The organism is Seonamhaeicola sp. (assembly GCF_028281565.1).
Taxonomy (GTDB): Bacteria; Bacteroidota; Bacteroidia; order Flavobacteriales; family Flavobacteriaceae; genus Seonamhaeicola.
In genome coordinates this window covers 1-222,287 of sequence record NZ_JANQJQ010000047.1, presented here as the reverse complement: position 1 = coordinate 222,287, position 222,287 = coordinate 1, and the positions used below count along the sequence as shown (strand labels likewise).

186 protein-coding genes, 1 tRNA gene and 2 riboswitches are annotated in these 222,287 nt (G+C 37.5%); of the genes, 56 read left to right on the top strand and 131 right to left on the bottom strand.

The features are described from left to right. Nucleotides 1-21 precede the first annotated feature (21 nt). The 5 genes from Q0983_RS20525 to rlmB all read left to right on the top strand — a co-directional run bounded on the left by Q0983_RS20525 (nt 22) and on the right by rlmB (nt 8,213). Nucleotides 22-3,186, top strand: a complete 3,165-nt coding sequence (locus Q0983_RS20525) for a TonB-dependent receptor (RefSeq protein ID WP_299557140.1) — start codon at nt 22-24, stop codon at nt 3,184-3,186. An 11-nt stretch (nt 3,187-3,197) separates the two neighbouring features. Then, nucleotides 3,198-4,658 (top strand): RagB/SusD family nutrient uptake outer membrane protein, encoded by a 1,461-nt coding sequence (locus Q0983_RS20520; RefSeq protein ID WP_299557139.1) that lies wholly within the window; start codon nt 3,198-3,200, stop codon nt 4,656-4,658. Beyond that, a complete protein-coding gene (locus Q0983_RS20515; protein ID WP_299557138.1) occupies nt 4,636-6,618 on the top strand; it encodes a S8 family serine peptidase in 1,983 nt (660 codons plus the stop codon). The genes Q0983_RS20520 and Q0983_RS20515 overlap by 23 nt, the downstream gene beginning before the upstream one ends. Nucleotides 6,619-6,645: 27 nt before the next feature. After that, entirely contained in the window at nt 6,646-7,383 is a 738-nt protein-coding gene (locus Q0983_RS20510) for a hypothetical protein (protein WP_299557137.1), read from the top strand. 83 nt (nt 7,384-7,466) lie between these two features. Next, the gene (rlmB, locus tag Q0983_RS20505) at nt 7,467-8,213 is read left to right on the top strand and encodes a 23S rRNA (guanosine(2251)-2'-O)-methyltransferase RlmB (RefSeq protein WP_299557136.1); all 747 of its coding nucleotides are present in this window, start codon (nt 7,467-7,469) and stop codon (nt 8,211-8,213) included. A gap of 3 nt (nt 8,214-8,216) precedes the next feature. On the opposite strand, the gene Q0983_RS20500 is transcribed toward rlmB, so the two are convergent. Continuing rightward, complete coding sequence (locus Q0983_RS20500) at nt 8,217-8,933, bottom strand: rhomboid family intramembrane serine protease (protein WP_299557135.1); 717 nt, start codon at nt 8,931-8,933, stop codon at nt 8,217-8,219. 170 nt (nt 8,934-9,103) lie between these two features. On the opposite strand from Q0983_RS20500, the gene Q0983_RS20495 reads away from it, so the two are divergent. Next, nucleotides 9,104-10,378 (top strand): replication-associated recombination protein A, encoded by a 1,275-nt coding sequence (locus Q0983_RS20495; RefSeq protein WP_299557134.1) that lies wholly within the window; start codon nt 9,104-9,106, stop codon nt 10,376-10,378. A gap of 5 nt (nt 10,379-10,383) precedes the next feature. Here the strand turns inward: Q0983_RS20495 and Q0983_RS20490 are convergent, their stop codons facing one another. From Q0983_RS20490 to radC, 6 genes are all read right to left on the bottom strand, one after another. Continuing rightward, on the bottom strand, nt 10,384-11,265 hold the full coding sequence (locus Q0983_RS20490; protein ID WP_299557132.1) for a hypothetical protein: 882 nt from the start codon (nt 11,263-11,265) through the stop codon (nt 10,384-10,386). Next, nucleotides 11,255-12,658, bottom strand: a complete 1,404-nt coding sequence (locus Q0983_RS20485) for a DUF5723 family protein (RefSeq protein ID WP_299557130.1) — start codon at nt 12,656-12,658, stop codon at nt 11,255-11,257. Before Q0983_RS20485 ends, Q0983_RS20490 begins: the two co-directional genes overlap by 11 nt. Then, entirely contained in the window at nt 12,655-13,218 is a 564-nt protein-coding gene (locus Q0983_RS20480; RefSeq protein WP_299557128.1) for a hypothetical protein, read from the bottom strand. Before Q0983_RS20480 ends, Q0983_RS20485 begins: the two co-directional genes overlap by 4 nt. A gap of 39 nt (nt 13,219-13,257) precedes the next feature. After that, nucleotides 13,258-13,944 (bottom strand): YjjG family noncanonical pyrimidine nucleotidase, encoded by a 687-nt coding sequence (locus Q0983_RS20475; RefSeq protein WP_299557126.1) that lies wholly within the window; start codon nt 13,942-13,944, stop codon nt 13,258-13,260. Next, nucleotides 13,934-15,235 carry a polysaccharide deacetylase family protein gene (locus tag Q0983_RS20470; protein ID WP_299557124.1) on the bottom strand — a complete coding sequence of 434 codons (1,302 nt, stop codon included), beginning with the start codon at nt 15,233-15,235 and terminating at the stop codon, nt 13,934-13,936. The genes Q0983_RS20475 and Q0983_RS20470 overlap by 11 nt, the downstream gene beginning before the upstream one ends. A 96-nt stretch (nt 15,236-15,331) precedes the next feature. Beyond that, the gene (gene radC / locus Q0983_RS20465; protein WP_299557122.1) at nt 15,332-16,030 is read right to left on the bottom strand and encodes a DNA repair protein RadC; all 699 of its coding nucleotides are present in this window, start codon (nt 16,028-16,030) and stop codon (nt 15,332-15,334) included. Nucleotides 16,031-16,083: 53 nt separating this feature from the next. Here radC and Q0983_RS20460 point away from each other — a divergent pair, with 53 nt between their 5' ends. From Q0983_RS20460 to Q0983_RS20450, 3 genes are all read left to right on the top strand, one after another. Further along, on the top strand, nt 16,084-16,536 hold the full coding sequence (locus Q0983_RS20460) for a DUF1569 domain-containing protein (protein ID WP_299557120.1): 453 nt from the start codon (nt 16,084-16,086) through the stop codon (nt 16,534-16,536). Between the two features lie 27 nt (nt 16,537-16,563). Then, on the top strand, nt 16,564-17,451 hold the full coding sequence (locus tag Q0983_RS20455; RefSeq protein ID WP_299557118.1) for a dienelactone hydrolase family protein: 888 nt from the start codon (nt 16,564-16,566) through the stop codon (nt 17,449-17,451). A 208-nt stretch (nt 17,452-17,659) separates the two neighbouring features. After that, nucleotides 17,660-18,478, top strand: a complete 819-nt coding sequence (locus Q0983_RS20450) for an MBL fold metallo-hydrolase (RefSeq protein ID WP_299557116.1) — start codon at nt 17,660-17,662, stop codon at nt 18,476-18,478. A 4-nt stretch (nt 18,479-18,482) separates the two neighbouring features. On the opposite strand, the gene Q0983_RS20445 is transcribed toward Q0983_RS20450, so the two are convergent. Both Q0983_RS20445 and Q0983_RS20440 read right to left on the bottom strand, forming a co-directional pair. Next, entirely contained in the window at nt 18,483-19,835 is a 1,353-nt protein-coding gene (locus Q0983_RS20445) for a Mur ligase family protein (protein WP_299557114.1), read from the bottom strand. A gap of 36 nt (nt 19,836-19,871) precedes the next feature. Then, nucleotides 19,872-20,825 carry a tetratricopeptide repeat protein gene (locus Q0983_RS20440; RefSeq protein ID WP_299557112.1) on the bottom strand — a complete coding sequence of 318 codons (954 nt, stop codon included), beginning with the start codon at nt 20,823-20,825 and terminating at the stop codon, nt 19,872-19,874. 142 nt (nt 20,826-20,967) lie between these two features. Between Q0983_RS20440 and Q0983_RS20435 the strand changes: the two genes are divergently transcribed. The 4 genes from Q0983_RS20435 to Q0983_RS20420 all read left to right on the top strand — a co-directional run bounded on the left by Q0983_RS20435 (nt 20,968) and on the right by Q0983_RS20420 (nt 30,004). Beyond that, on the top strand, nt 20,968-27,546 hold the full coding sequence (locus Q0983_RS20435; RefSeq protein ID WP_299557110.1) for an MG2 domain-containing protein: 6,579 nt from the start codon (nt 20,968-20,970) through the stop codon (nt 27,544-27,546). Between the two features lie 99 nt (nt 27,547-27,645). Next, entirely contained in the window at nt 27,646-28,017 is a 372-nt protein-coding gene (locus tag Q0983_RS20430; RefSeq protein WP_299557108.1) for a DoxX family membrane protein, read from the top strand. 92 nt (nt 28,018-28,109) lie between these two features. Then, nucleotides 28,110-28,619: a hypothetical protein gene (locus Q0983_RS20425; RefSeq protein WP_299557106.1), complete on the top strand. Its 510-nt coding sequence runs from the start codon at nt 28,110-28,112 to the stop codon at nt 28,617-28,619. Next, nucleotides 28,619-30,004 carry a M64 family metallopeptidase gene (locus Q0983_RS20420; RefSeq protein WP_299557104.1) on the top strand — a complete coding sequence of 462 codons (1,386 nt, stop codon included), beginning with the start codon at nt 28,619-28,621 and terminating at the stop codon, nt 30,002-30,004. The genes Q0983_RS20425 and Q0983_RS20420 overlap by 1 nt, the downstream gene beginning before the upstream one ends. Nucleotides 30,005-30,017: 13 nt before the next feature. Here Q0983_RS20420 and Q0983_RS20415 read toward each other — a convergent pair whose 3' ends face one another. The 4 genes from Q0983_RS20415 to Q0983_RS20400 all read right to left on the bottom strand — a co-directional run bounded on the left by Q0983_RS20415 (nt 30,018) and on the right by Q0983_RS20400 (nt 33,547). Then, nucleotides 30,018-30,572, bottom strand: a complete 555-nt coding sequence (locus Q0983_RS20415; RefSeq protein WP_299557102.1) for a DinB family protein — start codon at nt 30,570-30,572, stop codon at nt 30,018-30,020. 4 nt (nt 30,573-30,576) lie between these two features. Next, nucleotides 30,577-31,098 (bottom strand): DUF4136 domain-containing protein, encoded by a 522-nt coding sequence (locus tag Q0983_RS20410; protein WP_299557100.1) that lies wholly within the window; start codon nt 31,096-31,098, stop codon nt 30,577-30,579. Between the two features lie 256 nt (nt 31,099-31,354). Next, the gene (gene obgE, locus Q0983_RS20405) at nt 31,355-32,353 is read right to left on the bottom strand and encodes a GTPase ObgE (RefSeq protein ID WP_299557098.1); all 999 of its coding nucleotides are present in this window, start codon (nt 32,351-32,353) and stop codon (nt 31,355-31,357) included. 84 nt (nt 32,354-32,437) lie between these two features. After that, nucleotides 32,438-33,547 carry an adenylate kinase gene (locus Q0983_RS20400; RefSeq protein ID WP_299557097.1) on the bottom strand — a complete coding sequence of 370 codons (1,110 nt, stop codon included), beginning with the start codon at nt 33,545-33,547 and terminating at the stop codon, nt 32,438-32,440. 135 nt (nt 33,548-33,682) lie between these two features. Here Q0983_RS20400 and Q0983_RS20395 point away from each other — a divergent pair, with 135 nt between their 5' ends. The 3 genes from Q0983_RS20395 (at nt 33,683) to Q0983_RS20385 (ending at nt 37,598) form a co-directional block, all read left to right on the top strand. Then, nucleotides 33,683-34,837 (top strand): 5-(carboxyamino)imidazole ribonucleotide synthase, encoded by a 1,155-nt coding sequence (locus Q0983_RS20395; protein WP_299557095.1) that lies wholly within the window; start codon nt 33,683-33,685, stop codon nt 34,835-34,837. An 85-nt stretch (nt 34,838-34,922) separates the two neighbouring features. Beyond that, nucleotides 34,923-35,405 (top strand): 5-(carboxyamino)imidazole ribonucleotide mutase, encoded by a 483-nt coding sequence (gene purE, locus Q0983_RS20390; protein ID WP_299557093.1) that lies wholly within the window; start codon nt 34,923-34,925, stop codon nt 35,403-35,405. 150 nt (nt 35,406-35,555) lie between these two features. Next, a complete protein-coding gene (locus tag Q0983_RS20385) occupies nt 35,556-37,598 on the top strand; it encodes a M3 family metallopeptidase (RefSeq protein WP_299557091.1) in 2,043 nt (680 codons plus the stop codon). A 6-nt stretch (nt 37,599-37,604) separates the two neighbouring features. On the opposite strand, the gene Q0983_RS20380 is transcribed toward Q0983_RS20385, so the two are convergent. Continuing rightward, nucleotides 37,605-38,537: an aldo/keto reductase gene (locus tag Q0983_RS20380; protein WP_299557089.1), complete on the bottom strand. Its 933-nt coding sequence runs from the start codon at nt 38,535-38,537 to the stop codon at nt 37,605-37,607. 58 nt (nt 38,538-38,595) lie between these two features. Here Q0983_RS20380 and Q0983_RS20375 point away from each other — a divergent pair, with 58 nt between their 5' ends. After that, entirely contained in the window at nt 38,596-39,375 is a 780-nt protein-coding gene (locus Q0983_RS20375) for a hypothetical protein (protein WP_299557087.1), read from the top strand. Here Q0983_RS20375 and Q0983_RS20370 read toward each other — a convergent pair whose 3' ends face one another. Further along, the gene (locus tag Q0983_RS20370; protein WP_299557085.1) at nt 39,376-40,578 is read right to left on the bottom strand and encodes a carboxypeptidase-like regulatory domain-containing protein; all 1,203 of its coding nucleotides are present in this window, start codon (nt 40,576-40,578) and stop codon (nt 39,376-39,378) included. It abuts the gene before it with no gap. 110 nt (nt 40,579-40,688) lie between these two features. Between Q0983_RS20370 and Q0983_RS20365 the strand changes: the two genes are divergently transcribed. From Q0983_RS20365 to Q0983_RS20350, 4 genes are all read left to right on the top strand, one after another. Next, nucleotides 40,689-41,192, top strand: coding sequence for a MarR family transcriptional regulator (locus Q0983_RS20365; protein WP_299557083.1), 504 nt, complete (start codon nt 40,689-40,691; stop codon nt 41,190-41,192). A 52-nt stretch (nt 41,193-41,244) separates the two neighbouring features. Further along, nucleotides 41,245-41,937, top strand: a complete 693-nt coding sequence (locus tag Q0983_RS20360; protein ID WP_299557081.1) for a DUF2071 domain-containing protein — start codon at nt 41,245-41,247, stop codon at nt 41,935-41,937. A 77-nt stretch (nt 41,938-42,014) separates the two neighbouring features. Further along, complete coding sequence (locus tag Q0983_RS20355; RefSeq protein ID WP_299557079.1) at nt 42,015-42,566, top strand: sigma-70 family RNA polymerase sigma factor; 552 nt, start codon at nt 42,015-42,017, stop codon at nt 42,564-42,566. Between the two features lie 2 nt (nt 42,567-42,568). Next, on the top strand, nt 42,569-42,832 hold the full coding sequence (locus Q0983_RS20350) for a hypothetical protein (RefSeq protein WP_299557077.1): 264 nt from the start codon (nt 42,569-42,571) through the stop codon (nt 42,830-42,832). Here Q0983_RS20350 and Q0983_RS20345 read toward each other — a convergent pair. After that, nucleotides 42,829-43,662, bottom strand: a complete 834-nt coding sequence (locus Q0983_RS20345; protein ID WP_299557141.1) for a hypothetical protein — start codon at nt 43,660-43,662, stop codon at nt 42,829-42,831. The two genes, Q0983_RS20350 and Q0983_RS20345, sit on opposite strands and share 4 nt — an antisense overlap. Before the next feature lie 120 nt (nt 43,663-43,782). Between Q0983_RS20345 and gcvP the strand changes: the two genes are divergently transcribed. The 4 genes from gcvP to Q0983_RS20325 all read left to right on the top strand — a co-directional run bounded on the left by gcvP (nt 43,783) and on the right by Q0983_RS20325 (nt 49,254). Further along, entirely contained in the window at nt 43,783-46,632 is a 2,850-nt protein-coding gene (gene gcvP / locus Q0983_RS20340; RefSeq protein WP_299557075.1) for an aminomethyl-transferring glycine dehydrogenase, read from the top strand. Between the two features lie 105 nt (nt 46,633-46,737). After that, nucleotides 46,738-47,796 (top strand): ketoacyl-ACP synthase III, encoded by a 1,059-nt coding sequence (locus Q0983_RS20335; protein ID WP_299557073.1) that lies wholly within the window; start codon nt 46,738-46,740, stop codon nt 47,794-47,796. 3 nt (nt 47,797-47,799) lie between these two features. Then, a complete protein-coding gene (locus Q0983_RS20330; protein WP_299557071.1) occupies nt 47,800-48,327 on the top strand; it encodes a methyltransferase in 528 nt (175 codons plus the stop codon). A gap of 78 nt (nt 48,328-48,405) precedes the next feature. Then, on the top strand, nt 48,406-49,254 hold the full coding sequence (locus Q0983_RS20325; RefSeq protein ID WP_299557069.1) for a glycosyltransferase family 2 protein: 849 nt from the start codon (nt 48,406-48,408) through the stop codon (nt 49,252-49,254). 19 nt (nt 49,255-49,273) lie between these two features. Here the strand turns inward: Q0983_RS20325 and pafA are convergent, their stop codons facing one another. Then, nucleotides 49,274-50,944 (bottom strand): alkaline phosphatase PafA, encoded by a 1,671-nt coding sequence (pafA, locus tag Q0983_RS20320; RefSeq protein ID WP_299557068.1) that lies wholly within the window; start codon nt 50,942-50,944, stop codon nt 49,274-49,276. 110 nt (nt 50,945-51,054) lie between these two features. Between pafA and Q0983_RS20315 the strand changes: the two genes are divergently transcribed. Next, on the top strand, nt 51,055-51,792 hold the full coding sequence (locus tag Q0983_RS20315) for an ABC transporter permease (RefSeq protein WP_299557066.1): 738 nt from the start codon (nt 51,055-51,057) through the stop codon (nt 51,790-51,792). Next, nucleotides 51,792-52,559 carry an ATP-binding cassette domain-containing protein gene (locus Q0983_RS20310; RefSeq protein ID WP_299557064.1) on the top strand — a complete coding sequence of 256 codons (768 nt, stop codon included), beginning with the start codon at nt 51,792-51,794 and terminating at the stop codon, nt 52,557-52,559. The genes Q0983_RS20315 and Q0983_RS20310 overlap by 1 nt, the downstream gene beginning before the upstream one ends. Nucleotides 52,560-52,941: 382 nt before the next feature. On the opposite strand, the gene Q0983_RS20305 is transcribed toward Q0983_RS20310, so the two are convergent. The 3 genes from Q0983_RS20305 to Q0983_RS20295 form a co-directional block, all read right to left on the bottom strand. Next, nucleotides 52,942-53,700 carry a ThuA domain-containing protein gene (locus tag Q0983_RS20305; RefSeq protein WP_299557062.1) on the bottom strand — a complete coding sequence of 253 codons (759 nt, stop codon included), beginning with the start codon at nt 53,698-53,700 and terminating at the stop codon, nt 52,942-52,944. A gap of 53 nt (nt 53,701-53,753) precedes the next feature. Continuing rightward, the gene (locus Q0983_RS20300) at nt 53,754-55,022 is read right to left on the bottom strand and encodes an MFS transporter (protein WP_299557060.1); all 1,269 of its coding nucleotides are present in this window, start codon (nt 55,020-55,022) and stop codon (nt 53,754-53,756) included. 102 nt (nt 55,023-55,124) lie between these two features. Then, nucleotides 55,125-55,937: an SDR family NAD(P)-dependent oxidoreductase gene (locus Q0983_RS20295; protein WP_299557058.1), complete on the bottom strand. Its 813-nt coding sequence runs from the start codon at nt 55,935-55,937 to the stop codon at nt 55,125-55,127. Between the two features lie 295 nt (nt 55,938-56,232). On the opposite strand from Q0983_RS20295, the gene Q0983_RS20290 reads away from it, so the two are divergent. Next, the gene (locus Q0983_RS20290) at nt 56,233-57,825 is read left to right on the top strand and encodes a hypothetical protein (protein ID WP_299557056.1); all 1,593 of its coding nucleotides are present in this window, start codon (nt 56,233-56,235) and stop codon (nt 57,823-57,825) included. Here the strand turns inward: Q0983_RS20290 and Q0983_RS20285 are convergent. From Q0983_RS20285 to rsgA, 15 genes are all read right to left on the bottom strand, one after another. Further along, the gene (locus Q0983_RS20285; RefSeq protein ID WP_299557054.1) at nt 57,820-60,237 is read right to left on the bottom strand and encodes a glycoside hydrolase family 88 protein; all 2,418 of its coding nucleotides are present in this window, start codon (nt 60,235-60,237) and stop codon (nt 57,820-57,822) included. The genes Q0983_RS20290 and Q0983_RS20285 overlap by 6 nt on opposite strands. Nucleotides 60,238-60,336: 99 nt before the next feature. Further along, the gene (locus tag Q0983_RS20280; RefSeq protein WP_299557052.1) at nt 60,337-60,747 is read right to left on the bottom strand and encodes an RDD family protein; all 411 of its coding nucleotides are present in this window, start codon (nt 60,745-60,747) and stop codon (nt 60,337-60,339) included. Nucleotide 60,748: 1 nt separating this feature from the next. Next, nucleotides 60,749-62,218, bottom strand: a complete 1,470-nt coding sequence (locus Q0983_RS20275) for a DUF389 domain-containing protein (RefSeq protein ID WP_299557050.1) — start codon at nt 62,216-62,218, stop codon at nt 60,749-60,751. Nucleotides 62,219-62,279: 61 nt separating this feature from the next. After that, complete coding sequence (locus Q0983_RS20270; protein WP_299557048.1) at nt 62,280-63,353, bottom strand: mannose-1-phosphate guanylyltransferase; 1,074 nt, start codon at nt 63,351-63,353, stop codon at nt 62,280-62,282. A 48-nt stretch (nt 63,354-63,401) separates the two neighbouring features. Beyond that, nucleotides 63,402-63,998, bottom strand: coding sequence for a SprT-like domain-containing protein (locus Q0983_RS20265; RefSeq protein ID WP_299557047.1), 597 nt, complete (start codon nt 63,996-63,998; stop codon nt 63,402-63,404). A gap of 108 nt (nt 63,999-64,106) precedes the next feature. Next, nucleotides 64,107-65,084, bottom strand: a complete 978-nt coding sequence (locus Q0983_RS20260) for a polyprenyl synthetase family protein (protein ID WP_299557045.1) — start codon at nt 65,082-65,084, stop codon at nt 64,107-64,109. A gap of 109 nt (nt 65,085-65,193) precedes the next feature. Then, nucleotides 65,194-66,234, bottom strand: a complete 1,041-nt coding sequence (rlmN, locus tag Q0983_RS20255; protein WP_299557043.1) for a 23S rRNA (adenine(2503)-C(2))-methyltransferase RlmN — start codon at nt 66,232-66,234, stop codon at nt 65,194-65,196. Between the two features lie 236 nt (nt 66,235-66,470). Then, nucleotides 66,471-67,520 (bottom strand): tRNA preQ1(34) S-adenosylmethionine ribosyltransferase-isomerase QueA, encoded by a 1,050-nt coding sequence (gene queA / locus Q0983_RS20250; protein WP_299557041.1) that lies wholly within the window; start codon nt 67,518-67,520, stop codon nt 66,471-66,473. A 262-nt stretch (nt 67,521-67,782) separates the two neighbouring features. Further along, nucleotides 67,783-69,006: a 3-phosphoshikimate 1-carboxyvinyltransferase gene (locus Q0983_RS20245; RefSeq protein ID WP_299557040.1), complete on the bottom strand. Its 1,224-nt coding sequence runs from the start codon at nt 69,004-69,006 to the stop codon at nt 67,783-67,785. A 120-nt stretch (nt 69,007-69,126) separates the two neighbouring features. After that, a complete protein-coding gene (locus Q0983_RS20240) occupies nt 69,127-69,453 on the bottom strand; it encodes a nucleotide pyrophosphohydrolase (RefSeq protein ID WP_299557038.1) in 327 nt (108 codons plus the stop codon). Beyond that, nucleotides 69,453-71,474, bottom strand: coding sequence for a DUF3857 domain-containing protein (locus Q0983_RS20235; protein ID WP_299557036.1), 2,022 nt, complete (start codon nt 71,472-71,474; stop codon nt 69,453-69,455). The genes Q0983_RS20240 and Q0983_RS20235 overlap by 1 nt, the downstream gene beginning before the upstream one ends. 5 nt (nt 71,475-71,479) lie before the next feature. Then, nucleotides 71,480-73,390: a DUF3857 domain-containing protein gene (locus tag Q0983_RS20230; RefSeq protein WP_299557034.1), complete on the bottom strand. Its 1,911-nt coding sequence runs from the start codon at nt 73,388-73,390 to the stop codon at nt 71,480-71,482. Nucleotides 73,391-73,465: 75 nt separating this feature from the next. Then, the gene (locus Q0983_RS20225; RefSeq protein WP_299557032.1) at nt 73,466-73,993 is read right to left on the bottom strand and encodes a metal-dependent hydrolase; all 528 of its coding nucleotides are present in this window, start codon (nt 73,991-73,993) and stop codon (nt 73,466-73,468) included. After that, nucleotides 73,993-74,445, bottom strand: coding sequence for a D-aminoacyl-tRNA deacylase (gene dtd, locus Q0983_RS20220; protein ID WP_299557030.1), 453 nt, complete (start codon nt 74,443-74,445; stop codon nt 73,993-73,995). Before dtd ends, Q0983_RS20225 begins: the two co-directional genes overlap by 1 nt. After that, the gene (gene rsgA, locus Q0983_RS20215; protein WP_299557028.1) at nt 74,446-75,396 is read right to left on the bottom strand and encodes a ribosome small subunit-dependent GTPase A; all 951 of its coding nucleotides are present in this window, start codon (nt 75,394-75,396) and stop codon (nt 74,446-74,448) included. It abuts the gene before it with no gap. Nucleotides 75,397-75,484: 88 nt separating this feature from the next. Here rsgA and Q0983_RS20210 point away from each other — a divergent pair, with 88 nt between their 5' ends. Beyond that, complete coding sequence (locus tag Q0983_RS20210; RefSeq protein WP_299557026.1) at nt 75,485-75,934, top strand: hypothetical protein; 450 nt, start codon at nt 75,485-75,487, stop codon at nt 75,932-75,934. Nucleotides 75,935-75,968: 34 nt separating this feature from the next. Here the strand turns inward: Q0983_RS20210 and Q0983_RS20205 are convergent, their stop codons facing one another. From Q0983_RS20205 to Q0983_RS20190, 4 genes are all read right to left on the bottom strand, one after another. Then, a complete protein-coding gene (locus tag Q0983_RS20205; protein ID WP_299557025.1) occupies nt 75,969-77,051 on the bottom strand; it encodes a bifunctional 3-deoxy-7-phosphoheptulonate synthase/chorismate mutase type II in 1,083 nt (360 codons plus the stop codon). Nucleotides 77,052-77,143: 92 nt separating this feature from the next. Next, nucleotides 77,144-77,995, bottom strand: coding sequence for a prephenate dehydrogenase (locus Q0983_RS20200; RefSeq protein WP_299557023.1), 852 nt, complete (start codon nt 77,993-77,995; stop codon nt 77,144-77,146). Between the two features lie 101 nt (nt 77,996-78,096). Then, a complete protein-coding gene (locus Q0983_RS20195; protein WP_299557021.1) occupies nt 78,097-79,242 on the bottom strand; it encodes an aminotransferase class I/II-fold pyridoxal phosphate-dependent enzyme in 1,146 nt (381 codons plus the stop codon). After that, nucleotides 79,239-80,066: a prephenate dehydratase gene (locus tag Q0983_RS20190; RefSeq protein WP_299557019.1), complete on the bottom strand. Its 828-nt coding sequence runs from the start codon at nt 80,064-80,066 to the stop codon at nt 79,239-79,241. The genes Q0983_RS20195 and Q0983_RS20190 overlap by 4 nt, the downstream gene beginning before the upstream one ends. Nucleotides 80,067-80,345: 279 nt before the next feature. On the opposite strand from Q0983_RS20190, the gene gldA reads away from it, so the two are divergent. From gldA to Q0983_RS20175, 3 genes are all read left to right on the top strand, one after another. Next, on the top strand, nt 80,346-81,242 hold the full coding sequence (gene gldA, locus Q0983_RS20185) for a gliding motility-associated ABC transporter ATP-binding subunit GldA (protein WP_299557017.1): 897 nt from the start codon (nt 80,346-80,348) through the stop codon (nt 81,240-81,242). Nucleotides 81,243-81,468: 226 nt separating this feature from the next. Further along, nucleotides 81,469-83,559, top strand: coding sequence for a phosphate acetyltransferase (gene pta, locus Q0983_RS20180; RefSeq protein ID WP_299557015.1), 2,091 nt, complete (start codon nt 81,469-81,471; stop codon nt 83,557-83,559). A gap of 2 nt (nt 83,560-83,561) precedes the next feature. Next, nucleotides 83,562-84,749: an acetate kinase gene (locus tag Q0983_RS20175; protein WP_299557013.1), complete on the top strand. Its 1,188-nt coding sequence runs from the start codon at nt 83,562-83,564 to the stop codon at nt 84,747-84,749. On the opposite strand, the gene Q0983_RS20170 is transcribed toward Q0983_RS20175, so the two are convergent. The 21 genes from Q0983_RS20170 to Q0983_RS20070 all read right to left on the bottom strand — a co-directional run bounded on the left by Q0983_RS20170 (nt 84,735) and on the right by Q0983_RS20070 (nt 109,190). Further along, the gene (locus tag Q0983_RS20170) at nt 84,735-85,481 is read right to left on the bottom strand and encodes a head GIN domain-containing protein (protein WP_299557011.1); all 747 of its coding nucleotides are present in this window, start codon (nt 85,479-85,481) and stop codon (nt 84,735-84,737) included. The genes Q0983_RS20175 and Q0983_RS20170 overlap by 15 nt on opposite strands. After that, nucleotides 85,478-86,575, bottom strand: a complete 1,098-nt coding sequence (locus Q0983_RS20165; RefSeq protein ID WP_299557009.1) for an acyloxyacyl hydrolase — start codon at nt 86,573-86,575, stop codon at nt 85,478-85,480. The genes Q0983_RS20170 and Q0983_RS20165 overlap by 4 nt, the downstream gene beginning before the upstream one ends. A 37-nt stretch (nt 86,576-86,612) precedes the next feature. Continuing rightward, nucleotides 86,613-87,566, bottom strand: a complete 954-nt coding sequence (gene metF / locus Q0983_RS20160) for a methylenetetrahydrofolate reductase [NAD(P)H] (RefSeq protein WP_299557007.1) — start codon at nt 87,564-87,566, stop codon at nt 86,613-86,615. Between the two features lie 131 nt (nt 87,567-87,697). Beyond that, on the bottom strand, nt 87,698-90,370 hold the full coding sequence (gene metH, locus Q0983_RS20155; RefSeq protein ID WP_299557005.1) for a methionine synthase: 2,673 nt from the start codon (nt 90,368-90,370) through the stop codon (nt 87,698-87,700). After that, nucleotides 90,370-90,651 carry an antibiotic biosynthesis monooxygenase gene (locus Q0983_RS20150; protein WP_299557003.1) on the bottom strand — a complete coding sequence of 94 codons (282 nt, stop codon included), beginning with the start codon at nt 90,649-90,651 and terminating at the stop codon, nt 90,370-90,372. The genes metH and Q0983_RS20150 overlap by 1 nt, the downstream gene beginning before the upstream one ends. A gap of 45 nt (nt 90,652-90,696) precedes the next feature. Further along, nucleotides 90,697-91,707 carry a homocysteine S-methyltransferase family protein gene (locus tag Q0983_RS20145; protein WP_299557001.1) on the bottom strand — a complete coding sequence of 337 codons (1,011 nt, stop codon included), beginning with the start codon at nt 91,705-91,707 and terminating at the stop codon, nt 90,697-90,699. Nucleotides 91,708-91,787: 80 nt separating this feature from the next. Further along, nucleotides 91,788-91,942: riboswitch (SAM riboswitch) on the bottom strand. Between the two features lie 154 nt (nt 91,943-92,096). Then, on the bottom strand, nt 92,097-92,987 hold the full coding sequence (gene cysM, locus Q0983_RS20140) for a cysteine synthase CysM (protein ID WP_299556999.1): 891 nt from the start codon (nt 92,985-92,987) through the stop codon (nt 92,097-92,099). Next, complete coding sequence (gene epsC / locus Q0983_RS20135; protein ID WP_299556997.1) at nt 92,974-93,714, bottom strand: serine O-acetyltransferase EpsC; 741 nt, start codon at nt 93,712-93,714, stop codon at nt 92,974-92,976. The genes cysM and epsC overlap by 14 nt, the downstream gene beginning before the upstream one ends. A gap of 189 nt (nt 93,715-93,903) precedes the next feature. Continuing rightward, nucleotides 93,904-94,956 carry an NAD(P)/FAD-dependent oxidoreductase gene (locus Q0983_RS20130; protein ID WP_299556996.1) on the bottom strand — a complete coding sequence of 351 codons (1,053 nt, stop codon included), beginning with the start codon at nt 94,954-94,956 and terminating at the stop codon, nt 93,904-93,906. Continuing rightward, a complete protein-coding gene (locus Q0983_RS20125) occupies nt 94,953-95,540 on the bottom strand; it encodes a bifunctional precorrin-2 dehydrogenase/sirohydrochlorin ferrochelatase (RefSeq protein WP_299556995.1) in 588 nt (195 codons plus the stop codon). Before Q0983_RS20125 ends, Q0983_RS20130 begins: the two co-directional genes overlap by 4 nt. Nucleotides 95,541-95,550: 10 nt before the next feature. Next, nucleotides 95,551-96,315 carry a uroporphyrinogen-III C-methyltransferase gene (gene cobA / locus Q0983_RS20120; RefSeq protein ID WP_299556994.1) on the bottom strand — a complete coding sequence of 255 codons (765 nt, stop codon included), beginning with the start codon at nt 96,313-96,315 and terminating at the stop codon, nt 95,551-95,553. 11 nt (nt 96,316-96,326) lie between these two features. Then, complete coding sequence (locus Q0983_RS20115) at nt 96,327-98,435, bottom strand: HEPN domain-containing protein (protein ID WP_299556992.1); 2,109 nt, start codon at nt 98,433-98,435, stop codon at nt 96,327-96,329. Between the two features lie 90 nt (nt 98,436-98,525). After that, nucleotides 98,526-99,773 (bottom strand): GTP-binding protein, encoded by a 1,248-nt coding sequence (locus Q0983_RS20110; protein WP_299556990.1) that lies wholly within the window; start codon nt 99,771-99,773, stop codon nt 98,526-98,528. A gap of 96 nt (nt 99,774-99,869) precedes the next feature. Further along, nucleotides 99,870-100,775 (bottom strand): sulfate adenylyltransferase subunit CysD, encoded by a 906-nt coding sequence (gene cysD / locus Q0983_RS20105; RefSeq protein ID WP_299556988.1) that lies wholly within the window; start codon nt 100,773-100,775, stop codon nt 99,870-99,872. Nucleotides 100,776-100,909: 134 nt separating this feature from the next. Beyond that, nucleotides 100,910-101,554 (bottom strand): phosphoadenosine phosphosulfate reductase family protein, encoded by a 645-nt coding sequence (locus Q0983_RS20100; protein WP_299556986.1) that lies wholly within the window; start codon nt 101,552-101,554, stop codon nt 100,910-100,912. Next, nucleotides 101,542-101,799, bottom strand: a complete 258-nt coding sequence (locus Q0983_RS20095) for a DUF2061 domain-containing protein (RefSeq protein WP_299556984.1) — start codon at nt 101,797-101,799, stop codon at nt 101,542-101,544. The genes Q0983_RS20100 and Q0983_RS20095 overlap by 13 nt, the downstream gene beginning before the upstream one ends. Before the next feature lie 150 nt (nt 101,800-101,949). Continuing rightward, nucleotides 101,950-102,369, bottom strand: coding sequence for an Rrf2 family transcriptional regulator (locus Q0983_RS20090; RefSeq protein WP_299556982.1), 420 nt, complete (start codon nt 102,367-102,369; stop codon nt 101,950-101,952). Between the two features lie 18 nt (nt 102,370-102,387). Continuing rightward, entirely contained in the window at nt 102,388-103,182 is a 795-nt protein-coding gene (locus Q0983_RS20085; RefSeq protein ID WP_299556980.1) for a PhzF family phenazine biosynthesis isomerase, read from the bottom strand. 1 nt (nt 103,183) lies between these two features. Continuing rightward, nucleotides 103,184-104,359 (bottom strand): aminotransferase class I/II-fold pyridoxal phosphate-dependent enzyme, encoded by a 1,176-nt coding sequence (locus tag Q0983_RS20080; protein ID WP_299556978.1) that lies wholly within the window; start codon nt 104,357-104,359, stop codon nt 103,184-103,186. 143 nt (nt 104,360-104,502) lie between these two features. Beyond that, the gene (gene thrA, locus Q0983_RS20075; protein WP_299556976.1) at nt 104,503-107,901 is read right to left on the bottom strand and encodes a bifunctional aspartate kinase/homoserine dehydrogenase I; all 3,399 of its coding nucleotides are present in this window, start codon (nt 107,899-107,901) and stop codon (nt 104,503-104,505) included. Between the two features lie 14 nt (nt 107,902-107,915). Beyond that, nucleotides 107,916-109,190: an O-acetylhomoserine aminocarboxypropyltransferase/cysteine synthase family protein gene (locus Q0983_RS20070; RefSeq protein ID WP_299556974.1), complete on the bottom strand. Its 1,275-nt coding sequence runs from the start codon at nt 109,188-109,190 to the stop codon at nt 107,916-107,918. 165 nt (nt 109,191-109,355) lie between these two features. After that, nucleotides 109,356-109,481: riboswitch (SAM riboswitch) on the bottom strand. A gap of 187 nt (nt 109,482-109,668) precedes the next feature. Here Q0983_RS20070 and Q0983_RS20065 point away from each other — a divergent pair. Then, nucleotides 109,669-110,808, top strand: a complete 1,140-nt coding sequence (locus Q0983_RS20065; RefSeq protein WP_299556972.1) for a putative porin — start codon at nt 109,669-109,671, stop codon at nt 110,806-110,808. Between the two features lie 239 nt (nt 110,809-111,047). On the opposite strand, the gene Q0983_RS20060 is transcribed toward Q0983_RS20065, so the two are convergent. Beyond that, nucleotides 111,048-112,598, bottom strand: coding sequence for a hypothetical protein (locus Q0983_RS20060; protein ID WP_299556970.1), 1,551 nt, complete (start codon nt 112,596-112,598; stop codon nt 111,048-111,050). A gap of 150 nt (nt 112,599-112,748) precedes the next feature. Between Q0983_RS20060 and Q0983_RS20055 the strand changes: the two genes are divergently transcribed. Both Q0983_RS20055 and leuB read left to right on the top strand, forming a co-directional pair. Further along, nucleotides 112,749-113,924: a 2-isopropylmalate synthase gene (locus Q0983_RS20055; protein WP_299556968.1), complete on the top strand. Its 1,176-nt coding sequence runs from the start codon at nt 112,749-112,751 to the stop codon at nt 113,922-113,924. 106 nt (nt 113,925-114,030) lie between these two features. Further along, on the top strand, nt 114,031-115,143 hold the full coding sequence (gene leuB / locus Q0983_RS20050; protein ID WP_299556966.1) for a 3-isopropylmalate dehydrogenase: 1,113 nt from the start codon (nt 114,031-114,033) through the stop codon (nt 115,141-115,143). Nucleotides 115,144-115,418: 275 nt separating this feature from the next. Here leuB and Q0983_RS20045 read toward each other — a convergent pair whose 3' ends face one another. The 6 genes from Q0983_RS20045 to Q0983_RS20020 form a co-directional block, all read right to left on the bottom strand. Beyond that, the gene (locus Q0983_RS20045) at nt 115,419-116,678 is read right to left on the bottom strand and encodes a hypothetical protein (protein ID WP_299556965.1); all 1,260 of its coding nucleotides are present in this window, start codon (nt 116,676-116,678) and stop codon (nt 115,419-115,421) included. A 151-nt stretch (nt 116,679-116,829) separates the two neighbouring features. Further along, a complete protein-coding gene (locus Q0983_RS20040; protein WP_299556963.1) occupies nt 116,830-117,588 on the bottom strand; it encodes an adenylate/guanylate cyclase domain-containing protein in 759 nt (252 codons plus the stop codon). Continuing rightward, nucleotides 117,581-118,060 carry a Pycsar system effector family protein gene (locus tag Q0983_RS20035; protein ID WP_299556961.1) on the bottom strand — a complete coding sequence of 160 codons (480 nt, stop codon included), beginning with the start codon at nt 118,058-118,060 and terminating at the stop codon, nt 117,581-117,583. Before Q0983_RS20035 ends, Q0983_RS20040 begins: the two co-directional genes overlap by 8 nt. Nucleotides 118,061-118,199: 139 nt before the next feature. Beyond that, nucleotides 118,200-118,973, bottom strand: a complete 774-nt coding sequence (locus Q0983_RS20030) for a hypothetical protein (RefSeq protein ID WP_299556959.1) — start codon at nt 118,971-118,973, stop codon at nt 118,200-118,202. 119 nt (nt 118,974-119,092) lie between these two features. Further along, a complete protein-coding gene (locus tag Q0983_RS20025) occupies nt 119,093-119,773 on the bottom strand; it encodes a hypothetical protein (protein WP_299556957.1) in 681 nt (226 codons plus the stop codon). Nucleotides 119,774-119,986: 213 nt separating this feature from the next. After that, complete coding sequence (locus Q0983_RS20020) at nt 119,987-120,244, bottom strand: helix-turn-helix transcriptional regulator (RefSeq protein ID WP_299556955.1); 258 nt, start codon at nt 120,242-120,244, stop codon at nt 119,987-119,989. A gap of 104 nt (nt 120,245-120,348) precedes the next feature. Here Q0983_RS20020 and Q0983_RS20015 point away from each other — a divergent pair, with 104 nt between their 5' ends. Beyond that, nucleotides 120,349-120,552, top strand: coding sequence for a hypothetical protein (locus tag Q0983_RS20015; protein ID WP_299556953.1), 204 nt, complete (start codon nt 120,349-120,351; stop codon nt 120,550-120,552). A gap of 158 nt (nt 120,553-120,710) precedes the next feature. Here the strand turns inward: Q0983_RS20015 and Q0983_RS20010 are convergent, their stop codons facing one another. From Q0983_RS20010 to Q0983_RS19985, 6 genes are all read right to left on the bottom strand, one after another. Further along, complete coding sequence (locus Q0983_RS20010) at nt 120,711-121,625, bottom strand: GIY-YIG nuclease family protein (RefSeq protein WP_299556951.1); 915 nt, start codon at nt 121,623-121,625, stop codon at nt 120,711-120,713. A 107-nt stretch (nt 121,626-121,732) separates the two neighbouring features. Continuing rightward, nucleotides 121,733-122,512: a DUF2262 domain-containing protein gene (locus Q0983_RS20005; protein ID WP_299556949.1), complete on the bottom strand. Its 780-nt coding sequence runs from the start codon at nt 122,510-122,512 to the stop codon at nt 121,733-121,735. A gap of 26 nt (nt 122,513-122,538) precedes the next feature. After that, nucleotides 122,539-123,042 carry a DUF6882 domain-containing protein gene (locus Q0983_RS20000; protein WP_299556946.1) on the bottom strand — a complete coding sequence of 168 codons (504 nt, stop codon included), beginning with the start codon at nt 123,040-123,042 and terminating at the stop codon, nt 122,539-122,541. A gap of 77 nt (nt 123,043-123,119) precedes the next feature. Next, nucleotides 123,120-123,794 (bottom strand): hypothetical protein, encoded by a 675-nt coding sequence (locus tag Q0983_RS19995; RefSeq protein WP_299556944.1) that lies wholly within the window; start codon nt 123,792-123,794, stop codon nt 123,120-123,122. A gap of 63 nt (nt 123,795-123,857) precedes the next feature. Continuing rightward, on the bottom strand, nt 123,858-124,451 hold the full coding sequence (locus tag Q0983_RS19990; protein ID WP_299556942.1) for a hypothetical protein: 594 nt from the start codon (nt 124,449-124,451) through the stop codon (nt 123,858-123,860). A gap of 76 nt (nt 124,452-124,527) precedes the next feature. Next, on the bottom strand, nt 124,528-126,054 hold the full coding sequence (locus Q0983_RS19985) for a carboxypeptidase-like regulatory domain-containing protein (protein ID WP_299556940.1): 1,527 nt from the start codon (nt 126,052-126,054) through the stop codon (nt 124,528-124,530). A gap of 155 nt (nt 126,055-126,209) precedes the next feature. On the opposite strand from Q0983_RS19985, the gene Q0983_RS19980 reads away from it, so the two are divergent. Beyond that, complete coding sequence (locus Q0983_RS19980; RefSeq protein WP_299556938.1) at nt 126,210-127,919, top strand: hypothetical protein; 1,710 nt, start codon at nt 126,210-126,212, stop codon at nt 127,917-127,919. Here the strand turns inward: Q0983_RS19980 and Q0983_RS19975 are convergent. From Q0983_RS19975 to Q0983_RS19935, 9 genes are all read right to left on the bottom strand, one after another. Further along, nucleotides 127,906-128,130, bottom strand: coding sequence for a hypothetical protein (locus Q0983_RS19975; protein ID WP_299556935.1), 225 nt, complete (start codon nt 128,128-128,130; stop codon nt 127,906-127,908). The genes Q0983_RS19980 and Q0983_RS19975 overlap by 14 nt on opposite strands. Before the next feature lie 19 nt (nt 128,131-128,149). Continuing rightward, nucleotides 128,150-128,431: a hypothetical protein gene (locus tag Q0983_RS19970; RefSeq protein ID WP_299556933.1), complete on the bottom strand. Its 282-nt coding sequence runs from the start codon at nt 128,429-128,431 to the stop codon at nt 128,150-128,152. 390 nt (nt 128,432-128,821) lie between these two features. Beyond that, nucleotides 128,822-129,628 (bottom strand): pseudouridine synthase, encoded by an 807-nt coding sequence (locus tag Q0983_RS19965; RefSeq protein ID WP_299556931.1) that lies wholly within the window; start codon nt 129,626-129,628, stop codon nt 128,822-128,824. Between the two features lie 121 nt (nt 129,629-129,749). Then, nucleotides 129,750-130,148 (bottom strand): endonuclease domain-containing protein, encoded by a 399-nt coding sequence (locus Q0983_RS19960; protein ID WP_299556929.1) that lies wholly within the window; start codon nt 130,146-130,148, stop codon nt 129,750-129,752. A 168-nt stretch (nt 130,149-130,316) separates the two neighbouring features. Then, nucleotides 130,317-131,267, bottom strand: a complete 951-nt coding sequence (locus tag Q0983_RS19955; protein ID WP_299556927.1) for a carbon-nitrogen hydrolase family protein — start codon at nt 131,265-131,267, stop codon at nt 130,317-130,319. 1 nt (nt 131,268) lies between these two features. Further along, the gene (locus tag Q0983_RS19950) at nt 131,269-132,171 is read right to left on the bottom strand and encodes a geranylgeranylglycerol-phosphate geranylgeranyltransferase (RefSeq protein WP_299556925.1); all 903 of its coding nucleotides are present in this window, start codon (nt 132,169-132,171) and stop codon (nt 131,269-131,271) included. A gap of 49 nt (nt 132,172-132,220) precedes the next feature. Then, nucleotides 132,221-133,150 carry a mevalonate kinase gene (locus tag Q0983_RS19945; RefSeq protein WP_299556923.1) on the bottom strand — a complete coding sequence of 310 codons (930 nt, stop codon included), beginning with the start codon at nt 133,148-133,150 and terminating at the stop codon, nt 132,221-132,223. A 187-nt stretch (nt 133,151-133,337) separates the two neighbouring features. Then, nucleotides 133,338-133,685, bottom strand: coding sequence for a four helix bundle protein (locus tag Q0983_RS19940; protein ID WP_299556921.1), 348 nt, complete (start codon nt 133,683-133,685; stop codon nt 133,338-133,340). 55 nt (nt 133,686-133,740) lie between these two features. Further along, complete coding sequence (locus Q0983_RS19935) at nt 133,741-134,844, bottom strand: diphosphomevalonate decarboxylase (RefSeq protein ID WP_299556919.1); 1,104 nt, start codon at nt 134,842-134,844, stop codon at nt 133,741-133,743. A 95-nt stretch (nt 134,845-134,939) separates the two neighbouring features. On the opposite strand from Q0983_RS19935, the gene Q0983_RS19930 reads away from it, so the two are divergent. Next, nucleotides 134,940-135,548 (top strand): porin family protein, encoded by a 609-nt coding sequence (locus Q0983_RS19930; RefSeq protein WP_299556917.1) that lies wholly within the window; start codon nt 134,940-134,942, stop codon nt 135,546-135,548. On the opposite strand, the gene Q0983_RS19925 is transcribed toward Q0983_RS19930, so the two are convergent. After that, nucleotides 135,549-136,082: a DUF1697 domain-containing protein gene (locus Q0983_RS19925; RefSeq protein WP_299556915.1), complete on the bottom strand. Its 534-nt coding sequence runs from the start codon at nt 136,080-136,082 to the stop codon at nt 135,549-135,551. A gap of 151 nt (nt 136,083-136,233) precedes the next feature. On the opposite strand from Q0983_RS19925, the gene Q0983_RS19920 reads away from it, so the two are divergent. After that, complete coding sequence (locus Q0983_RS19920; protein WP_299556913.1) at nt 136,234-137,085, top strand: hypothetical protein; 852 nt, start codon at nt 136,234-136,236, stop codon at nt 137,083-137,085. Here the strand turns inward: Q0983_RS19920 and trxA are convergent. From trxA to msrB, 8 genes are all read right to left on the bottom strand, one after another. Further along, the gene (trxA, locus tag Q0983_RS19915; protein ID WP_299556911.1) at nt 137,075-137,386 is read right to left on the bottom strand and encodes a thioredoxin; all 312 of its coding nucleotides are present in this window, start codon (nt 137,384-137,386) and stop codon (nt 137,075-137,077) included. The genes Q0983_RS19920 and trxA overlap by 11 nt on opposite strands. A gap of 287 nt (nt 137,387-137,673) precedes the next feature. Further along, a complete protein-coding gene (locus tag Q0983_RS19910) occupies nt 137,674-141,381 on the bottom strand; it encodes a metallophosphoesterase (protein WP_299556909.1) in 3,708 nt (1,235 codons plus the stop codon). Between the two features lie 38 nt (nt 141,382-141,419). Continuing rightward, nucleotides 141,420-142,643, bottom strand: coding sequence for a bifunctional alpha/beta hydrolase/OsmC family protein (locus tag Q0983_RS19905; RefSeq protein WP_299556907.1), 1,224 nt, complete (start codon nt 142,641-142,643; stop codon nt 141,420-141,422). Beyond that, the gene (locus Q0983_RS19900) at nt 142,640-143,158 is read right to left on the bottom strand and encodes a peptide-methionine (S)-S-oxide reductase (RefSeq protein WP_299556905.1); all 519 of its coding nucleotides are present in this window, start codon (nt 143,156-143,158) and stop codon (nt 142,640-142,642) included. Before Q0983_RS19900 ends, Q0983_RS19905 begins: the two co-directional genes overlap by 4 nt. Beyond that, on the bottom strand, nt 143,155-143,397 hold the full coding sequence (locus Q0983_RS19895) for a glutaredoxin domain-containing protein (protein ID WP_299556903.1): 243 nt from the start codon (nt 143,395-143,397) through the stop codon (nt 143,155-143,157). Before Q0983_RS19895 ends, Q0983_RS19900 begins: the two co-directional genes overlap by 4 nt. Then, nucleotides 143,397-145,007: a glutamate synthase-related protein gene (locus Q0983_RS19890; protein WP_299556901.1), complete on the bottom strand. Its 1,611-nt coding sequence runs from the start codon at nt 145,005-145,007 to the stop codon at nt 143,397-143,399. The genes Q0983_RS19895 and Q0983_RS19890 overlap by 1 nt, the downstream gene beginning before the upstream one ends. A 17-nt stretch (nt 145,008-145,024) precedes the next feature. Then, a complete protein-coding gene (msrA, locus tag Q0983_RS19885; RefSeq protein ID WP_299556899.1) occupies nt 145,025-145,567 on the bottom strand; it encodes a peptide-methionine (S)-S-oxide reductase MsrA in 543 nt (180 codons plus the stop codon). A gap of 95 nt (nt 145,568-145,662) precedes the next feature. Beyond that, nucleotides 145,663-146,112: a peptide-methionine (R)-S-oxide reductase MsrB gene (gene msrB, locus Q0983_RS19880; protein ID WP_299556897.1), complete on the bottom strand. Its 450-nt coding sequence runs from the start codon at nt 146,110-146,112 to the stop codon at nt 145,663-145,665. A 182-nt stretch (nt 146,113-146,294) separates the two neighbouring features. On the opposite strand from msrB, the gene Q0983_RS19875 reads away from it, so the two are divergent. Then, the gene (locus Q0983_RS19875; protein WP_299556895.1) at nt 146,295-147,494 is read left to right on the top strand and encodes a Pycsar system effector family protein; all 1,200 of its coding nucleotides are present in this window, start codon (nt 146,295-146,297) and stop codon (nt 147,492-147,494) included. Here Q0983_RS19875 and Q0983_RS19870 read toward each other — a convergent pair. The 10 genes from Q0983_RS19870 to Q0983_RS19825 all read right to left on the bottom strand — a co-directional run bounded on the left by Q0983_RS19870 (nt 147,491) and on the right by Q0983_RS19825 (nt 165,531). Further along, nucleotides 147,491-149,869 carry a GAF domain-containing protein gene (locus tag Q0983_RS19870; protein ID WP_299556893.1) on the bottom strand — a complete coding sequence of 793 codons (2,379 nt, stop codon included), beginning with the start codon at nt 149,867-149,869 and terminating at the stop codon, nt 147,491-147,493. The genes Q0983_RS19875 and Q0983_RS19870 overlap by 4 nt on opposite strands. 117 nt (nt 149,870-149,986) lie before the next feature. Beyond that, on the bottom strand, nt 149,987-151,630 hold the full coding sequence (locus tag Q0983_RS19865) for an alpha-amylase family glycosyl hydrolase (protein WP_299556891.1): 1,644 nt from the start codon (nt 151,628-151,630) through the stop codon (nt 149,987-149,989). A 1-nt stretch (nt 151,631) separates the two neighbouring features. Further along, nucleotides 151,632-153,506: an alpha-amylase family glycosyl hydrolase gene (locus tag Q0983_RS19860; RefSeq protein ID WP_299556889.1), complete on the bottom strand. Its 1,875-nt coding sequence runs from the start codon at nt 153,504-153,506 to the stop codon at nt 151,632-151,634. 4 nt (nt 153,507-153,510) lie between these two features. Further along, the gene (locus Q0983_RS19855; RefSeq protein WP_299556887.1) at nt 153,511-155,943 is read right to left on the bottom strand and encodes a TIM-barrel domain-containing protein; all 2,433 of its coding nucleotides are present in this window, start codon (nt 155,941-155,943) and stop codon (nt 153,511-153,513) included. Nucleotides 155,944-155,993: 50 nt separating this feature from the next. After that, nucleotides 155,994-158,048, bottom strand: a complete 2,055-nt coding sequence (locus Q0983_RS19850; RefSeq protein WP_299556885.1) for an alpha/beta hydrolase-fold protein — start codon at nt 158,046-158,048, stop codon at nt 155,994-155,996. A 2-nt stretch (nt 158,049-158,050) separates the two neighbouring features. Then, complete coding sequence (locus Q0983_RS19845; protein WP_299556883.1) at nt 158,051-159,994, bottom strand: glycoside hydrolase family 13 protein; 1,944 nt, start codon at nt 159,992-159,994, stop codon at nt 158,051-158,053. 16 nt (nt 159,995-160,010) lie between these two features. Continuing rightward, entirely contained in the window at nt 160,011-162,317 is a 2,307-nt protein-coding gene (locus tag Q0983_RS19840) for a glycoside hydrolase family 65 protein (RefSeq protein WP_299556881.1), read from the bottom strand. A gap of 7 nt (nt 162,318-162,324) precedes the next feature. After that, on the bottom strand, nt 162,325-162,984 hold the full coding sequence (pgmB, locus tag Q0983_RS19835; protein WP_299556879.1) for a beta-phosphoglucomutase: 660 nt from the start codon (nt 162,982-162,984) through the stop codon (nt 162,325-162,327). 3 nt (nt 162,985-162,987) lie between these two features. Continuing rightward, entirely contained in the window at nt 162,988-164,325 is a 1,338-nt protein-coding gene (locus Q0983_RS19830; RefSeq protein WP_299556877.1) for an MFS transporter, read from the bottom strand. Nucleotides 164,326-164,457: 132 nt separating this feature from the next. Beyond that, nucleotides 164,458-165,531 carry a LacI family DNA-binding transcriptional regulator gene (locus tag Q0983_RS19825; RefSeq protein ID WP_299556875.1) on the bottom strand — a complete coding sequence of 358 codons (1,074 nt, stop codon included), beginning with the start codon at nt 165,529-165,531 and terminating at the stop codon, nt 164,458-164,460. A gap of 248 nt (nt 165,532-165,779) precedes the next feature. Between Q0983_RS19825 and Q0983_RS19820 the strand changes: the two genes are divergently transcribed. From Q0983_RS19820 to Q0983_RS19800, 5 genes are all read left to right on the top strand, one after another. Further along, nucleotides 165,780-168,725, top strand: a complete 2,946-nt coding sequence (locus Q0983_RS19820) for a SusC/RagA family TonB-linked outer membrane protein (protein ID WP_299556873.1) — start codon at nt 165,780-165,782, stop codon at nt 168,723-168,725. Between the two features lie 10 nt (nt 168,726-168,735). Further along, on the top strand, nt 168,736-170,337 hold the full coding sequence (locus tag Q0983_RS19815; RefSeq protein WP_299556871.1) for a RagB/SusD family nutrient uptake outer membrane protein: 1,602 nt from the start codon (nt 168,736-168,738) through the stop codon (nt 170,335-170,337). Between the two features lie 17 nt (nt 170,338-170,354). Next, nucleotides 170,355-171,491, top strand: a complete 1,137-nt coding sequence (locus Q0983_RS19810) for a SusE domain-containing protein (protein ID WP_299556869.1) — start codon at nt 170,355-170,357, stop codon at nt 171,489-171,491. An 11-nt stretch (nt 171,492-171,502) separates the two neighbouring features. Further along, the gene (locus tag Q0983_RS19805; protein WP_299556867.1) at nt 171,503-173,707 is read left to right on the top strand and encodes a SusE domain-containing protein; all 2,205 of its coding nucleotides are present in this window, start codon (nt 171,503-171,505) and stop codon (nt 173,705-173,707) included. Between the two features lie 69 nt (nt 173,708-173,776). Next, nucleotides 173,777-176,704, top strand: a complete 2,928-nt coding sequence (locus Q0983_RS19800; protein WP_299556865.1) for an alpha-amylase family glycosyl hydrolase — start codon at nt 173,777-173,779, stop codon at nt 176,702-176,704. Between the two features lie 85 nt (nt 176,705-176,789). Here Q0983_RS19800 and fsa read toward each other — a convergent pair whose 3' ends face one another. The 4 genes from fsa to Q0983_RS19780 form a co-directional block, all read right to left on the bottom strand. Then, a complete protein-coding gene (gene fsa, locus Q0983_RS19795; protein WP_299556863.1) occupies nt 176,790-177,443 on the bottom strand; it encodes a fructose-6-phosphate aldolase in 654 nt (217 codons plus the stop codon). A gap of 102 nt (nt 177,444-177,545) precedes the next feature. Beyond that, entirely contained in the window at nt 177,546-179,591 is a 2,046-nt protein-coding gene (locus tag Q0983_RS19790; protein WP_299556861.1) for a transketolase, read from the bottom strand. Nucleotides 179,592-179,796: 205 nt separating this feature from the next. Continuing rightward, complete coding sequence (locus tag Q0983_RS19785; RefSeq protein WP_299556859.1) at nt 179,797-181,347, bottom strand: arylsulfatase; 1,551 nt, start codon at nt 181,345-181,347, stop codon at nt 179,797-179,799. Between the two features lie 106 nt (nt 181,348-181,453). Then, nucleotides 181,454-181,780, bottom strand: a complete 327-nt coding sequence (locus Q0983_RS19780; RefSeq protein ID WP_299556857.1) for a hypothetical protein — start codon at nt 181,778-181,780, stop codon at nt 181,454-181,456. Nucleotides 181,781-181,897: 117 nt separating this feature from the next. Between Q0983_RS19780 and Q0983_RS19775 the strand changes: the two genes are divergently transcribed. Then, nucleotides 181,898-184,621, top strand: a complete 2,724-nt coding sequence (locus Q0983_RS19775) for an outer membrane beta-barrel protein (RefSeq protein WP_299556855.1) — start codon at nt 181,898-181,900, stop codon at nt 184,619-184,621. A 161-nt stretch (nt 184,622-184,782) separates the two neighbouring features. On the opposite strand, the gene Q0983_RS19770 is transcribed toward Q0983_RS19775, so the two are convergent. The 9 genes from Q0983_RS19770 to Q0983_RS19730 all read right to left on the bottom strand — a co-directional run bounded on the left by Q0983_RS19770 (nt 184,783) and on the right by Q0983_RS19730 (nt 196,539). Next, a complete protein-coding gene (locus Q0983_RS19770; RefSeq protein WP_299556853.1) occupies nt 184,783-186,258 on the bottom strand; it encodes a sulfatase in 1,476 nt (491 codons plus the stop codon). Between the two features lie 35 nt (nt 186,259-186,293). Next, nucleotides 186,294-187,538, bottom strand: coding sequence for a glycoside hydrolase family 27 protein (locus Q0983_RS19765; protein ID WP_299556852.1), 1,245 nt, complete (start codon nt 187,536-187,538; stop codon nt 186,294-186,296). Between the two features lie 578 nt (nt 187,539-188,116). Then, nucleotides 188,117-188,947 (bottom strand): ABC transporter six-transmembrane domain-containing protein, encoded by an 831-nt coding sequence (locus Q0983_RS19760; protein WP_299556850.1) that lies wholly within the window; start codon nt 188,945-188,947, stop codon nt 188,117-188,119. A gap of 72 nt (nt 188,948-189,019) precedes the next feature. Then, nucleotides 189,020-189,424 carry a hypothetical protein gene (locus Q0983_RS19755; protein ID WP_299556848.1) on the bottom strand — a complete coding sequence of 135 codons (405 nt, stop codon included), beginning with the start codon at nt 189,422-189,424 and terminating at the stop codon, nt 189,020-189,022. Nucleotides 189,425-189,560: 136 nt separating this feature from the next. Further along, on the bottom strand, nt 189,561-190,673 hold the full coding sequence (locus Q0983_RS19750; protein WP_299556847.1) for an AraC family transcriptional regulator: 1,113 nt from the start codon (nt 190,671-190,673) through the stop codon (nt 189,561-189,563). Nucleotides 190,674-190,834: 161 nt separating this feature from the next. Further along, a complete protein-coding gene (locus Q0983_RS19745; RefSeq protein ID WP_299556846.1) occupies nt 190,835-191,038 on the bottom strand; it encodes a hypothetical protein in 204 nt (67 codons plus the stop codon). 35 nt (nt 191,039-191,073) lie between these two features. Then, the gene (locus Q0983_RS19740) at nt 191,074-194,169 is read right to left on the bottom strand and encodes an efflux RND transporter permease subunit (RefSeq protein ID WP_299556845.1); all 3,096 of its coding nucleotides are present in this window, start codon (nt 194,167-194,169) and stop codon (nt 191,074-191,076) included. Between the two features lie 7 nt (nt 194,170-194,176). Next, nucleotides 194,177-195,193, bottom strand: a complete 1,017-nt coding sequence (locus Q0983_RS19735) for an efflux RND transporter periplasmic adaptor subunit (protein WP_299556844.1) — start codon at nt 195,191-195,193, stop codon at nt 194,177-194,179. A 32-nt stretch (nt 195,194-195,225) separates the two neighbouring features. Further along, entirely contained in the window at nt 195,226-196,539 is a 1,314-nt protein-coding gene (locus tag Q0983_RS19730) for a TolC family protein (RefSeq protein ID WP_299556843.1), read from the bottom strand. A gap of 346 nt (nt 196,540-196,885) precedes the next feature. On the opposite strand from Q0983_RS19730, the gene Q0983_RS19725 reads away from it, so the two are divergent. The 3 genes from Q0983_RS19725 (at nt 196,886) to Q0983_RS19715 (ending at nt 199,865) form a co-directional block, all read left to right on the top strand. Next, nucleotides 196,886-198,097, top strand: coding sequence for a radical SAM protein (locus tag Q0983_RS19725; protein ID WP_299556842.1), 1,212 nt, complete (start codon nt 196,886-196,888; stop codon nt 198,095-198,097). 11 nt (nt 198,098-198,108) lie between these two features. Further along, a complete protein-coding gene (locus tag Q0983_RS19720) occupies nt 198,109-198,294 on the top strand; it encodes a hypothetical protein (protein WP_299556841.1) in 186 nt (61 codons plus the stop codon). 356 nt (nt 198,295-198,650) lie between these two features. Further along, nucleotides 198,651-199,865 (top strand): zinc-dependent metalloprotease, encoded by a 1,215-nt coding sequence (locus tag Q0983_RS19715; protein WP_299556839.1) that lies wholly within the window; start codon nt 198,651-198,653, stop codon nt 199,863-199,865. Nucleotides 199,866-200,214: 349 nt separating this feature from the next. On the opposite strand, the gene Q0983_RS19710 is transcribed toward Q0983_RS19715, so the two are convergent. Continuing rightward, nucleotides 200,215-200,299: transfer RNA gene (locus Q0983_RS19710), tRNA-Leu, on the bottom strand. 111 nt (nt 200,300-200,410) lie between these two features. Between Q0983_RS19710 and Q0983_RS19705 the strand changes: the two genes are divergently transcribed. Further along, entirely contained in the window at nt 200,411-201,802 is a 1,392-nt protein-coding gene (locus tag Q0983_RS19705; RefSeq protein WP_299556837.1) for a dipeptidase, read from the top strand. Nucleotides 201,803-201,881: 79 nt separating this feature from the next. Then, nucleotides 201,882-202,745, top strand: coding sequence for an EamA family transporter (locus Q0983_RS19700; protein WP_299556835.1), 864 nt, complete (start codon nt 201,882-201,884; stop codon nt 202,743-202,745). Between the two features lie 3 nt (nt 202,746-202,748). Here Q0983_RS19700 and Q0983_RS19695 read toward each other — a convergent pair whose 3' ends face one another. Then, nucleotides 202,749-203,948: an FAD/NAD(P)-binding oxidoreductase gene (locus Q0983_RS19695; RefSeq protein WP_299556833.1), complete on the bottom strand. Its 1,200-nt coding sequence runs from the start codon at nt 203,946-203,948 to the stop codon at nt 202,749-202,751. Between the two features lie 210 nt (nt 203,949-204,158). Between Q0983_RS19695 and Q0983_RS19690 the strand changes: the two genes are divergently transcribed. Next, nucleotides 204,159-205,259 carry a DUF4407 domain-containing protein gene (locus tag Q0983_RS19690; protein WP_299556830.1) on the top strand — a complete coding sequence of 367 codons (1,101 nt, stop codon included), beginning with the start codon at nt 204,159-204,161 and terminating at the stop codon, nt 205,257-205,259. Nucleotides 205,260-205,263: 4 nt separating this feature from the next. On the opposite strand, the gene Q0983_RS19685 is transcribed toward Q0983_RS19690, so the two are convergent. After that, nucleotides 205,264-205,542 carry an STAS domain-containing protein gene (locus tag Q0983_RS19685; RefSeq protein WP_299556828.1) on the bottom strand — a complete coding sequence of 93 codons (279 nt, stop codon included), beginning with the start codon at nt 205,540-205,542 and terminating at the stop codon, nt 205,264-205,266. 212 nt (nt 205,543-205,754) lie between these two features. On the opposite strand from Q0983_RS19685, the gene Q0983_RS19680 reads away from it, so the two are divergent. Next, complete coding sequence (locus Q0983_RS19680; RefSeq protein WP_299556826.1) at nt 205,755-206,192, top strand: nuclear transport factor 2 family protein; 438 nt, start codon at nt 205,755-205,757, stop codon at nt 206,190-206,192. On the opposite strand, the gene Q0983_RS19675 is transcribed toward Q0983_RS19680, so the two are convergent. The 4 genes from Q0983_RS19675 to Q0983_RS19660 all read right to left on the bottom strand — a co-directional run bounded on the left by Q0983_RS19675 (nt 206,189) and on the right by Q0983_RS19660 (nt 211,393). Beyond that, complete coding sequence (locus tag Q0983_RS19675) at nt 206,189-207,436, bottom strand: FAD-dependent oxidoreductase (protein ID WP_299556824.1); 1,248 nt, start codon at nt 207,434-207,436, stop codon at nt 206,189-206,191. The two genes, Q0983_RS19680 and Q0983_RS19675, sit on opposite strands and share 4 nt — an antisense overlap. Before the next feature lie 2 nt (nt 207,437-207,438). Then, nucleotides 207,439-208,446 (bottom strand): 4-hydroxyproline epimerase, encoded by a 1,008-nt coding sequence (locus Q0983_RS19670; RefSeq protein ID WP_299556822.1) that lies wholly within the window; start codon nt 208,444-208,446, stop codon nt 207,439-207,441. 238 nt (nt 208,447-208,684) lie between these two features. Further along, nucleotides 208,685-210,268: an aldehyde dehydrogenase (NADP(+)) gene (locus tag Q0983_RS19665; protein ID WP_299556820.1), complete on the bottom strand. Its 1,584-nt coding sequence runs from the start codon at nt 210,266-210,268 to the stop codon at nt 208,685-208,687. 195 nt (nt 210,269-210,463) lie between these two features. Continuing rightward, a complete protein-coding gene (locus Q0983_RS19660) occupies nt 210,464-211,393 on the bottom strand; it encodes a dihydrodipicolinate synthase family protein (protein ID WP_299556818.1) in 930 nt (309 codons plus the stop codon). Between the two features lie 133 nt (nt 211,394-211,526). Between Q0983_RS19660 and Q0983_RS19655 the strand changes: the two genes are divergently transcribed. Further along, a complete protein-coding gene (locus Q0983_RS19655; protein ID WP_299556817.1) occupies nt 211,527-212,372 on the top strand; it encodes a helix-turn-helix transcriptional regulator in 846 nt (281 codons plus the stop codon). Nucleotides 212,373-212,742: 370 nt separating this feature from the next. Here Q0983_RS19655 and Q0983_RS19650 read toward each other — a convergent pair whose 3' ends face one another. From Q0983_RS19650 to Q0983_RS19620, 7 genes are all read right to left on the bottom strand, one after another. After that, nucleotides 212,743-213,111: an MmcQ/YjbR family DNA-binding protein gene (locus tag Q0983_RS19650; RefSeq protein WP_299556816.1), complete on the bottom strand. Its 369-nt coding sequence runs from the start codon at nt 213,109-213,111 to the stop codon at nt 212,743-212,745. 7 nt (nt 213,112-213,118) lie between these two features. Next, nucleotides 213,119-213,517 (bottom strand): GNAT family N-acetyltransferase, encoded by a 399-nt coding sequence (locus Q0983_RS19645; protein ID WP_299556815.1) that lies wholly within the window; start codon nt 213,515-213,517, stop codon nt 213,119-213,121. Next, the gene (locus Q0983_RS19640; RefSeq protein WP_299556814.1) at nt 213,514-214,125 is read right to left on the bottom strand and encodes a DUF4230 domain-containing protein; all 612 of its coding nucleotides are present in this window, start codon (nt 214,123-214,125) and stop codon (nt 213,514-213,516) included. Before Q0983_RS19640 ends, Q0983_RS19645 begins: the two co-directional genes overlap by 4 nt. 1 nt (nt 214,126) lies before the next feature. Then, a complete protein-coding gene (locus Q0983_RS19635) occupies nt 214,127-214,876 on the bottom strand; it encodes a cyclase family protein (protein ID WP_299556813.1) in 750 nt (249 codons plus the stop codon). Nucleotides 214,877-215,073: 197 nt separating this feature from the next. Then, the gene (hemW, locus tag Q0983_RS19630) at nt 215,074-216,261 is read right to left on the bottom strand and encodes a radical SAM family heme chaperone HemW (protein ID WP_299556812.1); all 1,188 of its coding nucleotides are present in this window, start codon (nt 216,259-216,261) and stop codon (nt 215,074-215,076) included. A 69-nt stretch (nt 216,262-216,330) separates the two neighbouring features. After that, nucleotides 216,331-216,888, bottom strand: coding sequence for a crossover junction endodeoxyribonuclease RuvC (ruvC, locus tag Q0983_RS19625; RefSeq protein WP_299556811.1), 558 nt, complete (start codon nt 216,886-216,888; stop codon nt 216,331-216,333). Nucleotides 216,889-216,897: 9 nt separating this feature from the next. Beyond that, nucleotides 216,898-217,536 carry an outer membrane beta-barrel protein gene (locus Q0983_RS19620; protein ID WP_299556810.1) on the bottom strand — a complete coding sequence of 213 codons (639 nt, stop codon included), beginning with the start codon at nt 217,534-217,536 and terminating at the stop codon, nt 216,898-216,900. 28 nt (nt 217,537-217,564) lie between these two features. Here Q0983_RS19620 and Q0983_RS19615 point away from each other — a divergent pair, with 28 nt between their 5' ends. Both Q0983_RS19615 and Q0983_RS19610 read left to right on the top strand, forming a co-directional pair. Then, complete coding sequence (locus Q0983_RS19615) at nt 217,565-218,533, top strand: lysylphosphatidylglycerol synthase domain-containing protein (RefSeq protein ID WP_299556809.1); 969 nt, start codon at nt 217,565-217,567, stop codon at nt 218,531-218,533. 2 nt (nt 218,534-218,535) lie between these two features. Beyond that, nucleotides 218,536-219,660, top strand: coding sequence for a glycosyltransferase (locus tag Q0983_RS19610; RefSeq protein WP_299556808.1), 1,125 nt, complete (start codon nt 218,536-218,538; stop codon nt 219,658-219,660). A 13-nt stretch (nt 219,661-219,673) separates the two neighbouring features. Here Q0983_RS19610 and Q0983_RS19605 read toward each other — a convergent pair whose 3' ends face one another. The 3 genes from Q0983_RS19605 to Q0983_RS19595 form a co-directional block, all read right to left on the bottom strand. Continuing rightward, nucleotides 219,674-220,150 (bottom strand): hypothetical protein, encoded by a 477-nt coding sequence (locus Q0983_RS19605; RefSeq protein WP_299556807.1) that lies wholly within the window; start codon nt 220,148-220,150, stop codon nt 219,674-219,676. Between the two features lie 89 nt (nt 220,151-220,239). Further along, nucleotides 220,240-221,829 (bottom strand): M56 family metallopeptidase, encoded by a 1,590-nt coding sequence (locus Q0983_RS19600; protein WP_299556806.1) that lies wholly within the window; start codon nt 221,827-221,829, stop codon nt 220,240-220,242. A 2-nt stretch (nt 221,830-221,831) separates the two neighbouring features. Next, nucleotides 221,832-222,194, bottom strand: coding sequence for a BlaI/MecI/CopY family transcriptional regulator (locus Q0983_RS19595; RefSeq protein ID WP_299556805.1), 363 nt, complete (start codon nt 222,192-222,194; stop codon nt 221,832-221,834). Between the last annotated feature and the right edge of the window lie 93 nt (nt 222,195-222,287).

Genomic DNA, 222,287 nt, shown 5'->3' with positions numbered 1-222,287 from the left:
ACTAATTCAAATAATTATAAAATGAAAACAAAGTTTAGTGGAATTCTAACGCTAATACTAGCGTTTGTTGTGCAATTATCTTTTGCGCAAGAAAAGACAATTTCTGGTACAATTATAGACGATTCAGGTTTACCTTTACCAGGAACTACTGTCTTAGTAAAAGGAACTTCTTCCGGAACATCTTCAGATTTTGATGGGAAATACTCAATTAGAGCGAATCAAGGTGATATTCTTGTGTTTAGTTTTGTTGGTTATACCACAAATGAAGTTCGGGTTGGTTCTTCCAATATTATTAATGTAACAATGTCTGAGGATGCTACTTCTCTGGAAGAAGTAGTGGTTGTAGCTTATGGTACACAAACCAGAGAAGCCATTGTTGGTGCTGTTGACGTTATTAAAGCGGAAATAATTGAGACTCAACAAGTAACTTCACCTTTAAGAGCCTTACAGGGTAATGTTGCCGGTATAAATTTGATTACGCAAGGTGGACAACCTGGTAATAATCCGGAGATTAGAATACGTGGATTTGGTAGTTTTAACGGTAGTAATGATCCCTTAATAATTGTTGATGGTGCTCAATTTAATGGAAACTTGAATACCATAAGTCAGGATCAAATTGAGTCTATATCTGTATTGAAAGATGCAGGTGCAGCTTCCTTATACGGTTCGCGTGGTGCTAACGGTGTAATTTTAGTTACTACAAAAAGAGGACAAAAAGGTTCCGCCGCTGAAATAACTATAAGAACACAATATGGTTTCTCAAACCCAGCCGTAGGTATCCATGACCTGGTTGACTCTGAGGATTACTTGAAATTATATTGGCAAGGGTTGAGAAATGATAATCTTTACGATTTGGGCCAAAGTCCTGCTGATGCCGCTGCAAATGCAAGTGCTGCGGTAATTCCTACAATGGGATATAACCCTTACAATGTAGCTACACCAATAGATGCAAATGGAAATTTAGTGGGTGGAGCTAACCTAATATGGGATACCGATTGGGAAGAGGCTGTATTAAGACGCGATGTACCAAGAATTAACCACAACCTAAGTGTTTCCGGTGGTGGTGAAAAATCGAATTATTTTTTCTCATTTGATTACTTAAATGAAGAGGGACCAGTAATTCGCTCTGACTTTGAAAGGATTGCAGCCAGAGGTGCAGTTGATAGCCAGGTAACTGATTGGTTGAAAACAGGGGTAACACTTGGATATTCCAGATCTTTCTCTAACAACCCTGATCAGACTTCCGGAAGTACTACACAAGCTATTTCCTGGATTTATAATTATGCCAGCGTTTTCCCAATTTACGTAAGGGATGCTAATGGTAACATAATTTTAGATTCCAATGGACAGCGTATTTATGACTTGGGTAATGGTAATGGCAGGCCTTTGGGACAGCCCATAAATAATATAAGACCAGGTATTAATGGTGAGAACATTTTAGCCTCTATACTTTTAGGTGAAGAAAAAAGGATAAGAACTAACTTTTTAGGGTCCGCATACGCTGAGATTAACTTCTTAGATAACTTTACCTTTAGATCTACAGTTAACTATGAGAATTATGTGTTTGATAGCCATTCGTTTGATGATGATGAGATTGGTGCTGCCTCTGCAGTAGGAGGAAGAGTATCCAAGGATAGAGATGTAACAACTACACTTAATGCAATACAGGCTTTAAATTGGTCAAACACCTATGGAAGGCACTCAATTTCTGCAGACGTAATTTATGAATCTAATACTAATACTACAGATACCTTTGGTGCTTCCTCAACTGGTTTTTTACCAGGACAACAGGAATTAGGCAACGGTACTATAGCTGAAACTTTTGGTGGCTTTAGACTACAAAGACGAATTACAGGTTTACTTGGTAGATTGTCTTACAATTTTGATAAAAAATATTTTGTTGAAGGTAGTTTACGTAGGGATGAGACTTCGCAGTTCAATGAGCAATACAGAGCAGGAAATTTTTATTCTCTTGGTGCTTCTTGGGTAATTTCCAATGAAAACTTTATGGAAAACGTAGGATGGGTAAATAGTTTAAAACTTCGTGGTTCTACTGGAGAGCTAGGTAACATTGGTATCCCTGGTGGATTTTTCCCAACAAGTCTACTTTTTGGCGGTGCCAACTTTGGAGGTGTGAACATATCTCCTGTAGAGGGTAACCAAAGCTTCCTTCCTCCTAATTTACTAATTGATCCTGCATTACAATGGGAAACAGCCAGAACAACAAACTTTGGTTTGGATTTTGGACTTTTTGATGGGGTACTATCCGGTACGGTTGAATATTTTGAAAGAGAGAGTGTTGATTTGATTCAAGATATAACCACCGTTCCTTCAATTGGTGTACCTACATTACGTGCTAATGCCGGTTCTATCAAGAACAGTGGCTGGGAAGTCACTTTGAGTAGTAATATCATTAACTCAGAAGATGTAACATGGAATGTTGGTGGTAACTTCTCTATCTTAAAGAATGAAATTGTTGAGGTTTCTCCTTTTACCGATAGACAGGTACAAGGGTCTAAATTATGGGTTCCCGGAAACTCCATATTTGAATTCTATATTAGAGAATGGGCAGGAGTAGATCCGGCAAATGGGGACGCTTTATGGTACATGGATATATTGGATAATGACGGTGAAGTTATTGGCAGAGATGTAACCAATCAGTATGACGAGGCAACCCGATATGAAACAGGCAAAGAATCTTTACCGGACTTCCAGGGTGGTTTCAATACCTTCTTTAGATATAAGCAATTTGATTTAAGTGCTTTATTTAACTTTAGTGTAGGGTCGTACTTGTTAGATACAGATTATACTGGTTTGGTAAGTAATTTAGCCTCTGTAGGAAACTCAGCGCACCCTGATAATTTTAAATCGTGGGCAAATCCTGGGGATATTACCGATTTCCCAAGATTAACATTGAGAAACAACAACTTCAATGACAGATCTACACGTTGGTTGTTCAAAAACGACTATTTACGTTTAAAGGCTTTAACCATTGGCTATAACTTACCACAAGAAGCTTTGGACCGTATTGGGATGAAACAGGTGAGAATATATCTACAAGGAGACAATTTAATCACTTGGCAATCACATAAAGGTATCGATCCCGAACAAGCATTTAATGGTTTAACCAGTAACAGATCGCCACTTCAAAGAACACTAACTTTCGGCGCACTTCTAAAATTATAAAATAAAACGTTATGAAAAATATTAAGAACAATAAAAGCTGGAAGTTGCCATTAATGATTTTTACATTGGCAGCAATTCTATTGAGCTTCAACTCTTGTAGCGAAGAGTTTCTTGAAGAACCTACAGACACCTCTGGTGTTTCTACTAATATTATTTTTGCGAACGCGGATAACGTGCAAACCTTTGTTAATGGCATACTGGCCAACTATAAAGGACAGTACAGAACCGTGGATGTTGGAGGTATTTATGCCATGTATTATGCCCGTGCGGTTAAGGGTAATGACCTTATACAAGCTTTTAGCTGGTATACTTTTGATTATGGCCATGAGAACAGGGAGCCAAACTTTAGACGTACTAATTTTACATGGGATTTTAATTATGAGAACGTTAATATGGCCAACACGCTTATTGATGGTGTCAATAACAGCACAGGGTTAAGTGATGACGAAAAAGCACTCTTTATTGCTAAAGGAAAGTTTTTCAGGGGATTACACCTGTTTGAACTGTTATTGGAGTTCTGCCCAAATTATAATAACAATAGAGATCTTGTCAGAATACCTCTTTACACGGCTGGTGCCAGTCTGGAAACGGCCCAGGGAAACCCACCGGTACCAATGAGTCAGGTTTACAATCAGGTACTACAGGATCTGGAAGATGCTGTGGCAGGGTTACCAGATGAAAGAATTGGTAAAAGTTTTATCAACAAAGCAGTAGCACAGGCGGTTTTAACCCGAGTATTAGCTGTTACACAAGATGATTGGAGCAGAATGTCTACGTTGGCAAGAGCTGCCTACGGCGGGACTGCTGCTTCAGCGGTTCAATCCTCAAATTGGGGTAATGGTTTTAGTGATATGACAGATCAGGAATGGCTTTGGGCTTTGTTCCAAAATGGTTCAGATGAGACCAACTTTTTCTGGGGGCATGCAGCACCTATGATGGATCATCTAACATTAAGTTATTCTGCAACTTATTGGGATCCGGATTTTGTTAGTGAATTTTCTGCTACAGATGTTCGTAACCTCTTTTTTGATATTTATGGTGTTTCGGCTACAGAGCCATGGCGAGAGTTTGTCTCAACCAAATATGCGTTCACTTTTGCTTCTGATATTCCGCTTATTAGAAAATCAGAAATGGTGTTGTTTGATGCTGAGGCCCAATATCATATGGGAAATATCCCAGAGGCACAAAACTTACTATTTGCTTTACAATCGGCGAGAGATCCTAACGCAGTGGCGTCCGGAAATACAGGGCAGGATTTGTTGGATGAAATACTGTTAGAGCGTAAAAAAGAATTCTACGGGGAGTTTGGTCCACATTGGTTCGATGCTAAACGCTATAATTTACCAATTGAAAGAAATGATATTCACCGTATTTCAATAGACATACCAGCAAATGACAATCGCTTCTTCCTTAAAATACCGGAAGATGAGATAGATCTAAACCCAGGTTATGCCGGATTTAATAATGAATAACAAAGTTCTATATTTTTATTTTGTAGCTTATTTTGCTGCCATAAATTTATATGCTCAAACTGAAGCTGAAAAGAAAAAAATTTCATCCTCATATGATATGGATAAAATTGAAAATCTTAAATCAGCTTTGGCAGAAAAGAATAGACTTAAGGAAAGTAGAATTTCTGCTTTCCTTAGGGCTAATAAAAATGAATCAATGAGCAAAAAGGTTAATGGTAAAAACTATGTTATTCATGATATTGTTGACGGTAGACCTGTTTACAGAACAACTTATAACAGTTTAAGTGCCAGGGCTACTAAAACAGATCAGTTATATTCCGGTGGTAGTTTAGGAATTAATGTTGAAGGGGAAAATATGAATATTGGTGTATGGGATGAAGAAAGTGCCTTAGAAACTCATGTCGAGTTTGAAGATGATCAAATAGTACCACAATCAAGAGTAGTTTACCCTGAATTCAACGGTAATCCATTTATTGGTACTACTAGTGATCATGCTACTCACGTGGCCGGTACTTTAATTGCTAAAGGAGTTGACCCTAATGCAAAAGGCATGGCTCCTAAAGCAACTTTAAGGTCATTTGATTGGTTTGATGATGACACTGAGGCCTTATCGGAAGCAGGTAGTGGTTTACTATTATCTAATCATTCTTATGGCACCCCTATATTTACCTCTGGTGGTTCTCAACAAATTTCTGCTCAAAATATTGGATCTTATTCTTCGGATGCGCGAACCTGGGATCAGGTAGCATTCAGCGCTCCTTTTTATTTAGCGGTCAATTCTGCGGGAAATGAAGGTACTGAAACTTATACCGGAGGTTTGGGATCCGGATTTGATAAATTAACAGGAAATAAAACGGCTAAAAATAATTTGGTAGTTGCCAATGCGCGAACTACTTTTTTACCGTCAGGCGGAATCTTATTGCAAATAAGTAGCAGTAGTAGTCAAGGTCCTACAGATGACTTTAGAATAAAACCGGATATTGCCGGTAGAGGTGGTGTTAATAATGTCCTCACTGAATTTGGAATATTTTCAACATTGGATAATAGTGACAGTGCCTATGGTTACTTTTCTGGAACTTCTATGGCGTCACCTAATGTAGCCGGTTCTTTGCTTTTATTGCAAGAGTATTATAACCAATTAAACGCCAGCTATATGAGAGCTGCTACTTTAAAAGGTTTGGCATGCCATACAGCTCTTGACGACTCAAAAGCCGGTCCGGACCCCATATTTGGCTGGGGTTTTTTGGATGCTGAGGCATCAGCAAATGTTATTAAAGACGATAATAACAACAGTGCACTAATTTCTGAGATAACTTTAAATAATGGTGGTACTTATACTTACCAATTTACCGCAGGCTCAGCTAGTGAATTAAGAGCAACCATATGCTGGACAGATCCTGCCGGAACTACTTCCTCAAGTCCTGGAAATGTACTTACGCCAAGACTGGTAAATGACCTGGATTTAAGGTTAGAAGACTCGAACACTACGGTTTTTACACCTTGGAAATTAGATAATACCAATGTTGCCGCAAATGCAATAAAAGGTGATAATGATGTGGATAATATTGAACGTATCGATATTATAAGTCCTGTAAGTGGCAATTATACCTTAACAGTAAGCCACAAAGGTACTTTAACTAATGGCTCACAAGCTTTTTCTTTAATCATTACTGGAGCAAGTTTAACATTGAGCACAAAAAATACTGATACATCCGATATCTTAGTTTGGCCAAACCCTGTTAAAGACAGACTGAACATAAACTTTGCTCCTAATATAGAACCTAATAGTAAAATTGAATTATTTGATATCCAGGGCAGAAAGGTATTTTCAAATATTCAACGTTTAGACGAAAGTCAAAATAAGGTAACTATTAATGTAATGCATTATAATCCGGGCTTATATTTTCTGAATATATCTAACGGATTACACACACATACACAAAAAATTATAATAAAATAAAAAGAACTAACTCAAAAAATTAATATTATGAAAAAAATATTATACATATTTACACTGATGCTGAGCATTGTTTTAATCACGAATTGTGAGGAAAATACTGATTCGGCAAAAATTCTTGAAATTAACTACGTGGGCTTTGAGTCTAAGCCTTTATTAGGTGTAGACCCCACTGCTACCGCTACTGAAGAAATAAAAATTGCCACATCAAACACAACAAGTGCTGACCGCACATTTAACATTGTTGTAAATACTGATATGACAACTGCTGATGCTTCGGCCTACACAGTGCCCTCTTCAGTTACAGTTCCTGCAAACTCTAATATAGGAACCTTTAACATTGATATTGTTGGGCCTAATGTAAATCCATCGGGTGATGACATACTGGCTTTAGATTTTGTGTCCCAGGAAGGTTTGCATATTGGTGCAACTATGGAAATAAATCTTAAACAGGTATGCCCTAATCCCGAATTAATTCTCGATATCACATTTGATGGTTTTCCTGAAGAAATATATTGGCGTATTAGAGATTCATCCGATACTACCATATTTGAAAGTGCCACGCCAGCTGCGTTTGGTGCTTATGATGGATTAACCGGTGGCATTTCAAGAGCTATGTGTTTAGCTTCGGGATCTTATACCTTTACTATTTTTGATGGTTATGGAGACGGTGCAGGACCATACTCACTGACTTTTGATGGTGAGGTAATTTATGCTTCCGATGGAGTTTATGGTGACGGTGAAAGTGTGTCTGTTACCATACCTTAAATACCATTCATTTAGAAATCTGAAAAGCATAAAACAAGAGCCTCATTTTTAAAAATGAGGCTCTTTTTATTTACCTTTGAAGTATGACAAACCAAACGCAAATATTCGGAATTAGAACCATTATAGAAGCTGTCAATGCAGGTGAGACCATTGATAAGGTTTTTCTTCAAAAGGGGCTCAGAGGCGAGTTATTTTCTGAATTAGAATCTTTAACAAGGAAGCATGGCATAAACACTTCCTATGTTCCTGTTGAAAAGCTTAACCGACTAACAAAAAAAAACCATCAGGGTGCCGTAGCTCAAATAGCTCCTATAGATTTTCATGATTTAGAGCATTTGGTCATAAATGTAATAGAATCTGGTAAAACACCTTTGTTTTTATTACTGGATCAATTGAGTGATGTTCGTAATTTTGGCGCCATTATCCGTACTGCAGAATGCACGGGAGTTTCCGGTATTATTATTCAGAAAAAAGGCGGTGCACCGGTAAATGGCGATACGATTAAAACCAGTGCCGGAGCCGTTTTCACAATACCTATCTGCAAAGTGGATCACATTAAGGATGCCGTATTTTATATGCAAGCTTCCGGTATAAAAGTAATTGCTGCTACCGAAAAAACGCAAAACACATTATTCGATGTCTCCTTTAAAGAGCCTTGCGCTATTATTATGGGATCCGAAGATAGAGGCATTAATCCTTCCACACTTAAAGTGGTTGATGCCAAAGCTAAACTGCCTCTTTTAGGTGATATAGAGTCTTTAAATGTGTCTGTTGCTTGCGGCGCTTTCTTATATGAAGCAGTTAGACAAAGGCTATCAATTAACGATTGACGATTATTCTTTATTTTTTTTATAGGTATAATTTATATTGGGTTGTTCGTCTTCCCTATCAATTGTTTCAATAAAGTTACCATCTTCATCAAAATGTTTTAAAAAGGGGTCATCCTCTTCGTTATAATGATCCTGTTCCCAATCATACTTCTTAGGTTTTGCTATTTGTGTTCTAAAAAATAATGCAAAAAACAATCCTGTTATTAAACCGGATAAATGCCCCTCCCAGGAAACATTCTCTTTTATAGGAACAACATACCAAACCATGCTTCCGTATAAAAAGACTACCAAAAGTGACAATGCAATTAACCGATAATGTTTAGCAAATACCCCTTTAAAAAAGGTAAAACTAACCAACACATAAATCAATCCGCTGGCACCAATATGATAAGATGGTCTGCCAATACACCAGGTAAGAAACCCCGATATAATGATTCCCCAAATAATAATTTTCCAAGCTATGGGCCTATAGAAATAAAAAAGCGCCATAGTAAGCACCAACAGAGGCACCGTATTGTGATAGAGGTGCTCAATACTGCCATGAATAAACGGACTTAAAAAAATACCGCGTAACCCTTTTAAGGTTAACGGATAAACGCCATATTCATTGAAGTTAACATTAAAGCGTACCTCAAACGAAAGCACCGACCAAATAATTAGCACAAAAAAAATAGGATATGCTATAACGCCTGTGGTAAATTTAAAATGCTGATGACTCATATTATTAAAGATAACAAATAGTTCTCCAAATTTTGAATGTCTGATAAATTGGCAGGATTCTGTGTGAGACAGAAAAACCCGCCACAATTTTTAAAACAGATGCTTCACTTTATTCAGAATGACAAAATTGGGACATCCCTAAAACCAAAAAATAGACTAAATTTACATTTATGAATGAACCTTTAGCCGAACGATTACGTCCAAAAACTTTAAAGGACTATGTGAGCCAAACACATTTAGTTGGTGAAAACGGCGCCTTGACCCAAAGTATAAAGCAGGGATTAATTCCGTCTATGATTTTTTGGGGGCCACCCGGAACCGGGAAAACCACTTTGGCTAATATTATTGCCACGGAATCTGGCCGACCATTTTACACGTTAAGTGCCATAAATTCGGGTGTAAAAGATGTCAGGGATGTTATTGAAAAGGCTAAACAAAGTGGAGGGTTGTTTACTACTAAAAACCCTATTTTGTTTATTGATGAAATTCACAGGTTTAGCAAATCTCAACAAGATTCTTTATTACAAGCGGTTGAAAAGGGTTGGATTACGTTGATTGGGGCTACTACCGAAAATCCAAGTTTTGAGGTAATTTCGGCACTTTTATCCCGTTGCCAGGTTTATATTTTAAACGCCTTTGATAAAAACGATTTAGAAACGCTTTTAAGACGTGCTATTGAAAAAGATGCGTTGATCTCTAAAAAAAAGATAAAACTCAAGGAAACCAATGCGCTTTTAAGGCTTTCTGGTGGTGATGCCAGAAAATTGCTCAATATTTTTGAACTTATAGTAAATGCTCACGATGGCGATATAACCATCTCTGATGATATGGTGTTAGAAAAAGTTCAGAATAACACTGTACGTTATGATAAAACCGGTGAGCAACATTATGACATTATTTCGGCATTTATAAAATCGATTAGAGGCAGTGATCCTAATGGTGCGGTGTATTGGTTGGCTCGTATGATTGAAGGTGGCGAAGATCTAAAATTCATTGCCCGCAGGTTATTGATTTCGGCCAGTGAAGATATAGGAAACGCCAATCCTACGGCTTTGGTAATTGCAAACAATACGTTTCAGGCGGTATCTACCATTGGCTATCCTGAGTCCAGGATCATACTAAGCCAGTGTGCCACGTATTTGGCATGTTCACCCAAAAGCAACGCTGCATATGTCGCTATAAACCTGGCACAACAAAAAGTAAGGGAAACAGGCGATTTAAGCGTGCCGTTAGAAATTAGAAATGCCCCTACAAAACTCATGAAAGAACTCGGCTATGGCGATAATTATAAATATGCCCACAACTACGAAAACAATTTTGCCGACCAGGAGTTTTTACCGGATGAAATAAAGAACACCACCTTTTATGAACCTGGCAATAATGCCCGGGAAAAGGCTCACAGGGAATTTTTAAAACACCGTTGGAAAGATAAATACGGATATTAAGCTCACTAAAATTTGATTTTTAACACCTCTTGCTTTAGTAGATCACCGGAATAATATTCCATAACCCAATCATTCCCTTTTTTAAATAAAACAGCACTTTTACCTTCAACTAAAAACACGTTGTCAAGTCCGGTTTTCTTAATTTTATAAACCACTTTGGGTGAGCTGTCAACCAATTGAAATCCGTTTGTGATTTCCTGGGCGTATAAAACCCCTGAAGACTCTTGTTTCATCACAGGCTTAGCCTGTTCTATCTTTTTTTCCGGAACTATTTCCGGAACAGGCTCAACTTCTGGTTTTACCTCTGGCACTTCTTCTTTTGCTTTGACCTTTTCCTTTTTCAGGCTTTCAATTTCAGCTTTTAATTCCTGTATTTCTTTAGACACCTCATTTTTAACTACAGGTTGTTGCGGCGTACTTGGTGTTGTTGCTAAAGACGTAATACTTTCACTGGGTTTGTACGTATAATTCAAGTTCCCAAGGTGTTTAAAAGCACCTCTAATAGCATAGTTATAAGCTTTTTGAAACTCCTTTTCCCTGCTCTCTCCTAAAGGCGATGTATAAACGACCTGGTCATTACAGTCTTTAAGTTCAACTTTCAATTTAGTTCTAAACATGCCCGGCTCTTTTAAAACATCTGATCTTAATGCCAAACATCTGTTCATTTTTAAATCATCAGGATAATCTGCTCCTTCCATCATGGCACTAAAACCATGTTTTTTAAATAAAAACTCTGCCAATGAATTTAATTGATACTGATCTTTCTCCTTTAAAAAATCAAACTTTTGGGGAACAATTATGTATTTGTAATTATTCAAACTTGATTGAGAGAAAACAAACGAAATCATTAAAAAAAAGATACCAGATAATATAAGCTTAATTTTCATTTTTATTAAATATATAGTTAAACCCGAATTGTAAAGATACACTTTGTGCATTATAAATATTCTGATATTCTAAAAAATTATCTGCCATTACATAAAAATTCACACCTCCTAATTGGGCTGAAACACCTAATCCAATATTGCTAAACGAATAAGAATCTATGGTATAAGAAGCTTTAATACTTAACGCGTTGAATAACTTTCTGTAATAATATAGTGAGAGCGCAACCTGAGGCTGTTTAGGCCTTTTTATTGCATATAATTGCAAACCCATTCTGTTTAAATACTCGGGGTCTTGAGCCGTACAATCACAGGCCTCATCTTTTTTTTCACCAAAACTATAGTTTAATGAAGCATTTAGCTTTAACGGACGCCAGGTTGTATACTTGGTGGTTGTAGTATCCAGAGTGAACAAATCAACAAATTCTTCTTCTATCTCGGTCCAATACTCGTCTGCTGTTTGACCGGTTCCCACTTCCGGAAAAATTGGATTTATGCCTTCAAACACATAGTCCCCTTCTAACTCATGGTTTTCTACATCTTTACTATGCCTTATAAACCCGAGGTCCAAAAGGCTTCCATCTAAATACCATTGTTTATTTATCTGATATGTAAACCCTAAATCAATCCCCAATCCCAAATTACCACTAAATGGTATTTGCCTGATAAGGTCCTTTGTTTCAAAATCCGAATCTTCAGTCAAATTCACCAATCCTGAAGTTTTAAGGCTCATATCTATATCAAAAACATGATCATAAACATTATTATCACCTTCTCTAGTGACGAAAACCCCATTATTATCTGTTGAATTCAAATTTATAATACTGGAATAAATCTTCCCTCTTACACCAAATGTAAATTTTTCATTTACCTTTTTATTATATCCCACATGTAATACCGAAATTAATTCAGCTGCCCCGTTTAAATGATCTAAACTAAAAGGTCTGTTTATATTGTTTTGATTACCCTCGTAAACCAATATAGCGTAGTCCTTAGGGAAATACAAGATAGCATCTAACTCCTGATAAAGCCCAAAGCTGATATATGCATTTTTATCGTAACTGGGTCCATAAGCAAAACCTCCAGAGAAAATTTCAAGCTGCTGATTAACAGTAAAGAAATCATTAGGTCTTAAATCATATACAATACGTTCTAATTTAGAATTAAAATCAACACCATCATCGGCAAACAGATCGTAAACGGATACACCCGAAGTACCTGCATTAACATGAACATGAGACAATAAAGGAATACCAAAATAACCATTGTTATTTACCTTAGCTCCGGGGTTTTGTATAAGTGATTGAGGTATCTCAGAAAAGCCATATAATACTTGCTTATTTTGAGTATAGGTCAAACCTGTCAAAAAGAAAATCGGCCAAAAATACCTCATCATAGTGTGTCGTCTATGTTTAAGTAAAAAGTCCCTTTTGATTTCATGTTAATGGTCCCTGGCGTATTTTCATTTATAGGTGTACCATCCAATAAACTAAGTGTAAATATTAATTTCCTGGTGGCTTTCAGGCTTACAAGATCATCACCTTCAAACACCTCTGTATAATTTGAATTTAATACTGCATTGTTGGGTGAAGAAGGCACCGTATAGTCAAAACTATGTACAAGAACATCAGCATCTGCTAAAAAGTCCACTCTTAATTGAAAACTACGGTTTATAGAGTTCTGAGTTTCAAAAAAAAATGCAGCTTTTACCAAATAGTCTTGTACAAATTGATCCTCAAAGACATCAATCAATACCGAATCCTGAACCGTGGTTACTTCGGCATTATTTTCATAGAATTGATTTGCCGGCTCATTTAAAAAGATAAGGCTTGACTCAACTACAGGTGAAACTTCAAAATCATCAACCTGATTAAAATCAACATCTTTAGTACAAGCCAATAAAACTATACCCGATACCCCTAAAATCAGGTAGGTATTTAATATTTTCTTTTTCATTTTTTTTCGAGTTAAAATACCAAAGTATTCAAACTTTTTTTATAAGATCTTTTTTAAATCTATAAGGTTATTAACTTGTTTAACACTGGTTTTATTGTTATGGTTGGTATTAAAAAAAACAACATCCATACCAATATTCATAGCTCCCAATATATCAGCTTCATAACTATCACCAATCATAATACTGGTTTCTACTTTGGCTTCAGCTTTTTCAAGAGCGTAATTAAAGATTTTAGGATTTGGCTTTTTAACACCTACCATTTCAGAATTTGTCACTGTTTTAAAAAAACCACTTATTTTAGATTGGGTTAATTTTTTATGTTGAACCTCTTCAAAACCGTTAGTTATAATATGCAAACTATAATGAAGCTGTAAATAATTCAATATTTCGACGGCGTTGTCAAGCAAAAAATTAAATGTTGTTAAATAGGTTATATAGTCTTCTGATAATTTAAAGATCAAATCTTCATTCACTTGCCTATTAACTGCTAAAAAAGCATCATTTAACCTACCAAAACGCAGTGATTTTTTATCGATCTTTTCTTCTCTGTAAAGCTTCCAATACTTTAAATTAATGGGTTCATAATGAAATAAAAAATCTTCAATTTTAACATCAATTTGGTTAAGCTTAAATATCTTTTCAAATGTCAAGGCTGAATTCCTGTCAAAATCCCAAAGTGTATGATCTAAATCAAAAAAAACATCTGTTATTCCATTAGTCTTCATTAGCGGATTCTAAAATTAGATTAAACAATTCTTTAAAGCCTTTCCAGCGCTCCATATCTGCAAACGTATAATTATGAAATACCGGAATAAACTCACCATTAACCTGCTTCACTTCATTTATAAGTTCATTTAAAACTTTCTTTTTATCTAATAAAGATCGGTTTTCCAATAAGGCATAATCCATCAAGTGATAAGAATAAATTCTTAAAGGTGTTTGCACTTCATAATCTAAATCATAGAATAAAAACGGAGTACAGGATCCGGCTCTGAAACCAATTTGGTTTACATACCCCATGGTATAATCTTCTTTGATCTCTAAATCGATCAGGTTTCTGTAAGATTCCGGTAGATTAATCCTGGAAAATGACTGCCTGGATGCTTGCAACGGATTGTTTAAGATGTCTTCCATCCTATTCTTTTCCTTTTTAAGAATATTAATATCGTCAATAGCAAAAAACGACATTTTTAATCCCACATTACAATAATCGGCTATATGTTTTATAAGGGACACAAAACTTTTTTTATTGGCATTGATACCTTTATCAAAGGTTGAATAATCACCTATTAAAAAGAAAAACAGGAATTTATCCTTACTTAATTTTTGCCTGTTGATGATATACTTGAAGGTATCAAACGGATCATGCTTAAATCCAAGAAGCACAGCAAATCTAAGGTACAAGCTTCTAAATCTAAATTGGAACAAATCTTTTACGGTGCCACCAATGGTCCGCATAATGCCTTTAAGTTTATAGCTATAAGCACTGGGAACGTCAATAACAGGTTTTACACGATAGGTTTTAACCGGAAATTCAAAATCGGGGAATTGGTTTTGCAAGGCCTCCTTAAATTTATATGCCCAAATATCTACCACGGGCTGATGTAAAAAATCGTGCTTATAAGCTAAACTTTCGGTTGCGGTAAAACGCCCAAACTCATCTTTTACATGGGGCAAATATTCTTCGTAACGTGATAGCAAATAAAAAGATGCGGCAAAGATATCGAACGGAATAACGCCTTTTTCTCCTATAAAAAAGAAACACTTGGTATGGTCCCAATCGTGCACATGAATCTCAACATCCGATAGTCCCTGTTGAAACATAATATCATGACTTCTTACAAAAAACTCGTTACCAAGTTGTTGCCTGGTGTACGACATCTTTAAACTGTCATGAGCAATAAACGCTTCTATTTTAGTAGTAAAATCTACCTCTATACCCAAAATCCTGGTACAAATATGTTTGAAAACATACTTAACTCTGGGAGAAATATTATGCGTATATACTAATAACATGTTTCAAATGTAAATTCCAAAACTAAAAATCTAAATGTACAATTCAATTCGCTTATAGATGTATTGGAGTTTGTAATTTGGGTTTTATGATCTAACCTAAAAAAGGTTTTCATCAGCAAAACTAAAATATGATATTTCGGTTATAATTATGTGGTCTAAAACTTTTATATCCAGACTTTGAGCGGCATGCTTCAATTTAGTAGTAATTTGTTTATCGGCTTCGCTGGGTCTTAAGGTTCCTGAAGGATGATTATGAACTAATATCAATCCGGTAGCTCCTACCCGCAAAGCACTTTTGAGTACCAGACGCACATCGACTATAGTGCCTGTAATCCCCCCTTTACTAAGCTGGTTCTTTTGAATAACCTTGTTAGAATTGTTCAAATAAATGATCCAGAATTCTTCATGCTGCAGCTCGCCAATGATGGGTTGCATTAATTCAAAAACCGACAGACTTGAAATTATTCTCTTTTTCTCTAAAGCTTCTTCGCCACGTCGTCGCCTACCTAATTCCAGGGCAGCTGCAATGCTAACGGCTTTAGCTTCGCCAACCCCCTTAAATGCCATAAGTTGTTCAATGGAAAGTTTTCCTAATTCGCTTAAATTATTATCAACACTGGCTAAAATTCGTTTACATAAAGCCACGGCACTTTCATCTTTGTTGCCCGAACCAATTAAGATAGCAACCAATTCTGCATCACTTAAAGTAGTTTTTCCTTTAAATAAAAGTTTCTCTCTGGGTTGATCATCCTGTGACCAATTCTTTATTGAAAAAGAAGCATTGTTTCCTGCCATTTGATAAAGATAAATATTGTAAATTTCTGGTGCAATTTAAATTAAGCTTTACTATGAAATCATTGTTTGAAACTGATGCCCACCAAGAAATTCTTAACAGAATAAACAACCTGACAGACAAAACAGAACCACAATGGGGCATCATGAATGTAGGGCAAATGCTAAAACATTGCCAGGGACCACTTGAAGTTTCAATGGGTAAAAAAGAACTCCATGCCAATTTAGGCTTTATGAAAAAAATGATTTTCAAACTTTTTAAGTCCAGCTTGTACAACGACAGGCTGTATAAACCCGGAATACCTACGGCTCCGGAATATGTAGTTAGAACGGAACACGATTTTAATACTGAAAAAACTAATTTGAAAACCGTCATTGACGAGTTCAACAGTTTAAAAAACAAAACGGATTGGACTGAGCATCCGCTTTTTGGAAACTTCACGCCGGAACAATGGGGAAAAGCACAATACAAACATTTAGACCATCACCTTAGACAATTTGGGGTTTAAGCAATAAAGTAACTTAAAACAAATATCATGAAACCACTAAAAAAAGAAGATATTAAGCAAGAAGTATTTGATCTTTATGATGACTACGCTCATAACAAGTTAGACAGACGCCAGTTTATTGAAAAGCTGTCACTTTATGCCGTTGGTGGTATTACTGTAACGTCATTATTAAGTTTTATTTCGCCTAACTATTTAGAAAATCTGGTGGTTCAACCGGATGATAATCGAATAGACTCGGAATATATCACCTACGAATCTCCTAAAGGCGGTGGCACCATTAAAGGGTTATTATCTAAACCAAAGAATGCATCTAAAAAACTGCCTGGTGTTGTTGTAGTTCATGAAAATCGTGGTTTAAATCCTTATATTGAAGATGTTGGAAGACGTACCGCTGTTGAGGGTTTTATAAGTCTTGCACCTGATGCTTTAACGCCGCTTGGCGGTTATCCGGGAAATGATGATGAAGGCAGAGCCATGCAACGTAAAAGAGACAGGAATAAAATGTTAGAAGATTTTATTGCAGCTTATGACTACCTAAAAAACCATAAAAACTGCAACGGGAACATTGGCGTGGTCGGATTCTGTTTTGGTGGCTGGATATCTAATATGATGGCGGTAAAAGTACCTGCTCTAAAGGCTGCCGTTCCATTTTATGGCGGACAACCCTCTGCCGAGGATGCTGCAAAAATTAAAGCCCCTTTGTTATTACAATTTGCAGAATTGGATAAGAGAGTTAACGCCGGCTGGCCGGACTATGAAAACGCCTTAAAAGCGAATAATATTGAATACAAGGCTCATTTTTATCCGGGTGTTAATCACGGATTCCATAATAACAGTACACCAAGATATGATGAAGCTGCAGCTACTTTAGCCTGGGAACGGACTATTCAGTTTTTCAAGAAGCATTTAAAATAAGCTCCTAAAACCAATATTAATATGCTTTAAAAGCTAAGCCAAAAGTTAAAAATATGCCCCTGTTAGTTTTGGGTTGTTTATGTCGATCTGTGTTGACATTTAAAAAAAGAATTATTAATTTTTTTTACATAAAGAAATGAATATTTCAATACCGGAGTAGTATGTTGGTTTTTTTTAATTTTATTCATACAAAGCCTTTTGACCAGTAATGAAAAAACAATACGAAGACGATACTACTCTTATTTTAGAAAGTGAATTATACCGTACTACCACAACCATTTTAAAAGGAAAAGATTATGTATTGCTAGTAGACCCCAATTGGCTGCCTAATGAAATTAATTATATTCATTCTAAAATTCAAAATTTAGGAAAACAAAAATTAAAAAAGTTAGTTTTCACGCATTCCGATTTCGATCACATTATAGGCTATGGAAAATTTAACCACTTTGACACCATTGCTTCTGAAGAATTTGTACAAAACACCAAAAAAGAGAAAATACTAAAAGAAATAATAAACTTTGATGATTCCTACTATATTACCAGAGATTATAAAATTTCGTATCCTAAGATTGGCACAACGATTTGTAATGATGGTGAAAGCTTAAAAATTGGAGAAGACGCTTACCAATTCTTCTTGGGGAAAGGGCATACTGCTGATGGTTTGATCATATTCAACGAATCTAAAGGTATATTGATAGTGGGAGATTATTTAAGCAATATTGAATTTCCATTTATTTATCACAGCCTGGAAGCATACCGAAATACGCTAAATAAAATAGAAGCCCTTATAGCAAAAAAACGAGTTAATTTATTAGTAGTAGGACATGGAGATTTCACCTCAAAAGCCTCTGAAATGATAAATAGAATTAATGATTCCAGAATTTATTTAAACATGTTAGAATCCTATGTAAAAGAAAATAAAGAGTTCCCAATAGATACATATCTAAAAAACTACAATTATACAATAGGCTTAAAACTGTGTCATGAAGAAAATGTTAGCTTTTTGAAAAAATCTTTATTAGGCTAATCTTTCAAAAAAGTGCTTTCACTTCTTCAAAATCCAATCCGCCATAGTTCCCGGAGCTCATTAATAACAGAGCTTTATTCTCAAAGTTTTGAGAAAATAAAAAATCTTTAAAATCGTCTGGATTAGTGTAAATGATTAAATCGTCTCGCTGAAAAGCATTGGCTATTTGCTCATGAGTTATGGCGTCCAGTTTTTTAATTTCAACTGCATGTGGGGAATAAAAAACAACAGCAACATCCGCCGAATCTAAAGCGCCTTTGTATTCTTTTAAAAATTGTGCATCCAAGCTACTGTAAGTGTGTAATTCCAGACAGGCAACCAAAGTCCGGTTTTGATATTGCTCTTTAACGGCCTTTGTAGTAGCCTCAACTTTACTGGGCGAGTGTGCAAAATCTTTATAAGCTACACTATCAGTACTTTCAGCTATTTTTTCCAGGCGTTTACTGGCCCCTTTAAAGGTGGCAATGGCTTCATAAAAATCGTCTTCATCAATACCCATGTGCTGGCAGATCCATTTGGCACCTGCTAAATTATTGAGGTTGTGTTTTCCAAACACTTCGATAGGCAATGGCCCTTCTGATGTTTCTAAAAGTGTTTGCCCGTTTTCAACGGTATATTCAGGGGTTTGATATGGTATTTTTCTAATAGTATTTTCTGAAACTTCCACTACACGTTTTACTTCCGGGTCTTCTTCATTGTAATTAATACTTCCGCCACTTACTATGGAGTCGACAAAAATGCCGAACTGCTCCACATAGTTTTCATAGGTTGGGAATACATTAATATGGTCCCAGGCAATGCCGCTCAATAAGGCTATATTGGGTTTGTACAAATGAAATTTTGGACGTCTGTCAATGGGTGAACTTAAATACTCATCGCCTTCAAGCACTATAAAATCATTTTCTTCAGTCAGTTTTACCATCACATCAAAGCCTTCCAGTTGTGCGCCTACCATATAATCGACCTCTCTGTCATGATAATGCATAACGTGTAAAATCATGGATGTAATAGTCGTTTTTCCATGACTACCACCAATAACAACACGGGTTTTGTGTTTGGATTGCTCATACAAAAACTCCGGGTAACTATATATTTTAAGTCCTAATTCCTGTGCTTTTAATAACTCCGGATTGTCTTCCTTGGCGTGCATCCCCAGCACTATGGCATCAAGGTTTTCAGTAATCTTTTCCGGAAACCAGCCAAATGTTTCCGGCAACAGGCCTTTGGCTTCTAATCTTGATTTTGAAGGTTCAAAAATAGTATCGTCACTTCCGGTAACCTGATATCCTTTATTATATAATGCCAATGCCAGATTGTGCATGGCGGCACCGCCAATAGCTATAAAATGTACGTTCATGTAACAAATGTCAAGAAGGAAATATCAAAAAGCAAATTAAAGCGCCAATATTTTAGCCTTTTCTTCTTCAGCCTGTACAAAATCAGCTCTTACAGCTAATGCTTTATTGATCCATTTAAGCGCTCCGGTTTTATCGAGTTTATTTTTGCGAATTTGGGCTAACCTGAAGTAACCCCATTCGATAGGCACGCCATCCTTTACGGAGTGGTTTTCTATGAAAACCAATAAACAACGCTCGCCCTTTTCTAACTGTATATTGTAATCTGCACACACCTTACCAATCTGATAATGCATGGCATTTCTGTTATGTTTTTTATAAGCCTGTTCTATATTTTTAATGGCCTTTTTGGGCTGGTTTTGATTTTCATAAAAACTGGTGAGCTTATCAAAGCAAGTAACTGATCCTCCAATCTCCAACGCCTGTTTATAGTACTTTTCAGCAAGCTCCGGCTCATCATCGTATTCATGGATATAACCTTTGGCCAAATAGCCGTCAACTTTCGAGAGGTTTTCCAATTCATTGGCATAACGCAAGGATTTATTTTTACTGCCGCCAATAATTCCGGGTAACTGCATATATAATTCTACAAGAGCCCAACGTACATCTATATGTTCTGGGTCTAACTCAGCTGCCTTTAGAAAGGCCGTTTTTGCGTCACCTATAATACCTACGGCTTTAAGTTTATTAACAGACAAAGCCTTCATTCCCAAAACACCTCCATATTTGTAGTAGTAATTGGCATTATGGGCATCTGCATCCACCAACTTTTTAAACTCAATAATAGCCTTATCCCACTTCTTCTGATGTCCGTAGGCGTCCCCTAAAAGTTCAATGGCTCGAATATGATTGGGGTGATCATTAACATAACTTGTTAAAACACCTTCGGCACGTTCAAATTGTTTCTCCTTAATGAGTTTCTCAGCCTTCTCAACATTTGGCTGACCAAAAGCGAGTATTGGGATAAATAGTATATAGAAAAATTTGTTCATAAATTTTATGTCGGAAACACAAAGTTAATCATTACAGGTTTCTCTGAAAATGACTAACTTCACTCAACCGAAATTATTGTTCACTCATTCAGCTTTTTTTGGTATAGCTTTTGAAAGTACTTTAGATGTAAACTAATTTACAATGAAACGAATTTTACCTTTTTTAATAATTATTCTATTTTCTAATGTCTCTCTGGCTCAAAAAGATGATTACGCACCTCTCTGGAAAAAAGTGGAGCATTTTGAAATTGAAGGGCTACCTAAATCTGCCTTAAAAATAGTGGAGGATATTTCATCCGGGGCAAAAAAAACCAATAACGCACCACAGCTTATAAAGACCATGATCTTTAAAAGCAAATTTGCTTTGATTTTAGAAGAAGATGCCCAATTGAAAATTATTAATGATTTTAAAGCTGAAATCCAAAAGAGTGAATTCCCTACTAAAAATATACTTGAAAATGTGTTAGCCAATTTGTACTGGCAATATTTTAAACACAACAGATGGAAGATTTATAACAGGACTAAGGTGGCTTCAGCCTCTGTAGTCAAAACGGATTTCAGAACATGGGATTTACAAACTTTGTTCAATGAAGTTCATACACATTATCAAAATTCTCTCCAAAATGGACTAATGCTTCAATTAGAGCCGCTAGACAAATACGATGCTATTATAAACACCCAAAAAGATTCTAAAATATACAGACCTACGTTGTTCGATTTTTTGAATCATAATGCTTTAGAATTTTATAAAACCAATGAAAGTCATATTACAAAACCTGCTTACAAGTTTGAGATAAATAACATAGATTATTTAGGTGATGCTCTGACATTCTCCGGATTGAAAATAGAGTCAAAAGATTCAACCTCTTTACAATTAAACGCTTTAAAAATCTACCAGGACCTGATCCAGTTTCATTTAAAGGACAAATCGCCCAAAGCTTTAGCAAACGTTAATATTGAACGTTTAAAGTTTGTAAACCAGCATGCCACTTTCAGTAACAAACAAGAGGTGCTTTTAAAAGCATTCCAGTCTGAAAGTGCTAAATTAAACACTCATAAAGTTTCTGCTTTATATGACTTTGAAATAGCGTCAATTTACCACGAGCAAAGTAGAAGATATAGTCCAAAAACAGCGGAAGCTTATCGTTGGAAAGCTAAAGAAGCCATCGATATTTGCAACAAGGTTATAGAAAAATTTCCTGAAAGTAACGGTGCTGAAAAATGTAAAGTCTTAAAACAGCAAATAGAACAAGAATCCCTAAATATTACGGCCGAATCATTTTTGCCTATTCAAAAACATGCCAGGTTATTGCTGCGCTATAAAAATTTAGACACCCTTCAATTTAGAGCTTATAAGTTAAACGAAAGGCAGTTTGAGGCATTCAATAAAACTTACAGGCAGGAGGACAAATGGGAATTTATCAACAAATTAGATGTTACTAAATCCTGGGAAAGCACGTTACGTAATGAATATGATTATCAAACACATACCACGGAAGTTTTAATACCGAAACTAAATAATGGCAGATATTTAGTTGTTGCTACAAACGACAAAAACTCACAAGACACTTATGCTTTTGCCACACTTCAAATAACTGATATGGCATTGGTAGATGCTGAAAATGACACCCATCAAATCTTTCAAATCATTAATAGAAATAACGGTGCCCCAGTTGTTAATGCTAATGTAGAATTATCGTTTTACACGAGGAATTCAAAAAACAAACAAACGCAGCAGCATACTACAAATAGTCTTGGCAAAATAAAAATTGAAAAGGATAATAGCTATTACAGAAATGTAACTTTGAAAGTTAAAACAGGGAATGATCTTGCTTATTTTGGCAACTATTGGATGGGCAGTTCCCAAAGGTCTGCAAGGGAACAACCCCAATACAAAGCTTTTGTTTTTACAGACAGAAGCATCTACAGGCCCGGGCAAACTGTATATTTTAAGGCTATTGCCATGAAAACCAAAAACGGAAAATCTGAGGTTGTAGCTAATGAGCCTGTCTATGCTACTTTATATGACGTCAATGATGATGAAATAAAAGAACTTGAATTTAAAACCAATGAATATGGTTCTGTGTCAGGAGCGTTTATCCTCCCTAATAACGGTTTAAATGGTGAGTATTATATTGAGTTTGATGGTGATAGGGAAGATTTTTATCTGGAACACAGGTTCTCTGTTGAAGAGTACAAACGCCCTAAGTTTGAAACCAAGTTTGAACCGATCACGGAAACCTTTAAAGTAAACGATTCTGTGACTGTGAAAGGAAATGCTTTGGCTTATGCCGGAAGTAACATTACCGGGGCCAAAGTGGTTTACAGGGTTCACCGCAAAGTACAATATCCAAGATGGTATTATTGGTATCACCCTCAATTCAATAGTGAACCGCAAGAGATTACCCATGGTGAAAGTGTCACGGATGCATCCGGTAATTTTGAAATTACTTTTAAAGCGATTCCGGACCAAAGTGTTGATAAAAGCAGTTTACCTGTTTTTAAATATGAAGTTACCGCTGATGTCACTGATGTTAATGGGGAAACCCGAAGTGCCACAACAGTTGTTAATGTTGGATATCATGCCCTGGTTGCAAACATTGCTATTGATGGCAAACTTGACAAAACCAAAAAGGATCATAACATCACTATAGATACTAAAAACTTAAATGGTGAATTTGTTCCGGCAAAAGGTACTGTTAAAATTTACAAATTGGTCGCTCCTAAATCAGTTTTAAGGCCACGCCCCTGGAACGCTCCGGATTATCAGGAGTTCTCTGAAGAAGCTTTTAAAAACCTATTCCCTCATGATGCTTACGTCAATGAGCATGACCCGAAAAACTGGAAAAAAGGCGACCTGGTTTTTGAAAAACCATTCAATACTGAAACCTCCAAAAAACTTAAACTCGGAAGGATAAAAAAATGGCAATCCGGTAAATACCTGGTCACTTTGGAGAGTAAGGACAAGTTTGGTCAAAACGTAAAAGACGAAACAAAAATTACCCTTTACAGTGATGGTGATAACACTTTAGCCGACAATCAGCTGTTTAGCATCACAACCAATAAATCATCTTACAACGTTGGTGACACCGCGTATATCACTATAGCTTCTGCGGCTGAAAATATGTCGGTAACCGTTGCTGTTGAAAAGGATAAAAAGATCATTCAAACCGAAATTATTCAACTTAATAACAATAAGAGAGTTATTAGTATTCCTGTTACCAAAGATGACATGGGCGGGTTTGTAGTTCATTACAGTTTAGCTGCTTTTAATAGTTTTAAATCGGGCACACAAGCCATTTCCGTACCCTATCCGAAAACCGATTTAGATATTGAAACCGCTACGTTCAGAGACCGTTTACAACCGGGAACGGATGAAACCTGGAGCTTTAAAATAAAAGGGACTAAAGGAGATAAGGTCAGTGCCGAATTATTGGCAAGTATGTATGACGCGTCTTTAGACCAGTTTAAACCCCATTCATGGAATTTCAACCCCATTAATACCCCAATCTATTATGCATCCTATAGAAGTAATGCCAGCCAGAGTTTTAGTAAAAGCAGCTTTAGAGTATACAATAAAAACGGGTATCGCTTTAATTACCCTCAACAATCTTTTGATCAGTTTAATTGGTTCGGGCTTAGTTTTACTAATAACAGATGGGTATACAATAAGTACCTGAGGAGTTTAAGAAATAACCGTAAAATTAATTTTACTTCTACATTCGATAAATCCATAAAGAAAGGCGTTATAGTTGGTACCGTATATGATGAAACGGGAGAAGTTCTACCTGCTGCCAATGTATTAATAAAGGGGACATCTACGGGAACCACAACTGATTTTGACGGTAATTTTACCATTGAAGCAAGTAAAAATGACGCCATAGAAATTAGTTTTATAGGGTACATTACCCAAACTGTAGCAGTTGGAGGAAAAAACCGATTCAACATTTTTCTATTTGAAGACAGCGCTGGTTTGGATGAAGTTGTCGTTGTTGGTTACGGTACAAGTCAAAAGAGAGCGTTGACCGGTTCTGTTGCTATGGTTTCAGAGCAAGAAATCAGATCTACATCGGGTGTACAAGATGCTTTGGCGGGAAAAATAGCTGGTTTGAGTATTGGCGCTAATGCTGTAGATACCGAATCTAACATTCAAATACGTGGTGTTGGTTCATCCTCAGGCAAAAAGCCCTTATTTATAGTTGATGGTAAAGTAGTTGAAGGTGATCTTGATATTCCCGCGAGTGACATTCAATCCATGGATGTTTTAAAAGACGCTTCCGCAATGGCCATTTACGGTGCTAGAGCTGCAAATGGGGTCATTATAATCACTACTAAAAAAGGATTAAATGCTTTAACCCAGGTAAAAGTTAGAAAAAATCTTCAAGAAACGGCCTTTTTCTTCCCGCATTTAAACACGGATGAAGACGGCCATGTAAGCTTTAGTTTTACCACACCTGAAGCCTTAACCCAATGGAAATTACAATTGTTAGCACATACCAAAACTATGGAAAGTGCTACCAAAACTCTAACCGCCGTTACTCAAAAAGAACTGATGGTCATTCCAAACGCACCCCGCTTTTTACGTGAAGGTGACCAGATAACCATCAGCACTAAAATTGCAAATCTTACAGAGCAACAGCTTTCAGGGCAAGCTATGCTGATTCTAACCGACGCTATTTCCGGGGATAATATTACAAATATCCTGGTATCTTCGAGCACCTCAGACACCAAAGTGTTTAACGTTGATGTCAAAGGAAACACTGAAGTATCATGGAACTTAACTATTCCTGACAATGTACAGGCGGTTCAATATAAAGTCATTGCCAAATCAAATGACTTTAGTGATGGGGAACAAAATGCACTTCCGATATTATCAAACCGCATGTTAGTTACTGAGACTTTACCGATGTGGATCAAAAGTAACGAAACCAGAACATTCACTCTGGACAAATTGAAAAATGTGTCATCAAATACATTAAAACATCACAAACTGACTTTGGAGATGACGTCTAACCCGGCCTGGTATGCGGTTCAGGCATTACCTTATTTAATGGAATATCCGTACCAGTGTAACGAGCAAACCTTCAGCAGATATTATGCCAATGCATTAGCTAGTCATATTGCGAATTCAAACCCGAGAATTCAGGAAGTGTTCAATCAGTGGGCATCTGAAAATACACTCATTTCCAACCTTGAAAAGAATCAGGAATTAAAATCCATTATTATCCAGGAAACGCCCTGGTTAAGGGATGCGCAAAGTGAAACCGAACAGAAAAAACGTATTGCCTTGTTATTCGATCTGAATAAAATGAATAATGAATTGCGATCAGCCTTAAGCAAACTTGAGAATAATCAAATGCCTTCGGGAGCCTGGGCCTGGTTTCAAGGTGGGCGAGAAAACAGATACATGACGCAGCATATCATCACTGGTTTTGGTCACTTAAAACATCTCAATGTCATTCAGAGCGGCAGCGAAGAATCTATGATTAAAGAAGCCATCAAATACCTCGATGGGCAGTTTGTAAAAGAATACAAAGACCTTAGAAAATACGATACCGACAGAGATCTGAATAAAGACCATTTAAGCTATACGCAATTACATTATTTGTACATGCGAAGCTTCTATCCGGAAATCAAGAGATCTAAAGAAATTGAGGAGATCAGCCGGTACTATTTAACTCAAATTCGGAAGTATTGGTTAAGTCGTTCATTATATGCCAAAGGCTTAATGGCTTTGGTGTCGTATAGAAGTAACGACTCTAAAACAGCCGGTAAAATTTTAAGATCATTGCAAGAAAACAGCATTACTTCAGAGGCGTTAGGCATGTACTGGAAAGCCAATACCAATTCCTGGTTCTGGTATCAGGCTCCTATTGAAACCCAGGCCTTATTGATTGAGGCGTTTTCAGAAGTCGGTTCTGTCATTCTAAGCGAAGCAGAGCAGGTTGAAACCATTGACAATCTTAAAATCTGGCTACTTAAAAACAAGCAAACAAACCGGTGGAAAACTACCAAAGCGACCACCGATGCGGTATATGCCTTATTACTTCAAGGTAGTGATTGGTTAAGTGTTACCGATATGGTCGATATCACGTTAGGTGAAAAACCGATAGAACCTTCAAAGTTGGAACAGGTTAAAGTTGAAGCCGGAACCGGTTATTTTAAAACCTCCTGGAGCACCTCAGACATTAAACCGCACATGGGAGAAGTCACGCTTACCAAAAAAGGTGATGGTATTGCCTGGGGCGGATTGTATTGGCAGTATTTTGAAGATCTGGACAAAATAACTTCTGTAGAAACACCTCTTAAACTCAATAAAAAATTATTCTTAAAAAAGAACGGCGATACCGGTGAAGAAATCTCTGAAATTACGTCTGAGACCAATCTTAAAGTTGGTGATTTGATAAGAGTTCGTATCGAATTGCGAAGTGACAGAGCTATGGAATTTGTACATATGAAAGATATGAGAGCCTCCGGATTAGAGCCTGTAAACGTATTATCAAAATATAAATGGCAAGATGGATTAGGGTATTATGAAAGCACAAAAGACGCTTCTACCAATTTCTTTTTTGATTATCTGCTAAAAGGGGTTTATGTTTTTGAATACGATTTAAGAGTTAATAATGCCGGTAATATGAGTAATGGTATCACCACCATTCAAAGTATGTATGCCCCAGAATTTAGTAGCCACAGTGAAGGCGTTAGAGTTCATATAAAATAGTGAATTGTGTTAGTTTCCTACTTAAGTTTCGACCTAAGGAATCATGTAGTTTATTTTTAAATTACTATATTTCAGTCTACTAACTATAAATTTATTATTATGAATTCAAAAGTTTTTATGGTCATAAGAATACTTCTGGGCCTTTACGTATTAGTATTTGGCCTTAACAAATTCTTTCATTTTATTCCATTTGGTGAGATGCCGGCAGAAGCCGGAGCCTATTTTACGGCATTATCATCTGCCAAAGTCATGACTTTGGTGGCCATTGTAGAAATTGCTACCGGTTTAGCACTGATCTTAAACAAATACGGGGCCTTAATGACCGTAATTTTAATGAGTGTTTCTGTGAATGCTTTTTTATTTCACATGATGCTAGCACCGGAAGGCATTGGTGGAGCCGTTGTACTATTAGTACTTAATGTGGCCGCCTTAATTGGCTATAAAGACAAGTATAAGGATTTACTTAGTTAAATCTCATAATTTATAAAGAGGCCTAAGGTCTCTTTTTTTTGATCTACATATTTCTGTAAAACTATAAATGAAAAAAATCATTTATTTTTGTGATGATGAAACGCCCCCAAATAACATATCATCATTTTTCTAAAGCAACCTTTCTACTGGTTTTATTGGTTTTATTGTCGTGCAAAACCAACAAAAATGTTACCAAGAAAGACATGGTTGCCAGAAGCAATCCGAAAATTTTATTCTTAAACTACACCATTGAAAAAACGAATAATAGCAGTAAGCGCATTTCACTTATTAATAAAATTAAGGCAGACGGAACATTAAAACAAAACAACTTCTTTAAAAAAGGCGTTCATGGGGACTTAAACTGTAATTTATTAGATAAAAAAGGACATACTATAGAAAGCTTTGTCATTAAAAACCCGTTGTTCAAAACCATTGAATATGTTGATGAGTCGAAGCATTTTAAAGTAAAACAGCTTGACCTGGATAATGCACAATTCACTTTGCGGTTTCAATTAAACCCCAGTGTGACATCTATTTCAATCACTGAAATAGACACGTTAAATACAACGCCGAAACCCCTGATCAAAACCGAGCTTAATTAATGCGACATTATATCACATATCTTTTAATCCTTTCGAACATTTACTTTGGGTTTGCACAAATTTTTGATGTGGAACCCATTAAAATTTCAGGTGATGATAATAAACGTATTAACCTGGTCATTTTAAGCGAAGGATACCAGACAAGTGAACTTTCAGACTTTATTACCGATGCCACAAACTTTACAAATGACATGTTCAGTCAGTCGCCTTTTTCTGAATACACTAATTATTTTAATGTATATGCCATTAAGGTGGATTCCAATGAAAGTGGCTCAGACCATCCCGGAACAGCTACCGATGTCACCGAACCGGCTTCACCCATTACAAGTGCAGATACCTATTTTAACACCTCATATGATAGTTTTGGTTACCACAGGTTATTATACTCCTCAGATTACGCCACAATAAGCACCGTTTTAGCAAATAATTTTCCAAGCTATGACCAGGCTCTAATTTTAGTAAACTCTGATGTATATGGTGGAAGTGGGGGTACTTACCCGTTTGCCTCAACCGGCGTCAGTGCCAATGAAATTGCGATACATGAATTGGGGCATTCCCTTTTCAATTTAAAAGACGAATATTATCCCGGTGACGCCCTGGCAGCAGAAGCCATAAACATGACCCAGGAGACCAGTACAAGTTTGGTGAAATGGAAAAACTGGATTGGTATTAATGGCATTGGTATTTACCCCTATGGGACTTCCGGTACTCCTGCTACCTGGAACAGGCCGCATCAAAACTGTAAAATGCGCTATTTAGGATCGCCTTTTTGTTCTGTATGCAAAGAAGGTATGATTGAAAGGATTCACGATTTGGTATCTCCAATTGATTCCTATACACCGGTTTCAAATACGGTAAATAATCCCGGTTTTCCGTTAGATTTTGAATTGACATTATTACATCCAACCAATAAGGATTTAGAAAGAACATGGACTTTAAATAGTACAAATTTCGCCAATGATGTTGATGCTATTTCTCTTTTAGAAGCAGATTTGAATGATGGAGCAAACACGTTAAGCGTAGTTGTTACCGATAATAACAGCTTTTTAAAAGTGGATAATCACGAAACCATTCACGTGTATACGGTAAACTGGACCATTAACTATTCGTCATTGGGAATAGACGATATTTTGAGCGAAGAAAACAGGTTTAAAATAGACATGTTCCCTAATCCGGCAAGTACATTGTTAAACTTTAAAATTGAAAGTGAAGTTCATTCGAACTTACGTATTAACCTGGTGAGTCTTGACGGTAAAAAAGTTAAGTCTGCCAAATTAAATGCTTTTTCCGAAATCAATATTAGCCGGTTAAACCCCGGAATTTATATGGCCAATATTTATGCTGATAATATGTTGATTGCCAGTAAAAAAGTGATTAAAAATTAGCCTGTTTTCAGTTTTAGGGAATTCTTTTTTTGATCAACAATATTTGTCCCAAATGACTGGATTGGTGCTCCATGACATGGTACCAGGACCAATGGTTATTCATTCTGTAGCCTTCCGGTGTTTGTGCCAGCCATGCATCATCTTTTCCTTTTAAATACTCTAAAGTTTTTTCCCTGACCGTACTGAAAATATCCAGGTAGTGGCTAATAGGCTTCCCTTTAAATTGCTTTCTTGCTTCCTCCCCCATAGACATTCTTATACCCCATTCTTTTTGTTCTTCTTCATTAAACTCTCTGCCCTCAAACGTATAAACCTGGTAAAACTTTTCAGTAGCCGCTAAATGCAAAATGAGGGTTCCTATGGTGTTGGCATTTTCATCCAATAAAAAATCTGTTGATGCAACATCTAAATCCTTCACAGTATATTCAACTCTTTGTTTCATGTCATTTAACATGGAAACAAGAACACCTATATTAGGTGTAAACCCCTCTTCTGCTTTTATTATACGTTGGGCATGTAATGGCAGCGTCATTGTAAAACAAACCAGAGCAGTTAAGACTTTTTTCATGGCTTCAATTTTTAGGTGGATAATTAACAAGTACTTTTTCAACTATTGCTTTTAAACGTTCATCGCGATTTTCAGGTGAAGCACTGGGGTTAAAACTAGACTCACTTACGGCCTGCCAAAACAGACCTTTACCCTTTTCATCTACAAAGTCAATAGTGATCTGTCGGCTTACATTAGACTGACCAACCGGAATTCCTATGGAAACACCGCCTCCCACATTACGTCCACCACCGCCCAGGCCAACACCTACCGTGTTACGTGGTCCTCCCTGAAATTCAGCACTTCTTATATCAATTAAAAAATCGGGATTGTCAGAAACTTTAAACCCTAGGGCACTCATTTTCGCATCTATGGCATCCAATAGGCGTTTAGTGTCCAATGCACTCAAACCTGTCTTCATATCGCCGTAATACTGATAGCTTTTGTACTTAGAAAAATCGGTGGTTTTATCAAAATCGTAGTTCACTCTAATAGGCGCACAACCAACTATGAGAAAAGCAAGTAATACTATTTTTAATGATTTCATTTTCAATAATTTTTTGATGAGATCCTAATATTCATCAGGATTAGTTCAACTAATCAATTTATAAAATTGAAGTTTCACTAAGTTAATCAAAAATTACGCCATTAAGAAACGACCATAAAACTAACTAACAAAACCTGCAAGGTTTCCACAACCTTGTAGGTTTAAATCTTCGCATCATCTAAAATATTCAGCATTGCTTGGTTAGCAGATCTATTATGAGATGCTGAATCGAGTTCAGCATGACAATACGGGAAGCTTAGTCATTCAATATTTTCCACAAAGTATCCTTAAGAGACTGGATACCTTGATGTGCCACCGAAGAAATAAACAAATATGGAATAGGCAACGCGTTATCAAGTTCTGCTTTAAGCTCTCCCTTCAACTCCTCATCCAGCATATCACTTTTTGAAATAGCTATCAAACGCTCCTTATCTAACATTTCAGGATTGTAACGGCGAAGTTCATCTAACAGAATATCATATTGCTTCTTAATATCATCGGCATCAGCCGGAATTAAAAACAACAGTACCGAGTTACGCTCAATATGACGTAAAAAGTAATGACCAAGTCCCTTACCTTCTGCAGCACCTTCAATAATTCCGGGAATATCGGCCATCACAAACGTTTGAAAATCCCGATATTCCACAATACCCAAATTGGGTTTTAAAGTAGTGAACTCGTAGTCAGCAATTTTTGGTTTAGCAGAAGTGATTACCGAAAGTAATGTAGACTTTCCGGCATTCGGAAAACCTACCAAACCAACATCTGCCAGAACTTTTAATTCTAAAGTAATATATTTTTCTTCAAGAGGTAAACCGGGTTGAGCATAACGCGGTGTTTGATTGGTAGCGGATTTAAAATGCCAATTCCCCAGTCCGCCTTTACCACCTTGTACAATGATTTTTTCTTCTTTGTCTTCAGTAATTTCGAAAATCACCTGGTTAGTTTCGGTATCCCTGACCACGGTACCTAAAGGCACATCAATATAAGCATCTTCACCATCAGCCCCCGTGCTTCTGCTGCTACTTCCATGTCCCCCATGACCCGCCCGAATGTGCTTTTTGAACTTAAGATGATAAAGTGTCCATAGATTAGAGTTCCCTCTAAGGATAACATGACCGCCACGACCACCGTCACCACCATCAGGTCCACCTTTGGCAATATATTTTTCCCTATGTAAATGCGCAGATCCTTTACCCCCGTTTCCGGACGCCACATAAATTTTTACATAATCAACGAAATTGCCTTCGGTCATGATTTTGTCATTCCCGCGAAGGCGGGAATCTTTTAAATTAAAGCTATAGAACAAGTGGATTCCTGCCTTCGCAGGAATGACAAACTATAAGTTATCAATAACCGCACTTAAACGCTCTGTAATCTCTTCAATACTGCCTACACCATCAACGCCAAAGTATTTATCCTGTGCCGAGTAGTAATCTTTTAAAATAGCTGTTTTTTTATAGTACTCCGTAATGCGGTTTCTAATAATAGATTCGTCGGCATCATCAGCTCTTCCACTAGTTTCCCCCCTTTTCAATAAACGCTGTACCAAAACTTCATCATCAACTTCAAGCGCAATCATGGCACTTATAGCAGAATCTTTACTATCCATTAGTTCATCTAATGCCTTAGCCTGTGCATCGGTACGCGGAAATCCGTCAAAAATAAATCCGTTAGCATCAGCATTCTTTTCAACTTCAGCATTAAGCATATCAATAGTAACCTGGTCAGGAACCAAATCCCCTTTATCCATATAGGACTTTGCCAGCATCCCTAAAGCGGTTTCATTTTTTATGTTGTACCTGAAAACATCTCCTGTTGAAATATGTACCAGGTGATATTTTTCCTTTAAAAATTCTGCTTGCGTTCCTTTCCCCGCTCCCGGAGGGCCAAATAGCACTAAATTTGTCATGTGTTGTGTTTCTTTTATTTGATATACTTCCGGCAGATCCCTTCCTAAATTATCGTAATCCAACCCATAGCCTACTATGAATTTATTAGGAATTTCAATACCTACATAATGTAATTTAAAGTCTTTTTTGTAAGCTTCGGGTTTATAAAAAAGTGTTGCTATTTTTAGCGTTTTTACTTTTTCATTCTTAAAAATACGATGTACCTCTGCCAGTGTTTTGCCGGTATCAATAATATCCTCTAAAATGATTACTGTTCTTCCGGTAAGATCCTGGGTTAGTCCGATTAAACGTTGAATATCTTCAGAAGACTTTAACCCTTCATAGGAAGCCAGTTTTATAAAAGTAACTTCGCATGGTTTTGGGTACTTTTTCACAAAGTCGCTGGTTAGCATGAATGACCCATTTAAAATACCCACAAACACCGGAACTTCATCTCCTAAATCAGTCGAGATCTCCTCAACCAATGTATCGATGGCCATATCAATTTGTTCCGCAGAAATGAATGGCTTAAAATATTTGTCGTGTAATTTTATCACCCTAAACTTGTTTTAGGCTGCAAAGATAATTAAATGATTTACGAATTACGATTTTTGAATTACGTTTTGGAACCAAAATTCATATTTAAGTGTATTTTTGCATAACCTTAAAACAGTTTCTGAAAAAAAATATTGATGAACTACTTTTCTTCTGATTTTAAACTGGGAATTCTTGGTGGCGGACAATTAGGAAAAATGCTGCTTTATAATACAAGAAAGTTTGATATTTATACCTCGGTAATGGATGCCAGTAAGGAAGCACCTTGTAAAATGGCTTGTAACGAATTTACACTGGGCGATTTAATGGATTACGATGCGGTTTACAATTTTGGCAAACAAGTAGATGTACTGACCATTGAAATTGAAAACGTGAATGTGGATGCTCTGGAAGCTTTGGAAAAAAAAGGTATTAAAGTGTATCCTGCTTCTAAAACGCTAAGAACCATCCAAAACAAGGCAAAACAAAAGTTGTTTTATATTGATAATGACATTCCAACGGCCCCGTTTTCACGATTTGCTTATACATCTGAAATTAAAGAAGCTATAAATCATGGAGGATTATCACTACCTTTCGTTTGGAAAAGCACCCAGTTCGGGTATGACGGACAAGGTGTTAAAATTGTAAGATCTGTTGATGATCTGGAAGGTTTGCCTAATGTGGAATGTATTGCTGAAAACTTAGTCCCCTTTAAAAACGAATTGGCTGTTATTGTGGCCCGAAATGCATCGGGAGATATAAAAAGCTATCCGGTTGTTGAGATGGAATTTCACCCGGAGGCCAATCAGGTAGAATATGTCATTTGTCCTGCCAGAATTGATGATGATGTTGCGAAAAAAGCGGAAGCTGTAGCTTTAAAAGTATCAAAAGCGTTTGATCATGTTGGATTATTGGCTGTAGAAATGTTTCAAACCGAAGATGATGCTATTTTGGTGAATGAGGTAGCCCCAAGACCTCATAATTCAGGGCATCAAACCATAGAGGCAAGCTATACATCACAGTTTGAACAACACCTCAGAGCCATTTTAGATTTACCCTTGGGCAGAACAGACAGTAAAGTTGGCGGTGTTATGGTAAACTTGGTTGGAGCCGAAGGTTATACCGGAAATGTAGTTTATAAAAATATTGAAGCCATTATGGGCATGGAAGGCGTGACACCGCATATTTATGGAAAGCAACAAACCAGGCCTTTTAGAAAAATGGGACATGTAACTATAGTTAATGAAGATTTAAATGAAGCCAGGCGTGTTGCTGAAAAGGTAAAAAAATCTATTGAAGTTATAAGTGAGTAAATCACAAGAAACAAATACCAAATACCAAAAAGCTTAATATGGATGACTTGGAATTTGGAATTTGGAATTTAAAATTTGAATTTTTATGAGTAAAGTAGGCGTGATTATGGGAAGCAAAAGTGATCTTCCTGTTATGCAAGATGCGATTGACATCTTAAAAGGTTTTGATATTGAAGTAGAAGTAGACATTGTTTCGGCACACCGAACTCCGGAAAAACTATTCGATTACGGAAAACATGCTCACACCAGGGGCTTTGCCGTTATTATTGCCGGTGCCGGTGGTGCAGCCCATTTACCGGGCATGATTGCATCGCTTTCCCCGCTTCCGGTAATTGGCGTTCCGGTAAAAAGTAGCAACTCCATTGATGGTTGGGATTCGGTATTATCTATTTTACAAATGCCCGGAGGCGTACCTGTTGCAACAGTGGCATTAAACGGCGCAAAAAATGCCGGTATTTTAGCGGCTCAAATTATTGGCTCTAATGATTCCTGTGTACTGGATAAGATAGTTGCCTACAAAGAAGGTTTAAAAATTAAGGTAAACGAATCTGCTAAGGATTTACAATGAAAAAAACCTCGAATTTTTGATTCGAGGTTTTTAGCTATTAACATATAATCCTTTATGAGTTAGTCACTCTTAAAATTTTTCAGCCGCTAAAATATAAAAAATTTATTATGTATGCATAGTAAATTAAAACTTTAACATATTTCGCATAACATGTCCTATAAAATATTATTAGATTCTTTTGAAACAGCTTACAATACAGCGCCTTTTTCAAAGATAAAAGACAGCCATTTTTTACCGGCTTTTAAAGAAGCTATAGATGATGCCAAAACAGAAATTGACGCCATTATAAATAATTCTGAAGCGCCTACTTTTGAAAACACCATTGCAGCTTTAGATTTTTCAGGAGAACAATTGGACAGGATTTCCAGTATTTTTTTCAATTTGAATTCCGCCGAAACGAATGATACTATCCAAAAAATAGCTCAGGAAGTGTCGCCTTTACTTTCAGAATTCAGTAATGACATTACTCTAAATGAAGATTTATTTAAGCGCGTTAAATCGGTTTACAATGCTAAAGACGCATTAGATTTAACGGTAGAACAACAAACGTTGCTTGATAAAAAATATAAAAGCTTTTCAAGAAACGGCGCCAACCTTCCGGAAGATAAAAAAGAAGTACTCAGAGAGATTGATAAAAAATTAAGTCAGTTGAAGCTTAAATTCGGCGAAAATGTTTTAGCAGAAACCAACAAGTTTGAAATGCTCATAACAGATGAATCCGATTTATCCGGTTTACCTGAAGGTACTAAAGAAGCCGCTAAACAATTAGCGGAAGCAAAAAAGAAAGAAGGTTGGTTATTCACTTTAGATTATCCAAGTTATATTCCCTTTGTAACCTATGCCGATAATCGTGACCTACGAAAAAAAATGGCTTTGGCCGCAGGCAGTAAAGGATTTAAAAATGACGATTTAGACAATCAAAAAATCGTATTGGACATTGTAACCCTAAGGCACCAACGGGCTAATCTTTTAGGATATAAAACCCATGCACATTTTGTTTTGGAAGAGCGTATGGCAGAAATACCTGAAAATGTCACCAGGTTTTTAAACGAACTGTTAGAAAAAGCAAAGCCTGCTGCCCAACGTGAGTTTAAAAACTTAAGTGACTTTGCTAAAGAATCAGATGGTTTGGATCAACTTCAAAAATGGGATGGTGCTTACTATTCCGAAAAGCTAAAACAAAAGCTGTTTAGTTTAGATGATGAGTTACTAAAACCTTATTTTAAACTGGAAAACGTAATTGATGGTGCTTTTACAGTTGCAAACAAGCTTTTCGATTTAAACTTTGAAGAAATTGACACTATTGATAAATATCATGAAGATGTTTTAACCTACAGAGTAACCAATGCTGATGGCGATTTTATAGCGATATTTTATGCCGATTTTTTCCCAAGACCGGGAAAAAGAAATGGTGCATGGATGACCGTATACAAACCGCAATACATTAAAAACGGTGAAAACTCCAGGCCCCATATTTCCATTGTTTGCAACTTTACCAAACCCACTAAAAGTAAACCTTCGCTTTTAACTTTTAATGAAGTAACCACCTTGTTCCATGAGTTTGGTCATGCATTACATGGTATGTTAGCCAATACAACTTATCCGGGTTTATCAGGCACCAGTGTATATTGGGATTTTGTGGAATTACCTAGCCAGGTCATGGAAAACTGGTGCTACGAAAAGGAAGCTCTAGAATTATTTGCCACACATTATGAAACCGGAGCACTTATCCCTATGGAATTGGTTGAAAAAATCAAAGAATCCGCTACCTTTCATGAAGGGATGCAAACCTTACGCCAGTTAAGCTTCGGGTTGTTGGATATGAGCTGGCATTCAGTTGATAATCCTGAAACTATTTCTTCTGTTAAAGCACATGAAACCATAGCTTTTAGCAATACCCAATTATACCCTGATGTTGCAGATAACTGTATGAGTACTGCTTTCGCTCATATTTTTCAGGGTGGTTATTCATCAGGTTATTACAGTTACAAATGGGCAGAAGTATTAGATGCTGACGCTTTTGAATATTTTAAAGAGGCCGGTATTTTCAATAAAGAGGTTGCTTATAAATTTAAGGATCATGTCCTTTCTAAAGGAGGCACGGAAAACCCAATGACACTTTATAAGCGTTTCAGAGGTCAGGAACCAAAGCCAGAGGCTTTACTAAAACGTGCCGGGTTAATTAAAAAGTAATTGCTTCTATAGCGATTTAATATAGCTATACATTTTTTCCCTAACCTTTAGGTCTGGTAATTTGCCATAACCTGCCATCATGTTATCAATCATATGATGGGGTTTGGAAGTTCCGGGGATTACGCAGGTCACTAATTCGTTCGATAGGATAAACTTCAGGAAGAATTGTCCCCAACTATTGATGTCATAGTCTTTAGCCCAGGTTGGAATGGTTTTTCCTTTGGTGGCTCTAAATAATCTGCCGGTTTCAAAAGGCCTGTTAATTAAAGTCGCTGTATTGTGTTTTCTAATGGTTTCAAACAACGATTTTTCCGCATGACGTGATAAAATAGAATAATTGAACTGTACAAAATCCGGTTTTTCAGCTTTAATGACCTCTTCTAATTGCTGATGTGAACTATCGGTATAATGTGTAATGCCCCAATATTTAATTTTTCCTTCTGCTTTCCAATCTCTAAGTGTTTTTACATGGACTTTCCAGTCCACCAGGTTATGGATTTGCATTAAATCCATCTGTTGGCGTTGCATTAGCTTAAACGAATTCTGCATTTGATTAATGCCCGCTTCCCTTCCACTTATCCAAACTTTAGTTGCGTAAAAAAAATTATTTTTAAAATCAGCTTTTTGAGTTAAGTCTCCTACTACATGTTCAGAACTGCCATACATGGGTGAAGAATCTATAACCCGCCCTCCTAATTTATTCATCTCAACTAAAACCTGACTCAATCGCTCTCTATCTGAACCGGAATTACCAACATCAAAAGTTTGCCATGTACCCAAACCTATTACCGGCAGCAACGCATTGGACGAAGGAATTTTTCTCTGTAACATAGGGTCCTTAAAATTGAATGACGACAATAACGGAGACAAGGCTATTCCCAGTCCGGCAAGCCCGGATAACTTTAAAACGTCCCTTCTATTGTATTCCTTATAGATCACATTCTAAAATTAATGAAAAATACTTTAAATATGTTTACTATTTATACGTTTAACACTTATGAAGTTGGTAAAAATACTGGTGCACCTACTATTTATCTTATTGCTGACCATGTTAACCCAGGTAGGTGGTTTGTTGTGGTTGCTAGCCTTATTTATTTCAGCCAGATTCAAAAAGAAAAAACGCTACCTATTTCCAATTTTATATTTGATCTTCAATATTTTGATAATTCCGCCAATTGCAAAAAGTTTTGGCAGAGAGGCATTACCAGTTTTCAATTCTGAATTAAGATCAAAAAATATAGTCTATCCCTTATTATTTAGAAATTATGTTAAACCTAGATTAAAAGTTGAACTAGAACATGCCTTACATGTATTGTATAAATCAGATATAAGAATTACCTATCTTGATGCTAATTTTCCCTTCTTTGACGGCTTTCCTTTACTCCCTCACCTAAGCCATAACGACGGCAAAAAAGTAGATATTTCATTTATGTATTTAGACGAAAACGGAAATTCAACAAATAAGAAACCATCGGTTTCAGGTTACGGTGCCTATGTTGTAGACCATATGGAAACTTCAGAAAACTGCTTAAACAATGGCTACTGGCAATATGATTTCCCCAAATATTTAACTTTCGGGACTATCAATGATTTAGAATTAGATCGAAATAAAACAAAAGCTTTAATACTTCAATTGTTAGCTTCGCCTAAAACCGAAAAGATCTTTATTGAACCTTATCTTAAGGAACGTCTGGGTTTATCTTCGGAAAACAAAATCAGGTTTCACGGTTGCCAGGCCGTAAGGCATGACGACCATATACATCTTCAAATAAAATAATTACTCCTTATTGGCATATAAAAATTGCTTTTCTAAAGGCACGCCAAAATTAGATTCTAATTCTGCCTTAATAGCTTTAAAATATTTGGTGTCCGGCGGTGCTACAAAATTGGCCCAAAAATTAGCATTATAAGGTACTTTTAAATCAGCCATATCGGTTTTTGGAGCTGCTTCCTGATGTCTAACACGCATTCTTTTTCTATCGGTTTCAATATCTAAAACAAAAACTTCATGCTTATAAGTCGCCTGAATTTGGTTTATACCTTTTCCCAATCGCCTTTGAAGCTCGGTCGAAATCTTTTCCTGAGAGGTCCATTGTCTGCTATGATATCCTAAAAAAAGCCTGCCATCTTTATGCTTCTTATACACATATAAAGAATTATTTGCCTCGTTTTCAATTCTATAAATAGCATAAGTATCAACACCTATATAAAGTTTAAAAGGCTGACCATTGGCCATATATTTGTATGCTCCCTTAGGAGGTCTGCCTTCAATAATCACCACATCTTCACCATCATAGGAGGTGTCTCCAACTTTTTTCCAGGTAATTTTCTTCATGGGTAAGTGTTGCCTGACGGGATTACGAATGGTCATAGGAACCACGGAATGCCTGAATTCTTTTTTCTTAAAAAACCTGTAATCGGCAGATTTTCGCCCCTCCATAACTTCAATAGCTATGATTTCCATAGCCGATGGCCCTTTATCTAAGATCTTCATATAGTGCTCTACAAAAAACCGGGCCTTTTTCTCTTCACTGGACGCTCTTCTATACAACAAGGTAAGTTGATGCGGCTTACTAATCGTGGTGTTCTTTAAGTTTTTCAAAGCATTTTGAACGTATTCAACCGGCGACAAAATTTTTATCTCGTCTAACTCTACAATGCTTTCTTTAAGTCGAATTACTTTTTCCGGTTGACTTAAATAGTCGCTAATTTTAACTTTTGCGGGCTCATACCCCATGCAACTGATCTCTAAAGAATCGTTGACTTCACTTTTAAAAATTTCCAATAAAAAAGCCCCATCTTCATTGGTCATGGTCCCTTTATACTTATTTGTAAATGTAATGTTGGCATAAGGCACCGGATTGTTAGATCCGTCTTGCACTACGCCATCAACTTCTACCGTATTACTCTGTGAAAATCCGATATAACAACACAATATTGTTAAAACTAAACATGATCTCGTTATAATGCACTTTTTCAATAACATTTTAAATTGTTTAATTATTTTGAAATAAGGATACGAAAAAAAGCTTTTTACAACAAACTTTCAAAAATTATTGAAAGTTTAGAAAATAATTATATCTTTGTTATATGAATTACGAAGAAGCCAAAGAAAAGTTCATTAGTACCTGGGGAAGCCTAGGATCTATGTGGGGTATAAATAAGGCCATGGCACAGATACAAGCCTTGTTATTTATTTCTACGAAACCGCTTTCGATGGAGGACATCATGGAGGAACTTAAAATCTCCAGGGGCAATACCAGTATGAACTTACGTCAGCTAATGGACTGGGGCATTGTTACTAAAGAATTAGTTCCAGGCGAACGTAGAGAATTCTTTACTACCGAAAAAGATGTTGAAGAACTGGCAAGACACATTGCTAAAGAACGAAGTAGACGAGAAATAAAACCAGTTATTAAAACTTTAAAAGAAGTAAGTTCTATTAAAGATGATGGAACCGCTAAAACTAAAGAGCTTATTAAACAGACTAAAGCATTACATGACCTGGCCGGTACAGCAGATTCTTTATTAAATAAAATTGCTACCCAGGAACAAAACTGGGTGACTAAATCGTTAATAAAACTCATTAAGTAAAAAAATTTAAATATAACTTTCAATTTTTTCTGAAAGTTTAAAAATAAATAAAATGAAACCAACTAACATCTTTATGACCTGCGAATGGAAAGACCTGATTATATCAACCTTTGAGGTAGACAAATCAATACTTGAGCCTTATTTGCCTATTAATACGGAATTAGATCTGTTCAATGGAAAAGCTTTGATCAGTTTGGTAGCTTTTACGTTTTCAAAAGTAAAATTCTTTGGTATTAAAGTCCCCTTTCATCAACATTTCGGACAAATAAACTTTCGGTTTTACGCTAAATCCAAAACAGATGGTTCCAGGGGTGTTGTTTTCATAAGAGAGTTTGCTCCTAAACATTTAATCGCACTAGTTGGCAATAAGATTTATAACGAACCGTATTTTTTTAAAGCGATTGGTTTAAAAAAGTTAAAGAAAGGAGATCGTATAGAGCTACAATACAATTATAAAGTAGCAACTATTAAAGCTAAGGCTGGTACAAAAACCGATAAACTTCAAAAAAACTCATTGAAACATTTTGTTGTTGACAGATACATTGCATTCATAAAAAGTAAAAAAAGAAAAACAGTTCGATATAATATATACCACAAACCTTGGGAAATCCATCAAATGGACAGTTCAAACTTAGATTCTAAACTACTTGATCTTTTGCCGGCCAACTTTAAAAACTTAAAACACTTGTCTACCTATTTGGTAAACGGTTCAGAGGTCCAGGTTCAAAAGGGAATGCTCCAATAACTTCAGTGTTAATCATTGTTTTTAAAATATTCATTTTTTTATCTTATTTTTGGGATACTAAAAATAATTGCTAGACAATGCCTAACCATCAGGTTAATCCAAATAAGTGGATCGATTTATATTCTGATTATTTGTACAATTATACCATTACACGTATCAGTGATAGAGAGGTGGCCCAAGATTTGGTTCAGGATACTTTTTTGGCGGGCTTAAAGTCAATGAAAAACTTTAAGGGTGAGGCCAGTGAACGTACGTGGCTTATCTCTATTCTAAAAAGAAAAATTATTGACCACTATCGGAAAATCAATTCCAATAAAGGAAAAGCCGAAGTTAGAATTAATTATAAAGATGACGAGACTGAAGGCGATTGGCTGGAAGAACGTGTTGCAGACCCGTTTGACAAAACTGCTGAAGACACTATGCAAAATAGTGAATTGGGAGATGCTATTCATGACTGCTTAAGCAAACTTCCCGAAAAACAAGCCGAAGTTTTTAAAATGAAGACAATACAAGGTTTTGAAACCGAGGTTATTTGTAATGAACTAAATATTACTGCGTCTAACCTTTGGGTAATAATCCATAGAGCACGTACAGCCATGGCTAGTTGCTTAAAAGAAAATTGGTTTTAATAATGAAGAAAAAGGGGTTTTTATTTATAAGCTGCGAAGAAGCGCAATACATATGCGACAAAGCACAATATGATGAAGCCAGTTTATGGGAAAAATTTAAACTGAATATCAGACTATCATGGTGCAAAATTACAAGAGCCTATTATAAGAATAATACCATGCTGACAAAAAAAATAAAGGAATCTAATGTGGAGTGTTTAGATCCTAATTGCAAAAAAAACATGAAAAAAGAGCTGGACAAGGCTATAAAAGAACAAGCAAACTAGTTAAACATCAGTAATAACCCCAACCACAAAATGGGTAGGCCTTCAACCCAAAAAGCACTGTAATACTTTCCCTGTTCTATTTTAGCAAATAATAACGCCAACAGCGTACATATCACAACTACTACCAAAACTACAAGTCTTTTTACGGATAGCTCCTCTTTAAAAAACTCTATCATTAATAGGACTATAAGAGTCATAGCTCCAATGGCTTTGGTTCTCTTTACGCCTATTTTCTGCGGAATGGTGGATAGCTTTAAATTATCAAACCGTAAATCCCTGATTTCAAATGGAAACATCAATACAATGATATAGATATAACGTTGAACAGCGGTTATAAAAACATCGGTATTTATAGCAATATCATTATTGATAAAAGGCAGAAAAACGGTTACGCCACTCCATACCAAAGCAATTAAGTATATTTTCAGTCCGCCAATACTTCGCAAGTTTTGCTGCTTGTCTACAAAAAAATGTTTGGGTAAAAACGGGATAGCATAAAAAAATGTAATAGCGCCAAAACCAAGAATGTATAATAGCGTTTTCGTTTCCAGTTTTAATGCATAAAAACACATCAATACAAAGCAGAAAAACGAAAAGATCTGAATCATTTTTAACCAATTGGCTAAACGTCTGTGATGAAATTTCGCAAGACCAAAATACTTCACAAAATTGTAGCCGGTAACAGATGCAAAAAAAACAAAAAACAACAGGCTTTTATCAAAAGGAATTTGAAATTCCATGAGCGTTATCCATGTTAACGAACTCACCGCCAAGGCCACATGAATACTACTATTTATGTAAAAGTTTAAAAGTTGTTTTAAAGCCGTCATCAAACAAAAATAATTAAACTGTTAATAACGTTATCAAATGGTTAAAAACTTTCCCGTATAAGCAACAAACAACATTAAATAATACGTATTTTTGCGGTTTGTATAATAAATTGTAATTGAATGAATACAAACGCTTTTGCTCTGCGTCATATTGGTCCGAATGAAGAAGACCAGAAACAAATGTTGGAAACGCTTGGTTTAGAATCTTTGGAACAATTAATCTATGAAACCATTCCGGATGATATCCGCTTAGACAATGGTTTGAATTTGGATGCCCCTATGACAGAGCATGAGTATTTACTTCATATTCACGATCTGTCTAAAAAGAACAAAGCTTACAAGACCTATATAGGCTTAGGGTATCACCCTACCGTAATGCCCGCTGTTATTCAACGTAACATTTTAGAAAATCCGGGTTGGTATACAGCTTATACCCCGTATCAGGCCGAAATTGCACAAGGCAGATTAGAAGCCCTTTTAAACTTCCAAACTATGGTTTTGGAACTTACCGGAATGGAAATTGCCAATGCCTCACTTCTTGATGAAAGTACAGCTGCTGCAGAAGCTATGAGCTTGTTATTTGCCGTGAGAGAACGTGCTCAAAAGAAAGCCGGTATTAATAAGTTCTTTGTTTCAGATAATGTTTTACCACAAACACTATCACTGTTGCAAACAAGAGCAAACCCAATAGGCATTGAACTGGTTGTTGGAAAAGAAGAAGATTTTGAGTTTTCTTCTGAATTCTTTGGGGCCATGTTACAATATCCGGGAAGAGATGGTCAGATAACCGATATCAAATCCTTTATTGAGCATGCTAAAAACGCTCAAATCAAGGTTGCCGTAGCTGCTGATATTTTGAGTTTGGTGAAGCTGGAAGCTCCCGGTAATTTTGGTGCCGATGTAGTGGTTGGCACCACACAACGTTTTGGAATTCCTATGGGGTATGGTGGCCCGCATGCCGCTTATTTTGCTACCAGAGAAGCTTTTAAAAGAGACATTCCCGGGCGAATTATTGGCGTAACAAAAGACGCCAATGGCAACAGGGCTTTGCGTATGGCGTTGCAAACCAGAGAGCAGCATATCAAAAGGGATAGAGCGACTTCAAACATCTGTACCGCTCAAGTATTATTGGCAGTCATGGCAGGCATGTACGCTGTTTACCATGGGCCAAAAGGATTAGAATTCATTGCCAATAAAATACATAACAAAGCATCAAAACTAGCTGAAGTTTTAGAAAGTTTTGGTTACAAACAGGTTAACACGTCATTCTTTGATACACTTCAAATAAAAACAGAGGCTGGAAAAATAAAGAAAATAGCAACCCGGAAGAAAGTCAATCTTTGTTACCCGGATAAGGACACGGTGACCATTTCCATTAATGAAACGACCTCTATAAGGGATATCAATTATTTGATTTCGGTTTTTGCAGAAGCTGCTAACAAAGAAACTGTTTTAATTTCCGAAGTGACTCCTGCAAATAATATAGAAGACTCTGTTAAAAGAACATCGTCATTCTTAGAACTGGATGTGTTCAATCAGCATCACTCAGAAACGCAGCTGATGCGCTATATTAAATCTTTGGAAAGAAAAGATTTATCGCTTAACCATTCTATGATCTCTTTAGGCTCCTGCACCATGAAACTGAATGCCGCCTCCGAAATGTTACCGTTGAGTTGGTTTAAATGGGGAAATATTCATCCCTTTGCTCCTAAAAAGCAAGCCAGAGGTTACAGAAGAGTTTTAAAAGCACTGGAAAACCAGCTTAATGAAATCACCGGTTTTGCGGCAACCTCATTACAACCAAACTCCGGTGCTCAAGGTGAGTTTGCCGGATTAATGGTTATTAAGGCCTACCATGAATCCCGTGGTGAAGGTCATAGAAATATTTGTTTGATCCCGTCATCGGCACACGGAACAAATCCGGCAAGTGCCGTGATGGCCGGAATGAAAGTTGTGGTAACAAAGTCTACGGACGAAGGCAATATTGATGTTAACGACTTACGTGAAAAAGCGATTCTGCATAAAGATAATTTAGCTGCTTTAATGGTAACCTATCCATCTACACATGGTGTTTATGAATCGGCTATTAAAGAGATCACCCAAATCATTCATGACCATGGCGGACAGGTTTATATGGACGGAGCCAATATGAATGCCCAGGTTGGTTTGACAAACCCTGGAAATATTGGTGCTGATGTTTGTCATTTAAATCTTCATAAAACATTTGCTATCCCTCATGGTGGAGGTGGTCCGGGCGTTGGTCCCATATGCGTTGCTAAGCAGCTGGCACCTTTCCTTCCCGGAAACCCGATATTTAAAACAGGTGGTGCCAAAGCTATCACAGCTATTTCTGCGGCACCCTATGGGTCTGCTCTAGCCTGCTTAATTTCGTATGGCTACATTAAAATGTTGGGAGCCGAAGGTTTAACACAATCTACTAAAGTAGCTATTTTAAATGCTAATTATATTAAACATCGATTAGATGGCCATTACAATACCCTATACTCTGGTGAACGTGGTAGAGCCGCCCATGAGATGATTGTAGATTGCAGACCTTTCAAGGCAAATGGCATTGAGGTAACAGATATCGCCAAACGTTTAATGGACTACGGTTTTCATGCCCCTACAGTATCTTTCCCGGTTGCCGGCACTTTAATGATTGAACCCACCGAAAGCGAAAGTAAAGAGGAAATAGACAGATTCTGTGATGCCATGATTTCCATTAAGAAAGAAATAGACAGTGTAACAAAGGAGGACTCAAATAATATATTAAAGAATGCACCTCACACTTTAGATATGATAACGACCAACGAATGGTACTTCCCTTATTCGAGAGAGGAAGCCGCTTTTCCATTGGAGTATATTAGGGATAATAAATTCTGGCCAAGTGTGAGACGCGTTGATGATGCCTATGGAGACAGGAATTTGGTATGCTCGTGTGCCCCTATTGAAGACTATATAGAGGCCTAATTAGCCCTGTTGAACATCGTAATGAAAATTACTATTTGATTTGTTATTCATCTAAAGCAAGTATATTAGCCTTCTGAATAAAGTTTTAGTAGCAAAACAGGTTTTATGAATATTAAAATAACGGGAGTTGGGAGTTATATACCTGACACTATTGAGAAGAACGAGAATTTTCATAATCATGAATTTTTAAATACCGATGGTTCCTCTATAAATGCTCCAAACGAAGTTATAGTAGAAAAATTTAAGGCTATTACAGGGATTGCTGAACGCCGTTACGCGAAACCTCATCACGATGCTTCGGACTTAGGCTTTTTTGCGGCAGAAAAGGCTATTGATGATGCCAACATTGATCCGGAAACCATAGACTATATAATAGTTGCTCATAATTTTGGTGATGTAAAACACAATACCATTCAAGGAGATTTACTTCCGTCTTTAGCGTCGCGTATCAAACACAGTTTACGCATTAAAAACCCAAAATGTGTGGCTTATGATATTTTATTCGGTTGCCCGGGATGGATTGAAGGTGTTATTCAGGCAAAAGCTTTTATTAAATCCGGAATGGCTAAACGCTGTTTGGTTATTGGTACCGAAACCCTCTCAAGAGTGGTTGACAAACATGACAGGGATGCCATGATCTTTTCTGATGGTGCCGGTGCTACCATCATTGAAGCAACTGATGACGAAGGTGGTATTTTGGCTCATGAAACGGCTAGTTTCACCTATGATGAAGCCTATTATCTGTACTTTGGGAATTCCAATAATCAAGAATTATGTAGAGATACGCGTTATATAAAAATGGATGGCCGTAAAATCTATGAATTTGCCCTTATGAATGTTCCAAATGCCATGAAAGCCTGTTTGGATAATAGCGGTGCAGATATTAAAGATGTAAAAAAGATATTCATCCATCAGGCCAATGAAAAAATGGACGAGGCTATTCTTAAACGTTTTTACCGACTTTACCGAACCGATATTCCCGACAACATCATGCCTATGAGTATTCAAACTTTAGGGAATAGTTCAGTGGCCACCGTTCCTACACTTTTCGATTTGGTTAAAAATAACAAAATGGAAAACCACAGTTTATCAAAAGGTGATGTGGTTATTTTTGCCAGCGTTGGTGCCGGTATGCATATAAATGCTATTGTATATAAATATTAGTTAATGTACGAGAAAAGCTTTCCCAATAAGCGCTTTAAGCACACTATTACATTCTTACAAAAACACATTTCTAATACTGAATCTATTTTAGATTTGGGTGTAGAAAACCCTTTTTCTAAAATTATGATGGAACACGGGTATGCTGTTGAAAATACTAAAGGGGAGGATTTAGACGAAGATTTAAGTAGCATTGCCAATTCAAAAGCAGACGTTGTAACCGCTTTTGAAATATTCGAACATTTATTATCCCCGTATACCGTTTTAAAAGAAATTAAAGCGGACAAATTGGTTGCCAGTGTCCCTCTGAAATTATGGTTTTCTTCTGCTTACCGAAGTAAAACAGATATGCGGGACAGACATTATCACGAGTTTGAAGATTGGCAATTTGACTGGTTATTGGAAAAAACCGGATGGAAAATAGTGGACCGTCAAAAATGGACCAACCCGACAAAAAAAATTGGTATCCGCCCTATTTTACGATGGTTTACTCCCAGATACTACATTGTTTACGCTGAAAGAGCTCACAACTAACAATTCTCAAATAGGAAATACTTAAAATCTAAATTCCAAAAGCTTGGAGTTTGGTTTTTTTATTTTGAAATTTATAACATGAAATTTTATATCATTATTCCTGCCCATAATGAAGAAAGTTCCATAGGACTTACCCTGGATTCTTTGGTTAATCAATCGTTAAAACCAAAACAAATTGTGGTAGTGAATGACAACTCCACAGATAAAACTTTAGATGTTGTTGAAGGGTATTCATTTAAATACGATAATGTAAAACTGGTCCATTCAAAATCATCAAATGAACATTTACCAGGGGCAAAAATTATAAACGCATTTTATAAAGGGTATGATATTCTTGATGGCAATTATGACGTGATCTGCAAGTTTGATGCGGATTTAATTTTTCCAACTAATTACTTAGAACAACTTGCTAATCATTTTAAAGCCAATGACCGTTTAGGGATGGTTTCGGGCTTTTGCTATATTGAGAGAAATGGTAAATGGACCCTGGAAAATCTTACCAGAAAAGATCATATCAGAGGGGCGTTAAAAGCCTATAGAAAACAATGCTTTTTAGACATAGGCAAACTTAAACCATCCATGGGCTGGGATACTGTTGATGAACTATTAGCCAAATATTACCATTGGGAGATTTTGACCGATGAAAGCTTACACGTAAAACACTTAAAACCTACTGGCATCAGTTACAATAAAGCTTCAAAATATTTACAAGGCGAAGCTATGTATAAAATGCGCTATGGTTTCATCATTACTTTAATATCTGCTATGAAACTGGCCTTCAAAAAAGGTAGCTTCAGATTATTCAAAGATTATTTAGGGGGCTACTTTAAAGCGAAAAAAGAAAAACCGGAACCATTGGTTACCGAGGCACAAGGTAAATTTATCAGGCAATTACGTTGGAGAGGAATGTTAAATAAATTTAGTTGAAATAATTTTCCTGTCCATACTACTCCAAAACAAATTCCAGAGGTTTACCGGTCGTACTATTAGGGAAGCTTATTCCTAAAAGTGCTGAGATGGTTGGTGCAATATCGGGAATCACTGTTTTTTGCAAAGTCTCACCCTGTTTTATCCCGTTTCCAAAGAATAACAAAGGCACATGGGTATCATAATTAAACCCGGAACCATGTGTTGTACCGGTTTTACGATAAAAAATGTATCCCGGATAAGGAACTGTCAAAATATCTCCGGAGCGTTTTTGGTTATATCCGTTTTGCAGAAGATGTTCTATCCCTTCTGCAAACGAACCAGTACTCATAGCCGTGGCAGTATAGGCTTTATATATATTCTTACTGGAAATAATTTCATTGACAATAGCCTGTTGAACCGATGATAAATCCAATCCCAAGGCTTTTATCCTTTCCCTATTTAAAAATATCTGGTTATTGCTGATGTTCTTTATTAAAGTTGAGTCCTTAAAAGTCTTTAAAATAAAAGCATTTAACTTTTCTCTAAACTCCCTGGTTCTTATATAGCCTGAGGGTATTTTTATACTCTGTAAATACAAGGGCACCTCTACCACACCATGATCCGCAGTTAAAAACACGGTATATGCTCCCTTTCCTATTTTAGAATCAAGAGTAACAAATAAACGTTCTAAATCTTTATCTAACCTGATATACACATCTTCAATTTCTTTAGAATTTACACCAAAGTCATGACCAACCTTGTCTGTACTGGAATAACTTATTGTTAAAACATCTGTTACATTATCTTGTCCTAATGCTTCACCATCAATAGCAGCTAACGCAAAATCAGTGGTTAGACTATTGCCATAAGGGGAATCTGTAATAATTTTAAAATTCCCATTGAAATCCTTAAGTTTTTTTAGATCATATGGAAATGTAGGTGTGTCTTTTCCTTTGAATATTCTCTCAAAATTATTATTATCACTTCCACTTTCATGATAGGTGCTGATATCATAAAATGTATTCCACACTTTAAAATAGGATTCCGTTATATCAGATGAATTGAAGGCTTTAACCCAATCAGGCAAATCATTCATATAAAATGAACTGGAAATCCAATTACCACTTCCATTATGCTCATAATCAAACCAATATGCGGCGTTTGCTGTATGGCCGGCAGGTAAAATAGCTCCCCGGTGTTTAATTGAAACACCTATGGTTTTACCTTTCATTTGCGTAAACATTCTATTTTCATCAGCAAACGTTGTTGATACCATTCTTATTGGCGACTTTTTTCCGTCATGACTGGTAGTGCCTATGGGTTCTACAGTATTATCTTCAACACAATTCACCATTTTATTCAAACTTTTATCAAACCAGTCATTAGCGATAATGCCATGATTTTTAGGTGTTGTACCTGTAAAAACTGAAGCGTGTCCCGGACCGGTATAAGTTGGTATGTAATTAAAATGATTGTTTTTACAGTTGAACCCCTCTTTTATCATACGTTTAAAACCGCCTGCTCCATACTTGTTTTCGAAGCGGGTTAGATAGTCATAACGCATTTGATCTACTACGATTGCTACAATCAATTTTGGTTTAGATCCGGAAATCTCTACATCGTTTATCTCGGATTTACTGATACTTGTTTGAGCTTTGCCCGAAAAACTTAAGGCTACAATCAATAATGGTAAAATTATGTACTTCATTCTAATCAACTTTTAACAAGCCCAAAAATACAGTTTTTAAAGCATCATTATTTGAAATTAAAGTTAAATACCTCTAACTTTTTTTTACTTTAGCGGTAACAAAATTTTATATGCGATATCTTCATAATATTGGTCTGTACTTTTTAATGATTGCAGAAATGTTCCGAAAGCCAACTAAATGGCAGGTAATGAGAACATTGATTTTAAAAGATATAGACGATTTGATTATTGGCTCACTAGGCATTATTGCATTTATCTCATTTTTTGTTGGTGGGGTAGTAACCATTCAAACCGCTCTTAACATTGAAAACCCGTTAATACCGAGATACCTGGTAGGTTTTGCAACCAGACAATCTGTTATTTTAGAATTTGCACCTACGTTTACCTCAATAATTATGGCGGGAAAAGTAGGGTCATTTATAACGTCCAGTATTGGCACCATGCGTGTTACCGAACAAATTGATGCGCTTGAAGTTATGGGCATTAACTCTTTAAATTACCTTGTTTTTCCAAAGACCATTGCGTTAATGTTGTATCCGTTTGCTATTGCTATTGGGATGTTCCTGGGGATTCTGGGTGGTATGGCAGCTTGCGTTTTTGGCGGATATACCAGTTTGGAAGACTATATTCTGGGATTGCAAACAGATTTTGATGCGTTTCATGTGACCTATTCATTCATTAAAACTTATGTCTTTGCTTTTGTTTTGGCCACCATTCCATCATTTCACGGATACTATATGAAAGGTGGTGCTTTAGAGGTTGGTAAAGCAAGTACCACGGCATTTGTATGGACGTCTGTGGTGATCATACTACTAAACTATATTTTAACCGGAATAATGCTAGGATAATGATAATTGTTGAAAACTTACATAAATCATTCGGCGATGCTGAAATTTTGAAAGGTATCAGTACGTCTTTTGAAAAAGGGAAAACCAACCTTATTATTGGTCAGAGTGGTTCCGGAAAAACTGTTTTTTTAAAATGTTTGCTCGGTTTGTTCACCTACGAAGAAGGCAGTATTTCCTATGATGGAAAAATATTTTCGAAATTAAGCGAAGACCAAAAACGAGATTTGCGTGCCGAGATAGGGATGGTTTTTCAGGGAAGCGCCTTATTTGATTCTATGACCATTGCTGAGAACGTGATGTTCCCTTTAAGGATGTTTACCAAAATGAGCAAAAGCGAAATGGAGGATAGAGCCGACTTTGTTCTAAAACGTGTTAATTTACCGGATGCGCATCTTAAAATGCCAAGTGAGGCATCGGGAGGTATGCAAAAACGGGTTGCTATTGCACGTGCCATTGTGAATAACCCGAAGTATCTTTTCTGTGACGAACCTAATTCCGGATTAGACCCAAAAACGGCTATTGTCATTGATAATTTGATTCAGGAAATTACAGATGAATATCAAATAACCACCGTGATTAATTCACATGACATGAACTCCGTTATGGAAATTGGTGAAAAGATCGTCTTCTTAAAAAATGGTTTAAAAGCCTGGGAAGGCTCCAATAAAACGATTTTTAAAACGGATAATGAATCGGTTACCGATTTTGTTTACTCTTCAAACTTATTTAAAAAAGTACGCCAAATGTACCTGGAAGAAAACGAGTAGTGTTTATATCTTTTAATCAGGGCGATTTAAAAAACAAGGCTATGTGAAAATTGGATTTGTCAACCTGAACCGTCACGTTGAGCTTACCTAAGAGTTGTTTCAGAACCTATTAGCACCTGATAGCTACAATGGTGAGGTTCTGAAACATGCTTCGACACCTTAATAACCCACTGTTTTTGCTCTCCTCTTAAATTTAAGAGGAGAATGAATTTCAGTTTCCCAAAGAAACTGGAAGAAAGAGGAGTTTTAAACCCTCCGAATCCCGATTATCATCGGAATTCACCTCCCTTTTTTTAAAGGGAGGAGTCGCTAAGACCTTCGGTTAGTTGGAATGACGGATATGGGATGCAACTCCATTTTTTTGCACAATCTCCTTACATTTTTATTTTCCTACGTATTTCAAAGCATTTGAAATTAGCTTTTTATATGACGGGTTTCCAAAAGCTTTTTTGGAATACCCCGGTATAACATAAACCACTTTAGAGTTATTATATTTTTGAGTCCAGGCAATTGGTGCCAAATCATCATCATCTGAATCCAATAAAACATGTACACCTGGTCTCAAATAGATATTTCCATAAAAAACGTCGGTCATTGTAAAATCCTTTAAACCTTTTGTAACCGGATGTTTCTTATCGGCTACTTTTACCTGCACTTCTCGATCTATGAAATAAGTAGATCTTTTTGCTTTATCCGGTGTAAATTTTCCTAAAAACCATTTCCCACCTACTATCTCGTGATATTCATCCCAGTTTGGTTGTGAAGACAGGGTAAAATGAAGAAATACCATACCAACCCCTTCATTGGTCAGGTCCACATACTTCTGTTTTGTTTTACTGGTTTCCTCATAATATTTGTTTTGATTCAAAAATAAAATAGCCTCATACTTATCTTTGATTTTTTCCAATTTCATGGATTTAAAATGAGCATCCAGTACTAAATCTACGTTAACACCATCAAGACTTTCACACATATTTTCAAAATCCGGTGTATCATATGGGTGTCCCCCACGTACTACCAAAACGGACGTTTGAGAATAAGACGATTGAAATATAAACAGCATTAAAAATACCGGAACGAAAGCAAGTGCTTTGTTTATTTTGAATAAGCTTAAATTATGAAATGACATATTATTATACATAGTATTTAAAAATTAATTGAAATTATTTGCGATTGCTCTTGACAATCTATTGATTATTCTGTTGTTTTTTGACGGTTATACAATTTACCCATCCAAAGCCCTACACCGGCCCAAACAGCGGCTATTCCAGCTCCAATAACGCCAACGGCAGTAAATCCTAAACCAAGACCTTCGGTTAACCCTGTAAAGATCCAGGCGGTAGTCATATCGCCTCCACGGTAAATCACCACGTCAATAACTGGTTTTGCTTTAAACCTTGTTTCCTTATCTACTTCGGTGAATAGCATTTCACGGGCCGGTTTGGTAACAGCATAATTACCAGCTCTACGTGCCACTTGAAGTGCTAATAACACCACTATAATTGGAGCAAAGGCCAAAATCAATATACCGGCACAGACTATTATGGGCATTAAAGCAAGGGTGAGCCCCATGCCGATTTTCTTAACGATTCTTGATGTGGCAAAAAATGCAACTCCAAAAGTTAGAACGTTTATAATCCAGTCTATACTCCCCAATATTTGCGTACGCTTTGCACGGTCAAATTCAGCAAGCAGGTTCTTTTGTTCAAAGTATACAAACGTACTTATCATGGTATAAAGCAGAATGAATATACCAATGGCCAATAGATATGGATTCGTCACGAAATATTTAAAACCGGCAAACGGATTACCGCCAATCTTGTACTTACTGGTATCGGTAGTCTCATCCACATTCTTTAGCTCACTTCTTTTAAGCCTTGTTAATGTCAATATTACAGGAATAGGGATCAATAGTAATACCGCCGCTACCAATATTAGATTATCGGTTCCAATCCCGGCAAACAAGGTTGGGATCATAGGCCCTAATAGGGCTCCTGCACTAGCTCCCGCAGCTATGGTAGCAAAAAGACGCCTGGCTTGATCCTTATTAAATATATCGGACATAAAGCTCCAAAACACCGAAAGATGAAACATGGCAAAAACACTTAACCACACATAAAAACATTTATCTACCAGGGTGCTATCTTCAATAGATGACATTGAAGTATAAAACAGTATGAACGTTACCGCAAAAAAAGCATAGACACTTGGCACAAGTAGCTTAAACTTCATTTTTGAAACCGCAATTCCATAAAGCGCTACAACACTGGTACTTATAAAGAAATTCAGCGTCCATAATTGGCTTACCTCGGCATCAGACCAATCACTTGCCATGGCATCTCTAACAGGTCTTAGAATGTAATAGGCCAACATTAATATGAAAACAAATAGGAAGGATAACGCTGTTGCCTTTATTTCGTTAGCCTCTATCTCAGAAGCCTTTTTTAATAGTTTTTTAATCATTTTTATAAATTTTGACTTTAAGAAAAGGGTGCAAACACCTATCGTTTTATTCAAAACGTTTCTTAACCGTTGAATTTAAATGAAATACAGATTATGACAAAATTACCAGGACATTGCTTTACCTTTATTGGTAATGAATGTTCCGCTATTCTCCATTGTAAGACCGGATATAGTATTGTACATAATTGGAATAGCCTCGGCAACGGAAAGTTTTCCCCAAGGGTTCATATCTGTTTTAACACCACCAGGCGTGATTGATATTACAATAATATTGCGGTCTTGCCATATCAATGACAATTTTTTTGTCAGCATGTTAACCCCCGCTTTGCTTAGCCCATAGGCATCAATCTTACCTGTCATCCTTTTGGCATGTCCGCCAATAGAGCCATGTCCTGAAGATAACTGTACCAGTTTAGAGCCTTCCACCAGATAAGGAGAGATTGTCTGAGCAAAAAAAGCAGCCCCCATAGTGTTTACTTTATAATTTGCAAGCAAAGATTTTGATGTCCATTCTCCAAATTTTTCCTCAACCGTAACACCGGCATTACTAATGGCTATATGAATTTTAATATTATGCTCTTTAAGCATTTCACCAAGGGCCGCATGATCTTCTTCACTGGTCACATCAAGTTTCTGAATAAATAATTGCTCCTTGTACTTCTTTTTAAGCTCTTGAAGTTCCGTTGCTTTTTCCGGCTTACGAGCTGTTGCGATTACAGTATAACCTTCACTTAAAAAATGCTTAACCCAACCAAGCCCCATACCTCTATTGGACCCTGTCACGATAGCGGCTTTGTCATTGGAGGTTATTGACTCTACATCTGTTTTATCCGTAGCACCAAAAGAATACAGACTAAATAATAAAGCCATACTGAAGAACACTGGTTTCAGGTTTTTGTAAATAAATTTGACCATAATTGTTTTATTTAGGTAGTTGATATTTTTAATACGCTTTACTTTTAAAGCATTCAGGTTTTATGAACACTTGTAAAACCGGAACAAATTTGTTTATTTAAATTCGTATAACCTAAAATTCCATATAGCTTTACAATAGACATTTTTTAAAGCGATATAGAAATAATATAGACAAAATAAAAAATTAAAATCATAAATAATTGATTTTCAATTATTTAAATTTTGATTACAATAACATTTTTTTTGATTTCACTCTCAAGATATGTATTTTTGATACAACAAGCTTAAACACAAAATGAAATCAGCTATCCTAATATTTCTTTTTCTCCTTCTTGTCAATCCCTATAATTCAATTAGCCAGATTAACAGGCAACCTTTGGAAATACAGAATTTGAAAATTATCAATCCGGATAGTTTGTTATCGGAACACAAGGAAGATAAACTCAAGTATTTGTCTGAGGGGGACACACTCAGCGCCATAAATTCCTTGATTGAAATATCTACTATTCATTCTACTACGGGTAATTACCCTCAATCTTATGACGGCTATTGGGAAGCTTTAATTTATTCAAAGAGTATATCTGACAGTACCTATATGGCTAAAATCTATAGAAAGCTGGGCACACTTTATAGTATTTTTAGAAGAGAAGAAAAAGCTGTACATTATTATGAATTATCCCTGAAAGTGGCCCGAAGTTTTATAAAGGAATCTAAGAAAAGATACAAAAGCATTAACGACACTTACTACATAATGGCCAGCCATCACAGAGAGCAAGGTAATTATGGTCTATCTGAAAAATATTTAGATAGTTGTAGAATCATGTACAACAAATTATCCAAAACCAATTACGCCTTCCTTGATGCCGAACAGGGTTATATTTACAGTCACCTGGCCAAATATGATGAGGCTTTGGATTTATTGCTTCCGCATGAAGCTTATTTTAAATCCAGCTACCCGGAATACCTTGTTATGCTTTATTCCTTTTTAGGGGATGTTTATTTTGGTAAAGGCGATTATAGCAATGGCGAAACCTACTATTTAAAGGCATTGGAGTCTTCAAAAAAACACCAAAGCCACTCTAATTATGTTCCTAATTTATATCAGAAATTGGGCGACCTCTATTTTATAACCGACCAAAAAGATTTGGCTTATAAAAACCTACAGCTTTCTAAAAACTTATCAGAACAGTTATTTGGGCTAAGAAGTATTAACAATACTGATATATTAGAAATAAAGGATGCCTTTAGAATTGAAAATGAAAAACAAAATAAGCTTATTGAAAATGCAAAGCTGAATAGACTTGAACAGCAACAGAAGACGCTCTTCTTTAGAAATATTGCACTTACTGTTTCTATTGTATCGTTAATCCTTATCTCCGGAATTATAGTATGGTATCTTCACAAACGCCGAAAATCCGAAAAACAGGACTTTTTAAACAGGCAAAAATTAAATAAGGAAAAGAATACGGAAATACTGGCCTCAAAGAATAGAGAATTAACAAGTTCTGCGCTTCAGCTAATCCAGAAAGACGGCCTTATACTTGAAATAAAAGACACCTTGACAGCACTTAATAAAGGCAATGAACGGGAAATCAAACAAATTCTCACCAAGATAAAAATTAATAAGAACCAGGATTGGAAGGAATTCAATGCCCGTTTTACCTCGGTTAACAAAGCCTTTTATAAAGCCTTATCTGAAAAGTTTCCTGAATTAACAAGACGAGACCACCGATTATGTGCCCTTATAAAACTAAACTTTTCAAGTAAAGAGATATCCTCTCTTTTAGGCATATCGTCCGAAAGCGTTAATACCTCCCGTTACAGGTTACGAAAAAAAATGGGATTAAAAAAAGAGGATAATTTGTTTGAAGCCATTGCCCGGCTATAAGGCTTCCGGTTTCTCTAAAATAATGCCCTGTACATTCGAATCATAATTCAGATAATCATACCATGGACCATTAAGCCATAACAATACTTTATAACCTTCATTGGCAACTACTATAGGCCGAATATTTCTATAATTAGAATCTGACGTTATTGCTTTCCATTTAATAGAACTAACGTCATCATTAACCCCAATAGTGCCCTCATAAATTTCATGAACGCCACCCAAATCCTCACCTGTTGAGGGATTAACATCTGTTGAGATATAAACTTTAGCCGGGTCTTCAGGATCAAAAGCCAATAAGCCCGTATAGCTACTTTCAACTTTATATAAATACTTTCCGGCATAGGCAATTTCTCTGTCATACCATTTTTCTCCATCCCAGGAAGCTATTCTATACCTATGGTCATCATCACTTAAATATAACGTATATCCAATGTGCGGATTATTATTCTTATCCTTGGCCATAGCGCAAGTCCAGGCACTGTTAGGCACGCTTTCTTCAACAATCGATTTATCATAGATATCACTACCGGAATACAATTTTTCGCCTTCGGAAGCTCTTAATGGCCCTTCCGACAAATCCTTAATTTTCGTGCCATCAACTTTGTAAAATGCGTTATTGGTATATTCTGCGTAAAACAAATTATTCCCATACTGACGCGGATGTCCATCTGTATATGAAATTCCGACAGTGTTTTCATCTATTTGATAATAACGCGCATAAGGACGTTGATAACCTTTGATATCATTGGCAATAAAATGCGTGTAATCACTCCAGGTTTCGCCATGGTCTTCCGAGGTAATAAAAGAGGGATTGAATGTTTCCCCGCTTCTAAAAAAGTTATACAACTTACCTTCGTTCTTCATGTAATACAGATTCATATAGGTCACCCCGTTTTTATGATCGTAAGTGTGTTCAATTGTTTTAGTTTCTCCCCATTTTAAATAATCATCAGTTGATGATATATTAAAATAATGTATCTTTTCATTACCGTGTTTTGCCCAAACGGCCAGCACACTATTATCTGGTCTTTGATATAATGCCGGCACATTATGATCATCTCTTTGAAGTTTTTCATGTAAGACCAGCGTACTATCGTTTGTTTCACTTTTGAGGTCATAAACCCCCAGTCGCACGTCTCCACTTTGTCCGCTCAAACCACCAATTATTAATTTACCATTATTAATAATAGCTCTCGGATCTTGATACCAACACCAACCACCATCTTCCATAAAAGTTTGATATTTGGCGTCTCTTGCCAACGGATGAAACATATTAAGGTATTTATACATTTCCGAACCGGCCGCCAAAAAAGCGCCTATACCATACACTTCCGTACCATCTTTAAAGCTTTCACCCGGTGCTGCTCCTATGGGCTGTACATATCCTAACATTCCATCTTCATTGACACATTTGGTTAGAGCATCCCAGGCTTTAAACAGGACGGGCTCATAAGTTTCCTGGTCTAACAAGCCATTTCTAATTCCCCAGGCAATTCCAAAAGTAAAAAATGCCGAGCCACTGGTTTCTACAGTAGGATAATCTTTAACGTCTCCTAAAATACCCCCCGACCAGGTGCCATCTTCACGCTGTGTTTTCACTAAAGTCTCTGCTATCTTTTTGAAGAGATCCTCATAAAACCCCTTGCCTTCCCAATCCTTTGGTAAATCAGGGATCATTAAGGCCAAACCACCAAACACCCAGCCATTTCCTCTGGACCAAAAGATTTTTTTACCATTCTTTTCCCTTTTATCAAAATAGGATTTATCCCTGAAAAACAATTGCTCTTCTGCATCCCAGAGTTCATCATAGGTCATATGATACTGCCTGTCCATGTACTCTAAATAGGTACTGTCTTTGGTTACTTTAGCCAGTCTTGCCCAAACCGGTGGTGCCATAAACAGGGCATCACACCAGTCCCACTGGTATGCTTTTCCTTTTTCACTCTGAATTATGGAATCAAAGCGAGTTTTTGTAGGCTTTATAGATGCATATCGTTTTAATCTGATATGCTGGTTAAGGCTTAAGTACATTTGTCCAACAGCATGGTCATCAGCATGGTACATACGTTCATGTAATTGCCACTTGTTTCTATCTCCTATAGTTACTAACCAGTTAATATAATCCGGATAATGTGATACCTTGGTCAACTCAAACATCCCTGAATACAGTGCGGCGTTAGTCCAATCTAACTCATGATGCTTGTTTCTATGGTGCCATTTTTTTCTTTTGTCCGGTGATGGCAATGCCCTGTACTTCCCCATCTCCTCGAAAGTTTCTATCTGCCAATTGGCTACTTTTTCAGTGATCTTTAGAACGTCTTTTGGATTTGGAATTGTGGGTTCTTCGGCTTGCTTTTCACAATTCAATAATAATGCAAAAGCCAACAAACAAAGGATAGCTTGTCTCATAAAATAGTTTAGTTATAGTTGTATCTGTTTTGTCGAAAATACAATCGATTGTATTTTCGACAAATATAGGAATTAATTCTATATCCGGAACTCAGATTTCTAATTTGATTTATGGATTCGATACTTTAAAACCACGGAACCACCTACAAAGTCGTGAATAGCTTTACCTTTTTTATCACTTCGAATGGTTAACAAGGAAACCCACCCAAGAAAAAACTTGAAAACAAATCTGAATATGGCTTTTGGTAAGATGATATTTTTAGCTTCATTGCTTTCGCGTTTCACCATAATGTCATTAAAAAAGTGCCCTACACTGGCACCAAAGTAAGCTACTAGAATAGGTTCATAAAGCAGGAAGACGAAAATAAAAACAACAATTCTGGCATAATTTGGCACTTCTCCAATAGCATCCAGAATCCAGGTAGCCAAATACATTAAAACTATTAAAACAATACCATCAATAATAGCCGCTTTTACTCTTGGAAATAAGTTTGCATATTTCTTTTTCATGCTAGTTAACTCTTTTCACAACCAAAGTATCTAAGTCCAGCTTTTCTTTAAACCACTTTTCCAATTTATCCCTTTCAGTTTTTCTGATGGCCTCATTGCTGAGGGAATCTAACCATTTTACTTCAAAAACAGCTATAGTATCCATCCTGGAAAAATTAGATTTTATCACATTGGAATATGAAATGTTTTCAATCTTTTCGTAATTGATTTTTACTTCCTTAGACAACTCTTCAAAAGCAATGTAGTTTTTCTCAAGTTTAGAAAGCTGCCTTACCTTATCTTCAAGAAACATAATTTTCTGAGTTTGAGACAATAGATCTAAAGAATCCCTAAAACGCAATTCCTGCATATATTTGAAATTGTCTAAGCCTTCACTCCTACTTTGATTAAATATCAATTGAGTTGAATTCTTCAGTAGTGCCGGATAATCCGCAATCCTGTTCTTCAATAGCGAAATAGTAGATTCAGGAATCTCATCTAATCCGAAAGAGTTAAATTCTATCTTACTGTTTTGGTCACCATCATACTTATAAGTACTATTATTTCTAATATACTCTGCATGAGGAAGCCCTTCCAATTCATTCTTTATAAACAAATTAGCATCTCTATTGAAATTACTTTCATTATATACATTGAAAAATGTAAATCCTGCCGGAATCATGACCAAAATCGCCAATAACGAGGCCAATTGCCCAATACGCTTTCTTTTTTTAGAGTTCACGTATTTAAGCATCGGAAAACGAAGTAGTTTAAGCATTAAAAAGGTGGCCAGTGCAATGAAAATAGTATTGATTGCAAATAAATACATGGCGCCTAAAAAGTACTCCCAATTCCCCTTGGCAAGCCCATAACCTGCAGTACATAAAGGCGGCATTAATGCCGTTGCAATGGCTACCCCGAAAATCACTGAAGCTATCGTTCCTTTTTTAGTTCTCGCAATGATAAGTGCCAGACCACCAAAAAAAGCAATTAGTACGTCCCTTATATCTGGCTTTACCCTTCCTAATAACTCCGAATTATCTTCACTTAACGGGAAAAACCAAAAGAACAAAAATGCCGTTATTAAACTTAGAACAATCATAGTTACCAAGTTTATTATTGACTTCTTAAGCGTATCAATGTCATTAATGGCAATAGATAAACCTACACCCAGAATTGGTCCCATTAAAGGAGAAATTAACATAGCCCCTATGACCACAGCTGTGGAATTGGCATTTAAACCAACCGAAGCCACAAAAATGGAACAGATTAAAATCCAAGCCGTAGCGCCTTTAAAAGGGATATCTCCTTTTATGGCTTCAACCGTGGCATCTCTATCCGTGTCATCTCTAAAGTCGAGTAATTCGTGAAGATAAGTTTCAATACTTTGAAACAATCCTTTAGCATCTTTTCTAACAGCTTCTTTAGACTGTTCTACAGTATCATTTTTATTAGATTCTTCTTCTGAAAAATTAAACTTACTTTCTTCCATTGAGGGACTGAATTAACAAGAATATACCAATATAGACAATATTTTTTGGAAAAAGTTACATTTAGTTAGTTCCGTACTTCTTTTTTATCCGCTGCTGAATTTGCTTGATATCCTGCTCCTTGTCTTTAGGGTAAATCAACAAGGTTTTATCATGATCTACTATTATGTAATCTTTTAAACCATCAATTACCACCAGTTTGTCTTTTGGAGCCCTGATAATATTCCCCTCGGCATTTTCGGCTAAACTTCTGGCATTTGAAATAGCATTGTTATGGCTGTCTTTATCAAGTTTATCATATAAACTGCCCCAGGTACCTAAATCGTTCCAATCAAATTCGGCGCCAATAACAAAAACGTTATCAGATTTTTCCATAATAGCATAATCCACCGAAATATTCTCTGCCTTAGGGTAATTATCTCTGATAAAATTGTCTTCCAAATCTGTATTGTAGGTATCCAGCCCAGACTCAAAAAGTTGATATAATTCCGGTTGATTCTTTTGGAATGCTTTAATTACCGAAGCTACACTCCACATAAAGATACCGGCATTCCATAAAAAGTTACCTTGCCTAATGTATTGTTTAGCTACTTCGTAAATTGGCTTTTCTTTAAACTGATGAACCGATTTTATTTCATCTGTGGAAGCTTTATTGTACTCTATATAACCATAACCTGTGTTTGGGAAGGTAGGCTGAATGCCCAATGTCATTAATGCATCATTCTCGGAGCAATAATCAAAAGCTGTTTGCACATTTTTAGTAAAAGCTACTTCATCCTCGATCCAGTGGTCACTGGGCGCCACAATCATAACCGCATCGTTATTCTCTTTTTGAATTTTTAACGCTGCATATAATATACAAGGGGCTGTATTTCTCATGGCCGGCTCTAAAACCACCTGGCGTTGTTCTACCTCTGGTAATTGCTCTAAAACCAAATCGTTATAACGTTCATTGGTTAGAATGAAAATGTTCTCTTTTGGAATTAATCGGGATAGCCTTTGAAATGTCTTTTGAATTAGGGTATCTCCCGTACCTAACATATCGTGGAACTGCTTGGGGAAATCCGGGGTACTTACCGGCCAAAACCTGGTACCAATGCCTCCGGCCATTAGAATGGCATAATAGTTTTTATTCATGTATATTCTTTTATCATTCTGAACCTTTCGATTACGTTCTTGAGACATTTATTTTAATAATTCTACTTCCACATTAGGATTAAAAAGATAACGTCTCCCTGTTTTTACCTCAACACACTCAAACCGTTTTACTCTCCTTTTTCCTTGCTTAAATACTTTTCCATTATAAAGTTTAAAATAACTTCCTAACGGAACTTCAAAAATATAAGTTTTATCGTTAGGTTCATCAAATTGTTTCAATGCTAACGCTAAATTAACATCGGTATCACTACTGGCTTTTGGATTTTTAAAATGTTTAGCCAAAAGCGGCAATAGATCATCCGGAAAAACATCCGGGTTTATAAATGGTAACATTAAATGCTGAAAGGTACGTTTCCATTCTATGCCGTGAGGTTTTATAAACCTCCCGTATGTTTGGTAAGCTTCAAAATGGGCAATCTCATGAATTAACGTGATTAAAAACCGGTATTTATTTAAATTAGAATTTACCGTGATCTGGTGTTTTCCATTTGGTAATGGTCTATAATCCCCATGGCGTGTTTTACGCTCTTTTTTTATTTTAACAACAAGGTTATCATGCTCTAACAACTTTAGAATTTGGGCTAAAGCAGGTTGCGGGATATATTCTTGAATTTGGGTTTGCATTGATGCAAAAGTACACGAATTTTTTTACTTCAAAATCCACAAAAACCAATGAAGAAATTGTTATGAACTAACAAAAGGGTTACTGAGGTGAAACTAAACTTAAAAGATCTATTTCTTCCTATCAATTACATAATTAACCATAAGTTCCAGCGACTCTTTGTACTCCGAATCCGGGTAAGTCTTTAGTATCTCAAGTGCTTCTTCCTGAAAGGCTTTCATTTTGGCAATAGCATATTCTAAACCACCGTTATTTTTCACAAATGCAATGACCTCTTTTACTCGCTTTTTATCTTTATTGTGATTTTTAACAGAATTAATGAGCCAGTTTTTATCCTTTTTGTCGGCATTATTAAGCGCATAGATCAAAGGTAAAGTCATTTTTTGCTCTTTAATATCAATACCTGTTGGTTTTCCTATTTGAGTATCTCCATAATCAAACAGGTCATCTTTTATTTGAAACGCCATACCTATAAGCTCACCGAATTTTCGCATGCTTTCTACATGCTGAGAACCGGGTTTCACCGATGCTGCTCCTAAACTACAACAAGCCGCAATTAAGGTTGCCGTTTTTTGGCGGATGATTTCATAATACACATCCTCAGTAATATCAAGTTTTCTGGCTTTTTCAATTTGAAGCAACTCACCTTCACTCATCTCCCGTACCGCTATAGATATGATCTTAAGTAAGTCAAAATCATTATTATCAATTGAAAGGAGTAACCCTTTTGATAATAAAAAATCGCCTATTAAAACCGCTATCTTATTTTTCCAAAGAGCATTAACTGAAAAAAATCCACGGCGCCTGTTACTATCATCAACCACATCGTCATGTACCAAAGTAGCCGTATGTATCAACTCAATAACCGAAGCCCCTCTGTAGGTACGTTCGCTTACCTCTCCATTTGACACCATTTTAGCAACTAAAAACACGAACATTGGGCGCATTTGTTTCCCCTTACGGTTAACTATATAATGCGTGATCCTGTTTAATAAAGCAACCTTACTTGACATGGATAGTTGGAACTTTTGTTCAAAAAGATCCATTTCAAAAGCTATGGGTTGTTTTATCTGTTCTACTATTTTCAAATCCTAATTTTATGAAGAACCAAATATAAGACTAATTGAGTAAATAGATTCCCGCTTTCACGGGAATGACAGTTTCAAAGGATACCACGATAAAATCGTGGAATTTATTTTAACTTTTATTGGCTAATTGTCCGCAAGCAGCATCAATATCTTTCCCTCTGCTCCTACGAACCGTAACGGTTATATTATTGGCTTCAAGCGTATTCTGATACATGTCTATAGCTTCCGGGTTTGCCTGTTGAAATTCGCCATCATCAATGGGATTATATTCAATTAAATTGACTTTACTTGGTGCAAATTTGCAAAACCTGACTAGTGCATCTACATCTTTTTGTTTGTCATTGATGCCTTTCCAAACCACATATTCATAGGTAATTCTGTTTTTAGTTTTGGCATACCAATACTCTAAAGCTTCCCTTAAATCTTTTAATGGAAAGGATTCATTAAATGGCATGATAGAGGTCCGGACCTCATCTATGGCAGAATGTAACGATACCGCCAGTTTAAATTTAACGCCGTCATCAGCCATCTTTTTTATCATTTTTGGCACACCGGATGTTGATACCACAATACGTCTTGGAGACATTCCCAATCCCTCGGGAGAGGTTATTTTATCAATAGCTTTCAACACATTATTGTAGTTCATTAGGGGCTCGCCCATCCCCATAAACACAATGTTACTTAATGGCCTGTTATAATATAGTCTACTTTCCTTATCAATAGCCACAACCTGGTCATAAATTTCATCGGGATTCAGGTTACGCATGCGTTTTAAACGCGCTGTAGCACAAAATTTACAATCTAAACTACAGCCCACTTGGCTGGACACACAGGCTGTTGTTCTTGTGTCTGTTGGAATTAAAACCGATTCCACTATTAAACCATCATGCAAGCGCACCGCATTCTTCACGGTTCCATCTGTACTGCGTTGCATAGTATCTACCTCTATATGGTTTATTACAAAGTTATCTTCCAGCATTTGGCGCGTAGTTTTTGATATGTTAGTCATATCACTAAATGTATGGGCCGATTTTTGCCATAACCATTCATAAACCTGATTTCCACGAAAGGCTTTGTCACCCTGTTTTACAAAAAACTCCCGAAGTTGATCTTTGGTTAATGCTCTGATATCTTTTTTGTTTTCTGCCATTGGTATGCAAAAATAATGAAAGGAATTTCAATTTACGATATACGATATACGATATTGATATATACGATTTTTGATTTAGGAATGACGATTTTAGTTTGCATTAGGGATTGAGGTTTTGTTGGAGCTCTCCCGATAAAAAATCGGGAAGCGACTACCGAAAGCCCGACCCCTTGCGGGTAATGCCCTAATAAAAAAGCCCCGATAAACGAGGCTTTATATAGTCGATTTACATACGATTAAATAATTAGCATGGCATCTCCATAGCTATAAAACCTGTAGCCTTCTTTTACCGCCTCGTCGTAAGCTCTCATAATAAAATCATGACCTGCAAAAGCCGAAACCATCATTAATAATGTGGACTTTGGCGTATGGAAGTTAGTAATCATACAGTTTGCAATACTAAAATCATATGGCGGAAAAATAAATTTATTGGTCCAGCCCTCCATTTCATTTAGCAAACCGTTTGAAGATACGGAACTCTCTATAGCTCTCATTGCTGTAGTACCCACGGCACATACACGTTTCTTGTTTTGAATGCCCTGATTAACGGTCTCTACTGCAAATCTATCGATGGTGATCTCTTCACTATCCATTTTATGTTTTGAAAGGTCTTCAACCTCAACGGGGTTGAACGTCCCTAAACCAACATGTAATGTTACCTCAGCAAAATTGATCCCTTTAATTTCCAAACGCTTTAATAAGTGTTTTGAAAAGTGAAGACCTGCAGTAGGTGCTGCTACAGCTCCTTCGTTTTTAGCATAAATAGTTTGGTAACGGTCTTCATCTTCAGGCTCAACATCTCTTTTGATATATTTAGGCAGTGGTGTTTCTCCTAATTCCTGCAATTTTCTACGGAATTCTGAGTAAGAACCGTCATATAAGAAACGAAGCGTACGACCACGTGATGTTGTATTGTCTATAACCTCTGCCACCAACGTATCATCATCTCCAAAATATAATTTGTTACCGATTCTTATTTTACGGGCCGGATCTACCAACACATCCCAAAGACGTTGCTCTTCATTCAATTCTCTTAATAAAAATACTTCTATTCTGGCTCCCGTTTTTTCTTTATTACCATATAATCTGGCAGGAAATACTTTAGTGTTATTTAAAATTAAAACATCATCTTCATCAAAATAATCAATAACGTCTTTAAACAACTTATGTTCAATGGTTTGTTCTTTTCTGTTAAGAACCATTAAGCGCGATTCATCTCTGTTTTCTGATGGATATTCCGCTAAAAGGTCTTGAGGTAAGTTAAAGCCAAAGTGTGATAATTTCATGCGTTTATTTTTACTATTATTAACGGGCGCATGTAACCTTTGATGTTAAAATAATCACTTCTATCCTTAATCTAAATGATTATTTTAATCATGTTGGTTTCATTTGCTCTTTATTATTTTTATTTATTGGTCAAATGTAATATTTGCATTATGTTCGGTACAAAATCAAATTTTAGAATACAAATATTTCATGTACTGGTATTTTTAGAAAGCTGCAAATATACAATCTGATAATGGGGGTTGTCAAGTAATTCAGGAATTATTATTCAGATATTTTAAATCCGATAGATTTCAGATCATCCCAAAACGTTGGATATGATTTGGAAACTACCATGGCGTCTTCAATTACAATGGAGGTTTTTAAGGCTAAAGGAGCAAATGCCATAGCCATTCTATGATCGTTATAGGTTTCTATGGAAACCATTTCTTTAATGTTTTTCGACGCGCTTAAATGGAGTGATTTATCTGTAATCTCTAAAGTTCCACCAAGCTTTTCAATTTCGGTTTTTAAAGCAACAAGTCGGTCGGTCTCTTTAATTTTCAGAGTATGGAGTCCTCTTAAATCACAGGCCATTCCTAAAGCAAAACATGTAACCGCTATAGTTTGCGCTATATCAGGCGCGTTCCTTAAATCTAAAGTTAAGGGCGCTAAATCAGATGTTGTCTTTTTTAAAGTAACGGTATTCTGGTTAAAGGTGGTTTCTACACCAAAGTGTTTATAGATCTCAACCAAAGTGGAATCACCTTGTAATGAATTCTCTTTATATGAAGACAGGCTAATTTCTGTTCCAACAGCACTCATAGCAGCTATACTATAATAATAGGAGGCTGAAGACCAATCTGATTCTACTACCAATGTTTTAGGCTGTAACTTGTTTGTATTTGGTTTTACTGTAATAACATGGCCCATAAACGATGTTTCCACACCGATCTCATCCAACAGGCCCAAAGTCATTTTTATATAGGGCACCGAAGTGATCTCCCCTTCAAGTGTTAGTTCCAAACCGTTCTCTAATTTCGAAGCAATTAATAACAACGCCGAAATATATTGACTACTCACATTAGCCGCTAATGATACCTTGTTTTGAGTAAGCTTCTTTCCCTTAATCTTTAATGGAGGAAATCCTTCATTTAACTCATATTCAATATCTGCACCTAATTCCCTTAGTGCTTCAACTAAAATTTTAATCGGACGTTCCTTCATACGCTTAGAACCCGTAAGTGTGACTTCTCTTCCTTCCTGTATAGCAAAAAAAGCAGTTAAAAATCGCATGGCGGTCCCTGCGTGGTGAATATCCACAACATCTGATTGTGAACTTAATGCCCTGGTCATTAAGTTAGAATCATCTGAATTAGATACATTTTCCAGATTGAAAACCGGATATAGTGCTTTTAAAAGTAATAACCTGTTAGATTCACTTTTAGACCCTGTTATTTGCACTGAAGATTGCCTGACTATCTCAGATTTTTGAAGCGTAATTTGCATACTTATGAATACGGATTATAAACAAGCTGCAAATTTACTCGATAATGGAGATTAATGCTATGAAACTTGCTATTTTTTTATGCTTTTACTTAAATCCGTGAACAATTTATTCTGAGAGGGTCATTTCAATTTTTCGTTATTATGATGTCTATCGTGGTCTCGTTTTGCTTTCTTATCCATTCTCCTGTCAAAAGCTTTTTGCAAATCTGTTCCCGTTTGGTTTGCAAGACATAATAATACAAACAGTACATCGGCTAATTCTTCTCCTAAATCTTTATCCTTATCACTTTCTTTTTCACTTTGTTCCCCATAACGACGGGCTATAATACGTGCCACCTCACCAACTTCTTCAGTCAGTTGTGCCATATTGGTAAGCTCGTTAAAATAGCGCACACCATGTTCCTGAATCCAATTGTCTACAACTTTTTGAGCGTTTTTTATATCCATTATGCCTTTGTTAAAACTATTTGTTCTGCTTCTTTCCGGATAAATGTATTAAAATATTCTTTTAAAGCCTCATAATGTATTGGTGATATAATAGATTCATTAATTTGGGAAGTTACAGAAACCTGAATAGTATTACCCCTGCTTAAAATTTTAAACTGAAATGATCCCAAATTATCCGGCAGCCTAATAGCTGCTGCCTCCGGGATACTTTCTATTTTATAACCATCGGGAATATTTATTGTTACTCTATGAGACGTGATTGACGGATACCCAAAATCTATCGGAAACTCTCTTTTTTCCAACTTAAATGGGTTTTCACTTGTTTTTAAATAAAAAAGAGGCGAAAAGTACATCTTATCCCCAATAATATCGGCCTGACTTTCTTTAACAAATTTATATGATTCTATAATTGGTTTTAACAACTCCTTGTCATTTTTAACTTCATAATCGGAAATTTCAATACCATTGTACCTGTTTTCCAATTTCTCTAAATAAGCATCTTTATCTGCACCGTTGTAACTATTCCTAAATGAAAGGGCCCTGTGGTTTGTTCTTACGCTTCTAAAGCTTCCTTCAAGTGTTCCCTCTTCATCAATTTTCACCATCATGTTCATGGCGTTTTTAGACTTGGTTTTAGGGTAAAGATCTATTAAGCCGGAACCACCATTTTTAGCCACAATTCTACCTTGCCAGTTCAATACTCTAAAAGGCAGTACATTTGGCACTGAATATTTATTTGTAGCATCTAATAATGTCACCGAGCCATCAGGTAATTTTACCCAGGTGACCACATAATTAAATCCTTCTCTGGTAGGAAACAAAGGGATGCCATGGGTTCTGGTACTTACTAAAACGGGATTTGCATTTAAACCGGCATGCCGCAACATGGCAGTAAGCATCAAATTAATATCACCACTATTACCCACATGGTCTTTATAGGCTTTTCTAACATCATCTGCATAGAACCCGTAATAGCCATTCCACTTCACCTGTGATTTTACAAAATCAAAAATCAATACTACTCTTTCTGCCGGGTCTGAAACCGAACTAATTAATGCATCAATATCTTTCTGAAAATAGGCTGTTTTTTTTAGTTCTTCGCCAAAACTGGAACTCTTGTAAACTCTTTTTACAACGTCTTCCCAGGTTGTTGAATACGTCTCTATGGTTGCGTTTGGAAATTTGGTATATGAGAGTTCATATTTGACTGATGACCTATAATTATTAATACTGTTAACATAGGGTTCATCTCTAAGAGCCGGCACATTTTCTAAACTATAAGTATTAACTTGTTTATTAAAATCCACTTTTGAAGTACTATAATTAGTACGTGTAACAGCACTAAGACCCTGGCCACTACTAGTTCTGGTTTTATTATTAAATGTAATAGAACCTCGTTCATTTTCAACCTTTGGCACAACCGATAAAAAGCCCTTGATGTTAACTTTAAAATTGAAGTATTCCGGGACATCAAACCTGGCTTCCAACTTTTTTACAGGAATATTATGCTGAAATATAAACTCATCGACATTAGACAAAAATGGGGATGAAATTTCATACTTATACTCAATAACAGAACTTGGTTTTAAATTGGGCATAGTGAATTTAACTTCATTGGTATACTTGCTAGCCTTAGATTTAAAAATGTCACTCTTATTTAATTTACTCTCAATTATTTTTCCATTCTCTAAATTGTAAGTATAAGCTTTAATTTGAGAAACTTTTTCTTCGCTTCCACCATGGCCTTTATAGAGTCTAATTTGCTCGGTTGCGTAATCAAACCCTTCCTGGTTATAAAGTTTTATTCTCTCCTGGATTTCAGTTTTTAAAACAAATCCTTCCCCCTGTATATACTCAAAATAGCTTTTTCGGTATTTATACAAATAAGCAGCATTGGCTGTTGAATCTATGGAGCATACGGTTTCTTCTAATTCTTCTTTTGAAACTTTACCAAACTTATAATTCTGTGAAAAAGCTGATGCAACAAAGCACAAACTAAGGACCATTGTTAGTATTCTCATTTAATTTATTTTTTAATTAAGGCTATTTTAGCGTTGTCTTGTTTTGAAACTTCTTTGTAAAAATCTCTGAAACCATCATAATCTTCTTTAGGAAAATCACCGTCCCTTACAATAAACTCCCTGTTATAGATTATTGTGCTTTCATCTTTGATCTCAAGCTCCATTTTATAGCTGCCATATTTATTTTCTATAGAAACATTCTTAGGTTGCGATTCTATTTTGTAATCTGTTGGTAACTTAATTTCAACGGTATCTACATCTTTAAAGCCCCGTTTTATTTGAAGTGGTAATTTTCTACTTCTGTATCTATCCGGAACATGTCTGTTTCTATTTAGAACATTGAGTGGCAATAACATTCTATCACCAATAATTTTGGAATAGTTCGACGCTTTAAAGCTGACATCTTCAATAAACTCAATGTTATCTCTATCGTTATTGATTACCATGGCATCAATACTTAGCCCATTAATATATCGCCACCTTTTTTTATAATGCGTATCTAAATCCCTGTCCGTTTCGCTTTCCAACCAATATTTATCATCATATTGAATGCCTTTGGAAACCACCGTTACTTTAGCTTCAATAGCGCCTTCATTAGAAATATTACAAGTCCCTTTTATGGTTTGCAAACTCTCTTCAACTTCATATTTTTTTGTATGCTCGATTCTACCACCTTGAGGAGTAATTACCAGCGCATCCCTATCATCTGTAAAATCACCAATGAATCCAAATGGCAATTTCTGACTGGTACATTCTAACCAAATATCTTCACCATTTTCCTGCGGAATGTTCAGTATCACATGGTTTCCCTGCATGGCAGCAAAATCTTTTTCTATACTTCTCTGAGATCCTCTGGCATAAACAACTGTATAATAGGATTCTACGCCTGCCGCTTTTAAAAGTGCCATGGTGTAATTGGTCAACGCTTTACAATCACCATACCCTAATCTATCGACTTTTGAAACATTAAATGGTTTCCATCCACCAATGCCCACCTGTACACTAATGTAACGTACTTTATCCTGTACAAACTGATATACCTTTTTTGCTTTTTCTATATCATCAGTTTCGCCTTCAACTAAACTTTGAATGGCAGAACGTGTACCTGCCGGTAGATCATGGGTGTTTTTTATTAAATCATGATACATCCATTTTCCAAAATCATTCCAACTCTCTACTTTGGTTTTTACCCCTTCTAAGGAGAATTGATTAGAAGCCACTAAAATTCTAGGTGCCATAACAGAAAACGACGGGCTATAATCTTCCGGTTTTATGGCCTCAACATTTTTTACTTTAAAACTAATGCTACTATTGAGTTCCTCTTTCTCTAAATCCAGATTTTCAAAGTTCTTTTCCTTTGTCCTGACCGCAATTCCCTGTGGGTAGCTTATATTATACGAACTACTCTCTACACTTAAATGATAATCATTCACCGGATAAAAGGGTTGTATGAAGGCTGTATTCCTATTGGTTGTTTCACTAATAAACTCTACGGTGTACGGGTAACTTATTGGTGTATATTCCAAGTATTTTACTCTGGAATCTGAATACAATGTACCGCCATCAACGGCACTTACATCTTTAAAATCTTTCTTCTTTATTTTTTTGATCTGCTTCCCAAAAGCATCAAATACCAAAGCCTGCAACTCAATAATTCGCTCATTGTTATCGTAATACACAATAGCGTCCACATTATCATCGCCTTGTTTATTAAATACCGTTACAACACGCTTTTCAATAACATGCATTTCGCTTGCAGACTTCAGGGTAATATCAATACTACTTTTTCTGACTACCGCATTGGCGTTTTCCAATAGATCATCAGGAATAGAATAACTGGTGTATAAATTGTCTTGGGGGAAAGCACTAAAAACTAGTAGCAAGAGGGCACTAACTATAAAATATTTTACCTTCATAAATCAGAAGCATTATTTTATTAAATTAAAAATAGCATAATTATCATTATCGCTTTGATGGAAACCCCTTAGTTTTTATAATGACTTTTTTTTGGAATTATAAATCAAAAACCTTATAAGTAAAACAAATAAGCACGGTATAAAAACATATTTAATTTCGCTTAAAATTACTTTAAGCCCCCATTCTGAAAAAAACGCTTCAATGCCCAAAGGAGACACTATAATTTCTCTAAATGGAAAGAAGAACCGTTGATTATTTATGGGAATTAAAAACCCAACGCCTCTACCGCCAGAGGTCATGGCATCTAAAACACCATGGGACACAGTAGATAAAAATATGACCAAAAACCAAATAAGCTTGTTTTTTCTTCCAAAAACAAACATTAAAAGAAGCGCCCAAAGTATTGCAAAAAAAATAGAATGGGTAAACCCACGATGCCCTAACGGATGCCCATAAGGAATTCCAAATTTAAAACCTACTACATCAAAATCGGGAAAGATGGCTGAAAATATTGCTGCAATAACCAGCCACTTTAAATTTTTAGTATCAATAACCTTAGAAAATGTGTAACCAACAATACCATGAGCAAACAGTGATGCCATTATTCCTTATTTTTTGAATCTATGATTATGGTTACCGGACCATCATTTACCAATCCTACTTGCATCATAGCCCCAAATTGTCCCGTTTGTACTTTTTTACCTAAATCTGTTTCTAATTGTTGTACAAACAACTCATATAAAGGAATGGCAATATCTGGTCTTGCTGCTTTTATATAACTTGGTCTATTTCCCTTTTTGGTAAGTGCATGAAGCGTAAATTGGCTCACTACAATGGCATCTCCCCCAATCTCTTTAATAGATTTATTCATGACACCATTTTCATCACCAAAAACTCTTAAATTGACAACTTTATTGGTCAGCCACCTGATATCTTCCAACGTATCTTCATTCACAATACCCAAAAGAATTAAAAGTCCGTTATCAATTTTAGCTACCTGTTCTCCTTCGATGGTTACGCTGGCTTCCGAGACCCTTTGTATAACTACCTTCATCTATTTATTTTCCCAATTATCAGTTCTGTAATTTTCGTCTTCGCCTTCTAAAATCTGTAAATAGCTTCTGTACCTGGAATAAGCGATCTCATCTTTATCCAATGCCGCTTTTACGGCACATTTTGGTTCTTGTAAATGCAAACAATTATTAAACTTACAGTGTTGCTTTAATGCGAATATTTCCGGAAAATAATCCCCTACTTCTTCTTTATCCATGTCTACTACGCCAAAACCTTTTATTCCCGGCGTATCAATTATTTTACCGCCAAAATCGGTATCAAACATCTCTGCAAACGTCGTGGTATGTTGCCCTTGCATATGTAAAGTTGATATTTCCTTGGTTTTCAAATTCAAATCAGGTTGTATAGCGTTGACCAAAGTAGATTTACCTACTCCGGAATGACCGGAAAACATGCTTACCTTGTCTTTCATTATAGCCTTTACTTTATCTACATTTTTGCCGGTTACGGCCGAAACACCGATGCACTCATAACCAATTTTTCTGTAAACGTGTGCCAAATATTTCACCTCTAAAAGGGTGTCTTCATCGTAAGTGTCAATTTTATTAAAAAGCAAAATTGTTTTGATGGAATACGCTTCCGCAGTAACTAAAAATCTGTCAATAAAACTTGTAAAAGTGGGTGGGTTGTTAATGGTTACCATTAAAAAAACCTGGTCCAGGTTAGTAGCTATTATATGCGTTTGCTTAGAGAGGTTAACCGATTTACGTACTATGTAATTTGTTCTATCATGAATGTTATATATGATCCCTGATTCTACATCGTTGGCTTTTTCTAATTCAAAATCTACCATATCGCCCACAGCTATAGGATTAGTGCTTTTAATACCCTTAATACGGAATTTGCCTTTTATCCTGCACTGGTAAGTTTCACCCAATTGCGTTTTTACGGTATACCAGCTTCCGGTAGATTTATAAACGAGTCCTGTCATATTTAATTCAAAAATAACCTAAAATAATTATTTTACCCGTACGAATATCTTTATATTCGAGGCTTTAAATCTTAAACAATCCAACAACATGAAAAAATTATTGATCGTATTAGCTATATCATTATTTAGCTTTATTGAAACGCATGCTCAGGTAGAGTTTAAAGTCATTACAAGTGTTGAATCTATTGTCCCAAGTGGATTGGGTCGTTCCAGGCTTATTTCGGCTACAGCCGATAGAGATTTTGAAGAATTTACTTCAGAACAAACCGAAGCAGACCAAACACGAAATAAATCGAAAAGAAAAGAAATCCGTGTAAAAGATTTTGAAGAAACAAAACTCTTGAACTTTTATAATATTGGAGGCATCCGTTTTCAAAATATAGCTTCAAACGACGCATTAATTTCCTCTAAAATTACAACTATGGTATCAGAAGGCTGGGAATTAGCTTTTGTTACCAGCGCGGTTGAAAGTGCAGGGGACAAAGATCCTAATGGTATTTTTATTACCAGGTATATTTTTAAAAGAAACAGACAATAATAAAAATAAAGCCTCACAAATGTGAGGCTTTATTTTATCCGTTAATTATCTTCTCCTGGTGATTAATAGACTCCTGGTGAATAGCTTTGAACATTTTCAAAACAAACTCTTCACTTAAGCCATGGTCCTGACCTTCTAATACCATTCTTCCTAAAATCTCGTTCCAGCGTTTGCTCTGTAATACGGCAACGTTCTTCTCTTTTTTAAGCTTACCAATCCCATCAGATACTAGCATACGTTTTCCAAGCAACTCAATAATTTCATGATCAACAACGTCTATTTTCGCTCTTAAATTATTAAGTTTTTTATTGTATTCTGCCTCTGCATCAGCTTCTTTTTTAACCTTTAAATCTCTCATCATTTGCACCAAAGTATTAGGTGTTACCTGTTGTGCAGCATCACTCCAGGCTTTATCAGGATCATGATGCGTTTCAATCATTAAGCCATCAAAATTCAAATCCAATGCAATTTGAGAAATATCAAATACCATATCTCTCTTACCTGTGATATGAGACGGATCGTTTATAATTGGTAAATCAGGAAATTTAGTTTGTAGTTCAATAGCTAATTGCCAGTTAGGGTTATTTCTGAATTTAGTTTTCTCGTACGTTGAAAACCCTCTGTGAATGACTCCTAATTTTTTAATGTTAGCCGTATGTAAGCGTTCTATAGCTCCCAACCAAAGTGATAAATCAGGGTTTACAGGATTTTTAACCAGTACAATTTTATCGGTTCCTTCTAAAGCATCGGCTATTTCCTGAACAATAAACGGGCTTACCGTAGAACGCGCTCCAATCCATAGCAAATCAATATCATGCTCTAAAGCCAGCTTAACGTGGGCTGCATTGGCCACCTCGGTAGCCGTTTTCATTCCGGTCTCTTCCTTAACCTTTTGTAACCATTTTAAACCCAGGGCTCCTACACCTTCAAAATTTCCCGGTCTGGTTCTGGGTTTCCAGATACCTGCTCTGTAGTAGTTCACATCGGTATCTTTTAACTCATGCGCAATTTTTAAAACCTGCTCCTCCGTTTCTGCACTACAAGGTCCGGCTATTACCAAAGGATGACCTAAGTTTAAATCATCTAACCAATTTCTTAACTCTTTTTTGTTTTCCATAATTTTTAATAAAATTTCAAGCTTCAAATTCCAAAATCCAAGTATTTATCTCGCTCTCATTGGAATTTGGGATTTTATTATTGTTTCTTGTGTTAATTTATTCCGTTTAATATGTCTTTTATATGATTTGTATTTTTCATTTCGTTAAAAATGGCTTCAAAATCATCTTGCTTCATTAACTCTTTAAAATGAGAGAGGTTATTTATATACTCTTCTAATGTTTCAATAACATTGTGTTTATTCTGTTTGAAAATGGGTGTCCACATTTCGGGTGAACTTTTTGCTAACCGAACTGTCGACTCAAATCCACTACCGGCCATATCAAAAATATCACGTTCATTTTTCTCCTTTTCTATCACAGTTTTCCCCAGCATGAATGAACTGATATGTGATAAATGTGATACGTAAGCAATATGTTTATCATGGGCTTCAGGGTTCATGTAACGAATACGCATTCCCAAATTTTTAAAAATATCGAGTGCTTTTTCCTGGAGTTTAAAAGCCGTTTTTTCAACTTCGCAAATAATATTGGTTTTCCCTTCAAACAAACCACTCATAGCTGCACTTGGACCAGAATATTCCGTACCTGCAATAGGGTGCGCCGCCAAAAAGTTTCTTCGCTTTGGGTGATTTTCCACCGCTTTGCAAATAGCTTCTTTGGTGGAACCGGCGTCTATCACCAATCCCGTATCCGGTATTTTGTCTAAAATTGATGGTAATAATTTTACAGTGGCATCCACCGGAATGGAGACAATCACCAAATCGGCATGCTCAATATCATCTAAAGTGGCTTTTTTATCAATTAAACCTAAAGATAAAGCTTGCTCAAGCGTAGTGTCTTTTCTACTTATTCCATGAATGACCACATCAGGGTTTTGCGTCTTGATATCTTTTGCAAGACTACCTCCAATTAAACCAACTCCTATGACGTATATATTCTTCATGGCCTCTCCCATCCCTCTCCAAAAGAGAGGGCTTTAAAATTATCTAATTCTTATTTTCTTTAACTATATTCATATTGTAAACTGTAACTGAGACTGTTTACTTATTTTATTCTTGCTATAGCTTCTTCTAAATCTTCAGTCGATGCACATAATGAAAACCTGATATAGCCTTCTCCCTGGCTACCAAAAATGGTTCCCGGTGTAATAAAAACATGATTGTTCTTAAGTATTGTATCTATAAATTCCTCGGCCTTCACAGACGGTGGCAACTTTGCCCATACAAACATACCTGTGGCATTTTCATCATAAGTACAGTTAAGGGCTTCGGCCAACTTCCAGACTAAATCCCTTCGTCTTTTGTACACACTATTCAACGTAACATACCACATTTTGGAACACTTTAAAGCTTCTATAGCACCTTTTTGAATACCGTAAAACATGCCGGAATCCATATTACTTTTAACTTTCAGGATGTTGCTTATATGTTCGCTGTCTCCCAATACCATACCTACACGCCAACCTGCCATATTAAAAGTTTTACTCAATGAGTTAAGCTCTAAACAGACCTCCCCGGCTCCTTCAATATTTAATATACTTGTTGGATTATCGTTTAGCACAAAGCTATACGGATTATCATTAACTATTAAAATATTATGTCGTTTAGCAAAAGCAATCAAACTTCTGAAAACTATTTCAGAAGGTCGGGCTCCTGTTGGCATATGCGGGTAATTAACCCACATCAACTTTACCTTGCTTAAATCCAGCTGTTCTAACGCATCAATATCCGGCATCCAATTATTGGAAGCATCCAACTTGTAAAATACCGGTTTGGCCTCTACCAATCGGGTCACAGACTGATACGTTGGATATCCCGGATTTGGAATCAATACTTCATCCCCTTTATTTAAATAAGCCATGGAAATGTGCATAATGCCTTCCTTACTTCCTATTAAGGGTAATATTTCGGTAGTGGGGCTTAAGCTCACCGAGAAATGTTCTTTATAGAACGATGCCATAGCTTCACGTAACTCTGGTAATCCCTGGTAACTTTGATATTTATGGGCACTGGCATCCTGCAAACTTTCCGATATAGCTTCAATCACTTTTTTAGGGGGTTGCAAGTCAGGGCTTCCAATACCTAAATTAATCACCGGTTTCCCATTGGCAATCATCGAGTTCACCTCTCTCAGTTTCCTTGAGAAATAGTACTCCTCTACGGTATGCAATCTGTTAGCTACTTCAATCATAACTTTGCATTTTTATATTCGCCTAAAACTTTAAACCCTTCACCCATGATTTCTATCAACGATTTCGCCTTTTTAAAATCATTGTAATCTTCAAAGGTAACGTCTACAAAAAAAGCATACTTCCAGGGCGTTTCAATAATTGGCAACGACTGGATCTTTGTCAGGTTCAATTTACAATCGCTCATCACATTAAGGATGGTTGCCAAACTCCCCCGTTTATGATCTGCTTCAAACTTCATTGAAACTTTGTTGATCTCATCTTCCGGCACCTCAGAATTGGTTCGTTTCACTACGGCAAAACGCGTTTCGTTGTGTTTAATGGTTTGAATACTGTGTGCCAGTATATCCAATTCAAATATGTCTGCAGCCAAAACACTGGCAATAGCTCCAATATTCTTAAGCTGTTTTTTATTGATCCTGTCGGCAACCTCGGCGGTATCTTTGTCCTCTACCAATTTAATATGAGGATACCCTTTAAAGAACTCCTTACATTGTAACAAGGCCATCGGATGCGAGTACACTTCTTCAATATCTTCAATGCATTGTCCGGGAAGTGCCATTAGATTGTGTTGAATATCCAAATAATGCTCTCCTACAATATGTAAATGATGATTATCTATAAGTGCATAATTGGGAATAATAGAACCGGCTATAGAATTTTCCAGCGCCATAATGGCCGCATCACATTCTTTGGTTATCAACGCTTCAACAACCCTATCGAATGTTAAACACTCTATAAGCCCTACCGAATTATCAAAAAATTGCTCTGATACAATATGATGATAAGACCCTTTTACTCCTTGTATTGCTACTGTTTTAATCATAAAAAAAAGTCCCGATTTTCACCGAGACTTATATTTAAATTTATTGTTCCAATTTATACATATAACGCCTCGTTCCTTTAACTAAAAAAGAAGTAATAAAAGCTAAAATATGTATAAACTGCTGTTGTTCTCATAATTACAGCGGCTAAAGTAGTTAATATTTTAAGAAATCAAAATTGTAGAATTAATTTTTTATAGTTTTTTTTGAAGTTTTAAAGATTTTATAGCAAAACTAACTTTACATTAGATAATCATTTATTTTTGAACAAAATTTTAATTATGTCTATATCGGTTGAAAGTATTTCTAAACTTTATGGCGCTCAAAAAGCGTTAAACCATGTTTCCTTTAAAGTTGACAAACCTGAAATTGTTGGTTTTTTAGGGCCTAATGGCGCCGGAAAATCAACCATGATGAAAATTTTAACCACTTACGTACAACCTAACAAAGGAGATGCTCAGGTAAACGGACACGATATAAATACCGATAAACAAAACGTTCAACAAAGTGTTGGCTACTTACCGGAACACAATCCGTTGTACCTGGATATGTATATTAAAGAATACCTTGCTTTTAATGCCGGTATCTATAAAGTTTCTAAGGAACGCATTGGTGAGGTGATAGAACTTACCGGCCTAACACCTGAGGTACATAAAAAAATAGGACAACTCTCAAAAGGTTATCGCCAACGTGTAGGATTAGCAACAGCCCTCCTACACGATCCGGACGTTTTAATATTAGACGAGCCTACTACCGGACTAGACCCAAACCAATTGGTGGATATCAGAGACCTCATTAAATCCATAGGCAAGACTAAAACGGTGTTTCTTTCTACTCATATCATGCAGGAAGTTGAGGCTATGTGCGACCGCGTGATCATTATAAACAAAGGTGAAATAGTAGCCGATAAAAAACTATCCGAATTACGTGAAGAAAAAGAACAAACCGTCATTGTGGAGTTTGATTATCGTGTTGAAGATGCCTTTTTAAAACAACTTCCAAAAGTTAAAAAGGTTGTTAATACCCATGACTTTGTTTACGAAATCACGTTTAGCACCTCTAAGGATATGCGTTCTTATGTTTTCGATTTTGCACATGATAATCAGTTAAAAATTCTTCAACTCAATCAAAAAAATGCCAGTTTGGAAAGTTTGTTCAGGGAACTTACTAATAACTAAATAACCTCATTTTTACATTAAATTATATAAATCTCTTTTTAGAAGTAACTATTGCTTTAAATTGGTTAACCAATTTTGTGATTTATAAAAAAACCATGACAAATATCATCTTTACAACAATAATGGCGTATTAATTTTGTACCGTATTAAATTTAAATTAAATAGGGGAGATACTTAATTAATAAATGTGTAATAGAGTATCTTTGTACAACAACAAACAGGTATAATGAGCAAAGGAATTTATGTCGCTACCATAGAACCCAATAGTGGCAAATCGGTAGTGGTTCTTGGCCTAATGCGTATGCTTTTAGGTAAAACTGCTAAAGTGGGTTACTTCAGACCCATTATTGAAGATGTTGAAGCCGGAGAAATGGACAACCATATTAGCACGGTAATTTCCCACTTCGATATTGATATCAATTACAAAAAAACATTCGCCTATACCAGAAGCGAGGTATTAGACTTATACAATCAGGGAAAGTCCGGTGATGTTATTGATGAGATCATTAAAAAATATAAGCGTTTGGAAGAACGTTTTGATCTGGTCTTAGTTGAAGGTACGGATTTCTCTCATGAAAACTCCAGCCTGGAATTAGATATCAATATGCTGATATCGAAAAATCTGGGATTACCCGTTATTATTGTTTTACACGGTGATGGCAAAAAGAAAAAGGAAATTGTTGATAGTGTGCAGTTAGCCCATGACACCTTTAAGGAAGAGGTGGATGTGCTTTCCATTATGACCAATAAGGTGGATGAAGATGATGTTGACACTTTAAAATTGCAGCTTCAAAAACGTATTAACGGCGATACCGATATAACGGTCATTCCTAAAATAAGAAGTCTGGCAAGCCCGACTTTAAAAGAAATTGTCAGAGCACTTGATGCCAAAGTCCTGTTTGGAAAAGATATGATCAATAATCAGGTGGAGAATTTTGGAGTTGGCACCATGCAACTACGAAATTACCTGACTAAACTAAGGGACGGCTCATTGGTAATCACTTCCGGTGACAGGGCAGACATTATATTGGGGGCATTACAGGCCAATATCTCTAAAAATTACCCAAAAATCTCAGGTATTGTTTTAACCGGCGGTTTGCTTCCTGAAGAGTCGATCTTGAAATTAATTGAAGGACTTTCAAGTGTGGTTCCTGTTATTAGTACCAGTGGTGGTACATTTTCAGTTGCCAATGCTATTGGAAAAGTAAAATCCAGAATCTACGCTGAGAATTCGGAAAAAATCAGAACTTCAATTTCTACATTCGAAAAGCATGTAGATACTGATAAGCTGGCAGAACGATTGATTACCTTCCAGTCTGATATTTTTACTCCAAGAATGTTCCAGTACAACCTGTTACAAAGCGCCTTAAAAGACAAAAAACATATTGTTTTACCGGAAGGTTATGACGAGCGTATACTAAGAGCTACGGCAAGATTGGTAAACTCTCAGGTGGTTGACATCACTTTAATTGGTGAACGTGAAAAAATTCAAGCGCGTATTGAACAATATGATATTCCTTTAGACTTGAATGATGTAAACACCGTGTTCCCTACGGAATCCGAACATTTTGACGATTATGTAGATACACTGTACGAGCTTAGAAAACACAAAGGTGTAAACAAACAAATGGCTCAGGATATGATTTCCGACGTATCTTATTTTGGAACCATGATGATTCACAAAGGGCATGCCGACGGTATGGTTTCGGGAGCCGCACATACTACGCAACACACCTTGCGTCCTGCGCTTCAGTTCATTAAAACAAAACCCGGATGTAAAATTGTTTCTTCCGTATTCTTTATGTGTTTGGAAGATCGGGTATCTATTTTTGGTGATTGTGCCATCAACCCGAACCCTAATGCAGAACAATTGGCTGAAATAGCCATTTCTTCAGCTCGAACAGCCAAAAATTTTGGAGTTGAACCTAAGGTCGCTATGTTATCCTATTCGTCAGGAGCCTCAGGTAAAGGTGAAGATGTAGATAAAGTTAGAAAAGCCACGGAAATTGCAAAAGGCATAGCACCTGATCTAAAAATAGAAGGCCCTATTCAGTATGATGCTGCTGTAGACAAACGCATTGGTAAAAGTAAATTACCGGATTCAGAAGTGGCTGGCGAAGCCAGTGTTTTGATCTTTCCGGATTTAAATACAGGAAATAATACCTATAAAGCAGTACAACGAGAAACCGGAGCTTTAGCAATAGGCCCAATGCTGCAAGGTTTAAACAAACCGGTTAACGATCTAAGTAGAGGTTGTACTTCCGATGATATATACAGCACCGTAATAATAACTGCCATTCAGGCCCAAGAACTGTAATCATGCAAGTACTCGTATTAAATTCAGGTAGTTCGTCTTTAAAATTCCAACTGTTCTCAATGCCTGAAGAACGTATTATTTGTTCCGGTCAAATTGAACGTATAGGTTTTGAAGATGCCATTTTTAAGTTTAAATCAAATGGTGAATCCATCGAGAAAGTAGCGCCTGTTAAAAACCACAAACAAGGACTCAAATTAGTAGCAGAACAGCTTTTAGACGCTAAAACCGGGGTTATTCAATCTCCTGATGATATCACCATTGTAGGCCACAGGGTGGTTCATGGCGGTAAGCATTTTAGTAATACAACGGTTATTACCGATGCAGTTAAAGACAAGATAAAGGCCTTATCCTCATTGGCTCCATTGCACAACCCGCCTAATTTAGAAGGTATAGAAGTAGCCGAGGAAGTTTTTAAAAATGCCGAGCAGGTGGCCGTATTTGACACGGCATTTCATCAATCCATTCCTGAACATGCCTATAAATATGCCATTCCAAATGAATACTTAGATAAGCACCATATCCGTTTATACGGATTTCATGGCACCAGCCATAAATACGTGTCTGAAAAGGCGAATGAATTCCTGGGGAAACAAGATTCAAAAATCATCACCATTCATTTAGGGAACGGTTGCAGTATGACAGCTGTAAAAAATGGCAAAAGTATAGATCATACCCTGGGGTTCTCACCCGTTAGCGGATTGATCATGGGAACGCGTTCTGGTGATGTAGATCCTGCTATTATATTCCATTTGGCCGAACGCCATGGTTTTGAATTGAAAGACATCAATAATATGCTTCAAAAGCAAAGCGGTATGTTGGGGCTAACCGGTTTTAGCGATTTACGTGAAATTGAAGCGGAAGCTGCTAAAGGCAACAAAGCATGTTTGCTGGCTTTAGACATGAATGCTTACCGAATTAAAAAATACATCGGTAGTTATGCAGCCATTATGAACGGATTGGATGCCATCGTATTTACAGCCGGTATTGGAGAAAATTCGGCAAGTATGCGTGAACGTATTTGTAAAGACATGGATTACTTAGGTATTGAATTGGATACTGAAAAGAATACTATACGCTCAAGCGAGATCAGAGAAGTTAATAAGGATTTGGCGCTGGTAAAAATTTTAGTGATCCCTACCAATGAAGAACTGGAAATTGCGAAACAGTCGGTCGCTTTATTCAAAAATTAAACGGCCCTTATAAAGCGCCTCAACATTAACCGTAGGAGGTTGGTTTTTAGAGATCACATTGCCAACACTACTGATAGTTCCCTGAATGGATTGTTGCGGATTTACAATCATATCATTAGTGCCGCGATGCCATAAGTTTATATTTTGAGCTAGGAGGTTTTCTCCTTCAAAACGCCCGTTACCCGACGCAAAAGTCACCTGCAAATTATTGGTATTACCGGATATAGAGCAATTAGATAAATTGTTAAAAACTAATCTAAACGTATCGTTATTAATTTGTAACCTAAAATTCCCGTTGGTAAAAGTATCGGGAGCATTAAAATCTTCAGACAAAATGGTTAAGTTAGGATAGGTTAAAACACCATCAGAACTTATATCATATTGAGTTGAGCTTCTTATTTCCGTAATATTGGGGGACGTAACAAACACTTTTGTAACACCATAATCACGCACAAAATTGCAGGTATTGTTATCGGTTAATATCAACTGACTATCAACTGTTTTAGCCGTTACATCATTTAATAGATTCTTACCCGTTTCAATAATCACTTTTTGAGTGGCATCTTCCTTTATTATCAATTCAATATCTCTATTGACCAGTATTTTATCAAAAGGATCAACCGCTACTTCCTGTTGCATAATGGCTCCTGTTTTTTGAAAGCAGTCATTGGCATGCTCGCCATCGCAAGTAAACATCAGAAATGCTATTACTATGTACTGTAGTTTTTTCACAATCTTATTCCTATTCCAAATTCAACAGCTTCCGCTTTAAATGCATGCGACTTTAAAGTCAATGCCCCAAACCACTTATTTCCAAAATAACGTTTCAAACCCACTCTCACATAGGTTCTCCCTTCAAAATCAAACGGATAATATACATAATATCCCAACTGGGTTACCAAACTCATTCTGTTTACAAACAACTCATGACCTGCAAACACCCCGACACGTTTAAAATCCTCATCTCCGGATAAATTATCCCCCGGAAAAGCCACACTCCTGTAATAAATGAATTCTTTTAAAAAGTTTGAAAAGAACACATCGGTCCCCAATTGCAGTGAGCTTTTTATATTGATACGCTTATCGGCATAAGCAGAAACCACATAAAATGGAAACTGCCCGCTACCCACAACATCACTTTCATTAACACCACTTCTAAATACCAGATTATACCTTACAGGCTCTGTAAACCTATTATCGTTTTCTTCTAAAGTGTATTGATATTCCGGATCTTCATCTTCAAGACTATAGGTTACGCCCAAATTTAATGTCACTGAATTAATACTGGTATTAGGTGCCTTAACATTGGCGTTGGAATAATGGATAAAAGACAATCCGCCTTGTAAACCAAACCTATCAAAAATACGTTCCTTTTTGTAATTGAGCATCACATAAGTACTGCTCATTAAACGGGTTCCAAAGGCATTATTCCTGAAATTGGTTTCTCTGTCATACGGATTAGTGGTTAACGCTATACCCTGCCCTACACGCATCATTAAATGTCTTTTAAAAAAATAGAAATTATAATGAGCGTAAAGCGAATAATTGTTGCCCAGCACATCATTCTTTAGATTTTGGTAGGCAAAAGACACACCGTAATCAGGATAATTATAACGTTGTTCCCAGGCTTTATAACCAAACGTTTTCTTATTCCAGCTTAGAATAGCACCTTCCGGATGTCCCTGAATTAAATGCAGGATATCATTGTTATGAAGTGCTATATTCCCCTTGAAATAATTAATGTCAAAATAGGAAGTATTCTGCTTTTCCTGAGCATAGGAAATACCACAAACAACAATTAAAAAGCAGGTTAAAAAACGCTTCATTAAGGGTATACTTATACCGCAAAAGTAATATATTAAGTTAAAACAATGCTGAAGCTATAGCCTTAACATTATCACTTTTGCCCATAGAATAGTAGTGCAAAACAGGCACTCCAAAATCTCTAAGCTCTTTAGATTGCTGAATGGCCCATTCAATACCCACTTGTCTTACAGCCTTATTATCTTTACACTTTTCAACCTCCTCAACTAATGCTTCCGGTAGGTCAATACTAAACACATGCGGTAACATTTGTAAATGACGTTTCACAGCCAATGGCTTTATTCCCGGAATAATGGGAATATCAATCCCCGCTTCTTTGGCCAGTTTTACAAACTCAAAGTATTTGGAGTTATCAAAAAACATTTGGGTGACCACATAATCGGCTCCCGCATCCACTTTTTCTTTTAATCGTTTTAAATCGGTTTGTAAAGAGGGAGCTTCCATGTGTTTTTCAGGATAGCCCGCCACACCAATACAAAAATCGGTTTTAAACTCGGTAGTGTTTTCCTCATGCAGGAACTTTCCATGATTCAAATCATTAATTTGAGATACCAGTTCACAGGCATATCTGTGCCCGCCCTTTGTTGGTTCAAAATACTTCTGATGTTTCATGGCATCGCCTCGTAAAGCCACCACATTATCAATCTCCAAATAATGGCAATCCACCAACATATATTCGGTCTCTTCCTTTGTGAAGCCTCCACAAATCAAATGCGGTACCGGATCAATATCGTACTTGTGCTTCAACGATACCGAAATCCCTAAAGTCCCCGGGCGCTTTCTAATGGTTTTCCTGTCTAAAAGTCCGTCTTTTTCAACATAAACATACTCTTCCCTTGAGGTGGTCACATCAATAAACGGCGGATTAAACTCCATTAACGGATCAATATTATTATACAAATCCTGGATATTTTTTCCTTTTACAGGTGTTACAATCTCAAACGAAAACAAGGTCTTTCCGTTGGCTTCTTTTATATGGTCTGTTACTTTCATAACTCGTTTTTGTCATTCCCGCGAAGGCGAGAATCTCTTCAATATTTTTTTTGGGCGTTACCCTAAGGGGTCGCGCTTTTCCCTATATCTTTTTCTTCAAAAAAGGATGCCGGTACAATCGCTAACGCAAGCTATTCAGCCAAATTAGGATGCAACCACTTTCTGGCTTTCTCTTTTGTGATGCCCTTTCTTTCGGCATAATCGGTTACCTGGTCATCGGTTATTTTTCCTAAACCGAAATATTTGGCTTCCGGATTAGCAAAATAGTACCCCGAAACCGCCGCAGCCGGCCACATCGCTAAACTTTCGGTTAAGATCACGCCTATGATCTTTTCAACCTCCAACAATTCCCAAATGGTTTCTTTCTCCAAATGATCAGGACACGCCGGATAACCGGGTGCCGGACGAATACCTTTATAGGTTTCCTTAATCAACTCTTCGTTAGTTAGATCCTCTCCTTCGGCATAACCCCAATGTTTGGTTCTTACCTGCTTGTGTAAATATTCAGCAAAAGCTTCTGCAAATCGATCTGCTATGGCCTGAGCCATTATAGCACTATAATCATCATCCTGGGCTTTATAGCTATCCGCTAATTCCTGTGCTCCAAATATCCCCACACAAAAAGCCCCCATATAATCGGTTAAACCGGAATCTTCCGGTGCCACAAAATCAGCTAAGGCATGATTAGGAACACCTTCGCGTTTCTTCAATTGCTGTCGCAAGGTTCTGAATATGGCTATTTCCTGCCCTTTCTTTTTAACAGAAATATCATCTTCATTTATAGTATTGGCTTCAAACAAGCCAAAAACTGCTTTAGGTTTTAGCAACTGTTTGGCCACAATTTCCCGGATCATGGTTTGCGCATCGTCATACAACTGTGTTGCCTGCTCACCAACTACATCGTCCTTTAAAATATCAGGGAACTTACCATGTAAATCCCAGCTTCTAAAAAACGGACTCCAATCAATATAAGGCAACAACTCTTTTAAACTTAATTGTTTTAGCATTTGAACACCCATTTCTTTAGGCTTCACTATGTTTGCTGCATCCCAATCAATTTTAAACTTACGCGCTCTGGCTTCACCAATTGAAATATACGATTTCTCCTTACCTCGCTTTAAAAATTTGGTTCTAAATTCATCATAATCTTTCTTCAGCTTAGCGACATATTCATTGACCGTTTGTTTGTTTAACAAGTCCCCAACAACAGTTACAGCTCTGGAGGCATCATTTACATGAACTACGGCATTTTTGTATTGGATATCAATCTTAACCGCTGTATGTGCCTTAGATGTTGTAGCCCCACCAATAAGTAATGGAATATCCATATTTTCGCGCTCCATTTCCTTGGCCAGATACACCATTTCATCTAATGAAGGTGTAATTAATCCAGATAACCCAATAGCGTCTACATTCTCTTTTTTAGCAGCTTCAATAATTTTTTCAGGTGGCACCATCACCCCTAAATCAACTATCTCATAATTGTTGCAACCAAGCACAACACTAACAATATTTTTACCAATATCATGCACATCCCCTTTTACGGTTGCCATTAATATTTTACCTAAGGCCTGTTGTTCTTCCGACTTTTCCGCCTCTATAAACGGATTCAAATAAGCTACTGCCTTTTTCATCACCCGGGCCGACTTCACCACCTGCGGTAAGAACATTTTCCCATCACCAAACAAATCACCTACTACGTTCATACCAATCATTAAGTGGCCTTCAATAACTTCAAGAGGTCTTTCAGCTTCTTGTCTTGCTTCCTCAACATCCTCAACAATAAAAGCGTCTATACCTTTCACCAAAGCATGTGTAATTCTATCTTGTAATGGATTTTCACGCCAGGACAAATCAGCTGCCTTTTCAACCTTTGTGCCTTTTACGGTTTCTGCAAACTCTAATAAACGCTCCGTAGCATCCTCTCGTCTATCCAGAATCACATCTTCAACATGCTCTAACAGGTCCTTGGGGATATCGTCATATACTTCCAACATGGTTGGGTTTACGATTCCCATATTCATCCCTGCCTGAATAGCATAATATAAGAATACGGAGTGCATAGCTTCACGCACTACATTGTTCCCTCTAAATGAAAACGACACATTGCTGACACCACCACTTACGCTGGCATTCTCTAAATTTTGTCGCACCCAGCGCGTTGCTTCAATAAAATCAATGGCATTTTTACGATGCTCCTCCATACCGGTTGCCACCGGAAATACATTCAAATCGAAAATAATGTCTTCGGAAGGAAAGCCTACTTTATCCACCAAAACACGATAGGAGCGTTCGGCAATTTCAATTCTTCGCTCGTAATTATCCGCTTGTCCAACCTCATCAAAAGCCATCACAATGACCGCGGCTCCATAACGCTTTATTTGTTTAGCCTCCCAGATAAATTTCTCTTCACCTTCTTTAAGTGAGATAGAATTCACCACGCATTTCCCCTGAATCACCTGAAGCCCGGCTTCAATGATCTCCCATTTGGAGCTGTCTATCATAATCGGCACACGACAAATATCAGGTTCGGCAGCAATCAGGTTTAAGAATTTAACCATAGCCTCTTTACCGTCAATAAGGCCGTCGTCCATATTGATGTCGATAATCTGTGCACCACCATCTACCTGATGACGGGCTATATCTAAGGCTTCATCAAATTTCTCTTCCTTGATCAAACGCAAGAATTTACGGGAACCGGCCACATTGGTACGTTCGCCAATGTTTATAAAATTGCTGTTCTCGTTCAGGATCAGTGGTTCTAACCCTGATAAGCGCATGTATTTTGTTTGCTTAACTTTCATTATTTATAATGCTCTACCGTTGGAAATGGATCATAAAAATGGTGTAACAATGCTTTCCATTCCTTATACTGTTTTGATTTTCTAAATCCAATTTCATGGTCTTCTACAGTTTCCCAATGCACCAGTAAAATATATTTATCTTCTTGTTCTATACATTTTTTTAATTGATGTGACACATACCCTTTCATAGACGCTATAATCTTCTCAGCTTTTTGAAAATTAGCCTCAAATGCTTCCGACAATCCTTCTTTTATGTTTAATATGGCCACTTCCAGAATCAAAATTCACGCTATTACATAGACCCTTCAACTGCACTTCGACTAAGCTCAGTGTGACACGCTCAGAGTGACAAGTGGTCTGGGTTTGTATTTTGAAGCTATGTCCGCAATCACTTTTATATGATCTGGTGTTGTTCCACAGCAACCACCAATAATATTAATTAGATCTTTCTTTAAATATGCTTCAATCTGAGCACCCATTTCTTCAGGAGTTTCATCATATTCTCCAAAGGCATTAGGCAACCCTGCATTAGGATGTGCTGATACAGCAAAATCCGTTTTACCTGCAATCGCCTCTAAATGCGGTTGTAATAAATTAGCTCCCAAAGCACAATTAAATCCAACCGATAATAACGGAATGTGCGATACCGAAATCAAAAATGCTTCAGCCGTTTGACCTGATAAAGTACGTCCACTCGCATCCGTGATCGTTCCGCTTAACATCACCGGAATATCAATGCCCTTTTCTTCCTTAACTTCTTCTATAGCAAACAATGCTGCCTTAGCATTAAGCGTATCAAACACGGTTTCTACTAATAGTATATCAACACCACCATCCACCAAGGCCTCTGCCTGCTGCTTATACGCTATTCTTAACTCATCAAAAGTCACAGCACGATACCCGGGATCATTAACATCCGGTGACATACTGGCTGTCCGGTTTGTCGGTCCCATGGCCCCTGCCACAAAACGAGGTTTGTGAGGTTCTTTCTTGGTGAACTCAACGGCCACCTCCTTAGCTATTTTAGCTGATTCATAATTAAGCTCATACACCAAATCTTCCATCTGGTAATCAGCCATAGCGATGGTTGTTCCCGAAAAGGTATTGGTTTCAACTATATCTGCCCCGGCTTCAAAATATTTAGCATGAACTGCCTTAATAGCTTCGGGTTGGGTTATAGATAACAAATCATTATTACCCTGTAATGGTATAGGGTAATCTTTAAAGCGCTCGCCTCTAAAGTCTTCTTCTGTGAACTTATAGGCCTGTAGCATGGTACCCATAGCACCATCCAGCACTAAAATACGATCCTGTAAAGCTTGTTTAATGTTTGACATTTTCTTCTTTTTTACACCTACAAGGTTAGCGAAACCTTGCAGAATTATACAAATGTCATCAAGAAAAGTAAAAATACTATTCGTTATCTGTCCGCTAAGTTCCTGAAATACACGTCGACACAGCTCAGTGTAAAAATTCAGGACAGGCGGTAGAACGTAGCACCTTTCCCGAAAAAGGTTCGGGAGGTTGCCAAGGTTTCATTGGGTCTAGTCCCTCTACCTTTCTTGATAACACTATTACGTTTATGAACTCACACCTATTAAGGTGTACAAAAATAACAACTATATTTTTGTTATCCTTATCCTGCAAGGTCTTTTTTGACCTTACAGGTATAATTCCATTTTCAAACAGGCATACCTACAAGGTTTCAAAACCTTGCAGGAACTATTTATTCAAATAAATCCGATGACAAATAACGATCGCCTCTATCACAAATCACAGAAACAATAACCCCTTCATCAATAGATTCGGCTACTTTTAATGCACAAAATACCGATCCCCCACTGCTCATCCCTGCAAATACCCCGGCTTCTTTAGCTAACCTTTGGGTAGTTGCTCTGGCATCTGCTTCCGTAACTTCAATAACCTCATCTACCTTACTTCTGTCAAAAAATTTCGGCACATATTCCTCAGGCCATTTTCTGATTCCGGGAATCCGGGAATTATCGTCGGGCTGAGCCCCAACAATAGTCACCTCTTTATTTTGCTCCTTTAAATACGTCGATACACCCATAATGGTTCCTGTGGTTCCCATGGCGGACACAAAATGCGTTATCTTACCTTCGGTTGCTTCCCAGATCTCAGGGCCCGTAGTTTTATAATGCGCCATCCAGTTGTCATCATTTTCAAACTGATTTAAAAGGGTATACCCTTTTTCATCTCTCAATTTAAAAGCCAGATCCCTGGAGCCTTCAATACCTATATCCGATGACGTCAAAATAACTTCAGCACCATAGGCCCTCATGGTTTTCACCCGTTCTTCAGTTGAGTTTTCAGGCATGATCAACACCATATTCACTTCTAAAAGACTGGCTATTAATGCCAGTGCTATCCCTGTATTTCCACTGGTAGCTTCAACCAGGGTACCTCCTTTTTTAATATCACCACGTTTCAACGCTTCATTGATCATATTAAAAGCAGGCCGGTCTTTTACACTACCTCCGGGATTATTGCCTTCTAATTTTAAAAAAAGCTTTACACCTTCTTTCGACACCAAATGACTGGCATCCACTAACGGGGTATTACCAATAAAATCTAAAACTGTTTTATCGTATGCCATTCTTCTTAGGTCTGATTTTTATTTCGGTTTGATAGGTCACTAAAGAGTTTTCAGGAACCGATTGGGTGATCCATACATTAGCTCCAATAATACTGTTGGCGCCTATGGTGATATCTCCTCCTAAAATAGTGGCATTTGCGTAAATGCACACATTATCCTCAATAGTAGGGTGCCGTTTGGTAGAAGCTAAACTCTTTGCTACTGAAATACCACCCAAGGTAACCCCTTGATATATTTTTACATGCTTACCAATGATTGAGGTTTCCCCAATTACGATTCCCGTTCCATGGTCAATGTAGAACGACTCATCGATAGTCGCTCCGGGGTGAATGTCAATCCCCGTAATACCATGAATATATTCACTCATCATCCTTGGCAAAATAGGAACTTTCAATTTGTAAAGTGCATGACTTAACCTGTAAACTGAAATGGCATGAAAACCGGGATACGCCAAATATATCTCCTGCAAATTGTAGGATGCCGGATCATTATTTTCAAAAGCAACAGCATCCAGATCTAACACTCTTCTAATCTCGGGCAGACCGTCTTTAAATTGAGACCAAATTTGTTCGGCATTATCAACAGACAGCTTATCAAGCACTTTTAAAAAGGTTTTTTCTAAATAAGCCTCATGCTCTATCATTTGTTGTTCATCGAACAGTGCATAAAACAATCTTTTAGTAAATGTCTTCGCTGTATCTTTTAAACAAACGTTATAACTTTTCATCTGTTTATTTTTATTGTTTTTTTTATTTGTCATACTTCGACTAAGCTCAGCACAGGAATGTAATTCGCCATTAAAAATTTCAAATCCTAAAAGTAAAACTTATCTTTTAATCTCTTTATTAATTAAAACATAAAATCCTGCAAGGTTCAAAAAACCTTGCAGGAATAAATTATTTAGGCAAGGTGACTATTAATTAATAGCCTGAACTACTGCTTTTGGCGCTTCCTTTCTTGAACCGTCAAAACCATCAATACCACTTACAGTTGTGTATTTTAATACATGACGCTTACCGGGATTGATGATTCTATAGGCCGCCTGACACATCAGCGTAGCCTCATGGAAACCACATAAAATCAACTTTAATTTCTCCGGATAGGTATTGACATCCCCTATGGCAAATATTCCCGGGATATTGGTTTGATAGTTTAAGGTATTATCCACCTTTATCGCATTCTTCTCAATCTCTAAGCCCCAACTTCCAATTGGCCCCAGCTTGGGAGACAACCCAAACAACGGAATAAAATGGTCTGTTTCAATAGCAAACGACTCACCTTCTTTGGTCACCGTAAGCGACTCTATTTTACCATCACCATGTAAACCGGTAACTTCCGCAGGGGTAATCAGGTTAATTTTATTCAGCAATGTTAACTCTCTAACCTTTTCAACCGAATCCAAAGCCCCTCTAAACTCATTTCTTCTATGAATAAGCGTTACTTCAGAAGCTACATCGGCCAGGAAGATACTCCAGTCTAAGGCAGAATCGCCGCCTCCTGAAATCACTACACGCTTATTTCTATAAATCTCCGGGTCTTTAATCATGTACTCAACCCCTTTATCTTCATAATCTGCCAGTCCTTCGATAGCAGGTTTGCGCGGTTCAAACGATCCTAAACCACCTGCAATGGCTACCACGGGCGCATGGTGTTTTGTTCCTTTATTTGTGGTAACTATAAATGACCCATCTTCCAGTTTTTCTATGGTTTCAGCTCTTTCACCTAAAGTAAATCCGGGTTCGAACTGTTTTCCCTGCTCTAATAGGTTTTTTGTCAGATCGCCTGCCAATATCTCCGGGAACCCGGGAATATCATAAATAGGCTTCTTTGGATAAATTTCCGAACATTGGCCGCCAGGTTGCGGTAAGGCATCAATTAAATGACACTTTAATTTTAACAAACCTGCTTCAAACACGGTAAACAATCCAGTAGGTCCGGCTCCGATTATCAGTATATCAGTTTTAATCATTTCGTTTTTCTTTTTTCTATTAATTTTTTTGTGACTTCATTGAGCGTTTCCACTTTTTCCTCAAAGTCACCTTTTAGTGTTTTTCTGTATTCGTTTAAATTTTTTACCAAATCATCCACATGCTCCGGAATCACGTCCTCAAAAAATTGCCTCAAGCGCTTGGCTGTTGTTGGTGATTTTCCATTGGTACTGATCGCCACTTTTACATGGCCCTTGGTTACAATACCACCCATGTAAAAATCACATAACGGCGGATTATCTGCTACATTCACCAATACACTTTTCTTCCTGCAATGCTTATAAACCTTTTCGTTTACTTTAGGCTTATCGGTTGTTACTACTACAATATGCTTTCCCTTTAAAAAGCTTTTTTTGTATTTTGACTTTACCAGGGTAACATCGCCTTGCTCCGCTAAAGCTATAGTACCTTCCCTAAACATGGGAGACACCATGGTTACCTTTGCATCCGGACTGGATTTTAATAAAAAAGTGAGTTTTTCCTCGGCAACGTACCCGCCTCCAACAATCAGCACGTGCAGCTGCTTTACCTTTAGGAAAACAGGGTATAAATTATTACGCTCCATGGGTCCTAATTTAAAATTGCTCCTTAACGCTCTCGTAAATGGATGTTAGTGTAACACGATGATTCACAACCTCGCCAATGACAATAATTGCCGGGGAGGTCAATTGCTTTTCAGCAACAATGGTTTCAATAGTTTTAACGGTACCAACCCCTATCTTTTCATTATCTCGTGTTCCATTTTGAATAATGGCAACAGGTGTATCTTGTTTGTTTTCATTTGAAAACACTTTAACAATCTCTCCAAGCTTATGCATCCCCATAAGGATGACCACTGTAGCGGTAGACTTTGCCGCCAACACCACATCGTCTGATAACAGATGATTTTTTGTGGTTCCCGTAATCACCCAGAAACTTTCGGATGCCCCGCGTCTTGTTAACGGGATGCCCTGATAGGCCGGCACGCCAATTACCGATGAAATTCCGGGTACCACAGCCGTTTCCAAACCAAATGGCTTAACAAAGTCAATTTCCTCAGCGCCTCTTCCAAAAATAAAGGGATCACCTCCTTTAAGTCGCACCACATGCCCCTTTTCTTTAGCCTTTGCAACAATAAGCTCGTTTATTTGCTCCTGTTGAAAGGCATAACATCCCTTACGTTTACCCACAAAAATAAGCTCTGCCGCTTCCGAAGCATAGTTGAGCAAACTTTCGTTGATCAATGCATCGTACAGGATCACGTTGGCAGATTCAATGGCCTTAATGGCTTTAAGGGTAATTAAATCTTCGTCTCCCGGACCAGCACCTACAACCGTTAATTTTGGGGTAATCAAACGCATCAATTTGTCTTTTAAACAGCTTCCTTTTGAACTGCACTTAATTCTGATTCTCTATAAGCTCTTACTTTTTGTAAAAAGTCAGCAGCAGCAGCAATATATTTTGAAGCAAAATCCTGTGAAGGTGCAAATTTATTGATTTGATATGCTAAATCAGCAAAAGAACCGTCCAATTTTATTGTTCCGCTTTCAACAAACAATTCATCAAATTGTTTAATGATCCCTGCATGCGTATTGGTCTTCTTATTCTCCGCAGTTAATAAAGCCTTCGCCGTATTCACCATAGAGCTATATGCATGATAAATAGCACCGGAATACACACCATTATTGGCAGATTCTTTGGCATTTTCAATCTTTTCTTCGCTTTCAAGGAATAAGGTTGCCACTAAATCAATTACCACGCCGGCACACTCACCAACACCTATTTCCTTAACATATTTCTCTTCATTACCCCAATCGATAAAATCCGATTCCGATAAATTCGATACATCCTGTAAATCCTGAAGGAAGTCATAAAAGTATCTTTCTCCTTTCTCTTTGTAGTAATCTACAAATAACTTCCCACCTGAATTAGCTTCATAATCATCTAATATTCTGCGTAAGGCTTCCGGTCCTCGCTTACTCGGTACTTTAACAACCTTGTCAGCAAACACGCCGTTTCCATCGCCTAAGTTACCACCGCCAAGCAGTACCTGTAACGCAGGAGCCACCAATTTATCCGGTGTACGAACAGACATCCCCTGGAAACCAATATTAGCCATATTGTGTTGTCCACAGGCATTCATACAACCACTGATCTTAATGACCAGGTCTTCATTACTTAAATATTGTGGATATTCGGCTTTAATAACACGCTCCAACTCATCAGCAATACCTGTACTACTTGCAATACCTAAATTACAGGTATCTGTTCCCGGACAAGCTGTAATATCAACTGCTTTGTTATAACCTGCCTCCACAAAACCTAATTTTTCCAACTCAGTATAGAAAAATGGTACCAATTCCTCTTTCACGAAAGGAATTACAATATTTTGACGCAGTGACAAACGGATCTCACCAGCTGCATAATTCTCAACTAAATCAGCCAATAATCTGGCTTTATCAGTATAGAAATCTCCTAACAATACTTTAATACCGATAGCTACATACCCTTCCTGTTTTTGAGGGATCAGATTGGTTGACTTCCATATTTCGAAAGCCGCCTGATCTTTAATTTCCACTTCAGGAATCTTAGTAACTTCTACCGGAGTCGATGCTTCATACGCATCGGCATCAATCGGTACCGATTTTAATTCAATCGCATTTTGCTCAGCATCAACTAACGTTTTAAAGGCTTCTAAACCAATGTCCTTTATTAAGAATTTCATACGGGCTTTGGCACGACTTTTACGTTCTCCGTGACGATCGAAAATTCGTAATACACCTTCCATGATTGGAATGATCTTATCGGTTTCCACAAAATCATAAAGCACATCCGCCTGACGTGGTTGCGAACCCAGTCCACCACCAATCATCACTTTAAACCCGCGAGTACCATTTTTTAGTTTAGCAATAAATCCTAAGTCATGCATGTATGATAATCCGGTATCTTCATCAGTTGATGAGAACGACACTTTAAACTTACGTCCCATTTCCTGACAGATAGGATTTCTTAAAAAGAACTTGTACAATGCATCGGCATATGGTGATACATCAAACGGTTCATTAGGGTCGATACCTGCCGTTTCACTGGCTGTAACATTACGTACCGTGTTACCACAGGCTTCACGTAACGTCACGTCATCACGTTCTAATTCTGCCCAAAGTTCCGGTGTTCTGTTCAAATCCACATAGTGAATTTGAATATCCTGACGTGTGGTAATGTGTAACCGTCCTCTGGAATATTCATCCGATACATCAGAGATCCTGTGTAACTGGTTACTCTTTACTTTCCCGTAAGGTAACTTGATACGGATCATCTGAACGCCTTCCTGACGCTGCCCATATACACCTCTTGCCAAACGAAGACTTCTGAATTTTTCTTCGTCAATTTTACCGTTGTTGAATAGCTCAATTTTATTGGCTAATTCAATAATATCTCTTTCAACAATCGGGTTTTCTATTTCTGATCTAAAACTTTGCATGACTCCCTGTTCTTTCCCTGCGGAAAGTAATTTTTAGTGTTTTCCTTTTTTCTTTTTCCGATTCTTTTTAGTCTTTCCGGCAGACTTTTTTTATTGGATAAATCCAGCTCCAACCGTACTATTGGATTGCGAATCGATGATGATAAACGATCCGTTGGTACGGTGGTTTCTAAACTTATCGTAAAAAATAGGTTTATTAAGCCTAAAACTTACTTTAGCAATATCGTTCATGCCTAAGCCTGAAACGTTTTCCTCTATTCCTGTGTAATCAGGATTAATTTTATGGTGGATGGTATCTACCTTAGCCAATACTTTATTGATGCCGTGTTGTACCACATATTTGGCGCCCGGTGTTAATTGTTTTGAATCCATCCAACATACATTGGCAGTAAACTGCTTTTCAATAGTTGGCAAATCGCCTACTTTAACGATCATATCACCGCGACTCACATTGATATCATCTTCCAAAGTGATGGTTACAGACGAACGTCTTGATGCCGTCTCGAATTTTTCGTCGTAAAAATAGATATCCTTGATCTTCGATTTCGTTTGTGATGGCAACACCACAACCTCATCGCCTACACTTAAATTTCCACCGTACACCTTACCTGCATAGCCTCTGAAATCATGGAATTCTTCCGTCTTCGGGCGAATGACATACTGCACCGGGAAACGTGGTGTTCCTATATTAAAGATATCGGCCTTATCCAATTTCTCTAAGTGCTCTAACAAAGATTCGCCTTCGTACCAGGGCATGTTATCTGACCTGTTCACTACGTTATCACCTTTTAACGCACTAACCGGAATAAATGAAATGGTTTGATCCTGGTAATCACGCTTACTCATTAGTTCTTCAAAATCAGCTTTAATTTTGTTATAAACGTCTTCCGAATAATCTACCAGATCCATTTTATTAATAGCCACTACAATGTCTTTAATACGTAACAGGTTATTAATAAAGAAGTGACGGTTTGTTTGCTCGATCACCCCTTTTCTGGCATCAATTAAAATGATTGAGGCCTGTGATGTTGAAGCCCCGGTAACCATGTTTCTGGTATACTCAACGTGTCCCGGAGTATCCGCAATGATGTAACTTTTATTTTTTGTTGAAAAGTAAATATGAGCCACATCAATGGTGATCCCTTGTTCTCTTTCGGCAACTAATCCATCTGTAGCCAAAGAAAAATCCAGGTAATCATACCCACGTTGCTTACTGGTTTTTTCAATAGCTTCAAGCTTATCTGTAGTTAATGATTTTGTATCATACAGAATACGACCTATCAAGGTACTTTTCCCGTCATCTACACTACCTGCTGTTGCAATTTTTAATACTTCCATTTTAGTTTTGGCCTCCTTAAAAAGGACTTTTATTTATTTTAGACCCTTCGACTGCGCTCAGGGTGACATTTAATATTTAACTTCGAACTTTGTACTTTAGAAATACCCTTGTTGTTTACGTTTCTCCATAGCGGCTTCCGAACGCTTGTCATCAATTCTGGCACCGCGTTCCGAAATGGAAGAATCTCTAATTTCTTCAACCACTTTAGAAATAGTAGCCGCTTCAGATAATACCGCCGCGGTACAACTCATATCGCCTACGGTTCTAAAACGTACCATTTCTTCAATGACTTCTTCCTCTTCATCTCTGTAAACCACACCGTCTTCTGCAGACCAGATCAATCCGTCTCTTAAGAACACTTTACGTTTATGAGCGAAGTATATCGATGGGATCTCAATATCCTCTTTCTCTATATAAGACCAAACGTCTAATTCTGTCCAGTTAGAAATTGGGAACACACGTACGTTTTGTCCTAATTCAATTTCTCCGTTCAACATATCAAACAACTCCGGTCTTTGGTTTTTCTCGTCCCATTGTCCGAAATCATCACGAACCGAGAAAATACGCTCTTTAGCTCTTGCTTTTTCCTCATCTCTACGGGCACCACCAATACAGGCATCAAATTTGAACTCTTCAATAGCATCCAGAAGCGTGGTAGTTTGCAGCATGTTTCTACTGGCGTAACGACCCGATTCTTCTTTTACTTTTCCCTGGTCAATAGAATCCTGTACATTACGTACTATCAATTCCAACCCAAGTTCTTCAACCAAACGGTCTCTAAATTCAATCGTTTCAGGGAAATTATGGCCCGTATCAATATGCATTAAAGGAAAAGGGATCTTTGCCGGGTAAAACGCTTTTTGCGCCAACCTTACCAGTGTAATGGAATCCTTTCCTCCGGAAAATAATAATACCGGTCTTTCAAACTGAGCCGCTACTTCTCTGATAATGTAAATGGCTTCGTTCTCTAGTGCGTTAATGTATGACGTATCTTTCTTCATAATAAAAGCCCCTCCTAACCTCCCCAAAGGGGAGGGATTCTTACTCGGGGAAGCAAGAATATTTATTATTTATTTTATTTTCTTAATATCATTTATGTTTACTGGCTACTGCTACTGTTTACTGCACACTACTACTATGCATGTAACCCACACTCTCTGTTTGCCAATGCTTTTGTTGGATCGAAATATTTAAATTCGTTTGGTAAATTGTTTTCTTCTAAATAACTGTCTAATTTCTCATCAGACCAATAATAAAACGGGCTCACTTTTAAAACGCCATCGGCACTTAAGCTAAAAATATCAATGCTGTTTCTAAAAGCGGTTTGTCCCTGGCGCAGGTTTGTAAACCATACTTTTGGCTTATGCTCTTCCATAGCACGTCTGAAAGGCTCTAACTTCACTTGTTCCGTAAACTCAGCATGTTTAGGATCATCCACACCTGGGATCCCTAAGACCACATCCCTGTGTGCCGACGTTTGTTTTGGCACATATAAGAATACATTCAGGTTCAGGTCATTGATCACCTCTTCTGCATGTCTATAGGTGTTTGGCGTATTATAACCAGTATCGCACCATACTACAGGAATATCAGACACCTCGGCATTTACGGCGTGCAAAATAGCCGCTTCGTAAGGTCTGAAATTGGTAGTTACCACCGCTTCATTACTTAACTCAATGGCTTTTTTTATGATATCGGCCGGTGAAGCGTCTTTTAATGCCTTGTTCAGTTCTTGTATTTGGTCTTCTTTAAACATATCTTTTTTTATTATTTGCCCCATTTAATGACATTCCACACACGTTCGTGAAAAAAGTATAAGATCAGCTTTGTCACAAAATCTACGGACGCTATAGAGGCTGCAAGCGATATCTTCCCGGTTAAAATATAGGAAACCACCAAAGTATCTAAAGTCCCTACTACCCTCCAGCTAAGTGCTTTGGCAACACTTCGGATCGGTTTTTCACCTGCACTGTCTTCTTTATAAGTAGATTTCTCCTTACCTTTCAATATCATTTGCGCTATCATTTGTCGTTTTATTATATTAATCCTATCAATTTAATAGGGATTACAAAAGTAATACTTTTTATTACATAACAAGCAACATTAACAACTTTTTAGAATAATGGTATATTTTTCGGGTAATTGACCTAAAATATGCAGCTAATTCTTAAAATTTTAGGAATCTTTCAAGGCTAAATCCGCTAAAGTGGTGTTTCTGAAGACCTTCAAAGTGCTGTCACGCACTTCTATCATTAACCTATGGACACTGCACTCATGTTCATCCGGACAGTCATCACATTTCTCATAATAGTTCAGGCTCACACAGGGCACCATGGCTATGGGGCCTTCCAAAACACGCATCACATCGGTCATTTTTACTTCGGATGGTTGACTACGTAAATAGTAGCCACCGTGCTTTCCTTTTTTAGAGCCCAAAATTCCGGCTTTCCTCAGGGTAAGTAAAATGCTTTCTAAAAACTTCTGCGGAATGTTTTCGCTACTGGCAATTTCTCCCACACGAACCGGCATATCGCCTTCGTTTCTGGCTATAAAGGTTAAAGCCTTTAGTCCGTATTTGGTTTTTTTAGATAGCATGTTGCTAATATAGATAAATTATTTATCCCACTCAACTAACAACTCACTCATGATCACACAATCGCCTCTTAACAGTACTCTATCATTTTCTATCACTTCACAGGCCACCACCCCACCTCGCTTTGAGGCCTGATAACCAACAACGGTTTTCTTTGCTAATTTTTGGCTCCAATAGTTTGCCAGATAACAGTGGGCAGACCCCGTTACCGGATCTTCATTAATACCATAATCAGGTGCAAAAAACCTGGATACAAAGTCGAACGCACTATCATCAGATTTTGCCGTAACAATAAACTTGCTTTTAGGATGTTCAAGTAAGGTATTGAAATTAGGCTGAAGTGCTCTTAAAACCGAATCACTCTCTAACTCCGCCAAATACCATTTACCATCCTCTGAAATAGCAACGGGTTTTTCATTCAAAGCGGATTCCAACAAGGCATCACTTTGCCCGATATCCGTTAATTTACCTATTGGAAAATTCATCTCTAACAGGGTTCCGGATCTTTTCACGGTAAGAATCCCACTCAGGGTATTAAACTCCAGTACTTCCGTTTCAACATTATATTTATCGAATAAAACTTTGGCTGTAGCCAGGGTGGCGTGACCGCATAATTCTATTTCTACTTCCGGTGTAAACCATCTCAGTTGATATACGCCATCTTCTAAATACACAAAAGCGGTTTCAGACAGGTTCATCTCTTGGGCAATATCAATATATTGTTCATCAGTAAGTGGTTTTTCCAACACACAAACCGCTGCGGGATTGCCCTTAAAAGGCATATCTGTAAATGAATCTACTGTAAAAAGTCTCATCTTAGATAGTGTTTAATGCTTGTTCAATATCGGCTATAATATCATCTATATGTTCTAACCCTAAAGAACAACGTACCGTTCCGTCTGTTATCCCTACAGCAGCCTTTACTTCCGGTTCCACCTTGGCATGCGTAGTACTTGCCGGGTGGGTCACAATAGTTCTTGTATCTCCTAAATTAGCAGATAATGAACACATTTTGATGTTGTCAAAGAAATTGCGACCGCCTTCTATACCACCTTCTACTTCAAAGGCCACAATACTACCTCCTAAACGCATCTGTTTTTTAGCAACCTCATACTTGGGATGCGACTTTAAAAACGGGTATTTCACCCATTTCACTTTAGGATGGGCTTCTAAATAGGAAGCCAGTTTTAAGGCATTGTCACAATGTTTTTCCACCCTAACGGCTAAGGTTTCCAAAGACTTGGATAATACCCAGGCGTTAAACGGACTCATAGCCGGTCCCGTAAGCCTTGAGAACAAATAAATCTCACGGATCAACTCCTTGCTACCAACCGTAATACCACCAAGCACACGCCCTTGACCGTCCATTAATTTAGTAGCGGAATGTATCACTAAATCAGCACCATGTTTTATAGGGTTTTGCAAATAGGGTGTAGCAAAACAATTATCGATCACCAGTAACAAATCGTGCTTTTTGCAAATAGCACTTAAATATTCTAAATCCAAGACATCAACTCCGGGGTTTGTCGGGGTTTCGGCATAAATAAACTTGGTATTTGGCTGTATTAAGCTTTCAACCGTTTCAATGGCATTGATGTTGAAATAAGAACATTCAATATTCCATTTTGGAAAATACTTGGTGAACAAACCATGGGTAGCTCCAAATACCGAACTGCAGGACACCACGTGGTCTCCGGCATCCAGCAAGGTAGCAAATGTTGAAAACACCGCAGCCATACCACTGGCAAATGCAAAACCGGCTTCCGCACCTTCCATGGCACACACTTTATCTACAAATTCATTGACACTGGGGTTGCTGTATCTACTGTACAGATCTCGTTGCTTTTCTTCTGCAAAAGACGCCCGCATTTCCTCGGCATCCTCAAATACAAACCCGGAGGTTAAATACAAAGGTGCCGAATGTTCCGAAAACTGTGTGGTTTCAGACTGGATGCGGATGGCTTCCGTTTCAAAATGTTTTTTCTTGCTCATTTTTCTCATTTTGACCTGTAAGGCTTACACAACCTTGTAGGTCTCTTTTTGTTTTTTCCCGTTTTCTTATTTATAGATTCCCGCCTTCGCGGGAATGACAGTTTCAAAGGATACCTCGATGCCTTACATCGAGGAGTTCATTCTCAATTTATATGTTTTGACAATCTTAATATATCACCAAACACCCCTCTTGCCGTTACTTCAGCACCTGCTCCGGCACCCTGGATCACGATGGGTTGCTCGCCATAACTTTCCGTAAATATCTCGAAAATAGCATCCGAGCCTTTTACATGGCCCAGAGTACTGTCTTCCGGTATGGATACCAGTTTCACTTCCAGGTTACCTTTATCCTGGGACAGGTCACCTGACAAATCGCCTACATAACGCAACACATAGCCTGCCTTCTGGTCATCTTTGATCTTTTGATATTGTGCATCCAACACCTCCAGCTGACTTAAAAACTCTGCCACTGAAATATCGCGATAGGCTTCCGGGATCAAATTCAATACGGAGACATCCTCAAACTCATTTTGCAGATCCAGTTCTCTTGCCAGAATGAGTAACTTTCGTGCCACGTCATTTCCGGAGAAATCTTCGCGAGGATCCGGCTCGGTAAAGCCTTTGTCAATGGTTTCCCGAACGATGGTACTAAAAGGCTTATCCTGCACCGAAAAATTATTGAATAAATAACTCAACGTCCCTGAAAAGACCCCTCTGATACGCGTAATATTCTCACCCGACTCGTGCAATAATTTGATCGTGTCAATCAATGGCAATCCGGCGCCAACTGTAGTTTCATAGAGATACTCTTTGTTATGCTCTTCCAATTGCGCTCTTAACTCTTTATAGAACGTATGCGAAATGGTGTTTGCTATTTTATTGGACGACACCAGATCAAAACCGGCTTCAACCAGTGGTATGTAATTTTGATAGAACGAATCACTCGCTGTATTATCAACCGCAATCAGGTTTTCCAAATGATGGTTCTTTGCATAGGTAATGATGTCCTCCACCGAACTATCATAAGTACTTGAAGCAATAGCTTCTTTCCAGTCCGCATCAACCCCGTTTTTATCCAATAACAATTTGGTTGAATTGGCTATGGCGAATACATTCAAATTAATGCCTTTTCGCCTTTCTATCTCATCTTTCGATCTTAAGATCTGGTTTATTAAAGCACCGCCAACACCGCCATGGCCAAAAATAGCTATGTTTATCTTTTTAGAGATCCCGAATACCTCCCCATGAATAACATTCAAGGCTTTATGAAGTTCTGATTTCTTCACCACCAAACTCACATTCTTTCCGGTTACTGTATTGTTGAATAGCAAGGGTGTAATTTGATTTTTAATTAAGGCATTGAACGGTTTATGGAAGGAACTCAATTCAATCCCCACAATGGAGATAACCGACACATCATCCACCACATCGATCTTGTTCACATCCTGTGAGTAGAAGTCGCTTTCAAACTCGCGTTCCAAAGCGATCACCGCCTGGGTGGCCTGGTCGGCGTCAATAATAAGTCCGATGCCTCGTTCCGAAGATCCCTGAGATACAATGCTCACACTAATCCCGTAGCTACTTAACGCACCAAATATCCGGGCATCCACACCAATTTTACCCAACAAGCCTCTACCTTCCAAATTCAATAAGGCCACATTATCTAAAACCGATAATGAAGTTACTTCTTTGTTACTTGGCCTTGCCGTGATCAGCGTCCCTTCGTCATCCGCATTAAAAGTGTTTAAAATACGCAGGTTGATATTCTTCTCAACTAACGGAATTATGGTTTTTGCATGTAATACCGACGTTCCAAAATTTGCCAATTCATTAGCTTCGCTGAACGACAACTCCCTGATCTGTTGCGCATCCGGCACCAGGCCGGGATCAGCTGTATAAATACCATTAACGTGGGTATAGTTCTGCAGCTCTTCGGCATCTAAAAAGTTAGCTAACAACGCCGCCGTATAGTTGCTGCCGTTTCTGCCCAAAGTAGTGGTTTCGTTCTTTAAATTAGAAGCGATAAAACCTGTTACCACGTTAACAACATAGCCGTTGTTCTTAAAGTACGCTTCGGTATTCTCCTTTGATAATTTTGAAAGCGGCTGGGCATTGCCAAAAGATTCATCGGTTTTTATTAAATCGCGGGAATCCGTGGCTTTGGCTTCAATACCTCTTTCATTCAATAAATTGGTGATGAGCTTAACGGATAGTAATTCGCCTTGTGCCAAAATCGTGTCTTTGGTCTTTTTACTGTAATCACGTAACAGACTGACACCTTCAAACAATTTATCTAAAGTTGAAAACTCCTCTGAAAAATCAATGGTCTTTGAAGGTTCCGACTGGTACGCTTTAAAAGCATCCAGATCGTCCTGGTAGGGTTCGCCTTTGATGGCTTTGTTTAAAAGGTTTTCCAAATCATCGGTGGCTGAACCTCTTGCCGACACCACCACACTGATACGCTCCCCCTCCTTTACTTTATTTTCAATAATTGAAAGTACCGTATTTAATCCGTTTCCATTGGCCAGAGACTTCCCTCCAAACTTCAATATTTTCATTCTTTTTCTTTTAGAATTCGGCACAAAAATGCCTTCTACAATTTTTTCAAGTTGTTCGTATTCCATTAAAAACGCATCATGTCCGTGTACCGAATGTATTTCGCTATAGGTCACATTAGGATGCGTCAACGCTAACTGTTTATGCGTTTCTCTATTCTCTTCCGCAGTAAAGAACAGATCGGAGTCTACTCCTATAATATGAATGTTGGCCTTGATATTATCCAGGACATTAAAATCCTCTTCTCTGCCTTTGGTAACATCAATGGTCTTTAAGAGTTGATTCATCAGTTTATAAGCTGATAACTGGAACCGTTCCTGCAATTTCTTACCGTGATGCAACAACCAGCTTTCCACGTTAAAGATCTCCAGGTCTTCATTTTTGGTACGTTGGAAACGTTCTTTGAACGACTCCGGCGTCCGGTAGCATAACATCGCATGCATCCTGGCATCGTGCACCGGGTTTTTGGAATTGGTTAAAAATTGCTCCTGGATCTGGCAATTGGCTATCAGCCAATCGGTCGATTTCCAATCGGTAGCCACCGTAATTAAATGCTCTGTGAAATCCGGGCTTAAAACAGCCATCTCCCAAGCTATACCACCTCCAAGCGACCCGCCAATAGCAGCAAAAACCTTATCGATCTTTAAAATCTCCAGGCCCTGTAAAAAGATGCTCGCAACATCACGTGCCACAAAATCCTTGTAATTATTAATAACAAAACCGTCATAGCCATTCCCCGGAATATTAAAGGCCAATACGCTGTATAGCTTGGTATCAATAACCTTGTTATCGCCTATCAGGTCCTTCCACCAACCGGTGTCGCCCGCCACATTACTGTTTCCGGTTAAGGCGTGATTTACCAACACAATGGGTGCAGCCCCTAAAGACTGACCAAACACCTGATAACTTAACTTTATTTCAGGGTTAAGCACGCCACTTTCTGTGGTGTAGTTGGTAATGGTTATATGTTGCAACTCGTTTTTCAACTCTAATAATATATTTATATTTCAGCAAAAGCTGCTTTTAAATCTGACTTTAAGTCTTCAATATCCTCAATCCCGACAGACAACCTTATCAAATCCGGTGTTACACCTGCCGAAGCCTGTTCTGCTTCGCTCAACTGCTGATGCGTGGTGCTTGACGGATGAATGATCAATGATTTTGTATCACCTATATTAGCCAATAAAGAAAAAACCTTTGTTTTATCTGCAATGGTTTTGGCTGCTTCAAAACCTCCCTTGGCTCCAAAGGTAACGATTCCGTTTTGACCATAAGGCAAATATTTATCAGCCAGGGCCTTATATTTGCTACTTTCCAATCCCGGATAGTTCACCCAGGCCACTTCGGGTTGGGCTTCCAACCATTTTGCAAGCTCTAATGCGTTGGCACTATGCTGTTTAATTCTTACCGGCAAAGTTTCCAATCCCTGAAGTATATTAAAAGCATTTGTTGGGCTTAAGGCGCCTCCAAAGTCCCGTAATCCTTCTAAAATCAACTTAAAGGTATAGGATGCGGCCCCAAGTGTTTCGTAATATTTTAATCCGTGATATCCGGCTGACGGCTCTGTAAACTCAGGGAATTTGCCGTTAGACCAATCAAATGTTCCGGCGTCAATAATAGCACCTCCCAAAGAGGTCCCTTGTCCTCCAATGTATTTTGTCAAGGAATGGATCACAATATTTGCACCGTGTTTGATAGGGTTCAGTAATGCCGGAGTGGCTACCGTATTATCAACAATAAAGGGCACACCTGCAGCTTTAGAGCGCTCTGCAATAGCCTCCAAATCCAATACATCTAACTTCGGATTCCCAAGAGATTCTATAAAAAAGGCACGTGTGTTGTCCTGAACAGCATCTGCAAAATTGTCGGGGTTGGATGCATCAACAAAGGTGGTTGTAATACCTAACCTTGGAAGCGTAACACTTAATAAATTATAAGTACCTCCATATAAACTACTAGAGGCTACAAGATGATCCCCTGTTTTTAATAAGGTTAATAATCCTGTTGAAATGGCTGCCGTTCCAGAAGCAAATACCACAGCTCCAATACCACCTTCAACAGAGGCCAAACGTTCTTGTAAAATCTGATTGGTTGGGTTGTTTAACCTGGTATAAATAAAGCCTAATTCCTGTAAGGAAAATAGGTTGGCGGCATGTTCGGAATCATTGAACACATATGACGTTGTTTGATAAATAGGCACCGCTCTTGCGCCTCCATTGGTTTTTACATCATGTCCTGCATGTAATGCGTTTGTTGCTAATCTTTGATCGCTCATTTTTCTAATGTTTTTTTGCCTCACCCAGAAATGTCTTTTACATTTCGACCTCTCCAAAGGAGCAGTAAAAAGGCATTTGATTATACAGTTTTACTTCGCTTCAAAAGTGTAAACCAATAGAAAAATGTTAAAAAGAAGTTTAAAATTACAGGATGTAATTTTGTTACGTTATCTATCCAAACACCGATAAATGAATCGGTAATTTAAGTAGAATTTAGCACCTTCTTTAATAAGTTTAAAGGGTTGCTAAGGCTTCATTGGGTCTAATCCCTCCACCTTTCTTGATAACATTTCAATACGTTTCTTGAACTTTTGTTCTGCAAATATTCAATTTTAAATGTGAAAAATCCAAATTTTTCCAATGAAATTTTAATCCCTTAACATTCCTGACAATTCTAACCTAACATGACAAACGTTAGTTTTTATCTCTGTAAAATTTGATACATTCGAACACTTGAGGTCCATAACAAACGTAACCATGCCAGTTTCAAAAATTAATTTGTTCCTTTTAACTTTTGGCTTGATCCTTAATATTTCAGCTCAAAACACCATTTTAGAGCACATCAAATTTGAGGGTGATTTCAGGTTCAGGGTTGAGCAGGACTGGGACTCGAGAAAATCGGACGGCACCTATAGAAATGACCGCACCAGAATGCGCTACCGCGCCCGAGTTGGGGCCACATACAACTATAAGGAATGGGCCACGGTTGGATTGCGACTTAGAACGGGCAACCCCATTAAGCAACAGGACCCGCAAATAACTTTAGGCGATGTTTCCAAAGAATTCGGAACCTTACCGGTAGGATTTGAAAAGGTCTATTTTAAAGCCAAACATAAAAATATCGAAGGCTGGATTGGAAAAAATACCTTCCCTTTTGAAAAAAATAACGAGCAGTTTTGGAGCGACAATGTATTCCCGGAAGGCATTTTTCTGAAAAACACATTTCCTGTGAATTCAGGTATATTAGATGCTGTTTCTTTGGGTGCCGGACATTTTATTGCGGTGGCTTCAGGCGAATCCCTGGGCAAAGATGCCTATTTTCAGGGCTTTCAAACTAATTTCAGGCTGTTTGATAACCGACTGAGCATATTCCCTTCAATGTATGTTTTTAGAAACATTCCCGACATTCCTGACGGTGCAGCTACATTTGTTTTGGATTATAACATTTTTCACGTAAGCGGCAAATTGAATCTTTGTAATAAACCCAATATCAATTGGGATTGGGATTACTATCAAAATCTGGAGGATTACGAAAACAATCCCAACATCCCTCAAAATTTAAAAGATGAGACCTCAGGGTTTGTTAGCGGTGTTAGCTACGGTCAATTGAAAGCCAAAGGCGACTTGTTTTTCAAACTGACCTATAACTACCTGCAACGCTATGCGGCCGTTGACTTTTTCACTCAAAATGACTGGGCCCGCTGGGATTACTCGGCATTCGACTCACCCGATGGCAGACTGACCAATTACAAAGGCATTGAATTCGTAGCAGCCTACAGCCTGAATAAGCGCATGAATTTGGTGATGAAATATTATCTGGTGGAACAACTCGTTCCGTATGGTATAGCCCTGGAAAACGGAAGTAGAATACGTTTTGATATCGATGTGAAGTTTTAGGTTATTACGGGTTTTGTACTTTTTCAATTCCCTACTTGAAGAGGGTTAGGGAAGTGTATTGAACACTTCTTCAATCCTGTCAAAACACCCCTATAATCCCTCGAGGGGATATTCCCTTTTTTAGCTACTGCAGATATATTCAATGAAAAATGGGAGTGCTTAAGTTTACACCCCTATAGAGCTACGCTCGGTATCTACAATGAAAATGTATTTTCATTTTGATAGTCCTCAAGGGGATACTACTTTTCAATTAGATTTGCCTCGAATTTACCTCTGATGACTTCCGCAATTGGTCTGTTTTCAATCTTGGATTCCAGCCATGAAATAATATCGAGATACAGGAAGGCGCGACTCTGATACGGATCGTCTTCAAATTCCTTTAACTTCTTATGCAACTTGATGAATTCCTTTTTAACTTCGTGCGGATAAATATCACCCAAACCACGCAAGAATTTAATGAATTCCTTCTGTACCTCGTACAGATCTTCCATCTTGATCAGGAATTTATAGGTACTTTTTATAAGGACATCCAAATTGTAATCCAATCCGGCTTCGTAATGCGCAACCAGATTCAGAATTCGTGAAAAACACAACAGGTCCTCACGCATTTGAAGCGACTTATTACTGATGATCTTATCTAAAAACTGGATACAGCCCTTGTTATCACCGGCACCAAAATACATACTGGCAATCTTGTAATAGAATACCATGATATGATGCTCGTCAATACGGCTCTGGTATTTTCGCAATTGCTCCAACACCTCATCAATTAAGGACAAGCCGTCTTTAAAACTGCCCTCAATAAAATGTAAATTGAACTTATTGGTATAGATATATAAAAACGCCAGACCATCAATATTATCATCCACCGGGAACCATTTTTCCTGGGTTACGGTTTCCAGTTTTTCCAGGTACTCTTTAAACTTTTTATACTGGCGCAGGTAGAACAAGGCTTCCAATAAATAATGATTTCCGCGTAAAAAGAATACGGGGTTCAGTACGATCATTTCCTTGTTATCATAAAACAACGTCACCCATTTTAAAGCGTACCGGTAACAGGACAAAAAATCCTGGGTTAAAAAGCTATACCATAGATGCGCTTTGTACAACCATAGTTTTTCACGAAACCCCAGGTCATTAATGTCATAGTCGGGTAACCGGGCGTTAAAATAATCGGTGATACGCTGGTGCTCCGAATCGTTTTTAACATAACCGGTCTTTAAGAACAAACCGTATAACTGTAAGGATAAATTGGAGAGTTTGCTGGCCACCACATTCTGCTGACTCAATTCTTTGGCCTGCACCGTTAACTCATCCGCCCGGTTACTTAAACTTCGAGTGATGTATTGCGACTCAATGATCTTTTCCAGCTCCACAATTTCATAGGCTATATTCTTTTCCTCATTGGCAATAGCCATGTTCTTTGCTTTGTCCAGGATCTTTAAGCTTTGCTTATAAAGGCCTTTGTGATATAAGATCGTAGCAAAATCCAGTTGCTCCCTGATCTGGATCCGGGCATCCTGGTGCGAGGGGTTTAAACGCAAACTGATCAGGATCTGTTTATACAGGTGGGCTTTTAGGTTAGAGAGCTGTTGTTTTTTAACGATGCCTTTTTTTAAGATAATGGCTTCGTCATACTTGGGCAGCTTATCTAAAATATTAAAGAGCATTAAAAACTTGGAGTCCTCATTTACCCCCAATCTGCCTACATAAAGTTTAAATTGCCTTTTTTCTGATTTAGACAGCGACTTTACCAAAACAAACAAATTATCTTTTTGCTCTCTTGTCATAGTTACAAAAACAGGTTTAAATATCTGAAAAACAAATATTTAACTATTAGCAATACTAGTTAAACATCGTAAAAAAAGTAATTAAAGTTCTGCGTTTTACGAAACCAAAATATACATTCGTAAAAGAATAAGAAAATATATTTTAAATAAATGTCGGATAATAAGGTTCAAATTTTTGATACTACGCTGCGTGATGGCGAGCAAGTTCCTGGTTGTAAGTTAAATACAGAACAGAAATTAGTGATTGCGGAACAGCTTGACCAATTAGGCGTAGATATTATTGAAGCAGGATTTCCTGTCTCCAGTCCCGGAGACTTTAAATCGGTTCAGGCCATCTCAAAAATCGTAAAAAATGCCACGGTTTGCGGACTGACACGCTCGGTTGAAAATGATATAAAAGTTGCTGCCGAAGCCTTAACATATGCTAAAACACCAAGGATCCATACCGGAATAGGAACTTCGGAATCTCATATAAAATTCAAATTCAAATCCACGCAGGAAGATATCATAGAACGTGCCGTTAAAGCCGTGAGTTATGCCAAGTCTTTTGTAGAGGACGTCGAGTTTTATGCCGAAGATGCCGGTAGAACGGATAACGAGTATTTGGCACGTGTTTGCGAAGCGGTAATTAAAGCCGGTGCTACGGTATTAAATATTCCTGATACTACAGGCTATTGTTTACCACATGAGTACGGTGCTAAAATCAAATACCTGAAAGAAAACGTAAATGGTATTGACAAGGCTATTTTATCGTGCCACTGTCATAACGATCTTGGCCTGGCAACCGCTAACTCTATTGAAGGGGTTATTAACGGGGCACGCCAGATCGAGTGTACTATTAACGGTATTGGTGAACGTGCCGGAAATACAGCTTTGGAAGAAGTGGTGATGATCTTAAGACAACACCCTTACCTGAATTTAGACACCGGTATTAATTCCGAAATGTTGTATGGTATCAGCCAGTTGGTATCGGATAGCATGGGTATTTACACGCAGCCTAACAAAGCTATTGTAGGCGCCAATGCCTTTGCGCATAGTTCGGGAATACACCAGGACGGGGTGATTAAGAACCGTGAGACTTACGAGATCATAGATCCTAAAGATGTTGGTGTTACCGAGTCCGCTATCGTATTAACAGCAAGAAGCGGAAGAGCTGCTTTGGCATATAGGGCTAAAAATATAGGCTACGAATTAACTAAACTTCAATTGGATGAAGTTTATGTGAAATTCTTAGAATTTGCAGATAAGAAGAAAGAGATTGATGATAATGATATTCATCAAATCATAGAGTCGAGTCCCGTTTATAACGAGATCACATCGGCTTAGTTTATTTTAAAGAGGGATGAAACATCCATTGTTAATTTTTGATCATGCATCAAAATGATTCATGGGATGTTACATGTGGCCATTGAAAAACAATAAATGTGAACACATGAAATTAAACATAGCTGTTTTACCGGGTGACGGTATAGGACCGGAAGTCACTGCTCAGGCCATAAAGGTTTTGAAAGCTATTGCCATGGAATTCAACCATGTCTTTACTTTTAATAAAGCTTTGGTGGGCGCCAGTGCCATGGACAGCTTTGAGGTTCCCTTACCGGAAGAAACCATTAGCATTTGCGAACAGGCAGATGCTATTTTATTTGGGGCCATTGGCGATCCTAAATACGATAATGATCCGTCTGCCACAGTCAGGCCGGAACAAGGGCTTTTAGGCCTTAGAAAAACCTTTGACCTCTATACCAACATCAGGCCGGTGATTGCTTATGAGGACCTACTTAACAAATCCTCTTTAAAAATAAAACAGATCAAGGGCACGGATATATTGATTTACCGTGAATTAGCCAGTGGCATCTATTTTGGTGAAAAGCATTTCAGCAATGAGGAAGCCTCTGATATTTGCGTCTATCGCCGTTCTGAAATTGAGCGCATTGCCCATTTGGCATTTAAAGCGGCACAAGGCAGAAAGCGTAAATTAACCCTGGTAGACAAGGCCAATGTATTGGCAAGTTCCAAGCTATGGCGTACGGTGGTTAATGAAATTGCCCAGCAATATCAGGATGTGACCTATGATTGCATGTATATTGATAATGCGGCTATGGAGCTTATTATCAACCCCAGACAGTTTGACGTTATTTTAACCGAAAACATGTTTGGCGACATCCTTTCCGAAGAGGCCAGTGTGATTGTTGGATCTATTGGTTTGTTAGCTTCGGCCTCTATTGGCGACAAATATGCTATGTTTGAGCCTATTCACGGGGCTTATACCAAAGCAACCAATAAAGGCATTGCCAACCCTATTGCCTCTATTTTAAGTGCGGCCATGTTGCTGGACCATTTTGGATTGTATGATGAAGCGGCGCTGGTAAGAGAAGGGGTGGATAAGAGTTTAAAGCTTCATATCACCACACCGGACCTGAATACCAAATACGATAATATCAGTACCACGAAGGTGGGCGATTTTATAGAGGATTTTATAAACAACCCGGATGAAACGAATTTAAATTTTACGAATATACATTTAGGACAGTCAACTATCATTTAATTATTTGAGTTAGTCGCCAAAAAACAATTAAACTACAGACGTCCGTATAAAGAGAGCACTTCTAAAGTGCTCTTTTTTTGTTTGGGCGTTCCCCAATTTTGTTGTTGTCATTCTGAACAAAGACCTGAGATGTCACACTGAGCGCAGTCGAAGTGTCCTGGAGTGAGCGAAGCATCTCCATGCCAAAATTGCGTCGGGCTTTCCCCTACAAGTCCTCGCTCGTGCCTCGCTGTGGGCTTTCCACTGCAATCCCTAACGCATGTAGGGAGATTCATTTAATGGTTTGTGTGTTTAATTTTCATGTTTAATTTCCAATTATCACTAACTGTTTTGAATGCACATGGACGTTCTCTCATCCATTGTGTCTCAAAACAATGCTCGTCAGTTATATCTTCTTCTGCTCTTTGGCATTGAGTATATAAGGAGCAAATTGTATCATCATTAAAGTTCAATACTCTTTCAATAACAATACTTTGACCTAAAAGATCAAGAAACTCTAAAGCAGGATTACCCTCATTTTCTTCATTTGAGCCTAAAGGATAAAATTCATATCCTGTAATCGTTCTAATATGCGGAATACCATAGAAACTAATTAAATTTTTTAGTTTCTCGATATTATCTATTTCTAAATATAATAATTCCAGTAGAGGAGAAGTATTTGTTTTAACTGACTCAATTACATTTTCAAACATTTTCTCAAAATGTTGCAATTCGGCATAAATTGAACCAGCAAGGGTTTCTTTAAATTCATAAATAGTGGAAAGTAAAAAATCTTGAATTGAGATTTTTTTTTCCTTATGAACAATCCATCGTTCAACTATATATTTTTGGTAAATTTCTAACCCATTTAATTCAGGTTCAGTTCTTACTTCTATTAATAATTCGTAAAGTGTCAATGCACTATTTTGAGAATTTAAGGCTAGAATACATATTGCTATTAATTTTCGCCTATCCTCTAATAATTCAGGATTCAAAATTTCACAAAGTAATTCAACACTTTTATATGGAAAGGTAGGATGATTAACTTCATCGTCATAATTTAATTGGCATAACCTAGCCATACCTTCCTTTACACATAAATTCCCTAATTCAATAGTTTCTATTGTTTTCTTTCCTTTAACCAAATCGAAATGCACCATTTTATAAGGCCTGTCATTATCAGCATTTTCTTTAAGGTAGACTTTTATGTTGTCGTATTCAGGACTAAAAATTTTTTTTGTACCATAATATCTGTCAAAAATCGCTTTTCCTTGTAAAATTCCATCACTAAATGGTATTTTCTTTATTGGAACAGTTAGATTTTTAGATTTGTTGATATGTTTTTTAACTTCGTAGAGATAGTGAAAAAAGAAAATGCTATTCTTTAATCCAAAAACAGTTGTTATGTTTTGAAAATAGTGAGTATACTCATGAACAAATGTACCTAAATCATTTTTTTGCAAATTTTGAAATTCAATATCAAATTCTCCATTAAGAAAAATAGAAAAGAAATGTGGTTTATAAAACCCTCTTAATTCGTATTCATTATCGTTCATTTCTCAAATTGTGTGCAACGGTCTCGGCTGAGAGTAGTTGTGTGGGTTTCCGACTAACTTTGCAAACACACGCCAAGCTGAAAATCCGCAAGGGTTTTCAGAAGCAGGTGTGAACAGACAATTACTTATAGCCAATGTTGTGCATAGTTTTTTATAGTTTTTCCCAAAAAGCGTCGAAATGCCATACGTGATACTTTTCTCTTGATTGTTGGTAAATCCAAATCCAGTCCTCAATGGATTTCTTTTTAAAGAACTTTTGGTATTCATCATAAGCATTTTCCTTGATTTGGTCACCAACCCAAATTTCATTCGTATCAGATGCATTTTGAATTTTAGAAGCAATATTTGCTGTAGGTCCTACCGCTGTTAGAAAATTCCTTTTATGTTTACTCGTTCCTGTTGGTAGACCAATTCTCGTTATTAATATTTGGCCCAAATCAATTCCGATTCTTGCATCAACTTTATCAATTCCTTTTTTTTCAAGATGTGGGTTTATTAAATGTTCTAAAGCATAAAATATAGTTAACGAAGCGTGTAGAGCATCCATTGCTGATGATTCATTATTGTCTTCAGTACCAATTAGAGCCATAATTCCATCTCCAGTATTTTTCTCTATATAGCCATTATAGTCATATATGATTTTCATAACTGTTGGTATTACACAGTTTAGCATATATAAAGTTTCCTTTAATTTTTCTAAATCCGATGAATCTGTTCTTTTCGTAAAACCTCGAATATCGAAAAATAGACAAGCTGCACTCATTTTTCTACCAGAACCTATAGTAATATCTTCTAAAGCAGGGGTTATTCGGCCATCAGTAACTGATTCGACTCTATCATCAAGTTCGTCAATATTCGAGTTGAAATGGTCTTTAATTGTATTCCAATATTCTTTATTCCAATCAGGCATTTGTGTTTAAAAGATAAAGGATTATTAATGAAACTAAAGCTGGAAAGAAAACAAATATTGAAAGTTTTATAAAGAAGTATTTTCTACTCAGTAACTTACTAAGATTATAATTTTGATTAGAATATTTTTTTTCAATTTTTTCACTATCTAATTCCTTAATTTTTTCAAAATATTCCCCTGAATTCTTAAACTCCTTTACATTATCCCAAAAAATTAATCCCTTTTTCTTTTTTGGATTTCTTGGAAATACAGTGCAAATTGAAAAAAGGCAAGTTAATGATAAAAGAATAGTAGAAGTATAAAACAAAAAGTTTTCAAAATTAGTACAATGCTTAAAGTCTTTTAGGAAGTCAAAAAGGACAAATGAAATTGCAATTAACACTCCTGCTTTGGCATCAGCAACTGTTACGTAATGATTGTAATAATCATTTACATTTTTACTAAATCCGAAATACTCTTTTTGTCCACTCATTCAATCTCAAATTAATCGCAACAGTTAGGCTATGATTTTGTCGCGGAATTATTCTGCTTAGAAATCAGTTATTGATTAATACTTTTATTTTGTTGTAACAAAAAACCACAATGAATTATGGCCATTGTTGCAATAGTGCTTATTCTTTTATTATCTGAACAATCGTGTTCTCGTTCTGTTCTAATGAGTTTTTAAAAAAGTCCACATCTCTAATTTGCCCTAAATCATATATTAAGAATATCAAATTTTTAAATCTAGTACGATAAGCTAAAATATCATCATTTATTTGGGCAATCAGAGGCTTTTCTCCATTCTTACAAAGTTTTATCTCAATCACAAGACTTAGTTTTTCTATACTAAAATCAGGAATATACTTCTTTGATGAATATTCTATTGTTGGAAATTCACGAGAATATTTTATATCATTCGCTATTAATAAGTCCTCATATTTATTTTGAACTTCTTTTTCTGTTTTCGGTGTTTCACGAATAAGTTTTCTAAGTTTTTTTTCTCCCAAATTGATGATTTGAATCAAATCACTTGCCTCTGGGGCTGTATTCTGTCCCTCATATACTTCACTTATTTCGCTTTGTTCCAATTGGTCCTTTGCTGCAAGTAATAATCCTTTTGATTGTTCCAATTGACTAATGAAAGCTTCGTTATGCCTGTACTCTATTGCTCCCTCAATATCCCAAGCCTGGAAAACCATTTGTCCATTATGTCGCCAAGAAAAATGTCGAAAAGTTTGAAAATACCTTGAGTTTTCTCCAAAGATTTCTTGAATGATTCTTTGAGCATTAGCCACCCACCTCATATGTTCGGCAGATTTTCTACCGCTATGCCGTATTGATGGGATTTCCTCAATTAAAGAGTCAATTACTTTTAGTGCTTCTTCTTTAGTCCAATCTTTCATATTAATTTTCTCATGTTATTGCGAGCAGTCTAGTAAAACCTTCCGTGACGGTTTAAAAATTAATGTTTTTCGGTTTAGAACTGTTCTTAACAATTCCGAGTAGATTCGGACACAGTTTTTTAATATTCATTAATTAATTCAGCTAATTTAGTATTGTAAGGATTAAATATTGAAAATTGATATTGACTAAAGTCTGTTGCGACAATTTCGAAAATCTTGTTAAGAGCTCTGTTTATCTTGTCTGAATTACTTGAATTTAGCTCACTCATAAGCTCGGAATCTTTTTGAATTTTCTCTAAAATTGTTTTCCTAACGGAATTCAATTCTTTACTAGAAAGCAATTCGTTCGTTATATTATTTTCCAAAGGTAAAGCTTCCTTAAAATAACTTTTCTTTCCAAGAAGAAATGCGAAACGATAGGTGTAGATTGACCAATTCGTATTAATACTTTCGAAACTCTTTAATCTTTCTCCTAATTCTTCTAATCTTTCTTTTATAATTTGAATCGGCAAATGCCAATTAGCATTGCCTTTAAAGTAAGTATCCGATTCCAGATTTATCTCCAAAAGTATATCTTTAATGATTGAATTAATTTCATATTCAACTGAAGCTGTTCTGACTGTCAAATAGTCCATATAATGGTCGATGAGAATATCTTTTATTTTTGCTTTACGTTCTTTGTTTTTGATTATTAACGCAATTATTATTCCGATTACCAAAGTTGATATAACTCCTAAAAGTGGAATTATTATGTCCTTTGTAATCTCATACCATCCTATAGGATTATCTGTATTTTCCATTTCTCAAATTACGTGCAACTTGTTATAAGTAGAATAAAGTTCATATTATCCCTTAGCAATTTCCGGATAATAGGAATATTTATTCCACTCTATAAGCGATTACTAAAGTAGTTGAAAACATTTACAAAATCAAGTGAGTTTTTATCACAAAAAAGTCCCAACAAATAGCACTTACCGGTCATGTGCTTTATGTTGTTTTTTCTTATGACAACGTTAATCGCCTTCTAATTTCAAGTCCTTAAATAACTCCTCAAACATTTCTCCCGGAGGTACATCCAAAGCTAAAGCTATTAAGTAGAGTTCCCATGCTCTTAACTGAGTAGAAGGATTAAGGGTAAGTTCACTGATTCTGGATTTGCTAATTCCAGTCTTCTTTGAAATACCAGCTTTACTTGCCGATTTTTTAGATAAATATTTCCCGAGCTCAGTCATGCTTTTTCGATTTCCCGTATTCAAATTTAGTTCTTTCAAATTTTAGTTTAGAATTTCTGGACTAAAATTTTGATTTAATCCAGAAAGTAATTATATTAGTCCAGATAAACAAACTATAGTTTATAATATCTAAACAAATCAACATGAACAAAAAATATACCAAAGCCGATTTAGAGAACATTGTCTATAAACAATTAGAAAACCTAAACGCTATGCATGATTTATTAAGTATCATGAAATTTCAAAATGACTTAATCCAAAACATCAATCAAACCTTAAGAGAAGAAATAGGGCAGTTTAAAGAGCGGCAGGTTATGTATCCAACCAGGAGAAGGTCAAAGTCATGAAAAATGGGTTTTCTCAATGACACATTACGGCTTCGTATAACCGTCTGTTGCATATTTCAAATTAATCATTTTCGGTTAAACACTGTCTTTAGCAACTCCGAGTGAGTGAGTTTGCAGTCAAATCCACCGCAATAGTGGCTATACATTTTTACCAGCTTTTATTTTACTTCACTTTTTTCGATTTCTTTTATAGATTTTCCGTCCTTATTTTTCCAAGTATTTCTTCCGTTTATAGAATATCCAACTATTACAGCAGCAGCGGCAGAAACACTGGTAAAAAGATAATTTTTAGTAAAAACCATTTTTCCATCATCTTTTCTAAGTATAATTCCGTCCTTAATAAGTCTTTCCCTCAACGCTCCATATCCATAATTCTTTGTCGGATTAGTTGCTACTTCAGAATCTTGAAGTACAACAAGACCTTCATTAGTCTGAATTGCATTTGCTCTAATTCCTTTAACATTCAAGGACAATTCTAAATCTCCAGTTGAGTCAATGACTATATTATTCTCAGTTGATGCCGTAAGTTGAATTTTAGTCTCAGATTTGCTGTTTGCAGATATAGTATTTTCTAAAAATTTATGTCCTAAAGTCCCTGTTAAAAGTCTAATATTTGACAAAAATTCTTCCATTGCGTCTTTATCCGGTAATGGAAGAGAACTTAAAGTAGGATTGTTTTCATTTTCCAAACTATACCTCTCAGTTTCTTTACTGATTTCTACTATTCTACTTTCTAAATACTTTATGTGTGATTTGGTAAGATTGTCGTCTTTACTTGTGAAGATTATAACTTCATTCCAAAAGTCTTTTTTCAAATCGTGGCTCTTTAATCTATCCCAAACATTTTCAGCTTCTCCGATATAAACTTTTGGTTTAAGAGTGTCTTCTTCATATCCAAGAAGAAAATAAACACCTTGAGTATTAATTTCCCTTTTAAAATTACTGTTTAAATCAGGTAATTTGGTTCTTGGACATGATAGAGCTTGAATGGTTTGATTAACTAATTCAGCGAACTTTATACCAGTCACGCTTCCTTCTTTTAAATATATTCTAATACTTTTTCCTAATGTCATTTTCTAATTGCTGTTAACTAATTATATCCGAACATTTGTGTTGTTCACTCAGATGTAGCCAAACGAAGTTAGTTAATTTTTCCCACAACATGAAGTAAGTTTTGCGCTTACCCATGGATTCCGGCTTTATCCAAATGGCCATTCAGATTGCCCTCTACACTTATAGTGTGCCCCCAGAAAATGTCTCCGTCATTAAACCAGAATTCAAAATCCTCCTCGTCATGGATAACAATACTTTCTAAAGTTATTTTGCTAAGAAATTCCTTCTCACTGAGAGGGCTTTCATTTTCATCAATCCAACTTTCATTTTTAAGAGACAGTAAGTCAGAAGCTATTTTCTTTTTTATTTTCTCATCCCACTTATCACTTTCTATGAAGAGTTTAATAGCTGTAGATTCCAATCCCCTGATATCGGCTAAAGTTCCGGATAAAAACAGTTCAATTTGCTGGTTTTTCCATTGTGCCTTAGTTTCGAACCAATGCGACCTCCTGTCCAAAATAAAAGAACCAAACACTTCACTTTTGAATTCAACCGGCTCAAGTCTTTTTTGTAATATTTCCTCCAATACGGCATTGCTCGATTCAGTTTTAACAATTGACAAAAGATTAATCCTGTTTTGACCATGGTAATCTATTTGCTCTCCTCTAAATTCTACTATTGTTAAAGGTTCAAGCCCTTTTATGGTGTAATCCATATTTGGGATCTTTCGATGTACCACAGCCTCTTTTGTTTCAACGGGGTTGTTATTCTTAATATATGCACATAAACCAAATGTCATAGAGCACTCACCTTCAAAAGAAGATTTCCCAACACCATCTTCGTCAATCAATCCAATAAAAGAGTCTCCTTTGGTAGGTTGAAATAAGGATTTAATTTTTGAGATCATATCATTGTTCTATTAGGCATGACCTGTTATTTTCCCATTTCTATGGTTCCCAGTGTCATAAATACCTGTGTTGCTCCTGAGTTTCCTTTGTAGACACCACTTCCTCCGGAGATTCTATTTACTGCACCGGCAATTTTCCATACATCATCAATAGAGCAGGTCAATTGCACTTCCGTAAAACCGGGTTCCTCGTTTTCCTTTCCCCACTCGTAAGCAAGATTCGCATGTTGCGCCAATTCGCCTCTCACAGACGGGTGATCCCAACCCCACAAAAATGTGCCATTCTTCGAATTGTAAGTTCCGATGATTTGAATATCCGTTGATACTCTCGTACCATCCGAGAAATCAAACCAAAGCATGCCTTCATTCATATCAACATTCCACTGCTTTTCTTTTCCCAATTTCCAGGTTTTCTTGTGCGCGTCCGTTTGCAATTGAAGCCCTTCAAAGGCCCCTTCTATAAAGTCATGGTTATTCCATTGCATGGTAGCTTTATCTTTTCCGAACAAGGATTTAAAAAAATTCATCATTATTATGTTTGCTTAAATTGGTTATAACGCATCAGCCGTTGATCAATACTTTTCTTTTGGAGTGCAATTTTATTTTTCTAAGTCAAACTTGCATCACGCGTTAATTTCGATTTATCAATAACCAGGTCATAGCTAAACCATTCTATCAACACCTTTTCAATTTCATTCTTGTTATAAGTCTTTGGGTTTCGTCTGGATTTTAAATAATGCTCCCTTGACATTTTTTCTACAAGTTCTCTCACTGTTCTCAGATCAAGTTCATTTCCCATCTTGACTGCAAGCCAAAATCCAGCTATAGAAAGGCCAAGGCCTACCAGTGCATATTGCCATGAAAACCCTAATCCAATCAAAGAGCCAATAAACAACAGACCAAGGTACTGCATTATGAAATGCGGTGGTCTCAGGAGGGACAACTTAAACCCTAAATTTTTCTCTATTTGTTTGGTCTTTGATCTTCTTATTGGTTTTGGCAAAAGGTCTTTGAGTAGAGTGTCCGGTGTTACCGTTTCTTTGTCAATTTGCAGGGCAGTCATTAATGCACCCCGTAATTTGTAAAAAGCCTGCTGAGAGGTACAATTGTCCTCATGGTCAAGTACTATTTTGTTCTTAATATGGTCACACATTTCACCAAATGTATTTACATGAACAAGCTCTTTGCCATGAAACCTAATACCAAAGGAGCCCTCTACTTTTGCAAGTAAGAACTCAATATCCTCCGGGTCTGAATTGTTAAGCTCTAGTTCTTTCATCACTTAGTTCGTTATTAATTTTACCATCTATATCAGGATTGATTATATCTATTGATAGGAAGCGCTTTATTTTCTTTCCAATTCCGTTATCAGTTTTATTAATTTTTCTCGATTCTTCCCAGATTTCATCCAATCAGGAAGCTTCTCTACCATTGTCCAATGAGTTCGTCCATTCTTTTCTCTTAAATCTGCTAAAATGTATTCTTTGAGATATTCCAAATGGTCATAATTGAAGGCCCAAAAGCTATTACCTCCAAAATTATCTGTCAACCACAGAGGCAATCCAAAGTAATTGTCTGATGGTTTTCCAGTTCTTTGATATTTCCATTGCTGTTCAATATTTCGCGGTCTATAATTTTCAATTTCACCACAGTTTGAACACTTTATTGCAATAGTCTCTTTTCTTTCATTTACGTTTGGAATATTAACGTTTATTTCTGCGGCGCAATGGGAGCAATGACATTTAAGTTCAACCGAAAACGATTCTTTTCTACCTTTTTCTGAATGAAAACAACTTGGGCATTTCAATGTTCTCTGTGAAAAGAACGACTTCGGCTCATCTTTTGTTACCATTGCTCGCTGTCGACACTTTGGACATTCAACCAAAATTTCATTTTCAAAATGGTAAACGCTTATATTTTTGTCTTGAAATCTATTCATTCTCAAATTTAATATAACTCGCTATATTCATACACTCTAACGAAGTTAGCCAATTTTTCCCACAAAACAATCCATTCTATTTATCATTTACCTCTTTTTTTAACGGGGTGTTCATCCAATAGTCCAGGGTCTGTGTAGATGCACTAAAATGGCCATGTCTTAAAGACAAAAACTTATCAATAAAAGTTGCGGAAGTCTCTTTAGGCTGTGTATGAACCTCCTGTACAAACAACTCCCGGTATTGTTTATATTTTAATAACGTTTGCTCTCCTAATACACGGCCTTCTATATCCGTTACATTTGAAATCAAAAGACTTAATCTATCCCCAATGGCACTTGTGATAATTGGCGGATCGGAATCTTTGAAATCTAACAACAACTTTATTTTCCTTTTATCCGAAGGATCTAATATAACATCCCTTATGGCTATTTTTTTATTATCAATTTTAACCTCATAGTTAGACAACGCCCCGGCCTGATCTTCGGAATACGGATTATTAAATGCAATTTGTAAATACTCTCTGTAAGGGTTATACGCCACCTCACTTATTCCAAAATCTTCCGGGTCCGGCGCTTTAAACGTATTATTAAAGGAAATATAATTTAAATACATGAGTCCGTGCTGTTCCTTGTATTCCACATGAATATTGCAAATGTGTTCTTTTCCTTTTTTTAAAAACAAGGCATAGTCCAGTTTATGTATGGCAAACGTGTTCCTGTTAATGAATAACTGACCGGTAACCAGATACTCTGTACTTGTAACCGGCTTCAGTTTAAAATCTATGACATACAGATTGTCATCATTCATTTGAATGACTTCCGTTAATTTAAAGTCATGATTCTTGATGAAATCCTTTTCCATAACATACATAAAAGAGTAGGCCGAATGTTTATAGTTCCTAATGGCATCATGCGTCATCAAAATGGTTAATTCATTGCCGCCACTGGGGTGGATGATGGCATTTGGTATAAATTTTCTATTGGTATTGTCATAATTAATTTCCAATGACGGTTCCCTGTTAAAATCGCTGTTAGTTTTATAGTCTAACAGACGTATGTTACTATCCGAACGGTCATAGGTATCAAAACCGTTATCATGTATTTCAACGATGGCCTCATTCAGATTAATATATGTATCTGACTGTTTCTGATAGTCACGATAATAAGCCGTATAAGAAAAAGGAACCCTGGAGTAATTAAACGGTATTTGTTGTATGGCCTTCCTTACTATTTTTCTAACAGACAACCGTTTTTTTGCAGCCGTAACAACCACTTCATCCAATAATGAAATAGCCACTTTCAAGGGGATGGTATTTAGGCTATCCTGTTTTAATGTTTTTAGATCTACCTGTTTGGTCTCATAACCAATACAGGAGATCATTAAGGCCTCATACCGATCCGCTACAGTTTTAGGTATTGAAAAACCGCCCTGTTCATCTGCTACAACCCCTTTTGAAGCGTCTTTCAATAATACAGTTGCAAAAGCAATGCCCTGACCTGTTTTTGAATCGATTATACTTCCGTAAATAAAATCAGCGGACTGGGCATGTACCGAATAGGCCAAAAGCAGTGATAAAATGGAGGCGGCGTATATTTTTTGCATATTCTAATTTAGGACATTTTTCGTGCCAGACCAAGTAAGTTTTTTAATGAAAGGACTACCAAGCATAACGTATTTCTTGTTGTTACTTAAGAAATACGTTATGAGATCCTGAAACGAGTTCAGGATGACAGAAACATTAGTGCTATATTTGGTTTATGCAATTCAACCTCCCGGTTTTAAAACTCTATAAAACACCTTTATTGCTAACATTGGTTAGTTGTGTGCTTTATGCGGTTTTTGCTTATGATCTGGAACGTACACAATACGTGAAGCTGGTCAGCCTTTATACGGCATTATTTGGGTTGTTTTACTGGCTACTGAGAAGCTACAAAAACAACTTTAAATTATTAACGGCTATTGCGTTTTTGTTTAGAGCTGTGCTTCTTTTGGCTATTCCCAATTTGTCTCAGGATTTTTACCGGTTTATCTGGGATGGCCGTATGATCCTGGAAGGGTTTAATCCGTATGTATACACCGTAACCGCTTTTATAGAACAAGGCGATTTTCCTGTGGCGCAAGCCCGGGAGTTGTATCACGGTATGGGCACCTTAAATGCCGGTCATTATACCAATTATCCGCCCATCAATCAATTGTGTTTTATCATAGCGGGGTTGTTGGCCGGAAAGAGCATTTTAGGGTCGGCCGTAGTGCTACGTGTGCTCATCATTGCCGCCGACTTCGGTACCCTCTATTTTGGCAAAAGACTTTTGGAACGGTTAAAGCTTCCTGTGCATAATATCTTTTGGTACGTTTTAAACCCGTTTATCATTATAGAACTCACCGGCAACCTGCATTTTGAAGGTGTTATGATCTTCTTTTTGGTGTGGAGCTTGTATTTGTTGCATAAAGGGAAATGGTATTGGGCTGCGGTGGTTCTGGCGTTGTCCGTTTCAACCAAGTTGATACCGCTTATCTTTTTGCCGTTGTTTTTGCAGTGGTTCACTAAACGTAACGTCATTGCGAACAGCGTGAAGCAATCTGTTTCAAATAATGAGATTGCTTCGTCTCAAGTTCCTCGCAATGACAGAAGAGATTCTTCGCTGGCGCTCAGAATGACAAGGTTAATAGATTTTTTCATTAAAAAAGGGGGATCTCGGAATAACACCTCAGGGTCTGCTCAGGGTGACAAAGAACATAACTTGTCCGGTCGAGCGCAGTCGAGACCTTCCGGTGATGCCAAAGCAAGTGATGAGATGCTGAAACGCACTTCGGGTGCCTCAGTAACCGTTCAGCATGACAAAGCGGGTGAGATTGCTTCGTCTCAGGTTCCTCGCAATGACGGAAGAGATTCTTCGCCGGCGCTCAGAATGACAAAGCTAATTGGGTTTTATGCTATTGTGGGTGGTGTTACGCTTTTACTTTTTGCGCCGTTCTTTTCAACGCAGTTTATTGAAAACTATGCAGAAACGGTGGCGCTTTGGTTTCAGTATTTTGAATTTAATGCCAGCCTCTACTATGTAGCCCGTGAGATAGGCTACACCTTTAGAGGTTATAACGAAATTGCCATTATCGGAAGCTATATTCCCTATGTAGTGATTGCTTTCGTGCTTATCCTAAGCTTTTTCAGGAAGAACAGGTCTATGGCCCAACTTATAACCGCAATGCTGCTAGCGTTGAGTTTTTACTACTTTACGGCTACTACCGTCCATCCTTGGTATGTGGCAACACTGTTAGCTTTATCCGTTTTCACGAGGTACAAATTCCCTTTGGTATGGAGTTTTGTGATCATTTTAAGTTACCTGGCCTATATACAGGCCGGAACGTCTCAGAAATCTGAAAACCTCCTGATCATTGCCATAGAATACCTGGTGGTATATGGTGTGTTCTTTTGGGATATTTTTAGAAAGAAATCTAAAGCAGTGTAAGCGAATCTATTCTGTAAATAGCCCGGTCCAGGTCGTCAAAAACTTCGGAATAAGAAAGTTTAAAGGCTTTGTCTATAAAAGACGCGTCTTCTTTTAAGTTGTACTTGTACAACGCTTTGGGATGCACTTCTTCAAAGGTAAGCTCATCACCATTGTCAAACCAAAATGTATAGTAGCCATCCTGGTACGACTTAAAAATCGCGGTTCTCATTTAAAATACAGGATCAATATTAATCTTCATCATTGAAATTAGCATCGGGAGCAGGTGGCGGCGTATCGGCACTTGTATCACTTTCATCACCAAAATCCATCATGGCGTTTGCCAAATGCGTTCCAACTTTAACCAGGTATATGGTATCCTCGGTCCTAACTTCTACAGCTTCAATCAAATCGTTATGGGCATTTCTAAAAGAGATAATATCTCTATCGCCATAACCATCCGGAAACTTTTCCACAAGAAGATTCAGGATATCCTGATTCAATTTTTGGTAATCTACAATTTTACGTATCATTTTAATTTTTTTTTGGGGTTATTTTTAAAACAAATACTAAAACATAGGTTCAATTTAAAAAATATTTCTGAAAAAATACACATAAAATTTCAGTCGGTATAATTTAAATAAACACTGCTACAAATGAAATACAAAAAAGTAAATGCCGGTATTATGTAATCGTTAACTTTAAAGGGATAACTAATAACATATCGATAATTTAACACAAGTTCGACCTAAATAACGACACAACTTTAAATTACAAAAACTGAAATTCAATTACTTGTCATTTCGACAGAGCGAGGAACGAGTGACGAGAAATCTCAAAAGCTATGCTTTATAGCTTCAAACAAAATATGTTTTGTTTTCGATAGTATCCGGAATGACACCTATATCTAACTTGTAGGATGTTTAAAGCATTTTTAACATACTAAGCTCTTCCTTAGACAGGTGTTTCCAATGTCCGCGTGGAATATCCTTTTTGGTAAGGTGGGCAATGGCTACACAGTCTATACTGAGGATATCATAATTAAAATGCTCAAAAATGGTTCGGATAATGGTATTCCCTGTATTCTTTATTTTGAGCCCGATCTCTTTTTTTGTAGCCCCTTCTATATAACTTATTTCTTCTACCGTTATTAACTTGTCCTGGATCTTAAAGCCGTTCTGGATCTTCTTCAGATCTTCCAGCTTCAGGTTTTTATCCAGTTCAATATGAAATAAACGAGGCACGCCTCTTTTGGAGTTCTTGAATTTATTTTCAATCTCAGTATCGTTAGTAAACAATAACAGGCCTTTTGAGTTTCTGCCTAAACGTCCAATGGGTTTTATTCGCGAAGCTGTGGCATTGGCAACCAGGTCCATAACGGTACGTCCTTTACCCTCGCTGGTAGTGGTGGCGAAGCCTTTGGGCTTGTTTAAAAGCACATAGGCTTTTTGTTCGGGGTTGATCCTGGAACCGTCATAACGCACCTCATCCCCGGGTTTTACTTTATAGCCCATTTCGGTAACTACTTTACCGTTTACCGACACTAAGCCTGTGGCTATATGCACATCGGCCTCACGACGCGAGCAAATACCGGAATTAGCAATGTATTTATTCAAACGAATCTCATTAGAGTTTCCTTTATTTGCTGATGCCTTTGGTTGCTCATTAGGCTTTGAATGACTCTTGTTGAATCGTTTTCCTTGTGGTTTTCCGCCGCGTTGCCTGTTCATGGTTCTGATTTTTGGCAAAAGTACATGATTTTTTTCATTCTAAAATTTATAACACACCCCTGACTCCCCTCTTACTAGAGGGGACACTCATACCCCATTTTTTAAAGCAACTGTTTCCCTCCTAACAAGGAGGGATTAAGGGAGGTGTAAAATTGTTCTCTTCAAATTTAAAAATATAATCCTCAATGGCCCGAATCACATTATCAATATCATTCATAACCTGATAATCTGAAAAACGTAAAACTGTAATTTCAAGTTCGTTTAGGCGTTTTGTCTTTTTAACGTCTTTCTCATAAACCTCTAATATCTCATGAGAGTATCCGTCACACTCAATAGCTAACTGAAGTTTATTACAAAAGAAATCCACAATATATTCATCAATTGGCTTTTGTCTATGAAAATCATAACCATGCATTTGATTCCTTCTTAAATAAGTCCAAAGTTTTATTTCTGACTTTGTTGCATTATTTCGAAGTTGCCTGGCTAGTTCTTTTAATTTAGGATTGTAATAGATCTTCATTTTGTAAATTTAAAAACACACCCCTTACTCCCCTCTTACTAGAGGGGACACTCATACCCCATTTTTTAAAGCAACAGTTCCCCTCCTAAGCTTGTGCTGAGCTTAGTGGAAGTAAAGGAGGTCCCGATAGCTATCGGGATAAGAGCGATGTAAAACAATAATTATACTCTACCCGTTAAAATCTACGGTGGATTGTCGTGCTCTGTTTACGGTTAACTTGGTAACATCCGGCCTGGAATAATGCCCAACGGGATCAAAATTTTGCCGTTCCTCCAGGACGCGACTAAAATCTATAGTCTCAACAATCAATCCGGCCTGGTGTAAAACCGGTTCTATGATCCATTCGCCATTAGGTCCGGCTATACAGCTGCCGCCATTAGCCAAAACATCCGGGGCATTTTCCAATATTTTATCTAAATGAGGTGTGTTGTTCGGGAAATCTGCCCTGGTCATTAAACTGCTCACCGAAATGACATAAGAGCGTGACTCCCTGGCAATAAATCGTGTAATATCCTTTGTATTATGGTCGCCACCTGGCCATACGGCAATATGTAAGTTCTCACCTAAACCGTAAAGTGCTGCTCTGGGTAAAGGCATCCAGTTTTCCCAACAATTCAAGCCGCCTACCGTAAAATCCTTTAACGGATGGACCTGTAACCCATTGCCATCCCCCGGAGCCCATGTTAAACGTTCATCATAGGTAGGTTGCAACTTACGATGCACCGATTGTATCATCCCTTCCTGGTCTATATACACCAAAGATGCATAAACACTATGACCACCCCTGTCTAATGGCCGCTCAATGATGCCCAAATAGACGGCCATTTTATGTTGCTTAGCTAATTTACAAACCGGTTCCAGATCGCCTTTTTCAATGGTGACGGCATTTTTCACATAATGCGCATGCAGTTCCTTGTTAACTTTCTTATCCCATTCGGCTCCGCCCGTCAAGGCTAACCAAAACGGATACCCGGGAAGCAACCCTTCGCCAAAAACTATTAATTCCGAGCCTTCTTTAGAAGCCTCTGTAATAGCGTTTTCAACTTTTTTCAGCGTCGCCTGTTTATTCAACCAGACCGGAGCGATCTGAGCCAAAGCCACTTTTAATAAGTTATTCATATCAAATTCTATTTAAAATCACACTCACATCAATAAGTAAAATACTAAAAACACCGGCCAGTATAATAAACTTTAAAATGTTGTGTAATATAAGATAATGAGTCTTGGTTTTTGACCGCCACAGGATCATTAAAAATACAAATAACAGCACTGTACTTAAATAAAAGAACAGGTACATATGCCCTATTTGATACCGGAAGAGCAGTAGGTAAGTTGGAATCAGCGTTAGTACTGAAAGTATTGAAAGCATCATTTTGGAAGCTCTTTCACCATAGGCTATAGGTATGGTTTGATAATTAAGGGCCAGATCGCCCTTAATATTCTCCAGGTCTTTGGTGAGTTCACGCATGGATATGATCAAAAACAAATAAGTGGCATGTACAAAAATGACGGTCTCGAAGTTCTTATAATACATAAAAATGGCGAAAAACGGCGTGATGGTCAGTGTAGCCGACGTCAAGTTCCCTATAAAGGGTAGCCTTTTGAGTTTATGGGAATAGAACCATATACCGAAAATATAAAACGAAAAGAACACCACGGCTCTAAACGACACATAACTAGCCATGATCACCGCTAAAAAATTAAGCACAAAGTAAAAGGACAGTTTGGTGTTTTGACTTACCAACCTGTCTAACCTTGATTTTATGGGCCGGTTGATCAGGTCTTTCTCGGAATCGTAAAAATTGTTAATGATATAACCTCCTGCAATCGTGGCTGCCGACGCTAACACCAACATGAGTAAATTGAGATCGAAAACCACATGGCTTAGTGGTTTGTCAGGAGCCATAATGTAAATGGCTGCTAAATATTGGGCTACAACAATGACTAAAATGTTGTAACCTCTAACCACAGAAAACATACTAAAAAATTTTAGAAGGATATGTTTCTGTCGTCTTGAAAGCATAAAAAATATGATGAGATCCTGAAACAAGTTCAGGATGACAATAAACTGTCTAGAAGTTATAAACCACTTCCAATTTATAGTTGGAAAGTGCCTGTTTTGCTTTTTGGATATCCTCGGTAAAACCAAGAATGTAACCACCGCCTCCGGAACCACATAGTTTTAAGTAGTAATCGTTAGTTTCAATACCGCGTTTCCAAAGGTCATGAAATTGCTTTGGGATCATAGGCTTAAAATGATTCAATACTACTTTTGACAACTGCTTGGTATTAGTGAATAACGATTTAATATCGCCTTTCAAGAAATCCTCAACACAAGCATCGGTATGTTTTATGAATTGGTCCTTAAGCATGTTACGGAATCCTTCCTGCTTCATGTTTTCCATAAAAATGCTGATCATGGGGGCCGTTTCTCCAATAATCCCGCTATCTAATAAAAATACGGCACCTTTACCTTCGGTCTTTTGCGACGGAATGCCGGTAGCCTCAATATTATCTTTTGAGTTAATAAGAATCGGAATGCTCAAATAACTGTTTAACGGATCTAAACCGGATGATTTTCCATGGAAAAAGGATTCCATAGCTGAAAAAATAGATTTGAGCCTTAACAGTTTATCACGTGTTAAATTTTCAAGGACTGTAATTTTATCCTGAGCATATTTATCATAAATAGCTGCTACCAAAGCACCGCTACTACCTACGCCATAACCTTGCGGAATGGAAGAATCGAAATACATACCTGCTTCCACATGGGTCTTCAAAGAGGCTAGATCGAAAGTAACCAAATCGGCATCAATGGTTTCCAAATAGGCTGTAAACTTCCTTAGACCTTCATTGGATCTAATAGCTTCTTCAGAAGGGTTTTCATCTGTTTTTAAAGCACCGTTATAAAAACTATAGGGAATGGACAAGCCTTTGGAATCTTTGATAATACCATACTCTCCAAAGAGCAATATTTTAGAATAAAAAAGTGGTCCTTTCATTATTTGAATTAATAATTAATAGTGAAAAATTAATAATTACTATTTAGAGATTTCAGTAACACTCATTAATAATTTTCAACATTTCACCGGCTTGATTTGGGTTTATAAATTATTTTGTTTAACTAAATTAAAAAATATTTAAACAAAATGCAAGCTTTTTTATCATTCTTTATTGAATAATCAATAATTACTGTTTTGACGATTTAACAATACTTACTAAAAGCTTCAACATTTCGTTAGACTTTGGTTTATACTTTTGAAATTGGTCTTCATCAATAAAATCCGTTGCTCTTAACAAATCCAACCAATAATCCGTTTCGTTTGCTTCTTTCAAACTTATAGACATTTTGTTGGTAAAATCCGCTTTACTCTGGGCAAATTCAGCTTCCCGAACATTTGCTCCAATGGACGTCCCGGATTTCAATAATTGCTTTGACATGACAAACTCTTTTTTATCGTATGCCAATTCCTTATATAGATTTACAATGTCTACTGCAAACTTAAAACTTTTGTCTTTGATGATATTTTGTTTCATAAAATCAGAATTAATGTTAAACTCAAGTAAGTTACATTTAATTCTTCATTATTAACTATTCATTCTTCATTAACCGTGCACCAAAGCCAATTTGGTCACAAATATACTGTCCATTTTGACAATGTGCAACTAATTCATTTTTAATGAATTCACAGACTTGTTCACATTCAGCCTCCGGATACAGCACATGTACATTGGCCCCGGCATCCAGTGTAAAGCATACTTTGGAGCCTGTCTCCTGCCTGAACACCCAAATTTTATTGATGATCTCCAAAGTATTTGGTTTCATTAAAATAAAATACGGCATACTGGCCATCATCATGGCATGCAGGGTTAGCGCTTCACTTTCAACAATACTAATAAATGTATCCAAATCGCCTGCCTTAAATACGTTTATTAGGGTTGAAAGGTTGTCATGTGCCTGTTTAAAACGCTCTTCAGCAAACGGGTGGTTATGCATCAAACCATGTCCCACCGTACTGCTTACTTGTTTTTCGCCTTTGTCAACCAATAAAATAGTATCCTGATAATTCTTGAAATTTTTATGCACTTCAAAAGGATACTTAACTCCAAATAAATCCGAACTTCCTTGTATATCCTGATGTTCGCCCCAAACTACCAAATCTCCTTCTATACTACGGCAGGCACTACCAGATCCCAAGCGGGCTAAAAAGGAGGCTTTTTTAATGAAATAAGATTCTTCGGCTTCGCTCAGAATGACATTGGCACCAATTAATTCCTTCTCAATACTCATTAAACATAAGGCCAAAGCACTCATTCCTGAGGCAGATGAGGCTATCCCGGAACTGTGCGGAAACGTATTAGCCGTTTCAATCACAAAATGATAATCCCTTAAAAAAGGCACATAGGCTTCAATACGTTTAAAGAACGTTTCAATTTTTGGTTTGAAACTATCTTTTTTATCGCCATCTAAAAACACCTCAAACGAAAAGTCATCTGCATGGTCTTTTTTTGAGTACCGCAGCGTCGTGACCGTTTTACAGTTATCAAGCGTAAAACTTATGGATGAGTTGGCAGGAATCTGATTGTCCTTTTTTCCCCAATATTTTACTAAGGCTATGTTGCTAGGTGAAGACCAGGTATGACTCCCACTGTCTATTTGGGAATATTGGTCAAGGACAAAATCTGTTTCTGTCATGTAACTGTTTTGGAGAGGCAAAGATACTAATTTCACCAAATTTTGTATCTTGTAGTGTAAAACTTTCAAGTATAATCTAATTAACACTTCAAAAAATGAAAAGAGTAATTTTAACCCTACTTATGCTAGCTCTAATTTACACGTCACATGCACAAGATGACAAAACAAGTACGGATTCATCCCCTAATAATTGGCATTTTGCTATTAAAGGAGGGCTTAACTATTCAACCAGAGCCGGTATAGATGCTCCGGGAGGTGGTTATCTTACAGATTTTCATATAGGCAGTATTATTGAGATTCCTACAGCTTTGGACTTTAAAATTCAAGCTGAGCCGCAAATCTCAAGAGTAGGTGAAACAAGAAGCGGTTCTACATCACACCGTATGACGTTTCTCAGTATTCCTGTTTTGGCAACAGTTTACAGTGTTGATAATTTTAGCTTTGAAGCAGGTCCTAAGTTTTCTTTCCTGGTAGATGAGCGTCAAAAAACCTCTTCAAGTGGAAATGACTTAGCAAAAACAAACAGGGTAAAAACATTGACTTTTGGTTTAACAGCAGGAGCCAGTTATGCTATAGATAACAATTGGGTAGGTCAATTTAGATTTAACTATACGCCTTCAGACATTATTAAAAATAATGCAGGAGATACAGAAGGGACGTCCATAGTTTTATTTCAGTTAGCTATTGGTTATTGGTTGAACTGATCAAGTCTTAGACATCTCCACAAGCTTTACCATGGTTTTATAATTTCTGGCTGTTGCCGTGGTTTTTAATTTTCGCTCAAAGAAATTGTTGCAGAATTTAGCTTTACCATAGCCTATGTCACAATAAAAATAGATGCATTTAGGAGTGATGACAAACTCCTCGTTCGGGTATGTTTTCTTTGAAGCTTCTTCAACCAGGCCTTTATCCGGTGTGGTATACAGCATGGTAAAATAGCTGTTTTCTTTTTTCTCCTGCGGAAACGGACAATCCCCGAATATTTGCTTTAGATCCTTAGGCGTCAATACCAACACGGGCACCTCAAATCCAAAATGTGATTTGATGGCGCTATGCATTTTTAAGGCTAAGGCGCCTTTATCAGTTTCAGAAGATTGAAAGACCACATTGCCGCTTTGAATATAGGTTTGCACCTTTTTAAAACCTGATTTAGCCAGCAATTCACGCAATTCCGCCATAGGGATCTTCTTTTGTCCGCTAACATTAATGCCTCTTAAAAGTGCTATATAAGTATTCATTTGTTCTATTTCAGCTTTTTAGTTTAACACACCCCTCACTCCCCTCTTGGTAGAGGGGACACTCAGACTCAAAATATTTTCATCAATGAAAACAAAATTTTGTCCCAAAAAATACAAAATTCATGTACTTTTAACATTAAAAATCTGCTATATGTTTAAACTTAGCTTCGTTTTTCTGGTGGTATTATCCGTATCCTGTCAGACAGGAAACTTAACGGTACTTGCTGACCTCCCCAACACTTTAAACGAAGTTTCGGGAACGGAAACAACCATCCACACTGATCTGATCTGGACGCTAAATGATAGCGGTAACAAACCCCGTTTATATGCTCTGGACCAGAAAGGTAAAATCATTAAAGAAGTAAAAATAAACGCCAAAAACCGCGACTGGGAAGATCTGACCTCTGACGCTGAAGGCAATCTTTATATTGGTGATTTTGGTAGTAACGCCAACAAAAGAGACAATTTGGCCATCCTGAAGGTTAGCAAAGACTCCTTAGAACTAGATACCAAAATTGGTATTGAACCTATTTCTTTTAAGTTTGAAGATCAACACAAATTTCCGCCAAAAAAGAAAAACATGTACTTTGATTGCGAAGCGTTTTTTCATTTTAACGATAGCCTTTATTTGTTTACAAAAAGCCGCGTAAAAGGTGATTTCGGTAAAACCAACCTTTATAAATTACCTGCTAAAAAGGGCAAACATGTAGCAACATTTGTTGGTTCTTTCAGTACCTGTGATGACGCGCACTGCTGGATCACTTCGGCTGATATAAGTGACAACGGTAAAAAAGTGGTGTTGCTAACACCCAAAGCTGCCTGGGTATTTAGCAATTTTGATGGCGATGATTTCTTTAATGGTACCGTAACAGAAATCCCTTTCGACTATATCTCTCAAAAAGAAGGGGTTTGTTTTAAAGATAATAATACATTACTCATCACTGATGAGAAAGCGCATGGACAGGGTGGGAATTTGTATAAGATTGAAATTCCTAAACCGTAAGACCGCCATGCACCTCTATGACATGCAGAATGTCCTTCTTTTGTAACACACCGGATTGTCGCCATTTTGGAACCCCGTCTACAAATAAGGTCATGGTGGGTACACTTCGCACCTGATATTTTACTGCCAACTCATGGTTTTTATCAATGTCGATCTTAACGATTTTAACTGCATCTCCCAGTTCATCTTTCACCTCTTTTAAAATGGGCATAAGCGCCTGACAAGGGCCGCACCAGGTAGCAAAAAAATCTACAAGTACTATGTTATTCGAATTTATGATGTCTTTGAAACTGCTTTTCATTTATTCTATATTTTACAACCTAATAGACGGGAAATAGCCGATATAATTACAGAATTAGAGGTAAGGGCTCCTCCCTTTTGTAAAGGGAGGTGGATTCCGATGATAATCGGGATCCGGAGGGTTAGACAGAGCAAGAAAAAGATAAAAACTCCTCTTTCTTCCAGTTTAATTTGGAAACTGAAATTCATTCTCCTCTTAAATTTAAGAGGAGCGTTAAAAACGGATCTATTTTTAAGGCTTTCCAATTAACACGGCTTATCGAAATGCTCCGGGTGTACATATGAGTATCAAAACCCAAAGCCCAGTCTAAAGGCCAAACGCAAGCCGTCATCACTATTAAAAGCTGAAATGTTCAGTGTACTCATTTCTGCTAAATTGGCAAAAATACCACCGCCAATGGAGGTGTTCCAATCATCCGAATTATAACCGGCTACTGAAACCAGATCGTCATCCACCCAAACTTTGCCCAGGTCGAAACCACCATATATACCAATATTTAGCGGTAATAATCCGGTTTTAACCTTACGCAGGTTCAAGCGCAGGTCTGTCGTCTGTATAAAGGCAGTCTTTCCGGTAAAGCGTTCATGCCTGTAACCCCGCAATCCATTCCTGGCGCCTATACTGGCAGCCTGGTAAAATTCAAAATCATCGCCAAAATTAAAATGGCCCCTGGATTTGGTTGCGAACACCAATTGACCGCTGGGGGTCAGTTTATAATCCAAACTCAACTCAGGGATCAAATATCCAAAGCCTTTGGAGGTACTTACATTGTTTTTATAGCCGGCCTCTAATGCCAAATGCATACCCATAGTCGGGAAAGCCGCATTATCGGTATTGGCATATTCATATTTTGCACTGACTCCGTAAAAATCCTGTTTGTCAAACACCGAAACCGGTAATACATCAGGCATAACTACAAACCGTCCTGAAGTCCTGTCTACCTCATTACTTTCATAAGACACGCCTATAGAAAAACTGGCTCCCAATTCACCTCTCCAAACCAAAGCCGGCGACACTTTAAAGGTTCTGATCTTTACCCGGTTATAGTCTAAATCCACATCTAAACCATCATCTTCATCTGCTTCGGGATTTGGGGTACTGTTTCCAAATCCAAAAAAGTTAACCGCGTAATTAGGACTTGTAAATTGTGCATCAAAAGCTAAATTCCATGTCCCCATGACGTTGGCAAACTCTGCTCTATACCCCAATTCAAAACCATTGGTTGCGAAGTAATAAGCTCCTGAAATGGTATGCTGTGAACTAAACGGATTACGTTCAAAACCATAATTGGTAAAGGTATCCACAAAGCCTATTTTAAGCCCGTCATCCGGATTGGCCCCAATAGACGGGATCAATTGATTGGAACTGTTCTTTAGTTTTTTATGATCATAAACATTGGTTTCGTAGTCGTCTGTTAACTTTTTATTGACACCTTCAGTAGTAAAGGTATTGGGTTTCGATCTATGGTCATAAACCTTTACCCCGGTTTTGTTCTCCATAGTATAGGTATCGTTATTCTGACCACCTACAAGCCTTACTTTGATGTGGTTGTCTCCGGTTCCAAAAACCCTGAACACATCGTCATCATCTAATCCATACACCCAAATTTCCCTGGTATGTTCATTATTATAAGTACGCTCATGGAACACATCTGCTTTTTCCCCTCCTTTAATCCTATAGGCGGTTACTTTTGTTTTTCCGTTAGGCAATCGCTCTATATCAAACCAATCATCTTTATTAGTTCCTTTGATAACTGCGAACTTATTAATATGATAATAATAGCTATCTGATATTTGCTGCAAATTGGCTCGCCTGCCAATAAGTTTTTGTTTAATGGTTTGGATGGTATTTTGATTGACCTCTGGCGGAAAATGAGTGAATGCTTTATCAATAACGTCATCCGTTAAATTAGCTACGATATGGTTTACCTCTTCATCCCAAACAGGTTTATCGGATACATTGATCAAAGCCATATCTAAAGGATAGGGTTCTAAATTAAACCACTTAGGACTATTCAGTTCCTCGTCATAGGATTGCATTAAACGAAGTGCCGGAACCACGGTGGTTCCAAATCCGAGTAATGCACCATCCGCCATAATAGAAAAAGCCTGGTCTCTATCACGAGGCATGGGACGATAAACCGTTTTACCTTTTTCCTTAAACTTTGCCCAACGCCATTGATCCTCGTGCCTGTCCCAATCACCGATCAGCATATCGAACAAACGGGCTCGGATATAAGCACGTTCGTCTAAAACAATATCCTCGTCTTTGTGCAATTGCTTCAGTAAATCGTCTGTACTGATCAACTTATCTGAAAAACCGAAACTCTTTTTATCACCGTGTCCGTCGGCCGCTCGTTCTTCTATCATGTACAGTTCATTTCCAAACTCCTCATTGAACTGTTTTAAAGCATTTTGTTTTGGCACATAATACATGACCGGATTGGTATGAAATACGCCTACTGCATCGGATAAGGTTGCAATGGTAAACGGTGCATACGGATGCGATCCTGTGAACACATCAAGCAGCAACCCTTCGGTATAAGTTTCATCAAACTGGCCTTCAATGTATTGATCTTTAAACGCCACGGCCTGTAAATATTGCACCGCGTTTTTTCTGAGTGCCCGCATGACATACTCTCTACCGTCTTTATCTTCTAATCGCAAGGATTTGGACTGATGCCCGCCACCTTTTCTAACAGGGGTTAAGCCACCAAACAAGGTATCTAAATTTACCGTTGGTGCTTTCACCGGCGTACTGAAATCTTCACGATAGCGGTCTCCCCAAAAAGTTTTATAAAGTCTGCCTTTGGTAGTTTCTTCTACCGTATAAATAGAAGCTGTCTTTTCTTTCGGAAATACTTTTGGATAATTGGTTCCCTGATGTATTTTATCTTTTGGAAGTACCTGGGTTTGATAAACGATTTTGTTATCCTCAGCTGAATAAAACCGTACATAAGACGATCCGTCTTTTAAAATATCTAAACGCGCATATCCCGGAGTTCCATAGGAAAACAGTCCACCACCAACATTTCTTGTTGGGTTGGTTTTGGATCCCGAACCACTGATAATTTGCGGTAGATTATCCTGAACAATGTACTGCAAATTATGATCGTGCCCCGATACAAAAATGGTTTTATCGTTTTCCTGAGCGAGCGTTATAATACGTTTTCTAAAGTCATTATATCGACTGTTTTCAATGTCGACCGTAGTAACACCACCAGCTTCTCTAATAATATTTTTCAGGGTTCCTAATACGGGAAGCGGACTCATATGACTTCCAAAAGAATACTGTCCCCCATGGGAGCCATTTGTAAACATGGGATGGTGTACTGCTACAATAGTAGTTTTCCCCCTGGCCTTTTTTATCTCACCTTCCAGTTCATCAAAGAACTTAGTCCGCGTCTTGATATCACAATCATCATTAATGGTCGGGTGTTTATCCCAATTGGTTAAATACCATTCGGAATCAATAATCAGCAAAACAATCTCATCAGAGATCTTAACTTTTTCCAACGGACAGCCATTTTCCGGTAAAAAAGTATTTTTTCCTAATTTATCTTCAACATATTTCTCTTGTCGTTTGAGCCCTTTTAATCCGTTGCTATACCAGTCATGGTTTCCGGGAATAAAAATAGCATCTCCTTTAAAATCTTTGACAACATCTGTCTGTACATTGAGTTGATGCTCTGCAAAAGCCCTGCTTTCTTCTCCTTTAGAAGGCAATCCCTTCGGATAAATATTATCTCCTAAAAATAAAGTAGTACTTTGTTTTGAAGCGTTTTGCAAGTCTTTTTCAAAAGCCTGTAAGGCATCCGATTTGGTTCCGATAGGAGAGTTACCACCATCACCAATTAGGTAAAAGGAATGCACAATAGCTTCTTCCTGAAAACTTCCTGATATAACCTCACCTTTATACTGAGGTTGGTAAGTGGCACAGGCATTTAAAAGTACAACGCCTGTAAAAACTAAGGCCGTTCTTAAACGAATTTTCATTTTGGCTGGATTAATTCTTAAATATAAATATAATCAATTTAATCTTGTAATACCTCCGTTTGAAAAACCACTTCACTTGCTAAAGTTTTGTGCACCGGGCACCGGGAAGCTATTTCACTTAACCGTTTCTTTTGTTGCTCATCTAAATCACCCACAAACCTGAGCTTTTTACTTATATGATCTAAATACTTTGGTGCGTCAACCACAAGCCCCAGGTCATCACTATGTTTTCTGGAGTGGGTAACATAGACAAAAACTTCCTGTAAATCCCATTGTTTCCTTTGGGCATACAGTTTTAAAGTCATAGCCGTACATGCCACCAAACCGGCATTCAGATACTCATAAGGCGAAGGACCAAAATCATCTCCTCCAACACTTATCGGTTCATCAGCAATCATACTATGGTTTTTGGTTTGAATGGACGTAGTAAAATTATCTTCCTTTATATTTAAATGGCCCACCAGTTGTTCACCATTAATCTCTAGCATCTTGTTCTCCTGCGGTTTAAAATAACGTTGCACCCAGGTACCAATAACATTGCCAACATAATTACTATCGTTTGAATCCGACAGCAAGTGGTCTGCATTATCAAGTGTTACAAAACTCTTGGGATGATGCGCATTGTGATATAGTTGTTCCGCATTTTTTATCCCTACTATGGTATCTACGGGTGAATGCATAATCAGTAAGGGCTTCCTTAATTTTTTAACAAGGGCCGGCAAATCGGTTTTATCAAAGTCTGCTATAAATTCCGGATTTACTTTAAATGGACGCCCGCCAATATTGACTTGGGTCAATTCATTGTCCTTTACGCTATCGATATCATGTGAAAACAGGTGCTTAACATGGCTGACCGTTGCCGGCGCTCCGATGGTTGCCACAGCCTTAACATGGTCTAATTGATTTGCAGCTGCCAACACGGCCGCACCACCAAGGGAATGGCCTACAAAAAGAGCCGGTGCCTCGTAATTCCTTTCCATAAACTTGCTTACCGAAATTAAATCCTGAACATTGGCAGAAAAATGACTATCCGCAAACGCTCCTTCACTCCTGCCCAATCCCGTAAAATCAAAGCGAAGTACACCAAACCCATGATTGGTTAAAGCTCTACTAATATTCTTTACCGCACTTAATGTACTTGAACAAGTAAAGCAATGTGCGAAAACCGCAAAATGATTAGGTTTCTGATTTGCAGGTAGCTCCAAATATGCTTGTAATTTGTGGCCCGCTTTATTTTCTATAGAAAGTTTTGTGCTTTTCATTTTTCAAGATGGTTTAATTTTTCTTTTAAGACCAGTTTAGAATATTGGCTTAATAATAGTTTGAGTTTCGGATTTATAAATGTCTCGCAAAAGGGTTTGTCAGGGTTCTTATAATAATAATTCGTTATTTGTTCACGAGATGGTTTGAAGCTCACAAAAGGTAACACCCCCGTGACAATCTTATTTTCAAAACTCTTTTGCTGCTTTTCTATAGCCAGCTTAACTTCCTTTTCCTGAGCTTCTGAAAATATATAAACTGCTGAACGATATTTATCTCTAAACGAGTGATTGCTGGTACTTTTATGCGTGTGCAAATGAATTTCCACAAGTGTTTCCATTTGAATGTCCTTCGGATCGTAATGAACCATCACAGCTTCTGAAAAAGATTCATTTTCGTCAGTGTAAGACACATAACCCTGTTCTACTTTCTTCACGCCTTTAAGCGATTGAAAAACAGCTTCGGTGCACCAATGGCAACCACCACCTAAAGCTATTTTTTGCAAATTAGAGTTCATCTCAGTTTATTGATCCACTTATCTAAATCTTTATCCGATGGATTCCTTAACTTTTTATTGTCAATAGTGATCGTTGGAAAATTAAGTTTTCCATTAGTATAGAGGCTACGAAGTTCTTTGGCAGCTATAGGATCTGTTTCAACATCAAGAAACATGTAATTTAAATTACGTGTTTCTAGAAATGTTTTATAATATCTTGTTTTATGACACCTTTCGGCTCCATATAATTTAATGTCCATTAGGCGTTAATTCCTGCATATTTAATGCCTGTCAATCGGTGCATGTCGTAATCAAAAGTCGACAAGTCTTCGTGCTTAAATTTTCCAATATCATCATACCCGCAAGCCCTGGCCACTACTTTTATTAAATCGTTTGAGGCATGAAAAAAGTTAAAGAGTTGTTTTGCTGATGATTCAATGATCAGCCGCTGCCGTAACGATTCTTTTTGCGTTGCAATGCCTACGGGACAGTTATTGGTGCCACAGGCTCGCATCCCCAGGCAGCCTATAGCCTGCAAAGCTGAATTGGAGACAGCAATAGCATCGGCCCCCAGCATTAAGGCTTTGGCAAAATCTTCAGCAACCCTCAAACCTCCGGTGATAATCAGGGTAACATGACTTGCTCCTACCTTATCCAAATAGGTTCTTGCCCTGACCAAAGCCGGAATTGTAGGGACATTTATATGATCTCTCAGAATGGTTGGTGCAGAACCTGTGCCGCCGCCACGGCCATCTAAAATGATATAATCCACTCCTACATCCAGTGCAAACCGGATATCCGCTTCAATATGACTTGCCGCTATTTTAAACCCGATAGGAATGCCACCGGTGCGTTCTCTTACTTTATTCGCAAATTCTTTAAAATCAGCTACCGTATGGAAATTTGGATTTGCCGCCGGTGAAATAGCCGTTTCACCTTCATTCAAACCACGTACTTCAGCAATCTCTTTAGTAACTTTCTTCCCAGGAAGATGACCTCCTGTTCCGGTTTTAGCACCCTGTCCCCCCTTAAAATGGAAGGCTTGTACATGATCCAGTTTATCCCAGCTAAAACCAAACTGTGCCGAAGCCAATTCATAAAAATATTTTGAGTTATTGGCTTGCTCTTCCGGTAACATACCTCCTTCTCCTGAGCATATGCCTGTCCCTGCCATTTCGGCTCCTTTTGACAAGGCTATTTTAGCTTCCCTGGAGAGTGCCCCAAAACTCATATCACTTACAAAAACAGGGATATCAATAGTCAAAGGTTTTTTTGCCGAAGGCCCAATAACCACTTTTGTAGCAACCTCCTCATGATCTAACAACGGTCTTGTGGCCAACTGTGCCGGCAAAAACTGCATATCATTCCATGTTGGCAAGGTATTTCTATCAACACCCATAGACGCAGAAAAACCATGGTGCCCAATATTTTTCAATCCGTTTTTCGCCAACTCTTTTATGTAACCGGTATACGGTTCGGTAGCTTCGGGGTGCGTATCTGCATAATCCCCCAAATATTCATCCCTGTTGAATGGTTGCGGATGCTCTTTTTCAAAAGCCGCAATTTCATTTTCATCAATCAGTAACGCATCACCTTCCGTATAGGCTGTAAACTTATGCAGCTTTTCTTCATTGTTGTATTCGCTAACCCCAGTATCGTAGCGATAATCCCAGTGGTGTACACCACAAATAAGGTTATTCCCTTCAATAAAGCCATCTGAAAGCAAAGCCCCTCTATGGTGGCATCTTCCGTACAACACCGAGATACCTGACTCGTGTTTAATAATGACCAAATCGGTATTACTTACCAAAGCATGGGCAGGTTCCTTATCCCGTAACTCTGAAATTTTGGCGATCGCTGTTTTTGACATCTTTTGCGGATTATTGGTTAGTGTTTTAATTTTTCGGCATAAAGCTTTCTGAACTTCGCCAGCTTAGGCGTTATCACAAAATTGCAATACCCTTGCTCTGTATTATTTCTGTAGTAGTCCTGGTGATAGTCCTCGGCCTCGTAAAAAACATCTAAGGGACTGATCTCTGTGACCACAGGGTTTTCATAATATGGAGCTACTTCTTTCACGACGGTTTCAGCTATGGCTTTTTGATCATCATCATGATAATAAATCACCGAACGGTATTGCGTCCCCTGATCTGCCCCTTGTCGGTTTAAAGTAGTAGGATCATGAGTGGTCATAAAAATGATCAAAATATCTTCATACGAGATCACCTCAGCGTCAAATGTTAGCTGGACAACTTCGGCATGCCCTGTTAAACCGGAACACACTTCCCTGTAGGTTGGTTTTCCCGGAGCATTCCCTCCGGAATATCCGGACACCACTTTTTCAACGCCTTTTACTTCCTGAAAAATAGCCTCGGTACACCAAAAACAACCACCTCCAAAGGTGGCTAATTGTGAATTTTTATTATCCATTTTTTTATTTACATTTTCAGACCTGCCAGGTTTTAAAAACCTGGCAGGTCTTTTCGAAATCCACCTTCCGTTAAAAGGAAAGGAACTTATTTACTTTAATTATCTTTTTCTAACTCCAATGATTCCGAATTAATACAATAACGTAATCCGCTGGGCTCCGGCCCGTCAGGGAATACATGGCCTAAATGCGCATCGCAGGTATTACACATGACCTCAACACGTACCATCCCGAAAGAGTCATCTCTTTCATATTTAATAGCATTGTCTTTTATGGGTTGTGTAAAACTGGGCCACCCGGTACCGGAACTAAACTTTATTGTAGAATCAAACAAGGGGGCATGGCAGCACACGCAATTATATTTTCCTTCGTCATAAGTACTGCAAAGGGCTCCACTATGAGGTCTTTCCGTGCCTTTTTGCCTTGTAATCCTGTACTGCTCCGGAGTTAATTGGGCTCGCCATTCCTCTGCTGTTTTTTCAACACGAATGTCAGGATCTAAATTTCCGTTTACGGAGAAATTAATAACATCTTTCCAGGTTATCATTTAAAATGTTCCTTTCCTTAATTTTTGGTTTTTGCTTTACAATAGGTCGATGTACTATTCGTTTTCTTACAAGCCCCACACGCTGTGCCGGTTGAAAGTAATACTTAAATTTACGACAAATAATATCAATTATATACTTTACCTTAAAGTTTAGTATTTTTACCAATAAACCTTATTGCGTTATGAGCGACCTAGTTATTGAAGCTGAAAAATTTGCCACCAAACTTCTAAATGAAAAATTAGATACCTCGTTTTTATACCATAATCTGACACATACCCAACGTGTTGCCGAAAAAACTACGGAATTGGCGACACTTTGCGAATTATCCGAAGGGGACAAAGAAATTCTCTTTTTAAGCAGTTGGTTACATGACACCGGTTATACGGAAGGGATTGAAAACCATGAAGAAAAGAGTGTTGGCATTGCCAGGGAATTTTTAAACTCAAAAAAATATGCTGCTGACAATATTGAGGCTGTTTGCCAATTGATCATGGCAACCAAAATGGAATATGAGCCTAAAACCCAGCTCGAAAAAATAATTAGAGATGCCGATTGCTCTCATATTGGCAGCAAAAGCTATATGGAGGTGTCCGAACTTTTGCGAAAAGAATGGGAACTGTTATGCAATAAGACTTACACAGAAATCGAATGGCTTGACGAAAATATCAACTTTCTATCTACTAAGCACAAATTTCACACACCCGAAGCAGCATCCATTTGGGACAAACGCAAAGGCAAAAACTTATCTGAATTATTAAAGACGAAAAAGAAACTGGATGCCGACAACAAAAAACTGTCGCAAAAAAAAGAAGAGTTAACATTTAAAAAGAATAAGGTTGAAATGCCCGAGCGCGGTATTGAGACCATGTTCAGGGTCACCTTAAAAAACCACATGTATTTAAGTAATATTGCCGATACCAAAGCCAATATTTTACTTTCGGTAAATGCTATTATTGTGTCGCTGGTTTTAGCAAACCTGATCCCTAAACTGGATAACCCTTCTAACAAGTATTTAATTATCCCGACCATTATTTTTGTTTTGGTAACGGTGGCGTCCATTATTCTTTCGGTTTTGGCTACCCGTCCTAATGTTACAAGTGGCAAATTTACGAAAGAGGATGTTGCCAATAAAAAAGTGAATTTACTGTTCTTTGGAAACTTTCATAAAATGAGTTTGAAAGACTTTGAGTGGGCCATGAGTGAAATGATGCAGGATCGCGAATACCTGTACTCATCCATGAAAAAGGATCTGTATTTCCTGGGCCTTGTATTGGATAAAAAATATAAAATCCTCAGGCTAACTTACAGCGTCTTTATGGTAGGTATTATAGTAAGTGTTATTGCTTTTGCTATTGCATTCCAATCATCGGGGATTCGTTAAGCCTTGATCTCCTTCATAAGATCATCATAGGTGTAGAACGATTTATCATTTTCGTTCTTATGATATAATACACTCACGCGAATGGCTTTGAGTCCTGTTACTGCCTGCAGATCCTGAAGTTCTACTATTTCAACATCATCATCAAGGTAGTTTTTATCCTGTAAAAACTTGATGTAACGCATGTACTCTATCTCATCCTGCTTTTGGGAATATACAATGCTTATTTTACCCTTTTGAGTGACACGTTCATTAGTCCCTTTTATAAAAGCCTTATCAACCCGTTTTTTCACAATCTCATACCTGGCATTATAGGTACCATCTACATCAAATTGTTTTTCGTCCATTCTGAAACTAATGGACAACGGTTGATTGAACACCAGGATCATAGAAGCCACATCCAATGAAATTGGGAAACCGGACTGCATTTGATAATAAGCATTTTCCATTTCGCACATCACCTGTAATTGCCACAATCTAAGATTGTATAAGTATAAAAGATTAAAACTGTCTTCTTTGGTAATAGACTCGCCTATATACATATTATGCTCAACACCATCGGTTTTAAAACGCTCAAAGAAGTGCGGATACATGCCCTGGGCATCTTCCTGCTTTTTATCTAACAATGAGGCCATTTCCTGATTGATGGTGGCAATGGTTTCATCATAATCTTTTCGGTGCTTATACAATACTTCAACCTTATCATCTATACTATTATGATAGGATTCTATAAGTTCACCTAAACCGTCAACCTTGCTTAAATGTTGGAATATGGGGTCTACTTCCTGTTTAAAAAACTCAGAGATCTGCTGCTCACTATCCACCTGAAAATGGTCTTTTAACCCTTTTAAATAATTTTTCACCTGATAAATAAACTGCTCATAAATTGGCAAGGGCTCTATCTCAAGCGCTTTTTTAAATACATTTTTAACAGCATTTAACTGAAGGGTTAAGTCCTGCTTTGTCGCCTTATTTCTGGCTTCCGAAGACCCTTTAATATCTATTTGACCGTAAAGCGGATACACCCCATCAAAAGCAATCTTCCTGAATCGCGCTTCCTTACCGTTCATTTCGTCCTTAATAAACTCCTTGGCTTCCTTAGCAAAACGCCAATGTACACTAGGATGGATAGACGTACATTCTTTTTGAATAACTGCTTCAATAAGATTTTCTTCCTCAGCTTTTGAACGCTCCACGGCGGAGACAATATACGGCATCACATCTACCAACTTATTCGCATTGATACTGTTAAGTACTTTAGGCCTGTTAGAAACAATCTCAAGAATCCCCATCAAGCCCTCATCATTAGCAATTGGCGCAAAAATGGCGCTTTTAATGCCTTGTTCATACAATGCCTTTATCTGTGGAACTTTTCCTCCGGTTTTCTTATAGACCTTATCTACATCAGAAATCGAGAAATATTTATGCTCTTTTATTAGCCGGTTATGGGACCAATCGCATAAGGCTTTACAACAGTCTTCTTTTTCATGATCACCTAACAAAAAACTACTAACACCAGTTTCATAAACATGCTCAAAGGTATTTTCTTCTTGGTTATAAATTGAAAAACCAACCTTGATATCATTAATTCCCAATAAGGACCTGAAGATTTCATAAAAGCCTTCCATAAAGGTTTCATCTTTCCGCTGTTTATCTTCTCCTATAAGGGTTGACTTTATATTAGAAATGGATTGATCATCCGTCACATCAAAAATGTTTGAGATCACAAAGCCTTTGAACATATAACTGTTTGGTGGAAATTTCTCTTTCCAAAGCTCTAAATTCTCAAAATTATCTAACAGTTCTTCGTAATCTTCCTGGGTAATTTTAGGCGCATCTTTAGTAGGTACAATTTCACAAAAATCAGCATTATACATGATTTTATAGTAACGCATAATGCCATTGGCATCAGGGATTTCGTAATAGAACGGGCGCTTAAAACTCAGGTTGTACCCATAACAAAAATTCAAAATAATAGTACAGGCAATAATATACCTGTAATCTTCAGGCATATTTTTTATCTGGAGTTCAAACCCCTCACCGGCAGTTTTAATGATATTCTTAAACCGCTCCGATTTATTAAATATCAAATTATGAAATGGTACCGACGCTGTTTTAATTTCATTTTTAGTCAGCACCGGACTAAAGGAATCCTGAAGAATAATACCAATTTCCTGTTTTCTATCCTTTAAAGTTTGAATAGCGGTAAAGCCTTCCCGTAACTCGGGGTATGCCTCGGCTATTTCAAGAACACGCTTCGCCCTGGTGGCAATGAATTCATCTTCGCTGCCTGCCGAATCTTCATAATATTTCAGCAATTTATTGAAGCTAACCTTTAAGATTAAAGGGGATTCTATATTATCATTGATATCGGTCATATGATTGGTCTTGTACAACAAATTTACAAATATTTGGCTTAGTCGTTAAAAACAAGACTTCATAACACCCAAAATGTTACAAGAAACTATGTTAAATTTTATGCCAGGACGCCAAATTTATTGTTCCAAAAGAACGATGTTAAACGCCGAATCTATAAGAACCTTTCCGTTTTTCACTTTTAGGTCCTGATTAGAATAGGTATCATGCAGCTTTTGACCATTTTCAAATGTGCCGGAAACGTCTATTTCCTTTTGGCCTTTAGGTAAATCTAACCCCATTACAACTTTGTCATGATAATCGCCTTTTGAAAAACTTCTGGAGAACACAAATGGTTGAGAACTCAGTGTTTTGTGTTCACCTGCTCCCACAGCCGGATGGTTCTTTCTGAACTGCCCTAACTTTTGCCAATGTTCTAAAATAGCCTGGTTACTCTCTAAATCTTCCCAATTCATTAGAGATCTTAAATGTGCATCGCCATTGGCCCCTTCAACATGTAGCACTCTTGCAGATTCATCACCGTAATACACCTGTGACGTCCCAGGAGCTAACAGTAATTTATTTGCTGTCTCAAATGGTTTTTCCCTGTTAGCATCAAAAGGATCATGATCATCATGTGAACTTAAATAGTTTAATACACCAAACCCTTTTAAGTCAGATTGAAGTGCTGTATTGTACTTATCAAACATATCCTGAACAGGCATTTGTTTGGCATTCCATTTGAATTCAAAATTGATTTGGCTGGTGAACCGATCATCAAAATAGTTGACTTTTTTATCCCCAAAATCGAAATACTTTCCTCCGCTGATACCATAATTATACACTTCACCAACCAGGTAAAAATCGTTATCATCCAATACCTTCTCCGGATTGGCTTTTTTGTATTCCGCAAAGGCATGATCACATTCGGTTTTAAATTCCTGCCAAACGTATTCTTCGGTGTGCTTTACGGTATCACAACGATAACCGTCTACACCAAATTCGATAATATAATCCGTCAACCATTTTATGATATAAAACCGTGGTGCCCTGGGATAGCCTGTCCTTTCGAAAAAAGCATCCAGTTCGGCAACTTCCTGTTCATAGCGCCCTTCCTCTTTCCATTTTTCAACCAGTTGCGGTGGTAACTCCACAGCCTCATCTGATTCTGTTTTAACATCCGGTAAATTATCTACCAGTGTACAGGTAATGGTGGATTCATACGAATTATGCTGACAAGTAGGTGCTGTTCTTACCCAACCTTCCGGCCATACCGGATCTTTTTCAGTTATAGGACCGGTATGATTAATAACGGCATCCAATAAAATTCTAATGCCTTTATTATGGGCGGCTTCAACCAATTCATGCAGCTCTTGTTTGGTGCCGTAATTAGGGTCTATTGCGGTCCAGTCTTTTGCCCAATAACCATGGAATCCGTATGTAACACCGGTGCCTTCATCAGTACTCCCGTGAATTTGCTCCACAATAGGCGTCATCCAGATAGCATTGATACCCAAATTGGTAAAATAACCTTCGTTTATTTTCTGAGTGATCCCTTTTAGATCACCGCCTTTAAAACCACGAAGTATCGCTGTTTCTTTAGTCCTGTCAAAATTAACATCGTTCGATGTATCTCCATTATTAAATCGGTCCGTCAACAAAAAGTAAACATTGGCGCCTTCCCAAACAAAAGGTGCTTCGGGTTTAACTTCAACAGGTTCCTGTTTTTCTTTACAGTTTAGAAAGAAAGTACCAATTAATAAAAGTATTACAAGCTGTCTCATTTTATTCAATTTTTAAAATAAAGGATTCCAAAGCATTTATTTTAACACTAATGGTTCCCATTCCATTCTCGACTTTTAAGTCAGAGACATAGTCATTATACAGCACATCACTTGCTTTATAATTTCCGTCGTTTAAACCCCAGCTGTCAATAACATTTTGAGGTATTTTTAATTGAAACTCATAAGTGTTTGCGTCATCAAAATTAGACACGACTACAAGTTTTTCATCATCACTCCACCGAACAAAAGATAATACTTTATCAGTATAATTTTCTGTGCGCTCTCTATTGTATGCGTGAACATCCTGATAGGCTCCAGCCAAGGCAGCACTGTTAACAGTAAAGTTCAACAGGCGTTTGTAAAAGTCCCGTAACGTTTTTTCTTCTTCAGTTGATTGTCCGCCATCAAACTGTTTATTATTCACCCAACGTTGTAAATGTGGCACACCGATATAATCAAAAATAGAGGTTCTTGAAGGTTTTCCGAAACCGGCATCTTCTGCTCCGGGCTCGCCTAATTCCTGTCCAAAATAAACCATGGTTGGTGAGGTACTGATCGTAGTTGAAACCACCATAGCCGGCTTCCCCTTTTCCGCATTGCCTGCAAACTCAGGGCTGGCAATACGTTGCTCATCATGATTTTCCAAAAAGTGCAACATGTGATGTTCAATATCCTTCAGATCGTCCTGGATTGGTGGAATGTTATCAGTTTTTCCATGGCCTTGCATCACGTGTTTAATGGTATCATATAATTGCACCTTGTCATACAAATAATCCATCTTTCCTTTTTTGATATAATCCCTGTACAAACTCGGGTTATATACCTCGGCCAACAGAAAGGCTTCGTGATTTTTCGTTTTTATACTGGAATTCATATAACTCCAAAACTCTACAGGTACCATTTCTGCCATGTCAAAGCGGAATCCATCAACACCCATATCGGTCCAATACAAAGCAATATCCCTAAACTTTACCCATGAATCCGGGATGGTTTTATCTTTCCAAAACTCAAAATGTTTTTGATAATCTTCATTCTCGAAACCTGCAGGCAAGTCATCAAAATCTTTAGTTCCGTCCGGCGTTACACCATAATTCACTTTTACGGTTTCGTACCAGTCATTCATATGGGGTTGTGATAAACGCGACCCGTTTCCTGTCCATTTTGCAGGCACCTCATCAAATTCACCATCTTCCAGGGGATGTGTTTCATCACCTAAAGGCGAATAGTCTCCCTCCCAAACCGGCACTTTAAAGGATTCATCAGGATTGTAATAAAAGTTGTTATTTACATGATAGGTTAGCGTTTTATCATCGTCTGCACCAAAATCTTTTACACCTTCGGGATTGGTCAACCCCTGATAATTTCTGGCCACATGATTAGGAACAATATCAATGATCACTTTTAACCCGGCATTGTGAGAACGTTCAATTAAGGCTTTAAATTCTTCCAGACGATTTTCAACATCTTCTGCCAAATCAGGGTTTACATTATAATAATCTTTTACTGCGTAGGGTGATCCGGCACGCCCTTTAACTACATCCGGATCATCATTTGAAATACCAAATTCGGTATAGTCGGTGATAACATCATGATGCGGCACACCGGTGTACCAAATATGGGTGACGCCTAAATCCCTGATCTCATTAAGGGCTTTATCAGTGAAGTCGTTAAATTTTCCAACGCCATTCTCTTCAATAGTTCCCCATGGTTTGTTGGTAGCATTGGTATTACCGAAAAGGCGTGTAAACACCTGGTACACCACTTGTTTTTTCTTAAACGATGTTTTTGTATCCGATTGTGGTTTTTTCACTTCTTTTTTACAGCTATACATGATCGTAAATGCTAAAAAACATGCTAAAATAACTGTTTTATTCATGTTGTTATTTTTTAAGTTTTATTTTTATTTCTATTTCTTCTGAAGGGTTCCATTTTACAGGAATACTTAAAGTTTTTGTTTGATCATTCCAATGAGCATCAATTTTTTTACCGTCAATTTTAATACGCCGCGGTTGCTTATTGATGTTGTGTACTATCAAATGAATGTCTTTAATTTGGGTTTTAAAGTTGTTCCCTATCGCTGCTTCTAATTCTATTTCCAAACAAGATCTTTCAAATTCAGCTTCGAACTCTAAAATTTCATATGCCCCTTTTTCAAAAGCATCTGCAGATGTACCATCATCATTATAAAATACTGTTTCAACTTCCTCAATTGACTTATCAAAATAGTAGTGTAAGTCCAAATTATCAGCGTTGTACTCCTTAGTAGATTGCATAGGTTTCGCCATAGGAATAAAAGCGCCTGCTCTCACATAAGTTGGAATATTGTTTTCGTTTAAGGCAACTGTTTTGGTTTGTCCCCCTTCAATACGCTTATCTGTGTAAAAATCGAACCAATTAGTGCCATCAGGAAAGTAAACTTCTTGTTCTTTTTTACCCGGATATAAAACGGGTGACACTAAAATATCATGGCCCCATAAGTAAGTTTTAGAATCGTTGAACAATTCCGGATTATCTGGCTCTTCAAAAAAGAGCGGACGCATTAAAGGTTTTCCCAATTGATTATTTTCATAAACCAAATTATAATTGTAGGGCAGTAATTTATACCTTAACTCAATAGCTTCTTTTGCCAAAGCTTTGGCTTTATCACTCCTAAACACCGGTTCACTGGGAACATCCTCCTGCGCATGCGGTCTGTAAATTGGTTGAAACACCCCATATTGCAACCAACGGACATAAAGCTCATCATCCAGATTGGCTCCGGCAAAACCACCAAGGTCCGAATGCATATAAGCCAACCCTTGCATACCCATTTGTAGTGCAATTTCGGGTTGACTTTGAAATCCACCCCAGGTTCTGTTCACATCGCCCGACCATGGGATCAACCCAAAACGCTGCGATCCCGAATAACCGGCACGCATTAAGGTAAACGGCCTTTGGTCAGGGTTTACTTCTTTATTGGCTTCATACACCAATTCGGCCCAATGATGCCCGTAAATGTTGTGCATCTCGTTAGCTGTTCCGGTAGCATGCAGTAATCCATCAGGATGTACTTCGGGTTCTCCCAAATCACCCCAAAAACCGGTAACACCCATTTTAGCCAGGTCTTTGTAAATGTTTTTAAACCAGTTTTTCCCTTTTGGGTTGTAAATATCAATTAACCCTGTGTTGCCAAAATAGAAATCGAATGTAAATGGGTTGCCAACAGAATCTTTTGCCAATACATCTTTATTAACTGCCTCATCCCATCTGTTAGACGTTGTTAAAACAAAAGGTTCAGTAATCAAAATGGTTTCTACATTCTTATCCTGAAGGTTTTTAATCATCTGCTTAGGATCAGGGAAAGAATCTTTTAAAAACTCAAGATTTCCCATAGTGCCCTGCACTTCCTTACCAAACCAGTATAAGTCTAAAATAATGGCGTCCACAGGAATGTCTTCCGCTTTAAATTTAGTAATCGTAGCTTCAGTTTCGGCTTGTGAATGATATCCAAACCGGCTGGAAAAATTCCCCAAAGCCCAACGTGGCGGCATGGGTTGCTTTCCTGTTAAATCGGTATAATTATCTAGAATATCATACCAGGAATCACCCGCGATGACCTGATAGGTTTTTCTTCCTGAAATAGTTTCATAAGTTAATGTATTATCACTTTGGCTGTCTAAATCCAAATACCCTATGGGCGCATTATCAAAATGAACCATATATTGTTTTGAAGATAAAACAATAGGCATTGTATAATTCATCAACTCCGACCTGGTTTCATAACCATAATGTGCCCGGTTGTACAGCGGTAATTTATTTCCCCTTCGGTTCATTCCCAGGGCTCTTGCTCCGCCTCCATAAAGCACCTCATCCGGGGTTAGATTAAATTCAATTTTTTCCGTGGTCTTAGCCGTAATATTACCACTTACCAAATCCATTGGTTTATGTGCCGATTTGAAATACCCTCGCTTTTCGGAAATGATTTGTTTTTCCTTATAAGCATATGAAATTTGAAAGGGTTGTTTTTGAATTGTTACAGATATGCCATCGGTAGTATAATGGAACCCTGAGTTTGTTACCACTGCCATGGGTTTCACAGGTTTCCTGTTTAATACAACAGCATGAGATACCTCTTTAAAGGCTTCCCCTTTTGGAATAAAAGACGTTTCAACAATTTCAGGTGTATAGAATTGAATACGGTATGCTCCGTCACTTACTTTAATAACCAAATGATCTTCATTTTCAATAACGGTTTCAAAAATCCTGTTACCGTTTTGAGCAAATGATAAGGCCGAAGAGAAAAGAAATAGGATAAGTGGTCTTAAATACTGCATTTAATTGCTATGTTTTTTCAGACCTGCCAGGTTTTAAAAACCTGGCAGGTCTACTTGCTTAATAAAAATGTTAACGGAATATCTAATCTCTGATTCCATGAATTCTCGGAATGATCCGTTCCTTCAAATTTTAAATTCCTTGAATTAGTATTGGTATAGCCTTTTGCCTTAAGAATGGCATCCACTCTGGGCGCATATTGCGGATAATGTGCATCAAGCGTCTCAGTACCGTAATCGAAATAAAGCCTGTGAGTTTTTGATGAGGGCAAATGCGCTTCCATGTATTTAAAAATAGCCTCCGGCAATGGGTTGTTTTCAATTGGTGCCGACCCTACCCAGTGTGTAGAGATACAAGCGGCCCTTGAAAAAACATCCGGATATTCGCTAATGGCATACATGCTCATTAAACCACCCATACTGGACCCGGCTACAAAGGTGTTTTCACGGTCTGTGTAAACAGGGTACTTTGAATCTATAAATGGTTTTAATTCTTTAACTAAAAACTTTAAGTAATTGTCACCGTTCAACAAGGTCTCATTAAAACCGTCATAGCCGTCATGGAGCATCGTAATATCGGTCCCTTTCTTTAAGTTCTTAAAAGCTTTTTGAGGAAACAGATCAAACCACCTCAATTCTTTGATATTATGAATACCAACAACAATAAAGTCTTTGGTTTTTCCTTCTTTCATAAGTTTTGAGGCCCATTCATCCACTTTCCATTCCTGTTTATTCCATGTGGCGTTACTATCAAATAACATTTGGCCGTCATGCATATATAATACGGCATACTTTTTATCCTTGGAATAATCCTCGGGCAACCAAACATCTACCGGACGCGGTTTGATGTATTTTGATGGAAACGGTTGATACCTATCTAATTTACCAACAATATTTTCTGAAATCTCTTTTGATGTCTTTGATGCATTCATTTTATCCAATTGGAATAACCAGGTGATAGCGTCCTCAAAATTTTCCCGCCAAAGTTTTTCATCATGATTGCCTTCAGGAACCAGATTTTTTTTCAAATTTTCAGAATTGAAATTTGAGTCTTTCAGCAAATCAATCATCTTGTGGAAATTTGGAAGCATACGATCGTCTTCCAAACCTCCCATTAGAAAATACAATCTTGAATTTGACAGTTTCTCATTGGATTTTACCTGTTCAAAAACTTTTTGAGAACACCAATAGGATGGTGAAAACACACCTGCTTTTCCAAAAACATTCGGATATTTAAATGCAGCATAATGGGTTATCAATCCTCCTAATGACGAGCCCATGATGGCTGTATTTCTTGCATCAGACTTGGTTCTGTAAGTCTTGTCAATTGCCGGCTTTAAATTATTTACAATAAAATTCAAATAGGCATCCCCTTCTGCTTTACCATGTTCTTCATGATCCCAAGGTGCGTATTCAGCAAAGCGTTTTTCTCCGCCGTGATCTATGGCTACCACAATAAGCCCGAAACCCGTTCTTGTGTAAATTTTATTTAAGGTTTCATCTACCTCCCATTCGCCTGCATAAGATGTGGAAACATCAAATACATTCTGTCCATCATGCATGTAAAGCACGGGATAACTCTCATTAGAAGCCTCGTAATCCGGTGGTAAATAAATTGAGATTTTTCGTTTTCTATCTAACTGAGGCATTAAATACGCCTCCGCAAAAACCTGCACGTTAGGTGCAGCCGTAGCATTATTACTTTGATTTTCAGGATGGTTCCAATTGGCAATGGTCACAAAAACCGTATCCTTTAATTTGCTGAAGGCATATTTCCTATTTTCAATAGGGTTTCCATTAGACCTACATTCTACGACATCCCAGTTTCCTTTTGTGAACTTAAAATTGATGTTTTTACGATACTTGGGAATACTTACAGCATAAAAATCATGTTCTTGTTTTAATTTGAATTGTTCCCGTCCACCGGACCAACCCTCAAAATCGCCAGAAATATAAATAGCATCGTTCAGGCTATGCCCTTCAGGGTAACCGTTTACTATAAACGTGACCACCTCATCTCCCAAAACAGGATTATCATTATCCTGCTTTTTGTCTGTTTTACAAGACCAAAAAAGTAAAAGGAAGCAGATTACTATTAATCGATCCATAACTAAAACTTAGTAGTTAAAATCATGCTTCCTTTTTCTTTCAGCTCTAATGTATCACCCCAAACCATAGTATCTTCGCTTACTATATTCTTTAAGGTTTTTCCGTTAAGACCTATTTCATCAAACCTTGATAAATCTAAGTTTGTTACACCTTCATTTTTATTAATTATATGGACAACCGTCTCATCTCCATTAGTTCTAAACAGGGCGTAAATACCATTTTGGGGTGCAAAATGGGTCGTACTACCTTCATGTATAGCTTTACTATTTTTTCTGTAATTAAGCACCTTGCTCAGGAATGTTTGCATACCTTTTTGAGCAGCTGTAAGACCTTCTCCGGTAAACGCATTTATGCTGTCACCTTCCCAACCACCAGGGAAATCGGTCCTAATAAGCCCGTGGTCTCCAGGTTTATCAAAATCGTCCATTAGTATTTCCGTACCATAATAAACCTGAGGAATTCTTGGTAAAGTGAGTATATAGCTCAATGCCATTTTGGTATTAATCACATCACCATTTAGTTGGGTGAAAATGCGGCTCATATCGTGATTATCGGGAAAAATCAATAAGTCTTTTGGCTTTACATAGTGAAAATCGTTAGCCAGTCCTTCATAGATTTTTACCAAACCTCTATCCCAGGATTCTTCTTCATTTAAAGCCTCCACAACTTTCCGTTGCATGGCAAAATCCATTGGTGATCTGAGATTAGAATTGTATCCGTCCTTATTTTTCGCACCATTTTGCCAGTAAGCAATAAGTAATGGATTATAACTCCACTCTTCTCCCACAATACTGAAATTAGGATATTCGGTCATAATGGCGCCCGCCCATTGACCCATAAAATCTTTATTCGGATATGGATAAGTGTCTTGACGGATGCCTCCTAAGTTTGCAGTCTCTACCCACCAAATACTGTTTTGAATGATGTATTTGGCCATATACGGATTACGCTGATTTAAATCGGGCATATCCGAAACAAACCAACCATCCGTCATACCTTCTTTATCTGCTTTGGAAGCATAAATATCCTGATTGGCGGTTCTTTTATGGTTAGAGGTTTTGGTAACCTGACCATTCCAGTCATCCTTATTTTCTTCATAATGCGGCTGATAATTTACCCAATCTTTAAATGGTAGATCTTTCATCCACCAATGCTCAAGTCCACAATGGTTTGCCACCTGGTCCATAACTAACTTCATCCCTTTTGCAGACATTTTTGAAGATAATTCCAGATAATCCTCTAAAGTTCCAAAGCGTGGGTCAATCTCATAGTAATCGGTCATAGCGTAACCATGATAAGACCCTCTGGGCATATCATTTGTCAATAAAGGACAAGGCCAAATTGCGGTATAACCAAGATCGTGAATATAATCTAAATGATTTATAATCCCTCTAATATCCCCACCATGTCTGGCATAACCATCTGTTCTGTCAATTGTGGTTTCGTTCATGGACCCCACTATGTCGTTCTCAGGATTTCCGTTTGCAAATCGGTCAGGAGTTATCAAGTAAATGGCATCCGAACTATCAAAACCGATAAAATCATCAGCAGATTTTTTCCTTGTTTTCAACTCATAGGTATGTTGTTTTTTATCTCCGTTTTCAAAAGTAAACTCTATATTGAATTTCCCAGCTTTAGTGGTTTCAGCAAGCGTTAAATCGATAAATAAATAGTTTGGGCTATCCGCTTTATGCACTTTATCAATAGTCACCCCGGCATAATTTATTTGAGGTACAGCTTTCGAAATATTGGGATGTTTTACCAATAGTTGTAATTCCTGATTTTTAAAACCTACCCACCAGTTTAGGGGTTCAATGCGCTCTATTTCCTGAAATTCCATAATAGGTTCTGAAGGGGTTTCATTAGCTACATGCTCTTTTTTCTCGTTACAAGAAAAACTGAGAGCTAAGAAAAATATAGCAGCCATTCTGACTAAATTTTTCATTTTCATTAAAATTAAATTAAACTGTTACCAGATTATTTGGCTCAATAGTTACCAAAGTATCATTCACCAGAATTTGCAATTCGTGTTTCCCTTCTAGTTCAAAATTGGTTCCGTTTTGCGTTACATTTACTTTTATAATAGCATCTCTAAAGTTCACCTTAAAAGAATACCCTTTCCATTGTTTTGGAATTTGAGGTGTGAACGACAGCATATTATCTTTTACACGCATACCACCAAACCCTTCCACAATACTCATCCAGGTTCCGGCCATAGACGTGATGTGCAAGCCTTCGTGCACTTCGTGATTGTAATCATCTAAATCCAAACGTGAGGTCCGTAAATAGAACGTATAGGCCTGTTCCATTCTACCCAGTTTAGCGGCCTGAATGCTATGTACACATGGCGACAGTGAACTTTCATGCACGGTAAATGGTTCGTAAAAATCGAAATGACGCGCTAATTCCTCATCTGTAAATTGATCTTCAAAAAAGTAGAATCCCTGAAGTATATCGGCTTGTTTAATATAAGGCGAACGTAAAATTCTATCCCAGGACCAATGTTGGTTGATTGGGCGTTGCGACTTATCTAAATCTGCTACACTTATTAGTTCCTTATCTAAAAAACCATCCTGTTGCAAATACACATGATGCTTTTGTGAATAGGGGAAGTACATATTATCAGCTACTGCTTTCCAAAGGGCCATTTCCGACTTTGTCAGCTTCACTTTTTTGGCAATTCTTAAAAAGTCTGACTGGTATTCGGCATCTACTTTTTCAATAGTTTCCAGCGCGTAGTTAATGCACCATTGCGCTAAATAGTTTGTATACCAGTTGTTGTTTACATTGTTTTCGTATTCATTCGGACCTGTAACTCCAAGAATAACATATTTGTTCTTGTCCGTTGAAAAGGTAGCGCGTTGTTGCCAAAAACGGGCAATACCAATCAATACTTCCAACCCTTTTTCAGGAATATAACTGTAATCTCCGGTATAACGGTAATAGTTGTAAATAGCGAAGGAAATGGCACCGTTACGATGAATTTCTTCAAAGGTAATTTCCCATTCGTTATGGCATTCTTCGCCATTCATAGTCACCATGGGATATAAAGCCGCACCGTTGGTAAAACCTAATTTTTCAGCATTTTCAATGGCTTTTTCCAAATGGTTATAGCGATATTCCAAAAGGGTTTTAGCTACACTTTGGTCTTTGGTTGCCATGTAAAACGGAATACAATAGGCTTCGGTATCCCAATAGGTACTACCCCCATATTTTTCACCTGTAAATCCTTTTGGCCCGATGTTTAATCTTGAATCCTTTCCTAAATACGTTTGATTCAATTGAAAGATATTAAAACGAATACCCTGCTGTGCTTTTACATCGCCATCAATAGTAATATCGGCGCGTTCCCAAATGCTTGCCCAGGCTTCTTTTTGTTGTTCTAACAGCTTGTCGAATCCAAGCTTAAAAGCTGTTTTTAAAACTTTTTTTGCTGCATTAACCAACTGTATTTTGTGATGGTTCATGTCAACCGTATAGCCGCCATATTTGGTAATGGTATAGGTATCATTCTGATTTATTTTCTGCAGGTATTCAAACGAAACGTAATTGGAGTCGGTTTGAATGGTCGGGTCTACAGAAATACTTTCACCGTTTAAAGACACTTGAGATTCCATATAAGTACATACATGGAAATCGGTTTTCATGGTTCTGGCCTCAATGAAAGCCTGCTGGTCTTCATGACTCACTAACAGAACATCCCAGAACTTATCGTCCCAGTTGGTGTCTTTATTAGTGATGCCATTATCCAAATAAGGTTCAAAGCTAATGTCCGCATCACTATTTACAGGCGTGATGCTATATTGAATAGCTCCCAGTTCATCTAAATCTAAGCTCAAAAAACGTTTAGCACTTACATTAACCGTTATATTATTTTGAAGTGTTGCCGTAAAACTTCTGGATAACCAACCTTCCTGCATGTTAAGCTCTCTACGGAACTTTTCAACTTTTTTGCAAGTACCCAGGTCTAATGGTTCGCCATTTACCACAACATTTATTCCTATCCAATTGGGTGCGTTTAGTACTTTGGCAAAATACTCAGGGTAACCATTTTTCCACCAGCCTACACGCGTTTTATCCGGGTAATAAACCCCTGCAATATAACTCCCCTGAAAGGTTTCTCCGGAGTAAGCTTCCTCAAAATTGGCACGTTGCCCCATGGCACCATTACCTATACTGAACAAACTTTCGGAAGATTCAACACGCTCAGGTTGAAACCCTTCTTCTATAATGGACCAATTATCTGGTTTTATATAATCTTGATTCATTGTTCTCTCAATTTAATGTCATTAACGCCTCAAAGAAGTTCACCGGAACTTCGGTCAAGTCGTTGAAATTGTAATCTGCTTCACTCAGGGTGTTTTTATCCCCTATTCCTACTGATATCATATTAGCGTTTTTAGCCGCTTCAATACCGGCTATGGCGTCTTCAAAAACGACGCATTGATCCGGCGAAAGCTTCAGCTTTTCAGCCCCTATTAAAAACACCTCCGGGTCCGGTTTTGCTTTTGATACACTGTTACCGTCAACAATACCTTCAAACCGATCATAAAGCCCTATCTGTTTCAGAATTAACGGTGCGTTTTTACTGGCTGAACCCAATACATACTTAATACCGGCGGCGTCTAAAGCATCTAATAATTCAGATGCCCCCGGAAGAATTTCATCGGCTTCCATTTTGGTGATATAGCCTAGATAATCTTCATTTTTGCTCACCAAAAACTCTTGTTTCTTTTCTTCGGAAACCGTTACATTGCCAATATCCAGCAATATTTCCAAAGATCTCACGCGGCTTACGCCCTTTAAGAGTTCGTTATGTTCTTCTGTAAACTCAAACCCTAAGCCATCTGCCAGCTTTTTCCATGCCAAAAAATGATATTTGGCGGTGTCTACTATAACACCATCTAAATCGAATATGACTCCTACTTTACTCATGTTTTATTGAATTACATCGTCTACATCTTTCACCTTTGAAACCAGTGCTGCCGCTATCAATAAACTGACACCACTAATTACCAAAGCAAAGATTGCCTGATCATTATATACATACTTAACTAATGGCCCGCCAATAAGCGCATTTAAAATTTGAGGAAGCACAATGAAGAAATTGAAAATCCCCATATATACGCCCATTTTTTTTGGAGGTATAGATCCTGCAAGAATCGCATATGGCATAGCCAATATACTCGCCCAGGCAATACCTACACCAACCATTGAGAGCATGGTAAGCTCTTTACTGGGCATAATGTAAAGTGACATCAATCCCAACCCACCAATAATCAAAGAATAAGCGTGCGTTCTTTTTCTTCCTATTTTTTTTGCAATGGCCGGTAATAAAAAAGCGTATATAGCCGAGACCAAATTATATATCCCGAACAACCATCCAACCCAATCACCCGCATCTTGAAACGATTTACTATGCGTATCGCTAACATCCAAACCATAAATATGGGATGCAATGGCCGGTGTACTAAACACCCACATACCAAATAAACCAAACCAAGAGAAGAATTGCACCCAAGCCAGCTGACGCATGGTTTGTGGCATTCTTTTAAAATCTGTAAAAATATCCAGCAGGCTGGAAGATTCTTCTACATGTGCTTCAGCACTTGTATCGAATTGAGCCATTTCTTCTGGTGAATATTCTTTTGTTGTGAATACAGTAACCAGGATACTAACAATTAAAACGCCTGCACCTATAATGAACGAAAGCAAAAGGTTAAAAGGAACGCCTCCTGTATCAGCTTCATTTGTCACACCAAACCAATTAGTCATAACATAGGGAAGCCATGATCCGATCACTGCCCCAACTCCAATTAGGACTGTTTGAACACTAAAACCAAGTGTTCTTTGATCTGAAGGTAACATATCGGCCACCAAAGCTCTAAAAGGTTCCATAGCAATGTTAAAAGAAGCATCCATAATCATAAGCATGCCTGCTCCTACCCAAAGTGCCGGCATAAATGCCGTGAACATATCAGCATTCGGCATTAATATTAAACCCAAAGAGGCTAAAACTGCTCCTGTTAAAAAGTATGGGCGTCTTCTTCCTAATCGATTCCAGGTCTTGTCACTATAATAACCAATAATTGGCTGAACTATCAATCCTGTTAACGGAGCAACAATCCAAAACCATGACAAATGATGGACATCGGCACCAAAAATTTGAAGTATTCTACTTGCGTTGGCATTTTGAAGGGCGAACCCCATTTGGATTCCCAAGAAACCGAAACTCATGTTCCAGATTTCCCAGAAACTTAATCTACGCTTTTCCATAAATAGTATGTTTAAATTAATACTATTTGATAAGCGATATGTACTTATCAAAACTTATGCGAGAAGTGAAAATATAAGTTTTGATTTCGCATCAAAGATATAGAAAAGATTCTTATTCTTCCAAATAAATTTTCATTTAGTAGATTCTCTCGCAATAATTTCGGTCTCAATAACCATCTTGATAAAGTCCTTTTTTCGGTCGGTGTTTACAATGTAAGAATCCTGTTCCGAATCCTCTGCTTCCAGCCTGTCAATCAGCAAGTTTGCTGACTGTTCGCCAATTTTTTGACCATGCTGACTCACGGTAGTTAAGCTTGGCGTAGCGTGTTTTGAAAGTACGCCATCAGTGAATCCAATGACCTGAATATCATCAGGAATGTTCAATCCTAATTTTCTGGCAACTTTCATAGCCGTGACTGCATAAAGTTCGTTAACTGCAAAAACACCATCTATGGTTTTATTCATTCTGAAAAAAGTTTCAATCTCATTTTCCAGGATCTCCAAATGGTTCTCAACATCTAAACTGTCGTCAATTTTTAGGATCAGATTTGGGTCCGCTTCGATCTCATGATCCTGCAACGCCTCTAAATACCCTTGCGTTCTCAACCTTCCAACACTTACATAGTCCATTGTAGTAATAAGTGCTATATTCTTGCACGCTTTTTCAATAAGTAAATTCACAGCTTTTACGGCCCCTTTCATATCATCAACAATCACCTTATCACAGTCAACTTCTGCAACCACCCTATCAAACATCACAATAGGCATCCCCTGATCAATTGTGGCATTAAAATGATGATAATCTTGTTTTAAAAGGGTCTCTTTTGAAATGGATAGAATGAAACCATCTATACTGCCTCCGGCTAACAATTCCATATTTATAACCTCTTTGGTAAAGGATTCGTTAGACAACCCCACAATAACATTATAACCACGCCTGTTTGCTACTCTTTCAATACCTCTAATAACCGTAGAAAAGAAATGGTGTACTATTTCGGGAATTAAAATCCCTATAGTCTTGGTTTTTCTATTCTTTAAACTAAGCGCAATATTATTGGGCCTGTAGTTATAAAGTTTAGCAAAAGCCTGAATTTTTTGGGTAGTATCTTCACTAATTTCTTTACTCCCGCTCAGCGCTTTTGAAACGGTGGAAACAGACACATCCAGTTCTTTAGCAATTTGTTTTAGGGTAATTTTTCGCTTCATGTAGCTATGAATCAATTAAGTAGAAAAAATATATTCGTTATGCTAAATATAAACATATTAAAACAACTGTTCAAATATTAGGTTTTCTTAAAATTTCAGCAAAAAAATAAAAAGTTTTCAACACGAAAACGTTTTCGCTGAGAATTTCGTAACTCAAAATTCTTTCTTAACAATTCCTTTACATAATTTTATCCTCGAGAAGTGAAAATATATTGACTAACTAAGACATTAATTTTAAAAGTTATTGTATGAAAACAACAATGAATAGGTTACTGCTTTTCTTGTTTTTTGTGCCGATAGGTGTATTTGCACAGACTATAGTAAAAGGAACGGTAACAGAAAAATCAACTTCTATTCCACTTCCAGGAGTAAATGTTGTTATTAAAGATTCAACAACCGGAACAGCAACAGACTTTGATGGTAATTACCAGATTGAAGCTAACAATGGAGACATCTTAGTATTCTCTTATGTTGGGTATCAACCTGTAGAAATTACTTTTACGGGTCAGGCTACTCTGGATGTTCAGCTAACTGAAGATGCCGCCCAATTAGATGAAATCGTAATTATTGGGTACGGTTCTACTACAAAAAAGGATGCTACCGGTTCTGTAGAAGCCGTTACTTCCGAAGACTTTACCAAAGGAAACATTGTTACTCCGGAAAACCTTATTAATGGTCGTATTGCCGGGGTAAGTGTTAATACCAGTGGAGCTCCGGGTTCAGGTTCGCAAATTAGAATTCGTGGTGGAGCCTCTATTAATGGTTCTAATGACCCATTAATTATTATTGACGGGTTACCTATTTCCAATGACGGTGTTACCGGGTCAAGAGGTGTTCTAGCATCTATCAACCCCAATGACATTGATTCTTTTTCGGTTTTAAAAGATGCATCTGCAACGGCCATTTATGGTTCCCGAGCCTCTAACGGTGTAATTATTATTGTAACTAAAAAAGGTAAATCAACGTTTAGTGCGACTTATGACACCCAATACAGTTTTGGAGAGGTTACAAACACTATTGATGTTTTTTCCGGAAATGCTTTCAGAGACCTTGTAAGATCTCAACCTATTAACGGAACAACTATAGACGAAAGCCTTTTAGGTGGGGCTAATACCAACTGGCAAGATGAAATCTTCAGAAATACGGTATCCTCACAACATAATGTTTCTATGCAGGGAGCTTTGTTTAAAATTCTTCCAGCAAGATTTTCTTTTGGCCTTGTAGATCAGGAAGGTGCTTTACAAACATCTAAGTTTGAAAGAAGAAACTTAAGCCTGGCATTAAATCCAAAATTTTTCGACGACCACCTAAAAGTAAGTTTAAATGCTAACCTTGCTTTTGAGGATAATAGATTTGCAGATGCCGGACAAATTGGAGCAGCTATGCGCTATGATCCAACAAAACCAGTTTATGATTCCAGTTCACCTTTTGGAGGATTCTACCAGCACAGAACAGGAGATCAAGTTGCAAATGGTACTACAAATCCGGTTGCACAGTTATTGCAAAGAAACAATTTAGGTGATGCCAACAGGTTTTATGGAAACTTAAATTTTGATTACAAATTCCATTTCCTTCCTGAATTAAGAATGGTTATAAACCTGGGTTATGACAAAACGGAGGCAAAAGGGTTTGATTCCAGAGATCGTTTACAGGCAACCACAGATCAAGACATATTATTTAAAGGAGAATTCAGAGAAAATTCGCAAGAAAGAACCAATGAACTTTTTGACGGATATCTCAACTACAAAAAGGACTTAGACAATGTAGGTTTGGATTTAACAGCCGGATATTCTTACCAACGCTTTACAAATAGTGGAAAAAACGGTAGAAATATTACCGACCCTTTAAGTGTGGATGATTTCTACACAGATCCTGATGTTGTTTTAATTGGTTTCTTCGGTAGAGCTAATATATCACTTAATGATAAGTATGCTTTAACTCTTACTTATAGAAGAGATGGAACATCCCGCTTTAGCCAGGATAATCAATGGGGTGATTTCCCTGCAGCCGCTTTTGCGTGGACTATCAGCGATGAAGATTTCATGAAAGACTCTAGCGTATTTTCCAACTTAAAACTTCGTCTTGGATACGGGATTACAGGTCAGCAGTCCATATCAGAAAAGGATATCTTCTTAAACAGATATAGAGGCGGAAGATCAGATTCTCAATTCCAATTTGGAAATGAGGTTATTCTATCTTTAATAGCCTCTGAAATAAACCCGGATTTAAAATGGGAAGATACTACTACATTAGAAGTAGGTATTGATTATGGCTTATTTGACAATAAGGTGTCGGGCTCGTTGAACTTCTTCCAAAAGAATTCTACCGATCTTTTATTTACAGCAGCTGTTCCGGATGGAACTAACTTCTCAAATAGTATTATCCAAAATATTGGGGAACTTCAAATACAAGGTTTAGAGTTTTCCGTTAATACGGATGTTGTTAAAAATGATGATTTAAGCATAGACTTCAACTTCAATGCTACGTTGTTAGATAGAGAAGTTAAAGAACTTGCACTTGGTCAGGATGTTAGAACCGGTGGAATAAGTGGTGGTACAGGAAATAATATCCAAATCCACAGAGAAGGAGAAGCCCCTAACTCTTTCTATGTATTCAAACAATTATATGATACCAATGGTAATCCAATAGAAGGCGCTTACGCCGATTTAAATGGAGATAATATAATTAATGACAATGATCGTTATATAAAAGAAAACCCTGGGGCAAATGCCATATTTGGTTTTCAATCTAATTTACTTTACAAAAACTTCGATTTCGCATTCAACTTAAGAGCTAACCTTGGAAACTATGTATATAACAACGTAAGATCCTCAAGAGCTCAATATGAATTGTTAAATGATAATGCTGTACTTGGAAATATTCCAACAAGTGTATTGGAAACAAACTTCCAAAGAACATCGGATGTCATCATATCAGACATTTACGTTGAAAATGCCTCCTTCTTAAGAATGGACAATATCACTTTAGGATACACATTTAATGATGTTTCCAAAATCCTAAAAAGTGTTAGAGTTTGGGGTGGCGTACAAAACGTATTTACTATAACGAACTACAGTGGGTTAGACCCAGAGGTAACAGACAATGACTCAGACCTTACATTAACATTAGGTATTGATAATGTGGTATATCCAAGACCAAGGACCGTATTGGTGGGAGCTAACATTAAATTTTAAAAAAACAACTATGAAGACAAGATTTAAAATGCACAAAACAATTGGAATAATATGTCTTTTTATCGTTACACTTACATCTTGTACTGATGATTTGAATATTACTCCAAACGATGACCAAACCATTTTAAGTGAAGAACTTTTTACTAATGAAGCTGCTTACAAGCAAGTGCTTGCAGGTATTTATGCTAACTTGGCATTAACAGGTACCGACGGTGCTACAAGTTCTAACTTAAAAAATATTGATGCGGGTACCAGCCAATTTGGTCGTGTTTTACTTTACACACAAACATTGGCGGCAGACCAAATGATTTGGTCTTATGAGAATGACCCGGGGACCAGAGAATTACAACGAAACATCTGGACGGCTCAAAACCCATTATTATTGGGCATGTTTAGTAGGGCACATTTATCAGTTGCTTTAGCTAATAACTTCTTACGTGAAACAACAGATGACAAATTAAGTTCCAGAAATGTTTCTGAAGCCACTAGAAATGACATAGCCGTTTACCGTGCAGAAGCAAGATTAATGAGAGCTATGGCATACTACTATTTAATGGATCTTTTTGGAAAGGCAAATTTTGCCGATGAAACAACACCAATCAATTCACAACCCGAAGTTTATAACAGAGGCCTATTATTCGCTTTTATAGAATCTGAACTTAAGGAAATTGAAAATCTCCTGGTTCCTGCAAGACAGAATGAATATGGTAGAGCAGACAGAGCAGTTGCACAGATGATTTTAGCCAAAATCTATTTAAATGCAGAAGTATATGTAGGAGAACCTAAATACGCCGAATGCATTGCTTATTGCGATCAAATCATTGGTGGTGGCTATACCTTGGCTGATGACTATCTACACAATTTCATGGCAGACAACAATACAAATTCTGCAAGAAATGAAATTATCTTCCCAATTGTTTCAGACGGAGTAACAACTCAAAACTATGGTCCAACCACAGTAATGATCAACGGTTCGGTTGGAAGTATAGAGAAGAATGGAGACGAAGTTGGTGTAGGCACAGAAGGATGGGGAGGTGCTTTAAGAGTTAGAAAACAATTTGCTACTCTTTTTGAAGGTGCTTTTGCAAATGATGACAGAAACACACTTATTTCTGCAGACAGACCTATTGATATTGCTGATATATCAGATAGGGACACTGGTTACATCATTCAAAAATACTCTAATGCAACCTCAACCGGTGGTTTTGGAGTTGATAAGACATTTGTAGATACGGATTTCCCGTTATACAGACTTGCAGATGTATACTTAATGTATGCAGAAGCCCATCTTAGAGGAGGTGGCGGCAATGCCACTACAGCTCTTGGCTACTTGAACGCCTTAAGAGCGAGAGCCAATAATCCTGTGGTGTTAACGTCGGGAGACATGACTTTAGACTTTATTCTGGACGAAAGATCACGTGAATTACATTGGGAAGCTCATAGAAGACAAGATCTTATTAGATATGGCAGATTTACAGGTGGAAACTACAATTGGGCTTGGAAAGGAAACGGAAGTAATGGTATTGCCCTACCTGCTCATTTTAATGTATTCCCTATTCCGGTAGGAAGTATGGCGGCAAACCCTAACCTAACCCAGAACACTGGATATTAATATTTAAAAAATTAAGAATGATGAAAAATTTAAAACAATTTTCAGCTGTTAGTATCATTGGTTTGGTTATGCTTTTCTTTGCCACATCATGCGACGATGACTCAGAAACATTTTTTGTTACTGCACCAACAGCTCCGGTTTTAGCAGATTTAGGCTTTACTCAATTAGAGCTAGATCCTTTAAACACGTCAAATCCTGCTGTGACTTTAAGTTGGTCAGAGTCAGATTACGGACAACCAACTGCCGTAAATTATTCGGTTCAGTTCTCCACGGATGATGCTTTTACAAGTCCTGTCAATGCGGCAACCATTACCGGGCAAACATCAATTACACTTTCTATTGGTGAAATTAATTCAGCCGCAGGTAGTGCCGGTTTAAATCCATTTGAATGGGCAGCTCTTTATACAAGAGTGGTAGCTTCCATTGGAACTCAACAAAGTGAGAGTATTGCTTCCAATACACTTAACTTTCAGGTATTTCCTTTCTTCAATTATCCTTTTGAAGACTATTACCTGGTAGGTAACGGAACGGCTGCAGACTGGAATAACAACAATAATAACCCTGCACTATTTAGAGATCCAAATAATGGGAATCATTTCACATTTACCGGATTCTTTACCAAAGGTGGTGGCGGTGAAGGAGACGGAAGATTTAAAGTCCTTGAAACAAGAGGCTTATGGCAGCCACAATGGGGTTCATCTCATCCTGATGGTGACGACCCAATTGAAAGCGTTGGTGATATTGCTGGAAACCCAGGCACTCAAGATAGCGACCCGGGAAGGTTTGGTGTTTTAGCCGATGGCTACTATGAATTCACCATAGATTTTGGCACCAAAAAGTACAGTGTTTCACCTTTTGATGCATCAGGAGCAGCAGATTTTACGAGTATGATCATGCAAGGTTCGGCTTTAACTGATACAGCCATGAACCAATTGGCTTTCGATACACATTTATGGTACATAAGCAGCATACGCCTTGTACCAGGTGACGTACAATTTATGACCAATACAGGCAGCGTTTGGGGTGCAGGCACCTCATTCTCAGGACAAGCTACAGAAAACGGTGGCAGTATCCCTGTTATTGTGGAAGACGACTATGAAGTTTGGTTTAATGACCTGACTGGTAGGTATATCATGATACCATTAAACTTATAAAAAAAAGTACTATGAAGATAAGTATTAAACAAATTAGCAGGTTTATTTTAGGTTTGACGCTATTATTTATGGCCTGTGAAACCGAGGAAACCTTAAACATTACCACAGCTGAACCAGTATTTGAGCTTAAACAACCTTCTATTTCAAATATTAATTTAAATCCAGAGTTACCTGATAACCCTGCATTTACAATAGTATGGACGGATGAATTATCTGACGGAGGTTCCACTTATACTGTAGAATTATCAACCGATCCTATTGCTTTTGAAAGTCCAATGACTTTGGGAACTTCAAATTCAAATAGGTTTAGTATGTCCGTGGCTGAATTTAATGAAGCTGTAATAGGAGCCGGTGTACCGGCATTTGAACCATTTGCTGTTTTTATGAGAATATCATCAGGTTCATTGATCTCAAACGTAGTAAGTTTTAGTGTTTCATCTTATGCTGAAACACCACCCGTAATAACAAGTCCTGATAACACATTTGAAGTTGTTTTATCAGATGTGGCGCCTTCAGATACGGCATTAACTGTGGAGTGGGATGATCCTGACTTTGGAGAAAATGCCACTGTTGAAATATCCTATGCCTTAGAATTTTCTGAAGCCGGCAGTGATTTTGCAACGGTATTCACCGTAGAGCCGGAAGAAAACAATGGTGCTACCAGCATGGCCTTAAGTCATGAGACATTAAACGAAGCTGCTTTAAATTCCGGACTTACAGCAGAAGAAGCAGGGCAACTTGACATTCGGGTAAAAGCATCTATTGCTTTAGACGGTGGAGATATGGTACGTTACTCTGAGGGTATAACCATTACCGTTACACCATACGACGTTGTACTACCTCCGGTATTATATATTGTTGGCGCCGGTGTACCTGATGCGGGATGGAGTTGGAATTCTCCGGTTGAATTAACCTTATCGGGAAGTAGATACGGAGGCAATGTTAATTTCTCACCGGATAATGGCGGTAATTTTAGATTCTTTACAGATGCTTCGTTACAATGGGCTTCTCCAAGTCAGAATTTCCCATATTATGAAGACAGAGGCTATACCATAGACAGCAACTTCCAAAATGCCAATGATGGTGATCTGAATTTCCAATTTGTTGGAACAGCTGGCCTTTACTATTTAGAAATTGACACTGAAAACAGAACTATTACTTTAGGTGATCCAAGAACAGGACCAAACTGTGAACATGATCAATTATGGCTTGTAGGTGCTGGTGTACCGGATGCCGGTTGGGCCTGGACTTCACCTGTTGAATTGCCTTGTACAGGTAATGGTATTTACTCTGGCGCCGTAAGATTACAAAATAATGGAGGCGCTGATAATAACTTCAGGTTCTTTACTGACAGAACATTAGAATGGGGATCACCAAGCTTTAACTATCCGCATTATGAAAACGCAGGCTATAGCATTGATAGTAATTTCATGAATGCCGGTGACGGAGATAGTAATTTTGCCTTTGTTGGTACCTCCGGTGATTATATTTTAACAATCAATGATACGAGTAAAACCATAACATTGGAACCAATATCATGTGCGCTTGACCAATTATGGCTCGTAGGTGCCGGTGTACCGGATGCCGGTTGGGGATGGGGATCTCCCGTAGCATTACCATGCTTTGGTGATGGTGTTTATTCCGGCAATGTACTCCTTCAAAATAACAACGGTGCCGATAACAATTTCAGGTTCTTTACCATAGAAGGTGATTGGGGTTCAGGACAAAATTACCCTTATTACGAAGGCGAAGGTTACACCATAGACAGTAATTTCGCAAATGCAGGTGATGGTGACAGCAACTTTGCATTTATTGGCACTACCGGTACTTATAAACTTACTGTAGACACCATGGCAAAAACCATAACTCTGGAGGAAGTGGCAGTACCTAACTGTGACCTGGATCAGCTTTGGTTGGTCGGTGCAGGCGTACCCGATGCAGGTTGGGGATGGGATACTCCAGTGGCATTACCATGCACAGGAAATGGCACATACTCCGGAAATGTTACGTTTGGTAATGATGCCTTTAGATTCTTTACAACAGAAGGTGATTGGGGTTCAGGATTGAACTATCCATATTATGAAGGAGAAGGTTACACCATTGATAGTGATTTTGCAAATGCCATGGATGGCGATAGTAATTTCTTATTCAACGGGACGCCTGGAACTTATTTATTAACCGTAGACACGGTTAATAAAACCATCACGTTACAATAATTATAATTAGTAAAAGGGGCATGATTTATTCATGCCCCCTTTTCTTTTCATTTATATCTTCTTCATATTATGAAAAAATTACTACTATTATTATTTACACTTGTTTGCTCACTGTTAAACGCGCAAGTAACGGTAAGTCCTTCATCATTTGAAGTCAATGAAGAGATAACGATTACTGTGGATTTGAATAGCGGAGCAACAAATTGTAACGGACTAAGTAGTCCGGCTAAAGTTTATATACACTCGGGAATTGGAGACAACAGCAATGCTTTTGGCTTTAGCGTTGTTGGTAATTGGGGACAGGATGATGGTGTTGGCGAAATGACTGATAATGGAGACGGTACCTGGAGCATTACCCTTACTCCCGAAACCTATTACGGACTAGACGCAACACAAGCGGCTAACGCAACACAAATTGGTGCAGTTTTTAGAAATGCCGACGGATCTCAGGAATTGAAAGCTACAGATTGCGAAGACTTTTTTATCCCTGTTGGAATCCTCAATATTAATGTTGTTGAACCCTGGGGAAACCCGGCGGTGGTGTTATCGGGAAACAATTTGACCGTAAGAACAAATCTCAGGTATCAAGGTAGTCTGGCACCAGGGTCATTCGAAATTTATTTTAATAATGTGCTTCAGGATAGCGGTAATGGTTTTACCACCTTCTTAGGAACCATTAACAATATTACAACTAATGGAACCGTACGAATTGTGGGGTCTCCATTATCTTCACCAACAGAAAGTGAGGAGGCCACATTTGAGGTAATCGTGGCTCCAACAGTAACTTCTGAAAGCATGCCTGTAGGTTTGGAAGAAGGCATTAATTATGATGACGCTGATGACACAAAGGCCACTTTGGTACTTAACGCCCCCCTAAAAGATTATGTCTATGTTGCAGGAAGCTTCAATGGTTATACTCCCGGAGCATCTCATTTAATGAAAAAAGATCCAACATCAGGTAAATTTTGGTTGGAATTAACAGGGTTAACCTCAAGTCAAGTTGAAACCTTTCAATATTGGGTGTATGACTCTGATCCAGTGACCGATTCACCGTATATCGTAAAAACGGCCGATCCGTTCTCGACTTTGGTTTTATCGCCATTTGATGATTCCGGAATATCTGCTTCTACATTTCCTGGTTTGGGAACAACCTATCAGTATCCGTCAGGTCAGGAACGCGAAGTAACCGTTTTACAAACGGGGCAAACGCCATATTCCTGGAACATTACCAACTTTAGTAAACCAAAAAAAGAAGACCTCATCATTTACGAGGTTCTTATTAGAGATTTTGATTCCGACAGGAACTTTCAAGACCTTATTGACCGAATTTCCTATTTTAAAAACTTAGGTATTAATGCTATAGAACTTATGCCTGTCATGGAATTTGAAGGTAACGAATCATGGGGTTATAATACGGCTTTTCATATGGCATTGGATAAATTTTACGGAACTCCTGATAAATTTAAGGAGCTCATTGACACCTGCCACCAAAATGGCATTGCCGTGATATTAGACCTTGCTTTTAATCATGCTTATGGCAGAAATCCGCTGGTACGTATGTGGATGGATGACCCGGATGGAGACGGCTGGGGTGCCCCCAGTTCTGAAAGCCCGTTTTTTAATGAGACCGCAAAACATTCCTATAGTGTTGGTAATGATTTCAACCATTCCCAAACCGTTACCCAGGACTATGTTAAAAAAGTAGTTTCCCATTGGATAAACGAGTTTAAAATAGATGGTTTTAGATGGGACTTAACTAAAGGGTTCACACAAAATTGTTCAAGCAGCGATGAGGGTTGTACCAACAGTTACCAGGCAGACCGGGTACAAATATTAAAAGATTACGCGGACCACTCCTGGAGTCAGGATACGGACCATTATGTTATATTCGAACACCTTGGAACAGATACTGAAGAACAAGAATGGGCTAATTACAGAATTGGAGAAGGCAAAGGCGTTATGATGTGGAGCGAAATGTGGCACGATTATAAAAATCTTGCTCAGGGGAAAGTTGAAGATTGCGATGTCCCTGCCAACCCAAGAAGTTTGAATATTGGAAGAATAGGGCATGTAGCCCATGGGTTTACAGGAAAAAGAACGGTAGGGTACCCTGAAAGCCATGACAAGGATAGAATGATGTATGAAATGATGACCTTTGGCAACGACGATTGTAACGGTTTTGATCTGAATACTTCTTTAACCAGAATGTCTGCTTTAGGCGCTATGTTCATCCCGGTACCTGGCCCTAAAATGATGTGGCATTTTGCAGATTTAGGCATGGACGATTCCATTTGGTCCTGCTCCAATGGTGTAGTGAATTCAGACTACGATGGCAATAATGATGGTGATTGTAAGCTCGACACCAAACAACAACCGCAATGGACCGAGAATTGGTTAACTGACCCCAACAGGAGTCAGGTTTACAGTGATTGGAGTCGACTTATAGCTCTGAAAATAAATGAGCCTGTTTTTGAGGGGGATTATAACATTACAACAAATACATTAACACCAAGAATTAGCATTTATACTGGAGATGAAAACACTTCCGGCGGAACACTTAAAAATGTTATTGTTATTGCTAATTTTTCTACCTCCAGTCAAAATGTAAATCCAAGTTTCCCTTATGATGGTACCTGGTATGATTTGATGGATGAAACAGGAAGCACAACCATTAGCGGAAGTACAACATCGGTTAATTTAACCGCAGGGGAATTTAAAATTTATGGCAACCAATCCGCTTCCCTAAGTACCGAAGATAATATATTTAAATCAGGTTTGACCCTTTATCCCAATCCTGCAAGAAATGCATTTAGATTAAATAAGGAGGTTGAGTCTGTATCCATTTTCAACCTTACCGGTAAAGAAATAAAATCATTTAAAGGCAATTTCAGTCAAGGCTATTCCTTTGACATTGCCAACTTACCGCAAAGTATATATCTGGTAAAGATTAAAAGTAGTTTAGGAGCGCAGCAAACGCTCAAAATGGTAAAACTGTAGTTTAGTTTTTCATAGTTATTTAGTTGTAACAAAAAAAGCTTCTCATTATGAGAAGCTTTTTTGATTTTTATACTAAACTTATTCTTTAGTTTCCTTTTTTATAATCAGCTAAGAACTTAGCCAGACCGATATCCGTTAGCGGGTGTTTTAATAGTCCGGTAATAGAAGATAATGGCCCTGTCATAACATCCGATCCTATCTTCGCACAATCGATCACGTGCATCGTGTGACGAATCGATGCTGCCAATATCTGTGTTTCGAATCCATAGTTATCAAAGATCTGTCTGATCTCTGCGATCAGGTTCAGACCATCTGTAGAGATATCATCCAATCTTCCTAAGAAAGGTGATACATAAGTCGCTCCTGCCTTGGCTGCCAATAAAGCCTGTCCAGCTGAGAACACTAATGTTACATTGGTCTTGATCCCTTTATCTGAAAAGTATTTACAGGCTTTGATCCCGTCAGCGATCAACGGTAACTTGATCACGATCTGAGGGTGCAGGGCTGCTAAGGCCTCGCCTTCTTTTACCATACCTTCAAAGTCTGTTGAGATCACCTCGGCACTGACATCACCATCTACAATCTCACAAATCTTTACATAGTGGTTCAATATGTTTTCCTCTCCTGTGATGCCTTCCTTGGCCATTAACGAAGGATTGGTGGTTACACCATCTAAAATCCCCAATGCCTGTGCTTCTGCTATATCATCAAGGTTGGCCGTATCTATAAAAAATTTCATCTTGTTTGCTTTATTATTTTATTCTGATTTCGATATAATGTCCAATTTATTCTTAGACTCTTTTTTTAAACCTCTCAACTGCGCGAGGGGACATCGTCTTATTTATTTTACTAAAATTGTATCCAAATATGCTATAACGTTCTGGCTCGCTTGTTCGCCCGTAAACCCGAATTTTTCATCCAGTACACCAGCCGGTGCTGAGTATCCGAAGTGATCCAGACCGAACACTTTTCCGTTAGGTCCTACTAAGGATTCTAAATTCACCGGTAAACCTGCGGTCAAACCAAACAATGGTTTGTCAGATGGTATGATGCTTTCCTGGTATGCTTTTGGTTGCTGTCTGAACAGTCCTTCTGAAATTACCGAGGCGATGCTCACTTTCAAGCCTTTTTCGGCTTCCAGAATATCGGCTGCGGCTACTAAAGTGGATACTTCTGATCCGTTAGCTACTAACACCACATCCGGGTTCTCAACTGCTCTTACTAAATAACCTCCTTTTTCTGCGCCTAAGGCTTCCTGGTATCTTGTTGTGTTTTGGGCCGGTACATCTTTTACCCCTTGTCTTGATAAGATCAAGCCTGATGGTGTCTTTGTGTTTTCCAGTGCCATTTTCCAGGCTACGGAGGTTTCCGATGAATCTGCCGGACGTAATGCCAGGAAACTTTGGTTGCCACTATGGTTTTTAAGTTTCTCCAATAATCTTATCTGGGCTTCTTGTTCGATCGGCTGGTGTGTTGGACCGTCCTCTCCTACTCTAAAGGCATCGTGTGTCCAGACATATTTTACTGGCAGCTCTTGAATAGCGCTCAATCTGATAGCCGGCTTCATATAATCAGAGAATACGAAGAAGGTTGCTACTACAGGAATGATACCTCCATGTAAGGCGATACCGTTGGCTATACAGGCCATGGTCAACTCGGCTACTCCTGCCTGTAAGAACGAACCGCTAAAGTCTCCCTTTTGTAATGAAGAGGTCTTCTTTAGGAATCCATCTGTTTTATCTGAGTTCGATAAATCGGCAGAGGATACGATCATGTTCTCTACGTTCTCGGCCAAATACCCCAATACGTTTGCTGAGGCTGCTCTTGTTGCCAGTCCTTCTTTATGTTCTATGGATTCAAAATCCAATTCCGGCAATTCTCCTGAGAAGAAATGGTCCAGTTTGTTTGCCAGGGCTTCGTTCTCTTGTCTCCAAGTCTGGATATCTGCTTTCTTTTTGGCGGCTTGTGCAGTCTTTTCTGCTACTACATTCTTGTAGAATGCTTCAACATCTCCGTATATATCGAATGGATTATCTAAATCGGCACCCAAGTTCAACAGGGTCTTTTCGTAATCGGCTCCAGTTGCTCCAATTGGTTTTCCGTGAAGTTCACAGTGGCCTTCGTACATACTGCCATCAGCAGTGACACAACCTTTACCCATAATGGTCTTTCCAATGATTAAAGTGGGCCTTTCGGTTTCGTTATTGGCATCGGTTAATGCCTTTCTGATCTGGTCGTGGTCATGGCCGTCAATGGTCACTACTTTCCATCCCCAGGCTTCATACTTCATGGCCGTATCTTCGGTCGTTACCTCATCGGTAGAAGTCGATAACTGGATATCGTTGGAATCAAAGAACATGATAAAGTTGCTCAATCCTAAGTGACCGGCTATTCTTCCGGCTCCCTGGGAGATCTCTTCCTGTACACCGCCATCGGAAATAAATCCGTAGATCTTGTGGTTTACCCAGTCGCCAAATCTTGCTTCTAAGAACTTAGCCGCAATGGCTGCTCCAACCCCCATAGTGTGTCCTTGTCCTAATGGACCGGAGGTATTTTCTATGCCTCTTTCAAAGTCCACTTCCGGGTGACCGGGCGTGATAGAACCCCATTGCCTGAAGTTGGCAACATCTTCCTTTTTATAGTTCCCTAAAAGGTAATATTGGGCATACATTAAAGTGGACAGGTGACCAGCGTCCATAAAGAACCTATCCCTGAAAGGCCAGGTCATATCGGTGGGATCGTAATTAAAGAATTCCGAGTAAAGAATGTGCATGTAATCCGCGCCTCCCATAGGCCCGCCCGGGTGACCCGATTTGGCCTTCTCTACCATCGCTACTGCTAAGGCTCTAATATTATCCGCCGACTGCTGATCTATTTGTTTGTTCATTTTAATGTATAGTTAATTTTAATTGTTTTAATCCCTGTTTAAGTGAGGAAATATTTTTTGCAAATATATAATCTTTAATCAGTTGTGATGGCAAAAACCAAATATTTTCCTGAAAATTAACGAAACCGTTTAAGTAGTTTTTTAAAGCATAAAAAAAGCCTCTCAAAAATGAGAAGCTTTCTTTTAAATATGAATAACTATTGTTTTATTTCAATTCTAATTTTTGCGTTTTGTTAAACCCTTCACCACGTAAAGAAACGAATTTTTCATGCATTTCTTTTGCTTTCTCCGGGTTGGACTCATACAAGCTTGTGGTCTGACTTAAATCGTCTTTTAAATTGTATAGCAATGGCACATCACTATTACCTAATTCAATATTAACCTGTGTGTTAACAGCCGGCCCCTTGTAAGAAGGGATGTATAACCAATCGCCACTTCTTAAAGCCGTTCTTGAGGTAGCTTCAATTATTAAATCCTCACGCCCTTTATCGCTTTTTCCTAAAAAGGCATCCAATAATTCCTGACTGTCTGTACTATTTTCTTCAACTCCAACCAATTTGGCCATGGATGCCAATAAATCCATCTGACATACCAAAGCATCGGAAACACCCGGTTGGATTTTGCCTTTCCAATAGGTTATGAACGGCATTCTTGTGCCTGCTTCAAACAAACTGTATTTCCCTCCTCTTAACACCCCTGCCGGTGTATGATCACCTATTTTGGTATCGGCATCATCATAATAGCCATCATTTAAAACCGGTCCGTTATCACTGGAGAATATTATTAAAGTATTGTCAAGAATGCCTTCTTCTTCTAAAGTTTTTACAAACGCACCGATACACCAATCGGCTTCTAAAATAACATCGCCTCTTGGCCCCATACCGGATTTTCCAACAAATCTTGGATGCGGCGTACGCGGTACATGAGGTTGTTGCATGGCATAGTATAAGAAAAACGGTTTCTCTTTATGACTTTTAACATAGGCTTGTGCTTTTTCCAGGAAATGGTCTGCCATATCAATATCACTCCATTTTGCCGCTTCACCACCTTTCATAAAGCCAATACGGGGAATACCATTAACAATGCTGCTGTTATGCCCATGATGCCATTTCATGGTTGTTAATTCAGGATTATCTTTTCCTGTTGGCTCGCCTTCAAAGTTATTTTTATAATCAACTTCAATAGGGTCGTTTGGATCTAAATTAACTACATGGCCATTCTTAATATAAACCGTTGGAACACGGTCCTGAGTGGCTGCTAAAATATACGATTCATCAAAACCCACTTCGTTTGGCCCTGGAGATACTCTCTCATTCCAATTAACATTGCCTGACCCCAAACCTAAATGCCATTTACCTACAATGGCTGTATCATACCCTTGTTTTTTTAACAGTTTAGGCAAGGTTTGTTGCTCTGTACTAATTATTAACGGGGCTGTGCCCGGTAAGATCTTTGCACTTGTATTTTTCCATGGATACATCCCGGTTAGCAGTGCATATCTACTTGGGGTGCAAGTGGCTGAAGATGCATATCCGTTTGTAAAACGAAGTCCGCCATTGGCTAAAGCATCAATATTTGGCGTGCTTATTTCAGTGGCTCCGTAAGAACTTAGGTCACCATAACCCAAATCATCTAAATAGATAACTACAATGTTAGGATTTTTAGGAGCTTCTGTTTCAACGGTTTCCTGCTTTTTGGTTTTTCCGCAACTCACTATAAATAGTACACTCAAAAGAAATAATGTTAGTTTATTCATCTTTATTAATTGATTTTACTTGTTCTGTGTTTTCTCTTCAGCTACAAATATTGGGCTTTTTTATTAATTCATGTTGACCAAATGCTGATAAAAGTATCACATATGTTTAATTAAATTGAATTTCAGGCATACCTTCAGCACATTCAAGTATCACTTTAGAGTTGCCTCTATCGCTCTTGTTTTCTAAAAGTATATTTTTAGAGGCTTCAATTTTAATTGCCGGATTATCTGCATGCAACATGGGAGATGTTCCTGAATTAGTTATGGTATTCCCTGTAAATTTTAATCCATCAGTATTAGTTATTTGTAGTATTAGATTATCAAACTGATTAAAGGTATTATCTATAATTTCTATGTTTTTAAATGCTTTATTGAGCTTATTAATGAAACACTTAGTAAAAATATTATATACTCCGTTAAAAAAATGCAACATATGATTTAAAATTTTGTGATGAAAAATCTGTCTAGTATTTGTATAACTTATTTTCAAATTAAACTTTTCTATAGTATACAGAGTCCTATAACTTTGCGCAATCAATCTAACAGTTTCATGTTAAAACAAACCTTCAAAATTTTCCTGCTCTTATTAATCCCAAATGCTATTTTCAGTCAATCTGCTCCAATTACCGGGCATGTTGTTGATGAACAGGACAATCCGTTGGAATTTGTTTCCGTGGCACTTTTAAAACAAAAAGACACAACACTTATAAATTATACAATTACTGATGCGAAAGGTGATTTTGCCATTACTGAAGTTCCCAAAGACTCTTTGATAATCCAATTATCTTATATGGGGTTTTTAACGCATTCCGAAAACGTTGTTTACAATAATGAAGCTTTAGATCTAAAGACCATTACCCTGAAAGAAAGCCCAAATGTTTTAGATGCCGTAACTATTTCAGCTGTAGTTCCTGTTCAGGTAAAAAAAGATACTATAGCTTTTAACGCAGGGTCGTTTAAAGTAAATCCTAATGACAACTTAGAAAATCTGCTTTCTAAATTACCGGGATTGGAGATTGAATCTGACGGAAAAGTTATTGCCCAGGGCAATGAAGTGACCAAAATTTATGTGGATGGTAAAGAATTTTTTGGTGGAGATCCGGCTATTGTACTTAAAAACCTGTCGGCTGATGCCATAGCCAAAATTGAAGTTATTGATAAAAAAAGTGATGAATCCGAACTTACCGGTGTGGATGACGGCAATAAACAAATGGTCATCAATTTTTCATTAAAGAAAACGAAAAAGAATCAGGGGTTTGGAAAATTTTCCGCCGGTATGGGTTTAGACAGCAGATATTTCAGCAACTTAAATTATAACCGATTTTCACCCAAGACACAGGTTTCGGTAATTGGGAAATTCAATAACATAAACGTTACCGGGTCTAATATTCAGGGCTTTTTACAAAATGCTAATGGTATTGCAGATGAAGATGATGAAGACGAGGTAAAAAGGACAAACGCCCGTAGCTTAAGCGGTTATTTAAAAACCGAAGTGGCCGGTGCCCATATTGGTCATGAATTCAAGGATAAGGTATCGTTTAATGCCGACTATTTTTATAACCTTTCTGATAATAGCGGAACGTCTTCTTCGAAAAGAGTATCCTATTTAAGTACCAATAATTTTAATTATGAATCTGAAAACATATACGACCGGGTTTCTAAAAATCATAATATAAACTTCAATTATAAAGACAAAGCTAACAGGAACAACAGGTTAACTTTTAGGGGAAAATTAAGTGCTTTTAATAATATGTCTCTTTCAGGAAAAGATGGCAGGTTTTTTAATGAGTCAGGTGCACTAACTACAACCAATAATCAGAATCTTAGAAATGTAAACGACAGAAAAACAGGAAATTTTAATATAGATTTTTATCAAAAACTGGCAAAAGCCGGCAGAAGTTTCAGCACCGGATTCAATACCAATATAAGCCAGCAAGTAAGAGAAAATAAGCAATCTACTTTTATCACCAGAAATATACATAACGGTAACCCTACTGAAAGGACTATTGAGACTTTAAGAGACGAAACTTTTAATAATAATATATTTGGATTTAACTTTAAATACACCGAACCTCTTGGCAAAAACCACTACCTGAAACTACAATCGTTTTTCAGGTCAAAAAATGATAAAGAGGACATTTATCAGTTTAAAAACACTATAACAGATGCTAATAACGAAGAAGTGTTAGCTTTTAAGTATAAACACATAGAAAACAGTTACCAGACCAGATTGGCACATAATTATGTGGCTCCCAAAATAAACATATTTAGTGCCGTTGAATTACAAGATTTGAACCGGGACTTTGGAGTTATAAAAGAAGTTTCCGTAAAAAAAGGATTGCAGTTTTTAAACCCAATGGCCTTTATACAATACAAACCCAAAAAAGGCAGCAAATACAGATTTTCATATAAACGATTGATCAGAAACCCCACATGGAATGAAAGCTCCACGGTTATTAATGATTTAAATCCATATTATATTAGGCAGGGAAATCCTGATCTGAAAGCGGAAAAAATGGACGAATTAACTTTGAATGCCAACATTTTTAGTTTTAAGTCATCCACCTCCATTTATGGCAGAATTCAATACCAACATTCAAAAGATGCCATAGTACAGAGTATTGATATTGATGACGATTTTGTCAGAACCCGAAGTTTTCAGAATAGTGGCGACAGAAAACGATTAACGGCCAATATTAGCTATAGTAAAAAGCTAAAAGGCTTAGGTGTAAGATATACTATTAAAAACAGGAATACTTACAGAACTTCAAATTCTATTATCAACCTTCAGCTTAATGACGTCACTTCAAAAGACTTTTTTGTTAGTTTCTTACTTGAAAACACTAATAAAAATACTGTTGATTTAAAATTTGGTGCAGATTATGGCGTTAACAATACGGCTTTTTCCTTAGAAGAAGATTTAAACAGAACGTATAAAAAGCAAACGTACTTTTCAATGTTTGATTATGACGTTAACCAAAAGCTTAACTTTAACACCCAGTTTGATTATATTGTTTTTTCAGATAATCAGTTTGATTCAAGCCTTAATCTACCTATTTGGAGTGCTGCCTTTTCGTATAACTTATCTAAAAACAAAAACAATATCTGCAAATTACTATTGATTGATTTACTTAATAAAAATATTGACTTTTACAGACGCAGTACAACTAACTACTTTGAAGAAACTACCTCTGAAAGTTTAGGGCGTTACGTTATTCTAAGTTATACTTATAAACTAAACAACAGTAAGAAGAAGAAAACAAAACGAGTTTAAATTAAGTAAGTATTGTTCTTTTATTTCAATGCTTATTGCCTCTTCCGAATAAGGAATAAACTCTTCTACTAACTCAGGATGTTCACCGGCAACATTGTTAGTTTCTGAAATAGCTTCATCTAAATTATAAAGCTTATAAAAAGACCTATTATTATTACTTTTTAAAGGTTTACTCCTGTACCTTGTAATGAACTATCATGGTCCCACATAATTAACCAGGGGTCCTGGGTTTTAAGTTGAAAAGCCTTCATTTTATTTTTTAAAAGCTCTAATACGCCTTTAAAATCTTCATTTTCTGCCAAATTGTTTGATTCATCTGGGTCTTTTGATAAATCGAACAATTCAAATTCCGGTCTGAACATATAATCCTTAACCCTTTTATTACCAAAATACGCTTCATCATTTCTATAAATAGATTGCCAGGTGGAAGCAGCCCATAAATCGGATGCAAATGGATACTCCAAACGATATGCTATATTCCAAATTAGTTTATAATTACCGTCAATGATAACGCGCATTGGGTAATACATAGTGATTTCATGAAAAGTATGTGACGCATAAATTTGGTCCCATCCTTCGGGGTTTTCAACATCAACAATCCCTTTAAAGGATTTCCCATGAAAATCATTGGATTCATAATCAACTTCAGCCATATCTAAAATAGTTGGTGTTAAATCCACCCAGGAAATTCTGGCATTATTGACAACTCCTTTTTTAGTCTTAGTCGGATCTTTTATAATACAGGGTAATTTTATCCCGGGCTCATAAACCGTTGTCTTTGCTCCGGGAAAAGCCATGCCATTATCAGATATATAGATAACAATGGTATTATCTAATTTCCCGGCGTCTTTTAAATGTGACATAAGCTTGCCAAAACCTTGATCTATTCTTGAAATACTTTGATAATATTGGGCAATTTCTTCTCTACTTTGTTTGGTGTCCGGCAAAAATTCCGGTACCAAAACCTCTTCAGGTTTATAGATTATTTGTTCTACGCCTGCATACCCTTCTTTTTTGTTTCCAAAAGTGTTTGGAGCATCCCAGGGGTCCGGGTTAAACGGATGTCCCCGGTGCGGGTCATCAGTACAGAAATACAGGAAAAATGGTTTTTCAGAATTGATAACATCTACGCATGTATTTGCCATTTCCACAGTATTTCTTGGATTGGCTTTTAACACTTCATCAAACAAATAAACTTGTTCCGGAGCGACATGGTACTTACCTATTCTAGCTGTTAAATAACCTGCCTCAGACAGTCTATTAGACAATGATTTTACGTTATTAAAAGTGCTAAAATGATGATAATCGTGTACATGCCCATAGGATCCGGTGGCATGCCCAAACTTACCCGACAGTATTACCGATCTACTTGCCGCACAACTTGCACTGGTACAATAGGCATTGTTAAACAGTACGCCTTCACTGGCCAATTTATCTAAATTAGGAGTTTTAATAATAGGGTTTCCGTAGCAGCCTAAAGCATCCGTTCCGTGATCATCTGCAACAAACAAAATAACATTTGGTCTGTTATGGTTTACTTTATCATCTACCTTTTTTGTTTTGTTTGTGCAACTGAGATGTAACAGAAAGTATAGTAATAACACTAAAAAAGTTTTGTTCCCTGATTTAAAGTCCATGTTTTATTTTCAATTAAAATGGTTAGCTTATAAATTTAGATAGCGCCTATTACTATCATCCTGGACTCATGTGTTTTAACTTTCATAGAAATAGTATTTTCAAAAACACCCAAATTCTTACGGTCTATAATATTCCTTACCTTAACCTTAGTTTTAAAACCTAGATCTTCCAAATTAATACTTATATCCCGTTGTTTTGTATTGTCAAGGTTCAGAAACAACAAGGCATACTTACCGCCTCTTAACTTTTTAGCCCAAACCTGGGTTTTCCCTTCTCTCTTTATAATGGTTCCCTGTTCAGTCGGATCTTGATTTACGGCAATCATTTCTTTATTTAAAAGTAAGTCTTTTTCAAACTTATCCATATGCCCGGGATCATTTCCCAGCATTAAGGGTGAACTCATGATGCACCAAAGTGCAAAATGCGACACTTGTTCATCAGAAGAAAGTCCCTGAACACCCGTAACAAGCATATCGGGATCATTCCAATACCCGTTACCGGCAAATTTAGCTACCTCATTATTCTGTTCAGCAATTTCCATAACACTCAAATGCGGTTTTTCATACCTTTTGGGCTTTACAAAATCGGCGCCTCCTTTATGGATTCTTGCCCGAATATCATATGTAGTTCTGGCCATATTACAGACATCCGGATACCAATCCCGATATTCATATGCAGAAATACTAAACAAAATATCCCTGCCACAATTATTTAAAAGGCGACTCCACTTTTTATAAGCATTTTCAACCTGAACTTCACTCCATCCCCCATTTTCAGGTCTTGGGCAATTCTCACAATCTTTATTCTTAAAAGTACATTTATCCAATTTTATAAAATCAAGCCCCCAATTTACAAATTGCTGCACGTGAACTTCCTCATAACCATATCCGCCAACCGGGTCTCCTCCACAATCATGTGTTCCGGGCACGACGTGCACCCCTAACTTCATCCCTTTTAAATGAGCATAATCTGCTAAAGGTTTTATCCCTTTTGGAAATTTAACGGGATGCGGCAATAACGCTCCGTTTTCACCCAATTCAGTAGCTCTCCACCCGCCGTCTATGATCACATAAATATATCCGGCATCTCTCAAACCGGATTTGGCCATATCATCAATAACCTTTTTTACAACAGCTTCATTAATAGCTTGTTTTCCATACCAATTCCAACTGTTCCACCCCATTGGAGGTGTTTCGGATATCTCGGGTTTAATCTGTGCAGATAAAAAAGTAAAACTTAACTGGAACGTTAGCAATACGGCAAAAACTTTTTTGTACATGAAAATTGAAATTGAAATAACAGGATAAAAATAAAGCAAGTAATTTCAATTTTAACCTAATTTTGAAAATTTTGAGAAACTTATTTCAGGAATGCTTAATGCAAAAAGGCAGTCATATAAATCTTTGACTTCTTGTTCCATTAAATTCGTGACCGCTTAGATTTTGGCACATTTAGTACCTGTAGGGCATCTCAAGAACACGCTTATATTTTAGGGCATACAGCTTTAGCTTTATTGTAAAGACCCAATACTTATAATGAAGTCGTTTTTTGATTCTTTTTAGTTTATCCAACGAATGCATAGCCATATCTTTTGTTAAAAATACAAAATTTACGTTAAATTTACAATTAATTAACATTAAATTTACATTTAGGTATCTATATAGCGCTATCAAATGCATTAGAAGGGCTTTTTTAAAATTAGATATTAAAAAACCAAAATGTTATGCCTGAAAAAGTTTTGGAAGTTATTTTAAACAAAAAAGCCCTCAAAAACTTGAGAGCTTTTAGTGCGAATGAAAGAATTAATCCCTCATGCCTTGCAACACTTAATCTATCTCTGGCTATCAATCATTATCATTACAAATCTTCCAATCGTCTTTTTATTTCTTCCAATCGTAACCAATTCTGGTAGAACACCGGTAGTGTAATTACACTTTCTATATATTGAAAAACATATATGATCAGGGAAAACAAAGCACCATATTCGACGTTGCCTGTACTTACTGAAAAAACTATGGATGCCACTAAAAACCCCATTAAGACAAGCCATGATATTGAAAAATTGAACACCTCTAAATCTGACAGTTTAATATTCCATCTCATCATGTTCTTCAGATGAATAGCTAATAGTGTCTCATTGCTGGCACTTATAACATCTACCTGCTTTTCATACTCATTATTATAGGCACTGTTGAGATACGTGGTCCGCTTTCTTGTTAGAAAATAAATAAGAAAAACAAAAAAAGTAGCAATAAGTGCTGAGACAAAGACTTTCGTATTAAGACTTGCTATAATAATGATGACCCCTATCATCCCAACAATAGTTGACACCAATGTGGGCAGGGCATTTTCTAAAAACTCAACGATTTCACTGATCATGCCCAATCTTGCAGTTTTAACCGAAGCCTGGTTTTGTTCAATTTTTGAAAGTGTTGCATTGCCTAACTTACGGTAAATTTTTGCATAGATCCTGGAATCGAAAAATCGGCGCCCTCCACCAATTAAGATGATTAAGGCACCCAATCCCCCTAATTGAATGGCACCCACATAACTGTTACGAATGGCATCGTCAATTGCAAAACCAATAAACAAAGGAATGAGCAACTCAATAATGGATTCTATCAAGATCAATGAAAATATGAAAACAAACTTCCATTTAAACTGCCTAAGTGTGGTTCTGATCGTCATTTTTTCCAGCCTTTTTGAATAACGTCTTAAACAGCCTCTATCAACAATACGCTATCCATCCTGTAATGATATTTACTTTAATCGTTTCCATGTTTCGGTATCCGAATAACCCCATTTAGAGTAACTTACTATCAGGGTATCATAATTTGTAAGTTGGAGCTCCGCCTTGACCTCATATTCTTTATCTTCATAAGTAAATTTATAATCGCCCTTACCGTTCTTATCTTCGAATTTGATGTTTTGCATGACTACTGCCTCATATTTTTCTCCATTTCCCTTAGCATCCTTAATATAGGTTGTATAACATATAAGTTCCCCCTTTTCCTTTCTAAACTCATTAGTAAGATATATTTTTTCGCCGTCCTCCTCATACGCTACACCCCATGCTCCAATTAACGGGTGCGTAGTTTGAGCTGTTGCATTGGCCTGTACAACCACTACAATTAGTAGGGTAATTATAACTTTTAATACTTTCATAATATAAATGTTTGCTTATGGCTCAAAAGTATTGCAGTCGGTTTACATTAATGCCTGTCCCTATAATACGAGACATAAAAAAGTGTCTTGCCTGAGATGTAAGACATGGTATCATCACTGATATTTTAAACAAAGCTTACTTCCCGGCAGTATTTTTAAACTCGGTGGGTGTTTGTGAAGTCACTTTTTTAAATGCGGTGTAGAATGCTGCCTTACTATTGAACCCCACATCCAACGATATTGCAAAAATTGTATCGGGTTTTGGAACCAGAAGCTTTTTTTTGGCCTCCTCAATCCGAAAACTATTGATAAAATCAGGAAAACTCATCCCGGCATTTTGATTAATTGCTTGCGACACATGATGAACGGAACTTCCTAACTTCTCAGACAATGTATTCAATTTTAAATCGAAGTCCAGAAATAATTGTTCTTCTTCTATCAATGTACTAATTTGATTGAAGAGTTCAGACGAATCTTTTAATGAAGATTTAGCGTACTTCTTTTTGGTCTCCTCGGGCAAATCCTCAAAATCTCCCGAAAATGCAAATACAGGGAAATGCATGATAGAATAGGTAAAAATGAAAAAGAAAATAGCAATCAGAAACGATTCAAACTTCATGGAAATCTGGTAGTTATCAAAACCAAAACCATTAACGGAAAGATTAATAAATATCCCTATCTGCAAAATAATAAACGTAATCAGTACTACTTTAGCCCATTTGTATTTGAGTGCTTCATTTTCATTTAGAACCAAGGCTGTCGGGGCCTGCCTAAACCGGTAAAAGGCCAGGAAGAAGAAGACAATATTAAGTAAACTACTTAAAAGGTATTCCACCAAAAGCCACTCAGCATAACTCGATGTATTTAAAAATTCCAGAAAGTCGTCGAAACTTTCGTATTCAAAAGTTGGAAAAAAAAGAAGCCACCTCAGTACAGTAATCCCAATAACAATAAATACCCATTTCTTTAAGGCTACACTTAGCTTTAATAACAGGGCAACAAAATAATAGAATAAAAACCCCACTAAATGGTAGAACATATAGGATATTCCAAAATACCAATTATCGCCATTGCTTTTTATAGCAGCATAGTAGTCAAACGATACCAGAGTGAAATAAAATACAAGTGCTGCTAAAACATATCTAAGCCTTTTATCCCTGCCTAATCCTGATTTTCGAAATAAAACGAAGACACATAGAAATACGCCTACAACAAAGCTTAACAAAGGGGCGATACTTAAAACATCCATAAGGCAAATGTAGCACTTAAAGTCCATAAAAAAAACGGAGAAAAACTCCGCTTTCCAAAACCTCATTTACTTATGTGACATTCCGATTAATAGTTACAGCTTTAAAAACACTATTTAACTAATATGCCTGAAGAAAGCGAATCCATTAGCCCGTATCATCTTTATAAGAAAAAGAAAATCACTAACATATCTATTATGAGAATGATTGCCAGAATGATTGCCCAGGCCCATGGTTTTAGATGAAAATCTTTAGCTACTTTCATTTCCACCCACCACCAAACCGCAATGTATCCAACCCATACCCATGTATTTTCTATTTTATTTATTAACATGATGACCATGCCTATAAGGAAAACAATCATCACGGAGGCAAACTTTATGACTTCTATTTTTGGAGCTTTCATTTGAATGCCCTTTTCTGCCTTCTGCTTCTAATGACATAAAACAAAGACGGTATTAAATAAAGGGTCAATACCGTTGACGTAATCATACCTCCAATGGTTACTATACCCATAGGGATTCTATATTCTGCTCCGGCATCCCCCAGGCCAATGGCATTTGGTAACATTCCGAATATAATAGCTACCGTTGTCATGATAACTGCTTTCATTTTGGTCTTACCCGAGAGAATAGTAGCATCATAAATATCCATATTCTTTTTACGCATCAACCGTTCAGTATAGTCATGGATCAAGATATCGTCGTTAACCACCAAACCTAACAGGGTAATAATGGCCATTAACGACATAATATTCATGGTGGTACCGGCAAAATACATGATCACAAAAACACCTATTAACGCCATAGGCACCGTGGTAAATATAATAAGTGGCTGCCACAGGCTTTCCATAAGTGAGGCCAGCAACATGTACATTAACAGTACTGCCAGTAAAAAGGTTATGGTCATATCGGTAACCGTATTGTCCAATTCTTCCACATTCCCACTCCATTTGAATTCAACACCGGAAGGCAACCGTATTTCTTCGAGTTTTGAATCAACCATGGCCCGTACATCCCCCAATATATAACCAGGAGCCAATGTTGCACTAAACTCGGCCGTTTTGGATTTTTCCTTATGAATAATTTGAGCAGGAGCACGCTCATAAGACACCTCAGCCAACTGCCCCACGGTAAACATCCCTGCTCCTGAGTGAACAGGTAGTTGTTTGATATCTTCCAATGTGTTGGTTTGAGAGACAGGCACCTTGATGTTTATATTGTACTCAACATCATTTTCACTCATTACAGTAGCTTTAACTCCGGTAATAGCTGTGCGAATTACCAGTGCCAATTCATTTACGGAGATCCCCAATTCGGCCAACAAACGCTTTTTAGGTTTAAATTGCAGTAAAGGAGGGCCACTCCTCAAGCTTGATTCAAATGAAATTACACCTTCCACATCCTTCAGAAGGTCCAGCACCTGTTCATTAGCCCTTAATAACTGTGAGCTATTGTTGGATTTCAAGGAAAAACTCAGATCGCCACTTTCTTCAGAACTTGTGGTAGCTACAATGGGTTTTATTTCAGGAATTTCCCTGAGATCATTTAGTATCCTCTCCCCAATTTGAGCATTTGACAAGTCTCGTTCTACACTTTTATTAAGCTTCAATGTCATGTTGGTGTAATTGGATCCCACTGTAAAGGAATTTTTGCTGCCCAACATGCTCAATACCGCATTTACCTCCGGGTATTTAGCTATCTTTTCTTCAACAAGTTTTGTCAACTCCCTGTTCTTTTCCATAGAGGTCCCGGGTTGCATTTCCAGTTCAACAAACAAATCGCCATTATCAGACTCCGGTTCAAATTCAAACCCAATATCCTCCAGTAACCCCATACTCATGATAAAGAAAAAGAACATCACCGCAAACAGGATTATGGGGTTGCGTTTCCTTGACATCAATCGTTTAAGAGATTTTTCGTAGGCATTCTGCAGCCTTTCAAACAACGTAATGATCCAATTCGAAAATTTGGAGGGTTTTGGATTGTGCTTCAATAAAATAGAGGCAAGCATTGGAGTTAACGTAATGGAAACCAAAAGTGAAAAAATGGTTGCAAATGAAATGGTCAATGCGTATTCCCTAAAAAATGAACCAACTATGGAATTCATGGATGCAATGGGCAAAAACACCACCAAGTTTGTTCCCGTGGATGCCAAAACTGCTGTAAATACTTCTTGGGTTCCTGTAACGCAGGCCTCCTTAATGGCAAGACCTTCTTTTTTGAGGCGAAGAATATTCTCCAAAACCACGATAGAGTTAGAAACCAAGGCTCCAATGGCTACGGCAAAGCTCATAAGCGATAGCATATTGAGTGACCCGTCAAAGAGTCTCATAGCCAAAAAATTAATGATGAGCGACACGGGAATTGAGATGCTCACTATAATGGTAGCCTTGATATTATTTACAAACAGAAATAATACCAATCCGGTAATAATAATACCAAGAATGACATTCATCATAGCATCATTTACTGAACTTTCAATATATTCTGAAGAGTCGAACGGCAAACTCAATGTAACACCTTCGGGCAGGTTTTCTTGAATTTCCGGAACCAGTGCCTTTACGGCCTTAGCTATAGATACTGCGTTAGCCGTACTACTTTTTTGTACGCTTATGCCAACAATGTTGTTTAATGCTGTATCTGTGATACCATCATAGAAGAAGGCATCGTTTTTTGATATTTCAAAAGTGTCTTTTAAAACAGCAAAATCTGTCAACTTCTTTTCGCCATAAGGCGTAGCAATAAATGTGTTCTTAACGGACTCAACAGAGTTGTATTTACTTCCCGTTTTTATAATGGATTCCCGGTGATCTGTAACTATATCGCCCCCGGACATGTCTATATTATTATCCTTAAGTTGTGTTGCTATGTCTGTTATGTTCATGCCTAACCCATAGAGATTACCCTTATCTACTTCCACATGGATTTCACGTAATTTCCCGCCATTGAACTCAATTTTGGTGACACCGTTTATACGTGAGATTTTATCCTTGATCTCCCGTCTAGAAATTTGATAGAGTTTATTGGCATCTACATTTCCCGTAATTATTAAATCAACCACAGAACCACTGTTGATACTAAAAGGTGCTAACAGCGGTTTAGAACGTTTACGCACAAAGGGTAGCTTGGCCTCTTTGGGCAAAAAAGAAACCACCAGATCTATTTTGTTTCGTAATTCGGCCATCGCCTTGTCCTGATCTTTATCCAGTTCAAATTGAACAATGATCATGGACATATTAGGCATGGAATAAGACTGCATGAGTTTTAATCCATTGATAGTTGCCACTTCCTTTTCAAGGAGATTGGTGATCTCTGTTTCAACCTCACCCGGAGTCGCTCCCGGATAGTCTGTAACTATAACCATGGCAGGGAGATTAACCTCTGGCATAAGGTTTACTGGCAACTTAAAGTAGGACATTAATCCAAATAACAACAGAGCCAAAAAAACCATGGACGTTGTAACCGGCCTGGAGACTGAAAAATTCGTTATCTTCATATCCGTTCTATTTATTAACTATTAAAACCAGGCTATTGTGTTCTACTTTTTCAACACCTGCCGTAATTAATTGTTGTCCTGCACTCAGGCCCTCAATAACCTGTGCCGATACTTCATTCCGCTGTCCTATTTTTACATCCTTTTCGATAGCCTTACCATCTTCAATGACAAATACATAGTTTCTATTTCCACTTTGCTTTAGGGATTCTATGGGAATCCGGATACTCGAAAGTGCTTCCCCCGTTTCCAATTGGATTTCAGCATGGGTTCCAACAAACGGCACCTCCCGGTTATGAAACAGGGCAGTCACCTGGAATGCTTTTCGGGTGGGGTCCATTTGAATAGCCCTTTTTGCAATATGCCCTTCTACCCTTTTATCAGCAAGGGATAAATAGGTGACCGTCCCTATTTCAACCTGAGAGATATCTTGTTGTGTAACGTAAAAATTCACGGCTACAGCATCAGTTTTTGCCATACTAAATAAAGCCTGCCCCATTCTAACTTCCTCACCAATCTTGACGGGAACCTGAGTAATGATTCCTGAAAAAGGTGCCCGGATAACATTCATGTTTTGCAATTGCTCCATGGTTTTGGCTTGAATATCCTTTTGGGCTTTATAAGCTTCAACGGATACTTTGGATACAGCTCCGGCTTTTAGCAATTCTTGTTGCCGTTCATAATCGCGAATGGCTTTTTCATGTTCAATCCTTAACTGATCTATTTGTAACTGATGGTTTATAGGAGGGTATACAGCAATGATTTCACCTCGCCGCACTTTTTGACCAGGTTGGGCATTGAGTTTTGTTATTATTCCGGACTGCTGTGCCACAAAACTTGTCGCTTTGGAAAATTGCAGTTCACCGTAAAAGTCCTTTGTTTCTTTATGATGTTCTTTTTTTAAGGTAATAGCCTTAACATGGATCTGTGCTTCCTTTACCGGTTTCTGTTCGGTTTCTGTCCAATAACAAGAGGCTAGCAGGAAGCTTGAAATGGTTAACAGTAATAAACGCTTTATTGTTTTCATTTTTTAATGCTTTAATAGTTATGGTTTGGCGTCTAGCTTTTTTGACCTTTAATTCGTAAAACCTGAAGACGTGCTATATGTAAATCCAGGTACGCATTAAGTAACTCCAGCCTGGATTGCGTAAGCCTTAACCGGCTTTCCTTGAATTCGACAGAAGTGACTACACCCAAACGTAATTGCTTTTTAAAAATTTCTACTTCGTTCTCATTCAAGAGTATGGTTTCCTTATACGTCTCAATATTGGCCATGGCATTGGTGTAGTTGTTCTCGGCAGTTTTAAGCTGGTTAAGCAAATCCCTCTTGATCTTTGTCAACTGGAGCTCCGCCATATCCCTCTCAAAGGTGGCTCTGGCAATTTTGGCCTTATTCCGGCCCCCGGAAAATATGGGCATACTAACACCTGCCTGTAAAAAGAACAATTTGTTTGCATTGGCATTAAAATTAAAATCATTGGCTTGGGCATCGTAGTTATAACCTGCTGTTAAGTTAACCTTCGGATACCAAAACTTCTTTTCGATCCCAATTCGTTTATTGGTAACTTCAACCTCTTTCTTTAGCTTTTTTAGCTGTGGCCGGTCTTCCAGGTCTACCTCATGACCAGGCATGAGATCACTTGTTCCTATAGTTTCCAGATCATCTGTTAAAGCGATAGGGGCTGCCATTGGAATATTGGCTAATATTTTTAAATCATTCAATAACTTTCCGAACTGATTTTCAGTGTTCTTAAGAATAGGAAGCGTTTTTTTGTAGAATACCTCGGCCTGTTGTACCTGCAGATCACTAACAATACCCCTTTCATGTAATTTCTTTATTTGGTCAAATTGATCTTTTGCCAGGTTTGAATTTTCAGCAAGTACCTTGACACTTTCTTTGGCATAGATTGTTTGCCAATATAAAGATGACGCCTGCACTACAAGTTCGTTGGAAAGATGTTCATCATTCAGTATGCTGATTTCCTCCGTGAGTTTTACTATTTTGACTGCTGAAAAAGCAGCCAAATCAAAAATAGTTTGATTGAGTACAGCGTTAGAATTAACACTATTATTGAAGTTGGTTCTTAACCGTGTGAGACTTCCATCAAAATCATTGATGAAAAGAAAATTTCTATTGAAATCCCGTTGATAAAATCCGTTAACACTAACACTTGGCAATAGTGCGGATCTGGCAATCTTAGTGTCCTCCTTTGCTATTAAAACCTGTTTTTCACTTTGTTTTAAATCCGCATTGTTCTTTTTAACCAAATCGATGTACGATTTTAGATCCAACTCCTGGGAATACGACACGTGATTAATGAGCAAAAATGTACCAAGGACTAAAACATTTAAAAGGTGGCATCTATACTTCATCTACTTTGTTGTTTCGTTATAAACGTGATTATCCACATTCTTCGAAGCAAAAGTAGAATGGCTATAGTCCTTATATGACTTCCCCTATAAATCAAGACAAACTTATACATCAAAAAGATGTCTTGAATCATCGGGAAACATTTGTAATTACATCCAATGGACCTTTTGAAAAACCAACCTTGTTACCGGGGATTTTCATTATTCTATTCGCATTGGACCCCATCCCAATATTTTAAGCTGATAATGTTTAACTTTAACTGTGTTTAAAAAAATGTCATTTTGATCTAAATCAAAGACAATAATGTTACAAACTCAGAACTTTGTATTGTTAATTTGAAGTTACATTATGAAAGTTTATTTAATCAAGGCTTCTGCAGGAAGCCCATATTCGGAATACAAAGCAGAAACGGGAGGCCCTCCTCAAAATATTTTTTCCGTAGCAGCGGCAACTCCGGCTCATGTGGAAATAGAAATGTGCGATGAAACCATTGGAATGAAAACCAACTTTAACTCTAATGCGGACATTATAGCTATTTTTATGTCAACGCCCGATGCCCTGCGAGCTTATGAAATTGCTCAAAAATTCAAAGAAAAAGACAAAACCATTGTGCTTGGCGGATTACACACCTTTTTTATGCAAGATGAAGCAAAAAAATACGCTGACACCTTGCTTATAGGGGAAGCCGAAGACATCTGGGAAGCATTACTTGAAGATTACCAAAACGGCACTTTAAAAGAAAGCTATCAAAGAACAACGCCTTTTGATTTGTCTAAACTTAAACCTTATCCCACCCATATCATTCATCCGTCAAAGTACAACTATATATGGTCTGTGGTGGTATCAAGAGGGTGTCCTTTTAAATGTGAATTTTGTTTGGTACATAAATTTTTTAACAAATTTGAACTTCGTCCGATAGAAAATATCGTTTCAGAATTAAAGGCTTTAAAACAGCAAGGTATCGAGTGGGTAGAATTGCATTCGGACAATTTAACTCAAAATAAAGCGTATGCCCTTGAGCTATTCGAAGCTTTAGCCCCTTTAAAGATGAACTTTTACGGAGAGACCACCATTATGATCGCCAGGGATGAGCGTTTGTTGGAGGCTGCTCAAAAAGCAGGTGTAAAAGCCTTGCTATTTGGTATAGAAACTCCATCGGAAGTTGCCTTAAAAGACCAGGGAAAATCGTTTGTAAAGCCAAATAAAATAAAGGACTATGTAAAAACCATTAAAAGTTATGGTATCGAAGTGTTAGGCGATTTCCTGTTTGGTTTTGACGCACATGATGAAACCATCTTTCAGGAAACTTTAAATTTTGTAAAGGACATTAAAATAGATAAGGTCTATCCGCATCTGGTAATTCCTTTTCCCGGTTCCGGCACATTCAAAAAACTTGAAAAAGAAGGTAGGATCCTTACTAAGGATTGGTCTAAATATGGCGGCGTCAATGCGGTTTATCAGCCAAAAAATATGGCCCCAAAAGATTTGGAAGCGGGTTTATGGTGGTTTTGGTACAAAAATGCCAGTTTTAGTGAAAAATTAAAATATATGTTTCATTAAAAGTTAATATTATGAATGCTTGGTTTTACATAGGAATAGGATTGATTATTTGGGTACTCTACGATTTGTATAAAGGTGTAACCTGGACGTTTCGACCCATTCACAGGCAACACGAACCCAATGCTTATTGGTTGGTAACATTAATCTGGATAACCATAGCCGTTACTACCTTATTGGCTGGTTCGGGGTGGTTGTAAGAACTTCTCCTCTCTGTTTTATGAATTAGAAATTGATGTTTTCAGCATAGTTTCCAGGAAGGGTAAAGCAGCTTTCAGAATTTAATTTCACATTCCTGAGAAACTCGCTACTTCCGGGGAACATAGTACAGACGACTACTTGAACTGGGCGCCATAAATAGTTAGAGCGTTCAATATTGCAGAGTTTGCGTGGCTCATACAACCCTTCATATACCTGAAATTCTTATTATGCTACGGAAAATTATCCCCGGGAGACGTTAAAAAAGTAGGGTGATTTAATGCCCACCTGTTTTATATAAAACGTAACGGCACAATGTTATATGATATTATGGCATGGCCCCAAAATTTAACGACCTATGAAAAACATTATTTTTCTCTTTTTAACATTTCTAAGTATCCATGTATACGCACAACGTTCGTGTGGGACTGACGAATACATGAAACAGAAACTTCAAGACCCCGAATTCAAAGCTAAATACGAAGCCCGACAGGCTCTTTTCAAGCAAGAATTTAAGAAGAACGCCCATAGTGCAAATTCCAAAAAAGTTACGATTAAGATTCCCGTTGCCATTCATTTCCCTAACGGAAACCCTTCTGACAGAACCTGCTTGGAGGCCTTGTCACGAAGACAAATGGATGTTCTCAATGCAGATTTCAGAAGCACCAACACGGATATATCAAAATGGTCTGCTGCCAGAACCCATTACCCAGGAATTAATGCAGGAAGTATGGATATTCAATTTGAACTGGCCACCTCAAATCATCCGCCAGGGATGGGACTAACAGATGGGAATCCTTCAGTTACCGTTGGATACAATTTTGGCAACGGTTCGGATACCGACGCAAACTGGGCAGGCTATGTTAACATTGTTGTTAAAGATATCGATGGCTTGGGTGTTGCGCCGTTGGGAGGCAGTCCAGCTAACGGTGATGCCACAGAAATTGACCACAAGGCCTTTGGCACTGATAGCGGTTGTGGCGCCATTGCTCCGCAAGCGCCATATCATCTGGGAAGAACGGTAACTCATGAGATAGGCCATTTTTTAAATTTGTTTCATACCTGGGGAGACGCTGGTTCCTGTACAGAAGATGACAACGTTAATGACACTCCCAATATAGACAACCCCACATACGGGTGCGCCACACCGGGCTCTGTGGTCATGTGTAACAACAAATCCTTGACAATGAACTACATGGACTATCCTGATGACACTTGCGCTTATATGTTTACAGCGGGGCAGGCAGCAAGATCTTTGGCCTATTTGAATACCATTATTTCCGAGTTTAAAAGCGGGGTGCTGTCAAATAACCATTTTGAATCCGAAAACTCATTTGCCATATTATCAAACCCTGTGGAAAATGAATTACGCCTGAGAACAGCCAATAATATACTTGCTAAAGATGCGACGCTTCAGATCTTTGATCTAAGAGGAGCATCTGTTTTAAAAACTGCTTTGGATGGAAACCTATACGAACAAAATATTAACGTCTCAACACTGCATGGTGGCCTCTATATCATTAGGGTGACCTCTGGTTCCCATAAATTACACAGAAAAATTATCATCAGATGATGATTTTTATAAACCAATGGAATACAAATGCCATAAGACTGTGTATCCTATTGCCCCCAAAACTATCATAATAGGGTCCGACCGGCTTTAACTAAAGGCACACAATAGCAAGGAAGCAGATAAAAAGGCACTTATAAGCAATTAAAAGTTATGCCTAAAGCCGGTTAAACAGAAAACAACCTTCTTTTAAACAAAAAAAGCTTCTCAGAATAGAGAAGCTTTTTAATTTGTGGTGGGGATGAAAGGAGTTCCTTCGACTTTGCTCAGGATAAACTTCTCCATTCCTGTTTTATGAATTAGAAATGATGTTTACTTAAAAAAGAAAAGCTCCTCTAAATGAGAAGCTCTTTGGTGCGGATGAAGGGAGTCGAACCCCCACGCCTCGCGGCACTAGATCCTAAGTCTAGCGTGTCTACCAATTCCACCACATCCGCTAGTCCCGATTAATATCGGGATGCAAATATAATCAATACTTTTAAATTGCAAACTTCTGCCAATAAAAAACATTCTTTTTTATACATTTGATTGAATTAAAATCATTTTACATGGATACAATCAAAACCTATATACAAGAAAACAAGGAACGTTTTTTAGATGAATTAATAGCGCTTATTAAAATACCTTCAATAAGTGCTGATTCCACTTATAAAGAGGATGTCATTAAAACTGCCGAAGCCATAAAAACAAGCCTGGAAAACGCAGGATGTGATGCTGTTGAAATATGTGAGACCGAAGGCTATCCTATTGTTTACGGGGAGAAAATAATTGATAAAGAGCTACCAACCGTTTTGGTTTACGGACATTATGATGTACAACCGCCGGACCCATTAGACCTTTGGGATTCACCGCCTTTTGAACCGGTTATTAAAAAAACAGATAAACATCCTGACGGTGCTATTTTTGCACGTGGGGCCTGTGATGACAAGGGGCAACTATTTATGCACGTGAAGGCTATGGAGTTTATGACCGCTTCAAATCAGCTACCTTGCAACGTAAAATTTATGATTGAAGGCGAAGAGGAAGTGGGTAGTAAAAGCTTAGGGACTTTTGTAAAAAACAATCGAGAAAAGTTAAAAAACGATGTCATTTTAATCTCAGATACCGGTATGATAGCCAATGATACGCCGTCCATCACAACCGGCATCAGAGGCTTAAGTTATGTAGAGGTTGAAGTTACCGGCCCAAACCGTGATTTACACTCCGGTTTATACGGAGGTGCTGTTGCAAATCCAATCAATATTCTCGCAAAAATGATTGCCTCGCTACATGATGAAAACAATCATATTACGGTTCCTGGCTTTTATGATCAGGTTGAAGAATTGTCACAGGAAGAACGCAACGAAATGGCCAAAGCGCCTTTCTCTCTGGAAGCGTATCAAAACGCCCTGGATATCGAAGCTGTTTACGGGGAAAAAGGATACACCACCAATGAAAGAAACTCCATCCGGCCAACACTGGACGTTAACGGTATTTGGGGCGGTTATATTGGTGAAGGTGCAAAGACTGTCATCCCGAGTAAAGCGTATGCCAAAATCTCTATGCGCCTGGTTCCTAACCAGGATTGGGACAACATCACACATCTGTTTAAAACCCATTTTGAAAGCATAGCCCCCAAAGGCGTTAAAGTAGAGGTGAAGCCCCATCATGGTGGCAATGGTTATGTAACACCTCTTAACAGTATTGGGTATCAGGCGGCATCAAAGGCTTATACAGAAACCTTTGGTAAAATACCCATCCCGCAACGTAGCGGTGGCAGTATTCCCATAGTAGCTTTGTTTGAAGAAGAACTCAAAAGCAAAACCATATTGATGGGCTTTGGCCTGGATAGTGATGCCATTCATTCACCCAATGAGCATTTTGGCGTTTGGAACTATTTAAAAGGTATTGAGACCATTCCTTATTTCTATAAATATTTTACGGAATTATCTAAACACTAAAATTAATCCCAATATGGTGTCTGAGGCTCTCGAAGACACCATATGGGCATGCCTGCTTCGCTAATACAGGGAACCCTTTATGAAAAACCAACATACCAACCACCTCTTATTACTCACTTTAGCTACGTTTTTAATTAGTACATCGGGAGCTTTAGGCAGGTTTATAGACTTGCCAACACCGGTTATAATTTGGTGGCGCTCTTCGTTAGGCGCTTTGTTTCTTTTTCTTTTTTGCAGGTTTAAAAAGATCGATTTAAAAATAAGATCAAGACGGGACTTTTTCACCTTTCTCCTGAGCGGCGTGTTTTTAGGCTCCCATTGGATCACCTATTTCTACGCTTTAAAATTATCAAATGTAGCTTTAGGCATGCTGTCACTATTTACATTTCCCATCATAACCGCTTTTTTAGAACCGCTTTTTACCAGGTCCAAACTTAGTTTTGTTCACATCATTTTAGGGCTTATGGTACTATTGGGCATTTACATCCTGGCACCGGAATTTGATTTTGAAAGCACCTATGTTAAAGGCATTCTTTTTGGCGTTTTTTCTGCGGTATGTTATGCACTGAGAAATTTAATACTTAAACCGTATGTCTCAAATTATAACGGCTCCGCTTTGATGATGCATCAGACCCTGTTTTTAACCGTTCTGTTACTCCCGGTCCTATTCCTAATGGATACAGGTAACACAACTTCACAGCTTCCTTATTTATTAATACTGGCACTGGTGACTACGGCCATCGGGCATTCGCTGTTTGTAATGAGCTTAAAGCATTTCTCCGTAAGCACGGCAAGTATCATAAGTACCACACAACCCATCTTTGGAATTATAATTGCCTACATCTTTTTAAATGAAATGCCTACTTTAAATACGTTTATTGGAGGCTCACTAATCCTTGCTACTGTTATAATTGAGAGCATCAGATCAAAAAAATATGCTTAACCTTTAAGGCAAAAAGGAATAACCTCTTTTGGTTTTCCAAAGGAAATATTTCTCAAATAAGACTTTAGAAAAGTCATATAAAACATTCGGGATCATGATCGAAAAAGTTCTTGGCCTGAATAAATTATTGCTTAAAATGATCACCTCTTTTTTACCGGCATCCATTACACATATACCCGGGATCTTGCCCCAGGGTTTTCGCTTCAACTCCGTTTTCCCTTTAGAGACTCTAACGATATTTTCGGCAACTATTTTACCGGTTTCATCAGACGGATAGCCTGTTTTTGGAGATGAGAATGGTACTTTACCGGGTGTAAAGGGCAACTTTACATCTACGGCAATACCTGCTGCCCAAACATTTGGCAATTCTATATGCCTGTAATCATCCCCTACAGGTAAATAGCCCGCTTGCGTAGCATTTAATCCTTTAGATTTTGACACAAAATCTACGCCCACAAATGGTGGCATTAACATTGTAAACTTGCTTTCAATCTCTTCTCCGGATGTTAAAACTACTTTATCCTTAAAAACTTCTTTAACACCAACTTCAGTTCTGTAATGAATGTTGAATAGCTTCATAAACGACTTTAGCATCGTTTCCCCTCCTGTCATGCCGTCAATTCCAAAATGTCCTAAATAGGTTTCCGGGGTAATCCAGTACAGATTAACTTTCTTTCTGATCTTTTGCTCTCTTAACCACTTTTCAATATTGAATAAAAACTCATACGCTGCTCCCATACAACCCGCATTTTGAGTAGCACCGATAATGATATTCCCGGGGTTTTCCTTAAAGGCTTCCAAAGCGACTTTAGCTTTCATAGCGCCGTTAGGTGTTCCTATGTAATGAGCAAATTCCTTAACTCCGGGTGCTACATCATATTTCACTTTCGGACCGGTGGCTATTACCAAATGGTCATAAGTCACATCCCCTTTATCAGTTTTAACAATTTGCGATTCCGTATCAACATGCAAGGCTTCAGCATTTAAAAATATAACACCTTTCTTTTCAAGGATAGCATCTTTTCTAAACGAAATATCTTTGATCTTTCTCCTTCCAAAGGGCACCCAAATAAGTGATGGAATGAATAAAAACAGGGGTGATTTATCAATTAAAATGACTTCATGCAACTCTTTTCCTTTCCTTTTAATTTCAAGGGCTGCAGTAATTCCTGCAAAATTCCCTCCTACAACTACAGTTTTCATAATACTTAATTTTAAAACCTATTTAAAGTTACGCTATTCATACCGTTTAAACTGTAACTGATGTTACATTGCAAACCGTGTTATAAGGGATTGAGAACGCAAGGAAAATCCACTATAACTGATATTCTTGGTGAGATTTCTGTGAAAACATGTAACAAATCATCAGCTTTAACGTTCTAATAATCAAATCAATCAAAAAACTATCAGATTATGTTAAAGCAATTCTTCATCATTTGCTCAGGTGCAGACACTGACCTATTAGACCAATGTTCTAAAGGAGAACAAAATAAATATGCCGGTATTGGCGCCACTGTTTTTTTCACTGCTTTAATGGCATCCATTGCTGCCAGTTATGCCCTTTACACTGTTTTTGACAACCTCTTTACTGCCATAGCCTTTGGCTTTGTGTGGGGTTTACTTATCTTTAATTTGGACCGCTATATTGTTTCAACCATTAAAAAGACTGGTAATGTTATAGACGAATTTATACAGGCCATACCCAGAATAATCTTAGCCGTCATTATAGCTGTTGTTATTGCCAAACCTTTGGAATTAAAGATCTTTGAAAAAGAAATCAACCAGGTTTTATTAGAACAAAAAAACCAATTAACGCTAGATAATAAGACTCAGATTGCTGAACAGTATACCCCATCTATTGAAGCATTGAACAATAATATCACGGCCCTGCAACAACAAATTGACACTAAAGAGGCCGAAGTAAACGAATTATACGATACCTATATTGCAGAAGCCGAAGGTCGTGAAGGTACCATGCTTTTGGGCAAAGGGCCTGTTTATAAAGAGAAAAGAGAAAAACACGATGCACTTTTAGCCGAATTACAACAGCTTAAAGCTGAAAACAAAGCTAAAATAGCGAATGCCGAATCTGAAATAGCCAAACTTAAGGGCGATTATGAAGCACAGGTGGTTAACACCCAACCCATTATTGCTAATTTTGATGGTTTAATGGCACGCGTCAATGCCCTGGGTGAGCTCCCATGGTTACCGTCGTTCTTTATATTTTTGTTGTTTCTGGCGATAGAAACGGCGCCTATATTTGCTAAGCTTATATCTCCAAAAGGCGCCTACGATTTTAAACTTGAAGACCAGGAAACAGCTATTAAAACCGTTGTGGTTCAAAATAAAAATCAGAGAGCATTGCAGTTAAAAACAGATAACGCTATTAACGACCGTATTTATACGGATATGGAGCAAGAAGAAGAACTCTATACTTATAAGCGCAAAAAAGCCAGAGAGCTCATGCAATTACAAGCAGATGCTTTCTTCAAGAATCAAAAAAATGCCCTGTAAGTTATTAGGCAGCAGCTTCAGTTTTAAAATGATTGTACAGATCTTTACATCCATAGCCAATAATAGATAAACTTTTGTTTCTATCTACAGCTTCTTTATGTAATTCGGCTATGGCATTAACACCGTAGCGATCCATACTTTCAACACCTTCAATGCTAATGGTAAGGTTGTCTACTTTATCAAAAATTTCGTTGAACTCACTTTGAAACAATTCTAAGTTATCCTGGTTTAAGGTCCCTTTAATCTTAAAAAAGTTGTTGCAGTTAGTAATTTTTAGATCCATAATCAAGTTTTTTTAACGTTGTACAATAAATTTGAGGGAGACTAATCATCTGATTATGAAATAAAAATACACTTTCTTATGAGTTAAGCCCCTAATTTATCGATGAATTCAGCCTAACTTTAGATAAAACAAAGTAAAGTGTCAAATTCATCGATGAGTAACCGTTTTAAATTGAGATTTTAGCTATTTTTATGGCTGTCAAATGCATCCCTATGAAAAAACTTGTATTTATTTTGGTTCTGATCATTGCCCCTCTTACCAAAGGTCATACACAAAATTCTGAAGAAAAAGACAAGAAAGACATTCAGGCGGTCTTAAAAGCACAAAGGCTGGCATGGTCTAAAAATGATATTGAAAAATTCATGGAGGGGTATTGGAAAAGTGATTCCCTTCAGTTTTACGGAAGCAGTGGTGTGATCCAGGGTTGGGAAGCTACTTTAGACAGGTATTTGAAAGCCTATCCAACCAAAGACCACACCGGTAAATTAAGCTTTAGGATCAATGCCATTTCTAAAATTGCCGAAGGCGCTTATTATGTTTTAGGTGAGTACCACTTAAAACGGGAGGTAGGAAATGCCGATGGTTTCTTTATGCTGGTTTTTAAAAAGATAGATGGCGAATGGAAGATCATTGCCGACACCTCCAACTAAAACTTCCTGTCCGGGTGATAATGCTTCAAATCTAATGTAGGCTTTTTATCCGATATAATGTCAGACACTAATTTCCCGGTGGCTGTTCCCATGCTCCAACCCATCATAGCATGTCCGGCTGCCATGGTTAAATTATCACATTTCGAAGACTTACCTATATAGGGTAATCCGTCAGGAGAAATAGGCCTTAAGCCGGAAGCTGCAGTTTTCTTTTCTTCATGGTTTAGCATTATTTCGGGGTAATATGTGTTGGCTGCTCTTGCAATAGCCTCTACCCGGATCTTATTAATATTATGACTGATGCCTGCAATTTCCATGGTACCGGCAAAACGGGTAAATCCGTTCATGGGTGTTACAGCTACCTTTGCTTCCGCTAAAATGGCCGGAACCGTTATATTGGTTGCTCTTGATGTTTCAATACGATACCCCTTGCCTGCCTGCAACAATAATTTTAACCCTATTTTTTTGCTTAATAAAGCACTCCAGGAGCCAGCCGCCAAAACATATTCGTCTGCTTTTAAAATTTGATTTTGAGTTTTTATTTTGGATATCGTTCCATTTTGAATTTCCAAATCCATAACCGTTTCATTCTTAAAAAAGGATACACCAACGCGTTCTAAAAAGGCTTTCATGGCTTCCATAAATTCATGAGGCGTAGCATGATGATCACATTCAAAATAGGTGCCCCCAATGGCATCAATTGAAACATTGGATTCTATTTGCCTTATTTCTTCTGTATTTACTTCCCTGGCAGATAATCCTAAATCGCTTGCCATCTTCGCCATATACACTTCTTCTTCCAAAGCTTTCTCCGTTTGACATAACATCAATAATCCCTTCTTTTCATAATGGGAGTTAAATTTTTCGTCCCTAATAATAGCTTCGAATAACTCCTGGCTGAATATCGTAATATCTCTAATGGCCGAAGCTGATGTTTTTACATGTTCTATATTACAGGATTTGTTAAAAGCCCAAACCCATTGTAAAAAATCTTTGTTTAAGCGTGGTTTAATGTATAAGGGACTGGACGGATTGAACATCCATTTTAAACCTTTTTTCATAACGCCGGGAGCTGACAACGGAATAACATGGCTAGGCGACAAATACCCTGCATTGACATAAGAAGCCCCTGCATCCATGTTTGACTTATCAATTATAGCTACCTGGTGCCCTTCCTTATGGAGATAATAGGCCGAACAAAGCCCTATAATACCACCTCCTATAACGACAACTTGTTTACCCATAACTAAATTACTTGAAAACCATACGCATAAGGGTCATCTTCAGGGTCCATGGTAATGGTATTATACCCGTATACTTTTGCCCAACCCTGCACACTTGGAATAATTGCTTTCTTATCGGCTAAAATCGTTTCCTCCTCAATACGGCCAATAAACTTGGACCCTATAAAACTCTCATGAATAAACGCTTCACCTTTTCTTAGTTTTCCTTTGGCGTATAATTGTGCCATACGAGCCGAGGTACCGGTACCGCAGGGGCTTCTATCTATGGCCTTATCACCGTAAAAGACCGCATTTCTACCTGAAGAAGAAGCTTCTATGGTATTACCTGTCCATAACATATGAGATACATTTCTGATGGTGTCATCTTCCGGGTGCACAAATGCATCGGAGTATTTATCATTAATTTTCTTTCTGGCTTCCTGCGAAAAACGAATAATATCCGAAGCTTTAAAATTGTGGATACCGTTAAAATTTTTCTGAGGGTCTACAATGGCATAATAATTCCCCCCATAAGCAACATCAAAGATTATGTCACCTAATTCATCCAACGTTACCGAAAGGTTTTCGGCAGCCAAATAACTTTTTACATTGATCAGTTTTACCCAATCTACTTTATCGCCGGTTTGCTGATAGTCTATTTCAACCAACCCTGCAGGAGCTTCCATTTTAATTTTTCCCGGAATTTTGGGTTTTACCAAACCTTCTTCTATGGCTACTGTAATGGTGCCTATAGTACCATGGCCACACATGGGTAAACAACCTGAAGTCTCAATAAATAAAATGGCAAAATCATTGTCCGGATCATGAGGCGGATACAAAATACTTCCGCTCATCATATCATGCCCCCGAGGTTCAAACATCAACCCTTTTCTTATCCAGTCATAGGCCTTTATAAAATGTTGACGCTTATCACGCATCGTTTCCCCAACAAGCTCCGGACCACCTTCTTTAATAACTCTCACCGGATTGCCACAGGTATGGGCATCTATGCAATGAAAAACACGCTTCATATCTTTAAATTAATATAAAAGACTATCTGAAAAGTATCTGAAACTGTCATTCTGAATTTTTACACAGAGTTTAGTCGAAGTGCATTTCAGAATCTCATCTTACCAGTTATCAAGAGTTATGAGAACCTGAAATACTGAAACAAGTTCAGCACAGGCAGGTTCAGGTTGACAAAACCTGCCTTTTTAAACAGTCTTTGTTTTTTGAGTTAGTCACTCTTATTCAATTTTGCTATTATTCTTAAATTTTATTTTTTGTCTGAACATTATTCACCAACCGTGAAATGTTCAACGGGTTTTCATTTTTAAGCGCCTCAGGTAATAGACTATTCGGCCAGTCCTGATAACTAAACGGCCTTGCCCAACGTTTGACAGCGTTTATTCCAACAGCCGTAAAACGGCTATCTGTTGATGCCGGATAGGGACCTCCATGAACCATGGAGGGGCAAACCTCAACACCGGTTGGCACGCCATTAAAAATTAGTCGCCCAACCCTGTTTTGTAATGCTGAAACCAGATTCTGATAATTTGAAATTTCATTGTCCTCCGAAATCATCGTACCGGTCAACTGCCCTTCCAATTGCCAAATGATCTGTTCTAATTGGGTTTCATCTTCACATTGCACCACCATTGAAAAAGGCCCGAATACTTCCTGGTGGAGTTTAGGATTATTCAAAAACGTGTCACCCTTAACAGTTACAATAGCTTGTTTTGCATAGTTTGTTTTCACTTCGGAGCCGTAATCAGCAACTACTTGTAATTCCGGTTGAGACATGGCCGTGTCTTTGTTTCTGTTATAAGCACCATGAATATTTGGATGTAGCATGCACGAAGGGGTCATCTTTACAATTTCTGTTGACAGATCCTCTATAAAAGCATCCAAAGACGCACTCTTAATGCCTAAGATCAATCCCGGATTTGTGCAAAACTGCCCGGTTCCAAGCGTGATAGAACCAGCGTATGTTTTCGCTAAAGTCGCGCCTCTTTTCTTTAGTGCCTCCGGTAAAATGACTACCGGATTAATACTTCCCATTTCAGCAAAAACCGGAATGGGTTCTTCTCTTTGAGACGCCATATCATACAAGGCCCTTCCGCCTTTTATACTTCCCGTAAATCCAACGGCTTTTACTTTGGGATGTTTCACCAGTATCGCACCCACTTCAATGCCACTGGAATTGATATTGGAAAACACACCGTTTGGTATATTTGTTCTTTCTGCTGCTTTGATAATAGCAGACGCAACCAATGCTCCCGTACCTGCATGCATAGGATGTGATTTTACAATGACCGGACAACCGGCTGCTAAAGCCGCCGCCGTATCTCCCCCAGCGGTAGAATAGGCCAATGGAAAATTACTGGCTCCAAAGACCACAACAGGCCCTAATGGAATGAGCATTTTTCTCAGGTCAGGTTTTGGCACAGGTTCTCTATCGGGTATAGCGGTATCAATACTGGCCTCAACCCAGGAACCTTCCTGAACCAAATCTGCGAACGACCGCAACTGGAAAACGGTTCTTCCTCGTTCTCCTTTGGCTCTTCCTTCCGGCAAACCAGTTTCTGAACAATAGGTTTGTATTAATGTATCATCCAGTGCTAAAATTTCATCGGCAATGGCATTCAAAAATGCTGCCTTTTCTGCCCCGGAAATTGATTTATAGACTTTAAACGCTTTTGATGCCAAAGAAACAGCTTCCTCAATTTCTTCATGAGTTGCCTCTGTGAAAACATGCGCATTTTCTATATTTAATTCCGGGTTAAAGGTTTTATAGGTTTTGGTTCCTTTTGATGACAATTGATTGCCTATATAGTTTTTTCCTGTTATCATATTCATTTATTTAGTGTTTCTTTTCCGTTGACAAAAAAGGAATAAAAGATCAGATTGTTACTTTGTGTTAGGGATAGAGGTATCTATTGAAGCTCTTTTATATTCATGAGTTCAGAAATTTTAAATATAAAACCACGAATAAAGCCCGACCCGACAGGGAACACCCGAATTACTTACATCAAATTAATTACAATATTAAACCAAAGCACTTAAATTTTTATACTCCGGTAATACCGGCCTGGTTTTTAAACTATCTTCAATAATTTTAATAATGGTTTTTCGTTCAGCTCCCTGCAACGTTAGCCTGGGCGCCCTTACATATTCCGACCCTATGTTGGTGTACACCGATGCCAACTTTATATACTGTACTAATTTAGTATTAATATCTAACTCCAGCAATGGCATGAACCACCTGTAAATGGACAGGGCCTCTTTTATTCTTCCTGCTTTTTGAAGTTCGTAAATAGCCACCGTTTCCCGGGGGAAAGCATCTACCAAACCGGCTACCCAACCGTCCGCTCCAATGAGCAGACTTTCTAAAGCTAATGTATCTACACCACAAAGAATGGCAAGTCTGTCTCCAAACCTGTTTTTAATTCTGGTAATGTTAGTAGTATCTCTTGTAGATTCTTTTACCGCCTGAATGTTAGGGCATTCCTGAAGTAATGCTTCAAACATATCTAAGGTCACTTCTGTTTTATAATCTACCGGATTGTTATAAATCATGATGGGCAACGACGTACTATGAGCTACCGCTTTAAAATAGGCCACCACCTCTTCATCACTTGCTTTATAGCGCATAGGTGGCAATATCATAAGCCCCCTGGCACCATCTGCTTCTGCTATTTTAGCTAAATTTATAGCGGCTTTGGTGGTTTGTTCTGCAATATTCATAATTACAGGCACTTTACCGTTCACAAAGGCTACTGTTTCTCTTGTTAATGTGCGTAACTCTTCTGTTGTTAAGGTACTGGCCTCTCCCAGGGTACCTCCTAAAACCAATCCGTGAACCCCGGCATCCAACTGTGCCTTGATATTCACTTTAAATAATTCCAGATCTAATTCATCATGCCTGGTGAACTGCGTGGTTACTGCCGGCATGACACCTTTCCATTCTATACTCATATACTTACGTTTTATAGCACAAAATTAAAAGGTCTTTGTAAGATCATTTAATAGTTTTTTATTTAAAACACATACTAGATTATCCAATTTATGTAAATTAATTTATATTTTTGAATATTATTAGCATACAAATTTGAAAGTCTTACCTTTTAAAATACCCAAACCGGAACAGGATGGCCTGGTATTTCAAACGGATCATGGAAACGCTTTCTATGACAAGTTACACCAGCACGAAGAAATCCAGATAAGCTATATTGTTGAAGGCGAAGGCACCCTTATAGTTGGTGATTCCGTGAATTATTACTCTAAAGGGACTGTTGTAATTATTGGCAGCAATATTCCACATGTATTTAAAAGTGACATAAGTGCCGGTAAAGTATCTCACATGTTAACCTTATTTTTTACCGAAACCGCTTTTGGGGATCGTTTTTTTGAATTGGAAGAATTAAAGGAATTGGCGTTATTTTTCAAGCGTGCCAGACACGGATTTAAAGTAACCTCCGAAACCAAATTAATTGAGGATTTGTTTTTCCAATTGGAAAATGCCTCAAAACTGGACAGGTTTATTATACTTTTACAAGTTTTAAAAATAACTTCAAAAGCTAATTACGAAAGCCTGTCATCATTTGTATACGATAAAAAATATACCGTTAATGAAGGCACCAGAATGCGTAATGTTTTTGAATTCACTATGAACAATTACCAGCAAACTATTTCTTTAGAAGCCATTGCCGATGTAGCCAATATGACCAAAAACGCGTTTTGCAAATACTTTAAAAAACGGACGAACAAAACCTACGTCCACTTTTTAAATGAATTACGCATAGAGCATGCCTGTAAAAAATTAATTTCAGAAAGAGACCTGTCTGTTATTGAAATCGCCGAACAGGTTGGTTTTAATAATATGTCTAACTTTAACCGGCAGTTTAAAGCAATTAAAACTATGAATCCATCAGAATTCAGGAAGCGTAATCACTAAAACTTAAACCGGTGAAAAAAAGTTATCTCAATATATTATTAATAGTATCCCTTTTAATTACCGCTTTCGGGCTTATCACCGGGCGCTATTTTTTCCTTTTTTTATTACTGCCTTTTGGTTTTGGCTGGTTTAAAAAAGATAACAAAGACAAATAAAAAAAGGGTACTGTAAAAGCACCCTTTCCTATCAACTATAGCAATTTACCATTTAATTGCGTACTATATTCATGGCGATTAATATCAATTTGGTCCGGAAGATTATGAGGCACTATTGAAGATTTGAGGTAATCTTTACCTACTATGAATTAGTCTTTTAGGAAAGATAGATAATAAATATACAAAAAAAATAGAAATTATTGATTAGCAGACACTTAAAGATTTGACAAGGTATCTCGCATTTTTTTTGTCATACCTTTTACAACCATGTTGTAAGAATGGTCGATCAGTTTAAGAACGAATGGAGGTTGCAACTCACCTTTGTAAAGATCCATGGTATTCCAATGCTTATTGCTCACATAAGGGCCGGCATAGATGCTTTCATATTGTTCCCGTAATTCCACTGTATACTCCGGATCACACTTTAAAGTAATGGTTGCTTCGCCCTGCTCCCACTTTTTCAAAGGTGCCATTAAAAACATTTTACCCAATACCTTAAAAACCAGGGTATCCTCATCAAAAGGGAACTCTTCTGTAGATCCTTTTTTGCTTATACAATAATTACGGATTTGTTCTATATTCATATGCTATTTACAATAAACGTTCCATTACTTTTTCCGGACTACCCAGTGCATTAAAACCGAATTGCTTATAAAGTCCATGAGCATCAGCAGTTTTTAACATCCATACTTTACAGGATTTAAGCTGCTTATCTTCACTAATGGCAGCCATAAGTTGTTTTGAATAGCCGTTTCCTCTAAACGCATCTAAAATAAACACATCCATTAGGTATGCAAATACGGTATAATCTGTGGCAATCCTGGCAAAACCTATTTGATTCCCATCGCTATAAACACCATAACATAAGCTATGCTCAATACTTCTTTTTACTTCTTCTACAGTTCTTCCTTTAGCCCAATAAGCTTTGGTTAGAAAACTATGTATAACATCTATTTGCAGCTTCGTTTTATCTTTTGAAATCTCAATCATTGTTCGAGCTTCTTTAGGTCGCTACCCTTTATTTTTAAAGAAGCATAATCTAAGGTCCAACCAATGGTCTCCACTATGGTTTCTATAAGCAGAATGGTCTCTTTAGCTTCGTTTTGAGCGATTTGAATGAGTCCGCTTTCAGGGATCTTATCCTGGATGTGCTGTTTTGCTTCCTGGTGTAAATCGGTCAGGTCGGTCGCTTCAAACTTATTGAAAAGTCCATCAGACTTATCATAATAATTCAAATTGGTTTCTATTGACAAGACTTCGGGTTGCGGAAAGTGCTCTAAAATAATGGTCTTTTTAACCGTGTCTGACCGCAGCTGAATTTTAGATAAATCATATCCCACATGCGCCTTGGCATTGATGACCACTAAGGCTTTCTTTTTACTTGAAATGAGTTTTAAAAACTTTTGCTTTACATCTTCATAGTGATAAATCTCCGCAAAATCACCTTCAACGGTAATGAACTTACACACCTTTTTGATCTTGTCTAAAAGAATAACCGATTGGGCATTTACCAGCTGTTTTCTTTTAAATGCCTTAAAAAGTGTTACAACTCCTAAGGTCACCAACGCACTTATGACTATGACTAAAAACGTTTCCATACTACTGAATTATTTTATACAAAACAGGTTTACTTGGGGTGGCATCATTTTCAAACGGTGCAATCATAAGATTTAGTAAATATTCACCATCAGTAATCGAATTGGGCACATAAATAAATTCCGTTATGGTAGCATCCATTCTTATGTCTCCTGAAGTATTCCAAAACGCATTATGAGCCAGTAATTTCCCTTCATCTTTTTCTTTGTCAACAGATGGTAAATCAATTAGTAAGTGCTTAATTCCTTTTTCCTTTAAATATTCGACTGCTTCTTCCAATAAAAAAGGCGGATTCGTATTGGAGTATTGTCTACTCTTCTTTTCTAATAAATTAGGAAGTGTTCTAATAACAATAGCATCTCTCTTTTTATTTCTCAAAGCCGTTCTGAGTTGCTTTGCGGATATAAAAAAATCGCTTCCTTTATTTTCCGGTGCAACGGTAACTACTTCAGCAACAAAAAAATAATGTTTCAAATTCTTATTTACAGAATGTACCTCATTGGTTATATGACCCACGCATTCTGTGTGCGTAATATGTGAATGCGGATTAAAATGAATGTTATTAAAATTTACTACGGCACCCTCTGAAACCTTAATAATGTCACCATCAAAGCTTTCAGGAAAGATCTTAGGGTCGTCAACATACCAGGCATTCACATTTTTTTTTGACATATCAATGGCAATAGAAATATCCAAAGGTTTAGACACATCTATTTGTATTTTTCTTGAATTGTATTGTATAGTTGCGATCATTTATGCTGAATTTTAATGTGCTGAATTCATTTGGGTATTTCAGCATCTTTTAATTAAGATGCGATACCTTCAAATATAAGTTTTTTAATTCAGGAGATTGCCTTTTATTAGATTCCATTTCCAGGTATTTTTCCAATTTTTAATCTGTTTTTCTCTAACGAATGCCTCATGACAAGCAGAAAGCCTTTCAAAATAAACTAGTTCAGGATAAATAACTCTGAAGCCATCCCATCCACTAAAAATTTGCCTTTTTTTGTAGTTTTTAGGGTGTCGTCATTACGAGGAGTTCTCAACGAAGTAATCTCTTCTAATATAGAAGATTGCTTCACTTGGTTCGCAATGACAAGTAAACCCTGATCTATAAATTTTTCTGCTGAAGCTTCTAAATGCCGAAGATAGGCTTCACCAAACATTTCTTTGACTTTAGTAAGCGAAACCCCCCAAATGGTTCTCAAACCGGTCATGACATATTCGTTGAACCGATCTTGTTTTGTAAGCGTTTCCGTAGTATTTGGCAACACATCGCTTTTAAGGGCTTTTATATATTTTGAATTATTAGCGATATTCCAACTACGGTGATTTCCTATAAAAGAATGCGCCGAAGGCCCTATACCCAAATACTTTTTCCCTTGCCAATAGCTGGTATTGTGCTTTGAAAAGTAACCGGGGGTTCCAAAATTTGATATCTCATACTGCACAAAACCTTGTCTTTCCGTAATTTCAATCAAATGATTAAAATGTTCAAGAGCCAGGGCTTCATCAAGCGGCGGATAGGTGCCCTTTTTAATAAAGCTATCCAACGCTGTTTTCGGTTCAACCGTTAAGGCATAACTGGAAATATGGTTAACTCCAAAGTCAAAAGCCGTTTCTAAATTTTGGTTCCATTTTTCTAAGGACATGTTTGGGATGCCGTAAATTAAATCGATAGTAATATTATCAAAGTGACGCGTAGCCTCCAGTAAGCAGCTTTTTGCCTCAACAGCATTGTGAGCCCTGTTCATCATTTTCAGGTCATCTTCAAAAAACGATTGAATGCCAATGCTTAATCTGTTTATTCGTGTAGTTGCTAAATCGTTTATTCGTTCAACCGTTAAGTCATCCGGATTTGCTTCCAGAGTAATCTCAGGGTTTTCAGCTACTTCAAAATTTTTATAGACCGCATCAATAATCAATAATAATTCATCAATAGACAATAATGAGGGCGTACCTCCGCCAAAATAAATGGTTTCGATAGTTTCGCCTTGTAATTCGTGCTTTCTAAGTTCCAATTCCTTTATCAAGGCTCGTATTAATTCATCTTTCTTTTTTAATGAGGTAGAAAAATGAAAGTCGCAATAATAACAGGCTTGCTTACAAAAGGGGATATGGATATAAATGCCAGACATTTAGTGTTCGGTTTTCAGTCTCAGTTTTCAGTCCCAGTTTAATCATTAAAGTGGTTTGACTGCAAACTGCTACTGTTTACTGCTAACTTTATTAGGGTTCTGTTTTACAAACGCATCCCACCCGGAATAACTTTTACCAACGGTGACTTTACCCGAGTTATAAAAGTGACAAACCGCCACTGCAAGCCCATCGGTAGCATCTAAATTTTTAGGCAATGCTTGTAACCCTAATAAACTTTGAAGCATTTTGGCAACCTGCTCTTTACTGGCATTTCCGTTTCCGGTTATGGCCATTTTTATTTTTTTAGGCAGATATTCCGTAATGGGGATCTCTCTGCTCAATCCGGCCGCCATAGCAACCCCCTGGGCACGTCCTAATTTAAGCATACTTTGCACATTCTTGCCATAAAAAGGGGCTTCAATGGCTATTTCATCAGGTTTATGGGTATCAATAAGTTCTATGGTACGTTCAAAAATAAGTTTCAGTTTTAAATAGTGGTCGCTGTACTTTTTTAAATCCAATTCATTCAGTTGTATAAATTGCATTTGTTTACCTACTACTTTTATAAGGCCGAACCCCATTATAGTGGTCCCCGGGTCAATACCCAATATAATTTTTTCTTTCATGTATTCCATTTATTGATCACAGAAATAACAGCCGCTTAACGAAATTGAAGCTCCAAAAGTAAGGGTTAAAAGATTACCGTTGAACGACCCGTTACCGTCAGTAACAGGATTAAAATCTTTTCCAAACCCGTTAATATAAGATACATCCGTATAAATAGAAAGCGTATCAGACAAGCCGTAGTGAAACTCAATGCCTCCCATAACATTAAAAAATGACGCCTTGTTTTCTGTGTAATTCCCTAAAGGCCTAACCATGGAATACCCCGGGCCCGCATGCAAAAAAATAGCAGCCCTGGGCGGCAGGCCAAAAATAGTATTTGCATTATAAACTACCTGCATATTGATCCTGGAATAATTTAGCTTGAACAGTGACGTGTTTTCCGAATTGGATATTCTACTGAAACCATAATCCAGTTTGGCCCCAACTTTAGGTTTAAACATATATTGTAACCCTAAGTTAACCGTTGGAAAATTGAGGGGTTTGCCTTCAAACCCCTGAACAAAACCTCCCTGGGACGGACTACCGAGCCCCAGTCCGAACTGAGCCTTTATAATATTTGTGCTCTCCTGGGAACCTGCCGAAAAACTTAACATCAACGCACCTACCAAACAAAAAACCGTTTTATAAATTCTAAAATTTGAGACCATAACTAAATATTTGGTTTAATTTGTATACATGAACCATACGCTTTCCTACAAAACTAAGCAATTCTTTTTTGTGCTTATCAAATTGGGCATTGTAGCCGGAGCGTTTTACTTTATTTACAAAAAACTTACTGATAACACGGCATTAGATTTTTCTGTTTTTGTAGATTTTTTAACGAAAAACGATGTTTTTTCACTAAAGAATGTGCTTTTTCTATTGTTTTTGACCTTTTTAAACTGGTTTTTAGAAATCGTAAAATGGCAAAAATTAGTGGCAACAGTTAAAAAAATAGCATTTATAAAAGCATTAGAGCAAAGTTTAGGTGCTTTAACAGCGTCATTATTTACGCCTAACCGTATAGGTGAATACGGTGCCAAAGCTATTTACTACCGGGGTGGTTTTAGAAAAAAAATTGTCCTTTTAAATCTATTGGGAAACATCACCCAAATGGTCACTACTATATTATTTGGCCTGATCGGGATATCACTTTTCATTACCAAATACCATATTACTATTAACTATTATAAACTAGCCGCCGTATTACTAGTTGTTTTATTGGGTTTTGTCATGATCGGGTTTGGCATTAGAAAAAGTAAGGTCACTATTAAAGGGGTTTCCATTGAAAAAATTAAAACCTTCATTATAAATTTTTCAAAAAAAGCACTGGCACAAACGCTGCTTTTGTCTGTGTTGCGCTACCTGATCTTTTCATTCCAGTTTTATTTTTTGTTACATAGTTTTAAAACGGACATTGGCTATTTTGATGCGATGGTATTCATTACTTCCATGTATTTTTTATCGTCGGTTATACCGTCAATTTTTATTTTTGACGTGGTTATAAAAGGGAGTGTTGCCATATATTTATTCGCTTTTATTCAGGTTGACGAACTCACTATGTTAAGTATCACCACACTGATGTGGCTGCTTAATTTTGTGCTTCCCGGTTTATTCGGAAGTTACTACGTGCTTAATTTTAATTTACCAAAAGACGAAGATTAACAGTGATTTTTTTCAGTATCATCATCATTTTAGCATACTTAGTTTTAATAGGGCGTTTTGTTTTCGGCTTTGATAAAGTGCCTCATTTTAAACTGAATGATATCCCGGTAAAAAACACTTTCTCTGTAATAATTCCTTTTAGGAATGAAACTGAAAACCTGCCTGATTTACTTGAGTCCATATCCGAATTAGCCTACCCAAGCCATTTGTTTGAAGTTATTTTTGTCGATGATGCGTCAGAAGATGATTCGGTTAAGATCATTAAGGGATGCTTCGCTAAAGCTCAGCATGACATTAGCATACTAAAAAACGAAAGCTCCTCGAATTCTCCTAAAAAAGATGCTATTACTACTGCGGTAAAACAAGCTAAAAATGAATGGATCATAACAACCGATGCCGATTGCATCTTACCCAAATATTGGCTGAATGGTTTTGATGCGTTCATTCAAAAAACCAATTCAAAATGTGTGGTGGCTCCGGTTACTTATAACAAAACAACGGGTTTTTTAAACAGGTTTCAATTGCTGGATCTTTTAAGTTTACAGGGAGCCACGGTTGGCGGTTTTGGTATTAACAATCCTTTTTTATGCAATGGTGCCAATTTTGGGTACCTGAGATCTGTTTTTTTGGAATTAAACGGATTTGAAGGCAACACCAACATTGCCAGTGGCGATGATATTTTTCTTTTGGAAAAAATAGCTAAAGCTTACCCTAAAAGTGTTCATTATTTAAAAAGCGAACAGGCCATTGTTAGTACCCAACCTCAGCCGTCCTGGGCTTTATTAATGGAGCAACGTTTACGTTGGGCTTCAAAAGCCAGTGCTTACAATAACCGGTTTGCCAAATTCACAGGAGGTATGGTACTACTAACCAATGCCCTAATGATCACTTTGGGATTACTGTCAATTTTAGGCACCTTCAACCTTAAGATGTTTCTCTATATCCTGTTTATAAAATTCAATATTGATTTCTTCTTGATCTATAAATCGGGGGCCTTTTTTGATCAAAAAGAAGCCCTTCGGTCTTTTCCCTTTGCATTTGCCATATACCCTTTTTTCAGTGTTTATATAGCGTTCTTATCACTATTTAAAACTTACAAATGGAAGGACAGGGTATTCAAAAAATAACCGGGTCTTTTTACTATTCCACATTAATGATAATAGGGAGTTGAAACTCCGTTTTTACTTGCTGCCCCCGCTTTATGGCAGGAAAAATGGGAGGTAGAGCATCTAAACTTTTATCGAGCAACTCATGAATATTTGGTATTTCCTTTACGGTAAGACTATCTATTTCTGTGTTGATCAAGGTTAAAACACCTGTTTCCGATACTTGAAACTTTAATTGTATGGTATCGCTAACATCCCGGGTAACCACGATCACTTCGTCTTCTAAAAAATCAAATATCTGTTTTTTTAAAAAATACTGAAAACAGTACATTTTTTCATGCTTCTTCTCTAACGAGTCACACCTGGAAAATGAAGGATACACATCCACTTCATTCCAGTTAAAAGTTTTTAATTCCTCTTTTAAAATGGCTTCTGATGATGTTTTTTTAACATCAAAGAATTTGCAGGATGAGAGTAACAACAATAATAAAAAAGTGAGAGCGTACTTCATGGATTAAAACTGTAGCCGAAAAGTACGATTTTTTTGGTTTTTAAATTCACTTAAAATATAAAAACCGAAGCATATGCTTCGGTTTTTGTTTATTCTTTGTTGGTTGGAACATCTGCCACCTGAAAAATTATAGGTAAACTATAAGGGACATTTACTGTTTCCCCGTTATGTTCTCCCGGGATCATCTTTGGCAAGGCGTTAATGACTCTCTTTGCTTCTTCCTCTAAATCGGGATGTGGTGCCCTGGACCTAACACCTGTTACATTCCCTTCTTTATCAATTTTAAAAATAACATTAATGCGTTGCCTGCCAACCAGCCCAAGGTTTTTTGCCATAGTTGTATTGAAATTTTTATTTACAAACATGGCAATGTTTTTGGACATACATGCTCGCTTTTCTTCATTTGGTAAATCTTCACACCCCGGATATACAGGAACCTGGTCTATAACTGCAAAGGGCACATCGGTTTTATCCAAATATGTAGCGGTTGTTGCGTCATTAGATTGATTTACGTTTACATTCCTTGAAAAATTTATATAAGAATCATAGGAGCTTCCATCAGGGAGGTTCTCTGTAACTTTCATAAAGTCATCCGGCATTTTTTCTTCTCTTGAATGAATACTATAAGTTATTGTTCCGGCTTCTTTATCAAGAAAAACCTTGCCTACATATTCGGGATGTGTCTTTAAAAAAGCTTGATACTTCTGATGCTTGTTCATGATGTCATCTGATATTTCAAAATTTCCAGTGTTCGATCTCAGAACGTATGTATACTCGCTCAAATCTGCACCTAAATTGGTTAACTCATTTTGAACAGTACATGCCGAATAGACCAGCATCCCTGTAACTATTGGAATTAATATGGCGTACTTTAATAAATTGATCTGCTTTGACTTTGATTTTGTTAACATAAGAATTCGTTTTTTGATTAATGATTGTTTAAAAAATGGATTGATAAATGATATGGCTTTGGTATCAAAAACCTGTGATAACAAGTTCTGATAATACACCTTTTTGTTATCCGGGTTAACCGTGTGGGCGTCGGCAATAAACTCGTGCAATGCCACCATTCTGTTTTGGTACATGTAGATCAACGGGTTAAACCAAAAGAATATCCTTAGAATTTCAAAAAGTAACATATCTAAAGAATGACGCTGCCTGACATGCACCTTTTCATGCTTTAAAATGGCTTCTTTATCAGTTTCGTTTATTAATTCGCCTAAAAAAATGTATTTGAAAAAGGAAAACGCAGCACTACTGTTTAACAACTTAACGATGTGAAAGTTGTTGACCTTGCGCTTTGGGTTTTTTACAAACATTCTAAACATTTTAAAAAGCTTGAACCCAAACAGTAGCATAGCCACAGCCACCCCCATAAAAAATATCATTTCCCAGGACCGGAACGCGCTTTGAGAAACCACTGCCGGATCTGATAAAACAGCACCCGCATCTTGTTGCGCATGGCCCAAGAACACTTCAGGTAAGGTAATAATATAGTCGGGCGACACTACATGTTTAAAACTTTCAATTTTTATTAAAGGAATTAACAGTGATAATACAGCTGTACCCAACAAATAGGCCCTGTTCCAGTTAAAAAACGTTTCCTTCTTTAAAAGAAAGTCGTAAACCATTAAAAAGAATAATTGAAACGCTACGGTTTGTATAATATATTGAAACATGATCAGTCGTCTTTTTTATTTATCTCTTTTAAAACCGATTCCAGGTCTTTAATATTCATATCGTTTTTCTTCATAAAGAAAGAGACCATACTTTTAAAAGACCCCTGGAAGTAATTATCTACCAACTTATTAATGGATTGATTGCTATAATCCTGCTTTTCCACAACAGGGAAGTACACATGCCCTTTCCCTTGTTTTTCATAGCTAACAAAGCCTTTGCTCTCTAAGATCCTGACAATGGTGGATACCGTGTTGTAAGCCGGTTTGGGCTCCGGCATCTGCTCAATAATGGCCTTAACATTGGCTTTTTTTAATTGCCAGAGTATTTGCATAAGGTCTTCTTCCGCTTTGGTGAGTTGTTTCATCTGTTTAAATTTTATTGTTCTACATAGGTCAGATGTAATTCGCCATTAAACATTTTGGTGGGTATTCCGTTTAGTTATTATGGCTCATTTCAT

Bases quoted from the DNA above. Each gene is read 5' to 3' on its own strand.
- Q0983_RS19660 (WP_299556818.1), bottom strand. From the start codon at position 211,393: ATGAGTATAGAATGGAAAGGTGTCATGCCGGCAGTAACCACGCAGTTC.
- Q0983_RS20490 (WP_299557132.1), bottom strand. From the start codon at position 11,265: ATGAAAATTAAGCTTATATTATCTGGTATCTTTTTTTTAATGATTTCG.
- Q0983_RS19665 (WP_299556820.1), bottom strand. From the start codon at position 210,268: ATGATAACAGGAAAAAACTATATAGGCAATCAATTGTCATCAAAAGGA.
- Q0983_RS19870 (WP_299556893.1), bottom strand. From the start codon at position 149,869: ATGACCGATATCAATGATAATATAGAATCCCCTTTAATCTTAAAGGTT.
- Q0983_RS20365 (WP_299557083.1), top strand. From the start codon at position 40,689: ATGAATTACGAAGAAGCCAAAGAAAAGTTCATTAGTACCTGGGGAAGC.
- Q0983_RS19675 (WP_299556824.1), bottom strand. From the start codon at position 207,436: ATGGGTAAACAAGTTGTCGTTATAGGAGGTGGTATTATAGGGCTTTGT.
- Q0983_RS19825 (WP_299556875.1), bottom strand. From the start codon at position 165,531: ATGAAGCGAAAAATTACCCTAAAACAAATTGCTAAAGAACTGGATGTG.
- Q0983_RS19765 (WP_299556852.1), bottom strand. From the start codon at position 187,538: ATGTACAAAAAAGTTTTTGCCGTATTGCTAACGTTCCAGTTAAGTTTT.
- Q0983_RS20525 (WP_299557140.1), top strand. From the start codon at position 22: ATGAAAACAAAGTTTAGTGGAATTCTAACGCTAATACTAGCGTTTGTT.
- Q0983_RS19900 (WP_299556905.1), bottom strand. From the start codon at position 143,158: ATGAACTCTAATTTGCAAAAAATAGCTTTAGGTGGTGGTTGCCATTGG.
- Q0983_RS20355 (WP_299557079.1), top strand. From the start codon at position 42,015: ATGCCTAACCATCAGGTTAATCCAAATAAGTGGATCGATTTATATTCT.
- Q0983_RS19860 (WP_299556889.1), bottom strand. From the start codon at position 153,506: ATGAATAAAACAGTTATTTTAGCATGTTTTTTAGCATTTACGATCATG.
- Q0983_RS20270 (WP_299557048.1), bottom strand. From the start codon at position 63,353: ATGAATAAAAACTATTATGCCATTCTAATGGCCGGAGGCATTGGTACC.
- Q0983_RS19740 (WP_299556845.1), bottom strand. From the start codon at position 194,169: ATGAAGATAACGAATTTTTCAGTCTCCAGGCCGGTTACAACGTCCATG.
- gldA (WP_299557017.1), top strand. From the start codon at position 80,346: ATGTCTATATCGGTTGAAAGTATTTCTAAACTTTATGGCGCTCAAAAA.
- radC (WP_299557122.1), bottom strand. From the start codon at position 16,030: ATGGCAGGAAACAATGCTTCTTTTTCAATAAAGAATTGGTCACAGGAT.
- Q0983_RS20475 (WP_299557126.1), bottom strand. From the start codon at position 13,944: ATGAAGACTAATGGAATAACAGATGTTTTTTTTGATTTAGATCATACA.
- Q0983_RS20070 (WP_299556974.1), bottom strand. From the start codon at position 109,190: ATGAGCGATCAAAGATTAGCAACAAACGCATTACATGCAGGACATGAT.
- Q0983_RS20165 (WP_299557009.1), bottom strand. From the start codon at position 86,575: ATGAAGCGTTTTTTAACCTGCTTTTTAATTGTTGTTTGTGGTATTTCC.
- rlmN (WP_299557043.1), bottom strand. From the start codon at position 66,234: ATGGCAGAAAACAAAAAAGATATCAGAGCATTAACCAAAGATCAACTT.
- hemW (WP_299556812.1), bottom strand. From the start codon at position 216,261: ATGTCTGGCATTTATATCCATATCCCCTTTTGTAAGCAAGCCTGTTAT.
- msrB (WP_299556897.1), bottom strand. From the start codon at position 146,112: ATGATAACCTGGAAAGATGTTATTAATTTCTCCGTAAACGGAAATTTA.
- Q0983_RS19845 (WP_299556883.1), bottom strand. From the start codon at position 159,994: ATGAAAAATTTAGTCAGAATGGCTGCTATATTTTTCTTAGCTCTCAGT.
- Q0983_RS19855 (WP_299556887.1), bottom strand. From the start codon at position 155,943: ATGCAGTATTTAAGACCACTTATCCTATTTCTTTTCTCTTCGGCCTTA.
- Q0983_RS20455 (WP_299557118.1), top strand. From the start codon at position 16,564: ATGAAACCACTAAAAAAAGAAGATATTAAGCAAGAAGTATTTGATCTT.
- Q0983_RS19790 (WP_299556861.1), bottom strand. From the start codon at position 179,591: ATGAACAAACAAATAGATCAGCAGTCGGCGGATAATATTAGAGCCTTA.
- metF (WP_299557007.1), bottom strand. From the start codon at position 87,566: ATGAAAGTAACAGACCATATAAAAGAAGCCAACGGAAAGACCTTGTTT.
- ruvC (WP_299556811.1), bottom strand. From the start codon at position 216,888: ATGAAAGAAAAAATTATATTGGGTATTGACCCGGGGACCACTATAATG.
- Q0983_RS20385 (WP_299557091.1), top strand. From the start codon at position 35,556: ATGTCCTATAAAATATTATTAGATTCTTTTGAAACAGCTTACAATACA.
- Q0983_RS19910 (WP_299556909.1), bottom strand. From the start codon at position 141,381: ATGAAAATTCGTTTAAGAACGGCCTTAGTTTTTACAGGCGTTGTACTT.
- Q0983_RS20350 (WP_299557077.1), top strand. From the start codon at position 42,569: ATGAAGAAAAAGGGGTTTTTATTTATAAGCTGCGAAGAAGCGCAATAC.
- Q0983_RS20290 (WP_299557056.1), top strand. From the start codon at position 56,233: ATGAAATCAGCTATCCTAATATTTCTTTTTCTCCTTCTTGTCAATCCC.
- Q0983_RS20295 (WP_299557058.1), bottom strand. From the start codon at position 55,937: ATGGTCAAATTTATTTACAAAAACCTGAAACCAGTGTTCTTCAGTATG.
- Q0983_RS20450 (WP_299557116.1), top strand. From the start codon at position 17,660: ATGAAAAAACAATACGAAGACGATACTACTCTTATTTTAGAAAGTGAA.
- Q0983_RS20460 (WP_299557120.1), top strand. From the start codon at position 16,084: ATGAAATCATTGTTTGAAACTGATGCCCACCAAGAAATTCTTAACAGA.
- pafA (WP_299557068.1), bottom strand. From the start codon at position 50,944: ATGAAGTACATAATTTTACCATTATTGATTGTAGCCTTAAGTTTTTCG.
- Q0983_RS19865 (WP_299556891.1), bottom strand. From the start codon at position 151,630: ATGAGACAGCTTGTAATACTTTTATTAATTGGTACTTTCTTTCTAAAC.
- Q0983_RS19875 (WP_299556895.1), top strand. From the start codon at position 146,295: ATGAGCGACCTAGTTATTGAAGCTGAAAAATTTGCCACCAAACTTCTA.
- Q0983_RS20495 (WP_299557134.1), top strand. From the start codon at position 9,104: ATGAATGAACCTTTAGCCGAACGATTACGTCCAAAAACTTTAAAGGAC.
- Q0983_RS20035 (WP_299556961.1), bottom strand. From the start codon at position 118,060: ATGAGTGGACAAAAAGAGTATTTCGGATTTAGTAAAAATGTAAATGAT.
- Q0983_RS19760 (WP_299556850.1), bottom strand. From the start codon at position 188,947: ATGACGATCAGAACCACACTTAGGCAGTTTAAATGGAAGTTTGTTTTC.
- Q0983_RS19940 (WP_299556921.1), bottom strand. From the start codon at position 133,685: ATGAAACAAAATATCATCAAAGACAAAAGTTTTAAGTTTGCAGTAGAC.
- Q0983_RS20210 (WP_299557026.1), top strand. From the start codon at position 75,485: ATGAAAAAATTATTGATCGTATTAGCTATATCATTATTTAGCTTTATT.
- Q0983_RS19730 (WP_299556843.1), bottom strand. From the start codon at position 196,539: ATGAAGTATAGATGCCACCTTTTAAATGTTTTAGTCCTTGGTACATTT.
- Q0983_RS19840 (WP_299556881.1), bottom strand. From the start codon at position 162,317: ATGAATCAAGATTATATAAAACCAGATAATTGGTCCATTATAGAAGAA.
- leuB (WP_299556966.1), top strand. From the start codon at position 114,031: ATGAAATTAAACATAGCTGTTTTACCGGGTGACGGTATAGGACCGGAA.
- Q0983_RS20090 (WP_299556982.1), bottom strand. From the start codon at position 102,369: ATGCTATCTAAAAAAACCAAATACGGACTAAAGGCTTTAACCTTTATA.
- Q0983_RS20080 (WP_299556978.1), bottom strand. From the start codon at position 104,359: ATGAGCAAGAAAAAACATTTTGAAACGGAAGCCATCCGCATCCAGTCT.
- cobA (WP_299556994.1), bottom strand. From the start codon at position 96,315: ATGCGTTTGATTACCCCAAAATTAACGGTTGTAGGTGCTGGTCCGGGA.
- Q0983_RS20470 (WP_299557124.1), bottom strand. From the start codon at position 15,235: ATGTTATTAGTATATACGCATAATATTTCTCCCAGAGTTAAGTATGTT.
- Q0983_RS20445 (WP_299557114.1), bottom strand. From the start codon at position 19,835: ATGAACGTACATTTTATAGCTATTGGCGGTGCCGCCATGCACAATCTG.
- Q0983_RS19920 (WP_299556913.1), top strand. From the start codon at position 136,234: ATGTTTAAACTTAGCTTCGTTTTTCTGGTGGTATTATCCGTATCCTGT.
- Q0983_RS19820 (WP_299556873.1), top strand. From the start codon at position 165,780: ATGAAAACAACAATGAATAGGTTACTGCTTTTCTTGTTTTTTGTGCCG.
- Q0983_RS19595 (WP_299556805.1), bottom strand. From the start codon at position 222,194: ATGAAACAACTCACCAAAGCGGAAGAAGACCTTATGCAAATACTCTGG.
- Q0983_RS20195 (WP_299557021.1), bottom strand. From the start codon at position 79,242: ATGATTGAAGTAGCTAACAGATTGCATACCGTAGAGGAGTACTATTTC.
- Q0983_RS20175 (WP_299557013.1), top strand. From the start codon at position 83,562: ATGCAAGTACTCGTATTAAATTCAGGTAGTTCGTCTTTAAAATTCCAA.
- Q0983_RS19715 (WP_299556839.1), top strand. From the start codon at position 198,651: ATGAAAAACATTATTTTTCTCTTTTTAACATTTCTAAGTATCCATGTA.
- Q0983_RS20145 (WP_299557001.1), bottom strand. From the start codon at position 91,707: ATGTCAAACATTAAACAAGCTTTACAGGATCGTATTTTAGTGCTGGAT.
- Q0983_RS19935 (WP_299556919.1), bottom strand. From the start codon at position 134,844: ATGACAGAAACAGATTTTGTCCTTGACCAATATTCCCAAATAGACAGT.
- Q0983_RS20330 (WP_299557071.1), top strand. From the start codon at position 47,800: ATGTACGAGAAAAGCTTTCCCAATAAGCGCTTTAAGCACACTATTACA.
- Q0983_RS19805 (WP_299556867.1), top strand. From the start codon at position 171,503: ATGAAGATAAGTATTAAACAAATTAGCAGGTTTATTTTAGGTTTGACG.
- Q0983_RS20065 (WP_299556972.1), top strand. From the start codon at position 109,669: ATGCCAGTTTCAAAAATTAATTTGTTCCTTTTAACTTTTGGCTTGATC.
- metH (WP_299557005.1), bottom strand. From the start codon at position 90,370: ATGAAAGTTAAGCAAACAAAATACATGCGCTTATCAGGGTTAGAACCA.
- Q0983_RS20060 (WP_299556970.1), bottom strand. From the start codon at position 112,598: ATGACAAGAGAGCAAAAAGATAATTTGTTTGTTTTGGTAAAGTCGCTG.
- Q0983_RS20305 (WP_299557062.1), bottom strand. From the start codon at position 53,700: ATGTATAATAATATGTCATTTCATAATTTAAGCTTATTCAAAATAAAC.
- pgmB (WP_299556879.1), bottom strand. From the start codon at position 162,984: ATGAGTAAAGTAGGAGTCATATTCGATTTAGATGGTGTTATAGTAGAC.
- Q0983_RS20425 (WP_299557106.1), top strand. From the start codon at position 28,110: ATGATGAAACGCCCCCAAATAACATATCATCATTTTTCTAAAGCAACC.
- Q0983_RS19720 (WP_299556841.1), top strand. From the start codon at position 198,109: ATGAATGCTTGGTTTTACATAGGAATAGGATTGATTATTTGGGTACTC.
- Q0983_RS20325 (WP_299557069.1), top strand. From the start codon at position 48,406: ATGAAATTTTATATCATTATTCCTGCCCATAATGAAGAAAGTTCCATA.
- Q0983_RS19775 (WP_299556855.1), top strand. From the start codon at position 181,898: ATGTTAAAACAAACCTTCAAAATTTTCCTGCTCTTATTAATCCCAAAT.
- Q0983_RS20275 (WP_299557050.1), bottom strand. From the start codon at position 62,218: ATGGAAGAAAGTAAGTTTAATTTTTCAGAAGAAGAATCTAATAAAAAT.
- Q0983_RS19815 (WP_299556871.1), top strand. From the start codon at position 168,736: ATGAAGACAAGATTTAAAATGCACAAAACAATTGGAATAATATGTCTT.
- Q0983_RS19925 (WP_299556915.1), bottom strand. From the start codon at position 136,082: ATGAATACTTATATAGCACTTTTAAGAGGCATTAATGTTAGCGGACAA.
- Q0983_RS20510 (WP_299557137.1), top strand. From the start codon at position 6,646: ATGAAAAAAATATTATACATATTTACACTGATGCTGAGCATTGTTTTA.
- Q0983_RS19705 (WP_299556837.1), top strand. From the start codon at position 200,411: ATGGATACAATCAAAACCTATATACAAGAAAACAAGGAACGTTTTTTA.
- Q0983_RS19850 (WP_299556885.1), bottom strand. From the start codon at position 158,048: ATGGATCGATTAATAGTAATCTGCTTCCTTTTACTTTTTTGGTCTTGT.
- Q0983_RS20190 (WP_299557019.1), bottom strand. From the start codon at position 80,066: ATGATTAAAACAGTAGCAATACAAGGAGTAAAAGGGTCTTATCATCAT.
- Q0983_RS19930 (WP_299556917.1), top strand. From the start codon at position 134,940: ATGAAAAGAGTAATTTTAACCCTACTTATGCTAGCTCTAATTTACACG.
- Q0983_RS20230 (WP_299557034.1), bottom strand. From the start codon at position 73,390: ATGAAGGTAAAATATTTTATAGTTAGTGCCCTCTTGCTACTAGTTTTT.
- Q0983_RS20310 (WP_299557064.1), top strand. From the start codon at position 51,792: ATGATAATTGTTGAAAACTTACATAAATCATTCGGCGATGCTGAAATT.
- Q0983_RS19965 (WP_299556931.1), bottom strand. From the start codon at position 129,628: ATGAACAGGCAACGCGGCGGAAAACCACAAGGAAAACGATTCAACAAG.
- Q0983_RS20435 (WP_299557110.1), top strand. From the start codon at position 20,968: ATGAAACGAATTTTACCTTTTTTAATAATTATTCTATTTTCTAATGTC.
- Q0983_RS19670 (WP_299556822.1), bottom strand. From the start codon at position 208,446: ATGAAGCGTGTTTTTCATTGCATAGATGCCCATACCTGTGGCAATCCG.
- Q0983_RS20225 (WP_299557032.1), bottom strand. From the start codon at position 73,993: ATGGCATCACTGTTTGCTCATGGTATTGTTGGTTACACATTTTCTAAG.
- Q0983_RS19635 (WP_299556813.1), bottom strand. From the start codon at position 214,876: ATGATCGCAACTATACAATACAATTCAAGAAAAATACAAATAGATGTG.
- Q0983_RS19690 (WP_299556830.1), top strand. From the start codon at position 204,159: ATGTTAAAGCAATTCTTCATCATTTGCTCAGGTGCAGACACTGACCTA.
- Q0983_RS19755 (WP_299556848.1), bottom strand. From the start codon at position 189,424: ATGAAAGTATTAAAAGTTATAATTACCCTACTAATTGTAGTGGTTGTA.
- Q0983_RS19785 (WP_299556859.1), bottom strand. From the start codon at position 181,347: ATGAATAAACTAACATTATTTCTTTTGAGTGTACTATTTATAGTGAGT.
- Q0983_RS20240 (WP_299557038.1), bottom strand. From the start codon at position 69,453: ATGGATATAAAAAACGCTCAAAAAGTTGTAGACAATTGGATTCAGGAA.
- Q0983_RS19725 (WP_299556842.1), top strand. From the start codon at position 196,886: ATGAAAGTTTATTTAATCAAGGCTTCTGCAGGAAGCCCATATTCGGAA.
- Q0983_RS20015 (WP_299556953.1), top strand. From the start codon at position 120,349: ATGAACAAAAAATATACCAAAGCCGATTTAGAGAACATTGTCTATAAA.
- Q0983_RS20420 (WP_299557104.1), top strand. From the start codon at position 28,619: ATGCGACATTATATCACATATCTTTTAATCCTTTCGAACATTTACTTT.
- Q0983_RS19955 (WP_299556927.1), bottom strand. From the start codon at position 131,267: ATGAATAACTTATTAAAAGTGGCTTTGGCTCAGATCGCTCCGGTCTGG.
- Q0983_RS19980 (WP_299556938.1), top strand. From the start codon at position 126,210: ATGCAATTCAACCTCCCGGTTTTAAAACTCTATAAAACACCTTTATTG.
- fsa (WP_299556863.1), bottom strand. From the start codon at position 177,443: ATGAAATTTTTTATAGATACGGCCAACCTTGATGATATAGCAGAAGCA.
- Q0983_RS20375 (WP_299557087.1), top strand. From the start codon at position 38,596: ATGAAGTTGGTAAAAATACTGGTGCACCTACTATTTATCTTATTGCTG.
- Q0983_RS20520 (WP_299557139.1), top strand. From the start codon at position 3,198: ATGAAAAATATTAAGAACAATAAAAGCTGGAAGTTGCCATTAATGATT.
- Q0983_RS20055 (WP_299556968.1), top strand. From the start codon at position 112,749: ATGTCGGATAATAAGGTTCAAATTTTTGATACTACGCTGCGTGATGGC.
- Q0983_RS19950 (WP_299556925.1), bottom strand. From the start codon at position 132,171: ATGCTTTCAAGACGACAGAAACATATCCTTCTAAAATTTTTTAGTATG.
- Q0983_RS19750 (WP_299556847.1), bottom strand. From the start codon at position 190,673: ATGGATGTTTTAAGTATCGCCCCTTTGTTAAGCTTTGTTGTAGGCGTA.
- Q0983_RS20005 (WP_299556949.1), bottom strand. From the start codon at position 122,512: ATGATCTCAAAAATTAAATCCTTATTTCAACCTACCAAAGGAGACTCT.
- Q0983_RS20110 (WP_299556990.1), bottom strand. From the start codon at position 99,773: ATGGAAGTATTAAAAATTGCAACAGCAGGTAGTGTAGATGACGGGAAA.
- Q0983_RS20285 (WP_299557054.1), bottom strand. From the start codon at position 60,237: ATGAGACAAGCTATCCTTTGTTTGTTGGCTTTTGCATTATTATTGAAT.
- Q0983_RS19830 (WP_299556877.1), bottom strand. From the start codon at position 164,325: ATGGAAAAGCGTAGATTAAGTTTCTGGGAAATCTGGAACATGAGTTTC.
- Q0983_RS20395 (WP_299557095.1), top strand. From the start codon at position 33,683: ATGAACTACTTTTCTTCTGATTTTAAACTGGGAATTCTTGGTGGCGGA.
- cysM (WP_299556999.1), bottom strand. From the start codon at position 92,987: ATGGCATACGATAAAACAGTTTTAGATTTTATTGGTAATACCCCGTTA.
- trxA (WP_299556911.1), bottom strand. From the start codon at position 137,386: ATGAAAAGCAGTTTCAAAGACATCATAAATTCGAATAACATAGTACTT.
- Q0983_RS19640 (WP_299556814.1), bottom strand. From the start codon at position 214,125: ATGGAAACGTTTTTAGTCATAGTCATAAGTGCGTTGGTGACCTTAGGA.
- Q0983_RS19895 (WP_299556903.1), bottom strand. From the start codon at position 143,397: ATGGACATTAAATTATATGGAGCCGAAAGGTGTCATAAAACAAGATAT.
- rlmB (WP_299557136.1), top strand. From the start codon at position 7,467: ATGACAAACCAAACGCAAATATTCGGAATTAGAACCATTATAGAAGCT.
- Q0983_RS20045 (WP_299556965.1), bottom strand. From the start codon at position 116,678: ATGAACGATAATGAATACGAATTAAGAGGGTTTTATAAACCACATTTC.
- Q0983_RS19615 (WP_299556809.1), top strand. From the start codon at position 217,565: ATGAACCATACGCTTTCCTACAAAACTAAGCAATTCTTTTTTGTGCTT.
- Q0983_RS19735 (WP_299556844.1), bottom strand. From the start codon at position 195,193: ATGAAAACAATAAAGCGTTTATTACTGTTAACCATTTCAAGCTTCCTG.
- Q0983_RS19810 (WP_299556869.1), top strand. From the start codon at position 170,355: ATGATGAAAAATTTAAAACAATTTTCAGCTGTTAGTATCATTGGTTTG.
- cysD (WP_299556988.1), bottom strand. From the start codon at position 100,775: ATGAAGAAAGATACGTCATACATTAACGCACTAGAGAACGAAGCCATT.
- gcvP (WP_299557075.1), top strand. From the start codon at position 43,783: ATGAATACAAACGCTTTTGCTCTGCGTCATATTGGTCCGAATGAAGAA.
- Q0983_RS20040 (WP_299556963.1), bottom strand. From the start codon at position 117,588: ATGCCTGATTGGAATAAAGAATATTGGAATACAATTAAAGACCATTTC.
- Q0983_RS19620 (WP_299556810.1), bottom strand. From the start codon at position 217,536: ATGGTCTCAAATTTTAGAATTTATAAAACGGTTTTTTGTTTGGTAGGT.
- Q0983_RS19985 (WP_299556940.1), bottom strand. From the start codon at position 126,054: ATGCAAAAAATATACGCCGCCTCCATTTTATCACTGCTTTTGGCCTAT.
- Q0983_RS19970 (WP_299556933.1), bottom strand. From the start codon at position 128,431: ATGATACGTAAAATTGTAGATTACCAAAAATTGAATCAGGATATCCTG.
- Q0983_RS20100 (WP_299556986.1), bottom strand. From the start codon at position 101,554: ATGGGGCAAATAATAAAAAAAGATATGTTTAAAGAAGACCAAATACAA.
- Q0983_RS19990 (WP_299556942.1), bottom strand. From the start codon at position 124,451: ATGAATAGATTTCAAGACAAAAATATAAGCGTTTACCATTTTGAAAAT.
- Q0983_RS19975 (WP_299556935.1), bottom strand. From the start codon at position 128,130: ATGAGAACCGCGATTTTTAAGTCGTACCAGGATGGCTACTATACATTT.
- obgE (WP_299557098.1), bottom strand. From the start codon at position 32,353: ATGACCGAAGGCAATTTCGTTGATTATGTAAAAATTTATGTGGCGTCC.
- Q0983_RS19680 (WP_299556826.1), top strand. From the start codon at position 205,755: ATGAAAAAACTTGTATTTATTTTGGTTCTGATCATTGCCCCTCTTACC.
- msrA (WP_299556899.1), bottom strand. From the start codon at position 145,567: ATGGATAATAAAAATTCACAATTAGCCACCTTTGGAGGTGGTTGTTTT.
- Q0983_RS20515 (WP_299557138.1), top strand. From the start codon at position 4,636: ATGCCGGATTTAATAATGAATAACAAAGTTCTATATTTTTATTTTGTA.
- Q0983_RS19890 (WP_299556901.1), bottom strand. From the start codon at position 145,007: ATGTCAAAAACAGCGATCGCCAAAATTTCAGAGTTACGGGATAAGGAA.
- Q0983_RS20430 (WP_299557108.1), top strand. From the start codon at position 27,646: ATGAATTCAAAAGTTTTTATGGTCATAAGAATACTTCTGGGCCTTTAC.
- Q0983_RS20010 (WP_299556951.1), bottom strand. From the start codon at position 121,625: ATGACATTAGGAAAAAGTATTAGAATATATTTAAAAGAAGGAAGCGTG.
- Q0983_RS20265 (WP_299557047.1), bottom strand. From the start codon at position 63,998: ATGCAAACCCAAATTCAAGAATATATCCCGCAACCTGCTTTAGCCCAA.
- Q0983_RS19945 (WP_299556923.1), bottom strand. From the start codon at position 133,150: ATGAAAGGACCACTTTTTTATTCTAAAATATTGCTCTTTGGAGAGTAT.
- Q0983_RS19695 (WP_299556833.1), bottom strand. From the start codon at position 203,948: ATGAAAACTGTAGTTGTAGGAGGGAATTTTGCAGGAATTACTGCAGCC.
- Q0983_RS20115 (WP_299556992.1), bottom strand. From the start codon at position 98,435: ATGCAAAGTTTTAGATCAGAAATAGAAAACCCGATTGTTGAAAGAGAT.
- Q0983_RS20085 (WP_299556980.1), bottom strand. From the start codon at position 103,182: ATGAGACTTTTTACAGTAGATTCATTTACAGATATGCCTTTTAAGGGC.
- Q0983_RS20440 (WP_299557112.1), bottom strand. From the start codon at position 20,825: ATGAACAAATTTTTCTATATACTATTTATCCCAATACTCGCTTTTGGT.
- Q0983_RS20130 (WP_299556996.1), bottom strand. From the start codon at position 94,956: ATGATTAAAACTGATATACTGATAATCGGAGCCGGACCTACTGGATTG.
- rsgA (WP_299557028.1), bottom strand. From the start codon at position 75,396: ATGACAGGACTCGTTTATAAATCTACCGGAAGCTGGTATACCGTAAAA.
- Q0983_RS20345 (WP_299557141.1), bottom strand. From the start codon at position 43,662: ATGACGGCTTTAAAACAACTTTTAAACTTTTACATAAATAGTAGTATT.
- Q0983_RS19605 (WP_299556807.1), bottom strand. From the start codon at position 220,150: ATGAAGTACGCTCTCACTTTTTTATTATTGTTGTTACTCTCATCCTGC.
- Q0983_RS20415 (WP_299557102.1), bottom strand. From the start codon at position 30,572: ATGAAAAAAGTCTTAACTGCTCTGGTTTGTTTTACAATGACGCTGCCA.
- Q0983_RS20030 (WP_299556959.1), bottom strand. From the start codon at position 118,973: ATGAAAGATTGGACTAAAGAAGAAGCACTAAAAGTAATTGACTCTTTA.
- Q0983_RS20095 (WP_299556984.1), bottom strand. From the start codon at position 101,799: ATGATAGCGCAAATGATATTGAAAGGTAAGGAGAAATCTACTTATAAA.
- Q0983_RS20125 (WP_299556995.1), bottom strand. From the start codon at position 95,540: ATGGAGCGTAATAATTTATACCCTGTTTTCCTAAAGGTAAAGCAGCTG.
- Q0983_RS20410 (WP_299557100.1), bottom strand. From the start codon at position 31,098: ATGAAATCATTAAAAATAGTATTACTTGCTTTTCTCATAGTTGGTTGT.
- Q0983_RS20315 (WP_299557066.1), top strand. From the start codon at position 51,055: ATGCGATATCTTCATAATATTGGTCTGTACTTTTTAATGATTGCAGAA.
- Q0983_RS20335 (WP_299557073.1), top strand. From the start codon at position 46,738: ATGAATATTAAAATAACGGGAGTTGGGAGTTATATACCTGACACTATT.
- Q0983_RS20025 (WP_299556957.1), bottom strand. From the start codon at position 119,773: ATGGAAAATACAGATAATCCTATAGGATGGTATGAGATTACAAAGGAC.
- Q0983_RS19905 (WP_299556907.1), bottom strand. From the start codon at position 142,643: ATGAAAAGCACAAAACTTTCTATAGAAAATAAAGCGGGCCACAAATTA.
- pta (WP_299557015.1), top strand. From the start codon at position 81,469: ATGAGCAAAGGAATTTATGTCGCTACCATAGAACCCAATAGTGGCAAA.
- Q0983_RS20485 (WP_299557130.1), bottom strand. From the start codon at position 12,658: ATGATGAGGTATTTTTGGCCGATTTTCTTTTTGACAGGTTTGACCTAT.
- Q0983_RS20000 (WP_299556946.1), bottom strand. From the start codon at position 123,042: ATGATGAATTTTTTTAAATCCTTGTTCGGAAAAGATAAAGCTACCATG.
- Q0983_RS20360 (WP_299557081.1), top strand. From the start codon at position 41,245: ATGAAACCAACTAACATCTTTATGACCTGCGAATGGAAAGACCTGATT.
- Q0983_RS19770 (WP_299556853.1), bottom strand. From the start codon at position 186,258: ATGGACTTTAAATCAGGGAACAAAACTTTTTTAGTGTTATTACTATAC.
- Q0983_RS20300 (WP_299557060.1), bottom strand. From the start codon at position 55,022: ATGATTAAAAAACTATTAAAAAAGGCTTCTGAGATAGAGGCTAACGAA.
- Q0983_RS20205 (WP_299557025.1), bottom strand. From the start codon at position 77,051: ATGGAAAACAAAAAAGAGTTAAGAAATTGGTTAGATGATTTAAACTTA.
- Q0983_RS19650 (WP_299556816.1), bottom strand. From the start codon at position 213,111: ATGAATATAGAACAAATCCGTAATTATTGTATAAGCAAAAAAGGATCT.
- Q0983_RS20480 (WP_299557128.1), bottom strand. From the start codon at position 13,218: ATGAAAAAGAAAATATTAAATACCTACCTGATTTTAGGGGTATCGGGT.
- Q0983_RS19800 (WP_299556865.1), top strand. From the start codon at position 173,777: ATGAAAAAATTACTACTATTATTATTTACACTTGTTTGCTCACTGTTA.
- Q0983_RS20245 (WP_299557040.1), bottom strand. From the start codon at position 69,006: ATGCAAATTACGCTTCAAAAATCTGAGATAGTCAGGCAATCTTCAGTG.
- Q0983_RS20235 (WP_299557036.1), bottom strand. From the start codon at position 71,474: ATGAGAATACTAACAATGGTCCTTAGTTTGTGCTTTGTTGCATCAGCT.
- Q0983_RS19780 (WP_299556857.1), bottom strand. From the start codon at position 181,780: ATGTTGCATTTTTTTAACGGAGTATATAATATTTTTACTAAGTGTTTC.
- epsC (WP_299556997.1), bottom strand. From the start codon at position 93,714: ATGAAAAGTTATAACGTTTGTTTAAAAGATACAGCGAAGACATTTACT.
- Q0983_RS20200 (WP_299557023.1), bottom strand. From the start codon at position 77,995: ATGAAGAATATATACGTCATAGGAGTTGGTTTAATTGGAGGTAGTCTT.
- dtd (WP_299557030.1), bottom strand. From the start codon at position 74,445: ATGAAGGTAGTTATACAAAGGGTCTCGGAAGCCAGCGTAACCATCGAA.
- Q0983_RS20500 (WP_299557135.1), bottom strand. From the start codon at position 8,933: ATGAGTCATCAGCATTTTAAATTTACCACAGGCGTTATAGCATATCCT.
- Q0983_RS19600 (WP_299556806.1), bottom strand. From the start codon at position 221,829: ATGTTTCAATATATTATACAAACCGTAGCGTTTCAATTATTCTTTTTA.
- Q0983_RS19700 (WP_299556835.1), top strand. From the start codon at position 201,882: ATGAAAAACCAACATACCAACCACCTCTTATTACTCACTTTAGCTACG.
- Q0983_RS20280 (WP_299557052.1), bottom strand. From the start codon at position 60,747: ATGAAAAAGAAATATGCAAACTTATTTCCAAGAGTAAAAGCGGCTATT.
- Q0983_RS19685 (WP_299556828.1), bottom strand. From the start codon at position 205,542: ATGGATCTAAAAATTACTAACTGCAACAACTTTTTTAAGATTAAAGGG.
- Q0983_RS19960 (WP_299556929.1), bottom strand. From the start codon at position 130,148: ATGAAGATCTATTACAATCCTAAATTAAAAGAACTAGCCAGGCAACTT.
- Q0983_RS19645 (WP_299556815.1), bottom strand. From the start codon at position 213,517: ATGATTGAGATTTCAAAAGATAAAACGAAGCTGCAAATAGATGTTATA.
- queA (WP_299557041.1), bottom strand. From the start codon at position 67,520: ATGAAATTATCACACTTTGGCTTTAACTTACCTCAAGACCTTTTAGCG.
- purE (WP_299557093.1), top strand. From the start codon at position 34,923: ATGAGTAAAGTAGGCGTGATTATGGGAAGCAAAAGTGATCTTCCTGTT.